This window comes from Achromobacter sp. D10, assembly GCF_035282245.1.
Lineage (GTDB): Bacteria > Pseudomonadota > Gammaproteobacteria > Burkholderiales > Burkholderiaceae_B > Achromobacter > Achromobacter insolitus.
The window spans coordinates 564,375-790,846 of record NZ_JAYJLE010000004.1; the positions used below are offsets into that span (position 1 = coordinate 564,375).

The window sequence follows — 226,472 nt, forward strand, 5'->3', positions numbered from 1 at the left end:
GCTCTTGAGGCTCAAGGCTAGCCTGATGGTCGGGACCAGGCATTGAACGAGACAAAGTGAAGTGCTTTTCGATAATCGTCGCGCCCAGAGCCACCGCGGCAATCGGGATTTCTATCCCTTGGGTATGGTCCGAATATCCGACAGGTGTGCCAAACGCGGCGTGCAACGTTTGCATCGCCTTCAAGTTTACATCTGCCAACGGAGCGGGATATTCCGTCGTGCAATGCAAAATCGTCACCTTTGAACGCGGAGTTCCCGCCGCTTCAATAACATCCAGAGCGGCGTCGATTTCTCCGATTCCGGCCATACCCGTCGACAGGATCAACGGGAACCCATGGCGCGAGACATATCGAAGATACGGTAAATTAGTCAGCTCACCAGAAGGAACCTTAACAAGATCGACGCCGAGCTCGACAAGCATGTCGTAGCTCTCGAAATCAAACGCCGTAGAGAAGAACCCAATTCCACATTTTTTGCATTCCGCCAGCAGAACCAAATGATCTGCGTGCGAAAGTTCCAGCTTCCGCACCATCTCGTACTGTGATTCCTCCGGATCTGTGGACGCTTTTTGGTAATTGGCCTTGGGCGCCGTCTTAGAGATGCTCTTCGACGTAACAAATGACTGGAATTTCACCAAATCCGCTCCGGCTTCAGCGGCTGCACGGACCAATTGCTTTGCGAGCTCGAGGTCGCCATTATGATTTACGCCGGCCTCGGCGATGATTAAAACGCTCATTTTATCCTCTTCGCCGGTATGCCCACATAGGTACCACCAGGCTCGCAACTCTTCACGACAACAGCCCCTGAACCGATCATCGAGCCAGCCCCAATCACTAGCTTCTGATCGGGTGTTCCCTGATTAATCGTCGCGCCGGTACCGATCCAGACGGCCTGTTCAATATGCACATTTCCCGAAACGCAGGCTCCCGGCGAGACTGCTGAAAATTCTTCGATGATGCAGTCGTGCCCGACAGTCGCGTTCAAGTTAAAGAGGGAAAAATTGCCGACCTCGATGTTATTCGTCATTCGAACACCGGCGCAGACAACAACCCCTTTGGACTGATTGATGCGATCAAGTTGACCATGGCCAAACGACGCATGCGGATGAATGAGGTTGCGAAAAGTCAACTTATCCTTAAAGCGGTCGTAGACCTTCTTTCGAATCGCACCATCGCCGATCCCAATGACGAAATCCATTTCGGCATGATTCAAAACATCAGCTTCCAGAATAATGTCAAAGCGATCATCAGCTCCTGTCGCTTCTCCCTTATCTCGGACAACGTAGACCGGAGAAAGTCCAATTGCCAGGGCGATATCGCCAATCTCCCGAGCCCAACCCGAAAATCCAAAAACACCAACCTTATTAGTCATTTCAAGACTCCTCGACGAAGCTGCTGGGAAGATTAACTACGCGTTCTTCCAACCAACGTGCGTTCGTAAGATCAGCAGACTTGCAGTTCGCGTACATCGATAGCTCACTCATGAGCGCCCAAATCGGCCTTGTCATAACGCCGGCCTCGTTTGTGGCTGTCAACAAATGCTGTCGCGCTTCGCGGCTCTCACAAATCACTGCATTGAGCCAATAGTTGGAGCGGCACCCTTCTGGCTCAACCACGAATTGGTACTCGCTGCCTTTCAGCAGATCTTGATATGACGCGGCTAACGTTCGCTTGAAATCAACGAATACGCCGAGTCGTTCCAATTGTGCGCACCCAAGCGCAGCATTTAAGTTCGGAAGCCGATAATTAAAACCAACCTCATCGTGCACGTAGTTGTATGGGTGTGGCTGCTTTGCCGTTGTGGTCATGTGCTTAGCCCGGGCGCCGAGTTCGGCGTCTGCCAGAATCATTCCACCGCCACCCGTCGTAATGATCTTATTGCCATTAAAGCTTTGCACCCCAACTTTGCCAAGCGTACCAGCGTGCCTGCCTTTGTACGTGCTCCCTAGAGCTTCCGCTGCATCTTCTACCAGCGTAATTCCCCATTTGCTACATACACTAATCAGCTCGTCCATACGAACGGGGTGGCCAAACGTGTGCATCGGCACACAAGCCCTCACCACACCATCATCGGAGTGCAGCCTGCAAACGCCGTCGTCGTCAAGGTAAGCATGCTGCTCCAGCCAGTCATCAACTGATCGCGCGGACAATCCTAGCGTGTCGCGATCTACATCCGCGAAGATCGGCTTGGCGCCGCAATAGCTGATGGCGTTGCAGGTAGCGACGAAGGTCAGCGGCTGAGTTACGACATAATCCCCCAACCCCACTCCGACCAATTTCAAAGCCACATGCAGCGCAGCAGTGCCATTAACTGTAGCAACGGCGCGTTCAGCACCTGTGTACGTCGCCATATCGCTTTCAAAGCGATCCACATAGGCGCCGACGCTCGACACGAAAGTCGAATCTATCGTGTCCAACACGTAGTTCTTTTCACTGCCGCCAAAGACCGGTGCATGAAGAGGAACGAACTCATTCGTGCGATATTTTTCGCGCACAAAATCAATAATATTATTAATCATGAAATTTATACGTTATAAATATCGGCTTTATACTTTGCAAGATTCTCGGCCTTGGTGAACCAGTCGACGGTAGCCTTCAGACCATCGCGAATAGAATATTCCGGCGCGAATCCCGTGAGTTCATTAATTCGAGTATTGTCGCACCAAAGGCGAAATACTTCCGACTTACCTGGACGGAGACGCTGATCGTCTGTGATGAACTCGACGTCGCTATTCATCAACTCCCGAATCAAATTTAAAGTATCGCCAACAGATATTTCGAAATTGGATCCAATATTGATTGTTTCGCCAATTGCTTCATTGCATTTGGCTAACGCCAGAAACCCACGACACGTATCAAGAACGTAATTGAAATCGCGCGTCGGCGAAACGTCTCCCAACTTAATCTGCTTCTTCCCGCTGGCGATCTGGCTAATAATCGTAGGAATGACTGCTCGCGCCGATTGACGCGGCCCATAGGTATTGAAAGGGCGAGCAACAGTCACGGGCAGATCAAAAGCATTGAAGAAGCTCATTGCCATCGCGTCAGCACCGATTTTTGACGCGCTATACGGGGACTGCGGCTGCAGGGGGTGCTTCTCATCAATCGGTACATACTGTGCCGTACCATATACCTCGCTGGTCGACGTATGAATAACTCTTTGGACGCCAAGCTCCTTGGCAGCCTGGCAAATATTCAGGGTACCTTTGATATTGGTATCAACATAGCTATCCGGCGCGACGTAGGAATAAGGAATGGCGATTAACGCAGCTAAATGGAACACCGTATCTACGTTAGACATTGCATGCTTGCAGTAGTGAGGATCACGGACATCGCCAGTCAGGACTTCAATTTCTTTTTGGCACGAAACGTCTTCCAGCCAACCCCAATTATTGAACGAATTATATTGAGACATTGCCTTGACGTTATAACCCTCTTTTACAAGCATCTCCGTCAGGTGAGATCCAATAAAACCATCCGCGCCGGTGACAAGTACGTTTTTCATATTAGTTCGACCAAAAAAAGCAATTGAGATTAAACAGCCGGAATGTGTGCAGCGATGAATTTCTCCACCGAGCCACCATCGAAGGGCCGCCCCAGCTGGGGATTTGCCTGCAAATAAGCATTTCTGCTGGCCTGCAGGATGCGAGAAACTTCGCCACCATTTTTTAGTTGGAGAATCACATCCTCCAAGGCGGCTTCATCTTGCACCTTTACCGCCAGACCGCTTAATGAAAAATCGATAGATTCTTCAATTTCTCTAAAAGCAGATACCACAACATCCTTACCGTAAAGAGCGCTCTCAAGCAAAACGCTGCTGAAAAGTCCCACGATGATCGCACTACGCGCAACAGCGTCATAAGTATCGCTATCACGCCCCAACACGCGGGCGAATGGGCACTCACCGAATATCGCACGCACCTCATTCAAAATCGGCAATTCCTGGTGCGGGTGAGGCTTAACAATCAGTGTCAACGCGTTTCGTTCACAAATCGATTTCAATGCCCTTGCCGTAGCTAGCATTTCGAACGATGTCGAGTGCTGCATCGCGAATAGGATCGATCCAGGAGTCGGCTCACGGCCATAGTCCTTTACGGCTTCATCCATAGAACTCAGCCGGGAATCAATATTGACGGAACCAATCCGCTCCAACCTATCGGGCTCGGCACCCAATGCGGTGAACACGTCAACTTGTGACGTATCGATAACGCCCATTCGATCAACTGCTGGCGGTTTATAGCGCGTTGAAGTCGAGATAATCTGTGGTTGAATCCCGATCGAAGCCACCTTTCTACTTCGCGCAAGTGCCGCCAGTATTCTAGAAATGTGGCTTCGGTCCATTGCAGTCGCATAGACAACGGCGCGATCCATTGCATGCCCCGCTTCCGCGACAAAAATAACCTGCGCAAATAATGACTCACAGTACTTAGAAATCCTTGGCCTGAAAATATCCACAAATTCTTCAGGCAGTCGCTGACGTGCGAGCTCCAACACTCGTTCAAAGAACCTATCGCTAAAGAATGACGCAGATTCGAGAATTTCCTCAGGATACTTAGAACGAAACTTCGCAAGGTTGCCGTTATAAACGGCACAACGCTTGCTCAAATCCGCCAACAGCGCAATAAGCTTGACTTCCTCCTGTCCGCTGGCTGGCAACAGCCCGGAGTTATAGAAAAGAATCGGTAAATTTGATCGCTTATCAACGGTATCGACAATCTTTAGGGACGCTGGGGAGTACGCATAATTTAGCCCCCCCACATTGCCGCATACGGCTACGTGCGGACCATAGCTGTCATACTCGTCGAAGCTCCGCTTTTGCAGGCTCCACCAAAATCTCGAAAAATTCGTTTTAAGCTCAGAAATATCCTGCGGTGCGCTGGCAACCGGAGGAATAGTGCTGCTTACCTGCGCAAGAAATTCCTTCGTCGTTCCGTCAGAGAGACTCAGGAACACCTTCCCGAGCATCGACTTCGATTTCCCATGAAAAATAAACGACTTAATGATGTCTAGACTGGAATCCGCATTGTCAATGTAAATCAAGACCGCATCGAATTCGTCAAGGCATTCCTTGATTCCATAGAAGCGGATAGACTCATAATAGATGTAGTCTTCGAGCCCAAAGGACAGCGCTTCCACAACTTCGGAGTTCAGGTGCTCCGCGGCAACTTCCGTTAAGGCCAACCGCATACTATCGGAGAATGTCTGCGTAAGTTCCACAGCGCTTTTCTCCGCTTTCGACATGGCTACGCTGTACTTCTTATGAATCGACGTGACCTTAAGGCCGGCTTGCTCTTCTGAGCCGACCAGTAACGATTCATCGTTGGCGAGGGTGTCGCGTGTGGCTATCACGGACATGTTTTTGCCCGCCCCGGCCATACCCCGAGCTATATACCAAGCGCGTGGCGAGTCCGTAATAATCGCAATATTCTTCGCGGTCGAATTGTATAGGAATCGCGAGTCAACACTGTGACCCGTCATTAGATTATAGGGCTTCAGTCGTTTAAGAGACTTTTCAGGAGTTAAGAAATCAACTTCACTAAGCTGCTCCTTAAACTCATTTATAACTTCTTCCAACTGCATAGCCGCGTAGGTCACCGGATTCCGGTAAACTGGATACAAAATATACGCAGCGGCGAAGACTTCTTCAATCGACAATTGACGCGATCGGCGCGCCTCGGGTTGCCTATCATCAGTCAAGCCCCAGCCTGCGTAAAACGGCGCACCCACAGTAGTGACGGCGACGCCATTCAACAACGCTTCGAACCCAGCGAGGGACGTCATTGTATAAACGCGATCGACACCCTCAAGAGCATCTACAAGGGATAATTGAACTTTCAGAATCTCCGCAAGCTGGGAACATTCCGAGGTGTTGGAGATCTCTTTGCGCAACCCAGCGAGTACGTCTGGATGAGGCTTGTAGATGATCTGGGCGTCAGGATTCTCGGTAGCGGCTAGCCGAATAAGTTCGGCATTTTTCATAATCTGCCTGCAACCATAAAGTAGAGATTGATCATCCTCTACTTGGCCCACCACCAAAATTCGGCGACGAACTTTGGGCCCATACAGCACCGCAGCCAAGTCGGTCCTCGCTTCGTTATATTTCGACAGTCTCAACTCTCGAATCGACTCAAGAGCTGCCGATGCCCTTGCCATCAATGTCTTATCTGACTGAAAATCATAGGTAGCTAAAATCGTTTCAAGATCGGACGGTTGCGAAGCGTCGTAATACAGCCCGGTACGGTCGTAACACAGCGAATATGGCAGCACGTGAGACGCACCAAGCCCAATCGACCGCATGAAGCCATCTTCCACGTGGTGGATTGGAATATCAAATTCTTCAGCGAATTCTTCTAAACGCTCTGGAAGAGTTCTCCCCCAAATTACAAATATCGGACGCAACGACATACGAATACGCCGTTCCTTCTGGTAGACGTCGTCTTTTAAAGCCAAGAACCGCAAATTGTAGTTGCTTAAGTATCTTCTAAGCAGCGGGCGTTTCCACTTTGCCACATTGAAGACCCAGGCCGTGCGGCGCCACACAGTAACGGGTGCAGTGACGCTTCGGATAACCTCTGCACCGAAATTCACCGATTTTCTAAAGGAAAAAATCCTGCCAGATATGGACTTTTCCGCGCTTTCTTTCTCGAGATCCATTAACCGATTCTACGCTTTAATTTAAAAGGACGCCGATGCATTTGATATCCCGCAACCAAATCTCTATAAATTCTTATAGAACTCAATGCCCGCGTCCACATCATCGAACTTTATTATGTCACCCCGGTTTAGCACCAAAACAATATCGCATAACGTTTTGACCTGGGTCATTCCGTGCGTAACCAAAATGATATTTGCTTTCCCAACTCTTTTCTTGAACTCTTCTGTGGCGCGGGTCTTGAACTTCTGATCACCGACCGACATTGCCTCATCGACCAAGTAATAGTCAAAATCAAATGCAAGGCTTAAACCAAACGCAACACGCCCTCGCATCCCCGATGAATAAGTCTTAACAGGTTGATCGAAATACTCCCCTATATCGGCAAAATTCTCGACATAGCTGACGACCTCCCGCATCTGCTCCTGTTCGGCTCCATAGACCCGCGCGATGAACTTTACGTTTTGCCTTCCCGTCAGCGATCCTTGAAAACCACCGCTTAGGCCAACTGGCCACGATATGCTGTCCGGCGTAATAATCTTGCCACTGTCAGGCGAATCTAATCCCGCTAAAAGGCGCATCAAGGTAGACTTGCCCGCACCATTTCGCCCAATAATCGCGACGTTCTTATTGGAAGGAATGGAGAAATTCAAATTGCGAAATATGTACTTGCGCCCTTTAGTCGTGCGATACGACTTGGTGACGTCACGCAGCTCTATCATATGGCCACCAAATGTTGCCGACGGGCACGATAAAGGCCCATGCCGATAAAAAGTACGACAACCGTCACCGCGAGCGGATACTCAACACTAATTCCTGCGGCCTCGTGGTAGTGCGCAAATACCCCTCGACGAAGTTCATCAATTATGTGCAGCAAGGGATTCCAAAGAAGATAATTCAGTACGGGCCCCGGAACGAGCCAAATTGGGAGAATTACTCCAGATAGAAAGTAGAGCGGCATAAACAGCAGCCGAAGAATTACCTTCAACTCGGGCATAGCGTCGGCGATTACACACAAAATCAATGCCATGCCGAACGAAAATGCGACACCGAGTGCCATAACGCCGAGCCAATGCAAAGGGTCAACCATCAGTACATCGTATCGCCCCCAAAGCCCTAACCCAAGCATAATGACCCCATAGACGCAGGCCATTAGCGTGAACTCCACAATGGTCCGAGCAACGATGGTGTCGTAAGGCTTAATTTGTTTGTATGCAAATAACGCCTTATTTGCATTTACGGCCTCCATCCCCTTCAGCATGATGTTCTTAAACATCAGAAATGGAACAATTCCCGTAATCAAATAAACCGGAAAATCCAGCCCGGGCACTTGCCTTCCTCTAATCAAAGTGAAAATGGCCATGACGCCAAGCACATGTGCAATTGGCTCGAAGAAGAACCAAAACACACCTTGCCGACGCGCGCCAAAACGGCCGCGCATTTCGCGAAGAACCAGCGCAAATACAACTGCCCGGACAATATTTAGGGGAGAACGCTTAATCATACTCGTCGCGCAGGGTGCTATCAGAAGCCATTCTTCACAGTACGGCCAAGGACCAGCACTTGAACAATGGGCGTTATGACCTTCTGCCACTCATATACTGCGGCATTGGTGACATAGACGGCATCTTCGGGCTGCACCAGAAATTGTCTGGCCAAGAAAATTGCCTCGGGATTCTTCAAGTTAAGACGAAATACTTCCGCGCGGTTTTCTGGCGATTCTGTGCTCCCTGGAGTTTCTTCGTGCATCCGGAATACGAATACGCCGCTAGCATCTGCGGCGCTTTCACTCAGGCCGCCGACAACGCCCAGCACCTCGAGCAAGCTCGGATTGTTCGAAGGCAGGTCGTGAAGGCCGGGCTGGGTGACCGCACCCATGGCAACGAATCGCTTCCGCGCCCGCTCCACTACTATTTCAGAATGAGGCGGCACCATTTGATTTGTGCCAGCCAGCAGTTCTTCATAGTTAAAAATGCTTGCTTTAGTCCCCGTCCGCAGCACGACTCGAGTTAGATGCGGCTCCATCACTGGGCCGCCAGCACGGTTAATTGCATCAAGCAGCGTCAGAGGTCCCTGCAATGCAGAAAAGCGCCCAGGAGTCTTGACAGCACCCACAACCAGTACCGATCCTGACAAGTCTCCCACGAGTTCTATATGAACTTGCGGCTCGCTTGCGCGACCCTTAATAGCCTTGCGAATGATCTGCTCCACCTCCCCTAAGGTCGAGCCGGAAACGGCTTTGCTGCCAACATAAGGCAGGGATATGCGGCCCGCGGAGTCCACCCGCACATGATCGAATACTGTGCCCCCCTGAGACAGAGGAGCGAAAATCGTCTTTTCTCCCCCACCATCGTCCGTAATCATCACCCGCATGACGTCGCCCGGCACTAACTTCACGTCGGGCATGCTCGTTTCGGAAACGGTCTGGACAAGCTCCCGTTCAGGTAGGCGCATATATGGAGCGATGGTCTGCGCAGACAAATCGATCAGCTTGTAGGGCGCGTCTTCAGCGTTGTAAGTAATTGCCGATATGGAAGGACCTGCCCCAGACAGCAAACTGCCGGCGCAACCTGTCAGTGACACCATGGCCGTGCCAATAATCAAAACTCTTTTGATCAAACGCACCGAGACTTGATTCACGTAGTTATCCATAATCATGATATTCTAAATTGCCTCAATCCCGATGGTCTTCAATAGTCGCGAGCACAAAACGCACGATTCCATATAAAAGCAGAAGACCCAGGAACAAGGTAATCAAGCTATAGGTACGCCACGGATATACAGCATCTTCCGGTTGATTGGGCATGACTACTGTGACCAATGCACGCAACTTCTTGCTGGCCTCGATGCGGGCAGTCTCTACCGCTGAGACAGCAAATTTGTATGCATCCTCGGCAATTCCCGTATCAATGGAGAGATTTCGGTATTTTGCGGCGACAACGTTCAGTTGCCCGCCTTCTGAGGAAGATATAAGACTCTTGCCTTCAGCCTTAATTTGATGCTCAAGGGCTTGAATTCGGATTTTCTGCTGGCGGACCTGCGGACTGTCCGCATGCAAAGTGGCCAACATCGCCTGCAAGCTGGCGCGTTCCCGGCTCAACTGTCCCTCAATGTCGGCAATGACGCCCGCTCGAGCATGCGCAGCGGCTTGAGCGTCGAGTAGATTATTCGCGCTTTGAAAGTCCAGCATTTCAGCCCGGCGATCCTCATACATCTTGCGAGCATTGGCGAGCTCAGACTGAGCAAAACGCATCTGATCCCGAGCCATCCGATGCGACAACTCATTAATAAACCGTTCGCTCTCGGCCAAAATTACTTTAAGTGATTCCTGGGCAAATTCCTGATCAAACGCTTGCACCTCAACCGTAAGCAACCCCGTAATTTCGTCAAAATGGGCCTTTACGACACGGCGGTAATAATCCAGCACGTCTTCACGACTTGCATCTCCAGGCAACCAAAAAAATGGGTCTTGCCAACGTCCGGTGTATTTTTCACGCCATTTCAGTTTGTCTTCCAGGATATTCAACATATCAGTGGAAGTAATGTACTCACGCAAATAAAGTGTCTCTTCGCGGGAAGCAGGATTTATGCCTCCCATCATTGCGGCCAGTCCGGGTAGTTGAGGGGCCTCATGACCGCCAACCTGACGAACCGCAACCAAGGACGTGCTCACGTACCGGTTTTGCGCAAAAAAGGCGTAATAAACAATCGCAATGATCATTGGTACGAGGATTAGCCAGACCGCCAATCGTTTATTTCTCTCTGTATCTTTCAGACTCATTTTATTTATGACCGCGCTTTTCAAACATTTATTTAAATATGACAAATAATTTCAAATATTTTCGCAAGCCGGTCTTTCTTTTATATTGCCGCGAATTGTACAGTGGCCGCCTAGAGGACGCGGATGAGCACTGTGGCTAAATGTTTCTATAGGTATCCATTAAAATCAAGTCGGCTCCCCTTTCATCATTTTCAGCGCTATTCGCCATTGATTCCTCATAATCCCTTCAGATAAATGAAATAGTTTTCAAATTTCGCCCTACTGCGACGGAGAGACACAATGTAAATGGTTACCTCGCCGGTGGAACGCGAACCGCACGGACCCCAGCGACTTCCAGGAAACGACGAGCTAGCTGATCGACCTTTGAGTCATACTGCTTTCCGCTCACGGCCGAACGTGTGGCGTGGCTCTGCCAAATCAGAAAGTCTGTATCTCCGGTTGGGTAGCCAAGTTGTTCATACACTTTGGTCATGACGGGAACATGATCGCCGTATACGCACATCGCACCAGGCCTCGCCGAGGCTTGCAAGGCCTTGGCGACACGCGCAAACATCTCGTCTGCATTGCGCAGGTGTCGAACATACGCCAATAGGTCTTCACACCCCTCCGGGATAGGACCTTCGAGCAAACCTGCGATCTCAGACTCAGAGACATGCTCCCAATGCAGCGGACCATGGTTTTCCATCGTAATGACGTGGACATACACTGGCTGGCCTGCGTCTCGCAATAGGCGATCGACGCATTCCGCGACAGCCAAATCGCCCACATATGGCCCGTCTCGCCGGGCATCTGAGAAATGGCTAATATCCATAAACTCGTCGAAGCCCAATAGCGGCAGCACTCGATTCCTTCGATAAAACTCGCCATGGTAGGGGTGCACACAGATCGTCCGATAGCCAAGCCCTTTCAGATACGAGGCGATGGTAGGGACTCCCTCCGACGCTATTTTTCGGTAGGGGTTGAATCGATGGACACCCAACATACTTGCAGGAATGCCTGAAAGAAAGGCGAATTCAGTGCGAACAGTATTGGCGCCCCAGGTATCGACATTGAGAAGCCCGTGCATTGCGGATTCTGCACACAGCAGATCAAATTGCGCCAAGACGTCGCGACGGATGTGGGGATACAATCGACGGGCATCGACAAATGACTCGCTCTGCACCACGACCAAATGCGGGAGTTGTTCAGGGGGCTTGTTAGCCGCAGCAATCGGGCCGAAGGGAGAATGCTCGCGCACGATGTCGCCAAGATGTTGCTTTTCTTCTAAGGCGTAGGCCCACAGTGTCGCGATCAGACCGCTACGCGTCAAATCAGCGTCAACATCAGCGCTTGAGTTTCGGAGCGACTTGCCGGCCCACCAAGCGATGGCCAGTCCGGCTATGGCGAACGCGGTTGAATGCGATAGAAAGGCGACCAAGAGGGCGATCGGCGCAAACACTGACTCTTGCATTAGTTCAGAGAAGGCCGCCAGCCACAACCCTGCTCCGGCCGTCACGGATTCTTCCATCGTCAAGCCTGCCCAGAGTGCCAAGAAATAGCCTCCCCCAGCCGCCAACGCCCGCCCCACGCCAAAAAACGGCAAATACAACCTCGGATGCTTGATAGCATCCGTGAAGTACTCAAAATCCTGATAAACAAACGGCTCCCGCAGCGCCTGATACTTCGCATTGCTTACCAACACGATCACCAACTCGATCGCCAGTACATTCGCCACTGCAAAATACGGCCGCCTGAACAGCATCAACTCCAACGCGAAGGCCAACGTCCATACGCCGATATGCACTCCGACCGCCGCCAACGGGCGCCGCCACGGCGCCACCGGTCGCGGCGTCAATATCGCCTCCACCAAGAACGACAGCACCAATCCGATCAGGTAAGGCGGCAGCAGCGGGATCCAGAACGCGTCAATCACCGTAGCCCAGCCTTTTCAGTATCCATCCGGATACCGCGGGGTGGATGATCGACAGCAGGAAGCAACCCAGGTTCAACGGGAATGGGAAGCTGATACGCGCGCGGTTGGTCTGCAGGCCGCGCCGGATGACGCGGGCGGCCTTGTCGGCCTTCCACAGAAATGGCTTGGGGCCGGGCATGTCGAAGCACATCTGGGATTCGACGTAGCCGGGCATGATGACGTTAAAGCGTATGCCCTCGTCGCTCAGGGCGTCGCGCATGGCTTCGCCGTATACCTTTACGGCGGCTTTGCTGGCGCTGTAGCTGGGCGTTTCAGGCAGTCCACGCCAGGCGGCCAAAGAACTGATCAGGGCAATCTGGCCATGGCCGCGCTTGCGCATCGCGGGCAGCACGCCGTGCACGGTGGCGAACACTGCTTTGACGTTGACATCGAGCAGGCGATGCACGTCGTGCCAGTCTTCACCTTGCTGTTGTGGCCCGGTATTGATATTGACGCCCGCGTTGGCGATAACGAGCTCCGGCATTTCGGTCTCGCAAACCGCTGCCAGCCAGGCCATCAACGCGTCATGGTCGCGCACGTCCAGGACCTGGGTGAGGACGCGCGCGCCGAGAACCTGGCAGGCGTCTCGCAACTGGCTCAATCTCTCAGCGTTGCGTCCCTGCAGGATGAGTACCTTGGCCCCGGACGCCGCGTACTCCAAGGCCAAGGCGCCGCCGATGCCGCCTGTCGCGCCAGTGATCAGCACACAACGCGGAAAACCGGATTCACGGGCTTCACTGCGATTCATGGCCTGCCTTGTCAGAGGGGACGCGACGCCATGGATTACGACGCAGGCCCAGGGCCTCGCCTATATCCCGGGCGCGCCAATACAGCGGAACGGTCCGGCCCTTCACGCCCGGCAAACCTTGAATGTCCCAACCGGTCCATGGCAGGAAAGGATTGCGGCGGCCGTACCCCCAGATTTCGATCCGGGTGGACGCGTGGCGACTTTCGCCGCGCGCATGGAAGCCCGACGTGTCCGCGACGACCAACGTGTTTTTCTTGACGGCGAAGGCTTGCGGCTCGGGGTAGCCCATGCGGCGCAGCGCCGCCCGCGACACGCGTAGCGAGCCGCGGGCGCTCAGCCGGTCCAGCCTGCGGGCGTCGATGGATTGGCGGCGCAGCCACGCGAGTCGACGGCGGTTGACGCGGTGTGATCCGGGCACATAGGTAAAGGGGCCGTCCTCCACGCCTACGTCGCTCAGGAAAAGCCAGGCTTTTACCGTGGGATGGAAAGTGTCGGAATGCAGCTGGAGCTGTGGGTCTGCCCTTCCCTGGCCCGCGCGGGCCTGGATGGTCTGCAGGTAATTCATGGGGTGGCAGCGGAACGACCCAACGTAGCTGAGCAGCCCCAGCCATTGTTTGCCTTGCAGCAGCTGGCGCGTCGCGGGCATGCGCTTGAGCGTGCCCGCGTCCAGCGACATGCGACGGGTGATGGCGTCGCCCTGCTCCATCGCTCGCACCTGACCATTGCACTGCGTCAACTCCCGTTCCACTAAGGCAAAAGTGGCCGGAGGCAGGAAGTCGGACTTCAGAATGAAACCGTTGCGGTCGAAATCCTGACGGTCCTGATCATTGAGCAGGTGCGCCAAGCGTTTGCGCCTGCGGTCGGCCATGCATTGCGCCAGCCGCACGCGGCTGATATGCAGGCCAGCGCGGTTCAGCCGGCGGCTACCTAGAATGGGATTGTCTTTGAAGGATTTGGCTTCGGTCGCCAGCGCCAGCAGCCACACTGGCGCGCACAGCCAGCGCAACCAGTGCGCGGCGGATGAGAAGATGGCAGAAAGTGGCGTCTGAGGCGTTTTCTTGGGCACGTCGCATAGACACGGCCGCCTTTCGGCGGCCATTGTCAGTGTTCAAAAATCCGACCGTTTCCTATTGACACGGAAAACGGTCGGCTATTGTAAGCGAAGTGCAATCTCTTGTTATTTCGGCGGACCGTCCATCATCTGGACGGCCTGTCCGTACCCACCTGCCCGCTGTCAAGCGCTGGCGGCGGCTGTCTCCATACATAGACAGCCGCCGCGGAGGCAGATTCCGACGCGGCAGCCGTGGGCGACCATAACCATGACCCAAGAAAAAGGCCGTTTCCCCTTTGCCGGGGAAACGGCCAGACTTCTTGAATGAAGTGCGATACGGACTAATGTTATTGCAGCAAGCTACGCAGCATCCAGGCGTTCTTCTCGTGCACGTCCAGACGCTGCGTCAGCAGGTCAGCGGTGGGCTGGTCGTTGGCGGCATCGGCCTTTTCGAATGCGGCGCGCGCGGTCTTGGCGACGGATTCATTGGCGGTCACCAGCAGGCGGACCATCTCCAGGGCTTCGGGGACCGAATCAGGCTCGGAAATCGAGGACAGCTTGCCGAATTCGCGATAGGTGCCCGGCGCGTAGTGACCCAGCGCGCGGATACGTTCGGCGATGCTGTCCAGGGCATTCCACTCTTCCGTGTACTGCGTCATGAACATCAGGTGCAGCGTGTTGAACATGGGCCCCGTGACGTTCCAGTGGAAGTTGTGCGTCATCAGGTACAGCGTATACGAGTCTGCAAGCAGCTTGGACAGTTCGCCGGCGACGGCGGCGCGGTCCTTGTCCGAGATACCGATGTTGATGCGCGGAACGCTGGAGGTCTTCTTGGGGGACTTGGCCATTGCTAGCTCCTAGGGATGAATGTGCGAAACAAGAATAACACTGCAAATACGGCGAAATGCCGCAACATCCGCCGCGCCGCTCAATAAGTCCCGCGACCTTTTGACGCGGCGCAAACCACGCGTTCCAGGACGCCGGACGGCTGGCACGGAAATCAATCCTAATCCTGTACTGCCGCAACCTCCTCGGTCAGCATCTTCACGCCGGGCAGCTCGCAGGCGTACACCGCCTGCGCCAGCGCCTCGATGGCGGCCAGCCGCGGGAAGCTGCGGCGCCAGGCCAGGACCACGCGGCGCTCGGGCACATGGCCATCAAACGGCAGATAGCGCAGCAAGCTGTTGGACGGCGGCTGCTCCGGCACAGCGGTCACGGGCAGCACGGTCACCCCGATGCCTGCGGCGACCATGTGGCGGATGGTTTCCAGCGAGGAGCCTTCGAAGGTGCGCTGGATCCCGTCGCTGGCCGCCGAAAAACGCGACAGTTCGGGACAGACCTCCAATACCTGGTCACGAAAGCAATGGCCGCTGCCCAGCAGCAACATGGTCTGCTGTTTCAGGTCCTGCGCATCGATGGCTTCGCGCCGGGCCAGTTCGTGGTCATTGGGCACGGCCACGACGAATGGTTCGTCGTACAGCGGTTGCATGACCAGGCCCGCCTCGGGCAGCGGCAAAGCCATGATGGCGCAATCGATCTCGCCCTGGCGCAGCAGTTCAACCAGCCGGACGGTGAAGTTTTCCTGCAGCAGCAATGGCATCTGTGGCGTGCGGCTGATTTGCACAGGCACCAGGCGCGGCAGCAGATACGGACCTATGGTGTGGATGACCCCGACGCGCAAGGGCCCGGCCAGCGGATCATGCCCCTGGCGCGCGATCTCCTTGATGCTGGCGCTTTCCTCCAGCACCTTCTGCGCCTGGGCGACGATGCGCTGGCCGATGGGGGTGACGCCGACCTCGGCGCCGCCGCGCTCGAACAGCGTGACGCCCAGCTCGTCCTCCAGCTTGCGTATCGCCACCGACAGCGTGGGCTGACTGACGAAACAGGCCTCGGCCGCCCGGCCAAAATGCCGTTCGCGCGCAACGGCGACGATGTACTTGAGTTCGGTGAGAGTCATGGTGGACTACGCCCCCGGGGGTTATGCCCCAGCCGCTAGGCTGGCGCTTGCTAGATTAAGGTTGGCGGCGAACGGCATGGTCAGGTGCGCAGGAAGTCCTCGCGCCCGCGCATCCAGCGCGCCAGGTGCGCTTCGACCGCGGCCGGATGCTCCGCGCGCAGCCATACGGCGGCGTCACGCGCATCTTCGGCAATGGCCGCGTCCGTTTCCAGATCGGCGAAGCGCAACAGCGCCATGCCGGACTGGCGCGTGCCCAGGAACTCACCCGGGCCGCGTTGCTCCAGATCGCGGCGGGCGATTTCAAAGCCGTCCGACGTTTCGAACATGGCGCGCAGCCGTTCGCGCGCCACTTGCGACAACGGCGTCTGATAAAGCAGCACGCATACGGATTCGGCGGTGCCCCGCCCTACCCGGCCGCGCAATTGGTGCAATTGGGCCAGGCCAAAACGCTCGGCGTGCTCGATCACCATGAGCGAGGCGTTCGGCACGTCCACGCCGACCTCGATGACGGTGGTGGCGACCAGCAGGTCTATTTCGCCCTCGCGAAAGGCTTCCATCACAGCGGCTTTCTCGGCCTGCGGCAGTCGGCCGTGCACCAGGCCGATGCGCAAGTCTGGCAGATCTACCCGCATGCCTTCGTAGGTATCCACGGCGGTCTGGAGCTCGAGGGCTTCGCTTTCCTCGACCAAAGGGCATACCCAATAGGCCTGCTGGCCGCCGCGCGCAGCCTGGGCAATGTGGGCGATGACCTCTTCGCGCCGCACGTCGGACACCAGCTTGGTGACGACCGGGCTGCGTCCGGGCGGCAGTTCGTCGATGACGGAAACGTCCAGGTCGGCAAAGAAAGTCATGGCGAGCGTGCGCGGTATCGGCGTCGCGCTCATGTTGAGTTGATGCGGCACGATGCGCCCACGCACGGTCTCGCCTTTGCGCGTCAGCGCCAGGCGCTGCCCGACGCCGAATCGGTGCTGCTCATCCACGATGGACAGGCCCAGGCGGTGGAACTCGACATGATCCTGAATCAGGGCCTGGGTGCCCACGACCAATTGCACGCTGCCATCCGCCGCTGCGGCGACCGCTGCGCGCCGCGCCTTGGCCGACAGGCTACCGCTCAGCCAGGCCACGTTCACGCCCAGCGGTTGCAGCCACGACACCAGTTTGCGGAAGTGCTGCTCGGCCAGGATTTCCGTCGGGGCCATCAGCGCAACCTGGGCGCCGCTGGCGATGGCCTGGGCCGCGGCGATCGCCGCCACGACCGTCTTGCCGCTGCCCACGTCGCCCTGCAACAGGCGGTGCATGGGGTATGGCTTGCCCAGGTCCGCAGAGATTTCCGCGACCACGCGCTCTTGCGCGGCGGTCAGTTTGAACGGCAGCGCCTCGTACAGCCTGGCGACCAGGCCGTCGGGTTCGCTGCGCGCCGGCAGCGATTCGGCCTCCTTGACGCGGCGGGCGGCACGGGCTGCGGCCAGCGATAGCTGCTGCGCCAGCAGTTCGTCGAACTTGATGCGGCGCCAAGCGGGATGCACACGGTCCAGCAAGGCCTGCTCGGACTCCCCTTGCGCGGGGGTATGCAGGGCGCGGATCGCCGGTTCGAACGGCGGCAGGTCGTAGCGCGCGCGCGCTTCGTCGGGCAGCGTGTCGGACAGGTCTGCGCGGTCCAGCGCCTGCGCGATAGCGCGGCGCAAGGTTATCTGAGGCAGCCCTTCGGTACTGGGATAGACGGGCGTCAGCGCCGTGGGCAGCGGCGCGTCGGCATTGGTCATGCGCGGATGAACCATCTCGCGCCCGAACAGGCCGCCGCGGACCTCGCCGCGCGCGCGCAGGCGCTTGCCCACGCTGACCTGTTTTTGCTGGCTTGGATAGAAATTCAGCCAGCGCAATTGCAGTTCGCCGCTGTCGTCCGCCAAGGTGGCGGTCAACTGGCGCCGGGGCCGATAAAGCACCTCGGATTTGATGATCTCGCCTTCCACCTGTCCGGCAAAGCCGGGGCGCAGCGCGCTGATCGGAACGATGCGGGTTTCATCTTCGTAGCGCAGCGGCAGGTGCAGCACGAAGTCCTCGGGCAGCACAAGCCCGAGGTTACGGAGCTTGCGCTCCGTATCCGTCATTGCCTTGCCGGCGCCTTTGTTGTCGGCGCCGGTTCGCTTGGAAGCCGCGGCTGCGGCCGGCATGGAGAAACGAACCCCTGGATTGAAAAGTCCGGGCGGGCCTTACAGGACCAGAATGGCTTCGACCTCGAACTGCGCGCCCTTGGGCAGGCTGGCCACGCCGATGGTCGAGCGTGCCGGGAACGGCTGCGGAATGATCTCGGCCATGATGGCATTGGCGGCCGTGAACTTGCCCAGGTCGGTCAGGAACAGCGTGAGCTTGACCACGTTGTCCAGCGTGCCGCCGGCAGCCTTGATGACTTCCTGCATATTCGCGAATGCCTGGCGCACCTGGGCATCGAAGTTCTCGGAAACCAGATCGCCGGTGCCCGGCTCCAGGCCGATCTGGCCCGAAAGGTAGACAGTCTTGGTGCCGCTTACGGCAACCGCTTGCGAGTAAGGGCCTACCGCGGCGGGCGCGGTGTCGGTATGAATGATTTGCTTGCTCATGGGCGGAATCCTTGGGTGGACGGATAGAAGCTACAACTATCGAAGTTTATCCAGCAATAGACTTTTGCGAAAGTAGCTGAACGCCGTAGGACGGAGCGTCTATATCCCCCCGGTGTTCCCGCAGCAGGTCATACAGCGCCTGCGCCGCCACTGACAGCGTGCGCCCCTTGCGCCGCACCAGATAGAGCGGCCGGGTCAAGGCCTTGCCGGCCAAGGGCACGATGCGCAGGTCGGCGCCGCCAAAATGGAACAACGTCATTGCGGGCACCACGGCGATGCCCAGGCCGGCCCGCACCAGTCCGGTGGCCGTGGCCAGGTGCTCCACCTCGAAGACCGGGGCCGGCGCGTCGGCGCCCAGGGCGGCATCCAGGTGCTTGCGCACGCTGCTGCCGCGCGCGAGCTGGATCATGGGATAACGCAGGATGTCGCGCAGCCGGGCCTGGTTGGCTTCCGCAAGCGGATGGTCGGCGCGGCAAACGAGGAAGTACCGGTCCGCATGCAGGAATTCGCTGTCGAGTTCGTTCATGTCCGGCCGCCGCGATGCCACGGCAAAATCCACCTGCCCCGCCTGCACCAAGTCCAGGCAGGGGTCCAGCAAGGCATCGCGCAGGTCAACCGAGATTCCGGGATAGGTCTCGCGAAAGCGCGCCAATAGCCCGGGAAGCCAGCCCGCGGCAAGCGAAGGCAAGGCCGCCAGCGCCACCCGCCCGCGCCGTCTTGCCGCGTGATCGCGCAGGTCTTCCATGACCAGGTCCATGTCGGCCAGCAGCCGGCGGGCGGTAGCGTCCAGCACCTGGCCTTCGATCGTCAGCTCCACGTGGCGCGTGTTGCGGTCAAACAGGCGCACGCCCGCGCTTTCCTCCAGCTGGCGAATCAGGGCGCTGAAGGCCGGCTGGGTCAGGTGGCAACGTTGAGCCGCCCGGGTGAAGTGCTTTTCATCCGCCAAGGCAACAAAAGCGCGCAATTGCCGGGCCGACAGATTCATGGCTTTTCTCTATGAATTGATCCGATCTTTCTATTTTACTGATCATCGATCCATGCCTATAGTGGATTCATACACATGGATCTCGCACCAAACCCGTATGCCCCAATCCCCTCTTTATATCGGCTGCGCCTCCGGATTCTCGGGCGATCGCAGCGATGGCGCCGCCGCGGTGGTGCGCACGCTTGTCGCCCGAGGCGGCGGCGTGCTGATCTACGAAACCTTGGCCGAGCGCACGCTGGCCCTCGCGCAGTTGGCGCGTAACGAAAACCCGGAGCGCGGCTACGAACCCTTGCTGGACGAGCTGGTCGGCCCGGTGCTGGGCGACTGCCTGCGCCATGGCATCAGCATCGTCGGCAACTTTGGCGCCGCCAACCCGGCAGCCGCGGCCAGGCGCATTGCCGCGCTTGCCCGGCAGCAGGGATTGCCCGCGCCCCGCATTGCGGTGGTCCATGGCGACGCGCTCACCAGCGATGCACAGCGCAAACTGCTGCGCGAGCGCCTGGGCGCCGCGCTGGACGGGCTGGACGTGGTGAGCGCCACAGCCTACCTGGGCGCCGCCGAGATCGCGCAAGCGCTGACGGCCGACGCACAGGTCGTGGTGGCAGGCCGAGTATCGGACCCCTCCCTCACACTGGGCCCGGCCTTGGCCCATTTCGGCTGGGGCCTGGACGATTGGCCGCGCCTGGGGCGCGCCACCATGGCCGGACATATGCTGGAATGCGGCCTGCAGGTGACCGGAGGCTACTTCTGCGTGCCCGGCCTGAAGGACGTGCCCGACGTGCATAGCGCGGGCTTTCCCATTGCCGAGATCCAGGCGGACGGCGAATTCGTCATCGGCAAAGCGGACGGCACCGGCGGCATGGTCGACGCGCGTACGGTCAAGGAGCAGTTGCTATATGAGGTGCATGATCCCTCGCGCTACCTGACACCCGACGTCGTCGCCGACCTGAGCCGAGCCACCGTGGCGGAGCTGGGCGGCAACCGCGTGGCGGTGCGCGGCATCACCGGCCATTCGCGCCCGGACGAGCTCAAAGTCAACGTGTGCTACCGCGGCGGCTGGCTCGCCGAGGCCGAGATCTCCTATGCCGGCGTTCAGGCCGAGGCACGAGCGCGCCTGGCCGCGGATATCGTGCGCAAGCGCGTGGATCCGGCGCTGCGCCTGCGCGCCGACCTGATTGGCGCCGTCAGCATACTGGGCGACGACGCGGGCGAACTGCTGTCCGGCCTGCCCGACGGCCATGCGCGCGACGTCCGCCTGCGCATTGCAACCGAGCACCTGGACCGCAAGCTGGCCGAGAGCCTGCTGCGCGAAGTGACCGCGCTTTATACCTGCGGCCCGGCCGGCGGCGGCGGCGTGCGCACCGCCCTGCGTCCCCGCCTGAACATGATGTCCTGCACGTTGCCACGCGACGCCGTGCCTAGCGGCTGGACCTTCCTGGAGGAAACCGCGCAATGAATCCGCCGCTGATCGCGGTCCCTTTGTACCGCCTGGCTCACAGCCGCTCCGGCGACAAGGGCGACATTTCCAATCTGAGCCTCATTGCCTGGGACTCGGAATGCTACGAGGTGCTGACGGCTCAGGTCACCGAAGCCCGCGTTGCCGCGTGGTTCGCGTACCGCCATCCCCGCCGCGTCACCCGCTACGCACTGCCGACGCTGCACGCCATGAACTTCGTGCTCGAAGGCGTGCTGGATGGCGGCGTCAACGATGCCCTCAACCTGGACACGCACGGCAAGAGCCTGTCTTTCAGGTTGCTGGACATGACGGTCGAAGTCAGCCCATCGCTGGCAGGCCGCCTGCCGGACATACCCGGCGACCGCCCAGCGGTCGCCTGATATCCATTCCTATAAAAACCCCCACAGGAGACACACATGCGCATTGCTTTCAAAGGCCGGCTGGCCTTGCTGCTTGCGGCCGCCCTGCCCGTCACGGCGATGGCCCAATTCCCCGCCAAGCCCATCACTTTCATCGTGCCGTTCGCGGCCGGCAGCGCCACCGACCAGATCGGCCGCGCCATCGGCCAGGGTGTTACTGAACAGACCGGCCAGGCGGTGGTGATCGAGAACAAGCCCGGCGCCAGCGCGATGATAGGCGCGGCAGCCGGCGCCCGCGCGGCCCCGGACGGCTATACGGTGCTGATCACCACCAACACCACGCATGCCGCAAACGAACATCTTTACAAGACCCTGACCTACGACCCGGTCAAGGACTATGCTCCCCTGACCTTGCTTGGCAAGGGTGGCCAGATCATGGTGGTGAACCCCAGTTCGCAGGCAAAGACGGTGGGCGACTTCCTGGCGCAAGCCAGGCAATCGCCCGGCAAGCTTAGCTTTGGCAGCGGTAGCTCCAGCAGCCGCATTGCGGGCGAACTGCTGCAGCAGATGGCAGGCGTGCAATTGCTCCATGTGCCTTACAAGAGCAATCCGCTGGCGGTCACGGATCTCCTGGGCGGCCAGATCGACATGATGATCACCGACACCGCCACCGGCCTGCCCCAGGTCAAATCCGGCAAGCTGCGCGCCCTGGGCGTGACCGGCCAGGCGCGCTCGCCGCTTGCGCCCGATGTGCCCACCATCTCGGAGGCCGGCGTGCCGGGCTACGAAATGGGCTACTGGTTCGCCGCCTATGCGCCGGCTGGCACTCCGCCAGACGTGGTCAAGCGTCTGAACGAGCTGCTGGTCAAGGCCACGGAAAGCGCGCCCGCCAAACAGTTCTATACCCAGACAGGCACCGACCCTGCAAGCTCCACGCCGGGCGAACTTGCGCAGTTCCAGCAAGCCGAATCGAAAAAGTGGGGCGACATCATCAAGAAGGCCGGCATCCAGCCTGAATAGGCAGCAAGCGCCAAGGGCGGGAACGCGCAATCGCGCGCCGCCCCCTGGCGGTCAGAGCAAATCGTTGCTCGCCAGCATCGGCGTGCCGGCGATACGCTGCGAGATGGCGTGGCAGGCCTCCAACAGCGGCGCCACGTAGGCGGATTCAGGGTCCGGCTTCTGGCGGAAACGCAGCGTGCTCACGCTGATGGCCGCCACCGGAATGCCGTTCTGTCCAAAAATCGGCGCGCCAAAGCAATAGATGCCCGCTTCGTTTTCTTCGTCGTCCACAGCCCAGCCGCGCTGGCGCACCGCCGCCAGCTGCTCCCGCAACGCTTCGGTGTTCTTGACGGTATTCGGCGTATGGCAGGCGAATGGCTGCGGCAACATGTCCAGCGCGGCCTGCAAGGCAGGCTCGTCCAGCATTGCCAGGTAGGCCTTGCCCACCGCTGTCGAATACATCGACACATTGGTGCCGATACGCGAATTCATCTGCACCACGCTGGGGCTTTCCAGTTTCTCGATATAGACCATGTGTTGCCCGTTGGGCACGGCCAGGTGCACGGTTTCACCGGTGAGGTCCCGCAGCTGCTTCAGGTTCTCGACGGCCGCCAGCCGCATCTCGGACCGCCCCCAACTGCGGCTGGCAAGCTGGATCAGGCGCGGCCCCAGGCTCAGCTTTCCCGTGACGGGATGTTCGGCCAGAAGGCGTTCAGCCACCAACGCCGCCACAGTGCGGTAAACGGTCGGTCGCGGATAGCCGCTGCGCTTGCTGAGTTCGGCCACCGTCATGGATTCCGGCGTATCGGCCACGACCTGCAGCACGTGCATGAACTTCGAAAAGGCGGCGGTGCCCGCCACCTGCGCGGCGGGAGGGTTGGCGACTGGCGGAAGTTCTGACATGGCGAAAAACTTGGCTTTGAAGGGCGGCAATGGCAAACGAGGCCGCAGGCTGCGCCGCGGCCCCGCCATTATCCCCGCAAACACTGGCCCTGGCATACGGCCAGGCTGCCCGTCAGGCCACCAGGTAGCCGCCATCCACTGGCAGGATCACACCGGTCATGAACGAGGCCGCGGGCGCGCACAAGAACACCACGCCTTCGGCCACGTCTTCCGGTTTGCCCCAACGGCCCAGCGGCGTGCGCTGCAGGATAGGCCCCGCGCGTTCGGGGTCGTCCTGCAGAGCGCGGGTCAACGGCGTGGCGATCCAGCCAGGCGCGACTGCGTTAACCCGGATGCCTTGCGCCGCGTACGCCAGTGCCAGCGACTTGGTCAGTTGCGCCACCCCGCCCTTGCTGGCCGCATAGGCCGGCACCAATGACCCGCCGAAGAAGCTGAGCATGGAGGCGGTGTTCACGATGCAGCCCCCGCGCCGCGCAAGCCGTTCCCGAGCGGCGGTGCACACGCGCATGGTGCCAGTCAGGTTGATGGCCAACACCTGTTCGAATACGGCAGGATCGTGTTCCGCGCCTCGACGGATGATGCCGGCGCAGTTCACCACGATGTCCAGCTCGTCCAGCCCGTGCAACAGGCCCGCGACGTCATCGGCCTGGCTGACGTCTGCGATACGCACTTCAATGCCCGGGGCCAACTCCCCCGTATCGGATTGCAGCCCGGCGGCGATGGTGCGGGCCCCCAGTGCGGCCAGCCTGTTGGCGACGGCCGCGCCGATACCTTGGGTCGCGCCGGTCACCAGCGCCGTCTTTCCGGCAAACAACTCTGCTTGATACGTCATCGCCGCTCGCTCAGAAAGTGCCGGGATAGGCACCGCCGTCGGCCAGCACGTTCTGCCCGGTGACGTAGCCCGCATGAACACTGCACAGGAAGGCACAGATGGCGCCGAACTCCTCCGCGTTGCCGAATCGGCGGGCTGGAATCGCGGCCTGGCGTTCGGCTCTTACCTTCTCGGCATCCTGCCCGGTCTTGGCCGCCGAAGCCGCCAGGGCCGAGCTCAGCCGGTCGGTCGCAAAGGCGCCGGGCAGCAGGTTGTTGATCGTCACGCCGCGGGCGGCGATATGGCTGCGCGCCACGCCCGCCACGAACCCGGTCAGCCCGCTGCGCGCGCCATTGGACAGCCCCAGGATGTCGATGGGCGCCTTGACCGCGCTGGAAGTGATGTTGACGATGCGTCCGAAGCCGCGCTCCGCCATGCCGTCCACAGTGGCCTTGATCAGCTCGATCGGCGTGAGCATGTTGGCCTCGACCGCGTTCAGCCATTGCTCCCGGCCCCAATCGCGGAAGTCCCCGGGCGGGGGCCCGCCCGCATTGGTAACCACGATGTCGTAGTCCGGATGCGCCGCGAACACCGCCTCGCGTCCTTGCGGGGTCGTGATGTCGGCCGCCACGGCCTTAACAAAGGCCGCGGCGTCCGGCCGCGCCTTAAGCAATTGCTGCCTCGCGGCTTCGAGCGCCTCTGCGCCGCGCGCAACGATCACTACGTTGACACCTTCACGCACCAGCGCCAGCGCGCAGCCGTAACCCAGGCCTTTGCTGGCGCCGCCCACCAGCGCCGTCTTGCCGGCAATACCCAAATCCATGTCTTGCTCCTTGTCTTGGCCGGCCAGGTCTACTGGCGCATGCCGAATTTCTCGATCAGGTTCTTGAAGGTGGCGTTATCGCGCTCCATCAGGGCGGTGAAGGTCTGCTGGTCCGCCACCGCGTAACCCAGATTCTGCTCCGCCATGAAACGCTTGAGGCTGTTTTCGGCGGCCGCCTGGCGGAACGCCGCGCTCAAGGTATCCAGCACTGGCTGCGGCGTGCCCTTGGGCGCGGCGATGCCCCGCCACGTGCCGATGGACAGATCGATGTTGCGTTCCTTCAGCGTCGGCACGTTCTCGAAGCCCGCCACGCGCGCGTCGGCCATGACCGCCAGCGGTTTGAGTTTGCCCGCCTTGACGTACTGCATCACCTCCGCGGGACTGACCGCCACGGCGTCGATGTGTCCGCCCAGCAAGGCCAGCACCGCGGGGTTGCCCCCGTTGAACGGAATGTGGTTGAACTTGGCGCCCGTTTTGTCCTCCAGCGCGGCCGCCGCCAGGTGCCAGATAGAACCTATGCCCGCATTACCCACCTGCATGCTCTCCGGCTTGGCGCGCGCCGCATCCAGGAATGCCTCGATCGTGTTGTACGGAGAATCGGCCGCCACGGTAATGGCCGAAGGATCCGCATTGAGCTGGATGATGGGCGTGAACTTCTCATAGGTCGTCTTGGTCAGCCCCAAGTGCGGAATGATCACCATGTCAGCCGTCACCAATGCCAGCTTGTAGCCGTCGGGCTTGGCGTTCGCAACTTCGGTCAGGCCGATGCCGCCCGCCGCGCCCGGCTTGTTCAACACTACGATCGGCTGCGGCAAATGCGTGCGCGACGCGTCGCCCATGGCGCGCGCCATCGCGTCCGTGCCACCGCCCGCGGCAAACGGCACCACGATCTCGATGGCCCTGTTGGGGAAGTTCTGCGCCTGTGCCGCAGGCCCCGCGGCCAGCGCGGCGCCGGCCAGCAGCGCGGAAAGAATGCAGCGATTGAACGCACGACGTTTCATGGTGTCTCCGGTATATGTTTTATGTGCTGCGGGTTGGAATGCGGTCGTTCAGCGTATGAACTGCTTCACATAGTCTTCGCCCAGGCCGACCGCTGCGAAATGCTTGCGGCACATGTCGATCTTGGTGAACACGTCTTCATAGCCCATGCCCTTGCCCCAAGGGTCGGTGTAGTACATGACGCCATTGACCTGGAAAAACGTGATCATTTCCTCCACGTCTGGCGGCACGTAAAGCGTGTGCGTTTCGCCGGGCGGTTCGAACACATAGCTGCCTTCGGTGGCTTCCCAGTCGTGTTCGAGATAGCGCCAGCGGCCTTTCAGCACGAAACCGTGCACGGCCTGTGGATGCCGGTGGCGGCTGAGCACGCCGGACTTGCGCACACGCAACAGGTTCATCCAGTAACCCTGGCTCGCGTTCAGACAGAGCGGCCGGAACCATACGTTTTCCGCTTGGGGCACCCAAAGCCTTTCGTCCGTGGGAATCGCATGCGGGACCACCAGTTCGGGCAAGGCATCCGGCGGATTTGGATACTGGTATGGAGTGAGGGGCTCAGCGTCGGGTTGGTCTACGGGCATCTCTTTTATCCTTCCATATTATGGACAATATGTTTACTTTATGGACGAATTATAAGGATTGACCTCGCCCGGCCACAGCGGGCTAACCCTAATCGGACGCCGGAAAACAAAAAACCCATCGCAGCGATGCGATGGGTTTTTCTGGTTGGTGGCTTGCCTGTGGCTTATTTATCCACGAAAGCGCGCTCGACCACGTAGTCGCCCGGCTGGCCCACTCCCGGCGAGACCGTGAAGCCACGCTTGTCCAGCATGGCGCTGATGTCGGCCAACATATGCGGGCTGCCGCAGATCATCGCGCGATCGGTTTCCGGATTGATCTGGGGAATGCCGATGTCCTGGCACAGCTTGCCGTTTTCCATCAGTTCGGTGATGCGGCCTTGGTTGCGGAAGGGTTCGCGCGTCACCGTCGGGTAGTACACGAGCTTCTCGCGCACGACGTCGCCGAAGAATTCGTTGTTCGGCAATTCATTTTCGATAAAGTCGGCGTAGGCCAGTTCGCTGACCCAACGCACGCCATGCACCAGGATGACCTTGTCGAAACGCTCGTAGACGTCCGGGTCCTTGATGATGCTCATGAAGGGGGCCAGGCCGGTGCCCGTGCCGAACAGGAACAAGTGTTTGCCCGGCTTGAGGTCGTCGACGACCAGCGTGCCGACAGGCTTGCGGCTGACCAGGATGGTGTCGCCTTCTTTCAGGTGCTGCAGGCGCGACGTGAGCGGGCCATTCTGCACCTTGATGCTGAGGAATTCGAGGTTCTCTTCGTAGTTGGCGCTGGCGATGCTGTAGGCCCGCAGCAGAGGCTTGCCTTCAACTTCCAGTCCGATCATCACGAAGTGGCCATTGTGGAACCGCAAGGCCGAGTCACGCGTCGTGGTGAAGGAAAACAGGGTGTCGTTCCAGTGGTGCACGCTTAGTACGCGCTCTGTGTTGAAAGCAGCCATGTCGTATCAAGTAAGGGCGGCCGGCCCCGGGCCGTGGGTCCGGTTTGCGCCGCTGGGTCATTCCGTGCCGCAAAAAAGACGCGGCCGGCATTAGGGTTGACCCTATTCTACAGGGTCTTGATGATAACTGCTCTCATTATTCCGTAATACCCTTATGCCGTATTGATGGGGATCAAGCCCATGCCCTGGCAGACTTACTAGGAGTTGAACGCCGCTTTGCTTCCTGTTATCGTCGCGTTCTCATTTGATAATCATTTTCGTTAGCAGACTGTTTTGAGCGGCGGGATGCCCCAGATACCTGGAATTCCCTCTGCAGCCCTAGCCGGAGCACCTCCTCATGAACAAGCGTCCCCAATTGAACTCGCTGCTGCGCGCCCTGGCGCTGGCCGGCGCTGCCGCCTTCACCGTGTCGGCTAACGCAGCCGAGGAAGTCAGCCTGTACACCACCCGGGAACCGAAGCTGATCCAGCCACTGCTGGACGCCTTCACCAAAGAAAGCGGCATCAAGGTCAATACAGTCTTCGTCAAGGACGGCCTGCTGGAACGCGTCAAGGCCGAAGGCGCCAAGTCGCCCGCCGACGTGTTGATGACGGTGGACATCGGCAATCTGCTGGACCTGGTGGACGGCGGCGTGACCCAGTCGATCAAATCGGAAACCCTGGAATCCGTCATTCCGGCCAACCTGCGCGGCGCCGACGGCAAGTGGTACGCCCTGTCGCTGCGCGACCGTGTGCTGTACGTGGAAAAGGACCTGAAGCTGGAAGCCTTCCGCTACGAAGATCTGGCCGACCCCAAGTGGAAAGGCAAGGTCTGCATCCGTTCGGGCCAACACCCCTACAACACCGCGCTGGTCGCCTCGATGATTGCGCACGATGGCGCGGAAGCCACCGAAAAATGGCTGCGCGGCGTCAAGGCCAACCTGGCCCGCAAGGCCGCAGGCGGCGACCGCGACGTGGCACGCGACATCCTGGGCGGCATCTGCGACATCGGCCTGGCCAATGCCTATTACGTCGGCCACATGAAGAACGCGGAACCCGGCACCGACGCCCGCAAGTGGGGCGATGCCATCAAGGTCATCCGGCCGACGTTTGCCAACGCAAAGAGCGGCGGCACGCACGTGAACGTCAGCGGCGCGGCCGTTGCTGCCCACGCGCCCAACAAGGCCAATGCCGTCAAGCTGCTGGACTTCCTGGTCTCCGAGCCGGCCCAGGCCCTCTACGCCCAGGCCAACTATGAATACCCCGTCCGCAAGGGCGTGAAGCTGGATCCCGTGATCGCCAGCTTTGGCGAACTGAAGGTGGACCCGCTGCCGCTGACCGAAATCGCCAAGCATCGCAAGCAAGCCAGCGAACTGGTGGACAAGGTCGGTTTCGACAACTGATAAGCCCATGGGAGGCCACGCCTCGCGGCGCGACGCCTTCCAGGTGGCAGTAAGAAACGCGGGGGCCGCGCCCAGGCCCGCGCGTAGGGCCTGCTCCCTTTTCCGAGGGAGCAGGCCTTGCCATTGATGCAATCGACTTGAAGCATGCACACAGATTCTTTGCCCCGGCCGCTGCGTCTGCGCTGGACTGAACGCGGGGCCGGCTGGCTGGCCGGCGCCGCCCTGATCGCGCTGGCCGTATTGGCTCCCCTGCTGACGCTGGGATGGTGGGCGCTGGGCGGCGAGCTTTCCCACTGGCAGCATCTCGCCAATTATGTATTGCCCCAGGCGCTGGCCAATACCGCCATGCTGTTGGCCGGCGTGGGCGTGCTGGTCACCCTGCTGGGCACGGGCGCGGCCTGGCTCGTGACCGCCTACGACTTCCCTACCCGCCGCGTCCTGACCTGGGCGCTGCTGCTGCCGCTGGCGGTGCCGACCTACATCATCGCCTTCGCCTATCTCGACCTGCTGCATCCGATCGGTCCGATACAGACGGCGATCCGCACACTGCTAGGCTACGACAGTCCGCGTCAGTTCCGCCTGCCGGACCTGCGCTCGATCTACGGCGCCATCTTCGTGCTGGGCTTTGTGCTGTATCCCTACGTGTACCTCAGCACGCGCGTCATGTTCATGACGCAGGCCGCAAGCCTGCTGGAAGCCGCACGCACCCTGGGCGCCGGCCGCATCGCCGTGTTCTGCCGCGTTGCCCTGCCCTTGGCCCGGCCCGCTATCGTGGTGGGCGTCAGCCTGGCGCTGCTGGAAACACTGAATGACATCGGCGCGTCCGAATTCCTGGGCGTGCAGACGCTGACGGTGTCGGTCTACACCACCTGGGTTACCCGTTCCGATCTGGCCGGCGCGGCCCAGATCGCGCTCACCATGCTGGCGATTGTCATCGGCCTGATCCTGCTCGAACGTCACGGCCGCAAGCGCCAGCGCTATGCCAATACGCAGCGCATGCGTCCGATGCAGCCACGCCGCCTGCGCGGCGCCGCCGCGGCCGTCGCGGCAGTGCTGGGCTGGATTCCCGTGCTGATCGGTTTTGTCGCGCCCGCGCTGTATCTGGTCGTGGAAACCTACAAGCGCATGCACCTCGTTGGGGGTGTGTCGCAACAGCTGCTCAACGGCTTGAGCAACACGCTGATCGTGGCCTTCAGCGCCACCATCGTTACCTTGCTGTGCGGACTGATCGTCGCCTGGGCCGGCCGCACCCTGCGCGAGAGTTCGGGCTTCAACCCGGGCCGCGCCTGCGCGCGCATCGCCAGCCTGGGCTATGCGGTGCCGGGCACGGTGCTGGCCATCGGCCTGCTTACCCCGTTCGTCTGGATCGATACGGCGGTCGCCAAGGTATTCGGCGGCACCGGCCTTTTCCTGATGGGTTCAATGGGCGCACTCGTCTGCGCCTATGCAATCCGCTTCCTGGCGATTTCAACCGGCGCATTGGAAGCCGGGCTGGCCCGCATCCCGCCTTCGCTGGAACAGGCGTCGCGCCTCTTGGGCGAAAGCTCCGCAGGCACCCTGCGCCGCGTGCATCTGCCATTGTTGCGGCCCGCGCTTGCGGCCAGCGCCTTGCTGGTGTTCGTGGACGCCATGAAGGAATTGCCGGCCACGCTACTGTTGCGGCCCATGAATTTCGACACACTCGCCACCTGGCTCTATGCGGAGGCGGCCCGCGGCACCTATGAAGAAGGCGCCGTCGCGGCGCTGGCCATCGTCCTGGCCGGCCTGTTCCCCGTCATCCTGCTGGCGCGCACCAATCTGAAAATGGGACATTGATCATCGTGCCCGATCTGTTAGAACTCGATCACCTCTCCCTCGCCTACGACACGCCGGCGGGGCTCAAGCCCGTGGTGCAGGACCTGACGCTGGGCCTGCCCGTCGGCCATATCGGTTGTCTGCTGGGTGAATCCGGCTGCGGCAAAACGACGGTACTGCGCGCCATTGCCGGATTCGAACCGGTACGTGCCGGACGCATCCTGCTGGACGGCACGGTGATCTCATCGCCCACCGTCCAGGTCGCGCCCGAGCACCGCCGCGTCGGCATGATGTTCCAGGACTATGCGTTGTTCCCGCACCTGACGGTGGCGCTCAACGTGGCCTTCGGCCTACGAAAAATGGCGCGTCCGGAGCGGGCTCGCCGCGTGGAGGAAATGCTGGAACTCGTGGGCCTGGCGCACGCGGCCAATAGCTACCCGCACGAAATCTCCGGCGGCCAGCAGCAACGCGTGGCGCTGGCGCGCGCGCTGGCCCCCTCGCCCGACCTGCTGCTGCTGGACGAGCCTTTCTCGAACCTGGACGTGGACACGCGCGAGCGCCTGGCATTCGAAGTGCGCGACATCCTGAAGACGACCGGCCACACGGCCATCCTGGTGACGCACAACCAGGCCGAGGCTTTCGCCATTGCCGACCGTATAGGCGTCATGTCCAAAGGCAGCATTGCGCAGTGGGATACGCCCTACAACCTGCACCACCATCCGGCCAGCGACTTCGTGCGCGACTTCATCCGCCGGGAAGCCCTGGAAGAGCGGCGCGAGCAGGCGTACGCCCGCGGCCGCTGAGGTAACGCCGGCCGATCAGTCGGCCGACAGCTTCACTTTTTGCGAAAGCGCCTTGAAGGCCTCGTGCTGGCTTTGCGTCAAGCGCTCTACCTCCTGGGGCGTGGAGCCATAAGGCATGAAGCCGGCCTGCTCCAGCTTGGTCTTCACTTCCGGCAAGGCCAGCGCCCATTGGAAGGCGTCGCTCAGCGCCTTGGTCGCTTCCGGCGACATCTTTGCAGGGCCATAGACCGCAAACCACGGATCCACCACGGCGGCCTCATACCCCAGCTCGGCCAACGTCGGCACGTCCGGCAAGGCGGGCGCTCGCTTGCTGCCCGTCACCGCCAGGGCCTGGACCTTGCCCGCCTTGATATGCGGCAAAGACGCCGGCAGGTTGTCGAACATGACCGGCAGGTGGCCGCCCAGCAGGTCGTTCAGCCCCTGCGCGCTGCCCTTGTACGGAATGTGCTGCATGCCCGCGCCGGTCAACTGATCAAACATCACGCCAGCCAAATGCATGGAGGTGCCGGTGCCCGGCGTGCCGAATGAAGTGCCCGGATGCTGCTTGGCATAGGCGACGAGGTCCTTGACGCTGTCCACCTTCAAGGCGGGGCCGACTTCCAGCACCACGGTGGATGCGCCCAGCATGCTGACGCCCGTGAAATCCTTGGTCGGATCGAAAGGCATGGACGGATAGACAAAGGGATTCAACGCGTTCGTGGATATGGCGCCGAAACCGATGGTGTAGCCATCCGGCGCCGCCTTGGCCACCGCATCCATCCCGATATTGCCACCCGCGCCTGGCCGATTTTCCACAATAACGGGCTGACCCAGCTTTTCAGCCACTTTCTGGCCCGCTGTGCGCGCCACCAAGTCAGTGGTACCGCCTGCGGTATAGGGCACGATGAAAGTAATGGGTTTGGCCGGATAGCCGGCGGCGATTGCCGCGTTGGCGCCCTGGATCAGCGCCAGCGCGGCCAAGCCGCGCAGCGCGTTGTAGGTATAACGATGCATGATGTCTCCGTCCCGGATTGTTGTTGCGGTTGGAGGCGCATCATACTGCCTGCCGCGCGATGCCCGCGCGGCAGGGTCGCCGCCTGCTCAGGCGCGCGGTTCGGGCAGCGGGATGTACTCGGTCTCGTCGCCGGGCACGATCTGGTCAAAACGGTTGCGCTGCCAATCCTGCTTGGCCTGTTCGATACGGTCCTTGTTGCTGGAGACGAAGTTCCACCAGACGAAGCGCGGGCCGTCCAAGGGCTCGCCACCCAGCACGGCGAAGCGCGCCGCGGTCTTGGCACGGATCTGCACCGGACGGCCGGGAGCGAACACGACCAGGCGGCCGCTCTCGAACTCCTGTCCGTCGATCTCCACGGTGCCTTGCGCCAAATAGGCAGCACGTTCTTCGTGCTCGGCCGGTAACACCGTGGTCGCGCCCGCCTGCAGCTGCAGGTCGCCATAAAACAGCGGCGACAGCGTTTTCACCGACGATGTCTTGCCGAATAGCGAACCCGCCACCACCTGGGCTCGCACTCCCTCGCCTTCGATCACCGGTTGCGCGTCCAGCCCGTAGTGCGTAAAGCCGGGATCGGTTTCCTCGTGTTCCTTAGGCAGGCCCACCCAGATCTGCAGGCCACAGAGGCGTTGCGCGGCCTGCCGGCTTTCGGGCGAAGAGCGTTCCGAATGCACGATGCCGCGACCGGCCGTCATCCAGTTGACTTCGCCCGGCAGGATGGTCTGGGTATTGCCCGCCCCGTCGCGGTGCACCATGGACCCTTCGTACAGATAAGTCACGGTGGACAGGCCGATATGCGGATGCGGACGCACGTCGATGCCCGAACCGGGCGTAAATTCGACCGGACCCATGTGATCCAGGAAAACAAAAGGCCCCACGGTGCGGCGCTGCGCGGACGGAATTGCGCGGCGCACGGAAAAGCCGCCCAGGTCGCTGGTGCGCGGCACCACGACGGATTCAATCTGGCTTTCGCCTGCTTCGGACAAGGTGGACATGATCGGGTCTCCGGGTATTGAGGCCTAGGGCCGGTTGTTGGGGCCAAGGCCCATCTTAAGGCCAGCCGCTTGCATGGAAAAATGGTACGGGCTGGCAAGCGCGAGCCGCTCGCCAGCCATGCTGCTTCAGGCCAGGTCGAAAACCAGCACTTCGGCATTCTTGCCCGCCGAGAGCTCGACCCGAGGCTCATCGGTGATGGCAAGCGCGTCACCGGCCGAGAGTTCGACCCCGTTGACGGTCAGGCTGCCGCGCGCCACGTGCACCCAGGCGCGGCGGCCGGCTGCCAGATCAAGGACTGCCGCTTCATCGCCGTCGAAAAGCCCCGCATACAGGCGCGCGTCCTGATGGATCTTCATCGAACCGTCCACGCCATCAGAAGATACCAGGGCCTGCAGCCGACCGCGCTTTTGCTCGTCGCTGAAGCTGCGCTCTTCGTATTCCGGCGCAATACCGGCCACGTCGGGCTCGATCCAGATCTGCAGCATGTGCGTTTCCCGATCCGACAGCGGGTTGAACTCCGAGTGCATCACGCCGCGGCCTGCGCTCATGCGCTGCACGTTGCCCGGCTGAATGGTCGAACCGCTGCCCATGCTGTCTTTGTGGGCGATCGCGCCGTCCAGCACATAGGTGATGATCTCCATGTCGCGATGGCCGTGCGTGCCGAAGCCGCGGCCGGCCGCGATGCGGTCGTCATTGATCACGCGCAGGGCGCCAAATCCCATGTGGGCCGGATCGTAATAGTTGGCGAAGGAAAAGGTGTGAAACGAGTCCAGCCATCCATGGTTGGCGTGACCCCGTTCAGCGGCGCGGCGAGTGGTAAGCATTGCGGACTCCTATTTCAATTATGTGAATGGTTATGCAGCCGGGCTTGCCATTCATTCTATCGCTGGAAGCTGCTGCATCACCGGCATGAGTGATATTGTGCGCGTGCAGCCTCGCATGTTTGGCGCTATATTTTGACGGAACCATTCAAATTTTTTGAATATCTGCTCCGGAGCCCGTCATCATGCAAGCCATCACCCCAGAACTGCTCGTCCTGGTGGACGCCATCGCGCGCCACGGCAGCTTTGCCAAGGCGGCACGCGAACTGGGAAAGGTGCCTTCCGCGGTGACCTACTCGATCCGCAAGCTGGAAGACGGGCTGGACGTGTTGTTATTCGACCGTTCGGGGCACCGCGCGCTATTGACCCCGGCCGGCGAAACATTGCTGAAGGACGGACGCCATGTATTGCAATCGCTGGACGACCTGGCCTGCCGGGTCAAGCGCATCGCGACGGGCTGGGAAGTGGAATTGCGCATCGCGGTCAGCGCGGTCCTGCCGTGGCGGCCGCTATACGACTTGATAGAAGAATTCCAGGCATTGGGCAGCGCCACCACGCTGCGTTTTTCCAGTGAAGTGCTAAGCGGCAACTGGGACGCGCTGACCTCGGGACGAGCCGACCTCGTTATCGGCGCGGGCGCAGCAGGAGAGCCCACCGGCCCATATCGCTCGCAAGCCATCGGGCAATCTCAGTTCGGCTTCTGCGTGGCCGCGCACCATCCGCTTGCTGCCCTGCCGCAGCCCTTGAGCCGCGCCGACATCACCCGCTACTGCGCCGTGGTGGTGGCGGACACTTCCCGCAACCTGGCGCCGCAAACGCGCGGCATCCTGGCCGAACAGCCCACCCTGGTCATGCCCACCATGCAGGCCAAGATAGACGCGCAGGTGCGCGGCCTGGGGTGCGGCTATCTGCCGCTGACGCTGGCCGCGCCCTATCTGGCGCAGGGACTGCTGGTGGTGTGCGAAACGGATGAAGGCATGTCCCTGACGGAACACCTAGCCTATGCCTGGCGCTCGGAACCACCAGGCGAGGCCTTGAAATGGTGGCTGCAGAAACTGAAGTCGCCACGGCTGTGCGAAAGCCTGCTGGGGATGGGATAAGGCGCGCACCGCGCGCCCCACCCTCACTCGTCTTCGATGCCCAGCTCGCGCAGCTTGCGCGTGATGGTGTTGCGGCCGATACCCAGGCGCGTGGCCGCTTCCACACGGCGGCCACGGCTGGCATCCAATGCGCTTTGCAGCAGGATTTTCTCGAACTGGCGCGTCAACGTCGCCATGACCGCGGGCTCGCCGCGTTCCAGTCGGTACTGCGCATCGCGCAACAGCGAATCCTGCCAGTTGCGCGGCGATCCTTCATCCACGGACGCGGCAGCCTGCACCACGGTGCCCACGCCCGCCATCGGCGCCGCGGGGCGCGAAAGCGTCGGCGCCGGACCTGGCTGCTGCTGGTGCTCCATGGCACGGATTTCCGGCGGCAAGTCCGCCCGCTCCACCGTCTGGCCGGGCGCCATCACCGTCAACCAGTGGCAGAAGTTCTCCAACTGGCGCACGTTGCCCGGGAAGTCGAACTTGGACAGCACGGCCAGCGCTTCCGGCGTCAGGCGCTTGACCGGCACGCCCAGGGCGCGGGCGCTGGCGGTCAGGAAATGGCTCGCCAGCGCCGGAATGTCCTCAACCCGTTCGCGCAGCGGCGGCAGGCGCAGCCGGATCACATTCAGGCGGTGGAACAAGTCCTCGCGGAACAGCCCCTGCTCTACCCGCTGCTCCAGCGGCTGGTGGGTGGCCGCCACGATACGCACGTCGACGCGCACGGGTTGCGCGCCACCGACGCGGTAGAAACTGCCCTCGGCCAGCACGCGCAGCAGACGCGTCTGCAACTCGATCGGCATGTCGCCGATTTCGTCCAGGAACAGCGTGCCGCCGTGCGCCTCTTCGAAGCGGCCGCGGCGCAGATTGTTGGCGCCCGTGAACGCGCCACGCTCGTGGCCGAACAGCTCGGCCTCCAGCAAGTCGCGCGGAATGGCCGCCGCGTTCAACGCCACGAAGGGGCCGCTGGCGCGCACGCCGTGGCCGTGCAAGGCGCGTGCCACCAACTCCTTGCCGGTGCCGGACTCGCCCGTGATCAGCACGGTGACCTTGGACTGGGCCAGCCGGCCGATCGCGCGAAACACCTCCTGCATGGCGGTGGACGAGGACTGCGTCATCATCCAGCGTTCGTTGTTCTGTGCAGACTCGCCCTGCGCTTCAGGATTTTCGGGCTGCGCCGACTCCTGCATGGCGCGCTGGATCAGCGCTACCGCCTCATTCACATCGAACGGCTTGGCCAGGTAGTCGAAAGCGCCCCCCTGGAAGGCGGACACTGTGCTGTCCAGGTCGGCGAACGCCGTCATCACAATCACGGGCAAGCCCGGATTGCGTTCTTTCAGCTGACGCAGCAGTTCCAGGCCGTTCCCGCCAGGCATGCGGATATCGGACACCAGCGCGGCGGGCGTTTCGCGCGCTAGCGCTTCCAGCACCTCGGCCGACTGGGAAAAACTGCGGGTGGGGACCCCGGCGCGGGCCAGGGCCTTTTCCAGGACCCAGCGGATAGCCTGGTCATCATCGACGATCCATACGGGTTTCATCAGTGTGCAGGCTCCATCGGAAGGACCAGGCGGAACTCGGTGCGGCCGGGCCGGGATTCAAATTCGATGATGCCGCCGTGCTGCTGCACGAAGTCCTGCGCCAGGCTCAGGCCCAGCCCGGTGCCCCCTGCCCGGGCGGTGACCAGCGGATGAAAGATGCGGTCCCGTATCTGATCCGGCACGCCGGGACCGTTGTCGATGATGGACAGCACCAGCGCCAGGCGGTGCTGCCGGTGGGCCAGCATCACTTGCCGCGCCACACGCGTGCGCAGCGTGACCACGCCCGGCTCGGTTTGCGGCCCCTGGGGCCGCGCGACCAGTTCCTGCGCCGCATTGCGCGCCACATTCAGAACAGCCTGCATCAGACGGGCGGCGTCGCCCTTCAGGTCGGGCACCGAGGCATCGTAGTCGCGCAGCAGCGTGACGTCATTGCGGAATTCGGCCTGGATCAGCGCGCAGACGCGCTCGCAGATTTCATGGATGTTCACGGGCCGCGCGTTCAGCGGCACACGTTGCGGACCGCTCAGGCGGTCCACCAGTGCCTGCAGGCGGTCGGCTTCGGAAATGATGACCTGGGTATATTCGGCCAGGGCTGCGCTGGGCAGCTCGGCTTCGAGCAATTGCGCGGCGCCGCGCAGACCGCCCAGGGGATTCTTGACTTCATGCGCAAGGTTGCGCAGCAGTTCGCGGTGGGCTTCGATCTCGTCAACCAGCCGGTGGTTGCGGTCGGCCAGCACGCGCTGCTCGATCTCGCGGGTTTCAATCAGCACGGGCCAAGGCTGGCCCGTCAGTCCGATCGTCGTCACCGACACTTCCACGGACTCGGCGGCACGGCGCAACGAGGCAAGCTGCCTGACGTCGGCGTAGCGGCCGGCGGCGGCGCGATCGATGGAGGATTGGATGTTTTCCGGACTGTCGAACAACGTGGCGGCGGAATGGCCGCTCAGTTGCTTGCGCGAACGGCCGAACAAGTCTTCCGCGGCCGCATTGGCGTATTCGATATGACCGCGTTCGTTGACCAGGAAAACGGACGTGGCTAGCAAATCGAGAGCTTCTACATTCATTTTCTACATACCCGAATGTGAGGGGAAGGCGGAATGCGACGGCAGCGCCGGAATCCGGCGCGCTGCCCGCCGGGCGTTGCGCCTGGCGGGCAATACGTCGAACCGCGAGCTGGGGGTGCGCGTGGTGTGGGCCCTGGTTTCTGCCTACATCGCGCGACCTCCAGCTACGGCCTCAACGCATCAGAGGCTGTAGTACATGTCGAACTCGACGGGATGCGGCGTCATGCGCAGACGGTTCACATCGCCCATCTTCAGGTCGATGTAGGCGCTGAGCATGTCGTTGCTGAACACACCGCCGCGGGTCAGGAACTCGCGGTCGTTGTCCAGGGCTTCCAGAGCCTGCTCCAGCGACGCGCAGACGGTCGGGATCTTGGCGTCTTCTTCCGGCGGCAGGTCGTACAGATTCTTGTCGGCGGGATCGCCGGGGTGAATCTTGTTCTGCACGCCGTCCAGGCCGGCCATCATCAGGGCCGAGAAAGCCAGGTACGGGTTGGCCAGGGGATCCGGGAAACGCGCTTCGACGCGGCGGGCCTTCGGATTGCCCACGTACGGGATGCGGATCGAGGCCGAGCGGTTGCGGGCCGAATAGGCCAGCTTCACGGGCGCTTCGTAGTGCGGAACCAGGCGCTTGTACGAGTTCGTGCCGGGGTTGGTAATGGCGTTCAGCGCGCGAGCGTGCTTGATGATGCCGCCGATGTAGTACAGCGCGAATTCGGACAGGCCGGCGTAGCCGTTGCCCGCGAACAAGTTCTGGCCGTCCTTCCAGATGGACTGGTGGACGTGCATGCCGGAGCCGTTGTCGCCGACGATGGGCTTGGGCATGAACGTGGCGGTCTTGCCGTAGGCGTGGGCCACGTTGTGAATCACGTACTTGACGATCTGCGTCCAGTCGGCGCGCTGCACCAGGGTGCTGAACTTGGTGCCGATTTCGAGCTGGCCGGCGCCGGCCACTTCATGGTGGTGCACTTCGACCGGCACGCCCATTTGTTCCATCAGCAGGCACATTTCCGAACGCATGTCCTGGAACGAATCGACCGGCGGCACGGGGAAGTAGCCGCCCTTGACGGTGGGACGGTGGCCGGTGTTGCCGCCTTCGAACTCCAGGCCCGAGGACCAGGGCGCTTCTTCGGACTTGATCTTGACGAAAGTGCCGGACATGTCGCTATTCCAGGTCACGCCGTCAAACACGAAGAATTCAGGTTCCGGACCGAAATAGGCGGTATCGCCCAGGCCGGAGGACTTCAGGTAGGCTTCGGCGCGCTTGGCCAGCGAACGCGGGTCGCGGTCATAGCCCTTCAGGTCGGAGGGTTCGACCACGTCGCACGACAGGATCATGGTCGGCTCTTCGCGGAACGGATCCAGGTTGGCGGTGGCGCAGTCGGGGATGAGCAGCATGTCGGACGCTTCGATGCCCTTCCAACCCGGGATCGACGAACCGTCGAAAGCCTGCCCGCTTTCCAGCTTGTCTTCGTCGATCTGGCTGACGGGCACGGAAACGTGGTGCTCGCGGCCAACCGTGTCGGTAAAGCGGAAATCCACGAATTTGACTTCGTTATCGGCGATCTGTTTCAGGACGTCTTTCGGGCTTGCCATGTCATCTCCATTAGATAAAAAGGTCGAGGGCTCCACCCGTCGACTGGCATAAAAGAGGGAAGCAATAAGCGTGCCAGGTTCTACCCCCGGGATTCCCCGGGGAAGTCGGCTCGGTCATTGGAAAATGTAGCACCATAATGGTGCAAATAGTGGGGCATGAACGCCCCACTATGGTGCATTGAGGCTACAGGAACATTTCCTGCAGGTCATTGAGGAATCTCCAGCCCAATGGAGTGGCCCGCAGCCGCGTGGGGTCGGCATCCAGCAAGCCCCGCCGGGATGCTGCCTCCAATTGGTGCGCAATGGCCGCCAGCGACAGGCCGGTGCGTTCATGGAACGCGGTGGCCGCGACACCGTCCTTCAGCCGCAAGGCATTCAACATGAATTCGAAGGGCAGCTCATCTGGGCCGACCTGGCGGCTTTCGGCGATATGGCTGCCGTCCCGGGCCATGGCGGCCTGCATCCAGGACTCGGGCCCGCGCAGGCGTGCCTCGCGCAAGATGCGGTCATGGAAGGACAGCTTGCCATGCGCGCCGGGACCCAGGCCGAGGTAATCGCCGAACTCCCAGTAATTCAGGTTATGGCGGCAGCGGGCGCCGGGCTTGGCATACGCGGAAACTTCATAGCGCGCGAGGCCCGCCGCCGCCAGCTCGGCTTCAACGGCGTCCTGCATGGCTGCGCTGGTGTCGTCGTCGGGCAGGTCTTCGGGCGGAAACTTCGCGAAGACGGTATTGGGCTCCATCGTGAGGTGATAGAGCGAGAGATGCTCGGTGCCAAACGCCACGGCTTGCCGAAGATCCGCCACACAGGCGTCCAGCGTCTGTCCGGGCAGGGCAAACATCATGTCCAGGTTGACGCGCGGGACCGCGCGCTGCGCCATCTCGATCGCCGCCCTCGCCTGCGCGCTGTCGTGGATGCGGCCCAGCTTTTTCAACTGTGCGTCGTCGAAACTCTGGATGCCCAGCGAGAACCGCGTCACGCCGCTGGCGGCATAGTCGCGGAAACGCCCGGCCTCGGCGGTGCCGGGATTGGCCTCCATCGTGATCTCGGCGTCAGGCCAGAGGTTCAGACAGGCGCGCAGCATCGCGAGCAGTTCGTCCAGCCCCGCCGATGACAGCAGGCTGGGGGTGCCCCCGCCGATGAACACCGACACCACCTGGCGCCCCCAGATGGAGGGCAGCGCCTGCTCGAGATCGCTGCGCAAGGCATCCAGATAGGCGCGTTCCGGAATCTCGCCCGCCGCAGCGTGCGAATTGAAGTCGCAATAAGGACATTTGCGCACGCACCACGGTACGTGCACGTAGACCGAAAGGGGCGGCAGGCTGGTCAGCGTGGCGCCGGCCGGAACCTTCAGGCGCGACGGCTGCGCGCCCAGGTCGTTGCGGATGGGAATGATGATGGACATGCGTAATTCCTGGACCAGGCGCCGTGCGGCGTTCTCGTCAAGCCTGGCTCAGCTTGCTCAACAGTTCGCGCAACGCGCGGGCGCGGTGGCTTAGCCGGTTCTTTTCCTCCGGGTCCAGGGCGGCGGCGGTCAGGGCCTGGTCGGGCAGGTAGAAATGCGGGTCGTAGCCAAACCCGTTGGCGCCTTCGGGCTGGTCGATGATCTCGCCATGCCACAGGCCTTCGCCGATGAGCGGCCGCGGGTCATTCTCGGAACGCACCAACGCAAGCACGGCGACATACCAGGCGCTACGGTCCGCGACACCGGCCAGCTTGCGCACCAGCAGATCATTATTGGCCTGGTCGGACTTTTCGCCGCCATGCATCTTGGCATAGCGCGCCGAATACACGCCCGGCGCGCCGTCCAGTGCCGCCACGCACAGGCCGGAGTCGTCCGCCAGGGCTGGCAAGCCGGTCAGGCGGCTCGCATGGCGGGCCTTGGCCAGCGCATTCTCAACGAACGTAACGTGAGGTTCTTCGGCTTCGGGCACCCCCAGTTCGCCTTGGGGCACCAGCTCTATGCCCAGGGGCGCGAACAAGGCGGAGAACTCGCGCAACTTGCCGGCGTTATTGGAGGCCAGCACGACGCGGCGCAGGGAATCGGGAATCTTGGGAGCAGTCATGGGCAAATTGTATAGGGCGCCGGCGTCGCGCGCCGCCCGGTACGCGCGATGCCCACGTGCGTTGGAAGGATATGGCGGGATCTGTGTTGACAGCCGGACGGCCGCTGCCTGAAGATGGCGCGCCAGCCGTCGGCGAAACAACGCAGACATATTCCGTTGTCAATATGATCAAACTTGTCACTGATAGTATCTGAACGCACCGGCGATGGACCCCATTCACGCTTTGCCCCGGCCGGTAGCGGCCCGCGCGCCCTCAACTCCCCTGGACTGCGCGTCAGCGCACGTGAGCCTTGCCGGCATCTTGCGCGAACGGCTGTTGCGCCCGCGGTTCCAGCCGGTGGTCGATCTTTCCCACAGTCGCATCTACGGTCATGAAAGCCTGATCCGCGGGCCCGCCGACACGGCCTTGCACTTTCCCGACGCCCTGTTTGCCGAGGCCCGCCGCCAAGGCTTGCATCCCCAGCTGGAGCTCGCGAGCTTTCGCGCCGGCGCCCAGGGTTTTCATCAGCACGACGCCGCCGGCATGCTGTTCCTGAACCTGTCCGGCTCGGCGCTGCTTCACTACTGGACCCTGTGGGGCGAGGAAATGCCCCAGCGCCTGCTCAAGAATTGCTCACTGGCGCCGTCCAGCATCATTGTCGAGCTGACCGAACAGGATCCCCTGTCCGAGCATATGGCGGAGCTGGCGGGCGCATTCGCCTGCCTGCGCGCATACGGCATGCGGGTCGCGCTGGATGATTATGGCGTGGGCAATTCCAATCTCCAGCTATGGGCCGAAATGCAGCCGGACCTGGTCAAGATCGACCGCTACTTCTTCGACGGTATCGGCCATGACGAACGCAAACAAAACATGGTGCGCGCCATCCTGAAAGTGGCGCAGCACCTCGGTACGACCATCGTGGCCGAGGGTATCGAAACCGCCGAGGATTTGGCGGTGGTGCGTGAAATGGACATCCGGTACGCGCAAGGCTGGTTGCTGGGCCGGCCCGACGAAACGCTGCTGACCGAGCTCGCTCCCCCCTTGCGGGACTCGTTGAGGCAACGCTCACCTGCCGCCCCGGCCCAACGCGGCGCGGGAGGCACCGCCGCCAGCCTGCGCGTCGAGGCCCCAGCCGTTCAGCTGACCGGGCACACCAATGACGACGTGCACCGGCTGTTCATCGAGCACAAAGACATGCACGCCGTGGCGGTGGTGGATGACGACAATCGCCCGGTTGGCATCATCAACCGCCGCGACTTCTCCGAACATTACGCGCAGCGCTACACACGCGAACTCTTCGGACGGGACGCCTGCTCCACGTTCATGAACGCCGAACCGGTGCTGGTCGACCTGGACGTATCCATCGATCAGCTGAGCCATGTGCTGATCTCCGAAGACCAGCGCTATTTGATGGACGGCCTGATCATTACACGCGAAGGCCGCTACGATGGCCTGGCCACCGGCGAAACGCTGGTGCGCTCGGTGACGGAAATGCGCATCGAAGCGGCGCGCTACGCCAATCCGCTGACTTCCCTGCCCGGCAACATTCCCATCAGCCGGCACATTGCCACCCTGCTGGAGGACGCGGACGACTTCACCATCTGCTATGGCGACCTGAACAACTTCAAGCCCTTCAACGACGTCTATGGCTATTGGCGCGGCGACGACATGATCATGCTCACGGCCGAAGTCATCAAGCGCCACTGCGATCCCCAGCGCGACTTCGTCGGCCATGTGGGCGGCGACGATTTCGTGGTGCTGCTGCGCAGTCCTGACTGGATGGCTCGGGTGCGACGCATCATCGCGGAATTCAACGACCGCGCCATGGACCTGTACGACGACGAAGGCCGCCGCAACGGCGGGATTGAAGCGGAGGACCGCTACGGGGTGCCCCGCTACTTTCCCTTTGTGACGCTGGGCGTGGGCGCCCTCACCGTGACGCCGTCGTTATGCGAGCGCATCCGCCCTGAGGACATCGCGTCGGCCGCCGCGCATGTCAAGCACAAGGTCAAGCACGGGAACTTGTCGCTGGTGGCCGAGCGCTACACCGGCGGCATCCTGCCGCAGCTCGACAGTTGAGTCCTGCCGGGCCGCAGTGCTGGCCGGCTGGGCGATCTGGAACACCGACACCGCGCGGCGCAACCCCTGGGCCTGGGCTTCCAGGGCGGCGGCCGCGGCGGCGGTCTGCTCCACCATGGCGGCATTTTCCTGGGTGGAGCGCTCAATGTCCGCCACGGCCTGATTCACCGAGGCGATGCCGGCAGCTTGTTCGGCGGTGGCGCTGGAGATCTCGGCCACGATCTGCGTCACGCGATCCACCGATTGGAGCATGTCGCGCATGGTATCTCCCGCCACGCCGACCTGCCGCACGCCCGCCTGCACGCGCGCGGCCGAGTCGTCGATCAAGCCCTTGATTTCCTTGGCGGCCTGCGCGCTGCGCTGGGCCAGCGACCGCACCTCGCCCGCCACCACCGCAAATCCCTTGCCCTGCTCGCCCGCGCGCGCCGCTTCCACGGCGGCGTTGAGCGCGAGAATATTGGTCTGGAAAGCGATGCTGTCCACCACGCCGACAATCTCGCCAATACGACGGGCGCTCTCGGCAATGCCCTGCATGCTCTGCACGACTTCCTCGACCGCCTCGCCGCCACGTTGCGCCAGCTGGGTGGCGCCAAGCGCCTGTCGGCTGGCCAGATCGGCGTTACCCGCGGTTAGCTGCACGGTGTGCGCCAGCTGCATCATGTTGGCCGACGCTTCCTGCAGCGACCCCGCCTGGCGCGCCGTGCGATCCGACATGTCCGCGCCACCCGCTGCGATTTCGCCCGAGCCGGTATGAATTTCTTCCACGCCGTGGCGCACCGAAGCCACGGCCGCCGACAACCCCGTCTGCATGCGCCGCATGGCGCTGTACAGGACGCCGATCTCGTTGTCGCCGCGCATCGCAATCGCGCCCGTCAGGTCGCCGTCGGCGATGCGGTCGAAATGCGCACCGGCCTCGTTCAAGGGCCTCAGGATGTTCCGGCGGAAAGCCAGCCGGATCAGCACGGCCAGCAGCAGAACCAACGCCAGCACGCCCGCCGCCACCGCGATCACCCGCTCCAGCGTAAGACTGGCGCTGGCGACCGCGGCCTGGCCCTGGTCTCGCGCATAGGTCTGATAGGCGCCGGCCTGCTTCACATAGGCAGCGCCGCTGGCCGGCAGCACCTTGTCCACCAGACGGTTCACCTCGATCCCATTCCAGCCCTTGATCGCCGTGTGCATGGGAGCCAGCGTCTGCTCGGCGAAGGCGGCGTAGGCTGCCAGCACGCCGTCGAATAGCGGCGCGCCCTGGGCGCTCGTATCAGGATTTTCGCGCAGGCGCGTCAGGCTGGCTGCCGCCTGCTTGAAGAGCGTGTCCGCCTGCTCCAAAGACTGGTTGCGCGCCTCTTCCAGGCCGCCCTCCATCGCCGTCTTGGCGTCCGTGAGCGCGGCGCGCGCCTGGAACAGCCGGCTTGTCAGGTCCGCCAGGTCGCTGGCGCGCTCGATGCTGCCTCGGCCCAGGGCCTCGATATCCGCGCGGTTCTCGCGCAGCACAGCGATGCCCGCTGCCGCCGCCACCGCGAACAGCACCACAAACAACGCAAGAATGGCAGACAACGCCGTGGTGACCTTGATGTTTTTCCGCATATCCATCCGTACAGAACCTGCCGCCCGCGGCGGCGTTCTGGCGGATTATGGCCATGCAGTTTGGCAATTTCTTGACACAACCCCGACGTCCCGATGACAAACTCCCGTCATGAAACCGAACCCCGTATTAAGCAATTGTGAATTGGCAGGGACGGCTGCTTTGCGGCACATTGAACGCTGCAACGATCCATTACCCATACAGAAAACAGCATCATGCCCAACGCCTCCCACGCCTACCAGGACATCCGCGAAGCCGTGCGCGACCTCTGCGCCCAGTTCCCCTCCGAATATTTCCGCAAGGTCGACGAAGAACGCGGCTACCCTGAAGCCTTCGTCCGCGCCCTGACCGAGGCGGGCTGGCTGGCCGCGCTGATCCCACAGGAATACGGCGGCTCCGGCCTGGGGCTTACCGAAGCCTCGGTCATCATGGAAGAAATCAACCGCAGCGGCGGCAACTCTGGCGCCTGCCACGGCCAGATGTACAACATGGGCACCTTGCTGCGCCACGGCTCCGAGGCCCAGAAACGCGAATACCTCCCCCGCATCGCCGCCGGCGAACTGCGTCTGCAGTCGATGGGCGTGACCGAACCCACCACCGGCACCGATACCACCAAGATCAAGACCACCGCCGTCAAACGCGGCGACCGCTACGTCATCAACGGCCAAAAGGTCTGGATCTCTCGCGTGCAGCATTCCGACCTGATGATCCTCCTGGCGCGCACCACGCCGTTGGACCAGGTCACGCGCAAATCGGAAGGCATGTCGATCTTCCTCGTGGACCTGCATCACGCGGTGAAGCACGGCATGTCGATCCGGCCGATCCCCAACATGGTCAACCACGAGACCAACGAGCTGTTCTTCGACAACCTGGAAATCCCCGAAGAGAACCTGATCGGCGAAGAAGGCAAAGGTTTCAAGTACATCCTGGACGGCCTGAACGCCGAACGCACCCTCATCGCCGCCGAGTGCATCGGCGACGGCTACTGGTTCGTGGACAAGGTCACCGCCTACGCCAAGGAACGCATGGTATTCGGCCGCCCTATTGGCCAAAACCAGGGCGTGCAGTTCCCCATTGCCCGCGCCCACATCAACGTCGAAGCCGCCAGCCTCATGCGCTATGAAGCCTGCCGCCTGTTCGACGCGCACGAACCCTGCGGCGCCCAGGCCAATATGGCCAAGCTGCTCGCAGCCGACGCATCCTGGGAAGCCGCCAACGCCTGCCTGCAGTTCCATGGCGGCTTCGGCTTCGCCACGGAATACGATGTCGAACGCAAGTTCCGCGAGACCCGCCTCTACCAGGTTGCCCCCATCTCGACCAACCTGATCCTGTCCTACGTGGCTGAGCACATCCTGGGCCTGCCCCGCTCCTTCTGATCCGGTACCGACACCAATGACCGCTGCCAACGACATCCCGCACCTGAGCGCCGAACTCGCGGCCTTCGCCGCAAACCTGCGTTACGAAGACATTCCGGCCCCGGTACTGCGCCGCGCCGAGGACCTGCTGCTGGACTGCCTGGCCTCCATCCTGGCCGGCGCCTCCGCTCGCGCCGTGCAGGCCATCGACCGCTACGCCGCCGCGATGGGGCCGGCCGACGGGCCGAGCGAAGTCCTGATCACCCGCCGCCGCACCACGCCGCTGTTCGCCGCCATGGTCAACGCCGCGGCCGCTCACGTCGTCGAGCAGGACGACGTGCACAACGGTTCCGTATTCCACCCCGCCGCGGTGGTTTTCCCTCCCGCATTGGCGGTAGCCCAGGCACTGGGCCGCTCCGGCCGGGACCTGTTGGTCGCCTCCGTAGCCGGCTATGAAGTGGGCATCCGCGTGGGCGAATTCCTAGGCCGTTCGCACTACAAAATTTTCCACACGACCGGCACCGCGGGCACGTTGGCGGCCGCGGTCACCACCGGCCGCTTGCTCAATCTGTCCGCCGAGGAAATGCTGCACGCGCTGGGCTCGGCCGGCACGCAGGCCGCGGGCCTCTGGGAATTCCTGCGCGATGCGGCGGATTCCAAGCAGTTGCACACCGCCAAGGCCGCCGCCGACGGTATCACCGCCGCCTATCTGGCGCGCGAAGGTTTCACGGGCGCGCGCCATATCCTGGAAGGTCCGCAGGGCATGGCTGCGGGCATGTCCACCGACGCGGATCCCAGCCGCCTCTGCGACCGTCTGGGCGAACGCTGGGCGCTGGCCGAAACCTCGTTCAAGTTCCATGCCTCCTGCCGCCATACCCATCCCGCCGCCGACGCGTTGCAGCAGGCCTTGCGTGACAACAATCTGACCGAAGCGGATATCGAGCGGGTGGTGGCCCATGTGCACCAGGGCGCCATCGACGTGCTGGGCCCCGTCGTCAATCCGCAGACCGTGCACCAATCCAAGTTCTCGATGGGAACGGTTTTGGCGCTTATCGCGCGCCAGGGCCGAGCGGGCCTGGCGGAGTTCGACGCGGGCCTGGACGATCCGGGCGTGGCCACGTTCCGCGGCAAGGTCGAAATGGAGCTGGACCCCGAGGTCGACGGCGCCTACCCGCAACGCTGGATCGGCAAGGTCACCGTCTACACCCGCGACGGCCGCAAGCTGCATGGCCGCGTGGATGAACCCAAGGGCGATCCGGGCAACACCCTGAGCCGGGCGGAAATCGAGGACAAAACGCTAAGTCTGGGCCGCTACGCGGACGCCGCTACCGAACAAGAACTGCACGGGTTGATCGCCGCGATCTGGAATCTGGAAAAGGCGGAAAAAATGGGAATGCTGCTGGCGTCGAAGTAAAGCCCGTCGCCGAATCTACGGGTTGGCCGCGGGATCCGCGTCCAACCCGTTTCTTTTGATGCCGATCAGGCCAGCGCAGCGCGCTGCGCGCGCACCAGGCCCGCGATGCCGCTTTCGGCCAGGACCAGCATCGTGTCCAGCTCCGCGCGGGTAAAGGTCGCGCCCTCGCCCGTGCCCTGCACTTCCACGAACGCCCCGCTACCGGTCATGATCACGTTCACGTCGGCGTCGCAGGCCGAGTCTTCCTCGTAATCCAGGTCCAGCACGGCGCGGCCCTGCACCAGGCCGACGGACACAGCCGCGACCGCATCACGGATCGGATTCGCGGCGAGGTCGCCGCGCTTCATCAACAACGCAACGGCATCGGCCGCCGCCACCCAGGCGCCGGTAATGCTGGCGCAGCGCGTGCCGCCGTCTGCCTGCAAGACGTCGCAATCCAGATGCAGCGTGCGCTCGCCCAGCGCCTTCATGTCGAACACCGCGCGCAGACTGCGGCCGATCAAGCGCTGGATTTCCTGGGTCCGGCCGCTTTGCTTGCCCCGCGCCGCCTCACGGTCGCCCCGCGTGTGGGTGGCCCGCGGCAACATGCCGTATTCAGCCGTTACCCAGCCTTCCCCCTTCCCCTTCAGGAAAGGCGGTACTTTCTCTAATACGCTGGCCGTGCACAACACATGGGTATTGCCAGCCTTCACCAGCACCGAACCTTCGGCGTAGCGCGTGAATCCGCGCTCCAGGCTGAACGGCCGCAATTCGTCGACGGCGCGGCCCGAGGGACGGGCGATGGCGGGGGTAGTGGTCACAGGCAAACTCCAGACGTGGCTTAGATCCGCCGCATTGTACGGGCTGGCCCGCAGGAAAGCGCCGCTTGGAGTATCCTGCCGCGATACAACCGGTACAAACCCCTGTTTCCGCGCCGAAAACCCGGCTGGCGCGGCCGCCGGCACCACCGGCTCCCAATAAAAAGCATTTCCAGGACACGCAAATCATGATTCGCAGCATGACCGCTTTCGGCAACGCCCGCGCAGACCTCGAGCAAGGCACGCTTGCGCTCGAATTCCGCAGCGTCAACAGCCGCTTCCTCGACCTCTATTTCCGTCTGCCCGACGAATTGCGCCACGTGGAAACGCCGCTGCGCGAACTGCTGACCGCCAACCTGGCGCGAGGCAAGGTCGAAATCCGCGTTTCCTATACGCGCAATGCCAGCACCGACCTGTCCAAGCTGGAACCCGCCTGGCTGGAAAGCCTGGCTGAACAATTGCAGGCGGCACGCCGCATCCTCCCGGACATCGCCGCCCCGCGCCTGGTCGAACTGTTCAACTGGCCCGGGCAGCGCGCCAACGACGCGCTCGACCCGCAGGTCTGGGGAGCCGCCTGCTTGCAGGCCGCCCAACAGGCGCTGACGCAACTGCAGGAAGGCCGCGAGCGCGAAGGCGAACGCCTGGCCGGCATGATGCGCGAGTGCGCCGACGGCGTAGCGCGCATCGTGGAGCTGGTGCAGGCACACCTGCCCCAGCTGCTGGCCGACCATCGCGACAAACTCGCCGCCAAGCTGCGCGAAAGCGTGGAATCCGCTTTCCCCGGCGGCTTCACCCACATTTCGGGCGCGGAACTGTCGGAACGCCTGTCCCAGGAGGCAAACCTTTTTGCGCTGCGCATCGATGTGGCGGAAGAGCTTTCACGCTTGCGCTCGCACCTGGAAGAGTTGCGCCACCTGCTGGGCGACGGTGGCGGCAAGCAGACTGCCGGCAAGAAAAACGCCGGCAGCGCCGGTAAGCGCTTGGACTTCCTGTTCCAGGAAATGAACCGTGAAGCCAACACGCTGGGCTCCAAGGCCGGCAGCATGGAAGTCACCCGCGCGGCCATGGACCTCAAGCTGCTGATCGAGCAAATGCGGGAACAGGCGCAGAACATCGAGTAACCGGCCCACGGGCGACGGCTTACTTGTCCGCGCCCGCCCGTGCCAAGGCCACGGCCGCCGCCCTTACATTGACGGCGACGCTTCGGCACTGGGAACGCGGTGATCGCTCACCGCGCGGTCCTGCCCTGGTACTACGTAGCGTCATCGAACGTAAACCGGAAGCCGTCATCGAAGCGCTGGCTTGACCAGCCTTCAACGCGCCTCGCCCGCCGCGGGCTCGCCGCGCAGCGCCGAATCCAGATAAGCGCTACGCGCCCGCGCGTCGGGGAAATGCATGTCGCGGTAGCTCACAAAGCGCGAGCCGCGCACCAACCTGTAACCGGCCCAGATCAGCAGGAACAACGGGATGCCGATATAGGTCGCGACCACCCCGCCCCAGTTGATCTTGTCTTGCAGGAAGGCCTGGTAGTTCTGCCCCAGCGTGATGATCAGGCACAACACGAAAGCAAAAATCGGTCCAAATGGAAAGAACGGCGACACATAGGGCAGATCGGCCAGGTTGTGGCCTTGCTTTACGTAACCGCGACGGAAGCGATAGTGGCTGATGGCGATGCCTAGCCACGCGATGAAGCCCGTCATGCCCGAGGTGTTGAGCAGCCAGATATAGACTGCGTTAGGGCTGAAGACAAAGGTGAAAAAGCACAGCGCGGCCACGGCGGTCGTCGCCAGCAGCGCCCACAGCGGGACGCCGCTGCGCGAGATCCGGCCGAAGATGCGTGGCGCCTTGCCTTCCCGTGCCAGGCTGTAGAGCATGCGCGTGGCGGCATACATGCCGGAATTGCCGGCAGACAGCACCGACGTCAGCACCACCGCGTTCATGATGGAGGCCGCCCCCAGCAGACCGGCGCGCTCGAAAATCAGGGCAAAGGGGCTGACGCTGATATCCTCGACCTCGTTGCGCAGCAGATGCGGGTCGGTATAGGGAATGAGCAGGCCGATGACCAGGATGGCCGCCACATAGAACAGCAGAATGCGCCAGAACACCTGGCGCACCGCCCGCGGCAGGTTGCGCGCCGGGTCCTTGGATTCGCCCGCGGCGATGCCAATGAGCTCGGTGCCCTGGAAGGAAAAACCGACCACCATGGCCACGCCGATCAGCGCCGCGAAGCCACCGGAAAAAGGCGCGTCGCCCACGGTCCAGTTGGCCAGGCCGCCGGTCTCGCCGCCACGGATAATGCCCAGCAGCATCATCACGCCCATCGCCACGAAGGCCAGCACGGCGATAACCTTGATCAGCGCAAACCAGAACTCGGCCTCGCCGAAGCCGCGCGCCGACATGGCGTTCAGGCCGAAGGTGATCGCCAGGAACAAGGCGCTCCAGTAGAAGCCGGGCACGTCCGGAAACCAGTAAGCCATGACAAGCTGCGCCGCCACCAGGTCCACGGCAACGGTCACTGCCCAGTTGTACCAATAGTTCCAGCCAAGGGCGAAACCGAAGCCGTCTTCGACGTAGCGGGCGCCGTAGGTGGAGAAAGACCCGGAAACCGGCATGGCGGCAGCGAGCTCGCCCAGGCTTGTCATCAGGAAATAGACCATGATGCCGATCAGCACATAGCCCAGCAACGCCCCGCCCGGCCCGGCCTTGGCGATCGTCGCGCCCGAGGCCACGAACAAGCCAGTGCCGATCGACCCACCTACCGCGATCATGGTCAGGTGGCGCGCGGACAGCGTGCGGCGCAGTTCGGAAGGCCGGTCCGCCTTCGTCTTGCGCGTGCCGCCGGAGCGACGTTCATCGTGTTCCGATGGTGCCAAAATGCATTTCCTTCAGGTCATGAAGGCACCCGCGCGCAGCGCCAGGTGCCTGGGAATTTCCAAGCAACCGGCGAGAATAGCGCAAGAGGCCCCATCCGGTGAAATCGGACGGCCTCGGGGACGGATCAACACACCTATTGAAACGCCGTTTCCATGAAGGTGCGCAGCTTGCGCGAATGCAGGCGCTCCGGCGGCATGTCGCGCAGCCGTTCCAGGGCGCGGATGCCGATCTCCAGATGCTGGTTCACCTGTCGGCGATAGAAGGCGCTGGCCATGCCGGGCAACTTCAGCTCGCCATGCAGCGGCTTGTCCGACACGCACAGCAAAGTGCCATACGGCACCCGGAAACGAAAGCCGTTGGCCGCGATGGTGGCGGACTCCATGTCCAGCGCGATGGCGCGGGACTGCGCAAAACGTTCCACCAGTTCCAGATGGTCGCGCAGTTCCCAGTTGCGGTTGTCGATGGTCGCGACGGTGCCCGTGCGCATGATGCGCTTCAGATCCCAGCCGGACAGCCCCGCCACCTCTTCGACCGCCTGCTCCAGCGCGACCTGCACCTCGGCTAGCGCGGGCACCGGCACCCAGGTGGGCAGGTCGTCGTCCAGGACGTGGTCTTCGCGCACGTAACCATGCGCCAGCACGTAGTCGCCCAGCCGTTGGGAGTCGCGCAAGCCGGCGCAGTGGCCCAGCATCAGCCAGGCATGCGGGCGCAGCACCGCGATGTGGTCCGTAATGGTCTTGGCGTTGGACGGGCCCACGCCTATGTTCACGAGCGTGATGCCGGAATGGTCCCCGCGCACCAGGTGATACGCGGGCATTTGGGGCAGGCGGATGGCCTGGTCCTCGTCGCCCGGCCCGCTTTCACCCCTGCGCGTGATGCGATTGCCTGGCTCGACCAGCATGTCGTAGTCTTCGTTGCCGCTGGCCATCAAGGCCCGGGCGCGAGCGCAGAACTCATCCACGTAGAACTGGTAGTTGGTGAACAACACGAAGTTCTGGAAGTGCGCCGGAGCGGTCGCGGTGTAGTGCTGCAGGCGATGCAGCGAATAATCCACGCGCTGGGCCGTGAACGGCGCCAGCGGCTTCGGCTCGCCTTCCTTGCCGCGCCACGAACCGTTGACGATGGCGTCGTCTGTCACCGCCAGGTCGGGCACGTCGAACAGGTCGCGCAGGGGCCGCTTCAAGGCTTCCAGGTGCTCGCCTTCGACGTAGGCGCCTTCGGGGAAGGCAAAATGCAGCGGGATGGGGGAATCGGATTCTCCGACCTCCACCGCTACCCGATGATTCTGCAACAGCTGGCTTACCTGCTCTATCAGGTAATCGCGAAACAGCGCCGGCTGCGTGACGGTGGTCTGGTAGACGCCCGGCTCGGCCACGTGACCGTACGACAGCCGCGTATCGATGGGATCGTAGGTTTCCACGACGATACGGATGGCGGGATAGTAGGCCCGGGCGCGCTCGCGGCCGGTGCTGGAGCCTTTCAGCACTTCGCGGAAGGCGGCGCGCAGGAAAGCCGTATTGCGCGCATAGATTTCAATCAGGCGCTCCACCGCCGCCACAGCGTCCTGGAACGGCTCGAAGGGCAAGGCTTCCGGCCGGCTCATGGAAGACAAAGGGTGCACTGCGTTCATCATCGAGCTTTACTCCGCTTCTCATCTTATCTGTAACCGCGGCCGCTGCCGGCTTGCCGGGCCGCAGGGCCGATGGCGACGATTATGCCCGAGCCCGCGGAAGATGAAGTGTCATATTCGAGGAGTCGATGGCCTGCGGACGCAGTAACTTTCACGGACAAGAATGCTGCATTGCACTACAAATGTAATGAAACATTATTCCATTACAATCAGATGGCAGTCCGGGGTTTTGCGTCCCGGAGATGCCCCCTTTCCGCCGGCTTGCCTGTCCAGGCAAAGCCATGCCGCCCACTCCGATTTTTGAAGTGACGTAATGACGCCGCCCACGCGAAAAGCCCGAATTGCCAAACTACGCATTCCCGTATTCCTGTCAGCACCCATCATTGCCCTGACGCTTTCCTGGATTCCCGACGCCGCTCAGGCGTCCATCCGCCCCGAGCAGGCCCGCCCCTCGCTCACCGGCCTGCGCCTGGCGCAGGAGCCCACCGTTCCCACCCTGCGCGACCGCGTCGTGCAAGCCGGCCTGGAGGCCGTCGGCACTCCCTACAGCTGGGGCGGCGATGACGCCGAGGGCTTCGATTGCAGCGGACTGGTGTTGTATGTATTCCGCGAGATCGCCGGCCTGGAGCTGCCCCGCACGGCGCGCGCCCAGCGCACCGCGGGTGAATCCGTCGGCGACAAGAAGGAGCTTCGCCCTGGCGACCTGGTGTTTTTTGCCACGCGCGGCCGAGGCGTGACCTCGCACGTCGGCATCTACATCGGCCAGAACAAGTTCGTCCACGCCCCGCGCCGCGGCACCAAGGTCCGCGTGGATGAAATGAAGAATCCGTACTGGAACAAGCGCTACGTCGGCGCACGGCGCTATCTGGATACCCAGCCCGGCCAGATGCTGGCTCAGGCATCTCCGCGCTGACGGCAAGATCCGGGCGGCGCCACTCGCGCCCGCCCAAGGGGCGGCACCACCACAGCCTGCCGCGGCCAGTCCGGAATGGACATGCCGCCGCAGGCTGGACGCGTTTCAGCCCCGGCCCACAAAGGGCATGTTGGTCGCCATGATGGTCATGAATTGCACATTGGCCTCCAGCGGCAGGCGCGCCATGGCGGCAACCGCCTGCGCCACGTGCGCCACGTCCATGCGCGGCTCTACCTTGGTGCTGCCATCGGCCTGCAGGATACCGGCCGCCATGCGCTCGGTCATGTCGGTCGCGGCATTGCCGATATCGATCTGCCCGCAGGCGATGTTGTAGGGCCGGCAATCCAGCGAAATCGACTTGGTCAGCCCGGTCACCGCATGCTTGGTGGCGGTATAGGCGATGGAGAACGGCCGCGGCGCATGCGCCGAGATCGAACCGTTATTGATGATGCGCCCGCCGCGCGGGTTTTGCGCTTTCATGACGCGTATGGCGGCCTGCGCGCACAGGAACATGCCCGTCAGGTTGGTGTCCACCACCTCGCGCCAGACGGCCACGGGCAATTCTTCGATGGGCATGGCCGGCGCGCCGCGCCCGGCATTATTGAAAAGCACGTCCAGGCGGCCATATTCACGCTGCGTGGAGTCGAAGAGTTCGCGCACGGCCTGTTCATCGGATACGTCAGTGGGGACGACCAGCGCCCTCACTCCGTCCTCGCCCGCTGCCGTGCGGGTGGCTTCCAGGGGTTCGCGGCGGCGGCCGGCCAGCACGACCCGATAACCTTGCGCCAGGAATTCCAGCGCCACCGCGCGGCCTATGCCGGTACCGGCGCCGGTGACCAGCGCCACGCGCGGGTGTTCGATCTCGTTCGCTTGCATCGGATTCTCCTTGTTATCGATCGCCGAAATGCTACCCGAATCATTCTGGCGATGCTGCAAGCGAAGGTTCCAGCCGTGACATATGCGCAGCCTTCACACGCAAGTAAAAATTACTCTGCAGCACAGCTTGCACGACGCATCGCATGTGCCATCAAATGGACGATCTCGTGTTGATCCGTCACAAGTATTTATATAATTATTAGAAATTAGCTTATTACCAAAAATCCAATAATCACTGGAGCAAGGTTCCCATGACCCCACGGTCCCTACCCGGCGCGCTGATCCTGGGCGCGCTGTTTGCAGCCTCGGCCGGGGCGCAAAGCGCGCCGGACGGCAAGCAGATCAGCACCCAGGGCGCAAACGGCGCGCCCGCCTGTATCACCTGTCACGGCGCCCGCGGCGAAGGCAATCCAGCCGCAGGCTTCCCGCAACTGGCCGGCATGGGCAGCGCCTATTTGAATGAACAGCTCGAAGCCATGGCCAACGGCTCGCGCGTCAGTCCGGTCATGGCGGCCACCGCCAAGGCTCTGGACCCGGCGCAGCGCAAGGCCGTAGCGCAGTACTACGCAGCCCTGCCGTCGGCGCTGGACACCGACAGGCTGGCCGCCACCGCCATGCACCCCGTCAACCCCAGCGATACCGGCGCCTGGCTGGCCACCCGCGGGGCCTGGGACAAGAACGTGCCCGCGTGCAACCAGTGCCATGGTCCGGGCGGCATCGGTGTCGGCGCCAACTTTCCCGCCTTGGCGGGCCAGCCCGCAGCCTACATTGCCAGCCAGCTGCGCGCGTGGCAGCAAGGCGAGCGCCCGCCCGGACCGCTGGCCTTGATGCCAGCCGTTGCCACCCGCCTCTCCAGCGCCGAAATCGACGCCGTGTCCGCCTACTATGCCGGCCTGCCCAAGGCCGCCGAGCAGCTTGCCGCGCAGGCCAACACCGCCGCGGGAGCCAAACAATGACCGCCACGCACCTGCGCCTGCTGTCCGCAGCCGCCTGCCTGTTCGCCACCGCTGCCGCGTTCGCGGCCGAACCGCGCCCGCCGTTCACGCCCCCGTCCGCCGCCGCCATCCCGGACAATGATTTCGGCCGCGCCGTGCGCGAAGGCGAGCAGATCTTCCTGCACACCCCGCAGAAGGCCGGCAAGTTCGTCGGCAACGACCTGAATTGCGCCAGTTGCCACCTGGACGCCGGGCGCCGCCCGGATTCCGCGCCGATGTGGGCTGCCTATGTGCTGTATCCCGCCTATCGCGCCAAAAACGGCCACGTCAACACGCTGGCCGAACGCCTGCAAGGCTGCTTCCGCTTCAGCATGAACGGCAAGGCGCCTCCCGCCGACGATCCCACCTTGACCGCGCTGCAGACCTATATGTTCTGGCTGGCCAGCAAGGCCCCCACCGGAGTGGTACTGGAAGGCCAGGGCTACCGCAAGCTGCCACCGCCCGCCCAAAAGGCGGACTACGTCCGCGGCAGCGAGGTCTACGCCCAGTATTGCGCCGTCTGCCACGGAGCGGAAGGCCAGGGCCAGAAGAACGGCAAGCACTGGGTGTTCCCGGCCTTGTGGGGAGCCGACTCCTTCAACTGGGGCGCGGGCATGCACCAGATCGGCAACGCGGCCGGCTTCATCAAGGCCAACATGCCCCTAGGGCAGGCCGGCATGCTGAGCGACCAGGAGGCCTGGGACGTCGCCTATTTCATGAATGCCCATGAGCGCCCCCAGGACCCGCGCTATACCGAATCGGTCGCCGCAACCCGGGCCAAATACCATGACTCCGACGATTCGCTATACGGCATCGAGGTCAACGGCCACTTGCTGGGCAGCGACTCGCCGCCATCCGGCGGCAAGCTCAGGCAGGCCGCCGCCAAGGCCGGCGGTTAAGGCCAGGCGCAAATAGCCAAGCGCAATTCGCGCGGCCGGCGGGGGGGCTTTCCCCCTGCCCGGCCGCGCGATTTGCTATTCTTCGTGTCTTAGCATCACACGCCAGTCACATTCATGTCCGCCAATCCCGGAAACGTCTTCATGGTCGTCGCGCCCAGCGGCGCCGGCAAGTCCAGCCTGGTCAAGGCCTTGCTCCAGCAAGACCCCTCCATCCTGCTCTCCATATCCTGCACCACTCGCGCGCCCCGCCCCGGCGAGGAAGACGGCCGCGAATACCGCTTCGTATCCCCGGACGAGTTCAAGCTCCTGCGCGAAGGCAACAATCTGCTGGAATGGGCGGAAGTGCATGGCAATTTCTACGGCACGCCCCGGGACCGCATCGACGAGGCCACGCGCGCCGGCCGCGACGTGCTGCTGGAAATCGACTGGCAAGGCGCGCGCCAGGTAAAGCAGCGCTTCCCCGGCGCGATCGGCGTGTTCGTGCTGCCGCCGTCCATCGATGAACTCGAAGCCCGCCTCAAGGCGCGCGGTCAGGACGAACCGCAAGTGATCGCACGCCGCTTGATGGCCGCGGGCGGCGAAATCGCCCACGCGCCTGAATGCGAATATGTTATTATTAATCAAGAATTTAGCGTGGCCTTATCGGAACTGACTCAAATAGTCAGCGCCGCTAGGCTGCGCTTTTCGTCTCAGGCCGCCCGTCACAGCCAGTTGTTCTCGCAACTGGGCATCCCGGCCGAACACTGAGCCGAACGCATTCTCCCTATCCTCCATCAGCACCAGGTGTCCTAATGGCTCGCATTACCGTCGAAGACTGTCTGAATCAAATCCCCAATCGTTTCAAGCTCACGCTGGCCGCGACCTACCGCGCCCGCGAGTTGGCGCAAGGCCATGCCCCGCGCCTGGACAGCAAAGACAAGCCCACGGTCACTGCCCTGCGTGAGATCGCAGGCGGCCTCACCGGCGTGGAAATGCTGCGTAAAGTACCCACCTGATCATCTCCGGGGGCGGCAAGCATGGCTTTTCCCGGGCTGAAGTACGCTTCATCAGGTCTGCTTGCCGCACTGCGTGCCGGCTCCCGTCTCGGGCGCCGCACGGGCAAGAAAGACAAGACTCCCCCCACGCCACCGTCCGTCGCCGCGCAAGAAGCGGCGGACGCGACCGCATCACCGGTCGCTTCGCTGGCGCCGCTGACCGAAATCATCGGCAGCTATCTCGACAAGAAAGACGTAGAGCGCGTGCGCGAGGCCTATCGCTTCGCGGACCAGGCCCACCTGGGCCAGTTCCGCGCCAGCGGCTCGCCCTATATCTCTCACCCCATCGCCGTCACGGAAATCTGCGCAGGCTGGAAGCTCGACGTCAACGCGTTGTCCGCCGCCCTGCTGCACGACGTGATGGAAGACCAGGGCATCGCCAAGCACGAGCTGGCCGAGAAATTCGGTCCTGAAGTCGCCGAACTGGTCGATGGCCTGTCCAAGCTGGATCGCCTGGACTTCGCCACCAAGGCCGAACAGCAGGCCGAGAGCTTCCGCAAGATGCTGCTGGCAATGGCGCGCGACGTGCGCGTCATCCTCATCAAGCTGGCCGACCGCCTGCACAACATGCGCACGCTGGACGCGGTCAATCCCGAAAAGCGCCGCCGCATCGCGCGCGAAACGCTGGACATCTACGCGCCCATCGCCCATCGCCTGGGCCTGAACCTGCTGTTCCGCGAACTACAGGACCTGTGCTTCGCGGCAATGTATCCCAACCGCTACCAGGTGCTGTACAAGGCGGTGCTGGCCGCGCGCGGCAACCGCCGCGAAGTGATCACCAAGATCGCCGATTCCGTGCGGGCTTCGTTGCCCGCCGCTGGCATCGAAGCCGAAGTCACCGGCCGCGAGAAGACGCTCTACGGCATCTACCGCAAGATGGTGGACCAGAAGAAGTCGTTTTCCGACGTACTGGACATCTACGGTTTTCGCGTCATCGTGCATACCTTGCCCGAGTGCTACCTGGCTTTGGGCACGCTGCATCAGCTCTACCGGCCCGTGCCCGGCAAGTTCAAGGACTACATCGCCATTCCCAAGGTGAACGGCTACCAGTCCCTGCACACGACCCTGGTCGGCCCCTATGGCACGCCCGTGGAATTCCAGTTCCGCACCCGCGACATGCACCACGTCGCGGAAGAAGGCGTGGCGTCGCACTGGCTCTACAAGGGCGCGGACCTGACGCTGAACGACCTGCAAAAGCGCACCCACCAGTGGCTGCAGTCGCTACTGGACATCCAGAGCCAGACCGGGGACTCCGGCGAGTTCCTGGAGCACGTCAAGGTCGACCTGTTCCCGGACGCGGTCTACGTTTTCACGCCCCGCGGCAAGATCATCTCCCTGCCTCGCGGCGCGACGCCCGTGGACTTCGCTTACGCGATCCACACCGATATCGGCAACCAGGCGGTGGCGGCCAAGGTCAATGGCGAGTTCGTGCCCCTGCGCACCGAACTGAACAGCGGCGACACAGTGGAAATCGTCACCTCCCCTGCCTCGCGTCCGAATGCGCAATGGCTCAACTACGTGCGCACCGGACGGGCGCGCTCCGAGATCCGCCATTACCTGCGCACGGTCAAGTACGAAGAATCGGTCGCGTTCGGTGAGCGCCTGCTGGGCCAGGCGCTGCAGGAACTGCACATGCCGCTACCCGCCACCGATGATCCGGCCTGGCAAAAGCTGGCGCGCAGCACGGGCGCCAGCTCGCGCGAGGAAATCCTGGCTGACATCGGGCTGGGCAAGCGCCTGGCCGCCGTCGTGGCGCGCCGCTTTGCGCCCGAACACCAACTGGTGGCGACCACGGCAGCCGCCGTGGACGAACTGACCTCCGCGCGCAGCGCCCCCATCCTGATCCAGGGCAACGAAGGCCAGGCCGTGCAGTTGGCGCCTTGCTGCGGCCCGCTGCCGGGCGACCCCATCATCGCCGGCATGCGCATGGGACACGGACTGGTGGTGCATACCGCCGACTGCCCGGTGGCCATGCGCCAGCGCCTGCGCGAGCCGGAACGCTGGATCAACGTCGGCTGGGACGCCCACACCGCCAAGCACCTGGCCACGCGCCTGGACATCGTCACGCGCAACGAGCGCGGCGTGCTGGGACGACTGGCCGCGGAAGTCACGGCGGCGGACGCCAACATCGTGCACGTCACCATGCACGACGACGCGGTCGCCACCGTGTCCTTGCATCTGACCATCCAGGTCGATAGCCGCAAGCATCTGGCGCAGGTCATCCGCGCCATCCGCCATGTGCCGCAAGTGCAGAAGATCGTGCGCGTGAAGGGCTGAACGCAAGGTTGGCGTGCGGGGCTGTCCCCAGCCCCGCACGCCACTTTTCAGGTCACGTGTTGCAGAAAGTCCTTGAGCCGCTGGCTGGGGGGATTGCTGAGCAATTCGCCCGGCGGACCATCATGGGCGATCTTGCCCGCGTCGATGAAGATCAGACGGCTGCCCACCTTGCGCGCGAATTCCATTTCATGCGTGACCACCACCATGGTCATGCCCTCCTCGGCCAGGTCACGCATGACCTTGAGGACTTCGTGGCGCAGTTCCGGATCCAACGCTGAAGTAGGCTCGTCGAACAGCATCAGCTTGGGCTTGATTGCCAGCGCGCGGGCAATTGCCACCCGCTGCTGCTGCCCGCCTGACAGTTCGGATGGATAGTGGTTCATGCGCTCGGCCAGGCCGACCTTGGCCAGCAAGGTTTCGGCCAGTTCGCGCGCTTCGGCGCGGCTCTGTCCGCGAGTGTGCACGGGACCGAACATTACATTTTCCAGCGCCGTCATTTGCGGGAACAGATTGAACTGCTGGAACACCATGCCGGCTTCGCGCCTGATCTCGCGCACTTGCGCGGCCCCGCCCTTCACGCTCAGGCCATCGACCAGCAAGTCCCCGTCGTTGATGGTTTCCAGCACGTTGATGCAGCGCAGGAACGTGGATTTGCCGGAGCCCGACGGCCCGACCACCACCACGACCTCGCCCGCGTCGATGTTCAGCGAGATCCCGTTGAGCACCACGGACTCGCCGAAAGTCTTGGTGACATTGTGGAATTCAACCATGCTCATAATATGCGCATCCTTCTTTCAACCAGATGCAGGGCCAGCGCCATAAGGCCGGTCAGGATCAGGTAAACGATCGCGACTGCCGACCAGATCTCGACTGCACGAAAGTTGCTGGCCATGATTTCCTGGCCTTGCCGGGTCAGTTCGGCCACCCCGATCACGATGAAGAGCGACGAGTCCTTGAGACTGATGATGCACTGGTTGCCCAGCGGCGGAATCATGCGGCGAAACGCCACCGGTCCGATGATGTGAAAAAGGATCTTGTGAAACGGCAGCCCCATGGCCTGTCCGGCTTCCTTCAGGCCCTTGTGCACGGACAGCAGCGCGCCGCGCACGATCTCGGAAATGTAGGCACCTGAATTGATGATGAGCGTGGCGATGGCCGCCCACTCCGCGTCCACCCTGATGTTCGCCAGCAAGGGCAAGGCGAAATAGATGAACATCACCTGCACCACGATGGGCGTGCCGCGGATGACCGCGACGTAGACCTGCGCGATGGCCGACAGGATGGGATGGCCATAGGCCCGCGTAACGCCGGACAGCGCACCCAGCAAGAAACCGCCGAACAACCCCCAGAACGTGATCTTGATGGTCATCAGCGTACCCTCGAGCAGATTGGGTAGCGCGTCCCTGATTACAGTCCAGTCAAACTCCACGATATTCCCCCTAAGGCGCGGCGCCGCGTCATAGCGCGGCGGAAGCGGCGCGAGACCGCCGGCCGGACTGCGGCTTGGCAGCCGGCATCAGCCGGCGCAGGCCGATGCCGGACGGTCCCGGAATGCAACGCGAACCCGCAGGCTCAAGGCTTCTTGCCGAACCACTTGGTGTAGATGGCGTCGTACTGGCCGTTGGCCTTCAGCGTGGCCAGCGCCTTGTTTACCTGCGGCACCAGATCGCTGCCCTTGGGGAAGGCGATGCCATAGAAGTCGCCGCTCTTGACCGAGCCCACCACCTTCACGCGCCCCTTGCCGGCCGTGTTGGCGTAGTACTGGACGTTGGGCGTGTCGTGCACCGCCGCATCCACCCGGCCCGTGGCAAGCTCCAGATAGGCGTTGTCGATGTTCGGGAACAGCTTGAGCTTGGCGTCCGGTACCTGGGCTTTCAGGAAGTCCACGGTGGCGGTTCCAGTCTTGACCGCGACGGTCTTGCCGGCCAGGGACTTGGCGTCCTTGATGTCGGTGTTCTTTTCGCCGACCAGAATGGCCAGGCCGCTTTCGTAATAGGGATCGGAGAAATCGATGACCTTCTTGCGGTCATCGCGGATCGTGATGCCGGCAAGCGCCGCATCGATGTTCTTGGTCTGCAGGCCCGGGATGATGCCGGCGAAATCCATCGGCTGCAGTTTGTACTTGAGGTTGAGTTCCTTGGCGATGGCAGCCCAGAGATCCACGTCAAAGCCCACATAGGTATTACCCTGCTTGAACTCGAACGGCACGAAAGCGGTATCGGTGGCAACCACCAATTCCTTGCCTTGGGCATACGCGCCAGAAGCAGCGCCGAACATGGCCACGGACAGGCCGACCAGTGCGGCGGCGACTTTGCGTTTGATCATGAAACTCTCCTCTTGGGGACCAGTCGGCACCCCGGGGTTGTTGTAGGGGCATGATTCCTGGGCCATGCCGGGGTTTGCGGCGCGGCTTACCGACGATCTTAACGCATACGTCCCCACCCGGCAGCGGCTGGAAAATTTACAATCCGCATGACACCCGGAGGATTTCCATGGCCTACAAATATGTGCGCATTGCCGGAAACCGGCGTCAGACCGGCTTGGCGCTGGGCAAGCTGGCGCGCCCCCTGATGGCGACCTACCTGGACCAGAGCCGCACCTGGGAGGCGTTGCGCCCATGGCGCGGCCACGCCTTCCTGGATACGTTGGCGCAGCAAGCGAAAGCGGCGTTGCCGGCGATCTGGGAAGAACTGGAAGGCCTGGCCGAAGGCCTGCATATGCCGGTCGAAGACGTCCTGCTGTGGAACTGCCGCGGCGACTTGCTGCACAGCACCACCGACGGCTGCACGTCGGTCGCGCTGAAGGCGGCGGACGGCTCTCGCTGGATCGCGCACAACGAGGACGGCGATCCCTATCTGCACGGGCGTTGCCATCTGGTCGACGTGGCGCTGGAAGACGCGCCCGGCTATGTCAGCTTCTACTATCCCGGCTCCCTGCCCGGCCACACTTTCGGTGCCAACCGCGCCGGACTGGTACAGACGATCAACAACCTACGCCTGCGGCAACGGCATCCGGGCGTGCCGCGCATGCTGATGGCGCGCGCCATTCTGGATTGCGCCACGCTGGACGAGGCGCTGAGGCTGCTGCGGGAAATGCCGCATTCCGGCGGCTTTCATCACACCCTGGGAGCTGCTGGCGACCCGCGCCTCGTCAGCGCAGAGGTCACGCCGGGCGCGGTCTCCGTCCTGGAGATCGGCACACGCTACGGCCACGCCAATCACATCGTGCATGCGGACATGGGCGGCGTGGCCCAGATCATCACGGATTCGTCGCGGGCGAGGCAGAATCGCATCGAGGGCATCGTGGACGGTTGGTCCGGCGATACCGGCCGCGACGACCTGCTTGCCGCCTTGCACGATACGCAGGGCGAATTGCCGATCCTGCGCACCGCGCCGGACGATCCCGACGACGAAAACACCTTGGCGACCGCGGTCTTCGAAATCCAGGAAAACGAAGTGACCTTGCGGGTCTACGACCGGAAGGCCAAAGCCGACATCGTGTTGGACGTGATGTCAGACACCGAGTAAAGCGCGCGCCTCACCCACCAGCACAAAGGCCGCGTCATTCCTGACGCGGCCTTCGCGCGGTACCGGCGCTGCCCTGCCCTATGCGTGGCCGTAGCCGCCGCCTCCCGGGGTTTCAATGACAAAAATGTCACCCGGATGCAGTTGCGCGCTATCCTGCGGCCCCAGTTCCTGGATGGAACCGTCGGCGCGCTCGATCGAGTTGCGACCCATGGCGCCGGGCTGCCCGCCCGCCAGGCCGAACGGCGCGTACAGGCGGTTGTTCGACAGGATGGCCGCGGTCATGTCCTCCAGGAAGCGGATGCGGCGCACACCGCCGTCACCGCCCGGATAGCGGCCAGCCCCGCCCGAACCCTTGCGAATTTCGTAGGATTCCAGGCGCACAGGGAAACGGAACTCCAGCACTTCAGGGTCCGTCAGCCGCGAGTTGGTCATGTGGGCCTGCACCAGCGACGTGCCCGCGAATCCCTCGTCGTCAGGTCCAGCCGCATCGATGCGCACCGGACCGGCGCCCGTGCCGCCGGAGATCGTCTCGTAATACTGGTGGCGGGCATTGCCGAAGGTGAAGTTGTTCATCGTGCCCTGGCTCGCGGCCAGCACGCCCAGCGCGCCATACAGCGCGTTGACGATGCACATCGACGTCTCCACGTTGCCCGCCACCACCGAGGCCGGAGGATTGGGGCGCAGCATCGAGCCTTCGGGAAGGATGATGGACAGCGGCACGAGGCAGCCGTCGTTCAGCGGGATGTCGTCGTTGACCAGCGTGCGGAACACATACAGCACCGCAGCCACGGCGATGGCGCCCGGTGCGTTGAAGTTGTTGTCTAGCTGGTTGGACGTGCCGGTGAAGTCCACCACGGCGCTACGCGCCTCGGTATCGACCTTGACGGCCACACGGATCACCGCGCCGTTGTCCAGCGGGTACTCGTAGCTGCCGTCCTTCAGCACCGAAATCACGCGGCGCACCGCTTCCTCGGCATTGTCCTGCACGTGTCCCATGTAGGCACGAACCACGTCCAGGCCGAAGTGGTCGCACATGCGCAGCAACTCCTGCACGCCCTTTTCGTTGGCGGCGATCTGCGCGTGCATGTCGGCGATGTTCTGGTCAGGGTTGCGCGCCGGCCAGCGGCCCGAACTCAGGATGCCGCGGGCAGCGGCCTCGCGGAACTCGCCGTCCTTCACCAGCTGGAAGTTGGTGAACAGCACGCCCTCGTCTTCCACCGTCTTTGAATCCGGCGGCATCGACCCCGGCGTGGTGCCGCCGATATCGGCATGGTGGCCGCGAGATCCCACGTAGAACAGGATCTCCTTGCCCTCGCGATCGAACACCGGAGTGATGACGGTGACGTCGGGCAAGTGCGTGCCGCCATGGTAAGGATCGTTCACCACATAGGCGTCGCCTGGCCGCATGTTGCCGGCATTGGCGCGCATGACCGTGCGCACGGATTCGCCCATGGATCCCAGGTGCACCGGCATATGCGGCGCGTTGGCGATCAAGCGCGCCCGGGCATCGAAAATCGCGCAGGAGAAGTCCAGGCGTTCCTTGATGTTGACCGAATAAGCGGTGTTCTGCAGCCGGTAGCCCATCTGCTCGGCAATCGACATGAAGAGGTTGTTGAACACCTCCAGCATGACCGGATCGGCCTGCGTACCGATGGCGCGACGCTCTGGACGGGCTTCGACGCGGCGAATCACGAAGTGGTCCTGCGCCGTCAGTTCCGCCTGCCAACCGGCCTCGACAACCGTGGTCTGGTTGGGCTCGGAAATGATGGCGGGCCCGGCCACCACGTCGCCGCCCGCCATGTCCTCGCGCACATACAACGGGGTATCGCGCCACGCGCCGCCGCTGTACATGCTGACGACGCGGCTGGGGACCAGCGCGCCTGCGCGCGCGCGCGGGGTTGATGCCTCGCTGACACGCTCGCCGCCGCCCGTGGCCTCGACCGAAATGGTTTCCACCACCAGCTCGCGGTTGGGCATCAGGAAGGAATAGCGCTGGCGATAGGCCGCCTCGAAGTCTTTGCGCGCCTGCTCCAGGTCCGTGTAGGCCACTTCCAGCGCAGTGTCGGTGCCGCGGTACTTCAAGTGCAGGCGGCGCTGCACGCTGATGTCGCTTTCGGCCACGTGCTGGCGGCGCAGTTCACCCGCAGCCTGGCCGGCCAACTCGTCGAGTTCGCCTTTCAGCGCCTGCATCAGGTCTGCATCCAGAACCTTCTCGACCGTCTTCTGGCGCATGTCGGTCTGATCTGCCAGGCCCATGCCATAGGCGGACAGCACACCGCCCAGGGGATGCGCGAACACCGTCGTCATGCCCAGCGCGTCGGCGACCAGGCACGCATGCTGGCCGCCCGCGCCGCCGAAGACGGTCAACGCGTACTCGGTCACGTCATGGCCTCGCTGCACAGAGATGCGCTTGATCGCCTCGGCCATATTGCCGACCGCGATTTCGAGGAAACCCTCGGCCAGTTGCTCCGGGCTCATCTCGCGGCCGGTGGCGGCGCGCACTTCGTCCGACATGGCTTTGAAGCGCGCCACGACCGCATCGCGATCCAGGGGCTCATTGGCGTCGGGGCCGAAGACCTTGGGGAAGAAGTCGGGCTGGATCTTGCCCAACAGCACGTTGCAGTCCGTCACCGCCAGCGGGCCGCCGCGGCGATAGCAGGCGGGGCCAGGATTGGCGCCGGCCGAATCCGGCCCCACGCGCAGGCGCGCACCGTCGAAATGCAGGATCGAACCGCCGCCCGCCGCCACCGTATGAATGCTCATCATGGGCGCGCGCATGCGCACGCCCGCGACCTGGGTTTCGAACTCGCGCTCGAATTCACCCGCGTAATGGGACACATCGGTGGAAGTGCCCCCCATGTCGAAGCCAATGACCTTGGGAAAGCCCGCGATCTCGCTGGTGCGCACCATGCCGACGATGCCGCCGGCCGGCCCGGACAGAATGGCGTCCTTCCCGCGGAAGCGGTGCGCGTCCGTCAGGCCGCCGCTGGATTGCATGAACATGAGGCGGATGCCCGGCAGTTCGCCGGCCACCTGATCCACATAGCGCTTCAGGATCGGCGACAGATAAGCATCCACCACCGTGGTGTCGCCACGCGACACGAACTTGATCAGCGGGCTGACCTCGTGCGAGGCCGACACCTGCGGGAAGCCCACTTCACGCGCAATGCGCGCGGCGATGCGCTCGTGCTCGGGCGCGTGCCAGGCGTGCATGAAGACGATGGCCACGGCGCGGATACCGCTGTCGTAGGCCGCCTGCATGGCGGCGCGCAGGGCTTGCTGGTCCAGCTCGCGGATCACGGCGCCGTCGGCCGCCACGCGCTCATCAGCCTCCACCACCGATTCGTAGAGCATCTCCGGCAGCAGGACGTTGCGGTCGAAGAGGCGTGGACGGTTTTGGTAAGCAATGCGCAGGCCGTCTCGAAAACCCCGTGTCGTCACCAGCAAGGTGCGCTCGCCCTTGCGTTCCAGCAAGGCGTTGGTGGCCACCGTGGTGCCCATCTTCACGCATTCGACCTGATCGGCAGGCACGGGCTGGCCGGGCGCGATGCCCAGCAGTTTGCGGATGCCCGCCACCGCCGCGTCGCGATACTGCTCGGGATTTTCCGAAAGCATCTTGGCAGTGGTGGTGGTGCCGTCGGGGCGCCGGGCCACGATGTCGGTAAAGGTGCCCCCACGATCAATCCAGAATTGCCACTTCATAGGTGTCCTTGCAAACAAAGGGTCGCCGCGGCGCCTGCGGCCGCGCGCGGGTAAACGGAATCAGAGAGAGGTCGCCGCGCGAGCGGCCTGGTCGTACAGGCCGGACAGCGCGCGCAGTGTGTGGGCCAATTGGCGGCTGTAGTCCAGCCCGCCCCCACCCGGCGCGTCCAGGCCGGAGGTCAGGCATTGCTCACGGATCTCGGCATAGCGCTTCAGGATGGCCGCGCCTTCCGCCGTGACGCTGTAGAAGACTTCCTTGCTGCTGCGCTCGCCCTTGACCACCCCCAGGCGGTCCAGCTTCTTGAGCGCATAGCTGACGATGTGGGTGTCCTCGACGTTCAGGGTGAAGCAGATGTCCGCGAGCTTCTTTGGCCGCTCGCGGTGATAGACATGATGAAAGACCATCACATCCGTAGGCGTCAGGTCGGGCAGCCCTGCCGCGGCCATGCAGCGCACGGTCCAGCGGTCGAAGGCGTGGCTGGCGATCATCAGGCCGAATTCCACTTCGGAGAGGTCGGGAGCGCTGCCGCCAGCCAGATGGGCTGACGAGGCAATCAAAGCAGGTGTCATGGGAGACGCTAGCCGAGTTTATGTGAGCGAAATACTAATAATTTATCTATATTTCATCAATAAAAAATACGGTAGCGGCGGCCGGAATCCCCTCTTTCGAGGGAATACCCCTATAAGACTGCAAGAAAAAGGACGGCTACGGCGCCGACCAGCCCATGGGCAGATTGGCCCGGATCAATGAGCCGGCGATGGAAATCCGCGGCGCGATGTCTGGCATCGCGTCACCCGGACCGAACCAGCGCGCATCGGCGATCTCGTCCTCCTGGACACGGATGTCGCCGGACACGTAGTCCGCCGTGAACGCCACCATGAGTGAGTGCGGAAATGGCCAGGATTGGCTGCCGAAGTACTGGAGGTTGCCGACCTTCAGGCCGACTTCCTCGTGGACTTCGCGGTGGATGGTCTGCTCGATGCTTTCCCCGGGCTCGACGAACCCGGCAAGCGCGGTATAGCGCGACGTAGCGGTGGTGGTGTGGCGCGCCAGCAGGATGCTGTCGCCCTTGCGGATCAGCACCATCATGGCGGGCGATATGCGGGGATAGGCCGAGAAACCGCAAGACGGGCAGCGCAGGCAGAACTCGGTGGGCACGCGTTCCGACGGCGTGCCGCAGACGCCACAGAACCTGTGCGTGCGCGCCCATTCGGCGATCTGGTAGGCGCGGCCCGCCAGCGCCATGCGCTCGTCGTCGAGTACGCCGAACAACGAACGCAGCTTCCGGAATGCATAGCCTTGCGGGGGCTCCACGCCGGGCTCGACGTGCACGGTGCGGTACGGCGAACCGGGCAACGTCCAGATCGGCTGCAAAGCCGCGGCCGCCACTCCTATCCGCACGCATACGGCGGTGTCCGGCAATACGGCGGACGTCTCTTCAACCAGCAATTCATCACGACGGAAAACGAAGTTCACACACGCCTCGGCACCATGCTTTCGATATCGCAATGTTAGAAGAAAACGGCGGCGCGCAGGCGCCGCCCACGTCGCATTGCGCAAAGATTGAACCCTCAAGCATCCCGGCGGGCGCAGCGCTTAGGAATAACCCGTAAAGAGGCGATTTCACGCGCCTCGTCGCCGCAGAGCAACATAGAATGGCACGGTTTTTCAGCTGCGCGTCATTGCCGCAGCGCTCTCTTTTTCGCAATGCCTATCGGGCACAACCCGGCTTCACCATTCGCAAAGAAGGACCACCCATGCACAAGAAAATCTCCCTGCTCGCCGGCAGCATCGTCCTGGCGTTCAGCGCGGGCGCGCAAGCGCAAACGAAATGGGATCTGCCCACCGCCTACCCGGCCAGCAACTTCCACGTCGAAAACCTGACCACCTTCGTCAAGGACGTGGACACGCTGTCGGAAGGCAAGCTGAAGATCACGCTGCACAACAACGCGTCGCTCTACAAGGCGCCCGAGATCAAGCGCGCGGTGCAAGGCAACCAGGCGCAGATCGGTGAAATCCTGCTGACGAACTTCGCCAACGAAGATCCGATCTACGAACTGGACGGCCTGCCCTTCCTGGCCACCGGCTATGACGCGTCCTTCAAGCTCTATCAGGCGCAGAAGCCCTTCCTTGAGAAGAAGCTGAACGCGCACGGCATGACCCTGCTGTATGCCGTGGCCTGGCCGCCCCAGGGCATCTTCGCCAACAAGGAGATCAAGCAGATCACCGACATGAAGGGCCTGAAGTGGCGCGCCTACAGCCCGGTGACGGCCAAGATCGCCGAACTGGTCGGCGCGCAACCGGTCACGGTGCAGCAAGCCGAACTGGCGCAGGCCATGGCTACCGGGGTGATCGATTCTTATATGTCCTCGGCGTCCACGGGCTACGACACCAAGACCTACGAGTACATCAAGAAGTTCTACGACACGCAGGCCTGGCTGCCGAAGAACGCCATCATCGTCAACAAGAAGGCATTCGACGCGCTCGACCCCGCCACGCAGGCCGCCCTGAAGAAGGCCGGCGCGCAGGCCGAGGAACGCGGCTGGAAGCTGTCGCAGGAAAAGAACAAGTGGTACCAGGCCGAGCTGGCCAAGAACGGCATGGAAACCATTCAGCCCACGGTCGAGCTGAAGGAAGGCCTGTCCGTGATCGGCAAGCGCATGCTGGACGACTGGCTCAAGAAGGCCGGCGCCGACGGCCAAGCGATGATCGACGCCTACAAGAAGCAGTGATATCCCCATGCGCCGCTTTCTAGATGGTCTTTACGGCGCGGCCGGCCTCCTGGCCGGCCTGTGCACGATCGGCGTCCTGGTGTCGGTGCTGGCGGCGATCATCGCGCGCCAGCTCAGCATGAACATACCCGGCACGGACGCCTATGCCGGGTATTTCATGGCCGCCGCCGGTTTTCTCGCCCTTGCCAGCACCTTCAAGCACGGCGAACACATCCGCGTGACGCTGCTGCTCAATTCGCTCAAGCCCGCCGCGGGTCGCAAGCTGGATATCTTCGCCCTGGCGGTCGGCTGCCTGCTGGCCTCCGCTTTTGCGTTCTTCAGCATCAAACTGACCTACGACTCCTGGCAATTCAACGACATCTCCACTTCCAACGACGCCACGCCGCTCTGGATTCCCCAGCTCAGCATGGCCGTGGGCACGGTGCTGTTCCTGGTTGCCCTGATCGACGAGCTCATCCGACGCTCACGCGGCCTGGCCGCCGCCACTTCGCAGCAAACCCATGAATGAACTTCTCGTCATTACCTTATTGGTCGTCTCGATCTTCGCGCTGCTGGGTTGCGGCGTCTGGGTTGGCCTGACCCTGGCGGGAACCGCCTGGATCGGCATGGAAATCTTCTCCAGCCGGCCCGCGGGCGACGCCATGGCAGTCACCATCTGGGGCGCGTCCTCCAGCTGGACGCTGACCGCCCTGCCGCTCTTCCTGTGGATGGGCGAAATCCTGTTCCGCACGCGTTTGTCGGAAGACCTGTTCAAAGGGCTCGCTCCCTGGCTCAATCGCCTTCCGGGACGGTTGCTGCACACCAACGTGATCGGTTGCGCCATCTTCGCGGCGGTCTCTGGCTCCTCCGCGGCGACCTGCGCCACGGTGGGCAAGATGACCATCCCCGAACTGACGCGCCGCGGCTATCCCGAAGACAAGATCCTGGGCACGCTATCGGGCGCCGGCACGCTGGGCCTGCTGATACCGCCGTCCATCATCATGATCGTGTATGGCGTGGCAGCGGATGTGTCCATCGCCAAGCTTTTCATCGCCGGCATCGTGCCGGGCATCCTGCTGGCCCTGCTGTTCATGGGCTATATCGCGTGGTGGGCAATCCGTAACCCCGGCCAGGTGCCGGCGGCCGACCCTGGCCTGTCGCTGATGGAAAAGCTGTCGCGCTCGCGCCATCTGATCCCGGTGATGCTGCTGATCGGCGCGGTGCTGGGCTCCATCTACACCGGTATCGCCACCGCGACGGAAGCCGCGGCGGTGGGCGTTGTGGGCGCCTTGATCCTGTCGGCGCTGCAAGGGTCGCTGAACCGCTCCACCTTCATGCAGTCGCTGCTGGGCGCCACCCGGCTGTACTGCATGATCGCGCTGATCCTGGCGGGCGCGCAGTTCCTGACCCTGGCGATGGGTTATATCGGCCTGCCGCGGGCGCTGGCGGAATGGATTGGCGGCCTCGGCCTGTCGCAGTTCGGGCTGATCATGGCGCTGATGGTGTTCTTCATCGTCCTGGGCTGCTTCCTGGATGGCATTTCGATCGTCGTGCTGACCATGGGCGTGCTGCTGCCCACGGTGCAAGCTGCCGGCATCGACCTGATCTGGTTCGGCATCTTTATTGTGTTCGTTGTTGAAATGGCACAAATCACGCCCCCGGTCGGGTTCAACCTGTTCGTGCTGTCCGGCATGAGCGGACGGGAACTGCCCTACATCGCGCGCGCTTCGCTGCCGATGTTCTTTCTCATGATCCTGGCCGTGCTGCTGCTGTATGCCGTGCCTGGCATAGCGACGTGGCTACCGCTGCACATGACGCTGTAGCTCGGCGCCTGACCCAAAACCCCGTTCCTGTAACGGGGTTTTTTTCGCCCTGGCGCATGCTTCACACGGGCGCCTCCTGTTTTGCCGTCCTGTAAACCAGGGAAAACGCCACAAAACTGCGGGTGTCGCTTGGGTCCCATCTTTTCTAGAATTCCGAGGCGCCGATACGTTGCAACATTACGGCGTATATGTGCATATGCGGCCGTCGCCCGGACCCGCGCTTACCCAAAGCGTCGGAGCGATGGCCCGGCGCCTGACGATCCGCCAGGCGTATCCAGCCGGGCCAAAAGCCCGGCGCCACTAAAAATAGCTTTACCAGGAGGAGCCCCCGCATGAAACGCATCACCCTTACCCTGGCCCTGGCAGGCCTGGGCATGACCGCCGGCACGGCCCAGGCAGAAACCAGCGTCACCCTTTACGGCATCGCCGACGTCAGCATCCGCTACCTCAGCACCAGCGCGGGCAGCGTCGGAGAAGACGGCAGCCGCGTGTCCATGGAGAACGGCGCCATTTCCAACAGCCGCTGGGGCCTGCGCGGCTCGGAAGATCTCGGCAACGGCAACCGCGCCTTCTTCCGCCTTGAAAACGGCTTCAACATGCAGAACGGCCGGGGCTCGGATCCGGCCAAGACCTTCAGCCGCCTGGCCTACATCGGCCTGGACGGCGGCAACATCGGCGCGCTGACCCTCGGCCTGCAAAATACCCCGATGTTCGACCTGCTGGCCGATTACTTCGACCCCCTGACCGTGGGCAACTACGACCAGAACGCCTGGCTGCCCGCCGCCATGTCGCGCGTGCGCACCAACAACATGACCAAGTACTCCAACACCATTGGGGACCTGGCTTTCGTGCTGTCGTGGGCCAATGGCGAAGACTGGAGCGACCATAAGGCCGGCCAGCAGTACGGAGCCAGCCTGCGCTACACCGTCGGCCAACTCGGCCTGGGCGCGGCCTATCAGCAGACCTACGAGGGCACGGATTCCGATCTGCGCCAGCGCGTCTGGAACCTGAACGCTTCCTATCAATTCGAAGGCGCAAAGGTGTTCGCCGGCTATTACAACGGCCGCGATGAAACCGGCTGGGTCAATGCCGTCATGGGCGGCACGCCCAACCCTGGCCTGGATCGCAAGGACAACGGCTACTTTGCCGGCGTTACCTGGCAAGCCACGCCGCGCTGGGCCATTACGGGCGCCGCCTACTACGACCAGAGCAAGAACGTGGTCGAAGACGGCGACAAGGGCAAGCGCTACGCGCTGGTCGCCGTGGCCGAGTACTCGCTGTCCAAGCGCTCGCAGGTTTACGGCACCGTGGACTGGAACAAAGTCAGCGACGCCGCCAGCGGCGAAATCGCCGGCAAGAGCAATCAGCTCGGCGCCGCAGTGGGCTTCCGCCACATCTTCTGATGACCCCGCCGTGCCGGACGTGCTTCGCGTCCGGCACGGCGTATCCTCACATACCCAGGTAGGCCTTGCGCACCTCGTCCGAGGCGGCCAGTTCCGCGGCTTCTCCCGACAGCGCCACCCTGCCGCTTTGCATCACATAAGCGCGCGCCGCGACCTCCAGCGCCTGCGCCATATTCTGCTCCACCAGCAAGACCGACAGGCCATCGTCGCGATTCAACGCCGCCAAGGCATCGAAAACCTGCTCCACCAGCAAAGGCGACAGGCCCAGGCTGGGCTCGTCGATCAGCAGCAGACGAGGTCCGCTCATCAGCGCCCGGCCGATGGCCAGCATCTGACGCTCGCCGCCGGACATCGTGCCTGCCAGTTGCGCACGACGTTCCTTCAGACGCGGGAACAAGGTATATACGCGCTCCAGGCGTTCGCCGTAGACACGCTCGTCGCGCACGGTGTAGGCGCCCAGCCGCAGGTTCTGCTCCACCGGTTGACGGGCGAACACCCGGGCGCCTTCCGGAATCATGGAGATGCCCTGGGTCACAAGCTTGTCCGGCGGCGTGCCAGTAATGTCCCGGCCTTCAAACACCACCCGTCCCCCCTTGGGCTTGACCGACCCCACGATGGCCATCAAGGTGCTGGACTTGCCAGCGCCATTGGCGCCTAGCAAGGCCGCGATTTCGCCCGGCCTGACTTCCAGCGATACGCCCCGCACCGCCTGCACGCCTCCATAGGCCACGCTCAGCTCTTCCACTTTCAGCATCGCATCAGGCACGGTGTTTTCTCCCCAGATAGGCTTCGATCACGGCGGGATCGCGCACGATCTCCTGCGGCGCGCCCTCCGCGATCATCTGGCCGAAATTCAGCACCAATACCCGCTGCGCCAACCGCATGACCACCTCCAGCACGTGCTCCACGATGATGAGCGTGACGCCAGACGCATGGATGCCCCGCAGGATTTCGGCCAGGGCAATGGCCTCGGCGGGGTTCAGCCCGCCCGCCACTTCGTCCAGCAGCAGCATGCGCGGTTCGGTCGCCAGCGCCCGGGCCAGCTCGACCCGCTTCTGTCCGGCCACATTGAGTTCGGCCGCCCTCACGTCCGCGCGTTCGGCCAGTCCCACGAGTTCCAACACCCGCGCAGACTCCCGGCGCGCGTCCTGAAGGCGCGGATGGCGCAGCAGCGCGCCGACCATGGCGTTCTCCAGCACCGTCATCTGGCCGAAGCTGCGCGGGATCTGATAGGTGCGCACCAAGCCCATGGCGGCAACTTGCTCGGGCCTGCGCCCTATCATGGATTGGCCGTCGAAGGTCACGGATCCGGAGGTGGGCTCATGATGGCCCACCAGGCCGTTGAACAAGGTGCTCTTGCCCGCGCCATTGGGACCGATGATGGCGACGATTTCGCCCGCTTCGACCGACAGGGAGATATCCTTGTTTGCCACCAGGCCGCCAAATTGCTTGGTCAGGTTTTTAACGTCCAGCAGAGCCACGGCGCCTCCTCAATGTCACCAGCCCACCCGGCAGGAACAGCGTGACCAGCAGGATGGCCAGGCCGAAGACCAGCAGGTCCAGGCCCATGCCCGAACTGCCCCACAACACACGCGTGCCCTCGGACAGCGGCAGCAGCACCGCCGCGCCCAGCCACGGGCCGATCAGCGTGCCCACGCCGCCCAGGATGGTCACCAGCACGACTTGCACCGACATCGTCAGGTTGAACATGGACTCCGGATCGATGAAACCGACATACATGGCGAAGAAACCGCCCCACACCCCCGTCATGCCCGCCGACATCACGAACGCCAGCATCTTGTAGCGGTCCGCGGGTACCCCCAGGCTGCGCGAAGCCGCCTCGTCGCCGTTGATCGCACGCCAGTAGAAGCCGGTCTTGGAATGCACCAGGAAGAACGTTGCGCAAAAGGTCAGGAAGGCCAGGCCCACGGCGATCCAGTAGTAAGGCACCTTGCTGCGGAACAGCAGCATCCAGGCGGCATCGCCAATCGGTGCCTCCAGCCCGACCGCGCCGCCCGCCCATTCCCAGTTGATCATCAGCAAGAGGCCGATCTGCAGCAGCGCAATGGTGGCCATCGCGAAATAATGGCCGGAGAGCCGCAGCGTGGGGCCGCCGACCAGCCATGCCAGCCCGGCGCTGATCAGCCCGCCCAGCGGAATACCCAGAAGCGGCGTGAGCTTCAGATGATGCAGCAACAGCAGGGTCGTATAGCCCCCTACCCCCACGAACACGCTGTGCCCGAAGGAGATCCGCCCCAGGAAGCCGCCGACAAGGTTCCAGCACGCGCCCAGCGCGCCGAACATGATCGCCAGCAACAGCACCTGCAAGGTGAATGCGTCCTTCACCACCAGCGGCACCAGGGCCATCAGGATGGCGGCCACCGCTGCCGCCGCGACCGGCCACTTAGGCACGCCGGCCGATGCGGCGTCGAGTTTGCGAGTCGTGTTCATCTCACCACCGCCCGAACAGGCCACGCGGCCGATACCAGAGAACCAGGATGAACAGGATGAAAACGCTCACCGTCTTCAATGCCGGCGCAACGAAGTAGCCCGTCATCGCCTCGATGATGCCAATCAGGATCCCCGCGATGAAGGCGCCTGGCAAGGAACCGAAGCCGCCCATGCATACCGCCACGAAAGCCAATAGGCCGAACACCGTTCCCACCGACGGGAACACATAGAAAAACGTGGTGAGCAAGGCTCCGGCCAATCCCACCGCCGCGCTGCCCAGCATCCAGACCTGCGCATTCACACGGTCGGGCGAAATACCTACCAGTGCCGCCACCTGGCGGTCTTCCGCCACGGCCTGCAGGGCGTGGCCCCAGCGGGTGCGATACACCAGCACGAATAGCGCCACCACGACCACCAGCGCGATCAGGCCGGTCACCACCTGGGGCCTGCCCAGCGAAATACCGGCCAAGGTAACGCTGCCTGACACCAGGGTGTCGGGCAGGCTGCGGTAGTCGGGGCTGAAGGCGATGAAGGCGATCTGGCGCAGCACCAGGCCCAGGCCGAAGGTGGCCAGGATGACCGCCATGGCCGGCCCTTTCTGCAAGCGGCGGATAATGAGCGCGTAGGTAAGAAAGCCGACGAAGGCGAGCGCGACGGCCACCAGCGGCGCCGACAACGTGGGGTCGATATGACCCAGCGTGTAGAGCCAGTACGCGGCATACATGCCCAGCATCAGGAATTCGCCATGGGCGAAATTGATGACGTCCGTAATGCCCCAGATCAGCGCCAGCCCCACCGCTACCGCGGCATAGATCAGGCCGTTGAACAGGCCTGCCGAGAGTGCTTCAAACATGGAATGCTCCTCGCGGCGGACCCCGCGGCCCGCCGCGTCAGACTGGGGTTACTTCCAGGTGAATGGCAGCGTGGGCAGGCTCTTGTCAGCGCGGTACTTCTCTGGCCACACCGTCTGGTAGGCTGAGCCTTTCAGTTCCAGGATCAGGCCGGAACCCTTGGTGTTCTGGCCTTTGGCGTCGAACTGCACGCCGGCCCAGGGCATGGCGACCTGCGCTTCGCCCAGGTCCGTTGCGACCAGCGCCTTGCGGATGGCCTCGGGGTCGGTCGATCCGGCGCGATTGATCGCGTCGGCCAGTACGAGCACCCCTTGCATGGAGCGGGCGTTGTTGCCGTTCAGGTCCTTGCCGGTCTTGGCTTTGTACATGTCGTTGATTTTCTTCAGCCCGGCCTTGGACGCCGCGACGTCATTGCCCCAGACGTCGCGCGTCAGCACGCCCTGGACCTGCGGCCCCACCTCCTGCACAAAGCGTGAATCGATGAAGCCGGCATCGTTGGCCAGCAGTACCGGCGGAGCGTACTTGCTTTCCCGCATGGTGCGCACGAACAGCATGGCGTCCGAGGTATAGCTGGCGAAGATCGCCACGTCGGGCTTGGCGGCGGCCAGCTTCTGCACTTCCGCGGTGACCGAGGCCGAGCCGGCGCTGTAGGCGATGTTCGCGACCAGCTGGCGCTTGTACTGCTTGGCGAACTTCTCGACGGCCTTGTACGTGTTCACGCCGAAGTCCGTGTTCTCGTACACAACGGCAATCTTGGCGGTCGGCACGGCCTTCACGCCGTCCAGGAACTGCATCATGTTCTCGACAAAGGTATCGTCGTTGGGCGAAGTACGGAAGAACCACTTGTAGCCGCGTTCGGTCAGGTCCGGGCTGCTGGATTCGCCGTTCACGTAGGGAATTCCGCGTTGCTCGGCAATGCGACTGGCGGTCTTGGTCACGGCCGACTGATAGGCGCCGGTCAGGGCGACCACCTTTTCCTGGTCGATCAGGCGCTGGGCGTCCGCCAGGCCCACCTCGGGCTTGCCCTGCGAATCGCCGAACACCACTTCGATCTTGGCGCCACCCAGCGCCGGCAAGCCACTGCCCGCGGCCAGCGGTATGCCTTCGAGTTCGGGATGCGGATTGTTGATGATGTCGACCGCCAGCTCAACGGCCGCCTTGATTTCCGACCCGGTGGACGCCAAGGCGCCCGACAAGGGATAGATCGCGCCTATGCGCACGGCCTGTTGGGCTTGCGCAGGCACGGCGCTCATGAGCGCCAGACTCGCGGCGACACCCGCGATGAGCTTCATCTTCATAACTGGACTCCTGGGTTGAACAGGCTAGGTGTGAAAACAATGCAGCACGAAACCCTCCGGCAAGCCGGACGGCCCCAGATTCAAAGCGGTTGTCGCCATTTCCCCTTGTCCTTTAATGGATCGTTTTGGTGGCACAACTGTTACAGCAGCGCAAATACGATTCGGGTCCGCTTCCGCCGTGCGCTACGGGGAAAGCGTGAGGATGGTCAGAACACGGCCATCCGGCTATTGATGAGATCCGTGACCAGCATGTGCCCCGGTGCATGCGTAATGCAGAATTCCGGCCTGACCGCTGCGACCACCGACTGCGGCGTCACCCCACAAGCCCAGAACACCGGCATTTCGCCTTCGCGTATTTCCACCGGATCACCATAGTCCGGGCGGTTGATGTCGGCAATACCGATCAACGCGGGGTCGCCGAGGTGCACCGGCGCGCCATGGACCGAGGGAAAACGCGAAGTCACCTGGATGGCGCGGATGGCGTCCGCCGCCTTCAAGGGACGCATGGACACGACGAGCGGACCGCCGAATACGCCTGCGGCATGGGTCGGAATGCTGGTGCGGTACATAGGCACATTGCAGCCCTGTTCGATGTGACGCACAGGCAAACCGTTGTCCAGCATCGCTTCCTCGAAAGAAAACGAACAGCCGATCAGGAACGACACCAGATCATCGCGCCAGATGTCGCGCACGTCGGCAGGCTCGGCGACCAGCTCACCGTTCTGCCATACGCGGTAGCGCGGAATGTCGGTACGTATGTCGATGTCGTATCCCAGTTCCGGCAAGGCCGGGTCACCCGGCTCGGACATGGCCAGCAAGGGACAAGGCTTGGGATTGCGCTGGCAGAAATGCAGGAAATCCGCTGCCAGCGCGCGCGGCAGGATAGCGAGGTTGGCCTGAACGTGGCCCGGCGCGAGGTTCGCCGTGGGGCCGGTCAGCTTGCCGCTGCGCGCGTCCATGCGCGCCTGCCGGGCCAATTCGACGCTGGCGCGCGCCGCGGGTTTCGTTTGCATGCTATCCCCTTGATGATGATGCAGGTATGGGGACATTGCACAGGAACCTCAGGCCAGCGTCCAATCACAAGTTGCGATAGACCCCGATCAAAATTCCTTATCAGGGTTATGCCGGATGGCGCAATGCCTCTTCCCGCGCAATTTGCTGGGCGGCCTCGGCCACCGCGCGCGGGATCTGGCTGTCCGGCCCCTGCATCCAGCAGGCGGTGTAATGCAGTGGCGGCAAGGCCGGGGCCTTGACGTCCAGGATGCGCAGCTCGCCCTGCGCGAGTTCCTTGTGCAGGATTACCGGCGCGATGACTGCGGTGCCGATGCCGTCGCGCGCCATCCGCACGATGACGCTTAACGCGGAACTGCCGTACATGCGCGGCGCTTCCACGCCAGCCTGTTGCAACAGCTGGCGCACCGCGCGATGCGGATCGGTCGTGGACGGATAGGTGATGACGGGCCATTCGGCCAGGCGCTTCAGCGGGATCGGCTGCCGCCCGACCTTGAGCTTGGGGCTTGCCACCCAGGACAAAGGGTAGTTGCAGAGATAGAGGTTCTCGATGCGGGGCTCTTCCATCGGCCCAAGCAGAAAGGCCAGATCGATCTGGCGCGAGGCAAGCTGCGTCTTCAGCACCGTGGTCGTATCCACCTGGATCTCCACCATCAGCGCCGGATAGGCATCGTGCAGGTATTCCATCAACGTCGGCAGCCAGGTATGGACGATGGTTTCCGATACCCCCAGCCTGAGCATGCCGCTCATGACGCTTTTGGCCCGCGCGGCCTCTTGCATGTCTCGCCGCATCTGCAGCATGCGCTCGGCGTGCGACAGCAGTTCGCGCCCCTTGCCGGTCAGTTTGATGCCGCGCGTGTCGCGGTCGAACAGGCGCACGCCCAAGTCGGATTCCAGCGAGGCGATGCGCTGCGAAATGGCGGGCTGGGTCGCGTTAAGCTTTTCGGCGGCCGCCCGGAACCCGCCCAGGGTGGCGACCCAGAAGAACGTCTCGATGTTGCGCAGATCGATCATGGCGGCGGCATCCGGCTATGCAGCCGCCATCTTAGCGCCCGGGACGGTCCGGCGGCTGCGGACCGCCCCGCCTCGGATCACTGGCCGGCGTGCAACGCTTCCACCGCCAGCCCGATGCCCAGGATGCGGCGGTCCGTGCCATTGCTGCCCGCGATCATCAGGCCCACCGGCGCCGTGCCCGGCGCGTGGCAAGGCAGCGACAGCGCGCAGCCATCCAGGAAATTGATCAGCGTGGGATTGCGCAGGATGAGCCCGTTGGCTGCGTAATAGGCGTCGTCCGAAGCCTGCAGGTCAGCGACCGCCGGCGCCACGATCGGCGTGGTGGGCATGATCAGGGCATCGTAGCCTGCGATGCGGCGGTCCACCGCCGCGACCCAGGCTTCGCGCGCGTCCAGCAGATCCAGGTAGTCGGCCGCGCTCATGTCCTTGCCGCGCATGATCCGCGACACCACGCGCGGGTCGTAGCGCTTGCCCGCGCGGGCGATCAGGTCGCGATGCCAGGCCCAGGCCTCGGCAGCGGTGAAACCGCCCTTGGCGTTGATTGCCGCGAGTTCCGCGAATTCCGGAATCGCAATCTCGTCGACCTGCGCGCCGGCAGTCTTCAGGCGCGCCACCGCAGCCGCGAAACTGTCCGCGACGTGCTTGTCCATGGCGTCCAGCGCCAGCGTGGTCGGGATGGCCAGGCGCAGCCCACGCAGGACGGCAGCTTCCGGAACCGGGCCGCCATCCCCCGAGAGGATCGCGTCCAGTTCGGCGCAACAACGCACGCTGGCGGCAATGGGGCCGATGGAATCCAGATTGGCCGACAGCGGCAGCACCCCTTCCATGGAGACGCGCCAGGCGCTGGGCTTGAAGCCGGTCAGGCCGCACAGCGCGGCCGGAATGCGCACGGAGCCGCCGGTATCCGAGCCGATGGCCGCGACGGCCATGCCGTCGGAAACCGACACGGCGGCGCCCGAGGATGAACCGCCAGGAATGCGGCCAGTGGCGCGGTCGTAGGGGTTCAGAGGCGTGCCGTAGTGCGGATTGATGCCCAGGCCGGAATACGCGAATTCGGTCATATTGGTGCGGCCGATGATGACCGCGCCCGCCGCCACCAGACGACGCACAACTTCGGCGTCGGCATCCGCCGCCGGCTCGCCTTCCCGCGCCACCGAGCCCGCCATCGTGGTCTCGCCTTCGACGTCGAACAGGTCCTTGATGCTGATGGGCAATCCGTCGATGGCCGAGCGGACGATGCCCGCCGCCCGCAGCGTGTCCGAGGCCTGTGCCTGCGCCAGCGCCGATTCGGCATACAGCCGCGTGAACGCGCGGGCGCCTTCGCCCGCATCGTCCTGGGCGCGGGCCAGCGCCGCCTGCGTCAGTTCCACGGAGCTGCTGCGGCCCTCTTGCAGGGCCAGGGTCAGATCATTCAGAGTCGAAACCATAGTCATCCTAGTGCCGCCTTGCGGCATGAGTGCAAACGGGCGCGCCCGCGGGCGCGCCTGGCGATCGGCGCCGGGGAGCCGGAATCAGGCCACCACGGGCAGCGTCTCGACATGATAGCGGTGCCGCAGGGTGCGCTGACGCCGCGGGTCGTGCAGTTCCATCGTGAAGTCGACGGAAGGACGGATACCACCGATCGCCCCCACGGTGCCGCAGGTCATGCCGGCGCCCGCCGGCAGCACCGCCGCGCCGCCGGTATAGCCGGCAACCAGATCCTGCGGGGTGCGCAACGACGCCAGCGGGCCCTCTTGGTACAGCACTTCCACGCCATTCTCGACAATATAGGAACGGATGATGAGCTCGTCCCAGTAATCGGCCACGTCGGCCAGGCGCCAGGCGCTGCCCGCCAGCGGCTTGACGCAGACTTGCTTGGACATCGCGACGCTGTAGGTCTCCAGCTTGCGATCGGTATGGTCGGAGGCGATGCTGACGTACATCTCGCCATCCACCGAGAACACAAAGGTTTCGACTTCGCCCGACGATTCCTCGCCCAGGGCCTGCACGGTTTCTTTCTGGGTCAGTTGGTTATCGGCGATGCGGTAGTACAGCGGCACGCTGCTGGGGCGCGGCACGCCGATGGCGGCCAGTTCTTCAATGTGATGTTCGATCGCGGCGATATCGCGTCCGGCCCAGCCGGCAACGATAAGGGTGTCGAACTCGACTTCCACCTGGCGCGGTTGCGAGTCTTCGATCTGGAATACGGCTTTCATATCTGTCCTGCGGAAACAAGGAAAAGAAAGGCGCGGCGGATTTCCGCGCCCCGGAATATCTGGAAAATGAAGATCAACCGAACACGCGCGGCAGCCACAGCGCCACGTCCGGCCAGAACGCCAGCAACGCCAGCATCACGAACATGGCCAGTACGAACGGCAGGCTGCCGACGATGACCGCGCTCATGGAGCCGCTCTTGCGCAGGCTCTGGACGACGAACAGGTTCAGTCCCACGGGAGGTGTGATCAGCGCGGCCTCGACCAGGATGATGATGACGATACCCAGCCAGATGGGGTCGAAACCCAAGCCGATCATGATGGGCGCCACGATGGGGATGGTCGTGATCATCATGGACAGCGTTTCCATGAAGCACCCCAGCACCAGGTAGAAAATCACCACGATCAGCAGCATCCATCCGGGCGACAGGCCCAGGCCGGTGATCGACTTCGTCAGCGCGTCGGTCAGGCCGGTCGCGGACATGACAAAGTTCAGGAAGCTCGCCGCCACCACGATCAGCATGATCATGGCCGTAGACCGCATGGTGCCTTCCATCACCTCGCGCAACATGGACCACGACAGGCGCCGGAACCAGGCCGCCAGGATGAAGGCCCCCAGCACGCCCAACGCGGCCGCCTCGGTGGGCGTGGCCAGGCCGGCATAGATGGAGCCCACCACCAGGAAGAAGATCCCCATGGGCGGCGCCAGGTGGACCAGGCTGGCCATCCGCTGGCCCCAGGTCGCCTGGATTTTCTTGCCGCCCCAGGATGGCTTGGCGACGCAGGCGATGACCACCGTCAACATGAACAGCGCCGCCATCGCGAAACCCGGAATGATGCCGGCCAGATACAGCTTGGGCACCGACGAGTTCGTCAGCACGCCGTAGATGACCAGGTTGATCGAAGGCGGGATCAGGATGCCCAGCGTGCCGCCCGCGGCCAGGCTGCCCAGGAAGAGCGGTTCGTTGTAGCCGTACTTGCGGATCTGCGGAATGGCCACGGTGCCCACGGTCGCGGCCGTCGCGACGCTGGAGCCGGAAGTGGCCGAAAACAGCGTCGACGCACCGATATTCGCGTGCATCAGCCCGCCCGGCAGCCAGGACAGCCACAGACTCATTGCGCCATACATGCGTTCGGCGAAACCTGCGCGCAACAGCACCTCGCCCAGCATGATGAACAGCGGAATCGCGACCAGCAGGAATTCATTGTTGGTGCTCCAGGAGACCTCCCCGATCGCGCGCGTCAACGGCAACATGGAGAACAGCGGGTCCAGGATCAGGCCCAGCACGCCCAGCGCCGCGCCCACCGGGATGGACAGGCCGATCAGCACCAGGAGCAGAATCAATGCGGTGGAAATCATGCGGTCTCTCCCTTCACCATGCGCTCGCCGGCGGCGGCTTCCTCGTCGGCCTCTTCCTGCGCCGAACGCACGCCGCAGATGCTCTTGACCAATTCGACGTCGCCTGTCACCAGCGCGGCCGAGGCGCGCGCCAGCATGAGGGCGACCGTGACGCACATCCAGGCCAAGCCCAGTGCCCACAGGCCCTGCGGGATCCACAAAGGCGTCGCCAACGGCGTGTTGGCGGCGGATTTCTGCGCCCAGGACGTCTGCACGACTTCGAACGCGTAATAAGTGAGGTAGACCATGAAGACCGACAAGGCCACCATGGAAATCCAGTCAAGCACCGCGGCAATGCGCACCGGCATGTATTGATAGACCACGTCCACGCGCACGTTGGCGCGTTGCAGCGTGGCAAAGGCCAGCGCCCAGGAGGTGCTGATGGCAAATGCGTAGCTGGACAGCTCATCCGCGCCGCCAGTCGTGAAGCCCAGGAACTTGCGGGCCAGCACGTCAAACGAAATCAGCAGCACGCTGGCCACCGTCAGGCCACCGCCAGCCCACACGGCCAGCCGCGAAAAGCTCTCCGCGCGCCGCAATAGCCCGCCCAGCAGGCGAAAGTGTTCAGATTGAGTCATGAGTCAAACCTTTGCAGGGCCAGGCACAGATAGCCCTCCCCGCCATGTAACGAACGATCCCACAGGAATGCCACGAAACCAGCTCCGCCAATCAACAGCAACTCCCCCTTCGGGTAGCCACGAAGCCAGCTCCGCCGCTCTACAGCGCCCCCCCTTCGGGCAGCCACGAAGCCAGCTCCTCCGCTCTACAGCGCCCCCCCTTCGGGCGGCCACGAAGCCAGCTCTGCCAATCTGCAGCAACTCGCCCCCGAATCGGGATGCCGCGGATCCGGCTCCGCCGGTCCGCAGGCATGCCCCCCTGGGGGGAAGCGCGGTAGCGCTTCGGGGGGAGCCCACCGTGCGGATCCGGCTCCGCCGGTCCGCAGGCATGCCCCCCTGGGGGGGAAGCGCGCTAGCGCTTCGGGGGGGGTCTACTTATTAGCGACCACGCCCAGCGTCTTGCCAACCGTGGCGTTGAAGTCCTTCACGCACTGGGCAGAGCAGCGCGCGGCCCACTTGGGCAACACGGAGTCCTCAGTGACCTTCTTCAGCAGCGCGCGGTCCGCGTCCGAGGGTTGGACCAGGACCATCTTGCCCTTGACCGGGAATGGGCAAGCGGCAGCGCCCGTGTTGCAGTCATAGCCTTCCTGCGTCTGGCGGGCAGCAGCGTCCCAGATGTTGTCGACGAGAGTCTTCACATTGGTCTGCAGGAACGTGCGCACCTTGGGATCAAGCTTGTCCCAGGCCTTCTGGTTCACGGCATGGATCTGCTGGTTCCAGTTGATCGGCAGCGCCACCAGGTGCGTAGACACTTCGTACCACTTGGCGGAATAGCCAGACAGCGAACCCGTGATGGCGCAATCCACTACCTTGTTCTGCAGCGCGGGCACGACTTCACCGAAGGCCATGGTCACGCTGGAGCCGCCCAGCGCCTCGACGAACTCGGCGGTGGTGCGGCTGCTGGTGCGGACCTTCTTGCCCTTGATGTCCGCCAGGCCCTTGATTTCTGCATTGCAGAACAGCACCTGCGCGGGGTAGGTGGAGATCCCCAGGAGCTTGACGTTATTGCCCTCGCCATACAGCTTGGCGTAGACCGGTTCAAACGCGTCGGTCACCGCGCGCGCGGTCTTGACGTCCGGCGCCAGGCCGGCCAGGTCGATCGCTTCGTTGATGGGGTTGTCGCTGGCGAAGTACGCCAGGGTGGCGGTGCCGAATTCGACCACGCCCTGCGACATCAGGCGCAGCAGTTCGGGACCCTTGAGGCCCATTTCGTTGAAGCCCTTGATGTCGGCCGTGACCTGTCCCTTGGACAACTCGGGAATCGTCTTCGTCCAGAACGGCTTTTCGTAGTCGTTGTAGGCAGTCAGATTGCTCAGGCCTCCCACGATCTTCAAGTGGGTCTTGGGCAGATCCTGGGCCTGTACCGCGCCAGCGAGCAGGCTGGCGGCGATGGCGGCGAAAACTAGCGACTTTTTCATGGACAAAACTCCTAGCTGGCGGGATGGTATGCCGCGCGCCGGATCCCGTTATCCTGGCGGCGCGCGGTGGCAATCGGAGAGTCTGGAGAAGATCAGCCGCGCAACGGCTTGCGTCGCGCCTGCGCGGCATGGCTCGCCGCCCGGGTCTGGGAATGGGACATATGCTGGTTCATGCTTTCCCCCGCTTTATGCATCCAGGCGATCGTTATTGATGTGGCGCCATTGCAGCGTCAGGGGCGCGGAGCGTCCAATCGTATGTTGCGATACGGGGGTATAAATATTTCTTTGGTCTCGGCTCGCGCAGACCGGGCATTTCGCGCAAACCACACGGCGGCGCGGCTTTGCGGCCAGCCGAACAGGGCGCGCGGAGGCGATCCCGGGCGACGGATCAACCCGGCCGCGCCGTCCGTGCTGGGGTAAACACCTAGAGCGGAATGCCGTCTGCGGCCTGTTCCGCCACCTTCTGCGCCATCTGCGCAATGACGCGCACCGCGTGGCTGTCCGGCCCTTGCACCCAGGTCGCGGTGAAACTCAGCTCCGGCAGCGGATCCGCTTCGACGCGCAGGATGCGCAACTCGCCGCGCGCCAGTTCCTTGCCCAGGAACACCGGCGCGATAACGCTGGTGCCGATGGCATCCTGCGTCATTCGCACCATCATCGACATCGACGCGCTGCCGTACATGCGCGGCGAATTCACACCGGCTCGGGTCAGCATGTCTCGCACCACGCGGTATGGCGCGCTATTGGAGGGATACGTGATGATGGGCAGCTTGCCTATCCGCTCCAGGGTGAGCGGTTCAGGCCCCAGGTCCAGCACCGGGCTTGCCACCCAGGCCAGGGGATAGGTGCATAGCGGCAGGTTTTCGACGCGCGCCTCCAGCACGGGGCCCATCAGGAAGGCCAGGTCGATCTGGCGCGACATCAGGTGAGAGCGCAACACGTGGGTCGTGTCGACCTCGATCTCCAGCACCAAGGCCGGATAGTTGGAGTGGATCAGTTCGATCAGCGTGGGCAGCCAGGTTTGCACGATGGTCTCGGCCACGCCGATGCGCACGGTGCCGCTCATGACGTTCTGCTCGCGCGCGGCCTCGAACATGTCGCGCCGCACCTGCAGCATGCGTTCGGCATGCGACAGCAGCTCATGTCCTTTGGCGGTGAGCTTCACGCCGCGCGCTTCGCGCTCGAAGAGCCGCACGCCCAGATCGGCTTCCAGCGACGCAATGCGTTGCGATACCGCCGGCTGCGTGGTGTTGAGCTTTTCCGACGCGGCCCGAAAGCTGCCCAGCGTGGCGACCCAAAAAAAAGTTTCGATGTTGCGTAGTTCTATCATGAGCCTGTTCCCCCGGCGCGATGAGCGTATCATGTCAGCCGCCTGATGCCTCCACCTGAACCCACGCCCCGAATAACAAGGAGCCTGTCGATGACCCCGGCCGATAACGGTCGCGCGCGCCCCGCGCTGCCTGCCACCAGCGGCCCGATGATGGGAGTGCTGTTGCTGGTGCTGTCGATGTGGACGCTATCGTGCCTGGATGCCAGCGGCAAATGGGTGATGAATGCAGGCGTGCCGCTGCTGGTGCTGTCGTGGTTCCGCTATGCCGTGCACCTGGCGCTGGTGCTGGCCCTGGTGCTGCCCGCGCGCGGCCTGGGGGTTTTTCGCAGCAGGAAGCCGCGCGAACAGATCCTGCGCGGCGGCTCGATGTTCCTGGCCACGCTGATGTTCTTCACCACGCTGAGCTATATCCCCCAGGCCGAGGCCACTGCCATCAATTTCCTTGCGCCGCTCCTGGTGCTTTCAGCCGCGCCCTGGGTCCTGAAGGAACCCGCCCGCCTGTCGCGCTTCGTGGCCGCGGGCATCGCCTTCATCGGCGTGATCATCGTGATCCGCCCCGGCGGCGGCCTGGATCCGGTGGGCACGGTATTCGGCCTGCTCACGGCCTGTTGCTTCGCGGTGCAGTTCATCGCCACGCGACGCGTCGCGGGCGACGATCCGTTCACATCCTTGATCTGGAGCGGCGCGGTCGGCACGATCTGCCTGACCTTGGCCCTGCCCTTCATCCTGCCGCCCGCCCTGCCCGTGCTCAAGGCGTTGGCGCCGCTGGACTGGGTCGTGCTGATCTCCACCGGCATTACCGGCGGCCTGGGCCATCTGTTCCAGATCGGCGCCTACCGACGCGCGCCCGCTTCCACCCTGGCCCCCTTTGTCTACCTGCAGATCATCAGCGCCACCTCGGTCGGCTGGCTGGTCTGGGGCCACTTCCCCGACCCGCTGACCTGGCTGGGCATCGCCATCATCTGCGCCAGCGGGATCGGCATCGGCTTGATCGAATGGCGCCGCAGCCGCGCCCAGGCCGCGCCGCTGGCCGGGGCCGACGCGCGCTGAGACGGCAGCACGCCACGGCCGCCTCCCGTACAATGCGGGTCGCTTTTTGCGCTTTCGCGCATGGGCGACCCAGGCATTTCCCCGAATCGAGGCTCCCATGATCATCAAGCCCCGCGTACGCGGCTTCATCTGCGTCACCACCCATCCCGCCGGCTGCGCCGCCAACGTCCGCAATCAGATCGACTACGTCAAGGCCCAAGGTCCTGTCGCTGGCGGGCCGAAACGCGTGCTGGTGCTGGGCGCGTCGACCGGCTACGGCCTGGCGGCGCGGATCACTGCCGCTTTCGGCTGTGGCGCGCAAACGGTGGGGGTGTTCTTCGAGCGGCCGGGCGACAAAGCCAAGGCCGGCACACCCGGCTGGTACAACACGGCGGAGTTCCACGAACAGGCCCATGCCGCCGGGCTGTATGCCAAGAGCATCAACGGCGACGCCTTTTCCGACGAGATCAAGCGCAAGACCATCGCGCTCATCAAACAGGACCTCGGCCAGGTCGACCAGGTGATCTACAGCCTGGCGGCGCCGCGTCGCACGCACCCGAAAACCGGGGAAGTCTTCAATTCGACGCTCAAGCCCATCGGCCAGGCAGTGAACCTGCGGGGCCTGGACACCGATCGCGAGGTGGTCAAGGAATCCGTGCTGGAGCCCGCGACCCAGGCCGAAATCGACGCCACCGTGGCCGTCATGGGCGGCGAGGACTGGCAGATGTGGATCGACGCGCTGCTGGAGGCCGGCGTGCTGGCCGAAGGCGCCACCACCACGGCGTTCACCTACCTGGGCGAGAAAATCACCCACGACATCTACTGGAACGGCTCGATCGGCGCCGCCAAGAAGGATCTGGACCAGAAGGTGCTCGAGATCCGCGCCAAGCTGGCCGCGCGCGGCGGCGACGCCCGCGTGTCGGTGCTGAAGGCGGTCGTGACGCAGGCCAGTTCGGCGATCCCGATGATGCCGCTGTACCTGTCGCTGCTCTTCAAGACCATGAAGGAAGCGGGCACGCACGAAGGCTGCATCGAACAGGTCTATGGACTGTACCGCGACAGTCTGTGCGGCAAGACGCCTATCCTGGATCAGGACGGGCGCCTGCGCGCCGATTACAAGGAGCTGGCGCCCGAGGTGCAGGCCCGCGTGATGGCGCTGTGGGACCAGGTCACCAACGACAATATTTACCAGCTTACGGACTTCGCGGGCTACAAACAGGACTTCCTGCGCCTGTTCGGCTTCGAGATCGACGGTGTCGACTACGAAGCCGACACCGACCCCGCCGTGGAAATTCGCGGCCTGGCGTAAGCCCCGGCGCTACCGCGCCATCAGCTCCAGCAGGCGGTCCAGGCCCCCTTCATCGATGGCCACCTTGACCTCCTCGCGAACAGCCGGCTTGGCGCGGTAACCGACGGACAGGCCCGCCGCGCGCATCATCGGCAGGTCGTTGGCGCCGTCGCCCACGGCGATGGCGCGTTCCGGCCCCACGCCCAGCGATGCGCACACCTCCAGCAGCTTGCGGCGCTTTTCCTCGCCGTCGCAGATATCGCCCCAGGGCTGCGGCAGCAGCCGCCCCGTCAGGCGGCCGTTTTCCACTTCGAGTACATTGGCGCGCACGTCGTCCAGTCCGAGGCGTACCCGCAGCCGGTCGGTGAAACAAGTGAAGCCGCCCGTCACAAGCAGGCAGGTCAGGCCGGCAGCCTTGCACGCGGCGATCAAGGTCTCCACGCCGGGATTCAGGCGCACCCGTTGCTCATAGACCTCGTCCAGCGCGGCCTGCGGCATACCCGCAAGCAGCGCCACGCGTTCCCGCAAGCTTTGCTTGTAGTCCTTGATCTCGCCGCGCATGGCGGCCTCGGTCAGCGCCGCCACTTCGGCCTTCTTGCCCATCAGGTCCGCCATTTCGTCCAGCGTCTCGATCGAGATCAGCGTGGAGTCCATGTCGAAGGCTATGAGTTTGTAGTCCGTCAGCGCCAGCGGCGGCGCAATGCCCCGCCACTGCAGGCCGGGAATCGTGGAAGCGGAATGCATGGGAAATCCTTGTCTAGCCGGGTTGGGAGAATTCGCTCGCGGGATCGCGTGAAGGACCGCGTCCTTGCTCGCGCAGCCACTCGATGAACAACTGCGCGGAAGGCGCGGCGGGGCTGTCCTGACGATACAGCGCGTGTATGCCGGCGTTCGGCAGCTGTGGGCCGTCGAACAGCGGGCGCAGCCGGTCCGCGCGGATGTCGTCGTCCAGAAGACACCAGGGCGCCAACGCGATGCCCAGGTCGTTCATGGCGGCCTGCATGCACAGGAATTGGTGGTCGAACACCGGCCCGGGCAGTTGCGCCGGCACGTCCACCTTTGCCAGGGCGAACCAGCGCGGCCAGTGATCCATGCCGCCCGCGATCTTCAGCAGCGGATGCCCCAGGCAATCCGCCGGCGCCGCAAGGCGGTTGCGTTCGATGAAGCGCGGTGAAGCCACGGGCACGTGAAAATCATCCAGGCAGTGCACGCAAGCCAGATCGGAATGCGCCATGTAGCCATGCCGGATCAATACGTCGCTGCCGGTGTCGCCGCCGCGATCCAGGAACGAACGCCCTTGCGTGGTGAGTTGCACATCCACGCCCGGGTGCCGCTCCTGGAACGCGGACAGGCGCGGTATCAGCCATTTCATGGTCAGCGACGGCGTAGCGCAAACCCGCAGCACCCCGCCGTAGGCAGGCGATTTCAACTTGGCGGTGGCCGCCGCGATGCGTTCCAGGCTGGCCTGGATTTCCGGGAAATAGGCCTGGGCGCAAGGTAGCAGTGCGACGCCGCGCGCCTCGCGCGCGAACAGGGGTTGCCCCACATACTCTTCGAGAATGCGGATCTGCTGGCTGACCGCGCTGTGCGTGATGCTCAGCTCATCGGCGGCCGCGGTGAAACTGCGCAAACGCGCCGCAGCCTCGAACACGCGCAACGCCTTGAGCGGCGGCAGACTCTGCCCCGCCATGTCAGTTGCGGCCCGCCCGCGCGCCAGCCTGCCGCGGCGTTGTGCTGCTCTTTCCCACGTTTTCCCTTGTCGTCTGTTTTTTTTGCGGCGTCGCCTGCGCGCGCCTGTCCTATCCAGCCGCATTCTAGGTGATAGCCCGCGCGCCGACCTCTTAGAAAAACTAACGACTACCCTTAAAAAACAGCGCTGGTCTGGCGCGGAACCGCTTCCTATGATGCCGACAACCTCAGGCAGGAAGCAAAAATGGCATCAATTACCGTAGACGGCATCGTCAAGACTTTCGGCGGGCAGCAAGTGCTGCGCAATCTGTCCCTGCACATACCCGATGGCGCGTTCTACACGCTTTTGGGACCCAGTGGATGCGGCAAGACCACATTGCTGCGCTGCATTGCCGGCTTCTACGCGCCCGATGGTGGACGCCTGCTGTTCGACCAGGACGACGTGACCCACGTATCCGCGCACCGCCGCGACATCGGCATGGTGTTCCAGGACTATGCGCTGTTCCCTGACAAGACTGCCTTCGACAACGTGGCCTACGGCCTGCGCGCCCGCGGCGTCGCGCGCGCGGAGATCACGCGGCGCGTCAATGAAGCGCTGGACAAGGTCGGGCTGCTATCGCTGGCGGAGCGCTATCCCGCGCAGATGAGCGGCGGGCAACGCCAGCGCGTGGCGCTCGCGCGCGCGCTGGTAATCCGCCCCCGCGTGCTGCTGATGGACGAGCCGCTGTCCAACCTCGACGCCAAAATGCGCCTGCAAATGCGCGACGTCATCCTGGATCTGGTGCGCGAGGCCGGCATCACCACAGTGTTCGTGACGCACGACCAGGAAGAAGCGCTGGCCATGTCCGACAGCATCGCCATCATGGACCGCGGCGACATCGCCCAACTGGGCACGCCGGAAGAGCTTTATGGCACGCCGGTGAATGCCTATGTGGCGGACTTCATCGGTTCCGCGAACGTGATTCCCGTGCCGGCCCGCAATGGACAGGCCGGCGCGCCGGCCGGCCACGTGCGCTACGAGATCTGCGGCCTGGGTTTCGACGGCGTACAAGGCAGCGACACGCTGGATGGCAAGGGCGTGCTGATCGCGCGTCCGGAGGAGCTGGCCCTGATGGCCCCTGCCCCTTATGTACCCAACACCTTGCCCGGCAAGGTGCTGCGCCGGCAGTACCTGGGCTTCAAGACGGCTTATCGCATCGCGTTGGAGAACGGATCCGAAATCCGTGTCGAGCTGCATGCCGGCAACATGGTGGCGCAGTTCCAGCCCGGCGAAGCCGTGCAGGTGCTGATTCCCGCCGACAGCCGCGTCGTCAACGCCTGAGGACGCGCCAGCCATGAAAATCAAATGGTGGCCTTGGGGCATTCTGACGGCAATCAGCCTGGCCTTACTGCTGTTCTTCGTGCTTTATCCGCTGGGCGTGCTCTTTGGCAATAGCGTTACCGGCCAGGACGGCGGCTTTTCGCTGGAGGGCTTCAAGGCCCTGCTGGCCGACTCCCAATATCTGGAGGCCTTCGGCAACACACTGATCCTGGGGCTGGCGGTCACGACCTGCACGGTGCTGGTAGGCGTGCCCTTCGCCTACATGGTGGCGCGCTTCGACTTTCCGCTGAAGAACCTGGTGGCGATCCTGCCCGTGCTGACCATCGTGATCCCGGAGATCATCGTCGGCCAATCCTGGCTGCTGATCCTGGGCAACAACGGCATCCTGACCAATCTGCTGGGCGACGCCGGCATCTCGCTGCCATCGTTCTACGGCTGGACCGGCATGGTGTTCTCGATGACGCTGGTCTATTACACCTACATCTACCTGGGCGTGCTGGCGGCGCTGCGCGGCTTCGACGGCCAGCTTGAGGAAGCGGGCCTGAGCCTGGGCACACCGCCGCTGCTGACCAAGCTGCGCGTGCTGGTGCCAGTGCTGCTGCCCGCCGTGCTGGTGAACGCGCTGGTCGTGTTCACGCTGGTGGTCGGCAATTTCGCGCTGGCCATGCTGCTGGGCAGCCGCGTGCCGCTGCTGTCCGTCATGACCTACAACACGTTCGTGAGCGAAATGGGCGGCAGCCCGACGCTGCAAAGCGCGATGTCGGTCGTGTCCATCGCCATCGTCGCCATCGTGCTGTTCTTCCAGAAACGGGTGGTCGAGCGCAAGGTCTACACCATGACGCAAGGGCGCGCGCCGGCCGCCACGCGCGTGCGCTCCTGGACCGCCCTGCTCTACACCAGCGGCGTGGGCCTCATCATCTTCATTTCGCTGCTGCCGCTGATCGTGGTCTTCATCGCCGCCTTCACTAAGACCAGCGGACCTGTCATGCAATGGGGCCAATGGTCCCTGGCCAGCATGCAGCGCGCGCTGCATGGCGCGCCCGAACCCATCCTCAACTCGCTCAAGTTCGCTTCCCTGGCCACGGTGCTGGGCGTTTCCTTCGCCGTCCTGGTCAGCTACCTGACCATCAAGAAGCGCACCGCGTCGACGCAGGTGCTGGACTACATCGTAGTGCTTCCGCTGACCATCTCCGGGACGGTGCTGGGCATCGCGCTGGTGCAGACCTTCAATACCGGCTGGCTGGTGCTGGCGGGCACGTCCGGGATCATGGTGCTGTGCTACACCGTGCGGCGCCTGCCCTTCGCGGTGCGCAACGCCTCGTCGGTGCTGTTCAACATCCCGGAGTCGATCGAGGAGGCTTCGATCAGCCTGGGCGTCTCGCCGCTCATGACCTTCTTCAAGGTGATCCTGCCCGCCATGAAGGCATCCATCATTTCGGCAGCCATCCTGATGTGGCTTACCACCATCTCCGAGCTGTCGGCCTCCATCGTCGCCTACAGCGGCGGCCTGGAGACCATGCCTATCGCCATCTTCCGCCAGGTGGACGGCGGCAGGCTGGGCATGGCGTCGGCCTATGGCGCGGCGCTGGTCACGGTCATCGTGCTGCCCATCATCGTGTCGGTCAAAGCGTTCCGCATCAAGCTGTTCTCCGGCAAATAACCCACTCGCACAGAGGCTATCCATGCAACTCAAGCACCTACTTCAGTACAGCGTCCTGGCCGCCGCCCTGGCAACCGGCGCCGCCCAGGCCCAGAACGTCGTGCTCTATTCGTCCAACAACACGGAGACGATCGAAACCGCCCTGGACGCGGTGAAGCAGAAGTCGCCCAAGCTGAACGTGCAGCCCGTCACCGGCGGCACCGGCACGATGATGAAGCGCATCGAAGCCGAAGCGCAGAACCCGCGCGGCGACCTGTTCTGGAGCGGCGGCTTCGGCACGCTGGGCGCGTACCGCCAGCATCTGCAGCCCTACCGACCGGCCGACCTGGACAAGATCCCCGCCGAATTCCGCGGTCCGGACGACCTGTGGGTCGGGACCAACGTGCACGTGATGGTGATGATGGTCAACGAACGCCAGCTCAAGGGCCTGGCGGCCCCGGCCACCTGGTCGGACCTGATGCAACCTCAGTGGAAAAACAAATTCGCCATCACGGACCCGTCCAAGAGCGGCACGGCCTACATGCTGGTGTATGGACTGTATAAGCAGTTCGGCCAGGAAGGCCTGGACAAGATCGCGGCCAACGCCGTGGTCACGGCGTCCTCGGGCACGACTTACAAGGGCGTGGCCGCAGGCGAATACGCCGTGGGCATGACGCTGGAATACGCCGCGCAGGAATACGTGGCAGGCGGCCAGAAGGAGATCAAGCTGGTCTATCCGACCGAGGGCAGCTACCTGGCGCCTGAAGGCATGTTCATCATCAAGGGCGCGAAGAACATGGATGCCGCCAAGGCCCTGTACGACGGCCTGCTGAGCAAGGAATCGCAAGAAGCGCAACTGGTGAAGAACTTCCGCCGCCCCACGCGCACGGACGTGGCCGTGGCAAACCTGACCACCCTTCCCGACCTGAAGAGCATCAAGATCTTCCCGGTCAGCCAGGATGCGGCGGCAAAGGAGTATGAAGCGGTGGTTTCTGCCTGGAACCAGGCGGTGGCTAAGGGTAAGTAGAGTGCCCCCACGCTGCGCGCGCGTTGCGCGCTTGCTGCCCCCCGAGGGGGCTGGCCCACCTTGGGGCGGCCCGGCGGTGGGCCGAGGCCCCCACGCTGCGCGCGCGTTGCGCGCTTGCTGCCCCCCGAGGGGGCTGGCCCACCTTGGGGCGGCCCGGCGGTGGGCCGAGGCCCCCACGCTGCGCGCGCGTTGCGCGCTTGCTGCCCCCCGAGGGGGCTGGCCCACCTTGGGGCGGCCCGGCGGTGGGCCGAGGCCCCCACGCTGCGCGCGCGTTGCGCGCTTGCTGCCCCCCGAGGGGGCTGGCCCACCTTGGGGCGGCCCGGCGGTGGGCCGAGGCCCCCACGCTGCGCGCGCGTTGCGCGCTTGCTGCCCCCCGAGGGGGGTGGCCCACCTTGGGACGGCCCGGCGGTGGGCCGGGGTTGGTGTCAGGCGCCGTTGGTCAGGCGCCCCGCAGCCAGCACCAATTGCCGTCCGCAACGGGCGGCGAGCTGCGGGTCGTGGGTCACCAGCACCAGCGTGGTGCCGTGTTCCCGATGCAGGTCGAACATCAGGTCGATAACGGTTACGCCCGTGGCGGCATCCAGGCTGCCGGTGGGCTCGTCGGCGAATAGCAGGTCTGGCTGCACTACGAATGCGCGGGCGAGCGACACGCGCTGTTGCTCTCCGCCCGACAGGGTGCGGGGGTAATGATGCAGGCGCTTGGCCAGCCCCACTCGCTCCAGCATGGCCTGCGCCGCGTCGCGGGCTGATTGCCCGGCCAGCTCCAGGGGCAGCATGACGTTTTCCAGCGCCGTCAGGTTCGGCAGCAACTGGAACGACTGGAATACGAATCCCACGTGGTTGGCGCGCAGACGCGCGCGGCCATCCTCATCCAGTGCAAACAAGTCCTGTCCGGCCAGGCGCACACTGCCCGCGCTGGGAACATCCAGGCCCGCCAGCAGTCCCAACAGCGTGGACTTACCGGACCCCGAGCTGCCCGTAATGGCGACCGCGCTACCCGCCTCGACCGTAAAATCGATACCTTCCAGGATGGAGAGCGTCCCGCCGGCATCGGCTACCTGCTTGCCCAGCCCTTTCACCTCGATCGAATTCTTGCTATCCATGCGCCTATTTTCCCGTCTGCTACTCATGACCGCCGCGGCGGCCGCCATCGTGGCGCCCGCCCACGCTCAGACCGCTTCCGCGGCCCAGGGTTCCGCTCCGCGTACCGTACTGGTCCTGGGCGACAGCCTGTCCGCCGAATACGGCATCAAGCGCGGCACGGGTTGGGTGCCGCTGCTTTCCGCGCGCGTAGCGGAACAATACCCCAAGTACCAGGTCGTCAACGCCAGCATCAGCGGTGATACGACCAGCGGCGGCGTGGCCCGCCTGCCCGCATTACTGCGCCAGCATGCGCCGGCCGTGGTGGTGCTGGAGCTGGGCTCCAACGACGCGTTACGCGGCCTGCCCTTGTCCATGACCGAGCAGAATCTGCGCACCATGGCCCAGGCGGCGCGCAAGGCCGATGCGCAGGTCCTGATCGTCGGCATGCAGATACCGCCCAATTACGGCCGCGACTACACCCAGCGGTTCGCCCAGGTATTCCCTTCGGTCGCCAAAGACGAAAACGCCCGGCTCGTGCCCTTCCTGATGGAAGGTATTGCAACGAACCGGGCGATGTTCCAGGCCGACGGCATCCATCCGAACGAGGATGCCCAGCCTCTGCTACTGGACAACGTGTGGCCGACGCTGCGGCCACTGTTGAACTGATTTCGGCTTGATCAGCCGGCTGCCGGCTGATCGCCGCGGATGACCGCGGCGGCCGCGGGCAGCACTTGCACCTTGTACTCTTCACGCAGCATGCGCAGCATGGCTTCGTTTTCGGCCTGGCCCCAGGCGCCCGACAACTGCTGCGCCAGACGTTCCTTGTCGGCCGGGTCGACCGTGCCGGCCTCAACCTTCTCCAGGCGCGCCAGCGTGTAATCCGAACCCGATTGCACGCCAGCGTAGGCCGGCAGCGTGGCAGCCGGCAGGCGCATGACGGCATCCAGGACCGGACGCGGCAGATCCTTGGGATCCTGGCGCGAGACGATCACGGGCGCGCCAAAGCCCTCGGGCGTGGCGGCGGGATTGGCCTTATCGGCAGCCAGCGCGGCCTCGCCGGCCTTCTTGGCGGCTTCGGCGGAGCGTTCGTCCAGCAGTTTGGCGCGGATCGTGTCGGAAACCTTGTCCAGCGGCGGCACGTGGGCCGGTTCGACAGCGGCAACGCGCAAGGCCAGCATGGTGTCGGGCGACAGTTCGATCACGCCGGAATTCTGCTTTTCACGCAACACGTCGGGCGAGAACAGCACCTGGCGCACGCGGGGGTTGTCCAGCAGCGCGGCATCCGGGCTGGCGGCAGCCGAACCCGGACCAGCCTTGTCGGCGGGCAGCAGGCCTTCGCGGGTCACGCCGGATGCGGTGCGCAGCTTCAGGCCGACGGTGTCGGCGGCGGGCTGCAGGCTGTCGCGCTGGTCGTAAACCTGCTTGTTCAACTGGCTGGCCATTTCCGAGAAGCGCACGGCGGCAAGCTGCTTGCGGACTTCGGCGGTGATCTGGTCCTTGACCTCGGCCAGCGGCTTGATGGCGGCGGGCTGGATTTCGGTGACCTTGACCACGTGCAGGCCGGACGGGGTTTCGATCACGCCAGAGACCTGGTCCTTGGCCTGGCCGAAAATGGCCTTTTCCAAGGGACCGGTCAGCATGCCCGGAGCCAGCCAGCCCAGATCGCCGCCATTGGCGGCCGAACCGGCGTCCTGCGAATTCTTGCGGGCCAGCTCGGCAAACTGCGCGGGATCGGCGGCAGCCTGCCTGGCGAGGTCCTCGGCCTTGGCGCGGGCAGCCTTGCGGGCGTCTTCCGAGGCGCCGGGTGCCAGGTTGATCATGATGTGGCTGGCGCGGCGGCGTTCAGGCTGGCCGAAGCGGTTCTTGTTCTGCTCGTAATAGGAAGCCAGATCCTCGTCCTTGACCTGCACGCCCTGCGTGGCGGCAGCCTCGTCCAGCACCAGGTACTGGACCTGGACCTGTTCGGGAATCTGCAGCTGCTGCTTGTTGGCGTCGTACCAGGCCTGGATGTCGGCCGGGCTGACGCTGACCTGCGAGCGGTAGTCGGCAGCGGCGAAGCGGCGCAATTGCACCGTGCGTTGTTGCGTCAGCGCCGTTTCCAGCGCAGCCACGACTTCGCCCGGTGCGCGGGCCGACTGACCGACGGGCTCCAGCACGCGGGCGACCGCCAGGTCTCGGCGCAGGCCGGCTTCGAACGAGGTCGGCGACATGCCTTGCGCAGCCAGCACCTGGCGATAGCGCTCGGGCGAGAAACGACCATTGTCCTGAACTTCAGGAATTGCGGCGATGGTGTTGCGCAGCGTTTCATCGGAAACCGAGAAACGGTTGTCGACCGCGACGTTGGCCAGCAGGCGCTGATTGATCAGTTGATTGAGCAGGCCTTCGCGCAGCGCCGGCGTGTCGATGACGGCCGGATCGAACTGGGCGCCCAGACGCTGGCGCAACTGCTCCAGCTGGTTGCGGTGCGCCTGATCGAACTCGGCCCGCGACACGGGCTGGCCATTGACCGTAGCCAGTTCAGGCTCGGCGCGCATAAAGCTGTCATAGCCTTGTATACCGACCAGAAAGAAGGACGGCACGATCAGAAGCAGCAGGATGAACTGCATCCAGCGCCGATGGCTGCGAATAAATTCGAACATGGAATCCCTGTTGCCGCGCTCCAGGCAAACACCCGAAGCCGCAAGAAAACGCATAAAAAAAGGCGAAATCGATTCGCCCTATTCCCATACCGGTCAATACCGGATCAGCGGGCGGATTTTAGCATTTCTCATTCGGCTGGGAGACAGGGATCCTCGCAACCTCCGGCCGGGGCCGCCACCCCGCCCCGGCGGCATGGAACCCGTCCCCGCGTCAACCCGGGGAACCACCATTTCCAGGCCTTTACGCCCCCCGTATCGTGGCCTGTCAGGGTAAGCCCGTACTGCCCTGACGCCGCGCCCGCCGGGACGCGGTCCCTTCCACGCACGCACAGAGGTAAACATTGATGCCGTTCCCATCTCCCCGCCTGCATATACTCAGCACCTGCCTGACCCTGGCCTTCATGGGTGGCGCCCCCGCCGCGCTGGCCGCGCCGGTCGCCGCCGTCCACGAGGCCGCCCAGGCCCAGCAGCAGGCCATGCTCGACACCATGCGCGACCTGGTCGGCATCGAATCTGGCAGCAAGGACGTCGAAGGGGTGGAACGCATCGCCGCCCTGATCCGGGACCGGCTCAAGGCCTTGGGTGCAACGGTGGAGATCATCCAGCCCACCGACATCTTCCGCCTCGATGACACGCCGGAGAAGGTCGGCCCCATGGTCCATGCCGAGTTCAAGGGCAAGGGCCAGAAGAAAATCATGCTGATCGCTCACATGGACACGGTCTACCGCAACGGCATGTTGAAAGACCAACCCTTCCGTATTGACGGCGACAAGGCCTATGGGCTGGGCATCGCCGACGACAAGCACGGCGTGGCGACCATCATCCATACCGTGACGCTGCTGCAGAAGTTGGGCTTCGAGGATTACGGGACGCTTACCGTGCTGATCAACGGCGACGAGGAAATCAGCTCGCCCGGCGCGCGCAGCACGATCACCCGGCTGGGCGCCGACCAGGACGCGGTGTTCTCGTTTGAGGGCGGCGGCGCTGAAGCTCGCCTGACGCTGGCCACCAGCGGCATCGGCGCGGCGTACCTCACCGTACAGGGCAAGACGTCGCACGCGGGCGCGCGGCCGGAAGGCGGTGTCAATGCCCTGTATGAGCTGGCGCACCAGTTGTTGCAGCTGGACAAGCTTTCCAAGCCTGAGGAAGGGCTGAAGCTGAACTGGACCGTCGCCCAGGCCGGCACCAACCGCAACGTCATCCCGGGTCAGGCCACCGCCCAGGCCGATGCCCGCGCGCTGCGCGTCTCCGACTTCGACGCGCTATCGCGCACCCTCGAAGAACGCATTCAGAAGAAGCTGCTGCCCGACTCCAAGGTCAGCGTGAAGTTCGAAGTCCGACGCCCGCCGCTGGAAGCCACGCCGGCCTCGCGCGCGCTCGCGCAGCACGGCGTGCAGATCTACAAGGAACTGGACCTGCCGATGAAAGTCGTGGACCGCGCCAGTGGCGGCGGCACCGACGCCGCCTTCGCCGCCCTGAAGGCGCGCGGCCCGGTGATCGAAGGCATGGGCCTGAGCGGCTTTGGCGCGCACTCCAACGACGCCGAGTACATCCAGATCAATAGCATCGTGCCGCGCCTGTACCTCGCGGCGCGGATGATCATGGACGTGTCCCAAGACAAGGCGCCCATGAAGTAGACCCTGGGCCAGGCCTGGGCGCGCTCGCCTCCCCCAGGCCTGCCCGGATTCCGCGCGCAGAAGGAGTATCCTTGCAACCCTGACCAAAAGAACCCGAAGCAACACCCAAATGAGCGCAAAACTCCCCTCCTGGCCCTACTCCCGTTACATCGCGCACCGCGGCGGCGGCCGTCTGGCTCCGGAGAACACCCTCGCCGCCATGCGCGTGGGCGCCGAGCACGGCTTCACGATGTTTGAATACGACGTCAAGCTGAGCAGCGACAACGTGCTGGTGCTGATGCACGACGACGACGTGGACCGGACCTCCAACGGCCGGGGCCCCGCTGCAACCAGGACCTTTGCCGAGCTGGCGCAGCTGGATTTCGGCAGCTGGCACTCCGCCGCCTATGCTGGCGAACCGCTGCCCACCTTCGCCGCCGTGGCCCGCTACACGGTCGCCAACGGCATCGCGAGCAACGTCGAGATCAAGCCCTGCCCCGGGCGCGAGGCCGAGACCGGCCGCGCCGTGGCGCTGGCCGCGCGCCAGTTGTGGCAAGGCGCGGTCCAGGCTCCATTGCTGTCCTCGTTTGCCGAGGACGCGCTACAGGCCGCGCTGGAGTCCGCCCCCGAACTGCCGCGCGCGCTGTTGGTGGAAAAGGTCCCCGCCGACTGGCGTGAACGCCTGGCCAAATACGAGTGCGTGGCCCTGAACATCAACCAGAAAGACGCTACCCGCGAACTGATCGACGCGGTGCATGCCGCCGGTTACCGCATCGCGGCCTGGACCGTCAATGACCCGGAGCGCGCCCGCCTGCTGCTCGACTGGGGCATCGACGGCATATTCACCGACGAGCTGGCCGCCATCCGGCCGGCCGCCTGAGGCAGGACGCCCGTGTTCAGTTATCGCCACGCCTTTCACGCCGGCAACCACGCCGACGTGCTCAAGCACGCCATCCTGATCCACACGCTGGATTACTTCAATAAAAAGGACGCACCCTACTGGGTTGTGGACACGCACGCCGGCGCCGGGCTCTACAGCCTGGACAGCGACTGGGCCGCCAAGACGTCGGAGTTCGCCGACGGCATCGGCCGCCTGTGGGAAGCCGAAGACCTGCCCCCCATCCTGGCAGAGTACGTCGCCCGGATCCGCAGCTACAACGCCAACGGCCGCCTGCGCCGCTATCCGGGCTCGCCCTGGCTGGCGCTGGACGCGCTGCGCCCCTCCGACCGGCTGCGCCTGTTTGAAATGCATCCGACCGAAATCGACACGCTGGTCGGCAACCTGGAACACCAGGGCCGCGCCGCGCAACGCCAGACCACCATCTACGGCGACGACGGGTTCGAAGGCGTCAAGGCGCTGCTGCCGCCGCCCACCCGACGTGGCATGGTGTTGATCGACCCCTCGTACGAAGACAAGAACGACTACCGCCGCACGCTCACCGCGGTCAAGGAATGCGTCAAGCGCTTCGCCACCGGTACCTATGCCGTCTGGTATCCGCTGGTGCAACGGCGCGAAGCCAACGAAATGGCGCGCCACCTCGAAAATCTGAAGGTCAAGAGCTGGCTGCATGCCACCCTGACCGTCAAAAAGGCGGCCATCGACGGTTACGGCCTGCACGGCAGCGGCATGTTCCTGATCAATCCGCCCTGGACGCTACACGACGCCCTGAAGCAAGCCATGCCTTATCTGGCGCGCACGCTGGGTCAGGACGAGCGAGCGGGCTTTACGCTGCAGTTCCGCGAAAATCCGTTCCCCGTGCCCAAGAAGCAATCGGACGATTGATACCGACCCGAAAGCCAAAAGGCCACGCAACAGCGTGGCCTTTTTCGTTCCGGGCGCAGCACGGGGCAAAGCGTGGCAAAGCCGCGCCCAAGCCCGTCCGCCATCAAGCCGGCTCACTCTCCGGTTCTTCCCGCCGCAGCGCCTCCTGCGCCCGGGCCAGCTTCGCCGCCGCGTCGCGCAGCGCCGTGCGCAGGCCTTCCTCTATCACGGGGTGATAGAACGGCATCTCAAGCATGCGCGCCACGGTCAGCTCTTGCTGCACGGCCCAGGCCAGCAAGTGACCGATATGCTCGGCACTCGGGCCAACCATTTCGGCGCCTAGGAAGCGGCCGGTCTCGATGTCGGCGTAGACGTGCAACATGCCGCGGTTCTTGAGCATGACGCGCGATCGGCCCTGGTCGCCAAAATCCACCTCGCCGGTCACGAACGTACCGGGCACCAGCCGCGCATGTCCCTGGCCTGCCATGGCGATCTGCGGGTCCGAGAACACCACCGCCAACGGCGCGCGGCGCAAGCCTTTGCGCACCTCCGGATAGCGGGCCGCATTCTCGCCGGCGATGCGGCCTTCATCGGCGGCCTCGTGCAGCAGGGGCGCATCGGCATTGGCGTCACCCGCGATAAATATGGGCGAGCTGCCCGCCTGCATGGTCTCGCGGTCAAACTGCGGTACGCCGTGCTTGTCCAGTTGCAGCGTCGTGTTTTCAAGTCCCAGGCCGTCCACATTGGCACGGCGGCCCGTGGCCACCAAGGCATAGTCGAAACGCTCGGTGCGCTCGGTGTTGTCGAGCGTGACGTAGCGGACTTCCACTTCGTCGCCCACACGGACCGTCTCCAGCACGCGGGCATCCGGATCCAGGTAGAACTCACGCTGGAAAATCTTTCGCGCTGTACTGCGCACTTGGGGATCGCTGATGCCACCCAGGCTGCCGCTGACGCCGAAAACACGCACCTCGACGCCCAGGCGCGCTAGCGCCTGGCCCAGTTCCAGCCCGATCACGCCCGGACCGAACACGGCCACGCGGCGCGGCAAATCGTCCCATGCGAACACGTCGTCGTTCACCACGAGGCGGTCACCCAAAGCCCGGAAAGGCGGCGGCACGGACGGGCGCGAGCCCGTGGCGATCACGACGCGGGAGGCGCGCACCTCGGTATGGTCATCCACCCGCAACACCGTGTCGGACACGAAACGCGCATAGCCACGCAGCTTGTCTTCGGCGGGGATGCTCTCCACACCCTCCAGCACGAAGCCCACGAAACGATCGCGCTCGCGTTTGACGCGGTCCATCACCTCCGCTCCATCCACCGTGATCTCGCCGCCCACGTGCACGCCGAACGGCTCAGTATGGGCCGCGCCATGGGCCGCTTCGGCGGCGGCAATCAGCAACTTGGAAGGCATGCAGCCGACGCGCGCGCAGGTGGTGCCGTAGGGACCGCCTTCAATCAGCAGCGCGCGCTGGCCCGCGGCACGGGCGGCGCGGTAGGCGGCCAGGCCGGCGGTGCCGGCGCCAATGACAGCGATGTCGGTATGCAGAATTTTCATGACTGGGTATCCCCCGATGTGGCGTGGAGCAAGGATTCAGGAAGGCGGATTCACCTTGTTGCGCACCCTCAGGACGTAGACGGTCCCGCAGCGCCCGCACAGGGCCGCGTACAAAGGTGCATAAAAAGGGAAACTCGCAGGGAAGGCGGTGGGGCGGCGAGGCGCCCCGCCGCCTGCCCCGGCTCCAGGGCCAGCCCGGAGCCGAGGATTGCAGACGCTTAGGCGAAGTGCGCCTTCAGGTCTTCCAGGCCGCCGATCAGCGAACCATTAATGAACACCTGGGGAGCGGTGCCCTTGCCCGACACGGCGCCGATCACACGACCGCGGACCTTGTTTTCCAGCGGAATCTCGATCGGGGCGTAACCCTTGGCATCCAGCAGCGCCTTGGCTTCGACGCAGAACGGGCAGCCCGGCTTGGAGAACACGACCACCTGGTCGGGCTTCTTGGCCGACGGGGCAAAGTAAGCCAGCATGGTGTCGGCGTCCGACACTTCAAACGGGTCGCCTTCCTTTTCCGGCTCGATGAACATCTTCTGGACCACGCCGTCCTTGACGAGCATGGAGTAGCGCCAGCTGCGCTTGCCGAAGCCCAGGTCGCTCTTGTCGACCAGCATGCCCATGCCCTCGGTGAACTCGCCATTACCGTCGGGCAGCAGCGTGATGTTGGCCGATTCCTGGTCCTTGGCCCATTCGTTCATGACGAAGGTGTCGTTCACCGACACGCAGACAATGCTGTCCACTCCGGCGGCGAAAAACGCGGGAGCCAGTTCGTTGTAGCGCGGCAGATGGGTCGACGAGCAGGTCGGCGTGAAGGCGCCGGGCAGCGAAAAGACCACGACGGTCTTGTTCTTGAACAGGTCGTCGGACGTGACCTTTTTCCAGGTGTTGTCCTGACGGACCGGGAACGTTACGTTCGGAACACGTTGGCCTTCGCGGTTTTGCAGCATTCAATCTCTCCTTGGGGTAGCGGGGTTGTTTGATTAACCACCATGGAAAGAATGATAAATCCTTACTATCAATTATTCAAATTTAATAAATTCAATGAATCGATAGTTTTTAGCAATGAAGAAATAATCATAGCGAGGCCAGACCTATCATAGCCCAGCCCCGCGCCTGGAGGAGTTACACCGGCAGGGGCTGATAGCCCGCGTCGCGGATCGCGTCTTCGATCTTGTCCGCGTCGTCGGCGCCCGTCACCGTGACACGGTGCGTCGGCAAGTCCACCGTGACGGTCGCACCCGGCGCCGCCTGGTTCACCGCGCCGGTGATGGTCTTGACGCAATGGCCGCAGGTCATGTCAGGCACTTGGAACTCGATGCTCATAGTTATCTCCAGAGGATTCAAGGGTGATGAACGTCATTTCGTTCACCATGTAAGGCAGCTTAAACCTTCCAATTATGGCAAGGTCAAGCGTAGAATCGAACTCGGGCCATACAGGAGCAACGCAATGAATATTGGAGAGGCATCCAAGAGTTCCGGCATTTCCGCCAAGATGATCCGCTACTACGAAAGCATCGGCCTTATCAACCCTGCCGGGCGCACCGATTCCGGCTACCGCGTGTATAGCGAGCACGATCTGCACACTTTGCGCTTCGTGCGCCGCGCGCGGGACCTGGGTTTTTCGGTGGAACAGATGAATGAACTGCTGGCCCTGTGGAAGGACCGCAGCCGCGCGAGCGCCGACGTCAAGCGCATCGCGCTGGAACACGTGCAGGAACTGGAACGCAAGGCCGAGGCCCTGCGCGACATGGCTGCCACGCTTAAGCACCTAGCCGCGCATTGCCACGGCGACGACCGGCCGGACTGCCCGATACTCGAAGGCCTGAGCTGCAAGCACTGAGCCGCCCAGGCCTGGCTGGCAATCAGTCCTGCGCCTCGGCAGCCACCTTGGCGTGATAGGCGTCCGTAGCGGCCTGCTTGGCGGCCGCCTTCTCGGCGGCGGCAGCCTCCTTCGCTGCTTCGGCGGCTGCGGCGTCCGCCGCGGCCTGGATGGCACGTTGGCGGGCACGTTCCCGCACGTTCTGGATGCCTTCGGCGTCCAGCGATTCAAACACGGCGATGGACTCGACATGGCCCGTATGGGGGAACATGTTGATCACGCCCGCGCTCTTGAGCACATAGCCGCCTTCATGCGCCATGATGGCCGCATCGCGCGCCAGCGTGGCCGGATTACAGGAGACATACACGATGCGCACGGGGCGCTCGTGCGCCTCCAATTGTGACAGCGCCTGCGCCACCGCCTGCGCGCCTTCGCGCGGCGGATCGATCAACATGCGGTCGAAATAGCCCAGGCCACGCAGCCAATCCACGTCTACCTCGAACAGGTTCAAGGTGGCAAAGCTGGTGCGGTCGGCCAGGCCGTGGCGCGACGCCGCCTCGAAAGCGCGGTCGGTCAGCGCCTTGCTGCCTTCTACGCCGACCGCCTCCCTGCCCTGCGTTGCGAGCGGCAGCGTGAAGTTGCCGAGTCCACAGAACAGATCCGCCACGCGGTCGGTCGGCTGGACTTCGAGGAGCTTCAAAGCGCGCGACACCATCGCACGGTTGATGGCGTGGTTGACCTGGGTAAAGTCGGTCGGCCGGTACGGCATGCGCAGGCCGAATTCCGGCATGGTGTAGGCCAGCGTGTCGCCATGCTCGCGTTCAAGCGGATGCACGGTGTCCGGGCCCTTGGCCTGCAGCCACCACTGCACGTTATGCTTGGCGGCAAAGGCGCGCAGGATGGCGATGTCGCCGTCGGTCAGCGGCAGCAAGTGGCGCAGGACCAACGCGGTCACGCCCTCGCCCAGCGACACTTCAATCTGCGGCATGCGGTCCGGCGCCGACATGGAACCGATCATTTCGCGCAGCGGGATCAGCAAATCGCTGACGTGGCGTGGCAGCACGTGGCATTCGCGCATGTCGGCTACATAGCTGCTCTTGCGCTCGTGGAACCCGACCAGCACGCCGCCTTTCTTCGGCACCACGCGCACCGACAGGCGGGCGCGGTAGCGATAGCCCCAGGTCGGACCTTGCAGCGGCGCCAGGATGCGCGCGGGACGCAGCTTGCCGACGTGCCAGAACGTGTCTTCCAGCGAACGCTGCTTGATAGCCACCTGCGTGCTGGGCTCCAGATGCTGCATGGCACAGCCGCCACAGACGCCGAAATGCGGGCACCGCGGCGTCACGCGCTGCGACGAGGGCCGCAGCACTTCATCCAGCCGCGCAATCTCGTAGGACGGCTTGCGGCGCACCGTGACGGCCGTGACCCGTTCGCCGGGCAAGGCGCCTTCCACGAAGACGACTTTCCCGTCGCGGCGGGCGATACCCCTGGCTTCCAGGTCCAGGGATTCAATACTCAAAACGTCAGACATCTCACGCAGTCCAGAATTACACGCAACCCATTATTGTAAAAGGACTGCGGCCGATCCTGGAAATGGCTGCATCGGGGCCGGAACGCCCCCGCCATGAAAAAAGGGCTTGCCCGAAGCGATTCATGTCGCCGCCTGGGGCAAGCCCAATGCCGGCGCTGTCAGGCGCCGCCACGGATACCCGTCAGAAAGAACGCGCCACGGAGAAGACTGCGCCCAGGCGGCCCGAAGGATGGCCATACTTGGTCGGCAGCCAGTTGTCCTTGGTCGCGCCCACGGCGGCCAGGCCCAGGATCCAGCCCTTGAGGTCCTTGGTCACGCCGACCTTGTAGTCGACGTAATGGCCAATGGAGTCGCCGTCCATGTTGGTCTGGTTCTTCAGCTTCTGATAGCCCAGGTGGCCGACCAGGCCCCAGCCATCGCCGAGATCGAAGTTGGCGGTACCGTCGAGGTACCAGGTGCCCTTGCTATCCGGCGTGCTGAAGAAATCGCTGGGCGTATAGGAGTACTTCAGGCTGTAGTTGCCATACGACGCGCCCAGATAGAGGTCGGTATTGTTGTAGTTGCCGCCCTTCGGCGAGCTGGACCCCGGGTAGTAGTAATGCAGCACACCCGCGTCCAGCGTAAAGCCGCCGCCCACGTCGCCCTTCCAGCCACCGTAGAAGTCCATCTCCAGGTTGCCGTCCGTGAAGACAAAGTCGGACACGTTGGAGTTCCAGTTGCCCAGATAGAAGCCGGAACTATGCGTCAGATCGAAACCCAGTTGCACGGCAGGCCGGAAGTCGGTCTGCGAATAGCCGCGGAAGCGGTAGTCGCTGACGATGGCGGCGTTGCCGCTGAGGGAGAATCCGCCGCCCAGGTCGGTGGGTTCGGCCTGCGCCGTCGCGGCGAAACAAGCTGCGAACGCAAAAGGCACGGCTAGCAACGTCTTCTTCATGGTGCGGAGTCCTGATCGGATTTGTCGAGAAGGAGGATGCCCAAGCGCATCCCTGGGGACCGGCTGTGCTGCATAGGGATACCGGTTTCCTTCCATGAAGCAATGTCCGTGCCAGGTATGCCACGCCCGGATATGGCCGCGCGTGCGCCCCCAGACACGCCCGTCCCGCACCAGGACAGTGCGAAAGCGGGCGGGCACGCACGCACTCATGCCTCAAAACAGGGAATCCGCGCCAAACCGGGGCCCGGCGGCAACCGGCGGCCCCGCAATCCGGGATCGCCAATGAAAAACCCCGGCACGCGTGCGTGTCGGGGTCCGCCCCGGCGCCTTGCCGGGGATCTTGGCCTGCTGCGGGCTTAGTTGGCTGCGGGAGCCGCCGGCGCCGCGGCCGCGGGCGCTTCGGCCCTGCCCTTGCCGTGGCGGCCTTCCATGCGGGCGTGGCGTTCCTGCATCTTGGCTTGGCGATCCTTGACGAACTTGGTCACCTGGCCGCGCTGGGTTTCATTCAGGCTATCCCAAACGGCCAGCCACTGATCGCGCACCTGCTTGGCCTGTGCACCGAAGGCCTCACGCGATTTTTCGGATTGCTCCACCAAGGCGCGAGGATCCAGCTTGCCGCTGTCCAGCTGCGCCTTGAGCAAGTCGTGGCGCTTGTCGCCCGATGCGCGCATGGCTTCGTGCAAGCTGCGCTGTCCGTCCTGAGCGGTCTTGAACAGGGCCTGCTGCTTGTCGTCCAGCTTGAGCTCGGCGACTTGGGCCTTGGTCACGGGACCCAGGCCAGGAATGAACAGGCCGTCGCGCATGCCTTTGTGAAAGCCGCCGCGCTGGCCGTCGTGCATGGCGGCGGGACCGCCGTCACCGGCGGGAGGAGGAGCAGCCATGACGGAACCGGCCACCAGGCCGCCCGTCGCGGCGACAAGTGCAAGAGCGGCCAAATTGGAGCGGATAGCGAATCGGGACATGTAGGTCTCCTGAAAGTGAAGAAAGCGAGGCCATTGTGCGATCGCCCCGGTTTCATCCAGGTTTCGCTGGCGCAAGCAATGTTTCAGTCGATTGCGCATGTTCCAGACGCGCAAACGGGGCCGCGCGGGCCCCGTTCCATGCTGTATGACGAAAGACGAATCTTCCGCGGCCAGCGCGATCAGTTGGCGTCCCAGGCCGCCATGTATTCCTTCCAGTGCGGCGCATCGCTGGCGCTGAGGGTGTCTCGCACCAACGCGATTTCGGCCTCGTAGGCGGTGCGGTCGAGTTCGCCACGCAGGAAACGGAAACGGCAATACACCAGCCAGGTGTTGACCACGTCCGTCTCACAATAAGCGCGCACCTCGTCGGCGCGGCCCTGGCTCCAGGCCTCCCACACTTTGCTGCCGTCCATGCCGAGCTTGCCGGGGAAACCACAAAGCTTGGCCAGTTCATCCAGCGGCGCATTGGCGCGGCCGTTGTACTTGGCCAGGAGGTCCATCAGGTCCAGGTGGCGGGAATGGTAGCGCGAGATGTAGTTGTTGAACTTGAAGTCGCGATCTTCCTCGCCCATGTCCCAGTAGCGCGGCGCCGGCACGCCCTGGATCAGGCTGCGGTAGTGCAGCACCGGCAGGTCGAAACCCGAACCGTTCCAGCTCACGAGCTTGGGCGTATAGCGTTCGATCGTCTTGAAAAAGCCGGCCAGCAAGGCCGCTTCGGGATCGTCCGGCTGGCCCAGGGTCTTGACGCGAAAGCCCTGGTCATCGCGGAACACGCAACCCACCACTGCGACCTTGTGCAGATGCAGCGGCAGGAAATCGTGGCCGACGGCCTCGCGGCGCGCGGTCAATGCCCGTTCGACGACTTCCTGGTCGGAGACCTCTGCCCCCCAGCCGTTGAGCTTGCGCAGCCCGTCGGCGTCGGGGATGGTTTCCAGGTCGAATACCAGGGTGGGCGTCATTTGGCGGGCAGGTACTGCATGGGATCCACCGGCTGGCCTTGGCGGCGGATCTCAAAGTGCAGGCGCGGCGAGGTCGTGTCGCTTTGGCCGAGTTCGGCGATTTTGGCGCCACGCTTGACCGTCTGGCCGGTCTTCACCAGCACGGCGCGGTTGTGCGCGTAGGCCGTGATGAAGCCGTTCTGGTGTTCGACAATGATGAGGTTGCCCAGGCCGCGCACGCCGTTGCCGCTGTACTTGACCAGGCCATCGGCCGCCGCGGTGACCGGGTCACCCAGCGCGCCGGCGATATCGATGCCCTTGGTGCTGGAATTGAAGCCCTGCACGATCTGCCCGCTTGCCGGCCACGCCCAGTTGATGACGGCCGCGTCGGCCGCGCGCGTGGCGGGCTTGGTTTCAACAGGCGGCGCCGGCGGCGGCGTGGTGGTTTCGGTGGTCGGTGGCGGCAGCGTTTCCGGTTGGTCCAACGGACGCGGCTGCGTTTTGGTGCCCGTGACAGGCGCGGTCTGTGCTGAGCCGCTGGCGCTGCCGGACATCTTCAAGACCTGGCCGACAGAGATCTGGTTCGGGTCGCTGAGGTTGTTCCAGCGCTTGACGTTCTCGATGTCCACGTTGTTGGCGCGAGCGATCTTGTAGAGCGTGTCGCCCGGCTTCACGACATAGGAACCGCCGGGCTGAGCAGCCGGCGCGGGTTGCCCGCCGGTCATGTCGACCACCGGGGCGCGAGTACCTTTGGAAGCGCAGCCGGCCAGGATGGACAGGCTGAGGGCCCCCGCGATGAAAAGCGGGCGGCGCAGGCGCGTCATGGACGCGCCCAGGGTGATATCGGTCAGTTGCAACTGCCCGTTGAGCATACGTTTCTCCTGTTTGCTCAAGATTGTATTCCGGCCCGTAGCGGCACAAAGCGCACGGCCTCTAATTCAGTGCGTTTCCAGCTGGCCGCGCCTGTGCGTTCGATCAGAACCAGGCGCTGGTTGGCGCCCCCTTCTGGAGCGATCAGGCGGCCACCCGGTGCGAGCTGCGACAGCAGCGCCTGCGGGATGGCAAGGCCAGCGGCAGCCACAACGATAGCATCGAACGGCGCCACGCCGGGCAGGCCCAGCATGCCGTCGCCGTAGATCAAACGAATCCTCGTAGTCAGCCGCAAGGCGCGCAGATGCTCGCGCGCGAGCTCGTACAGGCCGCGGATGCGTTCGATCGTATGGACCTCGCGCACGAACTGCGCAAGCACCGCGGCCTGGTATCCGCAACCCGCGCCGACTTCCAGCACGCGGGTGGGCGTGCGGTCGTCGCAGGCTGCGGCGATCATGCGCGCCACAACCCAGGGCTGCGAGATGGTCTGCGAATGGCCGATGGGCAGCGCCGCGTCTTCGTAGGCACGACTGGCGAGCGCCTCGTCGACGAACAGGTGACGCGGCACGGCGCCCATGGCGTTGAGCACGCGTTCATCGGTAATGCCCTGCGCCCGCAGGCGTTCCACCATGGCCTGGCGCAGACGGTCGGAGTTCAAACCCAGATTGCTGCCGGACGCGGGCGCGGGGGCCTGTGTCTGGCGTTGCAGCGTGGCCGCGGAAATGCGGGTGTTGCTGTTGGCCGGCGTGACGCCAGGGCTGAGCCTGCCCGAGTCGTAGCGCACCGGTCCGGTGCGCCCGGGCACGGGTTGGCTCACATCTGGTTGGCTTACGCGTTTGCGCATAGCGGCTCCGCCCAGGCACGGATCTCGTCGAGCTGGCTGTGCTGGGTCAGGTCCAGGCGCAGCGGCGTGACCGACACCGTGCCTTGCTCGACAGCGTGAAAGTCCGTGCCTGGCGCCGCATCGGCAGCCATGCCCACGGGTCCGATCCAATAGACGGTATCGCCATAGGGCGTGGTCGTGCGCACAACGGGCTGCGACGGATGGCGCTTGCCCAGGCGCGTCACCGCAAAGCCGTGCATGTCTTCGAAGCGGCGGCTGGGAATATTGACGTTCAGCAGCACCGGCGCAGCCAGCGGCTGGGCAAGGTGACGCTCGACCACGAGGCGCGCGGCGCGCGCAGCGGAATCGATATGCGCCCAACCCTTTTCAGCCAGCGAAAAAGCAATGGCGGGGATGCCGAACAGATATCCTTCGCTGGCGGCGGCCACGGTGCCCGAATACAGCGTGTCGTCGCCCATGTTGGCTCCGTTATTGATGCCGGACACCACCAGGTCCGGCCGCGTATCCATGAGGCCCGTAAGCGCCACGTGCACGCAATCGGAGGGCGTGCCGTTGACGGCGATGAAGCCGTTGGAGGCGGTGCGCACCGACAGTGGCCGGTTCAGCGTCAGCGAATTGGAGGCGCCGCTATGGTTGGTCTCCGGCGCGACGACGGTGAGATCGCCCAGGCCTTGCAGCGCCTCGACCAGCGCCTCGAGGCCAGGGGCCGAATAACCATCATCGTTCGAAACCAGAATTCGCATTGTGCATCCGAAAGAAAATAAAACGCGGGTGAACGCGTCGGATTGTACCGTCCGCCGCCTCCTTCCGTACGATCGGCTGGCAACCGGGAGCCGGCGCCCCGCTCGATAACCCGTAGCCGGACCCGACCCCGGGCGCGGTAGAATCCGCACCCATTACGGCAACAACACAACAACAACGGACCCACTCCATGGCGATAAACGACCCCTCCCTGGCGTTCAGCGCTGCCCTGGTCCTGCTGGCCTACCTGATCGGCTCCGTGCCGTTCGCGGTGGTGGTCAGCAAGCTCATGGGCCTGCAGGACCCCCGCAGCTACGGTTCCAAGAACCCGGGCGCCACGAACGTACTGCGGACCGGCAACAAAACCGCCGCCGCGCTGACGCTGCTGGGCGACGCTGCCAAGGGCTGGTTCGCGGTCTGGCTGGCAGAGCAGCTAGCTCCCGGAATTTCTCCAGTGGCGCTCGCATTGGTGGCCCTGGCTGCCTTCCTGGGCCATCTGTACCCGATATTCCTGGGTTTCAAGGGCGGCAAGGGCGTGGCCACCGCCTTGGGCGTGCTGGTAGCAATCCAGCCCTGGCTGGCGGTCGCCACGGCGGCGACCTGGCTCATCGTGGCGGTGTTTTTCCGCTATTCGTCCCTGGCTTCGCTCGTCGCGGCTTTTTTCGCCCCCGTGTACTACGTCTTTGGCTCCGGCCTGGCCTGGTACGCTCAGGCTCCCTTGGGCATTGCCCTGGCGGTCATCAGCGCCCTGCTGTTCTATCGCCACCGCGCCAATATCACCCGCCTTGTGCAGGGCACCGAGAGCCGCATCGGCAGCGGCAAGAAGAAATAAGCGCCACGCGCGCGCAAGATGGGGCGGCCTTGGGGGCCGCCCTTTTCATTTCAGGCGATGTCCGCCAGGTCCCAGCGCGGCTTCACGGTAAAGCTGTGTGCGTCGGGATCCAGCGTCGCCAGGCCCGCCTTGACGCGCTCCGCGGCTGCAAAGGCGATCATGGCGCCGTTGTCGGTGCACAGCGCCAGCGGCGGGAAGTAGGCACGCGCCTTGAGCGGCTTAAGGGCGGCGTCCAGCTTGGCGCGCAGCAACAGGTTCGCGCCCACTCCGCCAGCGACCACCAGGCGCTTCAGCCCCGCCTGCTTCAAGGCGCGGATGGCCTTGGCCGCCAACACTTCCACGATGGCGGCCTGCGTGGCGGCGGCCAGATCGGCGCGCGTCTGGTCGTCCAGCCCGCCCGCCGCTTCGGCAGCCTTGACCCGGGTCAGCACCGCCGTTTTCAGGCCGCTGAAGCTGAAATCCAGGTCCCCGCTATGCAACATCGGCCGGGGCAGATCGAAACGCGAAGGATCGCCGCTGGCAGCCAGCCGGGACAACGCCGGCCCGCCCGGGTAGCCCAGGCCCATCAGCTTGGCGGACTTGTCGAATGCCTCGCCGGCTGCGTCGTCCAGCGTTTCGCCGAGCAGCTCGTAGCGACCGACCCCGTCCACACGCATCAGCTGCGTGTGCCCGCCGGACACCAGCAGCGCCACAAATGGGAAGTCCGGCCGCGGGTCCGCCAGCATCGGTGACAGCAAGTGGCCTTCCAGGTGATGGATGCCAATGGCAGGCAGATGGCGCGACCAGGCGAACGACTGCGCGACGCTGGCGCCGACCAGCAAGGCGCCAGCCAGACCCGGGCCCGCCGTATAGGCCACTGCCCCGATATCGGACATTTGCAGACCCGCCTCGTCGAGCACCTGGCGTGTCAATGGCACGACCCGGCGAATATGGTCGCGCGAGGCGAGTTCCGGCACCACGCCCCCGTATTCCTGGTGCATGGCGATCTGGGAGTGCAACGCATGCGCGAGCAGGCCCCGTTCGGTACAGACGGCTGCGACACCGGTTTCGTCGCAGGAGCTTTCAAAGCCGAGAATAATCATGGCGGCAGAGTTTACAACTGATGCGAAAATACGCCCTTTGATAAAACTGGCGGGCAACCCGGCCCGCCCACAACAACCCGCAATCCTGCAAACACATTGGGGACTCGAATGCTCGAGAAGCTATTCAAGCTGCGTGAACACGGCACGACGGCACGCACGGAACTGGTCGCCGGCCTGACGACATTCCTGACGATGTCGTACATCATCTTCGTCAATCCGGACATCCTGTCATCGACGGGCATGGACCGCGATGCCGTGTTCGTCGCCACCTGCCTGGCCGCCGCGCTGGGTTCGCTGGTGATGGCGCTGATCGCCAATTGGCCGATCGGCATGGCGCCGGGCATGGGCCTGAACGCATTCTTCGCATTCACCGTGGTCAAGACCATGGGCTACACCTGGGAGCAGGCGCTGGGCGCCGTGTTCATCTCGGGCGTGATCTTCCTGTTCCTGACGTTCTCGGGTATCCGGGTGTGGCTGGTCAAAGGCATTCCGCATTCGCTGCGCAGCGCCATCGCCGCGGGCATCGGGCTGTTCCTTGCCATTATCGCGCTATCCAGCGCCAACATCGTGGTCGCTCATCCCGCCACCAAGGTCACCCTGGGCGACCTGACCCAGCCCGGTCCGTTGTTCGCCATCCTGGGTTTTTTCATTATTGCCGCCCTGGACGCCTTGCGCGTGCGCGGCGCGATCCTGATCGGCATCCTCGTGGTCACCGTGCTGTCGATGGCGCTCGGCTACAACGAATTCAAAGGCATCTTCGCCGCCCCGCCCAGCCTGGCGCCCACCCTGTTGAAATTGGACATCCTGGGCGCGCTGCATAGCGGCTTCGTCCACGTGATCCTTGTGTTCGTGCTGGTTGAAGTATTCGACGCCACCGGGACCCTGGTGGGCGTGGCCAAGCGCGCGGGCCTGATGCCTGAAAACCGCCCCAATCGCCTGGGCCGCGCGCTGTTCGCCGACAGCAGCGCCATCGTGGCGGGCTCCATGCTGGGTACCAGCAGCACGACCGCCTATGTGGAAAGCGCCTCGGGCGTGCAGGCCGGCGGCCGCACCGGCATGACCGCCCTGGTCGTGGCGCTGCTGTTCCTGGCTGCATTGTTCATCTCGCCGCTGGCCGGCGCCGTTCCTGCCTATGCCACCGCGCCCGCGCTGCTCTACGTGGCCGGCCTGATGATGCGCGAACTCATCGATATCGACTGGAACGACGTCTGCGAGGCGACGCCTGCCGCGCTGACCGCGCTGGTCATGCCCTTCACGTATTCCATCGCCAACGGTATCGCCTTCGGCTTCATCAGCTACGTGGTGCTGAAGACCGCCACCGGCAAGGTCCGCGACGTGCACCCGGCCACCTGGCTGGTCGCGGCGCTGTTCGTGATCCGTTACGCCTTCTTCCCCGGCTAGGACAAGAGGGCCGGCGCGCTCCGGGAGAGCGCGCCAATCGCGGGGATAGCGGAATTCAATCAACCCGCCAGGCCATAAGGTTGCTGGCGGTTCCGCTTGATTTCACCGATACACTCCCCATGTATAACGGTATATGGAGTCCGCCTTGCGCCTTGCCCGCTTTGTCCCCGCCCTGTCGTCCTGTTCCGCCTCGCGCACGGAGGTGCCCGCATGAGCAGCCTGGCCCGCATCCCCTTTTCCGTCCTGGACCTGGCCCCGATTGTTCAGGGTCGCGACGCGGCTGATGCCTTCCGCAACACGGTTGCGGTGGCCCAGCATGTGGAACGGCTGGGATACAAGCGATTCTGGCTGGCGGAACACCACAACATCAATGGCGTGGCCAGCAGCGCCACCGCCGTGCTGATCGGCCATGTGGCCTCGCAAACCAGCACCCTGCGCGTAGGTTCGGGCGGCATCATGCTGCCCAACCATGCGCCGCTGATCATTGCCGAGCAATTCGGCACGCTGGAAACGCTCTACCCCGGCCGTATCGACCTGGGCCTGGGACGCGCGCCTGGCAGTGATGGCGCCACGCAGCATGCACTGCGCCGCGGCCCCCGCAGCGGCCTGGAATTTCCCGCGCTGGTGGAAGAATTGCGCGGTTTCCTGGCGCCCTCGCGCCCAGGTCAACCCGTGCGCGCGATTCCCGGCGAAGGCCTGGACATTCCGATCTGGCTCTTGGGTTCGAGCGATTTCAGCGCAAGGCTCGCCGCAGAGCTGGGCCTGCCCTTCTCCTTCGCAGGCCACTTTTCGCCCGAGGGCATGGCGGCCATGCGCCTCTACCGCCACCTGTTCAAGCCCTCGGCAACGCTGGCGCGGCCCTACGCCATGATCGGCGTCCCGGTCGTCGCCGCCGACACCGATGAAGCCGCCCGCCGCCAGGCCACGACGCAGCAGTTGAAGTTCCTGTCGCTCGTGCGCGGCAACCGCCTGCAACTGCAGCCGCCCGTGGACAGCATGGACGGCCTGTGGAACGAATGGGAGCGCGAGGCGGTCAATCAAAGACTGGGCGCGGCCATCGTGGGCGGCCCGGATACCGTCCGGCGCGAACTGGAAGCACTGATCGCCGAAACCGAAGCCGATGAAGTGATGATCGTCTCGGATTTCTACGACATCGCGGACCGCCTGCGCTCCTTCGAGATCGTCGCGTCGCTGAAGAACGGCGCTACGGCAACCACCGCAGCCTGACCGCTGCCTACTGCGCCCTTGGGGCGCCAACCATTGCGACGCGGCCGCTACCCGCTCTACTATCGTTCATAACGCGCTGAACGCCGCCGCTTCGCCCCATTTGGTCCGGGACGGGAAAGCCCGGGCCTCTGACACCGCTGATTACGCCGCCCACGCGGCAAGGATTCAAAATGAGTATTGTTGAACTCACCAAAGACAGCTTCCAGGAAGCGATTACTCCCGACGGCACCCTGATCGTCGATTTCTGGGCGCCCTGGTGCGGCCCGTGCCGCGGGTTTGCGCCGGTTTTCGAGCAGGCTGCGACCGAGCATCCCGATGTCACTTTCGCCAAGGTCAACACCGATGTGGAACAGGAACTGGCCGGCGCGTTGGGCATCCGCTCTATCCCGACCCTGATGGTCTTCCGCGAGAAGGTCCTGCTGTTCTCGCAACCGGGCGCCTTGTCCGGCGGCCAGCTCAACGAGCTGCTGACCAAGATCAAGGAAGTGGATATGGAAAAGGTCCACCAGGAAATCGCCGCTGCCCAGAATGGGCAGGACGCCTGAGCGCGAATGCCCGATGACGGGCGGCGCGCGCTGAAGACCGGGCCTTGCCCGGCGACTCTCGCGCCGCCTCAGCCCGCCTGCGCCGCATATCCGAGCCGCGCGGCAGCGCGGATCAGGACTCCACTTCCCAGGCGGCGCGGCCGCGGGTAATGTTGGCCGCCGTCACTTCCAGGTCCGCCACCGCCGCGCGCGGCACCGTGAAGCGCAGCGCGACGCCCTCTTCGTTGAAATCTTCCTGCAGGATTGCCGCGCCCGCCTGAGCCAGGCGCGATTTCAAGAGCGCCAGCTCGCCAAAACCGCAAGCACACGCCACGGTCGCGAGATCCACGATTTCGGTCCGCTCTGCCAGCCGCAGACAATTCGCGGCGCAGCCGCCGTAGGCGCGCACTAGTCCGCCTGCGCCGAGCTTGATACCCCCGTACCAGCGCACCACCAGCACCGCCACCCGATCCATGTCCTGGCCTTCGATGGCTTGCAGGATGGGACGGCCCGCCGTGCCGCCGGGTTCGCCGTCGTCATTGAACCTGTATTCCTGGCCGATGCGATAGGCCCAGCAGTTGTGGGTCGCTTCCGGATCACTATGCTGGGCAAAGAAGCGCATGGCTTCATCCACGCTGGAGACCGGCGCCGCATGCGCGACGAAGCGGCTTTTCTTGATGTCTTCCTGGTATGTGCAAGGGGCGGTCAAGGTGTGAGTCATGACCGGCATTGTATGTGCCCTAGCCGTGGCAATCGGGCACTTCCTGATCCAGATAGACGTCGAAAGCCACGTCGCGTGCCCACTTCGCTGTCATCGCCTTCCAGGCGCCGGCACGATCCCAGGCGCGCATCTCCTGGCCCAGCCAGCTGCGGCTGGCAGAGTCGGCCGCGGGGAGCAGCCACACACGTTCACGCCGGGCGCCGTCGGCGGTCAGCGTTGAAGAGAATTTCTTCCATTCCGGAAAACGCACCAGCGGCTCCCATACCGCGTCGTCCACCAACCCGACGTCGCAGCTGCCTTCGCGCACGGCGACCAACGCGTCGGACGGCACGCGGTAGGTACGCACCACCGCGCCCCAGCTCTCGGCCAGGGCCTTGGAAGCCGTTGCGGCCTCGGCCATGCAGACGCTGCGCCCCCGCACGTCGGCGGGACGGCGCAGTTTGGTGTCGCTGCGAATCACGGCCTTGGGCCGCGCGCCGTAGCCAGTAGGCTGCGCCGCGACCGATTCCGGCTGCGGGCCAACCCCGTCTGCCAGCACCACGTCCACCTGACCCGCCGCCAATGCGCTGGCGGCCTCTCCGGGGGACACCTGCCGCAAGCGCACCGGCAAGCCCAGGCTTTGTCCCAGCCTATCGCTCATGGCGGCATCCAGGCCGTCCGGCGTGCGGATCTTGGCGCCGGCCGCGGGCGGTGGCGCCAGGTAAGGCACGCCCACCAGCAGCTCCCCGCGCTCGCGCGCCGCCGCAAAGGCGTCGGGCTGCGCCTGCGCCAAGCCCGCGGCCGCCAGGCAGGCGCCGAGGACGAAAAGACGAATGCGGCCGTTCATGCTGGACTCCGGAATTGCTCAGACGTACTGATAGCGCAGCAGGCGGTGCTTGAGGTTTTCGAGCACGAACTGGTCGATCAGCGCAGCCAATACGGCGATGACCAGGATGTTGGTCATAACGCCGGTCATGTCGGCAATCTCGCCCGAATAGGCCAGCGAGCGGCCCAGGCCCTTGCCAAAGCCGATCAGCATTTCCGCCGAGATCAGCGCGCGCCAGGCATTGCCGAACGCCAGCTGCGCACCGGTGATGAGTTCGGGCATGACCGCCGGCAGATAGACCCGCTTGACCAGGCCCCAACGCGTGGCGCCCATGACGCGCGCCGCCGACACGTGCACGCGCTGCACGGATTCCGTAGCGTTCATCACGCTGAGCGCGGCCGGGAAGAACGCCGACAGGGCGACCACCACGATGATGGGCGTATTGCCAAAGCCCATCACGATCAAGAACAGCGGCACCCAGGCTATCGATGGGATCGATTGCAGGATGACAATGGCGCTGCGCAGGACTTCGCGGAAGAAGAACAGCACCGCCGCCACCAGCCCGAAGCCGATGCCGGCTGCCAGCGCCAGTCCGTAGCCCGCGCCCAGCCGCCCCAAGGTACCCAGCAGGCTTTGATGAAAGGACTGCTTGCCCAGGTCTTCGAGCAGCCGCTCGACCACGGCGGGCACGCCCGGCATCAGGAAGTCCGGCAAGGCCAGCGCCGCCAGTTGCCATAGCGCCAGGATGAACAACACGCCCAGAACGCCCGCGAAATGCTTGCGGGCGCCGGTGACTCGGGTAGATGCGCTCAAAGTTTGCGAGCCTCTTGCCAGGACAGGTCGACGATGCTGGAGACGTCATACGGCTTGCCGTCGCGCGTCTTCAGCGAACCCTGGGCCTGCAGGATGTCGGCGATTTCCTGCATGCGGCGGGTGTCTTTGTCGGTCAGCTTGGGAGTGAAGACCTGCGTGCCGATGGCTTCGGCAATGACGGTCTCGCGCGGCAACTCGCCACGCGTCAGCGTCTTCAGCGTGGGCTCGGCGATGAAGTAGGACGCGATCAGTTTGGAGGCCTGCGCGGGTTCCTTCTGCAGCAGCGAGATGGCCTGGTTCTGCGCATCCAGCGCCTTCCAGACGTCGTCCTTGCGCTTGGCCAGCGTTTCACCGGAGGTAATCACCACCATGCACGGGAACGGCCAGGCCTGGCCCACTTCATAGATCTGCTTGACCGGCGCCACCAGTTGCGCAATGCGGTCGTAGGGTTCGAACAGGAACGCCGCGTCCACGCGCTTGCCCACCAGCGACTGCACGGCCACGGCCGGGCTCACGCCCATGACGTTGACATCGTCGGCGCCCAGATTGCCCTGCTTGAGCACGACGCCCTTGAGCACCACGTCGGCAGTGCTGCCTTCGGCTTGCGAAGCCAAGGTCTTGCCCTTCAGGCCAGCGATGTCCTTGATGCCGGAATCGTCGCGCACGATCAGTGAGTGGTAGCCCTGCTGCGCGCCGCCCACCACTTTCAGGTCCGCGCCCTTGGAGGCCCAGGCCACGGCGTTGGTGAAGCCCAGCACTCCGATATCCAGTTGGCCGCCGACGATGGCCTTGATCAGGTCGGTGCCGGATTTGAACTCGATCAGCTCGGAATCCAGGCCCGCCTTTTTGTAGTAACCGCCCTCTTGCGCCACGATGGCTTGCGCGTCATCCATCACGCGCAGATAGCCCACGCGGAATTTCTCGGCGGCCATGGCGGGGGCCGCCGCCAGCAGCGCCGCGGCCAGCGGCAGGGACAGCCATTGCTTCAATTTCATGGGAAGTGCTCCAGGGGTATGCAGGACTGGCCGGCGCGCATGCGCCGCCAGCAAGAATCCAGATCGGTTTCAGGCCGCCAGGGCCAGGTCGGCGTGTTCGCCCGAACCATCCACCGCGATGCCCAACAGGCGCAGGATCTCGCGCTTTTCGTCGGCCAGGCTGGAGAGGTCGTGGGTCTTCTCGCGGTGCGCCAGGTTGAACTCGCGCAGCACGCGAGCCGGGCGCGGGCTGAAGACGATGATGCGGTCGGCCAGGAACAGGGCTTCGTCCACGTCGTGGGTCACGAGCAGGACAGTGGGTTTTTCCTGGGCGATCAGTTGGCGCAGCACATCCTGCAGGCTCAGGCGAGTCAGGGCGTCCAGCGCGCCGAACGGCTCGTCCATCAGCATGGTCTGGGGTTGCGCGATGAAGGCACGCGCCAGCGCGGCGCGCTGCCGCATGCCGCCCGAGACCTGATGGGGGTAATAGTGCTCGAAGCCGGCCAGGCTGACGCGCGCCAGCCACTGGCGAGCAGCTTCGCGCGCACGAGGCTTGGGCGTGTTCTGGAACTCCAGCGCCAGCGCCACGTTGTCCTCCAACGTCAGCCAGGGATACAGCGCATGTTCCTGGAATACCAGCGTGCGGCTGGGATGGGGGCCTGCGACCGCCTTGCCATCCGCCAGCACGCTACCCTGCGTGGGCTTTTCCAGGCCGGCGGCCAGATGCAGCAACGTGGACTTGCCGCAACCCGACGGCCCGACCAGGGCGACCAGTTCGCCGGTCTTGATTTCGCTGGTAAAGCCGTCCACCACGGGCAGTTCGCCGAAGTGCTTGTGGACATGGTCGAAGGTAAGGTTCATGGGACGAATCGTGGCGGGCCGAAAGTGAGCCTCAAATCTAACAATTCGTTATATGAATCCAAACTATCAATATTGAATGTCTTAACTTCTTTTCGTAATAAAGCTCAATCCTGCGGCGCGCTTGCCGCGGCTTGGCGCACAGCGTGGCGCTGCAGCCCGAAAGCGATCGCGCCCCCGACCAGTACCGACATGGCCGCGGCCAGGAAGATTGCAGGGTAGCCGAACCCCCCTGAGATATATCCGGCGATGGGGCCGGTAATGCCCAGCGCCAGGTCCAGGAAGGCGGAATATGCCCCGAGCGCGGCCCCACGGCTGCCCGCCGGCACACGGGCCACGGCCTCGACCCCGATAGCCGGAAATACCAGCGCGAAACCGCAGCCGGTGAGCGCGGCGCCCAGCAAGGCGGCGCCGGGGTTTGGCGCCAGCCACAGCAACAGCAATCCGGCGGCTTCGACGAGGAAAGAAACCTGCGCCACCCGGAACCCGCCGTAGCGGGTGATCGTACCCGCGAACAGCAGGCGCACGCCGATGAAGGCGCAGCCGAATGCGCTGAGCGCATGCGCCGCCCCCTCCCAGGAGGAACTGGCGTAATAAAGCGCCACGAACGCCGCCAGCGTGCCGAACCCCACCGATCCCAGGCCCAAGGCCATGCCATGGGGAAACACTCGCAGCACCACGCTCTTGAACGCCATCCGGTGACCGCCAACAATGGCTACCGCCGCACGCCACGCCGCCAACCCCAGGCCAGCCAGCCCCAGCAACAGGACTGCCCCGCCCAGTGCGCCCATGCTCCATTCGGTCTCCAGGTACACCCCGAGCGGAGCGCCCAATGCCAGCCCGCCGTAGGTGCAGATGCCGTTCCAGGAAATCACCCGCGCCGTGTGCAGCGGCCCCACCCTTGCAATGGCCCACGTCGCCGACCCCGTGCCCACCCAGCTTTCGCCAAATCCCAAGGCAAGTCGGCTGACGATGATGGCGCCCAGACTCAACCAGGCGCTGCGCTCGAACGCATAGGCCAGCAGCAGGAACACCCCGCTTGCCGCGCAGGCCGCCATGCCGATCACGACCGTCTGCTTCGGCCCCACGGTATCGGCCATGCGTCCCGCATGCGAGCGGCTGAGCAGCGTGGCGGCGTACTGCACGCTGATCGCCAGGCCCGCCAGCACGGAGCCATAGCCCAGTTTGTCGTGTACATAGCCGGGTAGCACGGCCAGAGGCAGCCCTATGGCCAGATAGCAGATGAAGGTGAAGAAGGCGATGGATACGATCCGGAACGTCAGCGTGAACGTGCCGATGCGCGCGCCATCGGGCGCGGTATGCGATGTGGGGGACATGGGAAGCGGAATAGATGCCCGGCCGGACTGAAACCAGGGTTTACCCGGATGATAGCGCGGCAAGATTGCAGTGGGCTGAACGCGGCCGCCTGCCCGCGGCAACGCGCCAAAAAAAGGCGCACCCATGGGTGCGCCGTTCTTGGGAACCGGGCAGCCTCAGCCGTCGATGCCGCGCGAGGTCAGGTAGTCTTCATAGCCGCCGCGGTAGTCGACGATCTCGCCCGAAGGCAGGATCTCGATCACGCGCGTGGCCAGGCCGGACACGAACTCGCGGTCGTGCGATACGAACACCAGCGTGCCTTCGTACTTTTCCAGCGCGAACTGCAGCGATTCGATCGATTCCATGTCCAGGTGGTTGGTGGGCTCGTCGAGCAGCATGACGTTGTGCCGGCCCAGCATCAGGCGGCCGAAGGTCATGCGGTTCTTTTCGCCGCCGGACAGCACCTTGGGCGCCTTGGGCAGGTCGTCCGCCGAGAACAGCAGGCGGCCCAGCACCGAGCGGATGGATTGATCGTCATCGCCCGGCTGGCGATGCTCGCCCATCCAGTCCAGCAGATTGATGTCGGTCTGCAGGAACTGGTCCGACACGTCCTGGGCCATGTAGCCCAGGTCGGCGTTTTCGGACCATTTCACTTCGCCCGAATCCGGTTGCAGGTCGGTGGCCAGCAGGCGCAACAACGTCGTCTTACCCACACCATTGGCGCCGATGATGGCGATTTTCTCGCCGGCGTCGACCATGGCCGAGAATTTGCGGATGACGGGCGCGTCGTAGGCCTTGGACAGGTTCTCGACGGTGACCGCCAGGCGGTGCATGACCTTGTTTTGCTCGAAGCGGATGTACGGGTTCTGGCGCGACGAGGGCTTGACCACGACCTGGTCGGCCTTGATGCGGTCGATCTGCTTCAGGCGCGAGGTGGCCTGGCGAGACTTGGACTTGTTGGCGGCAAAGCGGCGCACGAAGTCCTGCAGTTCGGCGACGCGTTCCTTGGCTTTGGCGTTGTTGGCGACCAGGCGTTCACGCGCCTGGGTGGAGGCCAGCATGTAGTCGTCGTAGTTGCCCGGGTAGATACGGATCTCACCGTAATCCACGTCCGCCATGTGCGTGCACACCTGGTTCAGGAAGTGACGGTCGTGGCTGATGATGATCATCGTGCTCTGGTAGCTGTTGAGCACATTTTCCAGCCAGCGGATGGTGTTGATGTCCAGGTTGTTGGTCGGTTCGTCCAGCAACAGCACGTCAGGATTCGAGAACAGGGCTTGCGCCAGCAGCACGCGCAGCTTCCAGCCCGGCGCCACTTCGCGCATGGGCAGGTTGTGCTGGTCGACCGCGATTTCCAGGCCCAGCAGCAGTTCGCCGGCCCGCGCCTCGGCGGTGTAGCCGTCGTACTCGGCGAACTTGGCTTCCAGGTCGGCCGCGCGCATGTAGTCGTCTTCGGTCGCTTCCGGGTTCGCGTAGATGGCGTCGCGCTCGGACATGGCGGCCCACATCTCGGTATGGCCCATCATGACCACGTCCAGCACGCGCTTGTCCTCGAATGCGAATTGGTCCTGGCGCAGTTTGCCCAGGCGCACGCCCGGCTCCAGCGACACGTTGCCCGCGGAGGGCTCCAGGTCGCCGCCGATGATCTTCATGAAAGTCGACTTGCCGGAACCGTTGGCCCCGATCAGCCCGTAGCGGTTGCCTTCCCCGAACTTGACGCTGACGTTCTCGAAAAGGGGTTTCGGGCCGAACTGGATGGTGAGATTGGCAGTGGAGATCACGGTATGTTTGAGTCTTTGGGCGTCCGGGGACGCATGCGGAGAAACCCGATAGTGTACCAAGCATCCATGTTTCCCATCCAATCGAGGCCCAATGGCGACTGAAGCATCTGGAAATACGAAATGGCATTTAATGTCAGAACGTAAATATTTGTATTAATTGGGGTACTATTGCGGCTACTCAGCGCCTCTGTCCGCCAAGCCGGCAAGGCGGTTGCAATCCACTATCCCCCGCTTCGTGGCAGACGCGAACCATTCCTCCGAAAAAGTCGAGCTTTCCTACGGCCGCTCCCTGATCGTGGCGGCCATCGTGGCGATCGTGATGCTGTGGGCCACGCCCAGGCTCACGCCCAGCTCCGACCTGCTGACCTACGCCGCGGCCCGACTCCAGGCCCGCCTCGTCGGCGGCCACTACGACATCGCCCATCGCAATGACACCACCGTCGTCCTGATCGACGACGATTCACTGGACCAGCAGAAAGGTGCCTGGCCGGTGCCCTACAGGACGCACGCGCGCTGGCTGCGCAATATTGGCCTGATCCATAAGCCCAAGGCCATCTTCCTGGACATTACCTTTGGCCGCGAGCGCGACGATCCGACACTGCCGGAGCTGACCGCCGCCCTTTGCGAACTGCGCGATGCCGACATTCCCGTATTCCTGGCCGCGCTGCCCGAAATTGTGGGGGATCTGCGCCTGCGTTCCGGCCTGGAATCGCCAGCCGGGGAAGCGCCCTGCTTCACCATGGTCGATGTGCGCTACACCCCCAGCAAGGTCGACCGGCTGGTATGGAGCTATCCGCTCTGGACCGGAGAACACGCGCGCAGCGCGGCGCTTGCAATCGCCCAGGATGCGGCCGGTGTATCGATCGCGCGCACCGACGAAGCCATGGCCTTGACCTGGGGCGTCGACAACCTCGATCAACGCCGATTCAGCATGGAGTGCCGGCAGGCCCGCGGCGGCTACATGGAAATGCTGCCGTCCTATCTTCGCTCCCTGTTGGGCGACCCTGACGCCGCGCAACCCATCTGCCCATACACCCGGGCGCTCACACTGTCCGAACTGCGCGCCCCGGATGCCGACAGCACCCGCCTTGCCGACATGCTCACCGGCCGCTACGTCATGATCGGCGCCGCCCTGAGCGGCTTCAACGATACGGTGCTGTCGCCGGTACATGACTCGATCCCCGGTGTGTTCATGCATGCCATGGCACTGGACAACCTGTTGACCTACCAGAACGACTACAAGCGCGCCCTCGAATGGGAAATCTGGCCGCCCAACGTCCTTTGGCTGCTCGGGATTCCCGTTGTCATGCTGGCCCATTTCCTGCACTGGCTGGCGCAATGGTTGCGCGGCAATACCAGATGGGGCGACCGCCTGCTCTCCCCGCCCTCGGACTGGCGGCTCTTTTCGGACGCTCCTTCCCTGCCGCTGCCCCCAAGCGCGGACGCCGAAGGCGGTTGGAAAACCAAGACCGCCCGGCTGTCCGCCCTGCTGCGTGACCGTGCCGCCCGCTTGTGGCTGGCACGCTGGCTAGGTTCCAAGTTGTGCATCGCGGCGCTTCTGCTGTTGCGCAAGGCCGCGGCCATCGTCCTGTCTTCATTGATCGTGCTGTACATCGTGCTGCTTGCGCAGCGCTGGCTGAACGTAGGCACGCTGCCCATCGTCGACCTGGCCATCATGGCCCTGGCCGCCCACTGGCTCGGCTGGACCAACCGCGCCACGGCATTTCTTTTTGGCAAACCGGATGCCGGTCCTGCGCCCGCATCTCCGACACCTCCGCGGGAATCGCCTGCCTCCCGCTCACAACAGGAGTAGAAACGCATGCATAAGCCCTCCTCCCTGCTCATCGCGCTGGCCGCGGCCACGCTAACGCTGGCCAGCGCCGGCGCCGCCGCGGCCGACGCCATCGTCGGCCTCAACATCAAGCCATTGCCACTGTATGCCAAGCCCGACGGCGGTACGCCCGCGATTCGGTCCGAAGGCCAGGGCATGCCGTGGCCCGTCCTGGAAGAGGCCAGCGAGTTCTACCGCGTGAACGTCGACGGAAAGGATTACTGGGTCGACAGCATGCACGTGCGCGTCGCGCGGGGCTCCGCCGCGCAGTGCGGGACCGTCATCAAGGGCGTGCCGCCGCCCACGGGTTCGACCGCAGGCGCGGGCGAGAACGTCTGCCGCTGAGCTACCGATGAAATCCGTCCATCTCCTGCGCACGGCCGCCGTGTCCGCCGCCCTGTTGCTTAGCGCCTGCTCCACCCTCCCCGGAGGCAAGGGTTTTTCGGTAACGACCGGGCAACTACCACCTCCCCCCACCGACCGCCAATGGCCCGACGCCAGCCAGGACGCGCGCAATCAGCGCGCGCAAGGCATGGGCCTGGTCGCGATGCCGGAAATGGAGGACTACCTCAATGGCCTGCTCGCCAAGATCAAAAGCGCCGCGGGCGTTCCCGAGTGGCCGGGCGCGGTCCATGTGACCTCGTCTTCGGCGCTGGAAGCCTATAGCACCGGCGCGGGCAATATCTATCTGTCCATGGGCTGGCTCTCCTCCGCAGAGTCCGAAGACGAGATCGTCGCCATTCTTTCGCATGAATTCGGCCACGTGTACCTGGATTACCACCAGATGGAGTCGGTCAATACCGCGACCGACCAGGTGGCGACGCTGGCGGCGGTGGGCGTAGCGCTGGCCCGCAAGGCCGGCAGCGCCACAGGCTGGAGCCCCGTGGACAGCGTCATCGCCTCATACACGCTGGGCAAGAATGTACTGGTACCCGCGTGGGGCCGCCAGCAGGAAGAAAACGCCGACCGCTTCGGCGCCACCGTCAGCCTGGCGCTCGGCTACTCGTACACGCAGGGGTTCAAGGCGTTCCTCGAGCGTCAAGCCACCTGGGAAGCCGAAAACGCCAAGATCCAGGCCGAAGCGCGCCAGCGCATGCTCGAACAGATCAAACAGGCCGCGGCCGACAACACGCGCAAGCAGGAAGCCGCCAAGGGCAACAACATTGCCCCGTTGACCGAATTGCAGGCGTCGCTGAATTCCGGAGTCGCCGGCGCCAGCGTAGGCTTGCGCAATGGCCTGGACGACATCTGGAAGAAACTCACCGTCAGTCACCCCGACACCGGTGCGCGCCTGGCTTCGCTGACCGAGCAAGTCATGCCTTTGATGGCGGGCAAGCCGCGACCGCCGGCCGCGACCGCGCCCTGGAACAAGGCCCGCTCGCAACGCCGCAGCGCTGCGCTGCTGAAAAACTACAAGACTGCGGGCGAGGCCCAGCAAGCCTTGCAGGCCCAGGACTACCCGCGGGCGCGCAAACTCGCCGCCCAGGCCGCGTCCGGACCCAGCGCCACCCATGCGCTGCCGCTGCTTACCTTGAGCATGGCGCAGGCAGAGTCGGGCGCACGCGGTTCCTCCCCGTTGGACCGCAATCTGGCGTCCGCGAACGATCGTGCCTGGCAGGTGTATGTGCTGCGGGCCAACAACCTGCTGGGCGCCGGTCAGTCTGGCCCAGCCACCAAGGTGATGGCCCAGGGCTTCGAGTACTTCCGGAGTTCGGCGCTGGCGTGGCCGGAAGCCATACGCTTTTATGGCCAGACCCAGGGCTGGGAGCAGGCGCGCAAGCTGGCGCAGGAATGCGCCTCGCGCTTTGCAAGCTATGCCTCGGAATGCCGCAAGGCGGCCGAATCCCCCGCCGAGCAGGCCGAGGCAAAACGACGCAGCGAACAGAAGGCGCAGTCGCTGGTCGACAAACTGTTCAAATAGATCCGCGAGTCATAGGGCGGCGCGGGCGGAAGCCCCGCCGCCCTGTCGCCTTAGTGCGTGTGCTCGTCGAGCACCAGGTGCGCCATGCCCTTTTCCGTGGCGATACCCACTTTTTGCCCGATCGGCAACGTGGCCTTGGTCGCGACGTGGCCATAGGGCAAGCCCGTCACGACGGGCACCTTGACCGTCTTGCGCAGCCAGGCCACCACTTCGTGGAGGTCGTAGCCGTTGTCGTGCGTGGCCAGCTTATAGTCCGAGAAGCGCCCCAGCACGATCGCCTTTTGCTTGCCCAGGATACCGGCCTGCGCCAGCTGGATCAGCATGCGTTCGACGCGATAGGGATGCTCTGCTACGTCTTCCAGGAACAGGATGCCGCCGCGCACCTTGGGCATGTAGGGAGTGCCGAGCAAAGACGTCAGCATGGCGAGATTGCCGCCCCATAGGATGCCGCGGCAGTCCACCGCATCGGCGTCCTGGGTCTCGAAGCTGAGGATTTCCAGCTCGCCGCGCATGATTTCGCCAAACAGGGCCTCGGTCAGGTCATCGACCTTCTTGCCGCCAAAGTCGTAGATTGCCGTGGCCCCGGTATAGCTGACCGCGCCGGTCTGCGCCAACAGGCCCAGGTTGAAGGCGGTGAAGTCGCTCATGCCCACGAAACGCTTGCCGCTGTCGGCCATGGCCTTCCAGTCGATGGACGGCAACAGTCGCCCCATGCCGTAGCCGCCGCGCGTCACCATCACAATGGGCAGCTTCTGCTTGGCGGCCCGCGTCAGGCTGGCCAGGCGCTGGGCGTCGGTGCCGGCGAAACGCTGGTGTTGCGCGAGCGCCGTGCGGTCCAGTGCGGTCTTGAAACCCTGCTGCTGCAGCCGTTCGCGTGCCAGATCCACCGTGGCCGGATCGCGCACCGCGGAAGACGGCGAGATCAGGTAGATGCCGCGCGCATCCGGCAGCACGTGGGCGTGGCTGTGATCATGGCCGCAGTCCTCGTCGCATTCGTGGTCGTGATGATCGTGGTCGTGATCGTGGACGGCGGCTTTCGCGCCGCGCGGCTTGGCGCCTTGGGATTTGCTCATGCTGCGGATTCCTTGCTGCGGCGTTCGCGGAAGAACCGGCGCAGCAGGTCGCCGCAAGGTTCGGCCAGCACGCCGCCAGTGACTGAGGTGTGATGATTGAGTTTGGGGACCGACCCGATGTCCAGCACGCTGCCGCAGGCGCCGGTCTTGGGATCGTAGGCGCCGAACACCACGCGTGCGAGCCGCGCGTGCAGCATGGCGCCGATGCACATGACGCAGGGCTCCAGCGTGACGTACACGGTGATACCTGGCAGGCGGTAGTTTTCAAGCGCGCGCGCGGCGCTGCGCAAGGCAACGATCTCGGCGTGCGCGGTGGGGTCGTGGTCGATGATGGTGCGGTTAAAGCCGCGCCCCAGGATGTCGCCCTGGGCCGACACCACCAGCGCGCCTACAGGAACCTCGCCGATGTCGTAGGCCGCCCGGGCTTGTTCCAGGGCCCGTTCCATGAAGCTGACATCTTGCGCGGTCCAGGGCTGAACCGCGGCCATGGGCAAGGCTTCAACCACGGTACACCCGGGACTTCAGCGCGATGCGGCCAGCCAGGCTGGTCACGGCCTCTTCCAGCCATTGGTAGAGCTCGGCCTGCTCGTCGTAGCGGGCCTGGTTGAGGTTCGACACCCGGCCCTCCTCGATGAAGCCCCAGGCCCGGCTGCGCTTGTCGCGATGCTTGGGATCCCAGACGCCAAAGGCGAATCCGCCGGCGCGGCGGATCAGCGAAAAACAAGGGATATCGGTGTAGCCGTCGCCGACGAACACCATCTGGTCGAAGGGAACGCGGAGACGGTCTTCGGGCACCTTGCGGTTGACTTCGAACGGCTTGTTGCGAAAGTCCCGGCCGATGATGCCTTTCTGGATGTGGAACAGGTAGCGGGTCTTGTCCGTAAAGCTGACGATACGGCGCGGAAAGGCAATGCCTCCGTCCTCGCCGTAAATGAATTCGGAAGCCCAGATCTCGGTGAACTCATGCGCGATGGGCGTGGAACGCACGACATCGCCTATGCCGCTGGAAATCAGGTAGAACTCCAGCTGCACCTGCGGCTGTTCGGCCCGCACGGCCGCGCGCAACCGCTGGAACAGCGTGGGCACTCCGTCGTGCAGCTCAAGGCGGGCGCCCCAGTCCTTCAGACGCTGCTGGGTGATCAAGCCATGCTTGCCCGACTGCGAGAGCTGGATCATCTGGTACAGGTAGGCGGGCACGGGGTCCCAATCCTGTTGCGACAACAGGGGATCGACCTGATCCTTCCAGAAGGACGCCGTGTCCACGCCTATGCTTTCCAGGAAACCGGACGTGCTGTCCGAGGCCAGCGTGTCGTCGAAGTCGAAAATCAGGGCAATGACGTCGGACATGTATGTGCGTGAAAAAGGGGCGACAGCCGCCATTTTGCCTGAATGTGGCGGCGGTTGCGCCCCTTGGGGGCCGAAGGCGAAGTTCTCGCCCCCTGCCCGGAAGATTGCTTTTCTTTACTGACTGCTTTACTGACGGACCGGCGCGGTCATGGGCGTCGACGCGGGCGCGGGTGCCATGCCAGGCGCACCAGCCGCGGGAGGCACGCTGTCAGCCGGTACCTGGATCACCGTTTCGCGCAGCACACCCCCGCCCTGCACGCTGCCGCGCACGTTGGTGGGCGAGGTCATCTGCGTGACGCAATCCTGGCGCGATGCGGCGGGCAGGCGGTTGCAGCGGTCAAGCATGTTCTGCTGAAGCTGATCGGTGCTGCCGTCCCTGAGGTTGTTGCGCCCCGATTCCTGGCGCGCCGCGCCCGCCTCGCGCATGCAGGCGGCCGGATCCTGGCCAGTGGCGCCGCTCTTGCAGGCGGCGATGTCCTGCTGGTACTGGGACTGAGCTGAGCCGCGGCCGGTCGCATCTGCCGCGTGGACCGCTCCCGCAGCCAGCATCAGGCCTGCAGCGCAAAGCGTTGCCGCGAGGCGTTTGGTGTGCATGGGTCGTGTAGTCATGGCCAGCTCCTTGAAGTTGATTGAACCGTCCCCCTACTATCCCACGATGACGCTTCCGCTACATGTCCAGCGACTTGAAATCGTAAGCCGACGTTTCAATTGACGCGGCGCAACATGCGCACCGTGGTTCAGCTGGCATCGCGGTCCGCGTCAGTCTTGCTCAAGCGATTGCGGTAGGTGGCGGCGCGCATCAGCAGCATGGCGGTCACGGGCGACGACACGATCAGCAGCAGAGTGATAATGACTTCGTGAAACACCGGCCGGGCCGACAGCGCCGAAAACACCAGGATCGAAGCTCCCAGCACGCAGCCGCAACCCATGGTGTTGCCCAGGGTGGGCGCATGGATGCGCGCATAGAAGGTGCGAAAACGCAGCAAGCCGGCCGAGCCGGTGAGCGCCAGCAGGCCGCCAAGCACCAGCAGGATGCTGGCGGGTATGCCCGCCCACAGCGGGATCTGTGCGTCGATCATGGCTCGATCACCTCGCCGCGCAGCAGGAAACGCGCCATCGCGGTCGAGCCGACAAAGCCGAACAATGCGATCAGCAGCGCAATATCGAAATACACGGACGTGCCGGAGCGGATGCCGAACACCAGCATGGTCAGCATGCCGTTGATGTAAAGCGTATCGAGAGCCAGCACGCGGTCCTGGGCGGTGGGACCGCGCAGCAGCCGGATGGCGGCGAAGACCATGCCCAGCGCAAAGCAGAGCAAGGCGAAGGACGCGGCCCAGAAAAGTATGTTGTTCATTCGAAAATCTCCATCAGCGGGCGCTCGTAGCGTTCCTGAACCAGCTTGACCCAGTCGCCTTCGTTCTGCAGGTCGAGCACGTGCAGCTTGAGGCGATGGTCGTCGGTCAGGTCCACCCAGACGGTGCCCGGCGTGTACGTGACGATGCATGCCAGCATCGCCAGGCCGTGCGGGTCGCGCATGGTCAGCGGGATCATGATGAACCCTGGCGAAAAATCATTGCGGCGCGGATTCAGGATCAGCCGCGCCACGGCGATATTGGATTTGATGATGTCGGCCGTCACGTGCAGGAACAGCGGCACGGCCTTCCACAGCCGGCGCGGCCGCGCGCGCAGCGGACGCAGGCGGGAGGCCGCCCAGGTGAACCAGAGCGCCAGCGCGATGCCCAGCGCAACCTGTCCGGCGGAGGCGCTCTCGTTGAGCACCAGCCAGAGGACAAACAGGTAGACGGGCAAGAACAGGAAGTAGAGGCGGCGCATCAGCTTCCTCCCTTGAGGCCGCGCACGGTCTGCGCGGACATGACGGCGTCGATATAGGACTTGGGCTGGTCCAGCGAGCGGGCCGCATCGTCCAGGTAGGCCGAGACGGGCCCCGCGCCGGCCGCCAGCCCCACGCAAAGCAGCAACAGCACCGCGACCGGCCCAGCTTCGATCAGACGCAGGCGCGGCGTGCTGCGATCATCGCTGGCCCAGAACACCCGGATGCCGGTACGACCCAGCCCGATAAGGCCGGCAAACCCGGAAAGCAGCACGGCGGCCACCAGAATCCAGGCATCCATCGGCACGACCGACTCGTTGGCAGCCGATACCGCGGCGGACAGCAGCGACAGCTTCGCGACAAAGCCCGACAGGGGCGGCAGGCCTGTCACCAGCAAGGCGCAGGAAATAAAGGCCAGGCCCAGGAATGCCATGGCCGCGGGAATGGCTACGCCAACCACGTCGTCGGACCGGTTGACCGAGGCTGGATCGTCCAGGTCAAACGCGTCCAGGGTCACGGCCAGCACGTTGGCGCCAAAGCTGCGAGTCCGCTCGATCAACTCGGCCAGCAGGAAGAACGCGCCGGTCGTCAGCACCGAACTGATCAGGTAGAACAGCGCCGGACCGGTCAGCGTCACGCCCGGCATGCCCAGTGCCGTCAGAAGCGTGCCCGCAGACACGATCACGCAATAACCCACCATTTTTTCCAGCTGCTGGGTCGCCAGCAGGCCCAAGCCGCCAAACAGCAGCGTGGCCAGTCCGGCCGCGAACATCCAGTCCAGGCTGAACGCCGCCGGCGCGCCCGTGGGCAGCAGCAATGAGCCGATGCGCAGTAGCGCATAGATGCCCACCTTGGTCATGATGGAGAACATGGCTGCAATCGGCGCGCCGGCCGAGCCGTAACCCTTGACCAGCCAGAAGTTCAACGGCCAGGCGCCCGCCTTCACCAGGAAGGCCACGCCCAGGATGGCCGCGCCTGCCTCGAACAGCATGCGCTCCGCGCCCGTCAACTGTCCGGCGCGCACCGCCAGGTCCGCCATGTTCAGCGTGCCGGTCACGCCATAGATCAGCGCAATGCTGATCAGCAACAGGAAGGAGGCCACCAGGTTGACGGCGATGTACTGCAGGCCGGCGCTGACGCGCGCCACGCCGGAACCATGCAGCAGCAACCCATACGATGCCGCCAGCAGGACTTCGAAGAAGACAAAGAGGTTGAACAGATCGCCCGTGAGGAACGCGCCGTTCAGGCCCATCAGCAGGAACTGGAACAGCGAATAGAAATGGACGCCGGAGCGATCCCAGCGCGCCAGCGCATAAATGAGTGTTGCCAGGCCGAGTGTCGCGGTCAGGGTCAACATCACCGCAGCCAGGCGGTCGACCACCAGCACGATGCCGAATGGCGCGGGCCAGTCGCCCACGAGATAGACCCCTACCCCGTCGGGCCAGACGCCCGGCACCCCGCCGCCTGCCACCACCAGCAAGGCGATGGCGGCGGCCAGTTGGCCCAGGGTCGAGGCTAGCGCAATGGCGCCACGGGTGTAGCGGCGGGTATCAGCCAGCAGGAGCATCGCCGCGCCGGCTGCCAGCGGCGTGACGATGGGCAAGACAGGTAGGTGTTGCAGCCAGAAACTCAAGATTGGGACTCCCGTCCATCAACGTGGTCGGTACCCGTGAGGCCACGCGAGGCCAGCAGCACAACCAGGAACAACGCGGTGGTGGCGAAGCCGATCACGATGGCCGTCAGCACCAGCGCCTGCGGCAGCGGATCCGCATACCAGGAAGGATCATGAGCCACCGCGGGATCCACAACGGGCGGACGCCCCGAGGTCAGCCGGCCCATGCCGAAAATGAACAGGTTTACCGCGTAGGAAACCAGTGACAGGCCCATGATGAACTGGAACGTCCGGGGCCGCAGCAGCAGCCAGACGCCCGAGCCCGCCAAGACACCGATAGCGATGGCGTATATCAATTCCATCAGGCTTCCCCTGTTTGTGCGGCGGCCGCCTGGATTTCGGCGGCGGCCTTGCGTTGCGCGCGCAGCGATTGGTGAGCCAGCGCCACCAGCACCAGCACGGTCGATCCCACGACCAGCATGTAGACACCCAGGTCGAAGAGCAGCACGCTGGACAGATGCACATGGCCGACCAGCGGCAGCGCGATGTCCCACGACAGCGCCGCCAGGAAAGGCTTGTAGGCCAGCCACGCGGTCACCGCGGCGGAGCCCGCGAAAAGCAGGCCGATGCCGATCCAGTTCTGCGGGTTGAGGCGGCTGCGCGACTCCACCCAGTAGACCCCGCCGACCATGTATTGCAGGATGACCGCGGTGGCAAATATCAGCCCGCCCACGAAACCGCCGCCAGGTTGGTTGTGGCCGCGCAGCAGGAAATACACGGAGATCAAGGCCGCGGTGGGCAGCAGCAGGCGCACCAGCACGGTGGGCACCATCATCGAACCGGCAGGCACCAGCGACTTGATGTCCGGCGCGGCGGGCACGCCCCCGTCCTGGTCGATCTGCTGGCGCGGCAGGTCCGCGCTCTCCGCGGCCGGACGGAAGCGGCGCAGCAGCGCATAGACCGTCAGGGCCACGATACCCAATACCGTAATCTCGCCGAATGTATCGAAGCCGCGGAAATCTACCAGGATGACGTTCACGACATTGGTGCCGCCGCCATCGGGCAGCGCGCGGTCCACGAAATACGAGGAAATGGTGTCGCCTTGCGGGCGCACCAGCACTGCGTAGGCCAGCGCGGCCATGCCCGTGCCGGCGGCGCCAGCCATCAGCAGGTCGCGCAGGCGGCGACCACGCGCGCGCAGCGTGACCTTCAGGCTTTCGTCCTCATCCTGCGCGATGCGACGCGGCAGCCAGCGCAGGCCCAGCAGCAACAGCACCAGCGTCACCACCTCGACCGACAGCTGGGTCAACGCCAGGTCGGGTGCCGAGAACCAGACGAAGGTCAGGCAGGTGATCAGCCCCGCCCCCCCGGCCAGCGCCAGCGATGCCAGGCGGTGGTACTTCGCCTGGTAGGCCGCGGCCAGCGCACAACCCGCCCCCACCAGCCACAGCAAGGCGAACGCCGGATCTATCGGAGTCATGCGGCCGGTGCCTTCGAGCCAGCCGCCCGCACGCAGCGGCAGCCAAGCCACGAACAGCGTCCCCAGCACGATCAGCAGCATCTGCACTTGCAAACGCGAAGACGCGAGCCAGCGCAGCAGCCAGGCGGCGGCAACACTGGAGCCGTCCAGCAGCGCTTCGAAAGTGCGGCGGCCATCCAGCCGGTAGATGAACGGCACCCTGCCCGGCTTGGCGCGCTGGTGCGCGCGCAAGGCCAGATACAGCAGGATGCCGGCCATGGTGGCGACCAGGCTCATGACCAGCGGCAGGTTCAGCCCGTGCCAGACGGCCAGGCTGTACTCGGGCATGTCCTGGCCCAGAATGCTCTGGGCTGCGGTCGCGAGGAAGGGACCGACCGTCAGGCCGGGCACCACGCCCACCAGCAGACAGATGGCGACGAGCAGCGCGCTGGGAAACAGCATCCAGCGCGGCGGCTCATGCGGCGCGCGAGGCAGGTCGGTCGCTGGCGGGCCGAAGAACACCTGCAGGATGAAACGCAGCGAATAGGCCACGCTGAACGCCCCGGCGATCGTCGCCAGCAGCGGCAGGCCGATCTCGGTAAGGCGATCACCGCTGACGAAAGTCGTCTCGGCAAAGAACATTTCCTTGGACAGGAAGCCGTTGAGCAGCGGCACGCCGGCCATGGATGCGGCCGCCACCATCGCCAGCGTAGCGGTGATGGGCATCGCCTTGTACAGCCCCGACAACCGGCTCAGGTCGCGCGTGCCGGTCTCGTGGTCCACGATGCCGGCCGCCATGAACAAGGAGGCCTTGAACGTGGCGTGGTTGATCATGTGGAAAATGGCCGCGACCAGCGCCAGCGGGCTATTCAGGCCCAGCAACAGCGTAATCAGTCCCAGGTGGCTGATGGTGGAATACGCCAGCACGCCCTTCATGTCCTGCTGGAAGATCGCGGCATAGGCTCCTAGCACCAGTGTGATCAAGCCTGCCCCGCCGATGATCCAGAACCACTCGTCCGTGCCGGCGAGCACTGGCCAGAAGCGCGCCAGCAGGAACACACCTGCTTTCACCATCGTGGCCGAATGCAGGTAAGCCGACACCGGCGTGGGCGCGGCCATGGCGTTGGGCAGCCAGAAATGGAAGGGAAACTGCGCGCTCTTGGTCAATGCGCCCAGCGCCACCAGGATCAGCACGGCCGGATACCAGGGATCGGCGCGCACCAGGTCGCCCGCGGCCAGCACGCGGTCCATGTCGTAGCTGCCAACAATATGGCCGAGGATGAGCACGCCGGCCAGCAGGCACAGCCCGCCCCCGCCCGTGACCGTCAGCGCCATGCGCGCGCCACGGCGGGCGTCCAGGCGGTGGTGCCAATAGGCGATCAGCATGAAGGACGCCAGGCTGGTCATTTCCCAGAACATGACCAGTTGGATCAGGTTGCCCGATAGCACCACGCCCAGCATGGCGGCCATGAAGGCCTGGAAAAAAGAAAAAAAGCGCGGGACCGGATCCTCCGGCGACATGTAGTAGCGGGCGTACAGCACCACCAGCGCGCCCATGGCGGACACGATCAGGGCGAACAGCCAGGCGTAGCCGTCCATGCGCAGGGTGAACTGCAGGCCCAGGGCGGGCGCCCAGGGCATGTCGAAGCGGACCACTCCGCCATTGGCGACTTCGGGATAGAGGCTGGCGACCAGAACCACACAGACCAGGGCGATGAGGCCTGCCAACCACGCCTCGGCATTGCGGGCGTTGGATGGCAGCAGCGCGGCGCACAGGCTGCCGGCAAACGGCAGAGCGAGGATCAGGATCAGCGACATGGCGTTCCGAGAGTGTCCGGGCCCCCTCCCGCCAGCGCAAGGCAGCGAAAGACGAACAGACCGGGGATTGAAAAACGGACGGAACCCTGGCCCGGTGCGTCGCTGCACTACACGTTGCCCCGCGGGGGACATCAACCAACGCCATTGAACGGCGCAGACAGAAACAAACGCAATAGCTTTCTTGCAAGACCGGCCAAGAATCTCATACGAAAAATATCAGATTCTTGTAAGTTATGCAGAGATTTATGTGTTTACCACGTGGATGACGACAAGATAGATGCGCAATCCTTGCGCAATTGAAATATTCCAGAAGCCATTCATGTCTTTGTCAGCATTGGATTTTTTCGTCTACTCCATGCTTCTTCCGACAACAACGCCACAAAAAAATAACCCTGGGCAACCCGGGGTCTCTCCGGGTTGACCACCGAATATTTACTGTGTGGAATGGCGCCCATGAAGCATCGACCGCGCCAGCATCCCGGCCGGACAGGCTTCACCGACGCCGGCCCAAGAAGCCGGCCGGGTCGGAAATTCAATAATATGGAGAAGACTCTTGACCGTGCTGTCCCAAGCAAAGGCCATCCTGGCCGCCGCAATCGCGGGCGTCTGCCTTAGCACCGCCGCGCAGGCCGCCGACCCCTATCCCAACAAGCCCATCCGCCTTATCGTCCCCTTCGCGGCCGGCGGCACGACCGACATCGTGGCGCGCATCGTCGCCGAAGGCCTGGGCCGAGAACTCGGCCAGGCCGTCGTCGTCGAGAACCGTGGCGGCGGCGGCGGCTCGATCGGCGCCGATGCTCTGGCCCGCTCCACGCCCGACGGCTACACCCTGGGCGTGGCCACCGTCAGCACCATGGCCACCAACCCGGCCACCAATCCCAAGAACCCGTACGACCCGCTCAAGGACTTCTCCCCCATCACCAATATGGTGAACGTCCCCAACGTGCTGACGGTCAACCCGGCGGTGCCGGCCAAGAACCTGGCCGAATTCATCGCCCTGCTGAAGGCCAACCCCGGCAAGTACGCCTACGCGTCCTCGGGCGCGGGCGGCATCGGCCACCTGGACGGCGAACTGTTCAAATCGCTGACCAAGACCGACATGGTGCACGTGCCCTACCGCGGCTCGGGCCCGGCGCTCAACGACGTGATCGCCGGCCAGGTCAACGCCCAGTTCGACAACCTGCCCTCCTCCATGCCCCACATCCAGGCCGGCAAGCTGCGCGCCCTGGCCGTGGCCGCGCCCAAGCGCCTGCCCGCGCTGCCGGACGTCCCCACCTTCTCCGAAGGCGGCCTGCCGGAAATGGACAACATGGCCTGGTACGGCCTGGTCGCGCCCGCGGGCACGCCGCAGGCGGTGATCGACCGCATCCATGACGCCACCGTCAAGGCGCTCAAGGATCCGAAGATCGTTCAACGCCTGGCCGACGGCGGCTCGCTGGTGGACGGCAACACGCCCGCCGAGTATGCCGCCCAGATCAAGCGCGAGCTGGAACTGCGCCAGCGCATCGCCAAGGAACGCAACATCCAGTCGACAAACTGACCGCCCATCGACCGCGCGCCGGCCCAGCCCGGCGCCCGCCCCCAAAGCCGGCCTGTTTCCCAGGCCGGTTTTTTTCATCACCGTCCTGCGCCGCCGCCATTCCGAGGCCCCCGCTTGACTGCTATCGCCCCGGTGGTAGCATGTGCGACCGTGCGATCCCATCTTTTCTCCCCTCCCTGCGCCGCCTGTGCGCTTTGCGCCCTGCGCTCGACCCTGTTGAGCTCGCAGGAAGTCGCCGCGCGCTCCGCCTACGCGCGATCCAAGCCCGGCTAATCGCCCGCTTTTCCCCTTTCTGATTCTTGTACCGGCCCGCCGCCGGCTGCCTGCGCACATCCGCGCATTGCGCAGCCTTGCTGCCGGCCGGCGGACGCCCTGCCGCGTGGCCGGGCTATCCGTCTCGTCCCTCTGTCGCACGCCGTCGCAGGCTTGCCGCCAGGCCACGCACCGACCTATTCCAAGCGCCATGCAACTCACCAAGAACTTCGTCAAAGCCAAGAACCCCTGCGCGGGCGGCTACAAATGGTTCATTCGCGACCACAACGGCCAGGGAGACTACCAAGCCGTGCTTGACGCCTTGGTCGCCGACGGACGCGTCAGCGACGCCTGCTGGCTGCTGGACCAGTTCGGTCCCACCGACGCCGTGCTGCGGCTGGATTCCGTCGACGCCAACGCGATCGTCTTTGCCGGCACGCTCGAAGTGCGCATGGGCATCAACGTGGACAGCGTGGTGCGCGCCGGGCGCAGCATCGTCACGGGCGGCGGCATCCGGGCCGGCGAAACCATCCAGGCCGGCGAGAACATCACCGCCGGCGCCAACATCGCCAGCGGCGGCAACCTGCGCGCGGGCGGCGACGTCACCGCCGACTGGGGCATCGAGACGGCCACGCGCCTGGATTGCAGCGGCAACGTGCGCGCCAAATGGGACATCTGCGCCGGGCAGGACCTGGCAGTCACCGGCCACTTGCATGCCGGACAAGATGTGCAGACGCAAGGCGCCATCAAGTGCGGCCAGGGCATCAAAGCCGGCGGCGACGTGCGCGCCGAAAAGGAAATTGACGCGGCCTGCGGCATCCAGGCCGGCGGCTCCATCCACTGCGGCGACCACCTCGCCTCCGGTTGGGGCCTGATCGCCGGCGTGGACATCCGCGCCGAGGGCTCGATCCGCGCTGGCGAAGGCGTGCAAGCCGAAGGCGTGATCGAGGCTGGCGCCGGCCACGGCATCTACGCCGGCCTGAGCGTCCGCCTGGACGCCTGGTCCGCCTGCGCCCGGGTGGTGGCGCAGAGCCGGCCCCAACAGTTGGTCAGCGGACACTGGGACGGCCAGGACAGCGCGGCCTACGCGTAGCGTTCGCTGCGGCGCGACCGGAACGCCGCCTACTCCGGCTTGATGTTCGCTTCCTGCATGCGGCGGCCCCAAGTTCCCAGTTGCGCCTGCACGAAAGCCTGCTGCTGCGCCTGCGAATTCGGGGCTGCGGTCATGCCCAGGGCGGCGAACTTCTGCTGCACCTCGGGACGCGCGAGCGCGTCGTTCACCGCCTTGTTCAAACGCTCCAGGATCGGTTGCGGAATGCCTGCGGGTCCGGCAAGGCCCACCCATACCACCAGGTCGAAGTCCTGGTAGCCGGTCTCGGCGAAGGTCGGCACGTCCGGCAAGTCCGGCAGCCGGCTTTCGGTGCTGATGGCCAGCGCGCGCAGCTTGCCGCCACGCAACAATGGCGTCGCCACAGACAGGTCCGCCATCACGTAATCGACCTGCCCGCCCGCCAGGTCCGTCAGCGCCGGCGGCTGGCTCTTGTACGGCACGCCTTCCGCGCGCACACCGGCGATCCGGTTGAAGGCGGCCGCGCCGACCTGCCCTCCGGGCGAGCCGTAGCCGTAGTTCAAGGAACGGGAGGCGGCCTGCTTCACGAACGAGGCCAGGTCCTTGTAGGGTCCGTCCGCGCGCACCAGCAGCAGCATGGGCATGGTGGTCAAGCGGGACACGTGGCTGAAGTCCTTCTGCGCATCGTAGGGCAGCTTCTTGAACAGCCCCGGATTGATGGAATTCAGCGAACTGCTGGAGATCGTCAGGGTGTAGCCGTCGCCCGGCGAACGCACCGCGTACTCGGTGCCTATCAGACCTTGGGCGCCCGGCTTGTTCTCGACGATCACATTGGCGTTCAGGTCCTTGCGCAGTTCTTCCGCGATGATGCGGGCGCTGGTGTCGGTGGCGCTTCCCGGCGAAAAGGCCGCGACGATCTTGATGGGCTTGTCGCCGGGATAGGTCTCTGCCTGCGCCGCGCCTTGCGCGGACAGGCCCAGCACTGCGCACGCCAATAGCGCGAATCGAATCGTTTTCATGGTGTTGTCTCCTGGTTTTATGGGTACTGCCTGGTTTGCCCTAGCGCTCTGACGGCGCTGTAGCGGTGTTCATTTCACCCAAGCGCGGCGGGCCCCGGCGTATCGCCGCGGGCGTGCCGGACAGCTTTATCGGTATGCCCGGACCGTGATAGTCGTCGCGCCGGACCACCATCTGGCGATGCTCGGTATGGGCGGCCGCGGCCACCGATGCCATGTCCAGGATCGGCGCCGCGGGCACGTTCTGCGCCAGCAACTGCTTGCCGAACGCCTCGCCATCCAGCTGCGCGAACGCCTGGGCCAGCGCCGCGTCCACGGCCTCGCGGTTGATCACGCGCTGCCCATTGGACTTGTAGCGTTCGTCCTGCGCCATCTCGGCCAGGCCCAGCTGCGCGCACAGCTTGGCGAACAGGCGGTCATTGGCGACCGCGATGAACAAGGGGCACGTCCGGGTCTGGTAGACGTTGTAGGGCACGATATTGGGATGCCCGTTGCCGCTGGGGCGCGGCGTATTGCCCGACGCCAGGTAGTTGGCCAGGAACGGATGCGCCACCGACACGGCGGAATCGTAGAGGCATACGTCGGCCATCTGGCCGCGCCCGGTGCGGTGCCGCGCCTGCAACGCCAGCAGCACGGCGATCGCGGCATTCATGCCGGTGGTCAGGTCGACCACTGGCACGCCCAGCCTCAAGGGCTCGCCGCCCGCCTCGCCGTTGATACTGAGCAGGCCGGCCATGGATTGCACCGCAGCGTCGTAGCCCGGCAGTTCGCCCAGCGGGCCATCATCGCCGAAACCCGTGATGCGGCAATGGACCAGCCGCGGAAAGCGCTCGGTGATGGCGGCCGGGTCGGCCACGCCCCAGCTGCGCAGCGTGCTGGCCTTGAAGTTCTCGATCAGCACGTCGGCGGTTTCGAGCAATTGCCAGAACGTCTCGCGTCCGGCCTCGCTGTTCAGGTCCAGCACCATGCTGCGCTTATTGCGGTTCACGGCGCGGAAATAGGCCGAGCTGCCATCCACGAACGGCGGGCCGAAGCCGCGGCATTCGTCGCCCTCCGGCGACTCGATCTTAATCACGTCGGCGCCGTGGTCGCCCAGCATCTGGCCGCAGAACGGCCCAGCCAAGACGCGCGACGCATCGATGACGCGCAGGCCGGCGAGCGCGCCGCCCGCATCGCTGCTATGCATATCTGTCTCCTATTCGATTCCCGCTCAGGCCGAGGCGCGGGCAATCAGCCAACTGAATTCCCTGCCCTGCCCGCCCGCCTGCGTGGTCATTTGCAACGCGAGCCGGTGGTTGTGCGCATCCAGCGCGCCTTCCAGCAAGCCGTTCCAGGCTCGCGCCAAGCAAGGGTGCGCGTCGGCCACGCCGTCCATCAGGTTCCAGCCCTTTTGCGTCACGCGCACGCCTTGCGGCGTCTCGCTCAACTCGCACGGGTCGCCCTGCGCTTGCGCCAGCGCCACCATGAAGCGCCCGAATTGCAGCGCCGAGCCGTCCTGCGCCACGCCCAGCGCGCCTGCGGTCTCGTGATAGAACTGCATGCCTATCATTCTTGCGGTCAGGTGCAGCAGGCCGCCCGCTTCCTCGGGGCCCCACAGATTCACGGCCACGGGTAAGGCGCTGCGCACGTATTCCATGGCGTAGTTGCGGCTGGCCTTGGCCAGGCGCGTGGCGGGCCAATCCGCGGTGGGCAGCGTGGGCGCGGCAGCGGCATCGAAATCGGGCGCGTCCTCGTTGCGACTAAAGCGCAGGCGCTCGTGCGGCTGCAGGTCGCGGTCGTATTCGTAGTAGTAGCCTTCCAGGCCCGATTGGCCGTCGACGGCCTGCTTGGTGCACACGAAGCCCAGCCGCGGATTGTTGAGCGACACGCCGTTCTGCGCATGCCAGCCCGCCAGCATGGCGCGCGACACTTCCGACGGTATCGCGCACAGCGCGGTGCCGGACCAGATCCAGCGCGGCGCGGAGTAGCGTATCCAGGCCTTGCGGTCGGACTCATACATGTACTGCACCGCCACGCCGCCGATATGATTGGACAGGTAGTGGTACTGCGCCGCCGCGACGGCGGGCGGCAGATGCGAGATGCCCAGCTTCTTCAGGCCCGCCACAAAGCGTTCGTTGCGCTGGCGGCAAAAGATCTCGTAGACCAGTTCCGCCGCGCGCGCCGTGCCGCGGCGGGTCACGGCGGACAGGACGATGCCCGTGAAAAAAGCGTGGTACCACTCGGAAACCGCGCGCCAGCCGCGCTCCTCGGATTGCATGTCATGCATGGCGATTCACTCCGCTGGGCGCCGCCACGGAACCGGGCAGCAGGGATTGCATGGAAGCGACCGCGAAATCCGCGATGTCGCGCGCAATGGCTTCACGATCCGTCTCGGATTCCCCGGCCCTGGGGCGGTACCACATGGTGGTCCAGTTCAAGGCGCCCAGCAGCGGCTTGACCTGCAAGGCCGCGGGGCCTGGCCGGAAGTCGCCCGCCGCCACGCCTGCCTCGATCACGCTGCGGAACAGCGACTCATAGCGGTCGCGCTGCCGCACCAGTTCTTCCAGTTCGGCGCGCTGGCCCGCCGTGGTGCGTCCGGCCAGGTGCAGTTCGACGCCCTGCACCGTGACGCGCTGGTATGGCAGATGCGCCATCATCAGATGCGTGTGGGCATGGGCCATGTTCCATAGCCGCTGGGGCGGCGAGGCGGCAGCGTCCTCGGCCAGCGGCGTCACCGTGTCCAGGTTCAATTGCATGGCGCGCCGGTGCACGGCGAAGAACAGGTCGGTCTTGCTGCGGTAGTAGTAATAGACGCTGCCTTTGGTGACCCCGATCAGGTCGGCGACCGAATCGATCGTGGTCGCCGCGAATCCCATTTCGGTGAAGGCCTGCGCGGCGGCGTCCAGCAACTCCACTTGCCGCAGCGGCATCTCGTCGTAAGGAATAACAGTCTTGGTTTTCATGGCGTTCCTAGCGCTCCGCGGCGGCGCCCGCGCTTTTTTTGATGGCGCGGGCCAGGACCACGCGCTGGATTTCCGAGGTGCCTTCGTAGATTTCGGTGATGCGCTGGTCGCGGTAGCAGCGTTCCACCGCGCTGGGCTTCACATAGCCGCGTCCGGCGAGGATCTGCATCGCGTCGTCCACCACGCTGTGCGACGTTTCGCTGGCCAGCAGTTTGGCCATCGCCCCCAGCGTGCCGATGTCCTGTCCGGCGTCGTAAGCGCGCGCGGCTTCGTAGGTCATCATCCGCGAGGAAGACAGCGCGGTCGCCGCATCCGCCAGCTTGAAGCCCACGCCCTGATGATCGATGATGCTGCGGCCGAACGTCAGTCGCTGCACAGCGAAGTCGCGTGCTTCGGCATAGCTGCACAAGGCGATGCCATTGGCCTGCGCAGCCACCACCACACGTCCGATGCTCAAGGTCGCCAGGGCAAGCTTCAGGCCTTCGCCCAGCGTTCCAACCACGCTTTCCGCGCCAACCCACGTATCCAGCTTCAAATTGGTGGTAGTGGTGCCGCGTATGCCCATTTTGTCTTCGTAGTGGTCCACGACCGCGCCGGGCGCGTCGCGGTCGACCACGAATGCACTGATGTTGTTGCGCGCGCCCACCTCTCCAGTGCGGGCAAACACGATGAAATAACGCGAATGCCCGCCGTTTCCCAGCCAGCATTTTTCACCTCGGATGCGCCATCCCTCGCCCTCGGGCACGGCCGTGGTCGACAAAGCCGCCGCATCCGAACCCGCGCCGCGCTCGCTCAGCGCAAAGTTGACCGCATGACCGTCGCGCGCCAACCCGCCTAGCAGCACCATTTTCTGCTCGGCCGAGCCCCCCAGGATGACGGGAAACGCGCCCAGCGACAGCGCCGCCAGGATGGCAGCCGTGGAGGCGCAACCCTGGGCCACCGTTTCCACCACCGCCACCAGCGACGTCAGCGACGCGCCCGCGCCGCCATACTCGGCCGGAATGAAGAGCCCCGAAATCCCGCTTTCCCGCAACGGGGCCAAGTGCTCTACGGGATATCGCTGGTCCCGATCGATTTCCGCTGCGGCGGGCGCGAACGCCCGCAACGTCAGTTCGGCAGCCTTGTCCCGCCAGGCGCATTCCTGCGGGGTCAATGAGGGATTCCAGATCACGGACATCGTTGCCTCCTGCAACATACTAATCGGTATTTAGCTCGCTGAAGGAGAACATACTACTTGGTATTTTTCTTCGAAACCTGGGGAAAACCCGCCATGGGGATGGGCCCGTAGGCGAACCGAAGCTCACCCGCGCATTGCCCATCCCTGCGAGATACGACGTTGCTATGCGCGTTCAGGCGCCGGGCTGCGCAACACCAGCATCAGTCCCAGCAGGATCGCCCCCAACCCGCCCAGACTCAGCACCGATAGGCGATTGCCGAGGATCAGGTAGTCGAGGACGGCCGTGCCGGCGGGCACCAGATAGAACAGGCTTGTGACGTTGACGAGGTTGCCCGCCTGGATCATGCGGTAGAACAGCAAGGTCGCGCCGACCGAAATCACCAGGCCCATCCAGATCAACGGAATGACAAAACCCGCCACCCACTCCACCTGGATCGGCTGGAACGGGACAAACAGCAGACACAGGGCCAGGCTGACCGCATACTGCAATGGCATGACGTCCATCGGTGCCTGGCGTACCCGCTTCTGAAGAATGGCCCCGACCGTCATGCAAAGCAGCGCCGCGAGTGCGCTGACCATGCCCGTCACTGAAAAGCGCGCCATGCCTATGCTTTGCGAAACCACCATCACCAGCCCACACAAGGCCAGCAACAGGCCGGCCAGGCGCGGCGGTGAGTAGCGCCGTTCCATGACGGCAAGCGTCATGATGGGCTGCGCGCCCAGCAACGTTGCCAGCACCCCTGGCGTGATGCCATGGTCCAGCGCCAGCAAGTAGCAGATGGAATAGCCCCCAATGAGCAGCAAGCCAGTGGCCGCCACGGTGAGGCGTGTGCCGGGTTCGGGCAGCCAGCGCCGCCGCCACGCGCAGACCAGCAGCAGCACGGCAAGGGCCAAGGTGAAGCGCAGCAGCAAAAAGCCGAAGGCGGAGGCGTGAAACAGCCCCCATTTGGCGAAAATCGCGCCGCCGCTCCACAGCAGCACGAACAAGGAAGTGGATCCGTAAGCGGTCCACGCGTTTCTATCGGAAGACATGAGGTTTCTACCTGTCGGTGTATTAACAGGCTCCGGCCCCGTCCGCGCAGGCGGACGCAAACGCGCAAGACGGACGCAATCGCGTCAAGACGTCAGGCGAATCGCTTCAGGAAGGGGCTGGAGTCGCGTCGCGGACGGCGTCAGCCGACGACGACCGCGGAAGGCGGATATGCGCCCGAGACCACGCCGCAAGGCGGCGCGACCGGCGGCGATACCACCGTGGACACGACAGGAGAAAAACCGGGGGAAACAGCAGAGTGCCGGGACGCCTCGCGCGCGCGATCACCCGCTGCAACGGCAGCGGCGGCGAAGTCGGCGTGAGGCGTGTGGGAAGGCATGGGGCGTAGCCTACCGGCTGCGCGCAATGCGGTCAAGCGATGCGCCGCTGCTCCACCCCCATATCGCGCCATGCTTCGCCGTGGCACGTGAACATCAGGATCTGATGCCGGGTGGCGGCGTCGAACAGCGCGCGCTTCATGAAGTCGCGCCGCGCATCGTCCGTGTGGACGAGCGCGTCGTCCAGCAGCAGCAATGTCGGCCGCCCGGCTTCGCGCAACAGGTCCGCGTAGGCGAAGCGGGCCAGGATCCCCAGCTGTTCCCGGGTGCCAAAGCTGAGGGCGGACAACAAGTCCTCGCCGCCACCGCGGCGCAGCGCCGTGGGTAGCAAGGCATCGTCCAGCCTCAGGTCTGCCTCGGGAAACAGCAGTGCCAGATAATGGTTCAGCCTGCTCGCCAATGGCGCCTGCAGGCGCTGCGTGGCGGCCGCGCGCTTATCCGCCAACAATTTCTGCAAGAGTTCGAGGGCGGCTGCGCGGCGGGAAAAATCTGCCCGACGGCGTTCCAGGCGTTCGCAGGCGGCCTCGGACTCTGACAGGCGTTCGCCCAGGCCTTGCGCGCCCGCCTGATCGAGTTTGCCCTGCAATTGCAGGATGTCGCCGTGGCGCTTGTGTTGTGCATCGCGCTCAATGGCGGCGGACTTCTCGTAGCGCAGCACGTCCTGTTCGGCGAGTTCGGGACGATGGCCGGCCAAGGCGGCCTGCGCCGCATTCACTCGGCGTTCCAGCTCGTCGTGGCTGCTGCGCGCTTCCGCGAGACGGCCTGCGCGGGCCTGCCGTTGGGCCTCGCGCTCGGACGAGCGCAGATCCGCACTGCGGGCGGCGGCCTGGCCTTCCAGCAATTGGGCTCGTGCACTGTCGGCATCCAAGGCGCGCTGCGCCGCGGCCAGCGCGCTCTCGGCCTGCGCGGATACGGTCTCGGCCTGGCGCAGGATCTGCAGCGCAGCGGGCAGATCGCCGCCGTCCGTGTCCGCCAAGGGCGGCAGTTTGTCCAGGCGTTCTTGCAGCTGCGCGCGCCGCGCGAGCGCATCGTCGCGTTGGCCGCGCAGGACGTCCACGCCTTTGGGCGCATGAATGCCCAGCGTCTTGCGCATGCCGTCCAGCTCGCGCAGCAAGGCGCCGTGGCGGGCATGACGTTGCTCCGCCAGTGCCAGCGATTCGACACCCAGTCGATTGAGCAAGGCCGAGCAGGCCTGCCCTGCCGCGTCGATTTCGCGCTTCAGGGCGGGCAGGTCCTTGCCGCCAGGTTCGATGCGAAAACGTCCGACGCCCGGCAAATCAAGCTCGGCCGCCGCGGTCAGCAACACTTCATCCGCCCCGCTCAGGACCCGGCCGTCCAACCGCGCCTGGCCGCCGGCTTCCAGTTGATAGGAAAGGCGCGTGGCGCTGGCCTGCTGTTGCAACTGCAGATTGGCCAGCTCGCGTTCGCATTTGCGCAACGCCTCGATGTCGGCATCGGCGATCTCGATCCGCATGGTCTCCGCCTTCAGCGCGGAACCTTGCTCGATCAGCGCGGTGACTTCTTTCAACGCGCCATCCAGGCGGTCGATCTCCGTGCTGAGCTGGACCCATTGATGTTCCAGGTCGCGCCGGTCGGCCACGGCCTGCACGGCTGTGACGCGCTGGCGCGCCGCGTCCACCGCGGCTGCATGCGCCTGCCGCTGCTGTTGCGCGCGCGCCAGGGGTTCGCGGGCGGCATCAACGCGGGCGCGAGCGGTGCGAGCCTCTTCGGCCAACGCCTGAAGTTCGGCCTCGTCCTGCTGGTCGCGCCGGACCTGATCCTGCAACAGCGCCAGCGTCTGCGCCGCTTGCGCCTGTTCGCGGCGCAAGCCTTCGAAGGCCTCGCGCTCCTTGGCCAGAGCCGCCAGACGCGCACGCGCCTCGGCCGCCTTGGCCTCGAAATCCTTCCAGGGCTCTTCGAGCTGGGCGCGCTCATGGTCGCGCCGCAACTCGGCCAAGCGGTCCACGTCCGCATTCAGTTGCGTCATGGCCCGCGCGCATTCGTCTCGTTCCGCGGCGGCGCGCGCAAGCGCGTCCTCGACTTCCTTGTACGCGCCCTTGGGGCGGCCGTTGCGCGCGTCCAGCAGCGCGCCGCGCTCGGCGGCCACGCGTTCATACAAGCGGTCCCCATCACCGGAAGCGAGTTCGCCGGACAACTGGGTCAATGCATCGCGCAGATGCGCGCCCGCATAACCGGCCGCTTCCTGCAGGTTTTGGCCATCGCCCTGCTGAATCCACAACAGGCCTGGTATGCCCGCCAGATCCGGCTTGCTCTGGCCGCGCCCGGGCAACTCGAAGCCCAGCAGTGCGGCCAACGCGTTCTCAGCCTCTTCGCCGTCCAGACGCTGCGCGCCGCCGTCGATCAGCAGTTCGCAACGGGCGCGGGACAGGAACTGCTTTTTCAGCACGTAACTGTGCCCGGCGTGCGTGAATTCCAGTTCCACGCTGGGCCGCGCGCCGGATTCGCCATGCGGCGCCAGGTCGGCGACTTTGCTGGTGCTGTAGCGTTCAAGAAAGGCGGAACGGATCGCCGCGGCGACGGTACTTTTGCCGGCCTCGTTGGGCCCCACGAACAGGTTCAGGCCGCCCTGCAGCCCATCCAGCACCATGGGCTGGCGGAATTTGCGGAACTCTTCCAGGGCGATGCGCGAAAGCTTCATTTGACGGCTCCCGACGCCGCGCTTTCCCTCTGGAAACGAAGCAGTAGCCGCAAGGCCTCGCCGGCTACCGCGGCTTGGTCCGGATCCGTCTGCAACGCCTGCAATTGCGCCGCCACCTCGCCCACGTAGCCGCTGGCGCGGAGTTCCGCGAGATCGGCCTCGTCGGGCTCCAGCAGCAAGCCCGACAGGTCCGGCAGCAACGCCCGCACCTGGGCGGCCGCCTGGTCCACGGCGCCCTGCAAAGCTTCCCAGGTTTCCATGTTGACGTGCCCTTGCACATCCAGGCGCAACACGTCCTCGGCGCGCAGTTCTGCCAGGCGCGCGGCCAGCGCCTGCGCGTCCGAAGGCAGGCTCAGCGTTTCGGACCACGCCAACCAGCGGTACTTGCCCGTCGGAACCCGCTCGACGAGGGGCACGGCTCCTGGCCCGTCGATACGCACATGGAGGGCATAACCGGGCTCGTTGCCCCGAAAGCGATCCTGTTCCGGCGTGCCGGCATACCAAGTGTGTTCATCGATGGCAAGGCAGCCATGCCAGTCGCCCAGCGCCAGGTAGTCCAGGCGCGCGCGCGATGCGCGGTCGGCAGCGATGGGGTTGGTGGCGTCTATGGTGTCTGGCAGGCGGCCGGCCACGCTGCCGTGCGCCAGGCCAACGCGGATGCGGCCGGTCTGCGTTTCCATCGCGTCGAAGGCCTGCGTCACGTCGTCATAGGTATGGCGTTGCGTCAATGGCGCGACCAGCACGGCGAGGTTGGCGCTGTCCAGATCCACCACGCCGCTGCGCAGCGGCACATGCACGTTGGATGGAATGCAGCCCAGCTGCGCCGCCCTGCTCCACACGCTCTCGGCGAGCGCCGCATCATGGTTGCCGGCGATCATGACCCACGGCCCGGCGTATGCCGCCATGGCGCCGAACAAGCGGCGTATCGTCCGGTCCGAGACGCCCTGGGTATCGAAAACGTCGCCCGCCACCAGCACGGCGTCCACGCCGCGCTCGGCGGCCAGCGTCGCGATGCGGGCGACGACATCGAAGCGGGCCTCGGCCAGTATGGCGGCGTCTTCGGTTTCAAACTGGCCGTACTGTCGGCCGATCTGCCAGTCGGCGGTGTGCAGGAAATGGGTCATGCGGGCCATTGTAGATGGCCCGTGCGCGGGATCGGCGGCGGAGTCGGGAAGAATCGCCGCCGGCTTGCCGCAAGCAGGATCAGGCGCTCTTGCCGTCCAGCACCAGCGATTGATTGGACGCCGCCTTGCGGTCATAGCGGGACAAGCCCAGGCCGTCCGTGCGGATGGCGGGGCGCTGACCCATGACCAGATCGGCCACCAGCTTGCCGGAACCGCAGGCCATGGTCCAGCCTAGCGTGCCATGGCCGGTGTTCAGGTACAGATTGCCGTAGCGGGTCGCGCCCACCACCGGCGTGCTGTCCGGCGTCATGGGACGCAGGCCGGTCCAGAATTCGGCCTGGGCCACGTTGCCGCTGCCCGGGAACAGATCGTTGACGACGAGTTCCAGCGTCTTGCGGCGCGCTTCCTTCAGGCGCAGGTCGAAGCCGAGCGGGCCTCGGCCAGTATGGCGGCGTCTTCGGTTTCAAACTGGCCGTACTGTCGGCCGATCTGCCAGTCGGCGGTGTGCAGGAAATGGGTCATGCGGGCCATTGTAGATGGCCCGTGCGCGGGATCGGCGGCGGAGTCGGGAAGAATCGCCGCCGGCTTGCCGCAAGCAGGATCAGGCGCTCTTGCCGTCCAGCACCAGCGATTGATTGGACGCCGCCTTGCGGTCATAGCGGGACAAGCCCAGGCCGTCCGTGCGGATGGCGGGGCGCTGACCCATGACCAGATCGGCCACCAGCTTGCCGGAACCGCAGGCCATGGTCCAGCCTAGCGTGCCATGGCCGGTGTTCAGGTACAGATTGCCGTAGCGGGTCGCGCCCACCACCGGCGTGCTGTCCGGCGTCATGGGACGCAGGCCGGTCCAGAATTCGGCCTGGGCCACGTTGCCGCTGCCCGGGAACAGATCGTTGACGACGAGTTCCAGCGTCTTGCGGCGCGCTTCCTTCAGGCGCAGGTCGAAGCCGGACAGCTCGGCCATGCCGCCCACGCGGATGCGCTTGTCGAACCGCGTCACGGCGATCTTGTAGGTTTCGTCCAGGATGGTCGAGACCGGCGCGGCGGACTCGTCCGTCATGGGAATGGTGAGCGAGTAGCCCTTGACCGGGTATACCGGCAAGTCCAGGCCCAGCGGTTCCAGGAAGCCGCGCGTGTAACTGCCAAAGGCGGCGACATAGCGATCCGCGGTTAGCACTTCGTTGCCCACGCGCACGCCGGTAATCTGGCCGCCGGCCGTGTTCAGGCCCGACACCGCCTGGCCGAAGCGGAACTCCACGCCCAAGCCCTTGGCCATTTCGGCCAGGCGCGTCGTGAACAGTTGGCAATCGCCGGTTTCATCGTTGGGCAGACGCAGGCCGCCCGACAGCTTGTGCAGCGAACGCGCCAGCGCCGGCTCGGCCGTCACCAGGCGGTTGCGGTCCAGCAGTTCGTAAGGCACGCCCACTTCTTCCAGCACGGCGATATCGCGGCGGGCGGCTTCCAGCTGGGCCTCGGTGCGGAACAGCTGCAGGGTGCCGCGCGCGCGCTCTTCATAATGGATGCCGGTGGATTGGCGCAATTCGCGCAGGCAGTCGCGGCTGTACTCCGACAGGCGCAGCATGCGCTCTTTGTTCACCGAGTAGCGTTCCGCCGAACAGTTGGCCAGCATGGCCGCCATCCACTTCAGCTGGTACATGCTGCCGTCCAGGCGAATGGCCAGCGGCGCGTGCTTCTGGAACAGCCATTTGATGGCCTTCAGCGGAATGCCTGGCGCGGCCCAAGGCGTGGAATAGCCCGGAGAAACCTGGCCGGCGTTCGCGTAGCTGGTCTCCTGCGCCGCCGACGGCTGGCGGTCCAGCACCGTGACTTTGGCGCCCTGGCGGGCCAGATAATAAGCGGTGGTGGTGCCGATGACGCCGCTGCCGAGGACGATGACGTGCATGATTCTTTCCGATGATTGGTTTTGTTCAGGAATTTCGGTAGTCTATGGGCCTCTCAGCAGTGAAAAGCACTGAAGATTTTTCTTTGACAGTGCTTTTTCTCGGGACCATCCCGTTTTTCCACCGCCAAAAGTGAAATGCGCGAGCTAGACCGTATCGACCTGAAAATCCTGGATATCCTGCAGCGGGAAGGCCGCATTTCCGTCACCGAACTGGCCGACCGGATCAGCCTTTCCGCCACCCCCTGCTCCGACCGCATCAAGCGCATGGAGCGGGAAGGCGTCATCACGGGTTACCATGCGCGCGTCAACCCGGCGGCGCTGGGCAAGAACCTGCTCGTCTTCCTGGAGATCAAGCTGTCGGCCAAATCGGGCGACGTCTTCGACAAGGTCAAGAAAGAGCTGCTGTATGTGCCCGAAGTCATGGAATGCCACCTGGTGTCCGGCGACTTCGATTACCTGGTCAAGGCCCGCCTGACTGAAATGAATGAATACCGCCGTCTCCTCGGCGAAATCCTCAAGCGCCTGCCCGCGTCTGCCGAATCCCGCAGCTACGTGGTCATGGAGGAAATCAAGGAGACCCTGTACCTCCCCGTGGACCGCTAGCGCCGCCGCAGCGGGCCGCACGCCGTTTGTTACCGGCCGATCCGGCGCTGGCTGCTATGCTGGCGGCCCCTCGGCGCGTGCCATTGCCGCGTAATCCGACCCTAATTTATTTGCCTATGTCCATGACTCGCCTCTACAAGTACTTCTTCCGCGGATTGATCACCGTCCTGCCGCTGGCGCTGACGATCTACCTGCTCTATATCTTCCTGGCCTGGACCGAAGCCGTGGCGCTGACGTTCCTGCGGCCCTTCATCGGCGGGTTCTATGTACCCGGCATGGGCCTGGCGCTAGGCATATTGGGCATTCTCGCCATCGGCTACCTGGTGTCCAAAGAGCGCGTGCAACGCGTGCTGGTGCTGCTGGAAATGCCGTTCACCAACCTGCCGGTGGTCAAGAGCATCTACTCTTCGCTGAAGAGCTTCGCGGATTATTTCTCGCCCAGCTCCAAGAATACCGCCCAGCAGGTCGTGATCCTGCGCGTGCCGGGCCAGCAGATGGAACTGGTGGGCCTGGTCACGCGCCGCAACATGGAAGGCCTGCCTGAAGGGTTCACCCAGGGCGAACGCGTGGCCGTGTACCTGCCCATGGGTTACATGATTGGCGGCTACACGGTGTTCGTGCCGCAAGAATGGGTGCAGCCCATCCAGATGTCCGTGGAAGAAGCCATGCGCTCCTCCCTGATCGCCTGGATGGCGCGCGCCGAAACCCCCAACAACACCAGCCGCCCGCCCGCTCAGGAACCTCCGGCCGATGCGCCGGGCGGCGCCCCGGGCGGCAGCCAGCCCTGAACGTCCCCTCTCCCCCTACGACAGACACGATATGTCCATTATTGAATTCACGCTGGCCGAAGGCAGCCCATATATAGAAGTCAACCAGCTGCTCAAGGCCACGGGCGTATGCGACAGCGGTGGCGCGGGCAAGATGCTCGTGGCCGAAGGCCACGTCAGCGTGGGCGGCGTGGTGGAAAGCCGCAAGACGGCAAAGATCCGCGCCGGGCAGATCGTCACCTGCGGCGACGTGCGCATCGTCGTGCGCGCTTCTGGCTCCGGCGGCCAGGACGCCTGAAGCCCTTTCACCACAGCAACCCCGCGAGCCGCCATGAAATTCAAGATGTCCCAGAACTCCATCTTTGCCGTGCTGTTGCGCTCGCCGTGGTGGATGAGTGCCGGCGTCGCCGTGTTGCTGTCGGCGGCGGGCTTCGCAGCGCTGCCCTTGGAGTACGCGGCAATGGGCGTATTCGCGGCGGTGCCGTTCGCAGTCATCGCCATCATGGCGGCCTACAAACAGCTGCGCTCACCCTCGAACGCGCGGGTGCAAGCGGTGGCCGAGGCCGCGGCCGGCATGTCGTGGGCGGATTTTTCGCGCACGGTTGAAGCCGGATTCCGCCGCGATGGCTGCGAAGTGCAGCGCCTGCAGCTGCCCGGCGCCGACTTCGCGCTGAGCAAGGACGGCCACGTCGCCCTGGTCAGCGCCAAGCGTTGGAAAGCGGCCCGCGTCGGCGTCGAGCCCCTGCGCGAGCTGCAGGCCACACGCGAAAAACGCGGCGCGCGCGAAGCCATCTACATAGCGCTGGGCGAAGTCTCGGACAATGCGCTGCAGTACGCCCGGTCGCAGGGCGTGTCGCTGATGACCGCGCCGGAACTGGCCAAGCTGCTGCGGGACCTCAAACCATAAGCCGAGCACGGCCATGAGCTACCGCCTGCTCGCCGACCTCGTGCTCATGGTGCACGGCCTCTTCGTTGCCTTCGTGGTGTTCGGCGGCTTGCTGGCGCTGTGGAAGCGTTGGATCGCCTATCTGCATTGGCCGGCGCTGGCCTGGGGCGCGCTGGTGATAGGCATGGGCTGGATCTGCCCGCTGACGCCGCTGGAGATTTCCCTGCGGCAGCAGGCCGGCCAGCAAGGCTATGCCGGCGGCTTCATCGAACACTATCTGCTGGGGCTCATCTACCCCGAAGGCATCACTCGCAAAACGCAGATCGTGCTTGCCGCGCTGCTGATCGTGGGCAATATCGTCATCTACACGCTGTGGGCCAGGCGCGGCCGGCGCCGGCCGGCCTAGGGGCCTGGCGCCACCGCCCCTACAGACTACGGGCGATGACCAGGCGCTGGATGTCGCTCGTGCCTTCATAGATCTGGCACACGCGCACGTCGCGGTAAATGCGTTCCACCGGAAAATCCTTCAGGTAACCGTAGCCGCCCAAGGTCTGGATGGCGGCGGAACATACCTTCTCGGCCATTTCGGAAGCAAACAGCTTGGCCATGGACGCTTCGGTCAGCGCCGGCCTTCCGGCTTCGCGCAGCGCCGCCGCATGCAGCACCATCTGGCGCGCCGCGTGTATCTGCGTTGCCATGTCGGCCAGGCGGAAGGAAACCGCCTGATGCTCCATGATGGGTTTGCCGAAGGCCTGCCGGTCGCGCGCGTAGTCTCGCGCGCATTCGAATGCCGCGCGCGCCATGCCGACGGATTGGGAGGCGATGCCGATGCGCCCGCCCTCCAGGTTGGACAAGGCGATCTTGTAGCCCTCGCCTTCCGCGCCCAGCCGGTAGGCGGCCGGGATACGCATGTCCTCGAACGCGATCTGGCAGGTGTCCGAAGCATGCTGGCCCAGCTTGTCCTCCACCCGCAGGACTTTGTAGCCCGGAGTGTCGGTAGGCACAATGAACGCGGAAATGCCGCGCTTGCCTGCTTCGGGGTCGGTAACCGCAAACACGATCACGACCTGGCCGCTACGCCCGGAGGTGATGAACTGTTTGGCACCGTTCAGTATGTAGTCGTCGCCGTCGCGGCGCGCCCGGGTATGCAGGCTGCTGGCATCCGACCCCGCCTGGGGCTCGGTGAGCGCAAAGGCGCCAATGTGCTCGCCGGTCGCGAGCGGCCGCAGGAACTGCTCTTTTTGCGCGTCGGTGCCGAACTTCAGGATGGGCATGCAGGCGACCGAGTTATGCACGCTCATGATGGTGGAGCAGGCCCCGTTGCCGGCCGCGATCTCCTCCAGCGCGACCGCATACGAGATATAGCCGCTGTCATTGCCGTCCCACGCCTCTGGCACCAGCATGCCGAAGAAGCCCAGCTGCGCCATTTCGGCGATGGCGTCGGCGGGATAGTGATGTTCGTGGTCCCAGCGCTCCGAGTTGGGCGCCAAGCGCTCCTGCGCAAAACGGCGCGCCATTTCCTGAACGCTTTGCTGTTCTTCCGTCAAAAGCATGCCTGTCTCTCCTGGGTACGGTGGCGGCCGTTGCTCGGCCTGCTCTGTTCTGCGAGGTCGGGCCCGGCCCGCGGGCGCCGCATGAACGCCAGGATACACCGCGGCAGGCCCGGCCAGCACGCGCTGGACGCCACCGTGGGCGGGCCTACTCGCGCGGCGCGTCCTGCTCGGAACGCTGACGCGCGGGACCGCTGGCGCGGCTCAGGTTGTACGCCGTGTTCACCAACCCGATATGGGAGAAGCCTTGCGGGAAGTTACCCACCAGGCGACGCCGGCCGACGTCGTATTCCTCCGCCAGCAGGCCCAGGTCATTGCGCAGGGCCAGCAACCGTTCGAACAGGCGTTCGGCGTCGTCGATCCGGCCCTGCATGACGTAGGCGTCGGCCAGCCAGAAGCTACAGGCCAGGAACACCCCTTCGTCTCCGGGCAGGCCGTCACTCGCATGCTGAGTGGAATAGCGCAACAACAGGCCGTCGCGCAGCAGCTCGCGCTCGATGGCGCGCACCGTGCCAGTCACGCGGGGATCGTCGGCGGGCAGGAAACCCACTTGGGGAATGAGCAACAGGCTGGCATCCAGCTCGTCCGATCCATAGCTTTGTACGAAGCTGCCGCGGGCCGGGTTGTAGCCGTGTTTGCAGATGTCCGCGTGGATGCGGTCGGCAAGGCGCTGCCACTCGTCCTGCGGCCCGCGCAGCCCGAAGCGCACGCAGGACTGCACCGCGCGGTCGAACGCCACCCAGCACATCAGCCGCGAATGCGTAAAGGCGCGGCGTTCTCCCCGCACCTCCCAGATGCCATGATCCAGTTCCTTCCAACGGTCCCGCAAAGGCTCCAGCAGCACATTCTGGAGCCGCCATGCTTCGGCCAGCGGCGCAAGGTCCGCCGCCCGCGCGGCATAGAGGGTTTCGATGAGTTCTCCGTAGACATCCAACTGGCTCTGGCCAGCGGCGCCGTTTCCGCGGCGCACCGGCAGGCTGCCCTCGTAGCCCGGCAACCACGGGATCTCCAGTTCGGGCAGCCAGCGCTCGCCTGCAATGCCGTACATGATCTGCAGTTGATCGGGGTGGCCGGCCACGGCCCGCAACAGCCATTGGCGCCAGGCCTCGGCCTCCTCCCGGTAACCGGCATTGAGCAATGCATACAGGGTCAGCGCCGAATCGCGCAGCCAGCAATGCCGGTAATCCCAGTTACGAGTGCCGCCCAGCGCCTCGGGCAGCGAGGTCGTAGGCGCGGCGATGATGCCGCCGGTGGGATGGAAGGTCAGCAGCTTGAGGGTGATCAGCGAGCGCACCACGGCGTCGCGCCGTTCGTCGCCCCCCTCCCAGCGGCAGCGTTTGGCCCATTCCTGCCACCAGGAGATGGTGCGGTCCATGCTTTCCACGCGGTCAGGCACGAAGTGCGGCGTGCGGTGCGACCGGTGATAAGAGAGCGTGAACGGCACCACCCGGCCCGGATGCACGGTGAAGCGCGCCGTGGTAGTCAGTTCGTGTCCGGCAAGATCCACCGGCGTGTGCAGTTCCACCGCGTCCGGGCCGGCGATGGCGCTCAGGCCGTAGTCGCGCCGGCGCACCCAGGGCACGGCCTGCCCGTAGTTAAAGCGCAGCACCATCTCCATGTCCATCTGCACGTGCCCGGATTCGCCGCGCACGATGCGCACCACGTCGGCGCGCTCGTCGTCGTCGCTCAAGGGCATGAAGTCGTACAGCAGCGCCGTGCCCGAACTGGTTTCGTAGCGCGTTTCCAGCACCGCCGTGTCGGGCACGTAGCGGCGCGACACCGTGCAGTTGCGCGCATGCGGCGCGATGCGCCAATGTCCGTGCCGCTCGTCTCCCAACAGCGCGGCAAAGCATGCGGGGGAATCAAAGTGAGGCAGGCACAGCCAGTCGATGGATCCGTCGCGCGCCACCAACGCGGCCGACAGCATGTTGCCGATCAATCCGTAGTCTTCCAGCGGCTTGGACATGGCTTTGCACGCGGGCCCTAGCCCGCCCCCCGGAATTCGGGATACAGCGTCATGCCGCCGTCGACGAACAAGGTCGTCCCGGTAACGTAGTCCGAAGCGTCGCTGGCCAGCCATACCGCCGCGCGCGCCACATCTTCCGGCTCGCCGATGCGGCCATAGGGGATCAGCTTCAGCAGCTTGGCGAGGCTTTCAGGCGTATCCCACGCCGGCTGGTTGATGGCGGTGCGTATGGCGCCTGGGGCAATGGAATTGACGCGTATCCTGGCGGGCGCCAACTCCTGGGCCAGGGATTTCATCAGCATGGAAACGCCGCCTTTGGACGCCGCGTAATTCACCTGGAATGCCCAGGGAATGACCTCGTGAACCGAACTGATGAAGAGGATATTGCCCAGGGCCACCCCCTGGCGCGCCGGGTCCGGCGGCTGCGACTGGAACACCCTGGCCGCGGCGCGGGCGCAGAGGAAATGCCCCGTGAGGTTCACGTCGATGACGCGCTGCCAATCCGCCAGCGTCATGTCCGCAATGGGTGATGCGTGCTCGATGCCCGCATTGTTGACCAGGATGTCGAGCCGGCCGTAGTGCTGAAGCGCCTGCGCAAACAGGTGATCCACCTCGGCCTCCTTGGCGATGTCGGCGGCTGCGGTGACGGCGGTCCCGCCCTGGCGTTGTATTGCCTCGGCGACCGCCGCCGCGCGCCCCTGGGAATCGCCGCCCGCGCGATGGTTGATCAGCACTTGCGCGCCAGCCGCCGCCAGCGCGATCGCGGTGGCCCGGCCGATGCCGGAGGATGCCCCTGTCACCACGGCCACCCGGCCGCGCAGTTCCGTCGCGTGCTGCATGCCTGCCTCCCTGGCGACCGCTACGCATCGAGGCCGGCCGCCGCGTGTAGAAAGTCCAGGGTAGTACCGCGGACGGGTTCCATGCAACCCATCGCCCTGCGTGCATAATGAAGGGCATGCCGGCCCGCGCTCCTCTTGGAAGAATGGGCTTCGACTCTCTACGCCCCCCCATCCCGGAGACACCGTGCTGGATCCGATACTTGCCGAACTCTCGACCGCCCTACCGCAGGCCAAATCAGTCGAACAACTGACGCGTCCGCTGCTGGACATGCTGGGCGCAGTGACCGGTCTGGAATCCACCTATCTCACTTCCATCGACCTGAAGGCGGATCTTCAGCACATCCGTTACTCGCGCAATGCGGGACAACTACAGATTCCCGAAGGCCTGTCCGTGCCCTGGGACGACACGCTGTGCAAGCGCGCACTGGACGAAGGACGCATGTGCACCAGCGATGTCTCCAGCTGCTGGCCGGATTCCGACGCGGCGCGGCAACTGGGCATACAAACCTACCTGAGCGCGCCGGTGCGCTCGGACGATGGCGTCCTGTTCGGCACGCTGTGCGCCGCCAGTGCCGGGCGGCACCAGATCGAGCCGCAGGCGGAATCCGTGCTGAAACTGTTCTCCAGCGTCATCGCCGGCTTTCTGGAACGCGAAATGCTGATGGAGCAACTGCATGCGGCCAATGTCCAGCTCATGTCCTATGCGCTGACCGACGCGCTGACCGGCCTGCCTAACCGCCGCGCTATCTATGAAGCGCTGGATCGGCTGCAGGCACGCGCCATCCGCGAAGGCGGCAGCGTGCTGGTGGGCGTCATCGACCTCGACGGCTTCAAGGGCATCAATGACGTGTACGGCCACCAGCACGGCGACCTGTTCCTGCAGGAAGTGTCGCGCCGCATCGCCGCCGCCCTGCGCGGCTCGGACATGCTGGGACGGATAGGTGGCGATGAATTCGTGCTGATCGGCCCGGGCCCGGCCCTGGCCTTGGGTGACGGGCCGCATGGCGGCCACGGCGCCGCCGCCCAACGCGGCGATGCGGAAGAAGCCGCGCGCTCCCTCGAAGAGCGCGCCACCGCGGCCACGGTCGGGCGCTACCAGCTGGGCGAACATGTCGTGCCCTACGAGGGCGCCAGCGTCGGCGTCGTCGCATTGGACCCCAACGGCCTGGACGCCGAGGCCGCCGTCCGCCTTGCCGACGCCCGCATGTACGAAGTCAAGCGTGCGCGCAAGACGGCGCGCGTCATTCACTAGCGGCCGAATGCGGCACTCCTCAGGCTGCGGCGGGCGCCACCGCGGCGCCTTGTATGCCATGGCGGAGCAAGGCGTTTCCGACAAAACCGCTGGCCTTCATCTCTTCAACAAAATCCGCCAGCGCCTTCATGGCCTGCGCACCGCGGCTCCTGGGCGCACCCATGGCCTGGCGTATGGTCATGAAGCTGCCGGGCAACAGCCTCAATCCCGGGAGCCGCCTGGCATCTGCCTCCAACTGCTGCAGGACGCCCGCTGCCACGTCTGTGCCCTCGGCGAGAAACGTGTCGACCACGGCAGGCGAGGTAGGTGCGCGCGTGATGGTCGCCCGCTTCAGTTCACGGGTCAGATACAGGTCGTATGCGCTGCCCTGCCCCACGGTGACGCGATGCCCTCCGCGATCGACCTCGTCCAGTGTGCGCAACGGAGAATCCTCGCGCACCAGGTAGGCGCCCTGGATCAGGACATAGGCGTCGGTAAACGCAATGCCGGTGGCGCGCAAGGGATCGATGGCGAAAAAGCCGATGTCGGCGTCTTCCCGCGTCACGGTCTCCACGGAAGCCCCGGCGCTGTCCAGCACGACCAGGTCCAGGGGGACGTCGAGCCGTTGCGCGAAGGCGCGCGCCAGATCCACGGAAACGCCCGCCGGCGCGCCTGACGCGTCGCGCCCCGCGAGGATGGGATTGCCCAGGTTGATGGAGGCTCTCAGCCGGCCGGTCGGCGCAAAGGTCGAGACTAACTTCGGGTTCAGATGCATGGGTGTGTACACAGGTTGGAGATCATGAGTTGCGTCGGTTCAGGATGCCGCCGCAGCAGAGGTCAATGCGCGTCGGCTCCAGCGTGTCGCCAAACCAGGCGTTGAGCGCCGCGTGGCGTTCGCCGACGTAGACGGGCCGCCCCTCCGGGTCGAGCTTCATGCCCAGATCATGGCCCGGGACCAGCAGCGTTCCGGGGGCTTGGCGCCACAGTGCCCAGATGCGAGCCAACGTGGCGCGGCTGGCGTCCATGTCGGCGGTATCGTTGACCGTGCCCGAAAGCAGTTCGGCCCGGTTCTTTGCAGCATCGCCGGTGAACAGAACGGTTTGCCGGCCATCGTCGACATAAAACAGCAAGTGGCCCGGCGTATGCCCGGGCGACGCTATCGCCCGCAGGTGCGGCAGGAATTCGTCCCCATCGCGGATGCGCCGGACACGTTCCGATGAGGCCAATTCGCGCACGTACAGCTCGGGCAGCGGATTGAACCCGGCGGGCTGGGCTGCGGCCCAGGCGAGTTCGAGTTCGCCGATCCAGACGGTGGCATTGGGAAACAGCGTGAAGTTGACCGCGTGGTCGTAATGCGCATGCGTCAGCACCACGTCGGTGACATCTGCAGCGCCGACCCCGCAGCGGCTCAGGTGCTGGCCCAGCAGATGGCGCACCCCGAAGGCGCCGACGTCGACCAGGATGTTGCGGCCGCCGCCCCGCAACAGCGTGGTGGTGCTCCAGCCCAATCCGCCATGGCACAACGAGCGTCCCGGATAGCCTTGTATCAATACCTCGATGTCGTACATGGCCTACTCCGCCTGAACATGGGCATCCGCGATCAGCTTGCGGTAGCGCTGCAGGTCTTCCTGGATGAGTCGCGCGAACTCCTGGGGTGTGCCGGCGACGATTTCATTGCCGCCTTCCGTCTGGAGCTTCTGGATCACGTCTGGCTGCCGGGCGGCCTTTACCACTTCCTCGTGCAGGCGCGACAGGATCGCGGGATCGGTGCCGGCCGGCGCCAACAAACCCTGGAACTGCGTGACCACGAAATCCTTGTAGCCCAGTTCCTCCATCGTCGGGATGTCCGGCAGCCCTGGCGCGCGTCGCGGGCCGGTTACCGCGTAGCCGCGCAGCTTGCCGGAACGCAGATGCGGCGTCGCGGTCACCACCGTATCGAAAGTAAAGCTCAATTGGCCGCCTAGCACGTCGGTCAGCGCCTGCGCATTGCCCTTGTAGGGAATATGCGCAAGCTGGGTCTGCGTCGTCACCGCCAGCAGCTCGCCCGCCAGATGCCCACCCGCCCCCACGCCCGCCGAGCCATAACTCACCTGCCCCGGCTTGGCGCGCGCCGCGGCAATCAGGTCGTCGACGCTGCGTATCGGCGATTGCTGTGGCACAACCAAGACGTACTGGTAGCTGGTGATCTGGCTGATCGGAGCGAGATCCGCGACGGGATCGTAGGGCGTCTTCTTGTAGAGCGAGGGATTCACCACCAAGGGCCCGCTCGCATCCAGCAGCAGGGTATAGCCGTCAGGCGCCGCCTTCGCGACAAAATCGGTGCCTATCATGCCGTTGGCGCCCGGCTTGTTCTCCACGACAAAGGTTGCGCCCATGCTGACCGACAGCTTTTGCGCGATCACGCGGGCGGTAATGTCCGCCGCGCCGCCCGCGACATAAGGCACGATCACGCGCACCGGCTTGCTGGGGTAGCCCGACGCCAACACTGCGCCCCCGGCCACCATGCCCAGCACTCCCGCCATCATGGCCGCGACTACGGCTCTGTATTTCATGTCTGTCTCCGAAATGCTGTCACCCGCCCGTATCAGGCCGGCAGGGAATCCGCATGGCGGCGCAACAACGCCAGGACCTCGGCGTCCAGCGCGACGCCCTGCTCCTTCTGGCGCGCCATCTTCGCCAGTTCAATTTCGCCGGGCTGGATGACCGGGCGCGCGGGATCCGCCGGCGCGCTGCCATGCAGGATCTGCGCGAAGTCGGCCATGCGCCGAGCCAGCCATTGCGTCGAACCCAGCTTGCGCGTATCGATCAGCAGGAAAAAGTGGCCGAGGTTCTGCGGCTGATCGGGCGCGTCCACCCACGACTTCACATGCGTCAGATATGCCGCGTTAGACAGCAAGCCGGCGAACAGGTCGACCATCAAGGCCAGGCCGTAGCCCTTGTGCCCGCCGATGGGAAGCAGGAAGCCGTCGAGCGCATCTTTAGGACTGGTTGTCGGCTGGCCCGCCGCGTCCGTGGCCCAGGTGTCCGGAATCTGTTGCCCGGCTTTCAGGGCATTGCGGATCTTGGCGCGAGCCACCACGCTCATGGCCATGTCCAGCAGAAAGTGCGTTCCCTCCGGGTTGGGCACGCCAAAGCCGATAGGGCTGTTGCCCACGCGGGCATCGGTCCCGCCCCAGGGCGCAATGGTGGTGGTGGCATTGCTGCCGATGATGCTGGCGTAACCTGCTTGCGCCGCAATCAAGCCATAAGGAGAGATGGGGCCGAAATGGTTGCTCTGCCGGGCGAACGCCATGCCGACCCCGCACTCGCTGGCGGCCTGCATGGCGGCGCGCAGCGCGTGCATGCCGACCAGGGGCCCGACGCCGTTGTCGCCATCGACCAGGCACAGGCCGGGCGCGGGGCGCTCCACCTGAATGCGGGCGCGAGGATTGATGCCGCCCACCTGCAGGCGCTCGCCGTACGATTCGATCCGGCTCAGGCCATGGGTGGACAGGCCGAACAGGTCCGCCAGCACCAACACCTGGACGACGTCGGCGGCGTCCTGGGCAGGCAGCCCCAGGCTTTCGAACGCGCGTACGCCAAGCTGGGTCAGCTCCTCTTCGGCGATAAGGATCGGGTCTTGCTTTTGGCTACTCATGGCAGTGCATCTCGGATGGGAATGGGAATACGTGGAAAGGGATCATTCGGCGGACAGGCGGGCGCTGCGCACCACCTGCCCCCAGCGCTTCTCTTCGGTGTCGATGAAGGCGGCAAATTCGGCCGGTCCGGCGCCGGACGCCTCGCTCGCGTCGTGCGCCAGGCGTTCGCGCACGGAATCGGTCTGCAGTGCCTTGAGCGCGGCCTGGTGCAGACGCTCGATGACGGGGGCCGGCGTGCCCGCAGGCGCCAGCAGGCCGAACCACTGCGAGCTTTCGAAACCTGGATAGCCCTGCTCCGCCACCGTGGGCACATCGGGGAGCACGGACAGGCGCCGTGCCGACCCCACCGCCACGATGCGGATCTTGCCCGCCTGGGCGTGCGGCAGCAGTCCAGGCGTGCCGGCCGCAGCGGCGTCGATGTTGCCCGCCAGCAGATCGGTCACCTGCGCGCCCGTGCCTTTGTAGGGCACGTGCACGACATCGATCCCCGTCGCCGTCTTGAGCATTTCGAACGCCAGATGGCCCGCGCTGCCGTTGCCGGCGGACCCGTAGTTCAAGGCCCCTGGCCGGGTGCGAGCCAACGCCACGAATTCAGGCAATGTGGACGCCTGCACCTTGCCTCCCACCGCGAACACCATGGGCAGCTTCGCCAACAGGACGATAGGGGCAAAGTCGCGGCGTGGGTCATAGGGCAATTTGGACACCATGGAGGGGTTGACCGCCAGCGTTCCCACATGGCCCAGGATGAGGGTGTAGCCGTCGGGCGCGGCCCGCGCCGCTTCGACCGTGGCAATCATCCCCTGCCCGCCTCCCTTGTTTTCGACGATGACCTGCTTGCCGAGATCCCGCGACATCTCCACGGCCACGGCGCGCGCCACCACATCCGAACTGCCGCCAGGACCGTAAGGCACCAGCAGGCGGATCGGGCGCTGGGGCCAGTCTCCGCCCTGCGCCCGGGAGGCCGGCGCCGAAAGCGCCATCAATGACGCGCAGGCAAGCGCGAAGGCAAATTGCCGGCGTGGACGGCGGACCCGAATCATGAGTTTGTCTCCTGTATGTGCCGCGCTCAAGGCGGCTTGGGAGACATGATGCGCAGCGCGCACAATAGAGTAAAGTGCAAAAATTAGATCAATTTTTGACGAAAACGCATGAAATTCGATTTGGCGGATTTGCGCGCCTTTCTTGCCGTTGCCGATCTCGGCAGTTTCCGCGCCGCGTCGGAAGCCCTGCATCTATCGCAGTCCGCCCTGTCCCGCCGCGCCGACAAGCTGGAAGCCGCGCTGGGTGTACAACTTTTGACACGCACCACCCGCAAAGTCGAACTGACGACCATAGGCCGCGGCTTCGTGCCGCGCGCACGCAATGTGCTCAATGAACTGGAAAGCGCCTTGGTCGGCATACAGGACGTCGCGGAGCGCCTGTCCGGCCTGGTCACCATCGCGTGCGTGCCATCCGCGGTGGCCTATTTCCTGCCCGGCGTGATCCGCAGCTATCACGAGCAGTACCCTCGCATCCGCATCCGGATCATTGATGAATCCTCATCCCAGATCCTGACTGCGGTCGCCCGCGGAGACGCCGATTTCGGGCTCACTTATATTGGCGCCAACGATGCCGACATCGAATTCAAGCCCTTGCTGGAAGAGCCGTTCGTGGCGGCTGTCAGCCGCCAGCATCCGTTCGCTGCCAGGGATTCGGTGACCTGGGCGGATCTGGACGCCTATCCGTATATCAGCCTGGCTCAGGGCAGCGGCAACCGCTTCCTGATAGACCAGGCGCTGGCGCACACCGGCGTGCGGCCCCGCCATTTCTGCGAAGTCCAGCACGTGCCGGCGCTGGTCAGCATGGTCGAGGGGGGCCTGGGAGTGGGCGTGGTGCCGAGGCTGGCCATGCCCGCCGGCGAACACGCCGACCTGGTGAGCGTGCCGCTGCGCGAGCCCGCCATTACCCGGACCATAGGATTGATCCATTGCCGGGGCAAGGAAATCAACCCCGTGGCCAAGCTGTTCTACGACCTGCTGGCGGCTCGGGTCGGAGAGCGCCAGGATGCTTGAGCGGTGATTCCCTGACCGGAGGCCAGCGCGGAAAAAACGCCGCTGAAAGTGCGGCGCTTTTCCCGTAAGGTGCCCCGCCTTACCTCACCTTCCCCTGCTTCCAGGCGTCCAGCAGCTTCTCGTAGGCGATGGTTTCGCCCTTGGGCTTTTCGTTGGCCAGCTTCTTCCATGGCGCATGCTGGTCCGACAGCCACTTGCTGGGATCGCTCTTGGGATTGAGCTTGGGCGCGCACTGCGCCATCCCTGCCCGTTCCAGGCGCGCCATCACCTGGTCCATTTCATTGGCCAGGTTGTCCATGGCGGCCTGCGGGGTCTTTTCGCCCGTGACTGCGGTGGCGACGTTCTTCCACCACAGCTGCGCGAGCTTGGGATAGTCCGGGACGTTGTTGCCAGTGGGCGTCCAGGCCACGCGCGCCGGGCTGCGGTAGAACTCGATCAGGCCGCCGTAGTTCGCCGCGTTCTTGGTGAAGAACTCGCTATTGATGTCGCTGTCGCGGATGAACGTCAGGCCGGTGATGGACTTCTTCAGCGACACCGACTTGGACGTGACGAACTGCGCATACAGCCAGGCGGCGGCAAGCTTGTCGGGATTGGTGGACTTGAAGAAGGTCCACGAACCCACGTCCTGGTAGCCGTTCTGCATGCCATCCTTCCAGTACGGGCCGTAGGGCGACGGGGCCATGCGCCACTTCGGAGTGCCGTCGTCATTGACGACCGGCAAGCCCTTCTTGGTCATGTCGGCCGTGAAGGCCGTGTACCAGAAGATCTGCTGGGCGATCTGGCCCTGGGCGGGTACGGGGCCGGATTCCGAAAAGGTCATGCCCATGGCCTGCTGCGGGGCGTACTTCTTCATCCAGTCCACGTACTTGGTCAGGGCATAAACGGCGGCCGGGCTGTTGGTGGCGCCGCCGCGCGCCACCGAGGCGCCCACCGGCGTGCACTTGTCGTCGGCCACGCGTATTCCCCACTCGTCCACCGGCATCCCGTTGGGCAGCCCCTTGTCGGCGGCGCCGGCCATGGACAGCCACGCGTCGGTAAAGCGCCAGCCCAGGGACGGGTCCTTCTTGCCGTAGTCCATGTGGCCGTAGACCTTCTTGCCGTCCAGTTCCTTGACGTCGTTGGAGAAGAAGTCGGCGATGTCCTCGTAGGCGGACCAGTTGGTGGGCACGCCCAATTCGTAGCCGTACTTGGCCTTGAATTTGTCCTTCAGGTCCTGGCGGGCGAACCAGTCGGCCCGGAACCAGTACACGTTGGCGAACTGCTGGTCGGGCAGCTGGTAGAGCTTGCCGTCTGGCGCCGTGGTGAACTTGGTGCCGATGAAGTCCTTGAGGTCCAGGTTGGGATTGGTCCATTCCTTGCCCGCGCCGGCCATGTAGTCCGACAGCGGCAGGATGGCGCCGTAGCGGTAGTGCGTGCCGATCAGGTCGGAATCGGAAATCCAGCCGTCGTAGATGGACTTGCCGGACTGCATGGAAGTCTGCAGCTTCTCGACCACGTCGCCTTCCTGGATCAGGTCGTGGTTGACCTTGATACCCGTGATCTCGGAAAAGGCCTTGGCTAGCGTCTTGGACTCGTACTCGTGCGTGGTGATGGTTTCGGACACCACGCTGATTTCGTTCACCCCTTTAGCCTTGAGCTTGGCGGCGGCGTCGATGAACCATTTCATCTCGGCCATCTGCTGGTCCTTGGACAGCGATGAAGGCTGGAACTCCGAATCGACCCACTTCTTCGCTTCCGGCTCGCCGGCCCAGGCCGCCGTAGTCCCGATCAGGGCGATAGCGGCCGCCATGGCGTGCATGCGCAATTTCATGACCTGTCTCCTCGATAAATCTTCCCCATCATGTGCTGCGGACCGCTGGCCGGGGAAGACGCTGGCCGATAGTCCTTACCAACCGCTTGAATATGCAAGGGGTCTTGCGCCCCTCTTCAGCCCTTCCTCATAATGAGCGCCAGCAGCAGCATGGATGCAATAAAGCTGATCCACACCGATGGCGGCTCGTCCAGTGAAAACCATTCCGTCGCCTTCTGCCCGAATCCCAGGAATGCCAGGTTGAGCCAGGCCGCGGCCATCAGGCCGATGAAGAGGCGGTCGCCGCGGGTGGTGCGCAGGGGCAAAAAGCCCTTGCGCTCGGCCGTGGGCGATTTCAGTTCCCACACCGTCATGCCCACCAGCATCAGGACGATGCAGGAGAAAAACACGGCGACGGGCGTAGTCCATACCATCCAGCTGAACATGATCGCGCTCTCCCGGAATCCCTTGCCCTACACGCGGCCCATCGCGAAGCCCTTCGCGATGTAGTGCCGCACGAACCAGATCACGATGCCGCCCGGCACGATGGTCAGCACGCCCGCCGCCGCCAGCACGCCCCAGTCCATGCCCGAGGCCGACACCGTGCGGGTCATGGTGGCGACGATGGGTTTGGCGTTGACCGAGGTGAGCGTGCGCGCCAGCAGCAGTTCCACCCAACTGAACATGAAGCAGAAAAATGCCGCCACCCCGACCCCTGACTTGATCAGCGGCAGGAAGATGGTCAGGAAAAAGCGCGGAAAGGAATAGCCGTCGACGTAGGCGGTCTCATCGATTTCGCGCGGCACGCCAGACATGAAGCCTTCCAGGATCCACACCGCCAGCGGCACGTTGAACACCAGGTGCGCCAGCGCGACCGCCAGATGGGTGTCCATCAGGCCGAAGGAACTGTAGAGCTGGAAAAACGGCAGCAGGAACACCGCGGGCGGCGTCATGCGGTTGGTAAGCAGCCAGAAGAACACATGCTTGTCGCCGATGAAGCGGTAGCGCGAGAACGCATAGGCAGCGGGCAAAGCCACCGCCAGCGAGATCACGGTATTGATGACCACGTAGATCAGCGAATTGATGTAGCCGGAGTACCAGGCCGGATCGGTAAAGATCGTGCGGTAATGCTCGAAGGTGAAGTCGCGCGGCCATAGCGTCAGGGTGCTGACGATCTCGGTGTTGGTCTTGAACGACATGTTCAGCATCCAGTACAGCGGCAGGATGGCAAAGACCAGGTACAGAGTCAGGAAAACGCCGCGCCACCACGAATTTTTTTCACGCATTTGCGCGCTCCTCGTCGAAGCCGCCGGTGGTGCCGGCGCGCTGCATCCAGTTGTAGAGGATGAAGCACAAGAGCAGGATGATCAGGAAATAAATGATGGAGAAGGCGGCGGCGGGCCCCAGGTCGAACTGGCCGACCGCCTTCTGCGTCAGGTATTGCGACAGGAAGGTCGTGGCGTTGCCGGGTCCGCCGCCCGTCAGCACGAAAGGCTCGGTATAGATCATGAAGCTGTCCATGAAGCGCAGCAGCACCGCGATCATGAGCACGCCGCGCATCTTGGGCAGCTGGATATAACGGAACACCGCCAGGCGCGACGCGCCGTCGATGCGCGCCGCCTGGTAATAGGCATCGGGAATGGCCCGCAGCCCCGCGTAGCAAAGCAGCGCCACCAGCGGCGTCCAGTGCCAGACATCCATGATCAGCACCGTGACCCAGGCGTCGACGTCGTTGCCGGTGTAGTTGTAGTCCACCCCCATCCAGGACAACGCCGCGCCCAGCAGGCCGATATCGGTGCGCCCGAAGACCTGCCATATGGTGCCGACCACGTTCCAGGGGATCAGCAGCGACAGCGCAATGATCACCAGCACCGCGGACGCGCGCCAGCCGCTGGCGGGCATCGACAGCGCCAGCAGGATGCCCAGCGGGATCTCGATGGCCAGGACCGCCAGCGAAAAACCGATCTGGCGCAGCAAGGCGCCGTGCAGTTCCTCGTCCTGCAGCACGGCCGCGTACCACTCGGTGCCGACGAAGACGCGGCGCTCGGGAGAAATGATGTCCTGCACCGAGTAGTTGACGATGGTCATCAGCGGCAGGATGGCCGAGAACGCCACGCACAGCACCACGGGCAGGACCAGGAACCAGGCCCGGTGATCTATGGGTTTCATCGGATCAGCTCCTCGTCGCGATAGAAGCACGTGTGCGGATTCAATACCGACAGCCAGACCGTGCCGCCGACCGCGGCCGGCACGATGTTGCTGCCCAGCCGGGCCCGTACCGGCGTGCCCTCGAAATCCGCGACCAGCAATGTGTACGTGCCCACGTCCTGCACCCGCTCCACGCGCATGGCCAGGGCGCCGGGCGCGCCCGGCTCGGCGATGCGCAGGTATTCCGGGCGCACGCCCAGCTTCACGGGGCCCACACCAGTCAGCCTGGCCGCAACCGTTTCCGGCAAACCGCCGATACGGCTCCTGCCGACCTCCAGCCCGCCGTCGCGCCATTGCGCCGGCAGGAAGTTCATGCCGGGCGAGCCTATGAAATGGCCAACGAATGTGTGCGCCGGCCGCTGGAACAGATCATCCGCCGTCCCGACCTGCACGGCCCTGCCCCGCGCCATCACCATGACCTCGTCCGCGAAAGTCAGCGCCTCGGTCTGGTCGTGCGTGACGTAGATCAGCGTCAGTTTGAACTCATGGTGGATTTCCTTGAGCTTGCGGCGCAGCTCCCACTTGAGCTGCGGATCGATAACGGTCAGCGGTTCGTCAAAGAGGATGGCCGACACCTCGCTGCGCACCAATCCGCGCCCCAGCGAGATCTTCTGCTTGGCGTCGGCCGTGAGCCCGCTGGCGCGCCGGTCCAGCACCTGGGACATTTCCAGCATTTCAGCGATGCGGCCGACGCGCTCGCGGATGAGCTTGGGCGCCATGCCGCGATTGCGCAGCGGAAACGCCAGGTTCTCGGCCACCGTCATGGTGTCGTACACCACGGGAAACTGGAACACCTGGGCGATGTTGCGCGCCTGCGGCGTCTTATCCGTCACGTCCTGGCCGTCGAACAGGATCCGGCCGTGCGACGGCCGCAACAAGCCCGATACGCAATTGAGCAAAGTGGTCTTGCCGCAACCGGATGGTCCCAGCAAGGCGTAAGCCCCGCCGTCCCTGAAAGTGAAGGCCAGCGGCAGCAGCGCATAATCCTCGTCGGTCTTGGGGTCCGCGACATAGGAATGCGACAGGTCCAGCTCGATCTGCGCCATCAGGCCGCCTCCCCCGCGCCCGCCGGCTGCCGCGGCGCAGCCAGCAGTGCGCCGTCAGAGCCGAAGGCATAGGTCTGCGCCGGATCGAAGTACAGCTGCACGCGCTGGTCCAGCGTATATCGGTGCACACCGGGCAGTTGCGCCACCACATCGCCCGCCGCGGTCTGCGCGTGTACGAAAGTGTCGGACCCGGATATCTCGGCCAGCTTCACGATTCCGGGCAGGACGAGGTGGCCCGGCCGTGGCTCCACGTCCAGGGCGCCGGCACGCAGGCCGGCCGTGATTTCCGTAGCGGCGCCCTGCGGCAGCGCGCGTGTCACGGCCAGGTCGCCTTGCAGCACGAAGCCCGAATCGGTGCGCCGGGCACCGAACAGATTCATGGGCGGATCGCTGAAGGCACGGGCCACGCGTATGGAATTGGGCCGGTGAAAAACCTCGGCCGTGGGCCCGTATTGCAGCAGCTCGCCGGCATCCAGTACCGCCGTGTGGCCCCCAAGCAACAAGGCTTCGCCCGGTTCGGTGGTGGCGTAAACAACCGTGGAGCGCCCTTCGGCGAACAATTCGGACAGTTCGTCGCGCAATTCCTCGCGCAGCTTGTAGTCCAGGTTGACCAGGGGTTCGTCCAGCAGGATGAGCGGCGCGTCCTTTGCCAGCGCCCGGGCCAGCGCCACCCGCTGCTGCTGCCCGCCAGACAGCTCGGAGGGGTAGCGTTCCAGCAGATGGTCGATGTGCAGCCGCGCCGCCATGGCGCGCACTTTTTCACCGATGTCCGCGGCCCCGCGCAGCTTGAGCGGCGAAGCGATGTTGTCGTAGACCGACATGGACGGGTAATTGATGAACTGCTGGTAGACCATGGCGACGTTGCGTTGCCGTACCGGCACGCCGGTCACGTCGGCGCCATCGGCTATCACCCGACCTTCGGTGGGCCGGTCCAGCCCGGCCATGATGCGCATCAGCGAGGTCTTGCCCGCCAGGGTGGCCCCCAGCAATACCGTCATGGCGCCCTCGACAGGGGCCAGGCTCATGGGATACAGGTGGATCTGCGAGCCTGCCCGCAAACCTATCCCGTCCAAGTTCAGCTGCATCTGGTCTCCTCTACCTACTTATACGTCCCTGTTTCTTACGGCGGACTTCGGTATTCGGTACAGCGGCTCGGCCTGCATTCATGCGAACAACAGGATGAGCATACTCTTTCAGATAGCTTTCGTTTTTTGTGCGTTTTACTCAAGAAGCGAACAAAAAACAATCTTGCAGCGCGTCATTATTTTTCGCTTTTGTTGTTTTATCATACGAACATGACACTGAACCCCAGACAGAGCGCGCTGATCGAAATGGTTCGGGCCCAAGGCTCGGCCACGATCGAAGAACTCGCCAAACGCTTTGACGTCACGCTGCAGACCGTGCGGCGCGACGTCAATATCCTTTCCGAAGCGGGATTGCTGTCGCGCTTCCATGGTGGGGTGCGCATCGAAGCGTCCACCATCGAAAACATCGCCTATCGCAAGCGCCAGGGCCTGCATGCCGCAGGCAAGCAGCGGATTGCCGAGGCCGTAGCCCGCGCCGTGCCCGACGGCTGTTCGCTGATCCTGAATATCGGCACCACCACCGAGGCCATCGCGCGCGCCCTGCTGCGCCACCGCGGCCTGCGCGTCATCACCAATAACCTGCACGTCGCGGACATCCTGTCGGACAACCCGGACTGCGAGGTCATCGTGGCCGGCGGCGTGGTGCGTTCGCGCGATCGCGGCATCGTCGGTGAAGCCACCATGGACTTCATCCGCCAGTTCAAGGTGGACATCGGCCTGATCGGCATTTCCGGCATCGAGGCCGACGGCACTCTGCGCGACTACGACTTCCGCGAAGTGCGGGTGGCCCGCACCATCATCGAACAGTCCCGCGAAGTCTGGCTCGCCGCCGACAGCAGCAAATTCAAGCGCCAGGCCATGGTGGAGCTGGCGCACATCTCGCAAATCGACCGATTCTTCACCGATGCGCATCCGCAAGAGCCGCTGGCCCAGGTCCTGCTGGACGCCGGCGTGCGCTGCGATGTCGCGGCCGCCCCAAATACCTTGAAGCAAACACCTTGAATCCCATGAACCAACCGTTAGCCTCCGTCGCCCCGCCCGACCGCAACCGCCTCCTGAACACGCTGGACAACACGCACTCCTGGGACGTGATTGTCATCGGCGGCGGCGCAACCGGCCTGGGCACTGCCGTCGATGCCGCTTCGCGCGGTTATCGCACCCTGCTGATCGAAGGCGCGGACTTTGCCAAGGGCACTTCCAGCAAGGCCACCAAGCTGGTGCACGGCGGCGTGCGCTATCTGGCGCAAGGCAACGTCAGCCTGGTGCGCGAAGCGCTGCATGAACGCGGCCTGCTCAACCGCAATGCGCCGCACCTGGTGTGGCCGCTGGGCTTTGTGGTGCCCGCCTACAACCTGTTCGACCAGCCCTTCTACGGCATCGGCCTGAAGATGTACGACATGCTGGCCGGCAAGCTGAACCTGTCACCCAGCCGCTGGCTGTCGCGCCGCGACACGCTGGCCAACGCGCCCACCCTGGCCGAGAACGTGCAGGGCAAGAACCTCAAGGGCGGCGTGCTGTATTACGACGGCCAGTTCGACGATGCGCGCCTGGCGGTCAGCCTGATGCGCACGCTATTCGACCTGGGCGGAACGGCGGTGAACTACATGCGCGCCACCGGCCTGACCATGACGGGCGGCAAGGTCGATGGCGTGACGGCCCAGGACGCGATAGGCGGAGCCAGCTTCACGCTGCGCGCGCGCTGCGTGGTCAATGCCACCGGCGTGTGGGTGGACGCGGTGCGGCGCATGGAAGACAAGAACGCGCAAACCATGGTCGCGCCCAGCCAAGGCGTGCACCTGACACTGCCGCAGGATTTCCTGCCGGGCAAGCGCGCCATCCTGATCCCCAAGACGGACGATGGCCGCGTACTGTTCGTAGTGCCCTGGAATGGCCATACCATCGTCGGCACCACCGATACGCCGCGCGGCGACCTCCCGCTGGATCCGGAAGCCGGCGCCCAGGACGTGGATTTCATCCTGAGCACCGCGGCGCGCTATCTCAGCCGCAAGCCCACGCGCAGCGACGTCACGAGTGTCTGGGCCGGGCTGCGACCGCTGGTCAAGGCGACAGGCGAGGCCTCCACCAAATCCTTGTCGCGCGAACACACCATCCTGGTGTCCAAGGCCGGTCTGGTGACCGTGACCGGAGGCAAGTGGACCACCTACCGCCGCATGGCGCAGGACGTGGTCGACACCGCTATCCAACATCAGTTACTGACGCAGGCCGCCTGCCGCACGGAATCGCTGCCGCTGCACGGCGCGGCAGGCCTGGCGCCCTCGCAGGAACACGCCGGCACCCCGGACAGCTACTACGGCAGCGACCTGGCCGCCTTGAAGGCGCTGCCTGGCGCCGACCGCATGCTGGTCCGAAGCAGCGGCCTGTCCGAAGCGCACGTGCGTTTCGCCGCGCGTTTCGAACTGGCGCGCAGCGCCGAGGACGTGCTGGCGCGCCGCAACCGCGCCCTCTTCCTGGACAGTGAGGCCGCCATGCTGGCCGCGCCCGAAGTCGCGCGCATCCTGGCGGAAGAACTGGGGCACGATGCAGCCTGGCAGCAACGCACCTTGCAGGAACTGGAAGTCGTCGCGGCCAACTATCGGCTGAAGTAGCCTGCCCTACGGGACCCTGAGCCGGCTTTTCTGGATCATGGCCTCGAAGGTGCGCAGGAGGTCCGGATCGCATTTGGAGCCGGCCTCCTGATTCAGGATGCGCATAATCTCCGCGTGTGTGCGCGCGGGGTGATAGGGCCGAGCGTCGCCCAGGGCGTCATACGAATCGGCCAGCGAAATAATGCGCGAGTGCAGCGGAATATCCGCGCCGCACAGGCCTGCGGGATAGCCCGAACCGTCGAAATGCTCATGATGGTGGCGCACTGCCAGCGCGATCAGTTCGCGCTGTGGAATGTCGCTGTGCATGATGATGTCGGCGCCAACGGCCGCGTGGGCCTTCATGATTTCCCAGTCGTCCTTGTCCAGGCGCTTGGGGGAATACAACACCCGGTCCGGCGTGCCGATCTTGCCGATGTCGTGCAGGCGGGCGGCGACGGCGACCGCCTCCTGCTCGGCTTGCGGCAAGCCGCAGGCCTGGGCCAGCGCCACGCTCAACGCAACAACTCTTTCGGAATGGCGGCCGGTGGCCGGGTCGCGCGCCCGCATGGCGGCGGATAAGGCCGCCACGCAGGAGCCGGCTGGATATTCGGGTACGTCTGGAGGCATCGGTATCGCGCGCAAGGCGGCCATGCCGCATCGCGCTGTAGCAAAAGGTCGCGATTCTGACACATTGCGCAGCAATCCTTGCCGATCAGATGCCGCGCTCCAAGGCAGCTCAGCGCCGGCCCCGCCCACGGCAAGGCGTGCAGCGGGTCCGGCAGCGGCGATCAGCCCTTCAATCTGTCCAGCAGCGCGTTTGCGACTCCCACGGATGAAGCCGGATTCTGTCCAGTGACGAGCAGGCCATCGCTGACGACGTGCGGCTGCCAGTCCGGGCCGCTGGTGTACTGCCCGCCCAGCCGCTTCAGTTCGTCCTCGACCAGGAACGGCACCACGTCGCTGAGTTGCACCGCGGCCTCTTCCGCGTTGGAAAAACCCGTGACCTGCCTGCCCTGCACCAGCGGCTTGCCATCAGCCGTCATGGCATGGCGCAGCACGCCGGGCGCATGGCACACGGCGGCCACTGGCTTGCCTGCCGCCAGCATGGTTTCGATCAACGCGACCGATTTCGGATCCTCCGCCAGGTCCCACAACGGACCGTGGCCGCCGGGGTAGAACACGGCGTCGTAATCGGCCGCCTGCACCTGCGCCAGCCGAAGAGTGGCGGCCAACTGCCGCTGAGCGTCCTTGTCCTGCCGAAACCGCCGCGTATCGTCGGTCTGGGCGTCGGGGTCGTCGCTCTTGGGATCCAGCGGCGGCTGGCCGCCCGCGGGCGAGGCCAGCGTGACCTGGGCGCCCGCGTCCACGAACGCGTAGTACGGGGCGGCAAATTCCTCGAGCCAGAAACCGGTCTTGCGACCGGTATTGCCCAGGGTGTCGTGGGAAGTCAGCACGATCAGGATATTCATGCGGCGCTCCTTTCGTCCGGGCCGACGCGCACAATGCGCTTGCCGGCGTTTTCGCCCCTGAGCAGCCCGATCAGGCCGCGCGGCGCGTTCTCCAGTCCATCGACCACGTCTTCGCGATACTTGATGCGGCCTTGCTGGATCAGGCCTTCCATCGCTTCGCGGAATTCGCCGTAGCGATGCGCATATTCGTTGAAGATGATGAAGCCCTGCATCTTGAGGCGCTTGGTGAGAATGGTGCGCATCAGCATGCCCAGGCGGTCCGGCCCCTGGGGCTGGCTGGTCGCGTTGTAGGCCGAGATCAGGCCGCAGACCGGTATGCGCGCGCGGGGATTCAACAAGGGCAGCACCGCGTCGAAGACCGCGCCGCCCACGTTCTCGAAGTACACATCGATGCCCTGCGGCACGGCGCGCGCCAGGCGGCCCGGAAGGTCGGGCGCCTTGTGGTCCAGGCAGTCGTCAAAGCCCAGCTCCTGCACGGCGTAGCGGCATTTGTCCGCGCCGCCGGCAATGCCCACGACTTTGCAGCCATGGATCTTGGCAATCTGGCCGACCACCGCCCCCACGGCGCCGCTGGCCGCGGCTACCACCACGGTCTCGCCCGCCTTGGGCTGCCCGATGTCCAAAAGACCCATGTACCCGGTAAAGCCGGGCATGCCCAGCACGCCCAGGGAATAGGACGGGTGCTGAGGATTGGGCCCCAGGCGCAGCAGACCCGAGCCATCGGACAGGGCGTAATCCTGCCAGCCGGATTGCGCCAGCACCCACTCGCCCGGGCGGTAGTCAGGGTGGTTCGAGGCCTCGACCCGGGTGACGGTGCCGCCGACCATGACCCCGCCCACCTGCACGGGTTCGGCATAGGACGGCGCGTCGCTCATGCGGCCTCGCATGTAGGGATCGAGCGACAGATACACCGTGCGCAGCAGCACCTGCCCGGGGCCGGGTTGCGGCACGTCGCCGGTCTCCAGGCGGAAATCGCTGTCGGCCGGCTCGCCCTGCGGGCGCGCGGCAAGCACGATGCGGCGGTTGATGGAAGACGATTGCGGCATGACAGTCCAGCCTCCTGCAGGGAAGCCGCCAGGGCCTTGCGGGGCGACCCCGGTGGCGGGATGGGGTATCGGCCCATTACACCATTGATGCCGCCGGAATCAGCCCCTCTTTTAATTAATTAATAATTTAATTAACATACGGCACATGCGATCCCAACCTCCCCTGCCCGCGCGCCGGCCCGGCCGCCCGCCACGCCCCGATAACGCCGCCGCCCGCGCCAACCTGCTGGACGTGGCCACAGGCCTGTTCGCCGCCCAGGGCGTCGCAGCCACCACGCTTACCCATATCGCGCAGCGTGCCGGCGTCACCTCGGCGATGGTGCACTACTACTTCAAGAGCCGCGACCAATTGATCGATGCTGTGGTGCTGGAACGGATCGTCCCCGTCATTGGCTTCGTATGGTCGCCCGTTCCGCAGGCGCAGGACCTGGCGGCGGATCCACCCACCGCCGTGCGCGCCTTCATCACGGAGGTTGTAGACCGCCTGGTGCAAAGCGCTGCCGAGCGGCCCTGGCTGCCGGCCTTGTGGCTGCACGAGGTCGTGAACGAAGGCGGGCAACTGCGCGAGCGCGTGCTGCGCCACCTGCCGGCCGACCGCCTGCAGGCCTTCTCCGCGTCCATAGCCGAAAGCCAGCGCATGGGCGCCATCACACCCGGCGTGGAGCCGCGCCTCGTGTTCCTTTCCATCCTGGGCCTGACCCTGTTGCCGCTTGCCACCTCCAGCCTGTGGCGGCGCGTGCTGCAAGACGATGCCCAGGCGCAAGCCATCGACACCCGCGCGATCGCGACCCACGCCATCGCCATGCTCACGGGCGGCCTGTTCTCCCCGCCCGTTACTCCAGGACGCTGACCATGCGCCTTCCTCCCGTTTTGCGCCGCCCCTTTCTCGCCTCCGCGCTGATCCTGCTTGCCGCAACCGGCTGCGGCAAGGACGGCAGCACCTTCTTCCAGGGTTACGCCGAAGGCGAATACGTCTACGTGGCGTCCTCCGAATCCGGAAGGTTGGCGGAACTGCCGGTCAAGCGCGGTCAGCAAGTGCAGGCCGACACGCCTCTGTTCGCGCTGGAGGCCACGCGCGAAACCGCGGCGCGCGACGAGGCCCGCGCGCAGTTGGCCGCCGCCGTAGCGCAACAAGAAGACATCGCCACCGGCAAGCGCCCGGCGGAAGTGGATGTCAGCCGCGCCCAACTGGCGCAGGCCGAGGCGGCCAGCCGCCGCTCCGCGGCACAGCTGCGACGCGACACCGATCAGTTCCGCATAGGCGGCATCGCCCGCGCGCAATTGGACGACAGCCGCGAACAGGCGCAGTCGGATGCCGCGCGGGTGCGCGAACTGCAAGCACAGCTGGAAGTGGCGCGCCTGCCCGGCCGCGACGACCAGCGCCGCGCCCAGGCTGCCCAGGTGGACGCGGCCAAGGCAGCCCTGGCCCAGGCGGAATGGACCTTGGAGCAAAAACGCCTGTCAGCGCCCGCCGCGGGGCTGGTGTTCGACACCCTGTATCGCTTGGGCGAATGGGTACCTGCCGGCAGTCCGGTGGTAAGCCTGCTGCCGCCGGGCAATATCAAGGTGCGGTTCTTCGTACCCGAAGAAGCGCTGGGCGCGCTGAAGGTGGGACAGCAGGCGACGGTGCGCTGCGACAGTTGCGGCGATCCCATACCCGTGCGCATCGACTACATCTCCACCCAGGCCGAATACACACCGCCCGTCATCTACAGCCGCGATAGCCGCAGCAAACTCGTCTATATGGTGCAAGCCCGTCCCGCGCCCGAGGCCACCACGCGGCTGCATCCCGGGCAGCCCGTGGAGGCGACGCTGCAATGAACGCGCCCGCCGCCATGCAAGCATCCGCCGGTGACTACGTCATCGATGTGCACGGCTTGAACAAGCGCTTCGGCGACAAGCACGTCGTCAACGACGTGTCGCTGCAGGTGCGCGAAGGCGAGATCTTCGGCTTCCTGGGCCCCAACGGCAGCGGCAAGACCACGTCTATCCGCCTGATGTGCGGCCTGCTGACACCGGACTCCGGCAGCGGCACCTGCCTGGGCTACGACATCCTGCGCGACAGCGAACAGATCAAGCGGCACGTGGGCTACATGACGCAGAAGTTCTCCTACTGGGACGACCTGACCATACGAGAGAACCTGGATTTCGTGGCGCGCATGTATGGCATGCCCGACCGCAAGGACACCGTGGAACGCGCACTGGAAGACCTGGGCCTGCAAAGCCGCGCCAAACAGCTGACGGGATCGCTGTCCGGCGGCTGGAAGCAGCGCCTGGCGCTGGCGGCCTGCCTGCTGCACCAGCCACGGCTGCTGCTGCTGGACGAACCCACCGCGGGCGTGGATCCGACCGCGCGGCGCGACTTCTGGGAGCAACTGCACGAACTGGCGGCGCGCGGCATATCGGTGCTGGTCAGCACGCACTACATGGACGAGGCCGAACGCTGCCACAAGCTGGCGTACATCTCCTACGGACGGCTGCTGACGCAAGGCACCGCCGAGGACGTCATCGCCGAACAGGGGCTGACCACCTGGGCCATCCGCGGCCATAACCTGGTGCCGCTGGCCCAGCGCCTGCGCGACGCCCCGGGCGTGGACCAGACCGTGGCCTTCGGCTCTGCCCTGCACATCAGCGGCCGCGACGCGGCGCTGCTGGAACACACGCTTCAGGATGCCATCGCCGGCCAGGACCTGACCCTGGAACGCATCGACACCAGCCTGGAGGACGTCTTCATCTACTTGATGAAGCGCTCCACCGACAACTTCGCGAGTCCGCCATGATGCGCCATCTGCAAGGCTTTTCCTGGTCGCGCTGGTGGAGCATGGTGCTCAAGGAGTTCCTGCAGCTGCGCCGCGACCGCATTACCTTCGGCATGATCGTCGGCCTGCCCATCATGCAGCTGGCCCTGTTCGGCTATGCCATCAACACCGACCCCAAGCAACTGCCCACGGCGGTCATCGCCGCCGACCACAGCCCGTTCACGCGCAGCTTCGTCGCGGCGATGAAGTCATCCGACTACTTCCACATCGTCGAGGAACTGGATAACGAGGAAGCGGGCCGCGCCGCGCTGGCCCAGGGGCGCGTGCTGTTCGTGCTGACCATACCGCCGGATTTCACCCGCAAGCTGCTGCGCGGCGAGCGCCCGGCGCTGCTAATCGAAGCCGACGCCACCGACCCCATGGCGACAGGGCTGGCCATCGGGGCGGCCACGCAGCTGACGCAGGCCGTGGCGCAGAAGGACCTGACCGGTCCGCTGGCGGACCTGGCTGGCGGCCAGCCCCCCTTCGACGTGCTGGTGCACAGGCTCTACAACGAAGAGCAGGTCTCGCAGTACAACACCGTGCCGGGCCTGATGGGCGTGATCCTGACCATGACGCTGGTGATGATGACCGGGCTGGCCATGACGCGCGAGCGCGAACGCGGCACGATGGAAAACCTGCTGGCGATGCCCGTACGGCCGATCGAGGTCATGACAGGCAAGATCGTGCCCTACATCGCCATCGGCCTGATCCAGGCCAGCATCATTCTGCTGGCCGCGTACTTCGTATTTCACGTGCCATTCGAAGGCTCGCTGCTGACCGTGTACCTGTCGGCGCTGCTGTTCGTGGCGGCCAACCTGACGGTGGGCATCACCCTGTCGTCGTTGGCGCAGAATCAACTGCAGGCCATGCAGCTCACCATGTTCTATTTTCTGCCCAACATGCTGCTGTCGGGCTTCATGTTTCCGTTCCTGGGCATGCCGCTGTGGGCGCAATACCTGGGCAACCTGCTGCCGCTCACCCATTTCAATCGACTGATCCGCGGCATCCTGCTCAAGGGCAACGGCTGGTGGGACCTGTGGCCCAGCATCTGGCCGCTGCTGCTGTTTACCGTGGTTGTCATGACCGCCGCCGTGAAGTTCTACCGCCGCACCCTGGATTGAACCGCCATGCCACGCCCCCTGCCCCAGCCCTTTCCGCCCGCCGCCACGCCCTGCCGCCTGGCCGCGCCGGTCCTGTGCGCGCTGCTCGCGGGCTGCGCGGTCGGGCCGGACTTCGAACGGCCCGCGCCGCCACAGGTCGACGCCTACACCGCGCCTCGCGCGTCCGAACCTTCCGCGCGAGCACAGCGACTGCAGGCCGGGCTGGACATTCCCGCGCAATGGTGGCGGCTGTTCGAGTCCGAAGCGCTGGACCAATTGGTGCGGCAAGCGCTGCAGGCCAGTCCCACGCTGGAACAGGCGCGCGCCCGCTTACGCCAGGCCGCAGAAGACCTGAACGCCGAAACCGGCGGCCGCATGCTGCCCAAGGTCGACGGCAACCTGTCGGTGACCCGGCAAAAAGTAGACCCCTCGGCTTTCGGCGTGCCGGTGGTCGAACAGCCCGCGCCATTCACGCTCTATAACGCGTCCATCGATGTCTCCTACACGCTGGACGTGTTCGGCGGAAATCGCCGCGTACTCGAAGGCTTGGGTGCGCAGGTGGATTACCAGGCGCACGAACTGCAGGCCGCGCGCATGTCGCTGGCCGCCAATGTGGTCACGGCCGCCATCCGCCAGGCCGACCTGAACGAACGGCTGGCCGACACGCGCGAGCTGCTGGCGGCCCAGGTCCGGCAGCAGGACATCATGCGCCAGCGCCAGCAGGCAGGCGGAGTCTCCCAGGCCGACCTGCGCAACCAGGAACTGCTGGTCGCGCAAACGCGGGCCACGCTGCCGCCGCTGGAGTACCAACTGGCGCAGGCCACGCATCAGCTGGCGGCCTATCTGGGCTTGGCGCCCGCCGAACTCCGGTCCGCGCCGCTGCGGCTGGCCGACCTGACGCTGCCCGCCGACGTGCCCACCGGCGTGCCTTCGGCCCTGACCCGCCAGCGTCCCGACATACTGGCTGCCGAGGCTCTTTGGCACCAGGCCTCGGCCAACGTGGGCGTGGCTGTCGCCAATCAGTACCCGCAATTCACCCTTACCGCCAGTTTTGGCTCGCAACGGACACGAGCGGGGGATCTGTCCAACGGTTTGAACGTCTGGAGCCTGGGGCTGGGATTGGTGCAACCCCTGTTTCATGGCGGCGAGTTGCGCGCCCGCACGCGCTCGGCCGAGGCCGCCTACGACGCAGCCGCTGCCGGCTACCGGCAAACCGTGCTGGACGGTTTCCGGCAGGTCGCCGACGCCTTGCGTGCCGTGCAGACCGACGACGACGCCTACCAGGCCAGCGACGAAGCCTGGCGCCGCGCCGAGGAGGCCGAGCGCATCGCCCGGGGCCGCTACGAGGCGGGCGGTATCAGCCACCTCAGCCTGCTGGACAGCCAGCGCCAGCTATTGCAGACGCGCATCGCGCGCACTGCCGCCAACGCCCAGCGCCACGCCGACACAGCCGCGCTGCTGCAAGCGCTGGGCGGCGGCTGGTGGAACGAAGCGCCCGGCGGCGCACCATAACGGTGCCCCAAACCGCTGCGCGTAACTATGTCCGAGAATTCGGGTAGGAAAATGGTGTTGTGCGAGGTTTAGGAAATCGCTGTATCCGTTGCATCATGCATGCGCTCATGCTGCACAGATCACAATGATTCATGAATGACTTACTAGACCTGATCGTCTTTTCTCCCGACTCCGGCCTACGCATGCACCGCGGCGACGCGCTGGCGGAAATGGGCTTCTCGCCCCGGCTGTGCGAGGACTCCAACAGCTTGTTCCGCCTGTTCCAGGCCCGCCGCACCCCGTTACTGGTCATGGAAGCCGAGCTCTCCGATCTTTGCATGGCGCTCGCCGGCCTGCGCGCCATGGACACCACCGCCGGCATCGTTGCCGTGTCCACCTTCGACTCCCCTGAAAACCGTATATTGGGTTTGCATTGCGGCGCGGACGTCTGCCTGCAACCGGACGTGAGCGCCGCGGAGATCGCGGCCGCGCTGCAAGCGCTGGTGCGCCGCATTCCCGCGCCCGGGAGACGGTCCCCGGACGCCGATCCGCGCCCGGCGCCGGTCCCCGCAAACGAGGCGGCCGGCAAATGGCAGTTCCATGATGCGGCCTGGACGCTCGTCAGTCCACAAGGCACGCGCTTGGCATTGACCCTGGCCGAACGCGAATTCCTGCTCAAGCTGACCGCCTCGGCCGACAAGCGCCTGCCGCGCGCAGACCCTCCCGGCATGGATACGCAGAGCGGCCGCGAATCCGTTCGCCGCACCGACGTGCTGGTCAGCCGCCTGCGGCGCAAGGCGCAGGACCTGAACGTGGAATTGCCCATTCGCACCGTATGGGGCTGGGGTTACGCCTTTACCGGAGAAATCTGAGGCCGTCGCGTGGCACGCCACGGGCGCGCAGGGCCGCCGGCGGGCGTATCATGCGCCGTACGAGGCCGACTGCCGGCCCCATCCGCCCACGTTCCAACCCACGCGCCCCGACATGGAAGTCTTCGAACGCCTGCAAGCCCTGCTTGCCCTGAACCAGGCCCGCTATCGCCTGATTGAGCACCCCGCGGCCGGCCGCTCCGTCGAGGTCGCGGCCATACGCGGCACGGAGGTCAGCCAGGGCGCCAAGGCGCTGGTCTGCCGCGTCAAGATCTCGTCCAACCAGCGCAAGAACGTGCTGGCGGTGTTTCCGGCCGACAAGCAGGCCGACCTGGACGCCATCGCCCGCGCCGCAGGCGGCAAGAAGGCCTCTCTGGCCTCGCAAGACCTGGCGCGCGAACTGACCGGATGCGAGATCGGCGCCATCCCGCCCTTCACCTTCAATCCTGAACTGCACTTGCTGGTGGATCCGAGCCTGCGCGAACGCCATGGGGAAATCGTGTTCAACGCCGGCCGCCTGGACGCCTCCATCCTCCTGAACACGGAAGACTACTTCCGCCTGGCCGCGCCCGAAGAGGCGCCCCTGATCAAGGCCTGATTCCCAGGCCGCGCCCCGAGGCCACCGTGTTCCGCACCCCGATGAAACATGGCGCGCGCAGCTCCAACATGCGTTGGCTGATGAGCCTGGCGCACATGGAACCCTCGCCGGTCAGCCCTTGGGTGGCGCTGCGCGCCGCCCTGGCGATCGGCCTGCCCTCCGCGGTGGGCCTGGCGCTGGACCAGAGCGCGGCCGCGGCCCTCGTCGCGCTGGGCGCGCTTCCCGCCATCACTGGCGACAATGGCGGCCCCTACCGCAACCGCGCGCTGTCCATCGGCGCCACCGTGTTCGGCGGCGCGCTCGGGTACTTCCTGGGCACGATGATTTCCGGCCACGGCCTGTGGACATCGGCCGCCATGACCCTGCTGGTGCTGGCGGCCAGCTTGGTTGGCACCTTCAACAACATTGCCGCCGTCTCCACGCTGCAGTTTGCCGTCTACGTCATCGTGGGCGCCAGCCTGACCTCGACCCTGCCACCCTGGCTGCCGTCGGTCCTGGTGGGAGCCGGCGGCCTGTTCGGGCTGGCGCTCACCCTGACGGGCTGGGTGGTCAATCCGATCGCGCCGGAGCGCGCTGCCGTCGCCATGGCTTACCGCAAGCTGGCGGCCATGTTTGCCGCCATCGGCACCTCGCGCACCATGAGCGCGCGGCGCGACATGGAGGCGGCCATGACCACAGCCTACGACACCGTGCTGGCCGCCCGCCGTGGCGCTGCGGGCCCCTCGCCCCGGCTGGCCCGGCTGGCCGCGCAGTTGCAGGCCTGTACGCCACTGACCAATGCCGCATTGGCACTGGCCCGCGCCGGGCGAGTGCTGCCGCGCGATTGCGCGCGGGTCATGAATCGGCTGGCCGATCGCGTGGAAAACGACGAGACGCCCGATCCCCGCGACGACATCACCGTCCTGCGCGAGGCAGGGATGGGGCCCTTGGCCGATGCGCTGGCCCAGGTGCAGCCTTTGCTGGACGGGGGTGCGCTATCGGAAGCCGATGCCTTCGCCGGCCTGCCGCCGGCGCGGCCGCGCACGCCCTGGCGCGTGCTGGCGCGCACCTACCGCCCCGGGCCCACCACGCTGCGCTATCTGGTGCGCCTGGGCCTGTGCCTGATTGCCGCCGAAGCGGTTGCGATGGCGGCCGCGCTGCCGCGCTCCTACTGGGTCCCGCTGATCGTGGTGGTGGTGTTCAAACCCAACTTCGGCTCGGTGTTCGCAAGGGCGCTGCAAAGCTGCGCCGGCAGCGTGGTCGGGGTGGCCATCAGCGCAACCGTGCTGGCGCTGGACCGCAATGGCATCGTCAGCCTGCTCACGGTAGCGGCGCTGGCATCCTTGCTGCCCTGGTCGGTGCGGCGCAACTACGGCTTGTTTTCGGCCATTCTGCTGCCCATCCTGATGCTGCTGATCGGCGCCTTGCAGCCCGGCAGCTGGCCCATCGCGCTGGCGCGGCTGATCGACGTGGGCGTGGCCGCGGCCATCGTGCTGCTGGTGGGCTACCTGCCCTGGATACGCATCGAACGCAGCAACCTGGACAACGCGGTTTCCGCCGCCATGGACACGCTGGCAGCCTATCTGAACACGGTCTTCCAGGCCGACCCCACAAGCCGCCACGACCTGCGTGCAAGCGCCTATGCGCGCTTGTCCGATCTGCGCATTGCCTTGCAGCGCGGACTCTCCGAACCGCGCCTGGTCAGCCGGCGCGCGCTGGCCTGGTGGCCCGTCGAGGTCGCGCTGGAGCGCGTCGCCAACGCCATTTCCGACACGGCTTGGTCGCTGCCTGCCGATCAGGCGGCGCCCACCGCCGCGGAATTGGGGCAGTTGGCGGCATTCCTGCATGAGATGAGCGCCGCGGTGGCGCAAGGCGCGGCCATGCCGTCCGACTCCGTCGTTTCGCCCTCGCCCGTGCTGCGGGACGTGGCGGCGCAGATCGAAGCCTTGCGCTCCGCCCTGACTGGCCCGGATTTCGCCGGCGCGCCAGGAAAACCCACCCCCGACAAACCCGCCAACCAGGTCTGAACCATGTGTCTTGCCGTACTGGCCTTGCATGCCCTGCCGGGCATCCCCGTCCTGATCGCCGCCAACCGCGACGAATTCCACCAGCGGTCCACGCTGCCCGCCGCGCAATGGCCCGATGCTCCCGAGGTCTACGCCGGCCGCGACGGCCTGGCCGGCGGCAGCTGGATGGGTGTCACGACTAGCGGCCGCTACGCCTTGGTGACGAATTTCCGCGAACCCGGCAAGACCCGGGATCACGCGCCGTCCCGTGGCGCGCTGGTAGAGGACTATCTGCGCGGCGGGGCATCTCCCGCCGACTACCTGGCGTGGGCGCATGACGCAGGCCAGGCCTACAACGGCTTTAACCTGATCGTGGGGGATACGCGCGAAGCCTGGTATCTGAGCAATCGGGACGGCGGTCCGCGCCGCCTGGCTTCGGGCGTCTATGCGCTGTCCAACCACTTGCTGGACACGCCCTGGCCCAAGCTGGCGCGCACCAAGGCCGCCTTTGAATCCGTACTGCGCAGCACGCCCCAGCCTGACCTGCCTGCGCTGATGGCTGCGCTGGCGGACCGTCAACCCGCCGAGGACGCCGATCTTCCCGCCACCGGCCTGCCTCTGGATCGGGAAAGGCTATTGAGCAGCCCCTTCATTGTCAGTCCGAACTATGGCACCCGCAGCTCCAGCGTGCTGACGCTGCGCGCAGATGGCGCTGGACAGCTGGATGAAAGGCGCTTCGCGCCGGACGGCACGGTCAGCGGCGAAAGCCTGCTGACATTCTCCTGGCGCGCGGCGGACGACGGCGATACGCTAGGTCGGGCGCCGGAAACAATCGGTTGACATCCGGAGCCCGCGGGCGCGAACTCCGCGCCGGCATGCGGGTCGAACCGTTCATGCGCGCCGAACAGGCGCGCTGATCGTCCTATCCAGGAGAGTCTCATGAACAAGCGTATAGAACGCTGCACCATGGCCGCCGCGATGGCATTGGGCAGCATGGCCTTTGCCGGAATCCTGTCCACCGCCCAGGCAGGCTTGCCGCCGGTGCAACAGCAAGGTTCGGTGCAGTATGTCAGTGGCGGTATCGGGCTGGACGAATCCGAGGCCATGAAGGCTGCCGCAAAAGACTACCCGCTGGCGCTGACCTTCGCCGCGCAGCGCGATGGCAAGGCCGATTACGTTGCCAACGTGGCCGTCACCATCAGCGATGCGCAGGGCAAGGCCGTCCTGCAGGCCACGGCCGAAGGCCCCTACATGCTGGTAAAACTGCCCGCCGGCAACTACAAGATCTCGGCCACCTACAACGGCCAGGCCCAGCAACGCGACGTCTCCGTGCAGAATTCAGGCACCGCGCGCGCCGTCTTCGAATGGAAGTAGCCGCCGTCAGGGCGCGCGGCTGGCCACGGGCGCCATCGCATTGAGCATGACTGCCCGCCTCTACACTCCAGAGAAGAGGATCGCGATGATGAAGCCCACGCTGATCGCCCACACCAGCGAACGCAGCGCGCCCCAGCCCGCGAGGTACATGGCCAGATAGCCCAGCCGCACGCCCAGCCAGCAAGCCATCAAGGTGGCGACATGCGCGGGCGGCGCCTGGGTATACAGCGCGAACAGCACGGCAGCGAAAAAGAACGGCAGCGCTTCGAAGGCATTGGTCTGCGCCGCGTTCGCCCGCGCCCGCCAGCCTTCCTGGCGCGCAAGCCAGGCGCGGGGATCATTGTTGTCAAACTTTTTCCCGCCCGCCTTGGCGACTATCGCCGATACGAAGGGCAGCACGGCCGCCGCCAGCATCAACCACGCAATCATTTTCATCGTCTGGCTCCTTGGTGTCTGGGTGGCGCAAGAATACCGTTGTTCGCGCCGCGGCGTCAGAGCATGCGCCAGCCGACGTTTACACTCAGCGCTTTCGCCGCGCTTGTACACCCGTGCCGCTCTTCAGCCCCTGGTCCGCCCTGTTTCTTGCCGCCGCCATGCTATGGCCGCCCGCCACGCGGCGTTGGGCGCTCGCGCCCCTGGGGGCCGCGTACGCATGGGCGTGGATGGATGGCACCATGGATTCCGTCGCGCTCACGGGGCCGGCGCTGTTGGTGCTGGCCGCCGTGCTGGTCCGGCCAGCATCGGGCGCGGCCGCGCGCGCCGCCGGCCACGGCCTCTTCCTCGCGCTTGCCGCAATGCTGTTCCTGCACCTGCTGCCAGGTTTTCACAACCCGCAGGTCATCGCGCCGGCACCGCTGAGTCCGGATGCCGTGCCGTTCGGCATGTACCTGAATCTGGACAAACCGCTGGTGGCGTTCTGGGTGGTGCTGGCGCTGGCGCCGCCGATGTCGGGGCACAGTCCACGCGCCACACTGAAGGCCGCGCTCCTGGCCTGCCTGGCGGCGATGGCCGTGTGCCTGGGCTGCGCGCTCGTCCTGGGTGTGGTGGGCTGGGCGCCCAAATGGCCGCAATCGGGCTGGATCTGGCTGCTGAACAATGCCCTGCTGGTGACGCTGGCCGAGGAAGCCTTGTTCCGCGGCTATCTGCAGCAACAGCTGACGGCCTTATGGCGCCCGCATGCCTGGGGCGCGTGGGCGGCGCTGGCGGTCGCGGCCGTACTGTTCGGCCTCGCTCACTACGCAGGCGGCTGGCAATGGATGCTGCTGGCCGGCCTGGCTGGCGCGGCCTACGGCCTGGCCTACCGATATGGCGGCCTGGCCGCTGCGGTACTCGCGCACCTGGGCCTGAACGCGGCGCATTTCGGCCTGTTTACCTATCCGATGCGCGCCACGTTCTGAAGGCCTTTCCGCCGCCTGCCATGCCGTCCCGCAGGACAGCCCGCTAAAAAGCCAGGGCCGGGTAGTCGGTATAGCCGCCCGGGCCGGGCGCATAGAACGTGGCCGGATTGGGCCGGTTCAGCGGCGCCTTCAGTTCGAAGCGGCGCGCCAGGTCCGGATTGGCGATGTACTGCACGCCGAAGGCCACGGCATCGGCGCGGCCCGCCGCGATGGCCGCTTCGGCCGAGTCGCGCGCGAAGCCTTCGTTGGCGATGTACGTGCCGCCAAATTCGGCCTTCAGCATCGGCCCCAGGCTGTCGGCGGCTTCGTACTCGCGCACACACAGGAAGGCGATGCCGCGCTTGCCCAATTCACGCGCCACATAACCGAACGTGGCGGCCGGGTCCGAATCGCCCATGCTGTGGATTTCCCCGCGCGGCGACAGGTGCACGCCCACGCGGCCCGCGCCCCACACCGACACGCAGGCATCCACCACTTCCAGCAACAGCCGCGCACGGTTTTCCAGCGAACCGCCATAGGCATCGGTGCGGCGGTTGGTGCTGTCCTGCAGGAACTGGTCCAGCAGATAGCCATTGGCCGCATGCACTTCCACGCCGTCGAAACCGGCTTCCATGGCCATCTTCGCGCCATGGCGGTAGGCCTCGACCACGCCCGCAAGCTCCGCCGTTTCCAGCGCGCGCGGCGTGACATAGGGACGTTCCGGACGCACGTGGCTGACATGGCCCTTCGCGGCGATGGCACTGGGCGCCACCGGCAGGTCGCCGTTCAGGAACATCGGATCGGAAATGCGGCCCACGTGCCAGAGCTGCGCCACGATCAGGCCGCCGGCCTGGTGCACCGAGGACGTAACCTTGCGCCAGCCCTGGACCTGCTCGGTGGTCCACAGGCCCGGGGTGTCGGCATAGCCCACGCCTTGCGGCGTGACCGCCGTGGCTTCAGTCAGGATCATGCCGGCGCCCGCGCGCTGCGTGTAGTACTCGACCATCAGGTCGTTGGGCACGCGGCCCGGGCTGGCGTGCATGCGCGTCAAAGGCGCCATGACGATACGGTTGCGCAGCGTCAGATCGCCTGCGCGCAGGGGTTCGAAAAGTTGGCTCATGCAAAGGTCCTCGGCCCCGTGCAGGGGCGCTTGGCGTAGCGGGGCTACATATCCTGATTCAACTGCCGCAGGAATGCGGCAATGACGGCTTCGTTGCGACGGTAGAAAATCCATTGCCCCACTTTCGTCGCCGAGATCAGGCCGGCACGCTGCAAAACGGCCAGGTGCGACGACACGGTGGACTGGGACAGCCCGCAGCGGCCATCGATGTGGCCCGCGCAGACGCCATGCTCGAAGGTATGGCCCGGGCTTTCCTCGAAGTACGCATGCGGTGTCTTCAGCCACGCGAGAATGTCGCGCCGCACCGGATTGGCCAACGCCTTGAGTATGGCGTCGGCGTCGATGGCCGGTACGGCGGCGGGATCAGGACTGGAAGTGGAGACCGTCATATCGAAGTATCGCAATTTATCGAATCTTATATCGGAACTATTCGATATATAGTCATACCCCTGCCGCGCCCAGGGCTATCCCCGGGGCGCGACCCGGTATCCCACTACCGCTACCCCCGCGGTTCAAGCCGGGCACTGCTCCAGCACCGACCACGAGGCGCGCGCCTCGATGGCCTCGCCCGCCGCCAGGCATAGATCCTCCCGGAATCGCCCCGCCACCAGCTGGACGCCCATGGGCACGCCGTCCGCCAGGCCGACCGGGACCGACAGGCCGGGCAAACCCAAAATCGCGGTCGAAACCAGCGGACTCTGCGCCCGAAGTATGCCGCCCATGGCGGCGTCCCCTTGCTGGTCCTGGTCGATCAGGAACGGACGTTCGAACGATACCGGCATGAGCAGGACGGGATAGCGGTCGAAGAATGCGCCCCACTCCCTCAGCACCGTCGTGCGCATGGCCATCGCCTGAACGAAGCCGTCCCTGTCCAGGATCGAGCGGTGCGTCAGCATGCTGCGATATGCGCGCTGTATTGCCGCGTCGCCGGCGCGCTCGATTTCGCGGCCCATGGAGCCGGATGCCTCGTTCATCAGCACATTGAGCCAGAGCTCGGCGGCCTCCTCGAACCTGGGCGGTGCTGCGGTCTCGACGGTGTAGCCGGCGTCTTCCAGGCTCTTGGCGGCGCGCAACAAGGCATCCAGCACGGCGGGATCGGGTTTCATACTGGAGGTGCCGCAAAACAGCGCCACCCGCTTGCTGTCGCCCGGCTGGCGCAGGTCCAGCGGCGCCGGCACCCACCACGGATCGCGGGAATCGCCTGTGGACATCGCCGCCAGCCCCAATCTCAGGTCGGCAATGGTCCGGGCCAAGGGCCCTTGCGTCGCCGCCAGTTGAGAGGCGACCGGACGTTCCGACTTCTGGCTGGCGTTGTACGCCGGCACGCGGCCTTGCGACGGCCTCAGCCCCGCCACGCCGCAAGCGTAGGCCGGATATCGGATCGATCCTCCCTGATCGCTGCCATGCGCCAAGGCGCCCATGCCCAGGGCAGCGGCCACGGCTGCGCCCCCGCTGGAACCGCCCGGTGTACGGCCGGTGTCGAAAGGGTTCAGGGTGCGGCCATGCAGGTCGTTGTCCGTGAACCAGCGCCAGGAGAATGCCGGGACGTTCGTGCGGCCGATCACGACCGCGCCCGCCTTGATCCAATTGTCGACGGCCGGGTTGTTCTCCCGGGCGATGACATCCCGGTACGCCACGACGCCGTTGGTCGTGGCCGACCCGGCGAAATCGACGTTGGCCTTGATCGTCACCGGCACGCCGTGCAGCATTCCCAGAGGCCCACCCGCGCGAATGGCGGCATCGGCGGCATCAGCAGCCTGCAGGGCCTGGTCGGCGCAAACCTCGGTAAGCGGATTGAATACGGGATTGAGGGCCTCCACCCGCCGCAGACAACTCTGCACGGCTTCCCGGCTGGAGACTTCGCGGTTGCGGATGGCGCGTGCCAGATCGACGGCGTTCCTGCGCCAGAGTTCTTGCGTCATGTTGGCTCCGTGTAAATATGAACGCGAGGGATGCAAACGCCCGTCAATCGGCCGTAGCGCCCGAACGCTGGACCATTTCGCCCCAACGCGGAATCTCGGTGGCGATCAGGCTGGCGAACTGTTCGGGAGTGGAAGGCGTGGCGTCGACAGAGAGCGTCTCGTTGAGCTTGAGTACCGCGGGATCTTGCAGGGCCTTGGCAATGGCTGCGTTGAGCTTGTCGATGATGGGCTTGGGCGTGCCGGCGGGCGCGACGATTCCGCCCCAGGAAACCACCTCGAACCCCTTCACGCCGGATTCATCGATGGTGGGCACGTTGGGCAGGACCGGCACACGCGCAAGACTGGTCGCGCCCAGCACCTTGACCTGGCCTGACCGTATGAAGGGCAGTACCCCGGCCACGTTGTCGATCATGACGTCGAGCTGCCCGCCCGCGATGTCGCCCACCGCCTGCTGGCCGCTTTTGTAGGGGACGTGCAGCATGGTGGTGCCGGTCTCGCTTTTGAGCATTTCGCCAGCCAGATGAGCGCTGGAACCCACGCCCAACGATCCCACGCTGACCTTGCCCGGGTGCTGCCTGGCGTAGCTGACAAGCTCGCGCACGTTGCTGGCCGGGAAGTCATTGCGGGCGATGAGCACCAGCGCATTGCTGATGGCAAGACTGATCGGCGCGAGGCTGCGCTGCGGGTCGTAAGACAACTTCTTGTACATGCTCTTGTTGATCGCCAGCGTCACCAGATTGCCAAAGCCGATCGTGTAGCCGTCGGGCGCCGCCGAGGCCAGCATCTGGGTGCCGACGATGCCCCCCGCGCCGCCGCGGTTGTCGACGATGACGGGCTGGCCCAGCTCGCGCCCGAGGGCATCGGCAATCGGACGCAGGACCACGTCGGGACCCGAGCCCGCCACGTACGGCACGATGAGCTTGACGGGCCGCTCGGGCCAGTCCGCGCGGGCCGCGCCGGCGCCTGCCGCGCCCAACAATGCAACACACAGTGAAACGGCCTGGCGGACACGACGGGGAAAGATCTGCATGGCTGGCTCCTGAAGTACGGGACTGCACCGGTTCTAGTCGTCGGGAAGCTTAGAGATCGCCCGCGCTGCACGTAAGGCTATTTCTTTGTTAAGGTGACAATCATTGGTTGTCACCACCGAGGGGCGCATGAAGGACCACCATCTTCGGGCCTGGCTGAAGGTTGCCGAACTCCGCAGCATCCGGGCCGCGGCGCGCAGCCTGCATCTGAGCCAGGCGGCAGTGACCAAGGCCATCAAGGAACTGGAAACCGAACTCGAAGCGCCCCTGCTCACCCGCAGTCCCAAGGGCATTGCCGTGACCGAATGCGGTGAACACCTGACGGTTCGGGCCCGGCTCGCCCAGGCTCAGCTGGCGCTGGCCCGCCAGGACATCCGACAGTTGCTCAGCGGCGCCGAGGCGCGGGTGGCGGTGGGCGTAACGCCCATGGTGATGCTGAATGTGCTGCCGGACGTGCTGAACGATTTCAGGCAGAGCATGCCCGCCGCCCGGCTCAAGGTGTCGGAAGGCTTGCTGGCCGCCGTCTTGCCCGCGCTGCGCAACGGCACACTGGATTTCGCGCTGGCCTCGGGCGTGATGGGCGGCGATGACGGGCAGGAATTCGATTTCGAGGCCTTGCGGCCGCTGGAATTCATGATTGCCTGCCGCCGCGGTCACCCGCTGGCGCAAGCGACGCGCTGGGAAGACATCGTGGGCTGCGAATGGCTGCTCAACGTGTCGGGCGGCAGCCACACGGACGCTTTTCTGCAAGGCCTGCGCGCCACCGGCCGGAAAGCGCCTGAACGCGTCATCGATTGCGATACCTTCGCCGTCATGTGGAACCTGATGGTCCGCAGCGACGCGCTGATCATCTGCCCGTCCGGCATGCTCGAGGTCCATCCTTACGGCGGCGAGGCCAGCCAGATCCTGGCGGACGTGCCCATGCCGGTTGCCAGCATAGGCATCATGACGCTACGGGGAACGCCGCTGTCGCTGGCGGCGGCAACCATGGCCGATCTTTTCCGCCGCCGCATACACCGCCAGGCCCTGCCGGGCGCTGCGGCTAGCCGCCAGTCTGGCGGCGCGGCTTGAGGCTGTCGGCCCAATCGCGCGCCAGGTCGCGCCGGGCGCGGCGGTTGACCAGTGCGGTGATCGCCATGGCGATGACCGCCCCGGCGGCGGCCAGCGCCATATCCTTCTGCGCGTCCCAGATGTCGCCCTGCGTGCCCAGATAGGCCGCGCCCAGTTCGCTGCCCACGGTCGCGGCGGCGCCCCACTCCAGCAACTCGTACAGCGCCGACGTCGACAGCGTGACGTCCATGGGCAGGAAATACGCCCAGAAGCCGCGCACCTCGACCACGCGCAGGAAGATTTCGCGGATGGGATAGGCCAGCAGCAACCCGTAGGAAAAATGCACCACGCGATCGAAGTTGTTGCGTTCCCAGCCGACCATGCTGTTCAAGCCGTGGCCCGTCAGCGCCCGCCACCAATCATCGTAGGGCACCAGCGAGTACGTGTAGTGGGCGCCGACGGCATGCAGGCACAGATAGAGGAAGATCAGCGTGTACGACGTCCGTGAAAACACGAACCAGCGGCGCGTGACGAGAAGCGCCGCGCCAAAGGCCAGCACCAGCGCGTTCTCCAGCGCCCAGTCCGCGCGGTCATGCGGCGCGATGGCCAGCGCCGTCCAGATAATGGCAAACAGGACGCCCAGGGTGTAGAGGTAGCGCCGGCGCGCATCCGCCATGGTCAGTCTCCCTGCACCCGGCCGCGCAGGCGCTTGATTTCGCCGTGCTGCACCTTGCGCTGCACGCGTCGGCGCTGGGACGCGCGCGTGGGCTTGGTGGCGCGGCGGGGCTTGTCCGTGCGCGCCGCCGCGCGCACCATGGAGATCAGGCGCTCGATGGCTTCCGCCCGGTTCTTTTCCTGGCTGCGAAACGATTGCGACTTGATGACGATGACACCGTCCTTGGAAATACGGTGGTCGCTCAAGGCGCACAGCGCGTCCTTGATTTCCTCGGGCAGGCTCGAGGCCCGCACGTCGAAGCGCAGGTGCACGGCGCTGGACACCTTATTGACGTTCTGGCCGCCCGCGCCCTGGGCGCGGATCATGGTGAACGCAAGTTCGCGCTCATCCAGGTAGAGGGAATCTTGGACGTGAAACATAGGCCGCAAGTATAGATGGCCCGCGCAAAGTAAAATAATGCGCTTTTGCTCGATTTGTCCGGCGTCCCGCCGCCGGCACCACCATGACTTACTCCGCCAAAGAAATCTTCAAGACGCTGCAGGGCGAAGGCGCCCACGCAGGCCGCGCGGCGGTCTTCTGCCGGTTTGCCGGCTGCAACCTCTGGACCGGACGCGAAAGCGACCGCGCCAGCGCCGCCTGTACCTTCTGCGACACCGACTTCGTCGGCACCGACGGCGAAGGCGGCGGCAAGTTCGCCACGCCGGACCTGCTGGCCGACGCCATCGCCGCAGCCTGGGGCCCCGGCACGGACGACCGATACGTGGTCTTCACCGGCGGCGAGCCGCTGCTGCAGCTGGACGCCCCGCTGCTCACCGCCGTCCACGCGCGCGGCTTCACCATCGCCATCGAAACCAACGGCACCATCAAGCCGCCCGCCGGCATCGACTGGATCTGCGTCAGCCCCAAGGGCACGGCTCCCGTGATCCTGGAACGCGGCGACGAGCTCAAGCTCGTCTACCCGCAAGCCAACGCCCGCCCCGAAGCCTTCGCGCACCTGGATTTCGACCATTTCTTCCTGCAACCCATGGACGGCCCCGCGCGCGCGGCCAATACCGAGCAAGCCGTCCAATACTGTATGCAGCATCCGCAGTGGCGGCTCAGCCTGCAGACCCACAAATACATAGGCATTCCATGATTTACCCTTGCCCCCTGCGGAGCGCGCCATGATTTCCGTGACCCGCAGGCTCGAGTTCGACGCCGGCCACCGCATTCCCGACCACCGCAGCCAATGCCGCAACCTGCATGGCCACCGCTATGTGCTGGAAATCACCCTGACTGGCGATGTGGTGCAGGCGCCGGGCGAGTCCGACAACGGCATGCTGATGGATTTCTCAGAAATCAAGCACATCGCCAAAACCCACATCGTGGACGTCTGGGACCATGCGTTCCTGGTCTATGAGGGCGATGCCGCCGTGCGCGGCTTCCTGGACAGCCTGCCTGGCCACAAGACCGTCGTGCTGGACCGCATTCCCACGGCCGAGAACCTCGCTGCCATCGTCTTCGAGACCTTGGCGCCGCACTATCACGGGCACTATGGCGCCGAATTGCGCCTGACCCGCGTACGCCTGTACGAAACGCCCAACTGCTGGGCCGACTGCAACGGCTGAACGCCTGGGCGCGGCCATCCGCGCCGCGCCCCCGTCGCCCGGCGCGACGTTGAGAATCCCGCTCGCCCTGCCGGCTTTCCATGAATGGAAAGCCCGCCCCTATTTTCCCGATTGAGAAAATCCATGGAGATAATCGCCATTTTCAATTATTAGTAAGCTAATAGATAGGATACAATCTATTCCATGAACACGCCCACCGACTCCCAGCTCATGGCCACTACCTCCGCACTGATGGTGCTGTCGCGCGCCTACCGCGGCGCCGCCGACAAGGCCCTGGCCGACTACGGCCTGTCCCAGGCCACCGCCTGGCCCGTCATCCTGGCCGGCCGGCTGGGAGACGGCGTGCGCCAGGGCGCGCTGGCCGAAGCGCTGGGTGTGGAAGGCCCCTCGCTGGTGCGGGTGCTGGACCAGCTGGTCGCCGCCGGCCTGATGGAACGCCGCGAAGATGCGCATGACCGCCGCGCCAAGACCCTGCACCTGACCGACTCCGGCCACGCCTTGCGCGCCAAGGTCGAAGACGTGCTGGTCGATCTGCGCCGCCGCCTGTTCCGGGACGTAAGCGAAGCGGACCTGGAAGCCTGCCTGCGGGTCTTCGACTGCCTGAAAGTGACCCTCGGCCGCAGCGGCGCGGGTACACAGCCACAGGACGAACAAGCGTGAAACTCCCCAACGTCCGCGAAACCGTCTTCTCGCTCAAGAGCTATCTGAGCGCGATCATGGCGCTTTACCTGGCCTACAGCATGGGCTTGCCGCGCCCGTTCTGGGCCATGACCACGGCTTACGTGGTGGCCCAGCCCTGGTCGGGCGCGGTGCGTTCCAAGGCGTTGTACCGCCTGGCAGGCACGTTCTTCGGGTCGGCCGCCACCGTTTACCTGGTGCCGCGGCTGTCCAACTCCCCGGTCGTAATGACCGCCGCCATGGTGCTGTGGGTGGGCGCGTGCCTCTATATGTCGGTGTTGGACCGCACTCCGCGCTCGTACCTGTTCATGCTGGCCGGCTACACCGCCGCAATGATCGGATTCCCCAGCGTGACGGCCCCTTCCCAGGTGTTCGACACCGCGCTTGCGCGCGTCGAGGAAATCACCCTGGGCATCGTCTGCGCCACCCTGATCCACAGCATCGTGCTGCCGCGCGGGCTTGCCCCGGCCCTGACCCTGATGCTGGACAAGGCCGTGCGCGACGCCCGCAACTGGATGCACGACACCCTCAGCGGCAAGACCACAGAGCAGAAAGACCGGGACCGCCGGGTGCTGGCCAACGACATCACCCAGTTGCGCCTGATGTCCACCCACGTGCCCTTCGACACCAGCAACCTGCGCTGGACCTCGGGCGCGGTGCGCGCCATGCAGGACCAGATCGCGGCGCTGACACCCACCGTGTCCGCCGTGGAAGACCGCATGCGCGCCTTGCAGGCCGACGGCCAGCCGCTGCCCGAGCCGGTTACGGCTTTGCTGGCCGATATTTCCGAATGGATCAACGCGGGCGCCCAGGCCACGCACGAGACCGCGGTACGCCTGCGCGCCGCGGCGACCCGGCTGACGCCGGCGATCGACAGCCGCTCGGCCTGGCGCGACGTGCTGCTGGCCAGCCTGATGACGCGCTTGCGCGAGCTCATCGACACGTATGACGAATGCCTGGCGCTGCGCCGCGAAATCCGCGCGGGCCTGGCGGGCGCGCCGCTGCGCTCGCCGCGTTCCAACCGTGCCCCCAACGCGGTGCTGCATCGCGATCGCGGCATGGCGCTGCTGTCGGCCCTGGCTGCCGGTGTGGCCATTTCGGTGTGTTGCGCGTTCTGGATCGGCACGGCCTGGAGCAACGGCGCCACCGCCGCGCTCATGGCCGCCATCTTCAGCTGCTTTTTTGCGTCGCAAGACAATCCCGTCCCCGGGATCATGCAGTTCCTGACCTACACGGTGTATTCGATTCCGCTGTCGGCGCTGTATCTGCTGGGCATCATGCCTGCCCTGCACTCGTTCGAGATGCTGGCCCTGGCCATGCTGCCCACGGCCTTCGTGCTGGGTATTTTCATCGCCCGGCCCGCCACGGCCGGCAAGGCCATGGCGATGTTGTTCGGCTTTCTGGGCACGATGGCGCTGCAGGACACCAACACCGCCGACATCGTGTCCTTCATCGACACACAGGTCGCGCAGTGCATGGGCGTGGCCACGGCGGCCATCATCGCCGCCATCTTCCGCACCGTCAGCGCCGATTGGAGCGCGCGCCGCATCCAGGCCGCCAACTGGAAGGAACTGGCCACGCTGGCCAGTTCGCCGCGCGCGCCGTCTCGCCATACTTACGCCGCCCGCATGCTGGACCGCATTGGCCTGCTGCAACCGCGCCTGGCCCTGGCCCAACGTCCCGACGACGTGGTCGCCGTCGACGCGCTGAAAGACCTGCGCGTGGGCCGCGACATCACCGAACTGCAGCGCGCGCGGCGCCACTTGCCCATGGCGGAGCCCGCCATCCAGCCCGTGCTGGATGGGTTGGCCAGTTTCTTCCGCGCCCGCTCGGCCTGGCAGGCCGGCGAGAAAACCCCCGAGTTCCTGGCGCAGATAGACCGCGCGCTTGCCAGCGTGGCGTCGACACCCCCGGGCGCCGCTGCCCGCGACCGGGCGGTGGTCGCCCTGGTGGGCATACGCCGCGCCTTTTTCCCCGACGCGCCCGACTACCAACCCGCCCACCCCACCCGAGAAGCATCATGATCGGCGAATTCAATCTCTACGGCGTCTACTTCCCCTGGCTGCTGGTGCTGGGCGTGGTCACCCTGGGCGTGGCCTGGGCAGTGCGCCGCGTGCTGGCCCGCGTCGGGCTGTACCGCCTGGTGTGGCACCCCGCGCTATTCGACCTGGCGCTGTTCGTGGTGCTGCTGTACGGCGTATCCCTCATTTCCCCCTATTTTCTCCAGAGATAAGCATGAAACTCCCCAATGCCCTGCGCCCCGCAGCCATCGGCAAGTTCGCGGTGACCGCCGTCGTCGTCGCCGCGGCCGCCTACGCCGGCTGGCAGCTCTGGGTGCACTATGAAGTCGAACCCTGGACCCGCGATGGCCGCGTCAAGGCCTACGTGGTGCAAGTCGCCCCGGATGTCTCCGGCCTGGTGACCAGCGTGCCGGTGCACGACAACCAGGACGTGAAGGCCGGCGACCTGCTGTTTGAAATCGACCGGGCGCGCTTCCAGCTGGCCTACGACCAGGCACAAGCCTCGGTGCGATCCGCACAAGTGGCGCGCGACCAGGCGGTGCGCGATGCCAAGCGCAACCGTTCGCTGGGCCAGCTGGTGGCCGCCGAGGCGCTGGAACAAAGCCAGACCAAGCTGCAGCAGACCGAAGCCGCGCTGGCCCAGGCCGAAGTGCAGCTCGATACCGCGCGCCTGAACCTGGAACGCAGCCGGGTGCTGGCGGTCAACGACGGCCGCGTCACCAATCTGGACCTGCGCGCCGGCTCCTACGCCACCGCCGGCCGCGGCGTCATGGCGCTGGTGGATTCCGCCTCCTTCTACGTCGAAGGCTATTTCGAGGAAACCAAGCTGCCTGGCATCCATGAGGGCGACCCCGTCACGGTGACGCTGATGGGCGACTCGCACCATATCCGCGGCCATGTGGAGAGCATTGCCATGGGCATCGCCGACCGCGACCGCAGCACCGGCGCCAACCTGCTGCCCAATGTGAATCCCACGTTCAACTGGGTCCGTCTGGCGCAACGCATTCCGGTACGCGTGAAGATCGACGAGGTGCCGCAAGGCGTGCGCCTGGTCGCCGGCCAGACCGCCACGGTGTCGGTGGATTCCGATCCGGGCCCCGCAGCCGCCAATGTGCCGGCCAACGCGCGCCAGCCATCCTGACCGAACGCCCAATTCCTCTTTCCAATCATTTACTTCTTATCGACGCACAGCCGTAATTGCCATGAACACCAGACACCTCCTGCCGCTGATGCTGGCCCTGACGCTAGCCGGATGCACCACCGTGGGCCCTGATTATCAGGTGCCCGCAGGGTCGGTGGCCGAGCGGCAGAGCGCGCAGGCGCCGTTCGCGCAAGCACGCGAGGCCGCGTTCCGGCAGGATGCGGTGCCTGGCCACTGGTGGCGCCTGTATGACGATCCCGTGCTGGATGGCCTGGTGGAAAAGGCCCTGGCCGCCAACACCGACCTGCGCGTGGCCAGCGCCAACCTGGAACGGGCCCAGGCCGCCGTGCGCGAAGCGCAGGCGCAGCAGCAGCCCTCCCTGGGCGTCAACGCCTCGCCCAGCTTCGGCCATGTGTCCGGCCTGCAGGAATTGCAGCCCGGCATCGATCCGCCCAACCGCTGGTCCTATTCCATGGGCGCCAGCGTCTCGTACCAGCTGGACCTGTTCGGCCAGATCCGCCGCGCCGTGGAAGCGGCAAGCGGCGACGAGCAGGCCGCGCAGGCCGCCTACGACGCCACCCGCGTCACGGTGGCCGCCGAGACCGCCCGGGCCTACGCCAATATGTGCGCGGCCGGCATGCAGCTGGCCTCCGCCCAGCATTCGGTGCAGGTGCAGAAGGAGTCCCTGGACGCAGTGGACCGGCTGCAACGTGCCGGCCGGGGCACCACGCTGGACGTGACCCGCGCCCGCAGCCAGCTTGAACAATTGCAGGCCAACCTGCCGCCCTTCCAGGCCCAGCAGCGCACTGCGCTGTACCGCCTGGCGGCGCTGACCGGCCAGACGCCCGGCGAAATTCCGTCCTCGCTGCTGCAATGCGCCCAGGCGCCGCGCCTGACGGAAACCATCCCGGTGGGCGACGGCGCCGAATTGCTGCGCCGCCGTCCGGACATCCGCCAGGCCGAGCGCACGCTGGCCGCGGCCACCGCCCGCATCGGCGTAGCCACGGCGGACCTGTATCCGAAGATCTCGCTGGGTTTGTCGGCCGCTTCGGGGGGGCCGGCCAATATGTTCGGCGACCGCGGCACGTTCAGCTGGAGCGTCGGGCCGCTGATTTCCTGGACGATTCCCAACACCGGCGCGGCGCAGGCCCGCATCGCCGAAGCGCAGGCCAGCACCAAGGCCGCGGCGGCGCGCTTTGACGCCACCGTGCTGAATGCCCTGCGGGAAACGGAAAGCGCCCTGGTGGTCTACGCGCGCCAACTGGACCGCGACGCCGCGTTGCGCGCCGCGCGCGACCAGAGCGCGGAGGCGGCCTCGCAAGCCAGCCGCCTGTTCAAATACGGCAAGACCGACTACCTGACCGTGCTGGATGCCGAACGCACACTGGCCAGCAATGAAAGCGCGCTGGCCGCGTCGCAGGCCGAGCTCAGCAACGACCAGATCGCGCTGTTCCTGGCGCTGGGCGGCGGCTGGGAAAAATGATCAATGCACCGAGCTGCCGTCCGGCGGCGTTTGATTGAGGCCCAGCGCGGCTTCCCAGCTGCGCAGCGGCACGCAGGTCTGCAGGCGCAGGATGGCGCGCTCGATCAGCGCCGGATGCAGCGCATGCCCCACGTGGCTGGCGATGTCGATGGTCGAATCGCCATGCAGTTCCGTCAGGCGGGCCTGCGCGGCCTGGATATGGTCCACGCTCATGATGGGGTCGGCTGCGCCATGCAGCAGGTGCAGCGTGGTGTACTGGGGCGCGGCCTTGGGCATCTGGGCATAGCGCCCCGAAAACGCGATGACGCGCCCGGCCATGCCGTCGTGCGCCTGCACCAGTTCCAGCGCCATGATGGCGCCCTGCGAAAAGCCCGCCAGCGCCGTGTCCGATTGCAGCAGGCCAAAGCGGGCCTGGGCCTCGCGCACATAGGTTTCCAGGGGAGGAAGGGCCCGCGCCACGCGCTCGGGACGGTTTTCCTCGGTTACGCCACGCACTGAGAACCACTGACGGCCGTCGCCACCGCCGTCGAAGGCTTCGAAACCCTGGGGCACGAGCACTGCCGCGCTGGGAAACGCCGCGCGCACCGCCCGCGCCAAAGGCTCCATGTCATCGGGCGTGCCGCCCACGCCATGCAGCAGGATGAACAGCTGGCGCACGTCGACGCCGGCATCGGGAAGGAATTCGATAGAAGTGGAAGACGCCATGAAACTGCTCCGTGCTGGCTGGGGCCGCCGAACGGCCCCGGAATAGCCGCATTGTAAAATGCGCGCCTTGAAGCAACCTTTGCCGCACCGCCACGGACCGGCTGGCTTGCGCGGCGTTGCTTGGCGGCCAGGCCGCCCGCCCCTGCCCGATTGTCCGCCGCCCCGGCAACCTCCTACCCCAGCAATGCAAACTCCGACGACAGAATCTGGCGCCACGCCTGCCAGCCAGAACCAGCTGCATCGCGTGCTCAAGGCGCGCCACCTCACGATGATAGCGTTAGGCGGAGCCATCGGCACCGGCCTGTTCGTCGCCTCCGGCGCCGCCATCGCGCAAGCAGGCCCGGGCGGCGCGCTGCTCGTCTATCTGGCCATCGGACTGATGGTCTACTTCATCATGACCAGCCTGGGCGAACTGGCCACTTTCATGCCGGTATCGGGTTCCTTCTGCACCTATGCCTCGCGCTACGTGGACGGGGGCTTCGGTTTCGCGCTGGGCTGGAACTTCTGGGTCAGCTGGGCCACCGTCGTGGCCGTGGACGTCGTAGCCGCGCAGCTCGTCATGGCGTACTGGTTTCCCGACACGCCGGGCTGGATATGGAGCGTGGCCTTCCTGGCCCTGACCTTCGGCCTGAATGCCTTCTCGGCGCGCAGCTTCGGAGAGGCGGAATACTGGTTCGCCATCATCAAGGTGGTTGCCGTGCTGTGCTTCATCGGGGTCGGGCTGGCGATGCTGGCGGGCATCATCCATGGCGGCACGACGGTGGGCCTGGCCAACTGGTCGGTGGGCGACGCCCCCTTCGTAGGCAACGCGGCCACCTGGGTGGGCGTGGCGATGGTGGTGGCCTATTCGTTCCAGGGCACGGAACTGGTGGCGGTCGCCGCCGGCGAATCCGAAAATCCCCGCCGCAACGTTCCGCGTGCGATCAACCATGTGTTCTGGCGCATCCTGCTGTTCTACGTGCTGGCCATCCTGATCATCGGCCTGCTGCTGCCCTATACCGACCCGCAGCTGCTGCGCAACGAGGTGGAAGACATCGCCGTCAGCCCCTTCACGCTGGTGTTCCAACATGCAGGGCTGCTGTCGGCGGCCACCGTCATGAACGCCGTGATCCTGACCTCGGTGCTGTCGGCTGGCAATTCCGGCATGTATGCGGCCACGCGGATGCTGTTCAATATGGCGGCCGAAGGCCAGGCCCCCGCCGTATTCCGGCGCGTCACCCGCCAGGGCGTGCCGCTGTACGCGCTGATAGCCACGGCGTTGCTGGCCTGCCTGTGCCTGTTCAGCCTGGTGTACAGCCCCAAGGCCGTATACATCTGGTTGTTGAACTTCGCGGGCATGACGGAATTCATCGTGTGGCTGAGCATCGCGGTCAGCCATTACCGTTTCCGCCAGGGCTATGTGAAGCACGGCTACGACACCGCCGACCTGCCCTATAAGGCCGGCCTGTTTCCCTTCGGCCCGCTGCTCGCCTTCGTGCTGTGCCTGCTGGTCACGTTGGGCCAGAACTACCAGGCTTTCCTGCAAGACCGCATCGACTGGATCGGCGTGATTTCCACCTACCTGGCGATTCCTTTGTTCCTGGCTTTGTGGATCGGCCATAGGCTGGTGCGCAAATCGCACTGGATACGGTACGAGGACATGCGTTTCTACGGTTTGGAGCTGGATCGGGCCGCCGGGGTGCCGGCCGCTCCCGCTTCCACGGCCACGGCGGGGACGGTCCGGCCCCTTTAACTACTGTATATTCATACAGCTATAATGGCATATCGGCCACTTCCGCCGGGTTCTTCATCCCGGAAACCGATTTGCCATGCAGTCCCCAGAACGTATCCATCCCGCGTTGTGGCGCGCCACTCAGTTGGCCCAAGGCGCCGCCCGCACCCTGCCCACCGGGCATGCCGCGCTTTCCGCCGAGCTGCCGGATGGCGGCTGGCCGCTGGGTTCCCTGAACGAATTACTGGTCCCGCACCCCGGCATCGGTGAAATCCGCCTGTTGCGTCCGGCGCTGGCCCAGTTGGAGACGCGCCGCGCCATCGCGCTGGTGCAGCCGCCGCACGTCCCGCACATCGCCAGCTGGATGAGCTGGCGGCTGGATCCCCGCCAATTGCTCTGGGTGGCGCCGGAAAAGCCCGTGGATGCGCTCTGGGCCGCCGAACAGATCCTGAAGAACGGCAGTTGCGGCGCCCTGATCTGCTGGCTGCCCCACGTGCGCCCCGAATCCCTGCGCCGCCTGCACCTGGCGGCCCAGGCCAGCGACCTGCTGTTCATCGCCGTGCGCCCCAGCAGCGCGGCGCAGAACGCTACCCCCGCTCCCTTGCGGCTGGCGCTCGCGCCGGCCGCGGGCGGCTTGTCCGTGCATATCCTGAAACGCCGCGGGCCCGCCTGCGATACGCCGCTATACGTGGGCCTGGAACCCGGCGCCACCACTCCTGCCTCTCCCCGCCATGCGCCTCTGGATCGCCGCCTTCCTGCGCTGCCTGCCGCTGGACGCACTGCGCCCGCACTGGCCGCTTGAGGGGCAGGCCTACGCGGTCCTGGACCAGGAACGCGTCGCCGCCCTGACTCCCGCCGCCCGCCGGGCTGGCGTCAAGCCGGGCATGCGCCGCGCCGGCGCGGCCGCCATCGCCCCCCAGGTCGAGTTGCTGCCCCGCGAGGTCCAGGCCGAAGCCGAGGCCATGCAGGGCGCGGCGCTGGCCCTGCTGCAATACACGCCCGAAGTCGCCCTGGCTGACGGTGACACCCTGCTGCTGAACGTGGGCGCCAGCCTGATGTTCTTCGGCGGGCCCAAGGCCCTGCACCGCCGCGTGGCCGCGACCCTGCGCGCCCTGGACTTGCGCGTCTCGCTCGGCATGGCGCCCAGCGCCGCCGGCGCCTGGCTGCTGGCGCGCAGCCCCGGCCGGCGCGCCCACCGGCGCACCCTGACGCTGCCCACGCTCACCCGGCGGCTGGACGCCTTGCCCCTGGCCCTGCTGCCGCAGGCGCAGGCCCGCCGCGACTGGCTCGATGACATCGGCTGCCATACCCTGGCGGACCTGCGCGCCCTGCCGCGCGCGGGCCTGCAGCGGCGCAGCACGCCCGAACTGCTCCAGGCCCTGGACGCCGCCTACGGCCAGGCGCCTGAACTCCACCGCTGGATCGAACCGCCGCCTCAGTTTTCACGCCGCATAGAGCTCACGGACTACGTCGAGCACACCGACGCGGTGCTGGCGGTGGCCCGCCGATTGGCCGAACAGTTGGGCGGCTGGCTCAGCGCCCGGCAACTGGCGGTGCGCCGCGTGGTGCTCAGCATGGAACACGAACGCGGCCGCCACGCCCGGCCGCCCACCGAGCTGGAGCTGGCCCTGGCCCAGCCCGTCTGGCAGGCGCCGCAGATCCTGCATCTGTTGCGAGAGAAACTGGCCCGCTACACGCTGGCAGCCCCCGTGATCGGGGTGGCGCTGCTGGCGCCCGACACGGTCGAGCAGCCCGCCGCCAGCACCACCCTGTTCCCCGAGCCTGGCGGCACGCCCGCCGACCATGCCCGGCTGCTGGATCTGCTGGTGGCGCGGCTGGGCCGCGACCAGGTGCGCCATGCCCATCCGGTGCCCGATCATCGTCCCGAGGCCGCCAACGCCTGGGGCGACGCGCTGTCTCCGTCGCCCCGCCCCGCTCCCCTGCCCGCCCTGCTGGACCGGCCCTTCTGGCTGCTGGATGCGCCGCAGCCCTTGAAGCTGTCCGGGCATCGGCCGCAGTACGGCGGCCAGGCGCTGCGGCTGATGCGCGGCCCCGAACGCATCGAAAGCGGCTGGTGGGATCCGGCCCTGACCGTGCGCGATTATTTCGTCGCCGAGGACGCCGCCGGCGCGCGTTATTGGATCTACCGCGAGCGCGACGATGAGCACGCCAGCTGGTTCCTCCATGGGCTCTACGCCTGAAGGCGCATGCGCATGGACGACGATATCTCCGCCTCCCTGGCCCAATTGCTGCCCGGCTACGCCGAATTGCAATGCCAATCCAATTTTTCCTTCCTGCGGGGTGCCTCGCATCCGGAAGAATTGATCGAGCGGGCCGCCGAACTGGGCTACGCGGCGCTCGCCCTCACCGATGAATGCTCGCTGGCGGGCGTGGTCCGCGCCCACGTGGAAGCCAAAGCCCGCAAGCTGCCGCTCATCATCGGCGCCACCTTCCAGCTGCGCGCCGCGCCCGACGCCGCGCCGCTGGGCCTGACGTTGCTGGCGCAAACGCGCGAGGGCTACGGCAATCTGTCAGAACTGATCACCCTGGCCCGCACCCGCGCGCCCAAGGGTGAATACCGCCTCGCGCCCGAAGACTTCACCCATCCGCCGACGGACTGCGCCCATTTGCGCCATCTGCCCGAATGCCTGGCCATCCTGAGTCCCGCCTACGGCACCGATGCCGATCGCATGGCCGAACAAGCGCGCTGGCTCGCGCGCGTTTTCCCCCACCGCGCCTGGGTGGGGCTGACCCTGCTGCACCGCTCCCGCGACGATCTGCACCGCGCCGCGGTCGAACAGGCCGCGCAGGCCGCGGGGCTCCCCATCGTGGCGCTGGGCCAGGTGCAGATGCATTTGCGTTCGCGCAAGCCCTTGCACGACACACTGACTGGCATCCGTACCCGCCAGCCGGTGTCGCAATGCGGCTACGAACTGTCCGGCAACGCCGAACAACACCTGCGCACGCGCATGCGGCTGGCCAACCTCTATCCGCCGGAGGCACTGGCCCAGACCCTGGTGGTGGCGCGCCGCTGCGCATTCAGCCTGGACGAACTGCGCTACGAGTACCCGGACGAAATCATTCCGCGCGGTCACACGCCGGCGACCTATCTGCGCCAGGAGACCCTGGCCGGGGCCGCTCGGCGCTTCCCCGCGGGCACGCCGGACAGCGTGGCCGTACAGATCGAAAAAGAACTGGCCCTGATCGCGGACCTGAACTACGAAGCCTATTTCCTGACGGTCTACGACATCGTCCAGTACGCCCGCGGGGCGGGCATCCTGTGCCAGGGCCGCGGATCCGCCGCCAACTCCGCGGTCTGCTACTGCCTGGGCATCACCGAGGTGGATCCGGCGCGCGGAAACAGCCTGTTCGAACGTTTCATCAGCAAGGAACGCAACGAACCGCCCGACATCGACGTGGACTTCGAACACCAGCGCCGCGAAGAGGTCATCCAGTACATCTACCGCAAATACGGCCGTGACCGCGCCGCGCTCACCGCCGTGGTCATTTCCTACCGGCCGCGCAGCGTGCTGCGCGATACCGGCAGCGCGTTGGGCGTGGACCTGGGCGTCATCGACGCGGTGGCCCGCGCCCACCAATGGTGGGACGGCAAGAAAGAAATGCTGCGCACCCTGGGGGCCTGTGGCCTGGATCCGGAGTCACAGGTGGCGCGGCAGTGGGCGGCGCTGGCGCAGACGCTGATGGGCTTTCCGCGCCATCTGTCGCAGCACCCGGGCGGCTTCGTGATTTCCCGCGGCAAGCTGTCGCGCCTGGTGCCCATCGAAAACGCTGCCATGGAGGACCGCAGCGTCGTGCAATGGGACAAGGACGACCTGGATGCGCTGGGCCTATTGAAAGTGGATGTCCTGGCGCTGGGCATGCTGTCGGCGCTGCGGCGCACCCTGGAACTGGCGGGCCAGCGTCGCGGACAGCCGTTGCGGTTGCAGGATATTCCGCCGGACGACTCCCCCACTTACGACATGATCTGCGACGCCGACACCATAGGCGTGTTCCAGATCGAATCCCGCGCGCAAATGACCATGCTGCCGCGGCTGCGCCCGCGCGAATACTACGACCTGGTAGTGCAGGTCGCCATCGTGCGCCCCGGCCCCATCCAGGGCGGCATGGTCCATCCCTACCTGCGCCGCCGCCAAGGCAAAGAGCCCGAGACCTATCCCAGCGAAAAAGTGCGCGGCGTGCTCAGCCGCACCATGGGCGTGCCCATCTTCCAGGAACAGGTCATGCAGATCGCCGTGGTGGCCGCCGGCTTCACCCCAGGCGAATCCGACCAGTTGCGCCGTTCCATGGCGGCCTGGAAGCGCAAGGGCGGCGTGGACAAGTACCGCGCCAAACTGGTGGGCGGGCTGCTGGCGCATGGCTACGCGCTGGATTTCGCCGAAGCGCTGTTCCGGCAGATAGAAGGTTTCGGCGAATACGGCTTCCCGGAAAGCCACGCCGCCAGCTTCGCCCTGCTGGCTTATGCCAGTTCATGGCTCAAGCGGCACGAACCGGAAGCCTTCCTGGCCGCCTTGCTCAACTCCCAACCCATGGGCTTCTACGCGCCCGCCCAACTGGTGCAGGACGCCCGCCGCCATGGCGTCTGTGTGCTGCCGCCCGACGTGACCGTCAGCGGCTGGGACTCCGCCCTCGAGACCCTGCCCCAGGACCACCCCGGCGCCCGCCGGATTTCGCACCCGCACGCGCCGTCAGTAGAGGGTTCCCGGCCCGCCGTCAGGTTGGGGCTGAGCCTGATCCAGGGCATGCGCGAGGACACGGCGCGGCGCATCGAGGACGCGCGCGCTGCCGCGCCCTTTGCCGACACGGGCGACCTTGCCCGCCGCGCCGCGCTCTCCCGGCATGACCTCAATGCCCTGGCCGCCGGCGACGCCTTGCGCACCCTGGCGGGCCACCGCCGACAGGCCAGCTGGGAAGCCGCGGCCAGCGTGCAAAGCCGCGACCTGCTGCGCGACGCCGCCATCCACGAAACCCAGGCGCCACAATTGTCCGCGCCCTCCGAGGGCCAGACCGTGGCGGCCGACTACCGCAGCGTGGGACTGACCTTGCACAGCCACCCCGTGGCGCTGCTGCGCCACCAACTGGCGGCACGCAATTTCCAGCCCGCCTCGGTGCTGAACGGCTACCCCGACAAGCGCGTGGCGCGCGCCTGCGGCATCGTCACCGTGCGCCAACGCCCGCAGACCTCCAAGGGCGTGATCTTCGTCACGCTGGAAGATGAAACCGGTCCCGTCAACGTGGTGGTGCGTCCGGAACTCATCGAACGCCAGCGCCGCGAATTGCTGGGGGCCACGCTGCTGGGTGTCTATGGATCCTGGCAAAGCGTCGATGGCGTACGCCACCTGATCGCGCAGCGTCTGGTGGATTTGTCCGAGCTGCTGGGCGGGTTGAACACCCAGAGCCGCAATTTTCATTGAAGCCCCCGGGGCACCGCTCGATCGCCGAATAGCGTGGCCTGGTCCAGCGCCTGCGCCATGGCCTCGTAGCCGGCATCGTTGGGATGCAGATGGTCGCCTGAGTCGTAGGCGGGCAGCAGGCGGGTCGGACGCGCCGGATCACGCAGTACCGCGTCAAAGTCGATCACGGCGTCGAACACACCGCTTTCGCGGATCCAGCGGTTCACCTCCCGCCGCACGGCATCCTTCGCCGGGCTGTAATGGCCCGACAGCGGCGTGCCATGCAGCGACCCCTCATACGGCGCAATGGTGCCGCCCACAATGCGCACGCCGCGGACGCGGGCCGCCTCCGCCAGCTGCCGGTAGCCCTCGGTCAATCTTGCCGCCGTCATGGGCGCTTCCGCCGGCGCAAATCCGCTGTCCGGCCAACCGATGTCATTGATGCCCATCATCATCACCACCGTGCGCGCACCGGGCTGCGACAGCACGTCCGCATCGAAACGGGCCATCGCGTTCACGCCCATCTTGTCGCCCCAGACTCGCGCCCCCGAAATGCCCGCATTCACCACGCCTATGCCTTGCGGCGCCAGGCGGCGAGCAAGAAAATCCGGCCAGCGGCGATTCGCCCCTGGGGTCGAACCGTTACCGTCGGTCAGGGAATCGCCAAACGCCACCACCACCGGCGCGCGCGACGGGCTCTCCACCCAGATCCCGGCAAGGAAAGCCCGGCCTTGCAGCGCCTGCGCATCGGGCAACTCCGCCGCCGCCGTGGCATCGCCCCGGACCAGGGCGCCGGTCTGCTGCGCGCCCCAGTGGAAAGTCGTCACCGGCGTGGCCCGCGGAAAGTAAAGGCTGACAGCCAGCTCGGCCAGTGCGGAGACCGGCAGGTCCACGGGATCGCTGACCGCCTGCGCTCCCGGCGCCACCGTCACGCCAGGCCGTCCGCCAAAGGCCAGCCCACGGCTGGACGCCGGGCGGATCTTCGAGCCGCCCGCGCCCAGGGCCACGCTGCCCGCGCCGATCTCCAGAGGCTGTGTGCCGTAGCGGTTGGATACCACCACCCGCATGCGGGGTCCGCCCATGCTGAGCATGAGCGTCTGGCGCAAGGTTTGGCCACGCAACTCGGCCGGCATCTCCGTGGGCAGCACGAACGAATCCTCCCACAAGGGTTGCGGGCTGGCGAACCAGGAGCCGATCCAGCCGGCATATGCAGTATCGGACTGCTTGCCAGGCAGCTCCGGGGATTGGGACTGCGCTGCGGCGCCAGCGGACGGGGCCAGGACCGCAAGGCCTGCGGCGAAGGCGGCGGCCGAAGCCAGGGAATAGAGATTGAAGCGATTCATGGCGACTCCAGAAAAAAGGGAAAGTGACGCCACGATAGATTCTTCCTAATTCGGCAGGTAGAGCCCTAAAATGCATGCCACTTCTTCCAAACAGGAATGACCATGGATACCCTGCGCGCCATGCGGGCCTTTGTCCGCGCCGTGGATCTGGGAACCTTGTCGGCCGCCGCACGCGAACAAGCCCTGAGCCAACCCGCGCTGAGCAAGATCGTCGCCGCGCTGGAAAAGGAGTTGAACGTGCGGCTGCTGGAACGCAGCACGACGCGCGTCGTGCCCACCGAACAAGGCAAACGCTTCTACGAACGCGCCACCCGGGTGCTGGAGGAATACTCGGAAGCCGTCGCCGATGCCCGCGGCCAGACCGAAAAGCCCGCCGGTTTCCTGCGCATCAACGCGCCCGTGGCGCTGGGCCAGTTCCGGTTGAACGCAATGGTCCGGGATTTCCTGGACGACTATCCCGACATCCAGGTCGAACTGATCCTGAACGACCGCTACGTGGACCTGGTGGAAGAAGGCGTGGACGTGGCGCTGCGCCTGGGCGGCAACCTGCCTCCCAATGCCATCGCGCGCAAGGCGGCCATGTCGCCCCGCTACCTGGTCGCCGCCCCCTCCTACCTGGCCAGGCGCGGCAAGCCTCGCATCCCGCCGGACCTGGCGGCCCACGAATACGTGCGCTTTGCCTGGCTGGCCTCGGGCGACACGCTGGAACTGCACCAGGGCGCAACGCTGGCCACGGTCCAGACGCAGGGGCGCTTTCGCGTCAACAATGCCCTGGCCATCCGCGAAAGCCTGGCCATGGGCGCCGGCATCGGGCTGTGCCCCGCATGGCTGGTGCAGGACCTGCTCGCCAGTGGCGAACTGCTGCGCGTCCTGCCCAAATGGAGCGCCACGCCGCAAGAGGCGTTTCTCGTCTACCCGTCGCGCCGCTACCAGCCGTTGCGGGCGCGCCTGCTGATCGACTTCCTGGCGGACCGGCTGGGCCAGTTGCCCGGCATGCAACCCTCTCAGCCGCAGACGGCGCGCACCAGATTCCGATAGACGTCGCGTGCGCCCTCCAGTTGCTCCAAGGCGATGGATTCATCGATCGTATGGGCGTCCTCTTCGTTGCCCGGCCCCAATCCTATCGTCGGAATGCCGCGGCGCCCGGCGGACTCCGAGCCATTGGTGCAGAACGCCCAACTGCCCACCTTCGGTTCCCTGCCGCTGGCAGCCACCGCCGCGCTTGCTGCCTGCAGCAGCTCCGCCTCCGTGTCGCAGCGCCAACCGGGCAGCCAGCGCGCGGGCGTGGCGTGCTGCCCGGTATAGGTGGCCACCGGGTCCTCGCTGACTTGCAAGGTGAAATCGGACAGGCCGTGGCTGGCCAGATGCGCGCGGATCTGCGCGAGCACGTCCTCCAGGCGTTCGCCCGACACCGTGCGCCTGTCAAAGCGTATCGTCGTCGAGATCGGGATCATGGAAATCGACGGATAAGGATGCGACACGATGTCCGTCGGCACCAGCAACGCCTTGCCCAGCACCTCGTCGCTCGGCAACGGCAGGCTCTCCAGCGCGCTCAGTGCGCGAGCCGCCGCGTGCAAGGGATTGACGCCGATGTGCGGCGTCGCGGCATGCGCCGGCTTGCCGTGAAAGGTCAGCAGCAGCTCCACCCGCCCCTTCTGGCCGGCCTTGATCTGGAGTTTCGACGGTTCGCAAATCACCACCGCCTGCGGCGAGCAAACGTCCAGCACCGATGCCAGCGCATGTCCCTCGATGACTTCCTCCAGCACGCTGGCCGACACGGCTACGCGGCGCTTCAAACCATCCCGCGCAGCTTCCGCCACGCCGCAAATCGCCGCGGCGATGCCGCCCTTCATGTCGGTGCTGCCGCGACCGTACAGCCGCCCATCCCGGATCTCGGCGCCGAACGGGTCGAAACGCCAATCGCCCGCCACCGGCACCACGTCCATGTGCCCATCGAACAGCAACGCCACGTCCGCATCCGCAGGGCCGATCAAGCCCAGCACCGAACCATTGCCATCGGTCGTGACCGAGCTGAAGCCTGCTTCGCGCATGGTGGCGGCCATAAGCGCCGCCATCTCGCCTTCCTTGCCGGAAAGGCTGGGTATCCGCACCATTGCCTGCGTCAACGCAACTACGTCCAGAGTCATCATCATTCCTGTCTGAGAGTGGCGGGCGCGGCGCGCCCGCCGATGGATGGAAGGCGGCGCCTACCGGTTGACCAGGCCCTTCGGCACACGGTAGACCAGCACAGCCCCGATCAGCGTGAAGCTGGCAAGGAAATACATGCCCCAATCGGTCGAGCCCGTCAGGTCCTTGATCCAGCCGATGGCGTAGGGGCTGACAAAGGCCGCCAACCCGGCAAAGGAATTGATCCCGGCTATGCCCGCCGCCGCGCTCTTGCCCTCCAGGAACGCGGTAGGCAGGCTCCAGAACAAGGGCGAACACACCATGCAACCGGCGGCTGCCACCGACAGCATGGCCACGGCCAGCATCGGGTTATGGCTGAACAAGGTGCTGAGCGCCAGGCCCGTCCCGCCCACCAGGAAAGGCACGATCATGTGCCAGCGGCGCTCCCGCGTGGCGTCCGAATGGCGGCACACCAGGACCATCGAGATCACCGCGCATACGTTCGGCACCGCCGTCAGCAGACCGATATCCAGCAGAGACACCACACCGGTGGAGCGGATGACCGATGGAATCCAGAACGCCAACCCCGACAGGCTGGACACCGTGCAGTAGCAGATCAGCGCCATATGGACGACGCGCCGGTCCTTCAGCAACGTCAGCATCGACACATGTTCGGTCTTTGCGGTCTTCTCGCGCAGCAGGTTCTGGCCCAGCCGGGACTTCTCCGCCGGCGACAGCCAGCGCGCATCGTCGATGCGGTCATCCAGATACCAGAACACCGCAAGGCCCAGCAGCACGGAAGGGATCGCCTCGATGATGAACATCCACTGCCAGCCGGCCATGCCATGCGTGTCATGGAAGGCCTCCATCACCCACCCCGATAGCGGCCCGCCCAGGATGCCGGCGAACGGCACCGCCGTCATGAACACGGCCACGATCTGGCCGCGCCGGTTCGACGGAAACCAATAGGTCAGGTACAGGATGATGCCGGGATAAAACCCGGCCTCGGCCGCCCCCAGCAGGAAACGCAGGATGTAGAACTGGGTGGGTGTCTGCGTCAGGGCCATCGCGGCCGAGATGATGCCCCACAGGATCATGATGCGCGCCAAGGTCTTCTTCGCGCCGATGCGATGCATCAGCACATTGCTCGGCACCTCGAACAGAAAGTAGCCGATGAAGAAAATGCCCGCGCCCAGGCCGTACACCGTTTCGCTGAACTTCAGATCGTCCAGCATCTGCAGTTTGGCAAAACCGACGTTCACGCGGTCCAGGAAGGCCGCGATGTAGCACACCATCAGGAATGGCAGCAGACGCCACGCCACTTTCCGATACAGCGCATCATCCCGCGCCGCCAGGGGATCCTTGTCCGCGGCAACCGGGGGAGCCGCAATACTCTCGACTGACTGGTCCATATTTTCACCTTGGGGTCTGTTTTTTCAGGCCGAACGCTCCCCTGCAAGCGCTCGGGGCGCCCGCATGCTGTTTTTTATGGGAAGGAAACGTCCGGACCGGTTATGCGGCCGGCCTGCCGGCCAGCCGCGCTGGTCGCGCCGCAGGTCAGGCGGTTATCGCCACCTCCGGCGCGGGTTCCACCGCACCTCTGCGTTCCGTGATCAAGCCGTAGGCTTCGGGACGCCGGTGCCGCTCGAAATTGAAAGTAGTGCTCTTGTACGACAGGCAGAGGTCCAGGTCGCAGCGCGCGATCGCCAGCTCATCGCCCTTGGTCGAGCAGGCGGCCACGATCTCGCCCGACGGCGCGATGATGCAACTGCCGCCGATCATCTCGCAGCCCTCTTCCTTGCCGGCCTTGGCCACCCCCACCACCCAGGTGCCGTTCTGATAGGCCCCGGCCTGCATCACCAGATGGTTGTGGAACATGGACAAGTCGTCATGCTCGGGCGCCGGCGGATTGTGCACGGGGGTGTTGTAGCCCAACAGGATCATCTCCGCGCCTTGCAGGCCCATGACGCGATAGGTCTCGGACCAGCGGCGGTCGTTGCACAGGGCCATGCCCATCACCCCGCCAAAGCCGCGCCAGACATCGAACGATTCTCCCGGCTCGAAGTAGTGCTTCTCCAGATGCTGGAATGCGCGCCATGGTTCGTGCTCGGCATGCCCAGGCAAATGCACTTTGCGGTACTTGCCGATGATCTCCCCGTTCTGGCCCACCAGGATGGATGTGTTGAAGCGGCGCTTGACGCCATGCTCGATCGCCAGCTCCGCATAGCCCAGGTAAAAGCCTATGCCCAGCTTGCGCGCGGTCTCGAACAGCACCCGGGTCTGCGGACCGGGCATCTCGCTTTCGTAGAAGGCGTCGATTTCGGCGGGATCTTCCATGTACCAGCGCGGAAAAAACGTCGTCAGCGCCAGCTCCGGAAACACCACCAGCTGGCAGCCCATGGCATGGGCCTGGCGCAGATGCGCGAGCAAGCGCTCCACGACGTCGCGGCGCGTGTCGCTGCGCTGGATCGGCCCAAGCTGCGCGGCCGCGACATTGATGATGCGTGACATATTCAGTCTCCTACGGGTTCATTGTTCTGCGAGTTCGAGCATCAATTCCAGCAACACGCTGGCGCCCGCCTCGATATCTTTGTCATGCGTGAATTCGGCGACGTTGTGCGACAGCCCGCCCACGCTGGGAACAAACACCATGCCGGTCGGGCACATGCGCGCCAGCATCTGGGCATCGTGCCCGGCGCCGCTGGGCAGCCGCCGCACGCGGTGTCCCCGGGTGCGCGCGATCTGTTCGACCCGGCCGACAATGGCCTCGTCAAACGCCACGGGTGCAAAATCGGCCAGCACCCGATGGCTCAGCGCCACCCCTTCATCCGCCGCCACCCGCGCCGCATACTCCATGCAGCGCGCGATCGCCTCCTGCAAGGCCGCGCCGTCGGTGTTGCGCAGGTCCAGTGTGAAGGTCGCGCGGTTCGGAATGACGTTGATCAGGTTGGGAAAAAGATTGACCTGCCCCACCGTCGCCAGTTGGCCACCTCCCAACTCCACCGTCAGATCCCTGGCGAAGCACGCAATGCGGGCGGCCACGATGCCGGCGTCATGGCGCAGCGCCATCGGCGTGGTGCCGGCATGGTTGGACACGCCCTGCACCGTGAATTCGATCCAATGGATACCTTGCACGCCCGTCACCGCGCCGATGGTGTAGCCCTCGTGCTCCAGCACCGGCCCTTGCTCCACGTGCAATTCAACAAAAGCATGCACCTGGTTGTTGCCAGTCGGAGCCGTACCGGCATAGCCGATACGGGCCAGGTTCTCGCCCACCGACGTGCCGTCTATGCCGACCGTGGCCAGCGCATCCGCCAACGGCAGGTCGCCTTGAAACACCAGGCTGCCCATCATGTCGGGGGCAAAGCGCGCACCTTCCTCGTTGGTGAAGAAGGCCACCGCTATCGGCCTGTCGGTGACCACGCCGGCATCGTTCAACGCCGCGATCACTTCCAGGCCCGCCAACACCCCCAGATTGCCGTCGTAACGCCCGCCGGTGCGCACCGTGTCGATGTGCGAACCTGTCATGACGGGCGGACCGTTCTTGCGTCCGGCCCGCAACCCCACCACATTGCCGATGCCGTCCACCGTCACGGCCAGGCCGAGGTCACGCATCCATTGCACGACCAGATCGCGGCCCTGCCGGTCGGCGTCGGTCAGCGCAAGGCGGCAAACGCCGCCGCCCTCGATGGCGCCTACCTGCGCCAGGTCGGCGATGCGGCGCAACAAGCGGGCGCCATCCATCCGCACGGCGTTCCGCCCGGACTGCAGCGCTGCGCCAGTCATGCCACGGCCTCGGCTTGGACTTCGGCGGCGCTCCTGCCAACGATGCGTTGATAGAGTTCCGGGTCGGTCGCCCCTTCGCTGCCGAACACCAGCACACGGCTGCCTGCGTCCAGGCCCAAGGCATCGCGCAGCGCCGGATCGGCCAGCGCCGCCAGGCAGCCGGTCAGCCCCGCAACGGCCGATTCGCCGGCGACGATGGGCGCGTCGCCATACTTGCCATCAGCCAACAGGCGCACCGTCTCAAGCGCGGCCTCGTCGTCTACCGTCAGGAAAGCCTGCGCGCCCGGATGCAGCACCTCCCATGCCAGCAACGACACCTCTCCGCAGGCAAGACCCGCCATCACCGTATCCAGGTCTCCGTGCACCGCCACCGGCTTGCCGGCGCGGGCGCTCTCATAAAGGCAGGCGGCCTTGTCCGGCTCCACCACGATGAAACGCGGACGGCGCTCGCCCAATTGCTCCCAGAAATGGGCGCAGACGGCCGCAGCCAAGCCCCCCACTCCGCCCTGCAGGAACACGTGCGTCGGCAGTTCTCCATCGCCCGCCTCGCGCAACTGGCGCAAGGCCTCGTCGGCCATCACGGCGTATCCCTGCATGACGTCCTTGGGCACTTCCATATAGCCGGGATACGAAGTGTCCGAGACCACATAGCGTCCGAGACGGGCCGCGTCTTGCGCTGCCTGCCGCACCGAATCGTCGTAGTTTCCGGCGGTGCGCACTACTTGCGCGCCGTACTGCTCGATCGCCCGCTTGCGGCCTTCGCTGACGGTCGCGTGGATGTAGATCACGCATTGGCAACCGAAACGTTGCGCGCCCCAGGCGACCGAACGGCCGTGGTTGCCGTCGGTCGCGCAGGTCACCGTCATCGCCTGCGTCAGCTCCCGGTAGCGGCCGGACAGCAAATCGTCCACCGACAGATCGTCGCGCCCCAGCCGGGCCGCCAACTCCCGCAGCAGCTGGCGGCTGACCGCGTACGCTCCGCCCAGGGCCTTGAAGCTGCCCAGCCCGAAACGGCCGCCTTCATCCTTGTAGCGGATGCCTGCCACGCCCACGGCGCGCGCCAGCCCCGACAGATCGCGCAGCGGCGTCGGCTGATAACCCGGCCAGCGGCGGATCTGAGCCTCGGCCAGCGCATAGGCCTGGCCGCCCAGCACGTCGAGCTGCCTCTTGCCGTAGGGCGCGGCGGGCTCGAATGCCGGATTGGGCGCGTACTGCAGCCGGACGTTCGGAATCGGATGGTTCAAGTCAGTCTCCTCTTGGAAATCAGCGATGCAAGTCGCCGTAGTGTTCGTGCAGGCGTTCGATGTTCTGCAAGCGTTCGCGTGCGGCGGCCCCGAGTTTGCGGGCGAGGGCCGAGCACAGATGATTGATGACGCTGGTGGCGGCGACATAGGAATCGAACACGGCCGCGCCGCTGTTCACGCATCGCAGCACCAGGTCCGAGCGGGCGGGCAATTCGGTGGCGGTGGGATCGGTCAGCACCACGACCTTGGCGCCCACCCGGTTGGCATGTTCGACAATAGGTTTGAGCAACGTCACGCGGCGCCGGAAATCCATGACCAGCAGCACGTCGTCGGGCCCCAGGTCGGCCAGATCCTCGGCCAGGTTCAACCCCGCCCCCGGCACCAGCGCGACGCCGTCGCGCAGCTGCGTCAGCAAGGCCCAGGCGTACTGCGCCAGGACCCGGCCGTTGCGAAAGCCCGCAATGCAGATGCGGCGAGCGCTGGCAAACAGTTCCACCGCACGCTCCACGTCGCGGCTGTCCAGGCGCTCGAAGGTCTGCGCCAGGTTCTGCAGGTCGGTGGCCAGGTGCTCGGCCAGCGCGTCCCCCGTGGCGTCCGGCGGGCGCACGCCAGCCATTTCGTATAGCGGAGAGCCGCGATCAGCCTCGTCGCGCGCCTGGGCCCGGACTTCGTTGAAATTCTCGTAGCCCAGACGCCGGAAAAACCGCCCCGCCGTCGCCTTGGACACGCCCGCTTTCTGAGCCAGCTCGGCCCCCGAGTAGGCCGCGATATTGCCCAGGCACTCCAGGGTCACGCTGGCAAGCCGCTGTTCGCTGTCCGTGAAACTGTCCTGCAGCGCGAGGATGCGCTCCTGCAACACCGAAGTCATGATGATCCTGCCTTTGAAACTATGGTTTCAGAAATATATTCTCATGAAACTTTAGTGTCAACGCAAAATTTTGGATCATCGCGCCCGGTGTCGGGAACGACGCTTGCCGCCATGCCGGCGCAGTCACAGCGCGCCCGCGCTGGTCTATCATGGCTTTTTTCAGACGTGTTGTTGTAAGGAGCGTTACATGATCCGAAAGCTGATCCCCTTTTTGCTGGTCGCCAGCCTGACCGCGTGCGCCAACACCGGCGCCCCGCGCTCGTCCAGCACGCCAGCGGCCTCCAGCTCATCCAGCTCCTCCTCTTCCGCTGACGCCGGAACCAGCTATGGCGGGTCCTCTTACGGCTCGTCGTCCATGGGCGGCGGCAAAACCTGCGACGCCGCGGCGCTGCAATCCCAGATCGGCCAGAAAGCCACCCCGTCCGTCATGGAAGACCTGCGCACCCGCAGCGGCAGCGCCACCGCCCGCATGCTGCGCCCCGGGCAATTGGTCACGATGGAATACAACGCCACCCGCCTGAACCTGATCGTTGACGACAAGGACATCATGACCGCAATCCGCTGCGGCTGACTCTAGGCGCGTGCACCGCGTAGTATTAGAGGCTCGAGCCGCTAACGACAGCCCGAATTGCAGTTGCTGCTCAGCCTAGCGCATAAGTCGATTTACGCCCCACCGCAACGCGGTGACCGCCAGCGCGATGGGCAGCACGAGGCGCCATTGCCCCAGGAACAGCTCTCGGGTCGCTTCGCCCGGCGCCCAGGTGTTGCCGAACACCTGCGGCGAAGGCGGCGCCAGGTACAGGGTGATGAGCGCGGCCGCAAAGGTCGCCAGGGTCCGCCAAGGTAACGATTGACGCAGCCTGACCGAACGCTCGGCCAGCGCCAGCGCGACCGCGCCTGCCAGACCGGCCAGGATGGCCTCGACATAGAAATCGCGCGAGCCGTACAGGTAAGGCGCATCAGGGATCAGCCAGCCGAGGGCGCCGGTCGACAGCACAGAAGTCAGGATCGCGCCGAACAGGGCGGCGGCCGAGGACAGGATCAGCAGGTCCAGGACGCGCAAGAGGAGTTTGTACATACGGAGACGGCGGGAAGTTAAGCGCATTACTCAGCGAGAACGACATTGTCGCCCGGCCGCCGGGAGCGGACGGCCACCGCTAAGGCCGTCCATGCAATTACCTAAGCAGACCGCTCGCGCCGCCCTTGAGAAATTCAATCAGCGCTTGATTGACCTCTTCTGGAGCCTCCTGCTGCAGCCAATGCCCTGCCCCGGGGATAACTTTGCTGGCACGCAGTTGCGGCACAATTTCTGGCATGGCTTCAATGATGCGATCCATCCCGGGAATCGCCAGCCCGGTGTCCCGTTCTCCCACCAGATACAAGGCGGGGACTTCCACCTTTTTGCCCTCCAGGGCCGCCTGCAAAGCCCAATTCCGGTCCAGGTTCCTGTAGTAGTTCAGCCCGCCACGAAAGCCGCTGGTTTTGAAACCCAGGACAAAGGCATCCAGATCGCCTTGGGTAAGCCATGGCGGCAACTCCTCGGGAACTGGAAGCGGGGCAAGCAGCCCTGCCCCTTTGGCTACCATGCCAAAGGGATTTGGCGTACTCGGCTCGTCGCGCGGTCCAGCCTGACCTGACGCCGCCCAATAAATCGCGCGCAGCGTTGCGCTGATGTCCTGTTCAAATTCTTTTTCGGCAACGCCGGGCTCGCAAAAATAGTGCGTGTAAAACACTGCGGAGTCCGTCTTTGGAAACAGCCTGCTCGGCATGATCGGCGCCCTGCGCATCATGGGAACGCCCAGGGCGACCACCGCGCGAAAAACATCGGGTCGCAGTTGCGCGGCCTGCCACGCGATGCTGGCGCCCCAGTCCCCGCCTACGATCACCGCCTCTTCTGCTTGCTCGCTCTCGACCAATGCGACCAGATCGCCGATCACATCCATCGTCGTGTAAGCCGCCACGTCCGACGGGCTTTCGCTTAGGCCATAACCCCGCAGGTCGGGCGCTACCGCTCGAAAGCCCGCCTGTGCCAGGGCCGGTAGCTGATGACGCCATACATGAGAAGTTTCCGGAAAGCCGTGGCACAGCAGAACCAGTGGACCCTTGCCAACGGCAGTTACGTGGATCCGGACGCCATTGACGTTTACGTGCCGCGTTTCAAGCTCAGTCATGGTGCCATTCGATAGGAAAGCTTACGGAACGTCTATAATATCGTAACTTACACTGTTATGAAATCTGGATTTCATGAGCTGCGACACTCGCTTTGCTCGCTTGTTGCATGTCCTGGTTCACATGGATTTGCGCGGCGGCACTACTACCTCGGGGACGCTCGCCAAGATGCTGCACACCAATGAGGTCGTGGTGCGGCGGACCATGGCGGCACTGCGCACAGCCGGCATGGTCAGCTCCACGGGGGGTCGCAACGGCGGGTGGACACTCGCCAAATCGCTGGACACGATTACCGCGCAAGATGTCTACGAAGCGATTTCCCACGGCGCTGTATTCGCCATCGGGCCTGCCAAGGACAACCCCGCTTGCCCTGTCGAACGCGCCGCCAATCAATTGGTAGTCGACGCCATGCGAGTCGGCGAAAAGGCCCTGCTGCAATATCTTGGCACCCGCCTGCTTTCCGATTTTGCTGCGCAGATTCGGGCAACGTAGCGCTCCCCAGGATTCGTTATGGCCGCCATTCGCCGCGCATTTGCGCAAATCGGCACGCAACAGACGAGCAATTGGCGCGCTCGGCATCGCCTGACAATCCTTGACGATTGAGCTCTGGCGATACATTACGACACACTGTAATCTTTCCCATACATACTGTGTCGCTTAGACCGAAGCCAGGCTCCGGGCCGGACGGCACCCGGGCGGCACAGCCCTCTGATTGCCAGACAGCCCGCGCCGCCCGAATCCGTTCCTTGCTTTTGCCCCTCTATGCCTGCAACCTTGCTTGAATGGTCTGTGCCCGCGGCGATCCTGCTGTGCGCCCTCGGACTCTGCGCAGCACGCGTTGTTGGATTCAATACGGTGCGGTGGGGCTGCGCCCTTGGCAGCTTGGGTATTGGCTACGCCATCATGCTGGTCCAGGCCAGCGGGCTTTCCCCTTACAAGCAAGTCATCGAGGATGCTTTTATTCTGGGCGGCGTCATTTTGGCCTGTCGCGCCCTCCTCGGTCGTCGCCACAAGCAGACTTCTTCCTACATTGACGTCGCGGTGCTCTTGGCATCGACGGCAATGGTAATTGTCTCCGTCGTCCTGTTTGCCAGCGCAAAACTGGAGACGTTCTTCGTCCAGGCCTTTTGTGCACTCGTGCTCTGGCGGGCCACGATCTCCTTTGCCAGGCATGTCGCAACTACGTCGGACAGAGTGCTCATCGCCGCGTTTCTCTTCATCGCGCTGGTGCTCACGGGTCAGTGCGTCCTGTACATTGCCGCCCCGGCACCTCTCGCCTTGGGTGAATGGAGATCTTCCGTCTGGGGAACGCTCATCCAATACACCGGACTGCTGGGCAGCATTGCCCTGACCTTCGCGGTGTTCATCGCGACGAGCTATGACGCCATAGAGAAGTACCGTAACCAGGCCCAAACCGACGCCTTGACGGGCTTGCTCAACCGGCAGGGCCTCGAGAGCCTTTTCACCTCCGTTTCGAGACCGCTCCTTGCGAATACGGCAACGCCGACCGCGTTGATCATGGCCGATATCGACAACTTCAAACGCATCAACGATACCTTCGGCCACCCGTTCGGCGACATGGTTCTGGCTCGATTCAGCGGGCTGCTCCGGCCAAACACAGACACCCAGACCTTTGCTGCTCGGCTGGGCGGGGAAGAGTTTCTGTTGCTGCTACCCGCAACGGGCCTCGAACGCGCGGCAGCAGTCGCCGAGGAGATTCGCGCGAATTTCGTGGCGCAACGATGGGCTCCGCACGCTCCCAGTTCCCGCTTCACGGCCAGCATGGGCGTGATCGTGATACATGCGGGAGAACCGTTGTCCGATGCGTTGAAACGAGCGGACGACTTGCTCTATCTGGCCAAGCGCAAGGGGCGAAATTGCGTTGTCGCGGGCGAGGCGCCCAACGACGCCGTGCACGGCCTTTCCTCGTGCGGCGACGAAGCCAGCTGCGAGCAGGTTCACGCATAAGCAGGTAGTCCGGCGTCCTCCACCGAGGGTTATCACCTATGAAAAAAGCAGACCGCGTGCCGTATCGATGAGGCGTAGTTCTTATCCACTTGGGAAGGGGTTGTCGTGGTCAACGAAAATTGCAATCGCGCGGGGTGGTCAAAATGGATAATCCTGGCGGCATACGCGGCCAATTCTGCCACCCCCGTCAGCGCGCAATCGGTCTCCAGCACCGGTCAAGTGCAGCCAGGCTCGGTCCAGACACCGAATTGGACTGTCGGAAGCGATCTGATTGTTGGCGATGACCTTGCCGGGACATTGACCATCAGCGATGGCGGATCCGTGCTCAATGATTGGGCTTTCATTGGCAACTTCAATGGCGGCGTGGGTTCCCTCACGGTGTCAGGCCGCGACGGCGTTGGCGCTCCCTCCACTTGGACCAGCCTCGGCCCGGTGTATATCGGCGCCGAGTCGGGCAGCAATGGCGAAGTCCGCATTCTGGCCGGGGGATGGGCAGACAGCGCTTTGGCCAGCATTGGCGTCAATAACGGCAGCATCGGAAGCGTCGTCGTATCCGGGCCTGGGTCAAGTTGGAACCTCGCTACGAGCAATGGGTTCATGATTGGCGAGGGCGGTAACGGCACGCTGCAAATCGATAATGGCGGCGCGGTGCATAGCGGCCAGGCACTGATCGGGCGCGGCCCCGGCAGCCAGGGCAGCGTGACGGTATTGGGGCCGACATCCGTCTGGGACCCGTTCAACAATATCTACGTCGGTTTCGAGGGCCTTGGCGAGCTGCGCGTCCTGGAAGGCGCCACCGTGCGCACCGTCGGATCGTCGGCGCCAGGCGCCGCCGCATCGATCTACATCGGCAACCAGGCGGGCGGCGTCGGCACGGTGAGCGTATCCAGCACGACCTCCAATATCTCGACACTAAGGGCAAGCGATCGTATCGAAATTGGCTCGGCAGGCACGGGAACCTTGAACATCGCCAAGGGCGGGCTGGCGGTCGCCGACAGCGACACGTGGGTAACCGTAAGCAGCACCGCCACAGGCACGCTGAACCTTGTTGGCGATGCCAGCGGCCGCGGCGTGCTGGAGACCGGCTCGGTCATCAAGGGCGCCGGCAACGCCACCTTTACCCTGGACGGCGGCGTCCTGCGCGCTCGGCGCGACAAGGCCAATTTCCTGAATGGCTTCCTGACGCAGGCGATCGGAAGCGAGGGGGCCTCGTTCGACACCAACGGCTACGAAGTGGGGGTGATGACCGCGTTCTCGGGAACCTCCAGCTTCAACAAGCTGGGCGCCGGCAGGCTGACCTTGTCGGGCGACAGTTCCGCCTTCACGGGAACCACCGATATCCACGCCGGCACATTGCAGATCGATGGCGTTCTCGGCGGGCCGGTAAACGTCCTGGCGGGAGCACGGATGACCGGCACGGGACGGGTCGGTGCGACGGTCAACCGGGGCACCGTCGCACCGGGGCCGCGCAGCGGCTTCGGTACCCTCACCGTCGCAGGCAACTATACGGCCCAGGGCGGGAACCTGGAGATCCGCACCCAGCTTGGCGGGGACAACTCTCCAACAGATAAGTTGGTCATCACGGGCGACACCGCAGGCGCGACGCCCGTCAACGTGAAGAACATGGGAGGCGCTGGCGCGTTGACCCAACGAGGCATACAGATCGTGCAGGTCAACGGGATCTCGGCGGGGCAGTTCAACCTGGCGAACGGCGACTATGTCATCGAGGGGCGCCCGGCCCTGGTGGCTGGCGCCTACGGGTATGTCCTGCAACAGGACTCGGCCGACGGCGGCTGGTATCTGCGATCATCCCTGACCGACCCCGGCACACCGCCAACCAATCCGGGTACTCCGCCGACGGATCCCGGCACACCACCGACCAATCCGGGCACACCGCCTACCGATCCAGGTACCCCCCCGACGGATCCCGGCACACCGCCGGCCGGCGGCGTTTCACCCGGCGCCCCACCGCCCTTGCTGTATCAGCCTGGTGTGCCGGTCTATGAAGCCTACGCCAACACCCTGCTTAACCTGAGCCGACTGCCCACCCTGCGCCAACGGGTCGGCAACCGCCTCTATGATTCCGCGGATGTGGGCCGCAACGGCGTATGGAGCCGGATGGAGGGCACGACGAGCCGGCTCGAGCCTTCCACGTCCACCACGGGCGCGCGCCAGGATATCGACAGCTGGAAGGCGCAATTTGGTGTTGACCGTATCCTGGCGGGTCAGGAAGAAGGATCCCGTCTGGTGGGAGGCATAGCGGTTTACTACGGCAAGGCCGACACACATGTGTTTTCGGTGTATGGCAACGGCATGATCGACACCACGGCCTATGGCCTGACACCGACCCTGACCTGGTATGGCAAGAATGGCGTCTATATCGACACGCAGGCCCAAGCAACCTGGTTCGACAGCGACCTGAAGTCCCGGCTGGCCGGCAAGTTAAAGGGCGGCAGCCAAGCCAACAGCTATGGGCTGGGTATCGAAGCAGGCAAGGCGTTCGGGTTGAACGAGCGGCTGGCCCTAATCCCTCAGGCGCAGGTGAGCTACGTATCAACCCGCTTCGACAGTTTCAATGATAGATTCGGCGCGCGCGTTGAAAGTGACAAAGGCAACAGCCTGCTTGCCCGCATCGGTATCGCGCTGGACTACAAAAGCAATTGGCAAACTGGTGGCGTGAATCGGGAATCGAGCGTCTATGGCGTCGTCAACGTGAAACATGAATTCCTGGACGGAACCCGTGTGCGCGTGGCCGACGTACCCGCAGCCAGCCGCATGGCGCGGACCTGGGGCAGCGTGGGAGCGGGGGCAAATTACGGTTGGGGCGACCGCTATGCGATTTACGGCCAGGTCGACGCCGACGCGGATTTCTCCGGCAGCTATATCGTCACCGCGACCGCAGGTTTCAGAATGATGTTTTAGATCCGCGTGCATAGCACACAGCGACTTTACTTGAAGGCACCGCAGGCTTGCGCAGCGCTGTGCCTGTTGATGCCGCGGCGCACTTATCCGGAAATTGCATGGAGGGCCGAACTGGACCAACCCGGTCGACGTCCATAACGATAAGGATAGAAAGTGGCTGGTGCTCTCGGACGTGATGCCCAACACGCGCTTCGAGCGGGATATTCCTCCAGCCAGCTTCGCTGGCTGTCTCTGCCCTCCCCCAAAAGCTAGACGCTTGGCCGGCCGCGGGCTGAGTTCGCATGGACCGGGGCTCATGCAACGTATTTAGCCCGTCGCGTTCCGGACGACGGGCTTTCTTCATTCGCGATGCGCTACCGCGGGTTTATCTCAATCATTCAGTGGCATGTGCGGTATCACTGCCCGCGAGGCT

General features: G+C 64.8%; 209 protein-coding genes and 3 pseudogenes (2 of these 212 cut by a window edge). 79 read left to right on the forward strand and 133 right to left on the reverse strand.

What is annotated here, in order from left to right; translation table 11 throughout:
- The 17 genes from neuB to VCS63_RS14945 form a co-directional block, all read right to left on the reverse strand.
- A protein-coding gene (gene neuB / locus VCS63_RS14865; RefSeq protein ID WP_323880204.1) for an N-acetylneuraminate synthase crosses the window boundary here: on the reverse strand, positions 1–736 show its 5' portion. 266 nt of this gene lie to the left of the window's left edge; 736 of the gene's 1,002 nt are visible here — the first part of the coding sequence; its start codon is at positions 734–736; the stop codon falls past the left edge of the window.
- Complete coding sequence (locus VCS63_RS14870) at positions 733–1,371, reverse strand: acetyltransferase (protein ID WP_323880206.1); 639 nt, start codon at positions 1,369–1,371, stop codon at positions 733–735. Before VCS63_RS14870 ends, neuB begins: the two co-directional genes overlap by 4 nt.
- Position 1,372: 1 nt before the next feature.
- Positions 1,373–2,518 carry a LegC family aminotransferase gene (locus VCS63_RS14875; RefSeq protein WP_323880208.1) on the reverse strand — a complete coding sequence of 382 codons (1,146 nt, stop codon included), beginning with the start codon at positions 2,516–2,518 and terminating at the stop codon, positions 1,373–1,375.
- 5 nt (positions 2,519–2,523) lie between these two features.
- Positions 2,524–3,504 (reverse strand): NAD-dependent 4,6-dehydratase LegB, encoded by a 981-nt coding sequence (locus tag VCS63_RS14880; RefSeq protein WP_323880210.1) that lies wholly within the window; start codon positions 3,502–3,504, stop codon positions 2,524–2,526.
- Between the two features lie 29 nt (positions 3,505–3,533).
- Positions 3,534–6,653 carry a hypothetical protein gene (locus VCS63_RS14885; protein ID WP_323880211.1) on the reverse strand — a complete coding sequence of 1,040 codons (3,120 nt, stop codon included), beginning with the start codon at positions 6,651–6,653 and terminating at the stop codon, positions 3,534–3,536.
- 63 nt (positions 6,654–6,716) lie between these two features.
- Positions 6,717–7,373, reverse strand: coding sequence for an ABC transporter ATP-binding protein (locus VCS63_RS14890; protein WP_308022150.1), 657 nt, complete (start codon positions 7,371–7,373; stop codon positions 6,717–6,719).
- Positions 7,370–8,155 (reverse strand): ABC transporter permease, encoded by a 786-nt coding sequence (locus tag VCS63_RS14895; protein ID WP_308022152.1) that lies wholly within the window; start codon positions 8,153–8,155, stop codon positions 7,370–7,372. Before VCS63_RS14895 ends, VCS63_RS14890 begins: the two co-directional genes overlap by 4 nt.
- A gap of 20 nt (positions 8,156–8,175) precedes the next feature.
- Positions 8,176–9,309, reverse strand: a complete 1,134-nt coding sequence (locus VCS63_RS14900) for a polysaccharide biosynthesis/export family protein (RefSeq protein ID WP_323880213.1) — start codon at positions 9,307–9,309, stop codon at positions 8,176–8,178.
- 16 nt (positions 9,310–9,325) lie between these two features.
- Positions 9,326–10,432, reverse strand: a complete 1,107-nt coding sequence (locus VCS63_RS14905; RefSeq protein WP_308022157.1) for an ABC transporter permease — start codon at positions 10,430–10,432, stop codon at positions 9,326–9,328.
- A 289-nt stretch (positions 10,433–10,721) separates the two neighbouring features.
- Entirely contained in the window at positions 10,722–12,344 is a 1,623-nt protein-coding gene (locus VCS63_RS14910) for an LTA synthase family protein (protein WP_323880214.1), read from the reverse strand.
- Positions 12,337–13,131 (reverse strand): SDR family NAD(P)-dependent oxidoreductase, encoded by a 795-nt coding sequence (locus tag VCS63_RS14915; RefSeq protein ID WP_253637108.1) that lies wholly within the window; start codon positions 13,129–13,131, stop codon positions 12,337–12,339. Before VCS63_RS14915 ends, VCS63_RS14910 begins: the two co-directional genes overlap by 8 nt.
- Positions 13,118–14,197, reverse strand: coding sequence for a phytanoyl-CoA dioxygenase family protein (locus VCS63_RS14920; protein WP_239501013.1), 1,080 nt, complete (start codon positions 14,195–14,197; stop codon positions 13,118–13,120). Before VCS63_RS14920 ends, VCS63_RS14915 begins: the two co-directional genes overlap by 14 nt.
- A gap of 332 nt (positions 14,198–14,529) precedes the next feature.
- On the reverse strand, positions 14,530–15,030 hold the full coding sequence (locus tag VCS63_RS14925; protein ID WP_013393962.1) for a Dps family protein: 501 nt from the start codon (positions 15,028–15,030) through the stop codon (positions 14,530–14,532).
- 158 nt (positions 15,031–15,188) lie between these two features.
- Positions 15,189–16,139, reverse strand: a complete 951-nt coding sequence (locus tag VCS63_RS14930; protein WP_063640540.1) for a LysR substrate-binding domain-containing protein — start codon at positions 16,137–16,139, stop codon at positions 15,189–15,191.
- 80 nt (positions 16,140–16,219) lie between these two features.
- Complete coding sequence (gene recG / locus VCS63_RS14935) at positions 16,220–18,310, reverse strand: ATP-dependent DNA helicase RecG (protein WP_063959705.1); 2,091 nt, start codon at positions 18,308–18,310, stop codon at positions 16,220–16,222.
- Positions 18,311–18,349: 39 nt separating this feature from the next.
- A complete protein-coding gene (locus tag VCS63_RS14940; protein ID WP_013393965.1) occupies positions 18,350–18,736 on the reverse strand; it encodes a Rid family detoxifying hydrolase in 387 nt (128 codons plus the stop codon).
- Positions 18,737–18,782: 46 nt separating this feature from the next.
- Entirely contained in the window at positions 18,783–19,721 is a 939-nt protein-coding gene (locus VCS63_RS14945; protein ID WP_104653515.1) for a LysR family transcriptional regulator, read from the reverse strand.
- Between the two features lie 97 nt (positions 19,722–19,818).
- Between VCS63_RS14945 and VCS63_RS14950 the strand changes: the two genes are divergently transcribed.
- Genes VCS63_RS14950 through VCS63_RS14960 form a run of 3 tightly spaced genes read left to right on the forward strand, consistent with a single transcriptional unit; the run spans position 19,819 to position 22,556 of the window.
- Positions 19,819–21,177 (forward strand): acyclic terpene utilization AtuA family protein, encoded by a 1,359-nt coding sequence (locus tag VCS63_RS14950; RefSeq protein WP_323880217.1) that lies wholly within the window; start codon positions 19,819–19,821, stop codon positions 21,175–21,177.
- A complete protein-coding gene (locus VCS63_RS14955) occupies positions 21,174–21,557 on the forward strand; it encodes a hypothetical protein (RefSeq protein ID WP_323880219.1) in 384 nt (127 codons plus the stop codon). The genes VCS63_RS14950 and VCS63_RS14955 overlap by 4 nt, the downstream gene beginning before the upstream one ends.
- A gap of 36 nt (positions 21,558–21,593) precedes the next feature.
- Positions 21,594–22,556 carry a Bug family tripartite tricarboxylate transporter substrate binding protein gene (locus VCS63_RS14960; protein ID WP_042793675.1) on the forward strand — a complete coding sequence of 321 codons (963 nt, stop codon included), beginning with the start codon at positions 21,594–21,596 and terminating at the stop codon, positions 22,554–22,556.
- A 51-nt stretch (positions 22,557–22,607) separates the two neighbouring features.
- On the opposite strand, the gene VCS63_RS14965 is transcribed toward VCS63_RS14960, so the two are convergent.
- From VCS63_RS14965 to VCS63_RS14990, 6 genes are all read right to left on the reverse strand, one after another.
- Positions 22,608–23,438, reverse strand: a complete 831-nt coding sequence (locus tag VCS63_RS14965; protein WP_042797074.1) for an IclR family transcriptional regulator — start codon at positions 23,436–23,438, stop codon at positions 22,608–22,610.
- A gap of 112 nt (positions 23,439–23,550) precedes the next feature.
- Entirely contained in the window at positions 23,551–24,270 is a 720-nt protein-coding gene (locus tag VCS63_RS14970) for an SDR family NAD(P)-dependent oxidoreductase (RefSeq protein ID WP_063640535.1), read from the reverse strand.
- A gap of 10 nt (positions 24,271–24,280) precedes the next feature.
- On the reverse strand, positions 24,281–25,072 hold the full coding sequence (locus VCS63_RS14975) for an SDR family oxidoreductase (protein WP_042793677.1): 792 nt from the start codon (positions 25,070–25,072) through the stop codon (positions 24,281–24,283).
- Between the two features lie 29 nt (positions 25,073–25,101).
- Positions 25,102–26,073, reverse strand: a complete 972-nt coding sequence (locus VCS63_RS14980; RefSeq protein ID WP_042793678.1) for a tripartite tricarboxylate transporter substrate binding protein — start codon at positions 26,071–26,073, stop codon at positions 25,102–25,104.
- A gap of 48 nt (positions 26,074–26,121) precedes the next feature.
- Positions 26,122–26,649: a 2,4'-dihydroxyacetophenone dioxygenase family protein gene (locus VCS63_RS14985; protein ID WP_042793679.1), complete on the reverse strand. Its 528-nt coding sequence runs from the start codon at positions 26,647–26,649 to the stop codon at positions 26,122–26,124.
- Between the two features lie 164 nt (positions 26,650–26,813).
- Positions 26,814–27,590, reverse strand: a complete 777-nt coding sequence (locus tag VCS63_RS14990) for a ferredoxin--NADP reductase (RefSeq protein WP_042793680.1) — start codon at positions 27,588–27,590, stop codon at positions 26,814–26,816.
- Between the two features lie 337 nt (positions 27,591–27,927).
- On the opposite strand from VCS63_RS14990, the gene VCS63_RS14995 reads away from it, so the two are divergent.
- The 3 genes from VCS63_RS14995 (at position 27,928) to VCS63_RS15005 (ending at position 31,568) form a co-directional block, all read left to right on the forward strand.
- Positions 27,928–28,971, forward strand: a complete 1,044-nt coding sequence (locus VCS63_RS14995) for a Fe(3+) ABC transporter substrate-binding protein (RefSeq protein ID WP_042793681.1) — start codon at positions 27,928–27,930, stop codon at positions 28,969–28,971.
- A gap of 144 nt (positions 28,972–29,115) precedes the next feature.
- Positions 29,116–30,786 carry an ABC transporter permease gene (locus VCS63_RS15000; protein WP_063640533.1) on the forward strand — a complete coding sequence of 557 codons (1,671 nt, stop codon included), beginning with the start codon at positions 29,116–29,118 and terminating at the stop codon, positions 30,784–30,786.
- A 5-nt stretch (positions 30,787–30,791) separates the two neighbouring features.
- Complete coding sequence (locus VCS63_RS15005; RefSeq protein WP_042797075.1) at positions 30,792–31,568, forward strand: ABC transporter ATP-binding protein; 777 nt, start codon at positions 30,792–30,794, stop codon at positions 31,566–31,568.
- Positions 31,569–31,583: 15 nt separating this feature from the next.
- Here the strand turns inward: VCS63_RS15005 and VCS63_RS15010 are convergent, their stop codons facing one another.
- The 3 genes from VCS63_RS15010 to VCS63_RS15020 form a co-directional block, all read right to left on the reverse strand.
- Positions 31,584–32,561, reverse strand: coding sequence for a tripartite tricarboxylate transporter substrate binding protein (locus tag VCS63_RS15010; protein ID WP_323880222.1), 978 nt, complete (start codon positions 32,559–32,561; stop codon positions 31,584–31,586).
- A gap of 87 nt (positions 32,562–32,648) precedes the next feature.
- On the reverse strand, positions 32,649–33,554 hold the full coding sequence (locus tag VCS63_RS15015) for a pirin family protein (protein ID WP_323880223.1): 906 nt from the start codon (positions 33,552–33,554) through the stop codon (positions 32,649–32,651).
- 126 nt (positions 33,555–33,680) lie between these two features.
- Entirely contained in the window at positions 33,681–34,379 is a 699-nt protein-coding gene (locus tag VCS63_RS15020; RefSeq protein ID WP_323880224.1) for a pirin family protein, read from the reverse strand.
- A 182-nt stretch (positions 34,380–34,561) separates the two neighbouring features.
- Here VCS63_RS15020 and VCS63_RS15025 point away from each other — a divergent pair, with 182 nt between their 5' ends.
- On the forward strand, positions 34,562–35,476 hold the full coding sequence (locus VCS63_RS15025) for a LysR family transcriptional regulator (RefSeq protein WP_042793686.1): 915 nt from the start codon (positions 34,562–34,564) through the stop codon (positions 35,474–35,476).
- Positions 35,477–35,499: 23 nt separating this feature from the next.
- Here the strand turns inward: VCS63_RS15025 and ntrC are convergent, their stop codons facing one another.
- The 5 genes from ntrC to rdgB form a co-directional block, all read right to left on the reverse strand.
- The gene (gene ntrC / locus VCS63_RS15030) at positions 35,500–36,999 is read right to left on the reverse strand and encodes a nitrogen regulation protein NR(I) (RefSeq protein ID WP_175201018.1); all 1,500 of its coding nucleotides are present in this window, start codon (positions 36,997–36,999) and stop codon (positions 35,500–35,502) included.
- Complete coding sequence (gene glnL, locus VCS63_RS15035; protein ID WP_323880226.1) at positions 36,999–38,063, reverse strand: nitrogen regulation protein NR(II); 1,065 nt, start codon at positions 38,061–38,063, stop codon at positions 36,999–37,001. The genes ntrC and glnL overlap by 1 nt, the downstream gene beginning before the upstream one ends.
- 180 nt (positions 38,064–38,243) lie before the next feature.
- On the reverse strand, positions 38,244–39,656 hold the full coding sequence (gene glnA, locus VCS63_RS15040; protein ID WP_042793689.1) for a type I glutamate--ammonia ligase: 1,413 nt from the start codon (positions 39,654–39,656) through the stop codon (positions 38,244–38,246).
- Positions 39,657–39,840: 184 nt separating this feature from the next.
- The gene (gene hemW / locus VCS63_RS15045) at positions 39,841–41,061 is read right to left on the reverse strand and encodes a radical SAM family heme chaperone HemW (RefSeq protein ID WP_063959717.1); all 1,221 of its coding nucleotides are present in this window, start codon (positions 41,059–41,061) and stop codon (positions 39,841–39,843) included.
- 37 nt (positions 41,062–41,098) lie between these two features.
- On the reverse strand, positions 41,099–41,722 hold the full coding sequence (gene rdgB / locus VCS63_RS15050; RefSeq protein WP_042797076.1) for an RdgB/HAM1 family non-canonical purine NTP pyrophosphatase: 624 nt from the start codon (positions 41,720–41,722) through the stop codon (positions 41,099–41,101).
- A 283-nt stretch (positions 41,723–42,005) separates the two neighbouring features.
- On the opposite strand from rdgB, the gene VCS63_RS15055 reads away from it, so the two are divergent.
- Positions 42,006–43,781: an EAL domain-containing protein gene (locus VCS63_RS15055; RefSeq protein WP_082884579.1), complete on the forward strand. Its 1,776-nt coding sequence runs from the start codon at positions 42,006–42,008 to the stop codon at positions 43,779–43,781.
- A 150-nt stretch (positions 43,782–43,931) separates the two neighbouring features.
- On the opposite strand, the pseudogene VCS63_RS15060 reads toward VCS63_RS15055, so the two are convergent.
- Positions 43,932–45,371, reverse strand: a pseudogene (locus tag VCS63_RS15060) (methyl-accepting chemotaxis protein); the annotation flags it as partial.
- Positions 45,372–45,578: 207 nt separating this feature from the next.
- On the opposite strand from VCS63_RS15060, the gene VCS63_RS15065 reads away from it, so the two are divergent.
- Together VCS63_RS15065 and VCS63_RS15070 are read left to right on the forward strand one after the other, a co-directional pair.
- Positions 45,579–46,739, forward strand: coding sequence for an acyl-CoA dehydrogenase family protein (locus VCS63_RS15065; protein WP_059375802.1), 1,161 nt, complete (start codon positions 45,579–45,581; stop codon positions 46,737–46,739).
- A 16-nt stretch (positions 46,740–46,755) separates the two neighbouring features.
- Positions 46,756–48,132, forward strand: coding sequence for an MmgE/PrpD family protein (locus VCS63_RS15070; protein WP_063959718.1), 1,377 nt, complete (start codon positions 46,756–46,758; stop codon positions 48,130–48,132).
- A gap of 65 nt (positions 48,133–48,197) precedes the next feature.
- Here the strand turns inward: VCS63_RS15070 and rph are convergent, their stop codons facing one another.
- On the reverse strand, positions 48,198–48,932 hold the full coding sequence (rph, locus tag VCS63_RS15075; protein WP_063640528.1) for a ribonuclease PH: 735 nt from the start codon (positions 48,930–48,932) through the stop codon (positions 48,198–48,200).
- A 185-nt stretch (positions 48,933–49,117) separates the two neighbouring features.
- Here rph and VCS63_RS15080 point away from each other — a divergent pair, with 185 nt between their 5' ends.
- Together VCS63_RS15080 and VCS63_RS29755 are read left to right on the forward strand one after the other, a co-directional pair.
- Positions 49,118–50,050, forward strand: coding sequence for a YicC/YloC family endoribonuclease (locus tag VCS63_RS15080; RefSeq protein WP_063640527.1), 933 nt, complete (start codon positions 49,118–49,120; stop codon positions 50,048–50,050).
- 71 nt (positions 50,051–50,121) lie between these two features.
- A pseudogene (locus VCS63_RS29755) lies at positions 50,122–50,235 on the forward strand (helix-turn-helix domain-containing protein); the annotation flags it as partial.
- 7 nt (positions 50,236–50,242) lie between these two features.
- Here the strand turns inward: VCS63_RS29755 and VCS63_RS15085 are convergent.
- Together VCS63_RS15085 and VCS63_RS15090 are read right to left on the reverse strand one after the other, a co-directional pair.
- Positions 50,243–51,802, reverse strand: a complete 1,560-nt coding sequence (locus VCS63_RS15085) for an amino acid permease (RefSeq protein WP_323880231.1) — start codon at positions 51,800–51,802, stop codon at positions 50,243–50,245.
- A 134-nt stretch (positions 51,803–51,936) separates the two neighbouring features.
- Positions 51,937–53,436, reverse strand: coding sequence for an AMP nucleosidase (locus VCS63_RS15090; RefSeq protein ID WP_372341590.1), 1,500 nt, complete (start codon positions 53,434–53,436; stop codon positions 51,937–51,939).
- Between the two features lie 310 nt (positions 53,437–53,746).
- Between VCS63_RS15090 and VCS63_RS15095 the strand changes: the two genes are divergently transcribed.
- On the forward strand, positions 53,747–54,346 hold the full coding sequence (locus tag VCS63_RS15095) for a C40 family peptidase (protein ID WP_323880232.1): 600 nt from the start codon (positions 53,747–53,749) through the stop codon (positions 54,344–54,346).
- A 105-nt stretch (positions 54,347–54,451) separates the two neighbouring features.
- Here the strand turns inward: VCS63_RS15095 and VCS63_RS15100 are convergent, their stop codons facing one another.
- Positions 54,452–55,222 carry an SDR family oxidoreductase gene (locus tag VCS63_RS15100; protein WP_042797081.1) on the reverse strand — a complete coding sequence of 257 codons (771 nt, stop codon included), beginning with the start codon at positions 55,220–55,222 and terminating at the stop codon, positions 54,452–54,454.
- Positions 55,223–55,473: 251 nt separating this feature from the next.
- Between VCS63_RS15100 and VCS63_RS15105 the strand changes: the two genes are divergently transcribed.
- From VCS63_RS15105 to VCS63_RS15125, 5 genes are all read left to right on the forward strand, one after another.
- On the forward strand, positions 55,474–56,178 hold the full coding sequence (locus VCS63_RS15105; protein ID WP_323880233.1) for a c-type cytochrome: 705 nt from the start codon (positions 55,474–55,476) through the stop codon (positions 56,176–56,178).
- Positions 56,175–57,095, forward strand: a complete 921-nt coding sequence (locus VCS63_RS15110; RefSeq protein WP_063640523.1) for a c-type cytochrome — start codon at positions 56,175–56,177, stop codon at positions 57,093–57,095. Before VCS63_RS15105 ends, VCS63_RS15110 begins: the two co-directional genes overlap by 4 nt.
- 114 nt (positions 57,096–57,209) lie before the next feature.
- Positions 57,210–57,842 (forward strand): guanylate kinase, encoded by a 633-nt coding sequence (gene gmk / locus VCS63_RS15115; RefSeq protein ID WP_076813704.1) that lies wholly within the window; start codon positions 57,210–57,212, stop codon positions 57,840–57,842.
- A gap of 44 nt (positions 57,843–57,886) precedes the next feature.
- A complete protein-coding gene (gene rpoZ, locus VCS63_RS15120) occupies positions 57,887–58,090 on the forward strand; it encodes a DNA-directed RNA polymerase subunit omega (RefSeq protein WP_006219679.1) in 204 nt (67 codons plus the stop codon).
- Positions 58,091–58,111: 21 nt separating this feature from the next.
- Positions 58,112–60,406, forward strand: a complete 2,295-nt coding sequence (locus VCS63_RS15125; RefSeq protein ID WP_063640522.1) for a RelA/SpoT family protein — start codon at positions 58,112–58,114, stop codon at positions 60,404–60,406.
- Positions 60,407–60,453: 47 nt separating this feature from the next.
- On the opposite strand, the gene glnQ is transcribed toward VCS63_RS15125, so the two are convergent.
- The 3 genes from glnQ to glnH form a co-directional block, all read right to left on the reverse strand.
- Positions 60,454–61,182, reverse strand: a complete 729-nt coding sequence (glnQ, locus tag VCS63_RS15130; protein ID WP_042793692.1) for a glutamine ABC transporter ATP-binding protein GlnQ — start codon at positions 61,180–61,182, stop codon at positions 60,454–60,456.
- Complete coding sequence (gene glnP / locus VCS63_RS15135) at positions 61,179–61,835, reverse strand: glutamine ABC transporter permease GlnP (RefSeq protein WP_042793693.1); 657 nt, start codon at positions 61,833–61,835, stop codon at positions 61,179–61,181. Before glnP ends, glnQ begins: the two co-directional genes overlap by 4 nt.
- A 143-nt stretch (positions 61,836–61,978) precedes the next feature.
- Positions 61,979–62,731, reverse strand: coding sequence for a glutamine ABC transporter substrate-binding protein GlnH (gene glnH / locus VCS63_RS15140; protein ID WP_042793694.1), 753 nt, complete (start codon positions 62,729–62,731; stop codon positions 61,979–61,981).
- A gap of 167 nt (positions 62,732–62,898) precedes the next feature.
- Between glnH and VCS63_RS15145 the strand changes: the two genes are divergently transcribed.
- Positions 62,899–63,933, forward strand: coding sequence for a C45 family autoproteolytic acyltransferase/hydolase (locus VCS63_RS15145; protein ID WP_149064492.1), 1,035 nt, complete (start codon positions 62,899–62,901; stop codon positions 63,931–63,933).
- A gap of 78 nt (positions 63,934–64,011) precedes the next feature.
- On the opposite strand, the gene VCS63_RS15150 is transcribed toward VCS63_RS15145, so the two are convergent.
- From VCS63_RS15150 to nudC, 3 genes are all read right to left on the reverse strand, one after another.
- Entirely contained in the window at positions 64,012–67,635 is a 3,624-nt protein-coding gene (locus tag VCS63_RS15150; protein WP_063640520.1) for a hydantoinase B/oxoprolinase family protein, read from the reverse strand.
- A gap of 60 nt (positions 67,636–67,695) precedes the next feature.
- Positions 67,696–68,205 (reverse strand): winged helix DNA-binding protein, encoded by a 510-nt coding sequence (locus VCS63_RS15155; RefSeq protein ID WP_042793695.1) that lies wholly within the window; start codon positions 68,203–68,205, stop codon positions 67,696–67,698.
- Between the two features lie 136 nt (positions 68,206–68,341).
- A complete protein-coding gene (nudC, locus tag VCS63_RS15160) occupies positions 68,342–69,112 on the reverse strand; it encodes an NAD(+) diphosphatase (protein ID WP_042793696.1) in 771 nt (256 codons plus the stop codon).
- Positions 69,113–69,393: 281 nt separating this feature from the next.
- Here nudC and VCS63_RS15165 point away from each other — a divergent pair, with 281 nt between their 5' ends.
- The 4 genes from VCS63_RS15165 (at position 69,394) to VCS63_RS15180 (ending at position 73,573) form a co-directional block, all read left to right on the forward strand.
- Positions 69,394–70,368: a TRAP transporter substrate-binding protein gene (locus tag VCS63_RS15165; RefSeq protein WP_042793697.1), complete on the forward strand. Its 975-nt coding sequence runs from the start codon at positions 69,394–69,396 to the stop codon at positions 70,366–70,368.
- A gap of 7 nt (positions 70,369–70,375) precedes the next feature.
- Positions 70,376–70,876 carry a TRAP transporter small permease gene (locus tag VCS63_RS15170; RefSeq protein WP_042793698.1) on the forward strand — a complete coding sequence of 167 codons (501 nt, stop codon included), beginning with the start codon at positions 70,376–70,378 and terminating at the stop codon, positions 70,874–70,876.
- Complete coding sequence (locus VCS63_RS15175) at positions 70,869–72,170, forward strand: TRAP transporter large permease (protein WP_063640519.1); 1,302 nt, start codon at positions 70,869–70,871, stop codon at positions 72,168–72,170. The genes VCS63_RS15170 and VCS63_RS15175 overlap by 8 nt, the downstream gene beginning before the upstream one ends.
- 332 nt (positions 72,171–72,502) lie before the next feature.
- The gene (locus tag VCS63_RS15180) at positions 72,503–73,573 is read left to right on the forward strand and encodes a porin (protein WP_042793699.1); all 1,071 of its coding nucleotides are present in this window, start codon (positions 72,503–72,505) and stop codon (positions 73,571–73,573) included.
- A gap of 46 nt (positions 73,574–73,619) precedes the next feature.
- On the opposite strand, the gene VCS63_RS15185 is transcribed toward VCS63_RS15180, so the two are convergent.
- From VCS63_RS15185 to VCS63_RS15245, 13 genes are all read right to left on the reverse strand, one after another.
- Positions 73,620–74,327, reverse strand: coding sequence for an ABC transporter ATP-binding protein (locus tag VCS63_RS15185; protein ID WP_063640518.1), 708 nt, complete (start codon positions 74,325–74,327; stop codon positions 73,620–73,622).
- A gap of 4 nt (positions 74,328–74,331) precedes the next feature.
- Entirely contained in the window at positions 74,332–75,054 is a 723-nt protein-coding gene (locus VCS63_RS15190) for an ABC transporter ATP-binding protein (RefSeq protein WP_042793701.1), read from the reverse strand.
- On the reverse strand, positions 75,035–76,024 hold the full coding sequence (locus VCS63_RS15195; protein WP_042793702.1) for a branched-chain amino acid ABC transporter permease: 990 nt from the start codon (positions 76,022–76,024) through the stop codon (positions 75,035–75,037). The genes VCS63_RS15190 and VCS63_RS15195 overlap by 20 nt, the downstream gene beginning before the upstream one ends.
- A gap of 1 nt (position 76,025) precedes the next feature.
- Positions 76,026–76,877 (reverse strand): branched-chain amino acid ABC transporter permease, encoded by an 852-nt coding sequence (locus VCS63_RS15200; protein ID WP_042793703.1) that lies wholly within the window; start codon positions 76,875–76,877, stop codon positions 76,026–76,028.
- A 48-nt stretch (positions 76,878–76,925) separates the two neighbouring features.
- Positions 76,926–78,173, reverse strand: a complete 1,248-nt coding sequence (locus VCS63_RS15205) for an ABC transporter substrate-binding protein (protein WP_063640517.1) — start codon at positions 78,171–78,173, stop codon at positions 76,926–76,928.
- 206 nt (positions 78,174–78,379) lie between these two features.
- Complete coding sequence (locus tag VCS63_RS15210; RefSeq protein ID WP_063959725.1) at positions 78,380–79,186, reverse strand: putative hydro-lyase; 807 nt, start codon at positions 79,184–79,186, stop codon at positions 78,380–78,382.
- Positions 79,187–79,292: 106 nt separating this feature from the next.
- A complete protein-coding gene (locus VCS63_RS15215) occupies positions 79,293–80,198 on the reverse strand; it encodes a LysR family transcriptional regulator (protein ID WP_042793706.1) in 906 nt (301 codons plus the stop codon).
- A 77-nt stretch (positions 80,199–80,275) separates the two neighbouring features.
- A complete protein-coding gene (locus tag VCS63_RS15220) occupies positions 80,276–81,625 on the reverse strand; it encodes an amidase (protein ID WP_323880240.1) in 1,350 nt (449 codons plus the stop codon).
- Between the two features lie 84 nt (positions 81,626–81,709).
- A complete protein-coding gene (locus VCS63_RS15225; RefSeq protein ID WP_042793708.1) occupies positions 81,710–82,393 on the reverse strand; it encodes a DUF2848 domain-containing protein in 684 nt (227 codons plus the stop codon).
- 73 nt (positions 82,394–82,466) lie between these two features.
- On the reverse strand, positions 82,467–83,750 hold the full coding sequence (locus VCS63_RS15230) for a TRAP transporter large permease (protein ID WP_063959727.1): 1,284 nt from the start codon (positions 83,748–83,750) through the stop codon (positions 82,467–82,469).
- Complete coding sequence (locus tag VCS63_RS15235) at positions 83,747–84,367, reverse strand: TRAP transporter small permease subunit (RefSeq protein ID WP_042793709.1); 621 nt, start codon at positions 84,365–84,367, stop codon at positions 83,747–83,749. The genes VCS63_RS15230 and VCS63_RS15235 overlap by 4 nt, the downstream gene beginning before the upstream one ends.
- A gap of 410 nt (positions 84,368–84,777) precedes the next feature.
- Positions 84,778–85,824 carry a TRAP transporter substrate-binding protein gene (locus VCS63_RS15240; protein ID WP_323880242.1) on the reverse strand — a complete coding sequence of 349 codons (1,047 nt, stop codon included), beginning with the start codon at positions 85,822–85,824 and terminating at the stop codon, positions 84,778–84,780.
- A gap of 424 nt (positions 85,825–86,248) precedes the next feature.
- Complete coding sequence (locus tag VCS63_RS15245; protein WP_063640510.1) at positions 86,249–87,154, reverse strand: LysR family transcriptional regulator; 906 nt, start codon at positions 87,152–87,154, stop codon at positions 86,249–86,251.
- A gap of 90 nt (positions 87,155–87,244) precedes the next feature.
- On the opposite strand from VCS63_RS15245, the gene VCS63_RS15250 reads away from it, so the two are divergent.
- Together VCS63_RS15250 and fabV are read left to right on the forward strand one after the other, a co-directional pair.
- The gene (locus VCS63_RS15250; RefSeq protein WP_063640509.1) at positions 87,245–88,204 is read left to right on the forward strand and encodes a DMT family transporter; all 960 of its coding nucleotides are present in this window, start codon (positions 87,245–87,247) and stop codon (positions 88,202–88,204) included.
- A gap of 97 nt (positions 88,205–88,301) precedes the next feature.
- Positions 88,302–89,492 carry an enoyl-ACP reductase FabV gene (fabV, locus tag VCS63_RS15255; RefSeq protein WP_112965628.1) on the forward strand — a complete coding sequence of 397 codons (1,191 nt, stop codon included), beginning with the start codon at positions 88,302–88,304 and terminating at the stop codon, positions 89,490–89,492.
- Between the two features lie 9 nt (positions 89,493–89,501).
- Here the strand turns inward: fabV and serB are convergent, their stop codons facing one another.
- Both serB and VCS63_RS15265 read right to left on the reverse strand, forming a co-directional pair.
- Positions 89,502–90,215 (reverse strand): phosphoserine phosphatase SerB, encoded by a 714-nt coding sequence (gene serB, locus VCS63_RS15260; protein ID WP_042793713.1) that lies wholly within the window; start codon positions 90,213–90,215, stop codon positions 89,502–89,504.
- 13 nt (positions 90,216–90,228) lie between these two features.
- Positions 90,229–91,161 carry a LysR substrate-binding domain-containing protein gene (locus VCS63_RS15265; protein WP_063959729.1) on the reverse strand — a complete coding sequence of 311 codons (933 nt, stop codon included), beginning with the start codon at positions 91,159–91,161 and terminating at the stop codon, positions 90,229–90,231.
- Positions 91,162–91,404: 243 nt separating this feature from the next.
- Between VCS63_RS15265 and VCS63_RS15270 the strand changes: the two genes are divergently transcribed.
- From VCS63_RS15270 to VCS63_RS15280, 3 genes are read left to right on the forward strand one after another with little or no spacing between them, the layout of a single operon-like run.
- Entirely contained in the window at positions 91,405–92,481 is a 1,077-nt protein-coding gene (locus VCS63_RS15270; RefSeq protein ID WP_323880246.1) for an ABC transporter ATP-binding protein, read from the forward strand.
- A gap of 13 nt (positions 92,482–92,494) precedes the next feature.
- Positions 92,495–94,141 (forward strand): ABC transporter permease, encoded by a 1,647-nt coding sequence (locus VCS63_RS15275; RefSeq protein ID WP_042793716.1) that lies wholly within the window; start codon positions 92,495–92,497, stop codon positions 94,139–94,141.
- 22 nt (positions 94,142–94,163) lie between these two features.
- Entirely contained in the window at positions 94,164–95,147 is a 984-nt protein-coding gene (locus VCS63_RS15280) for an ABC transporter substrate-binding protein (RefSeq protein WP_063640507.1), read from the forward strand.
- A gap of 425 nt (positions 95,148–95,572) precedes the next feature.
- On the opposite strand, the gene VCS63_RS15285 is transcribed toward VCS63_RS15280, so the two are convergent.
- Positions 95,573–96,250 carry an ABC transporter ATP-binding protein gene (locus VCS63_RS15285; protein WP_063640134.1) on the reverse strand — a complete coding sequence of 226 codons (678 nt, stop codon included), beginning with the start codon at positions 96,248–96,250 and terminating at the stop codon, positions 95,573–95,575.
- Between VCS63_RS15285 and VCS63_RS15290 the strand changes: the two genes are divergently transcribed.
- Positions 96,249–96,896 carry an arylesterase gene (locus VCS63_RS15290; protein ID WP_042793718.1) on the forward strand — a complete coding sequence of 216 codons (648 nt, stop codon included), beginning with the start codon at positions 96,249–96,251 and terminating at the stop codon, positions 96,894–96,896. The two genes, VCS63_RS15285 and VCS63_RS15290, sit on opposite strands and share 2 nt — an antisense overlap.
- Positions 96,897–96,907: 11 nt before the next feature.
- On the opposite strand, the gene VCS63_RS15295 is transcribed toward VCS63_RS15290, so the two are convergent.
- Complete coding sequence (locus tag VCS63_RS15295) at positions 96,908–98,869, reverse strand: SurA N-terminal domain-containing protein (protein WP_042793719.1); 1,962 nt, start codon at positions 98,867–98,869, stop codon at positions 96,908–96,910.
- 344 nt (positions 98,870–99,213) lie between these two features.
- On the opposite strand from VCS63_RS15295, the gene VCS63_RS15300 reads away from it, so the two are divergent.
- From VCS63_RS15300 to VCS63_RS15310, 3 genes are all read left to right on the forward strand, one after another.
- Entirely contained in the window at positions 99,214–100,506 is a 1,293-nt protein-coding gene (locus VCS63_RS15300) for a M20/M25/M40 family metallo-hydrolase (protein ID WP_063640133.1), read from the forward strand.
- A 109-nt stretch (positions 100,507–100,615) separates the two neighbouring features.
- The gene (gene ugpQ, locus VCS63_RS15305; protein ID WP_323880249.1) at positions 100,616–101,365 is read left to right on the forward strand and encodes a glycerophosphodiester phosphodiesterase; all 750 of its coding nucleotides are present in this window, start codon (positions 100,616–100,618) and stop codon (positions 101,363–101,365) included.
- Between the two features lie 12 nt (positions 101,366–101,377).
- Positions 101,378–102,268, forward strand: a complete 891-nt coding sequence (locus VCS63_RS15310) for a 23S rRNA (adenine(2030)-N(6))-methyltransferase RlmJ (protein ID WP_063640131.1) — start codon at positions 101,378–101,380, stop codon at positions 102,266–102,268.
- A 103-nt stretch (positions 102,269–102,371) separates the two neighbouring features.
- Here the strand turns inward: VCS63_RS15310 and VCS63_RS15315 are convergent, their stop codons facing one another.
- The 3 genes from VCS63_RS15315 to VCS63_RS15325 all read right to left on the reverse strand — a co-directional run bounded on the left by VCS63_RS15315 (position 102,372) and on the right by VCS63_RS15325 (position 105,131).
- Positions 102,372–103,808 (reverse strand): dihydrolipoyl dehydrogenase, encoded by a 1,437-nt coding sequence (locus VCS63_RS15315; RefSeq protein ID WP_063640130.1) that lies wholly within the window; start codon positions 103,806–103,808, stop codon positions 102,372–102,374.
- A gap of 218 nt (positions 103,809–104,026) precedes the next feature.
- The gene (locus tag VCS63_RS15320; RefSeq protein ID WP_042793724.1) at positions 104,027–104,755 is read right to left on the reverse strand and encodes a glutathione peroxidase; all 729 of its coding nucleotides are present in this window, start codon (positions 104,753–104,755) and stop codon (positions 104,027–104,029) included.
- A 175-nt stretch (positions 104,756–104,930) separates the two neighbouring features.
- Positions 104,931–105,131 carry a heavy-metal-associated domain-containing protein gene (locus VCS63_RS15325; RefSeq protein WP_042793725.1) on the reverse strand — a complete coding sequence of 67 codons (201 nt, stop codon included), beginning with the start codon at positions 105,129–105,131 and terminating at the stop codon, positions 104,931–104,933.
- A 124-nt stretch (positions 105,132–105,255) separates the two neighbouring features.
- Between VCS63_RS15325 and cueR the strand changes: the two genes are divergently transcribed.
- Positions 105,256–105,648 carry a Cu(I)-responsive transcriptional regulator gene (gene cueR, locus VCS63_RS15330; RefSeq protein ID WP_042793726.1) on the forward strand — a complete coding sequence of 131 codons (393 nt, stop codon included), beginning with the start codon at positions 105,256–105,258 and terminating at the stop codon, positions 105,646–105,648.
- Between the two features lie 22 nt (positions 105,649–105,670).
- Here cueR and rlmD read toward each other — a convergent pair whose 3' ends face one another.
- From rlmD to surE, 7 genes are all read right to left on the reverse strand, one after another.
- The gene (rlmD, locus tag VCS63_RS15335; RefSeq protein ID WP_323880251.1) at positions 105,671–107,158 is read right to left on the reverse strand and encodes a 23S rRNA (uracil(1939)-C(5))-methyltransferase RlmD; all 1,488 of its coding nucleotides are present in this window, start codon (positions 107,156–107,158) and stop codon (positions 105,671–105,673) included.
- A 181-nt stretch (positions 107,159–107,339) separates the two neighbouring features.
- Entirely contained in the window at positions 107,340–108,092 is a 753-nt protein-coding gene (locus VCS63_RS15340; RefSeq protein WP_042793728.1) for a TorF family putative porin, read from the reverse strand.
- Between the two features lie 356 nt (positions 108,093–108,448).
- Complete coding sequence (locus VCS63_RS15345) at positions 108,449–109,054, reverse strand: hypothetical protein (protein WP_042793729.1); 606 nt, start codon at positions 109,052–109,054, stop codon at positions 108,449–108,451.
- A gap of 179 nt (positions 109,055–109,233) precedes the next feature.
- Positions 109,234–110,013: a 3'-5' exonuclease gene (locus VCS63_RS15350; protein ID WP_063640127.1), complete on the reverse strand. Its 780-nt coding sequence runs from the start codon at positions 110,011–110,013 to the stop codon at positions 109,234–109,236.
- Positions 110,010–110,864: a peptidoglycan DD-metalloendopeptidase family protein gene (locus tag VCS63_RS15355; RefSeq protein ID WP_042793730.1), complete on the reverse strand. Its 855-nt coding sequence runs from the start codon at positions 110,862–110,864 to the stop codon at positions 110,010–110,012. The genes VCS63_RS15350 and VCS63_RS15355 overlap by 4 nt, the downstream gene beginning before the upstream one ends.
- 17 nt (positions 110,865–110,881) lie before the next feature.
- The gene (locus VCS63_RS15360) at positions 110,882–111,706 is read right to left on the reverse strand and encodes a protein-L-isoaspartate(D-aspartate) O-methyltransferase (RefSeq protein ID WP_063960907.1); all 825 of its coding nucleotides are present in this window, start codon (positions 111,704–111,706) and stop codon (positions 110,882–110,884) included.
- Entirely contained in the window at positions 111,691–112,449 is a 759-nt protein-coding gene (gene surE / locus VCS63_RS15365) for a 5'/3'-nucleotidase SurE (RefSeq protein WP_042793732.1), read from the reverse strand. The genes VCS63_RS15360 and surE overlap by 16 nt, the downstream gene beginning before the upstream one ends.
- A 188-nt stretch (positions 112,450–112,637) precedes the next feature.
- Between surE and plsY the strand changes: the two genes are divergently transcribed.
- The gene (gene plsY, locus VCS63_RS15370; RefSeq protein WP_042793733.1) at positions 112,638–113,279 is read left to right on the forward strand and encodes a glycerol-3-phosphate 1-O-acyltransferase PlsY; all 642 of its coding nucleotides are present in this window, start codon (positions 112,638–112,640) and stop codon (positions 113,277–113,279) included.
- A 50-nt stretch (positions 113,280–113,329) separates the two neighbouring features.
- On the opposite strand, the gene tsaD is transcribed toward plsY, so the two are convergent.
- A complete protein-coding gene (gene tsaD / locus VCS63_RS15375) occupies positions 113,330–114,361 on the reverse strand; it encodes a tRNA (adenosine(37)-N6)-threonylcarbamoyltransferase complex transferase subunit TsaD (protein ID WP_323880253.1) in 1,032 nt (343 codons plus the stop codon).
- A gap of 108 nt (positions 114,362–114,469) precedes the next feature.
- Between tsaD and VCS63_RS15380 the strand changes: the two genes are divergently transcribed.
- From VCS63_RS15380 to VCS63_RS15390, 3 genes are all read left to right on the forward strand, one after another.
- Positions 114,470–115,762 (forward strand): NCS2 family permease, encoded by a 1,293-nt coding sequence (locus VCS63_RS15380; protein WP_042793735.1) that lies wholly within the window; start codon positions 114,470–114,472, stop codon positions 115,760–115,762.
- 210 nt (positions 115,763–115,972) lie between these two features.
- On the forward strand, positions 115,973–116,989 hold the full coding sequence (locus VCS63_RS15385) for an LLM class flavin-dependent oxidoreductase (RefSeq protein WP_149064483.1): 1,017 nt from the start codon (positions 115,973–115,975) through the stop codon (positions 116,987–116,989).
- A gap of 170 nt (positions 116,990–117,159) precedes the next feature.
- Positions 117,160–117,534, forward strand: coding sequence for a thioredoxin family protein (locus VCS63_RS15390; protein ID WP_042793737.1), 375 nt, complete (start codon positions 117,160–117,162; stop codon positions 117,532–117,534).
- Between the two features lie 112 nt (positions 117,535–117,646).
- Here the strand turns inward: VCS63_RS15390 and VCS63_RS15395 are convergent, their stop codons facing one another.
- The 7 genes from VCS63_RS15395 to VCS63_RS15425 all read right to left on the reverse strand — a co-directional run bounded on the left by VCS63_RS15395 (position 117,647) and on the right by VCS63_RS15425 (position 124,782).
- Positions 117,647–118,234 (reverse strand): IMPACT family protein, encoded by a 588-nt coding sequence (locus VCS63_RS15395; protein ID WP_042797085.1) that lies wholly within the window; start codon positions 118,232–118,234, stop codon positions 117,647–117,649.
- A 19-nt stretch (positions 118,235–118,253) separates the two neighbouring features.
- Positions 118,254–119,060: a transporter substrate-binding domain-containing protein gene (locus VCS63_RS15400; RefSeq protein ID WP_323880255.1), complete on the reverse strand. Its 807-nt coding sequence runs from the start codon at positions 119,058–119,060 to the stop codon at positions 118,254–118,256.
- Positions 119,061–119,078: 18 nt separating this feature from the next.
- Complete coding sequence (locus VCS63_RS15405; RefSeq protein ID WP_042793739.1) at positions 119,079–119,852, reverse strand: ABC transporter permease; 774 nt, start codon at positions 119,850–119,852, stop codon at positions 119,079–119,081.
- Entirely contained in the window at positions 119,849–120,847 is a 999-nt protein-coding gene (locus VCS63_RS15410) for an ABC transporter substrate-binding protein (protein WP_323880257.1), read from the reverse strand. Before VCS63_RS15410 ends, VCS63_RS15405 begins: the two co-directional genes overlap by 4 nt.
- A 69-nt stretch (positions 120,848–120,916) precedes the next feature.
- Complete coding sequence (locus VCS63_RS15415) at positions 120,917–121,687, reverse strand: ABC transporter ATP-binding protein (RefSeq protein WP_042793741.1); 771 nt, start codon at positions 121,685–121,687, stop codon at positions 120,917–120,919.
- A 104-nt stretch (positions 121,688–121,791) separates the two neighbouring features.
- Positions 121,792–123,021: an MFS transporter gene (locus VCS63_RS15420; protein ID WP_042793742.1), complete on the reverse strand. Its 1,230-nt coding sequence runs from the start codon at positions 123,019–123,021 to the stop codon at positions 121,792–121,794.
- A gap of 156 nt (positions 123,022–123,177) precedes the next feature.
- Positions 123,178–124,782, reverse strand: a complete 1,605-nt coding sequence (locus VCS63_RS15425; RefSeq protein WP_042793743.1) for an ABC-F family ATPase — start codon at positions 124,780–124,782, stop codon at positions 123,178–123,180.
- A gap of 211 nt (positions 124,783–124,993) precedes the next feature.
- On the opposite strand from VCS63_RS15425, the gene VCS63_RS15430 reads away from it, so the two are divergent.
- From VCS63_RS15430 to VCS63_RS15440, 3 genes are read left to right on the forward strand one after another with little or no spacing between them, the layout of a single operon-like run.
- A complete protein-coding gene (locus VCS63_RS15430) occupies positions 124,994–126,595 on the forward strand; it encodes a CHASE2 domain-containing protein (RefSeq protein ID WP_323880260.1) in 1,602 nt (533 codons plus the stop codon).
- Between the two features lie 6 nt (positions 126,596–126,601).
- On the forward strand, positions 126,602–126,958 hold the full coding sequence (locus VCS63_RS15435; RefSeq protein WP_063640122.1) for a hypothetical protein: 357 nt from the start codon (positions 126,602–126,604) through the stop codon (positions 126,956–126,958).
- A gap of 7 nt (positions 126,959–126,965) precedes the next feature.
- Entirely contained in the window at positions 126,966–128,534 is a 1,569-nt protein-coding gene (locus tag VCS63_RS15440; RefSeq protein WP_108913175.1) for a M48 family metalloprotease, read from the forward strand.
- 50 nt (positions 128,535–128,584) lie between these two features.
- Here VCS63_RS15440 and VCS63_RS15445 read toward each other — a convergent pair whose 3' ends face one another.
- The 10 genes from VCS63_RS15445 to VCS63_RS15490 form a co-directional block, all read right to left on the reverse strand.
- Complete coding sequence (locus VCS63_RS15445; protein WP_323880262.1) at positions 128,585–129,607, reverse strand: LD-carboxypeptidase; 1,023 nt, start codon at positions 129,605–129,607, stop codon at positions 128,585–128,587.
- Positions 129,604–130,095, reverse strand: coding sequence for a tRNA adenosine(34) deaminase TadA (tadA, locus tag VCS63_RS15450; RefSeq protein ID WP_063640119.1), 492 nt, complete (start codon positions 130,093–130,095; stop codon positions 129,604–129,606). Before tadA ends, VCS63_RS15445 begins: the two co-directional genes overlap by 4 nt.
- A gap of 10 nt (positions 130,096–130,105) precedes the next feature.
- On the reverse strand, positions 130,106–130,954 hold the full coding sequence (locus tag VCS63_RS15455; protein ID WP_042793748.1) for an HAD family hydrolase: 849 nt from the start codon (positions 130,952–130,954) through the stop codon (positions 130,106–130,108).
- A gap of 126 nt (positions 130,955–131,080) precedes the next feature.
- A complete protein-coding gene (locus tag VCS63_RS15460; RefSeq protein WP_082884542.1) occupies positions 131,081–131,563 on the reverse strand; it encodes a hypothetical protein in 483 nt (160 codons plus the stop codon).
- Positions 131,564–131,691: 128 nt separating this feature from the next.
- Positions 131,692–132,033 carry a monovalent cation/H(+) antiporter subunit G gene (mnhG, locus tag VCS63_RS15465; protein ID WP_042793750.1) on the reverse strand — a complete coding sequence of 114 codons (342 nt, stop codon included), beginning with the start codon at positions 132,031–132,033 and terminating at the stop codon, positions 131,692–131,694.
- Positions 132,030–132,311, reverse strand: coding sequence for a K+/H+ antiporter subunit F (locus tag VCS63_RS15470; RefSeq protein ID WP_042793751.1), 282 nt, complete (start codon positions 132,309–132,311; stop codon positions 132,030–132,032). Before VCS63_RS15470 ends, mnhG begins: the two co-directional genes overlap by 4 nt.
- Positions 132,308–132,790, reverse strand: a complete 483-nt coding sequence (locus VCS63_RS15475) for a Na+/H+ antiporter subunit E (RefSeq protein ID WP_042793752.1) — start codon at positions 132,788–132,790, stop codon at positions 132,308–132,310. The genes VCS63_RS15470 and VCS63_RS15475 overlap by 4 nt, the downstream gene beginning before the upstream one ends.
- Positions 132,790–134,421 (reverse strand): monovalent cation/H+ antiporter subunit D, encoded by a 1,632-nt coding sequence (locus tag VCS63_RS15480; RefSeq protein ID WP_323880265.1) that lies wholly within the window; start codon positions 134,419–134,421, stop codon positions 132,790–132,792. The genes VCS63_RS15475 and VCS63_RS15480 overlap by 1 nt, the downstream gene beginning before the upstream one ends.
- A complete protein-coding gene (locus VCS63_RS15485; protein ID WP_013394081.1) occupies positions 134,418–134,762 on the reverse strand; it encodes a Na+/H+ antiporter subunit C in 345 nt (114 codons plus the stop codon). The genes VCS63_RS15480 and VCS63_RS15485 overlap by 4 nt, the downstream gene beginning before the upstream one ends.
- Positions 134,762–137,677 (reverse strand): monovalent cation/H+ antiporter subunit A, encoded by a 2,916-nt coding sequence (locus VCS63_RS15490; RefSeq protein ID WP_063640118.1) that lies wholly within the window; start codon positions 137,675–137,677, stop codon positions 134,762–134,764. Before VCS63_RS15490 ends, VCS63_RS15485 begins: the two co-directional genes overlap by 1 nt.
- Before the next feature lie 553 nt (positions 137,678–138,230).
- Between VCS63_RS15490 and VCS63_RS15495 the strand changes: the two genes are divergently transcribed.
- Entirely contained in the window at positions 138,231–139,217 is a 987-nt protein-coding gene (locus tag VCS63_RS15495; protein ID WP_042793754.1) for a Bug family tripartite tricarboxylate transporter substrate binding protein, read from the forward strand.
- A 463-nt stretch (positions 139,218–139,680) separates the two neighbouring features.
- Entirely contained in the window at positions 139,681–140,562 is an 882-nt protein-coding gene (locus VCS63_RS15500) for a hypothetical protein (RefSeq protein WP_042793755.1), read from the forward strand.
- A gap of 29 nt (positions 140,563–140,591) precedes the next feature.
- On the opposite strand, the gene VCS63_RS15505 is transcribed toward VCS63_RS15500, so the two are convergent.
- From VCS63_RS15505 to VCS63_RS15555, 11 genes and pseudogenes are all read right to left on the reverse strand, one after another.
- A complete protein-coding gene (locus VCS63_RS15505) occupies positions 140,592–141,557 on the reverse strand; it encodes a Bug family tripartite tricarboxylate transporter substrate binding protein (RefSeq protein WP_175200998.1) in 966 nt (321 codons plus the stop codon).
- A 40-nt stretch (positions 141,558–141,597) separates the two neighbouring features.
- Positions 141,598–142,740: a CaiB/BaiF CoA transferase family protein gene (locus tag VCS63_RS15510; protein ID WP_042793757.1), complete on the reverse strand. Its 1,143-nt coding sequence runs from the start codon at positions 142,738–142,740 to the stop codon at positions 141,598–141,600.
- Between the two features lie 24 nt (positions 142,741–142,764).
- Positions 142,765–143,820 carry a hypothetical protein gene (locus VCS63_RS15515; RefSeq protein WP_082900614.1) on the reverse strand — a complete coding sequence of 352 codons (1,056 nt, stop codon included), beginning with the start codon at positions 143,818–143,820 and terminating at the stop codon, positions 142,765–142,767.
- Positions 143,813–144,496, reverse strand: a complete 684-nt coding sequence (locus tag VCS63_RS15520) for a TetR/AcrR family transcriptional regulator (protein WP_323880269.1) — start codon at positions 144,494–144,496, stop codon at positions 143,813–143,815. Before VCS63_RS15520 ends, VCS63_RS15515 begins: the two co-directional genes overlap by 8 nt.
- A gap of 7 nt (positions 144,497–144,503) precedes the next feature.
- Positions 144,504–145,673 carry an acyl-CoA dehydrogenase family protein gene (locus tag VCS63_RS15525; protein WP_063960917.1) on the reverse strand — a complete coding sequence of 390 codons (1,170 nt, stop codon included), beginning with the start codon at positions 145,671–145,673 and terminating at the stop codon, positions 144,504–144,506.
- 162 nt (positions 145,674–145,835) lie between these two features.
- Positions 145,836–146,705, reverse strand: a complete 870-nt coding sequence (locus VCS63_RS15530; protein WP_323880270.1) for a DMT family transporter — start codon at positions 146,703–146,705, stop codon at positions 145,836–145,838.
- Between the two features lie 140 nt (positions 146,706–146,845).
- Positions 146,846–147,043: a hypothetical protein gene (locus VCS63_RS15535; RefSeq protein ID WP_238913351.1), complete on the reverse strand. Its 198-nt coding sequence runs from the start codon at positions 147,041–147,043 to the stop codon at positions 146,846–146,848.
- A gap of 32 nt (positions 147,044–147,075) precedes the next feature.
- Positions 147,076–149,700: an AAA family ATPase gene (locus VCS63_RS15540; RefSeq protein ID WP_323880271.1), complete on the reverse strand. Its 2,625-nt coding sequence runs from the start codon at positions 149,698–149,700 to the stop codon at positions 147,076–147,078.
- A complete protein-coding gene (locus VCS63_RS15545) occupies positions 149,697–150,824 on the reverse strand; it encodes a DNA repair exonuclease (protein WP_323880272.1) in 1,128 nt (375 codons plus the stop codon). The genes VCS63_RS15540 and VCS63_RS15545 overlap by 4 nt, the downstream gene beginning before the upstream one ends.
- 79 nt (positions 150,825–150,903) lie before the next feature.
- Positions 150,904–151,251: pseudogene (locus tag VCS63_RS15550) on the reverse strand (FAD-dependent oxidoreductase); the annotation flags it as partial.
- 174 nt (positions 151,252–151,425) lie between these two features.
- A complete protein-coding gene (locus VCS63_RS15555) occupies positions 151,426–152,727 on the reverse strand; it encodes a D-amino acid dehydrogenase (protein ID WP_042793760.1) in 1,302 nt (433 codons plus the stop codon).
- A 135-nt stretch (positions 152,728–152,862) separates the two neighbouring features.
- On the opposite strand from VCS63_RS15555, the gene VCS63_RS15560 reads away from it, so the two are divergent.
- The 5 genes from VCS63_RS15560 to VCS63_RS15580 all read left to right on the forward strand — a co-directional run bounded on the left by VCS63_RS15560 (position 152,863) and on the right by VCS63_RS15580 (position 155,389).
- Positions 152,863–153,330, forward strand: a complete 468-nt coding sequence (locus tag VCS63_RS15560; RefSeq protein WP_042793761.1) for a winged helix-turn-helix transcriptional regulator — start codon at positions 152,863–152,865, stop codon at positions 153,328–153,330.
- Between the two features lie 122 nt (positions 153,331–153,452).
- On the forward strand, positions 153,453–154,118 hold the full coding sequence (locus VCS63_RS15565) for a DUF502 domain-containing protein (protein ID WP_042797088.1): 666 nt from the start codon (positions 153,453–153,455) through the stop codon (positions 154,116–154,118).
- Between the two features lie 31 nt (positions 154,119–154,149).
- A complete protein-coding gene (locus VCS63_RS15570) occupies positions 154,150–154,395 on the forward strand; it encodes an RNA-binding S4 domain-containing protein (RefSeq protein ID WP_042793762.1) in 246 nt (81 codons plus the stop codon).
- Positions 154,396–154,428: 33 nt separating this feature from the next.
- Positions 154,429–155,004, forward strand: coding sequence for a restriction endonuclease (locus tag VCS63_RS15575; RefSeq protein ID WP_042793763.1), 576 nt, complete (start codon positions 154,429–154,431; stop codon positions 155,002–155,004).
- 13 nt (positions 155,005–155,017) lie between these two features.
- Positions 155,018–155,389, forward strand: coding sequence for a DUF2784 domain-containing protein (locus VCS63_RS15580; RefSeq protein ID WP_076813757.1), 372 nt, complete (start codon positions 155,018–155,020; stop codon positions 155,387–155,389).
- A gap of 19 nt (positions 155,390–155,408) precedes the next feature.
- Here the strand turns inward: VCS63_RS15580 and VCS63_RS15585 are convergent, their stop codons facing one another.
- From VCS63_RS15585 to VCS63_RS15595, 3 genes are all read right to left on the reverse strand, one after another.
- Entirely contained in the window at positions 155,409–156,536 is a 1,128-nt protein-coding gene (locus tag VCS63_RS15585) for an acyl-CoA dehydrogenase family protein (RefSeq protein ID WP_042793765.1), read from the reverse strand.
- A 145-nt stretch (positions 156,537–156,681) separates the two neighbouring features.
- Positions 156,682–158,499 carry a glycoside hydrolase family 15 protein gene (locus VCS63_RS15590; protein ID WP_149064474.1) on the reverse strand — a complete coding sequence of 606 codons (1,818 nt, stop codon included), beginning with the start codon at positions 158,497–158,499 and terminating at the stop codon, positions 156,682–156,684.
- 17 nt (positions 158,500–158,516) lie between these two features.
- Complete coding sequence (locus tag VCS63_RS15595) at positions 158,517–159,338, reverse strand: glucose 1-dehydrogenase (RefSeq protein ID WP_278486590.1); 822 nt, start codon at positions 159,336–159,338, stop codon at positions 158,517–158,519.
- A gap of 187 nt (positions 159,339–159,525) precedes the next feature.
- Between VCS63_RS15595 and VCS63_RS15600 the strand changes: the two genes are divergently transcribed.
- Positions 159,526–160,590: a sensor domain-containing diguanylate cyclase gene (locus VCS63_RS15600; RefSeq protein WP_323880339.1), complete on the forward strand. Its 1,065-nt coding sequence runs from the start codon at positions 159,526–159,528 to the stop codon at positions 160,588–160,590.
- 19 nt (positions 160,591–160,609) lie between these two features.
- Here VCS63_RS15600 and VCS63_RS15605 read toward each other — a convergent pair whose 3' ends face one another.
- The 5 genes from VCS63_RS15605 to VCS63_RS15625 are packed head-to-tail and all read right to left on the reverse strand — an operon-like array spanning position 160,610 to position 165,247.
- Positions 160,610–161,344, reverse strand: a complete 735-nt coding sequence (locus VCS63_RS15605) for an ABC transporter substrate-binding protein (protein ID WP_042793769.1) — start codon at positions 161,342–161,344, stop codon at positions 160,610–160,612.
- A 22-nt stretch (positions 161,345–161,366) separates the two neighbouring features.
- Positions 161,367–162,137 carry an MBL fold metallo-hydrolase gene (locus VCS63_RS15610; protein WP_042793770.1) on the reverse strand — a complete coding sequence of 257 codons (771 nt, stop codon included), beginning with the start codon at positions 162,135–162,137 and terminating at the stop codon, positions 161,367–161,369.
- A 3-nt stretch (positions 162,138–162,140) separates the two neighbouring features.
- Complete coding sequence (locus VCS63_RS15615; protein ID WP_063640110.1) at positions 162,141–163,121, reverse strand: Bug family tripartite tricarboxylate transporter substrate binding protein; 981 nt, start codon at positions 163,119–163,121, stop codon at positions 162,141–162,143.
- A gap of 32 nt (positions 163,122–163,153) precedes the next feature.
- Positions 163,154–164,206, reverse strand: coding sequence for an Ldh family oxidoreductase (locus VCS63_RS15620; protein WP_042793771.1), 1,053 nt, complete (start codon positions 164,204–164,206; stop codon positions 163,154–163,156).
- 42 nt (positions 164,207–164,248) lie between these two features.
- Positions 164,249–165,247, reverse strand: coding sequence for a Bug family tripartite tricarboxylate transporter substrate binding protein (locus tag VCS63_RS15625; RefSeq protein WP_063640109.1), 999 nt, complete (start codon positions 165,245–165,247; stop codon positions 164,249–164,251).
- 108 nt (positions 165,248–165,355) lie between these two features.
- On the opposite strand from VCS63_RS15625, the gene VCS63_RS15630 reads away from it, so the two are divergent.
- Positions 165,356–166,258, forward strand: a complete 903-nt coding sequence (locus tag VCS63_RS15630; RefSeq protein ID WP_323880276.1) for a LysR family transcriptional regulator — start codon at positions 165,356–165,358, stop codon at positions 166,256–166,258.
- A 79-nt stretch (positions 166,259–166,337) separates the two neighbouring features.
- On the opposite strand, the gene VCS63_RS15635 is transcribed toward VCS63_RS15630, so the two are convergent.
- The 6 genes from VCS63_RS15635 to VCS63_RS15660 form a co-directional block, all read right to left on the reverse strand.
- Positions 166,338–168,068 (reverse strand): ABC transporter substrate-binding protein, encoded by a 1,731-nt coding sequence (locus VCS63_RS15635; RefSeq protein ID WP_042793774.1) that lies wholly within the window; start codon positions 168,066–168,068, stop codon positions 166,338–166,340.
- Positions 168,069–168,184: 116 nt separating this feature from the next.
- Complete coding sequence (locus tag VCS63_RS15640) at positions 168,185–168,493, reverse strand: DUF2160 domain-containing protein (RefSeq protein WP_042793775.1); 309 nt, start codon at positions 168,491–168,493, stop codon at positions 168,185–168,187.
- A gap of 27 nt (positions 168,494–168,520) precedes the next feature.
- On the reverse strand, positions 168,521–169,333 hold the full coding sequence (locus VCS63_RS15645; protein WP_042793776.1) for a carbohydrate ABC transporter permease: 813 nt from the start codon (positions 169,331–169,333) through the stop codon (positions 168,521–168,523).
- Positions 169,326–170,216 carry a carbohydrate ABC transporter permease gene (locus tag VCS63_RS15650; protein WP_042793777.1) on the reverse strand — a complete coding sequence of 297 codons (891 nt, stop codon included), beginning with the start codon at positions 170,214–170,216 and terminating at the stop codon, positions 169,326–169,328. The genes VCS63_RS15645 and VCS63_RS15650 overlap by 8 nt, the downstream gene beginning before the upstream one ends.
- Positions 170,213–171,301, reverse strand: coding sequence for an ABC transporter ATP-binding protein (locus VCS63_RS15655; protein ID WP_323880278.1), 1,089 nt, complete (start codon positions 171,299–171,301; stop codon positions 170,213–170,215). Before VCS63_RS15655 ends, VCS63_RS15650 begins: the two co-directional genes overlap by 4 nt.
- The gene (locus VCS63_RS15660; protein ID WP_042793779.1) at positions 171,301–172,386 is read right to left on the reverse strand and encodes an ABC transporter ATP-binding protein; all 1,086 of its coding nucleotides are present in this window, start codon (positions 172,384–172,386) and stop codon (positions 171,301–171,303) included. The genes VCS63_RS15655 and VCS63_RS15660 overlap by 1 nt, the downstream gene beginning before the upstream one ends.
- A gap of 210 nt (positions 172,387–172,596) precedes the next feature.
- Here VCS63_RS15660 and VCS63_RS15665 point away from each other — a divergent pair, with 210 nt between their 5' ends.
- Positions 172,597–173,388: a DeoR/GlpR family DNA-binding transcription regulator gene (locus VCS63_RS15665; RefSeq protein ID WP_042793780.1), complete on the forward strand. Its 792-nt coding sequence runs from the start codon at positions 172,597–172,599 to the stop codon at positions 173,386–173,388.
- Positions 173,389–173,393: 5 nt separating this feature from the next.
- Positions 173,394–174,992, forward strand: coding sequence for a glycerol-3-phosphate dehydrogenase/oxidase (locus VCS63_RS15670; RefSeq protein ID WP_063640142.1), 1,599 nt, complete (start codon positions 173,394–173,396; stop codon positions 174,990–174,992).
- Between the two features lie 6 nt (positions 174,993–174,998).
- Here VCS63_RS15670 and VCS63_RS15675 read toward each other — a convergent pair whose 3' ends face one another.
- The 3 genes from VCS63_RS15675 to VCS63_RS15685 all read right to left on the reverse strand — a co-directional run bounded on the left by VCS63_RS15675 (position 174,999) and on the right by VCS63_RS15685 (position 177,486).
- Positions 174,999–175,598, reverse strand: coding sequence for an HD-GYP domain-containing protein (locus tag VCS63_RS15675; protein WP_063640141.1), 600 nt, complete (start codon positions 175,596–175,598; stop codon positions 174,999–175,001).
- Positions 175,599–175,759: 161 nt separating this feature from the next.
- On the reverse strand, positions 175,760–176,440 hold the full coding sequence (locus VCS63_RS15680; protein ID WP_042793781.1) for a type 1 glutamine amidotransferase domain-containing protein: 681 nt from the start codon (positions 176,438–176,440) through the stop codon (positions 175,760–175,762).
- Complete coding sequence (locus tag VCS63_RS15685; RefSeq protein WP_063961495.1) at positions 176,437–177,486, reverse strand: NADP-dependent oxidoreductase; 1,050 nt, start codon at positions 177,484–177,486, stop codon at positions 176,437–176,439. Before VCS63_RS15685 ends, VCS63_RS15680 begins: the two co-directional genes overlap by 4 nt.
- A 145-nt stretch (positions 177,487–177,631) precedes the next feature.
- Here VCS63_RS15685 and VCS63_RS15690 point away from each other — a divergent pair, with 145 nt between their 5' ends.
- The 10 genes from VCS63_RS15690 (at position 177,632) to VCS63_RS15735 (ending at position 187,704) form a co-directional block, all read left to right on the forward strand.
- Complete coding sequence (locus VCS63_RS15690; RefSeq protein WP_323880280.1) at positions 177,632–178,336, forward strand: TetR/AcrR family transcriptional regulator; 705 nt, start codon at positions 177,632–177,634, stop codon at positions 178,334–178,336.
- Positions 178,337–178,338: 2 nt separating this feature from the next.
- On the forward strand, positions 178,339–179,307 hold the full coding sequence (locus tag VCS63_RS15695; RefSeq protein ID WP_323880282.1) for an HlyD family secretion protein: 969 nt from the start codon (positions 178,339–178,341) through the stop codon (positions 179,305–179,307).
- Positions 179,304–180,266 (forward strand): ABC transporter ATP-binding protein, encoded by a 963-nt coding sequence (locus tag VCS63_RS15700; RefSeq protein ID WP_104653529.1) that lies wholly within the window; start codon positions 179,304–179,306, stop codon positions 180,264–180,266. Before VCS63_RS15695 ends, VCS63_RS15700 begins: the two co-directional genes overlap by 4 nt.
- The gene (locus VCS63_RS15705) at positions 180,263–181,408 is read left to right on the forward strand and encodes an ABC transporter permease (protein ID WP_063961491.1); all 1,146 of its coding nucleotides are present in this window, start codon (positions 180,263–180,265) and stop codon (positions 181,406–181,408) included. Before VCS63_RS15700 ends, VCS63_RS15705 begins: the two co-directional genes overlap by 4 nt.
- 6 nt (positions 181,409–181,414) lie before the next feature.
- Positions 181,415–182,899: an efflux transporter outer membrane subunit gene (locus tag VCS63_RS15710; protein ID WP_323880284.1), complete on the forward strand. Its 1,485-nt coding sequence runs from the start codon at positions 181,415–181,417 to the stop codon at positions 182,897–182,899.
- A 131-nt stretch (positions 182,900–183,030) separates the two neighbouring features.
- Entirely contained in the window at positions 183,031–183,750 is a 720-nt protein-coding gene (locus VCS63_RS15715; RefSeq protein ID WP_042793785.1) for a response regulator transcription factor, read from the forward strand.
- A gap of 112 nt (positions 183,751–183,862) precedes the next feature.
- Positions 183,863–184,345 carry a YbaK/prolyl-tRNA synthetase associated domain-containing protein gene (locus tag VCS63_RS15720; protein ID WP_042793786.1) on the forward strand — a complete coding sequence of 161 codons (483 nt, stop codon included), beginning with the start codon at positions 183,863–183,865 and terminating at the stop codon, positions 184,343–184,345.
- Positions 184,346–184,371: 26 nt separating this feature from the next.
- Positions 184,372–186,351, forward strand: a complete 1,980-nt coding sequence (locus VCS63_RS15725; protein WP_278486620.1) for an FUSC family protein — start codon at positions 184,372–184,374, stop codon at positions 186,349–186,351.
- Between the two features lie 3 nt (positions 186,352–186,354).
- Positions 186,355–187,170 (forward strand): NRDE family protein, encoded by an 816-nt coding sequence (locus tag VCS63_RS15730; protein WP_323880285.1) that lies wholly within the window; start codon positions 186,355–186,357, stop codon positions 187,168–187,170.
- A 99-nt stretch (positions 187,171–187,269) separates the two neighbouring features.
- On the forward strand, positions 187,270–187,704 hold the full coding sequence (locus VCS63_RS15735; RefSeq protein WP_063640099.1) for a carboxypeptidase-like regulatory domain-containing protein: 435 nt from the start codon (positions 187,270–187,272) through the stop codon (positions 187,702–187,704).
- Between the two features lie 60 nt (positions 187,705–187,764).
- On the opposite strand, the gene VCS63_RS15740 is transcribed toward VCS63_RS15735, so the two are convergent.
- Positions 187,765–188,139: an MAPEG family protein gene (locus tag VCS63_RS15740; RefSeq protein WP_063961487.1), complete on the reverse strand. Its 375-nt coding sequence runs from the start codon at positions 188,137–188,139 to the stop codon at positions 187,765–187,767.
- A gap of 158 nt (positions 188,140–188,297) precedes the next feature.
- Here VCS63_RS15740 and VCS63_RS15745 point away from each other — a divergent pair, with 158 nt between their 5' ends.
- A complete protein-coding gene (locus VCS63_RS15745) occupies positions 188,298–189,101 on the forward strand; it encodes a CPBP family intramembrane glutamic endopeptidase (RefSeq protein ID WP_301884697.1) in 804 nt (267 codons plus the stop codon).
- 43 nt (positions 189,102–189,144) lie between these two features.
- On the opposite strand, the gene VCS63_RS15750 is transcribed toward VCS63_RS15745, so the two are convergent.
- The 4 genes from VCS63_RS15750 to VCS63_RS15765 all read right to left on the reverse strand — a co-directional run bounded on the left by VCS63_RS15750 (position 189,145) and on the right by VCS63_RS15765 (position 193,152).
- Positions 189,145–190,200: an alkene reductase gene (locus tag VCS63_RS15750; protein ID WP_063961486.1), complete on the reverse strand. Its 1,056-nt coding sequence runs from the start codon at positions 190,198–190,200 to the stop codon at positions 189,145–189,147.
- Positions 190,201–190,244: 44 nt separating this feature from the next.
- Positions 190,245–190,589 carry an ArsR/SmtB family transcription factor gene (locus VCS63_RS15755; protein ID WP_063640096.1) on the reverse strand — a complete coding sequence of 115 codons (345 nt, stop codon included), beginning with the start codon at positions 190,587–190,589 and terminating at the stop codon, positions 190,245–190,247.
- A 123-nt stretch (positions 190,590–190,712) separates the two neighbouring features.
- Complete coding sequence (locus tag VCS63_RS15760) at positions 190,713–192,122, reverse strand: amidase family protein (protein WP_323880288.1); 1,410 nt, start codon at positions 192,120–192,122, stop codon at positions 190,713–190,715.
- Between the two features lie 43 nt (positions 192,123–192,165).
- The gene (locus VCS63_RS15765) at positions 192,166–193,152 is read right to left on the reverse strand and encodes a Bug family tripartite tricarboxylate transporter substrate binding protein (RefSeq protein ID WP_042793792.1); all 987 of its coding nucleotides are present in this window, start codon (positions 193,150–193,152) and stop codon (positions 192,166–192,168) included.
- A gap of 127 nt (positions 193,153–193,279) precedes the next feature.
- Between VCS63_RS15765 and VCS63_RS15770 the strand changes: the two genes are divergently transcribed.
- A complete protein-coding gene (locus VCS63_RS15770; RefSeq protein ID WP_063961501.1) occupies positions 193,280–194,221 on the forward strand; it encodes a LysR substrate-binding domain-containing protein in 942 nt (313 codons plus the stop codon).
- Here the strand turns inward: VCS63_RS15770 and VCS63_RS15775 are convergent.
- Complete coding sequence (locus VCS63_RS15775; RefSeq protein WP_076813799.1) at positions 194,193–194,876, reverse strand: DUF2238 domain-containing protein; 684 nt, start codon at positions 194,874–194,876, stop codon at positions 194,193–194,195. The two genes, VCS63_RS15770 and VCS63_RS15775, sit on opposite strands and share 29 nt — an antisense overlap.
- Before the next feature lie 2 nt (positions 194,877–194,878).
- Complete coding sequence (gene arfB, locus VCS63_RS15780) at positions 194,879–195,295, reverse strand: alternative ribosome rescue aminoacyl-tRNA hydrolase ArfB (protein ID WP_042793794.1); 417 nt, start codon at positions 195,293–195,295, stop codon at positions 194,879–194,881.
- A gap of 83 nt (positions 195,296–195,378) precedes the next feature.
- Here arfB and queE point away from each other — a divergent pair, with 83 nt between their 5' ends.
- From queE to VCS63_RS15815, 7 genes are all read left to right on the forward strand, one after another.
- Positions 195,379–196,011: a 7-carboxy-7-deazaguanine synthase gene (queE, locus tag VCS63_RS15785; RefSeq protein ID WP_042793795.1), complete on the forward strand. Its 633-nt coding sequence runs from the start codon at positions 195,379–195,381 to the stop codon at positions 196,009–196,011.
- A gap of 28 nt (positions 196,012–196,039) precedes the next feature.
- Entirely contained in the window at positions 196,040–196,483 is a 444-nt protein-coding gene (queD, locus tag VCS63_RS15790) for a 6-carboxytetrahydropterin synthase QueD (protein ID WP_164793776.1), read from the forward strand.
- A gap of 183 nt (positions 196,484–196,666) precedes the next feature.
- Positions 196,667–197,143, forward strand: coding sequence for a MarR family winged helix-turn-helix transcriptional regulator (locus VCS63_RS15795; protein WP_323880292.1), 477 nt, complete (start codon positions 196,667–196,669; stop codon positions 197,141–197,143).
- Positions 197,140–199,185 carry an FUSC family protein gene (locus VCS63_RS15800; protein ID WP_063640094.1) on the forward strand — a complete coding sequence of 682 codons (2,046 nt, stop codon included), beginning with the start codon at positions 197,140–197,142 and terminating at the stop codon, positions 199,183–199,185. The genes VCS63_RS15795 and VCS63_RS15800 overlap by 4 nt, the downstream gene beginning before the upstream one ends.
- A complete protein-coding gene (locus VCS63_RS15805) occupies positions 199,182–199,394 on the forward strand; it encodes a DUF1656 domain-containing protein (protein WP_042793799.1) in 213 nt (70 codons plus the stop codon). The genes VCS63_RS15800 and VCS63_RS15805 overlap by 4 nt, the downstream gene beginning before the upstream one ends.
- Before the next feature lie 2 nt (positions 199,395–199,396).
- Positions 199,397–200,323, forward strand: coding sequence for an HlyD family secretion protein (locus VCS63_RS15810; protein WP_063961482.1), 927 nt, complete (start codon positions 199,397–199,399; stop codon positions 200,321–200,323).
- Between the two features lie 61 nt (positions 200,324–200,384).
- The gene (locus VCS63_RS15815) at positions 200,385–201,806 is read left to right on the forward strand and encodes an efflux transporter outer membrane subunit (RefSeq protein ID WP_175199130.1); all 1,422 of its coding nucleotides are present in this window, start codon (positions 200,385–200,387) and stop codon (positions 201,804–201,806) included.
- On the opposite strand, the gene ypfH is transcribed toward VCS63_RS15815, so the two are convergent.
- The gene (gene ypfH, locus VCS63_RS15820) at positions 201,807–202,511 is read right to left on the reverse strand and encodes an esterase (protein WP_042793801.1); all 705 of its coding nucleotides are present in this window, start codon (positions 202,509–202,511) and stop codon (positions 201,807–201,809) included.
- A 184-nt stretch (positions 202,512–202,695) separates the two neighbouring features.
- On the opposite strand from ypfH, the gene VCS63_RS15825 reads away from it, so the two are divergent.
- The 4 genes from VCS63_RS15825 (at position 202,696) to VCS63_RS15840 (ending at position 209,654) form a co-directional block, all read left to right on the forward strand.
- On the forward strand, positions 202,696–204,243 hold the full coding sequence (locus tag VCS63_RS15825; protein WP_042793802.1) for an amino acid permease: 1,548 nt from the start codon (positions 202,696–202,698) through the stop codon (positions 204,241–204,243).
- 76 nt (positions 204,244–204,319) lie between these two features.
- Positions 204,320–205,024, forward strand: a complete 705-nt coding sequence (gene imuA, locus VCS63_RS15830; RefSeq protein ID WP_042793803.1) for a translesion DNA synthesis-associated protein ImuA — start codon at positions 204,320–204,322, stop codon at positions 205,022–205,024.
- Positions 204,954–206,423 carry a Y-family DNA polymerase gene (locus tag VCS63_RS15835; RefSeq protein ID WP_076813813.1) on the forward strand — a complete coding sequence of 490 codons (1,470 nt, stop codon included), beginning with the start codon at positions 204,954–204,956 and terminating at the stop codon, positions 206,421–206,423. The genes imuA and VCS63_RS15835 overlap by 71 nt, the downstream gene beginning before the upstream one ends.
- A gap of 6 nt (positions 206,424–206,429) precedes the next feature.
- Positions 206,430–209,654, forward strand: coding sequence for an error-prone DNA polymerase (locus VCS63_RS15840; protein ID WP_416379194.1), 3,225 nt, complete (start codon positions 206,430–206,432; stop codon positions 209,652–209,654).
- On the opposite strand, the gene VCS63_RS15845 is transcribed toward VCS63_RS15840, so the two are convergent.
- Positions 209,648–210,976, reverse strand: coding sequence for an SGNH/GDSL hydrolase family protein (locus VCS63_RS15845; protein ID WP_323880295.1), 1,329 nt, complete (start codon positions 210,974–210,976; stop codon positions 209,648–209,650). The genes VCS63_RS15840 and VCS63_RS15845 overlap by 7 nt on opposite strands.
- A 102-nt stretch (positions 210,977–211,078) precedes the next feature.
- Here VCS63_RS15845 and VCS63_RS15850 point away from each other — a divergent pair, with 102 nt between their 5' ends.
- Positions 211,079–212,014, forward strand: coding sequence for a LysR family transcriptional regulator (locus VCS63_RS15850; RefSeq protein ID WP_042793805.1), 936 nt, complete (start codon positions 211,079–211,081; stop codon positions 212,012–212,014).
- On the opposite strand, the gene VCS63_RS15855 is transcribed toward VCS63_RS15850, so the two are convergent.
- From VCS63_RS15855 to VCS63_RS15880, 6 genes are all read right to left on the reverse strand, one after another.
- Positions 211,981–213,123 (reverse strand): YgeY family selenium metabolism-linked hydrolase, encoded by a 1,143-nt coding sequence (locus tag VCS63_RS15855; protein WP_082900637.1) that lies wholly within the window; start codon positions 213,121–213,123, stop codon positions 211,981–211,983. The genes VCS63_RS15850 and VCS63_RS15855 overlap by 34 nt on opposite strands.
- A gap of 60 nt (positions 213,124–213,183) precedes the next feature.
- Entirely contained in the window at positions 213,184–214,515 is a 1,332-nt protein-coding gene (locus tag VCS63_RS15860; RefSeq protein ID WP_063962416.1) for an MFS transporter, read from the reverse strand.
- Between the two features lie 145 nt (positions 214,516–214,660).
- On the reverse strand, positions 214,661–215,614 hold the full coding sequence (locus tag VCS63_RS15865) for an N-carbamoyl-D-amino-acid hydrolase (RefSeq protein ID WP_076813821.1): 954 nt from the start codon (positions 215,612–215,614) through the stop codon (positions 214,661–214,663).
- 18 nt (positions 215,615–215,632) lie between these two features.
- The gene (locus VCS63_RS15870; protein WP_063962414.1) at positions 215,633–216,889 is read right to left on the reverse strand and encodes a M20 family metallo-hydrolase; all 1,257 of its coding nucleotides are present in this window, start codon (positions 216,887–216,889) and stop codon (positions 215,633–215,635) included.
- Positions 216,886–218,133 (reverse strand): diaminopropionate ammonia-lyase, encoded by a 1,248-nt coding sequence (locus VCS63_RS15875; RefSeq protein ID WP_063962413.1) that lies wholly within the window; start codon positions 218,131–218,133, stop codon positions 216,886–216,888. Before VCS63_RS15875 ends, VCS63_RS15870 begins: the two co-directional genes overlap by 4 nt.
- Before the next feature lie 19 nt (positions 218,134–218,152).
- On the reverse strand, positions 218,153–219,001 hold the full coding sequence (locus tag VCS63_RS15880) for a MurR/RpiR family transcriptional regulator (protein WP_042793807.1): 849 nt from the start codon (positions 218,999–219,001) through the stop codon (positions 218,153–218,155).
- A gap of 187 nt (positions 219,002–219,188) precedes the next feature.
- On the opposite strand from VCS63_RS15880, the gene VCS63_RS15885 reads away from it, so the two are divergent.
- Positions 219,189–219,572 (forward strand): I78 family peptidase inhibitor, encoded by a 384-nt coding sequence (locus tag VCS63_RS15885; protein ID WP_323880299.1) that lies wholly within the window; start codon positions 219,189–219,191, stop codon positions 219,570–219,572.
- 75 nt (positions 219,573–219,647) lie between these two features.
- Here VCS63_RS15885 and VCS63_RS15890 read toward each other — a convergent pair whose 3' ends face one another.
- Together VCS63_RS15890 and VCS63_RS15895 are read right to left on the reverse strand one after the other, a co-directional pair.
- Positions 219,648–220,079, reverse strand: a complete 432-nt coding sequence (locus VCS63_RS15890) for a hypothetical protein (RefSeq protein WP_323880301.1) — start codon at positions 220,077–220,079, stop codon at positions 219,648–219,650.
- A gap of 97 nt (positions 220,080–220,176) precedes the next feature.
- Positions 220,177–221,172 (reverse strand): alpha/beta hydrolase, encoded by a 996-nt coding sequence (locus VCS63_RS15895; protein WP_323880303.1) that lies wholly within the window; start codon positions 221,170–221,172, stop codon positions 220,177–220,179.
- Between the two features lie 73 nt (positions 221,173–221,245).
- Between VCS63_RS15895 and VCS63_RS15900 the strand changes: the two genes are divergently transcribed.
- The 3 genes from VCS63_RS15900 (at position 221,246) to VCS63_RS15910 (ending at position 226,060) form a co-directional block, all read left to right on the forward strand.
- Positions 221,246–221,662, forward strand: coding sequence for an RrF2 family transcriptional regulator (locus VCS63_RS15900; protein ID WP_063640080.1), 417 nt, complete (start codon positions 221,246–221,248; stop codon positions 221,660–221,662).
- Between the two features lie 411 nt (positions 221,663–222,073).
- Positions 222,074–223,138, forward strand: coding sequence for a GGDEF domain-containing protein (locus VCS63_RS15905; protein ID WP_323880305.1), 1,065 nt, complete (start codon positions 222,074–222,076; stop codon positions 223,136–223,138).
- Between the two features lie 105 nt (positions 223,139–223,243).
- Positions 223,244–226,060 carry an autotransporter outer membrane beta-barrel domain-containing protein gene (locus VCS63_RS15910; RefSeq protein ID WP_323880307.1) on the forward strand — a complete coding sequence of 939 codons (2,817 nt, stop codon included), beginning with the start codon at positions 223,244–223,246 and terminating at the stop codon, positions 226,058–226,060.
- Between the two features lie 373 nt (positions 226,061–226,433).
- On the opposite strand, the gene VCS63_RS15915 is transcribed toward VCS63_RS15910, so the two are convergent.
- A protein-coding gene (locus VCS63_RS15915) for a rhodanese-like domain-containing protein (protein ID WP_042793815.1) crosses the window boundary here: on the reverse strand, positions 226,434–226,472 show its 3' portion. 384 nt of this gene lie beyond the right edge of the window; 39 of the gene's 423 nt are visible here — the last part of the coding sequence; its start codon lies beyond the right edge, outside the window; it ends in the stop codon at positions 226,434–226,436.

What these genes read in the sequence shown, in the direction of transcription:
- VCS63_RS14870 (WP_323880206.1), bottom strand. Translation starts at nt 1,371, where the DNA reads ATGACTAATAAGGTTGGTGTTTTTGGATTTTCGGGTTGGGCTCGGGAG.
- VCS63_RS14875 (WP_323880208.1), bottom strand. Translation starts at nt 2,518, where the DNA reads ATGATTAATAATATTATTGATTTTGTGCGCGAAAAATATCGCACGAAT.
- VCS63_RS14880 (WP_323880210.1), bottom strand. Translation starts at nt 3,504, where the DNA reads ATGAAAAACGTACTTGTCACCGGCGCGGATGGTTTTATTGGATCTCAC.
- VCS63_RS14885 (WP_323880211.1), bottom strand. Translation starts at nt 6,653, where the DNA reads ATGGATCTCGAGAAAGAAAGCGCGGAAAAGTCCATATCTGGCAGGATT.
- VCS63_RS14890 (WP_308022150.1), bottom strand. Translation starts at nt 7,373, where the DNA reads ATGATAGAGCTGCGTGACGTCACCAAGTCGTATCGCACGACTAAAGGG.
- VCS63_RS14895 (WP_308022152.1), bottom strand. Translation starts at nt 8,155, where the DNA reads ATGATTAAGCGTTCTCCCCTAAATATTGTCCGGGCAGTTGTATTTGCG.
- VCS63_RS14900 (WP_323880213.1), bottom strand. Translation starts at nt 9,309, where the DNA reads ATGATTATGGATAACTACGTGAATCAAGTCTCGGTGCGTTTGATCAAA.
- VCS63_RS14905 (WP_308022157.1), bottom strand. Translation starts at nt 10,432, where the DNA reads ATGAGTCTGAAAGATACAGAGAGAAATAAACGATTGGCGGTCTGGCTA.
- VCS63_RS14915 (WP_253637108.1), bottom strand. Translation starts at nt 13,131, where the DNA reads ATGAATCGCAGTGAAGCCCGTGAATCCGGTTTTCCGCGTTGTGTGCTG.
- VCS63_RS14925 (WP_013393962.1), bottom strand. Translation starts at nt 15,030, where the DNA reads ATGGCCAAGTCCCCCAAGAAGACCTCCAGCGTTCCGCGCATCAACATC.
- VCS63_RS14930 (WP_063640540.1), bottom strand. Translation starts at nt 16,139, where the DNA reads ATGACTCTCACCGAACTCAAGTACATCGTCGCCGTTGCGCGCGAACGG.
- recG (WP_063959705.1), bottom strand. Translation starts at nt 18,310, where the DNA reads ATGCCGGCCGCAGCCGCGGCTTCCAAGCGAACCGGCGCCGACAACAAA.
- VCS63_RS14940 (WP_013393965.1), bottom strand. Translation starts at nt 18,736, where the DNA reads ATGAGCAAGCAAATCATTCATACCGACACCGCGCCCGCCGCGGTAGGC.
- VCS63_RS14945 (WP_104653515.1), bottom strand. Translation starts at nt 19,721, where the DNA reads ATGAATCTGTCGGCCCGGCAATTGCGCGCTTTTGTTGCCTTGGCGGAT.
- VCS63_RS14950 (WP_323880217.1), top strand. Translation starts at nt 19,819, where the DNA reads ATGCCCCAATCCCCTCTTTATATCGGCTGCGCCTCCGGATTCTCGGGC.
- VCS63_RS14955 (WP_323880219.1), top strand. Translation starts at nt 21,174, where the DNA reads ATGAATCCGCCGCTGATCGCGGTCCCTTTGTACCGCCTGGCTCACAGC.
- VCS63_RS14960 (WP_042793675.1), top strand. Translation starts at nt 21,594, where the DNA reads ATGCGCATTGCTTTCAAAGGCCGGCTGGCCTTGCTGCTTGCGGCCGCC.
- VCS63_RS14965 (WP_042797074.1), bottom strand. Translation starts at nt 23,438, where the DNA reads ATGTCAGAACTTCCGCCAGTCGCCAACCCTCCCGCCGCGCAGGTGGCG.
- VCS63_RS14970 (WP_063640535.1), bottom strand. Translation starts at nt 24,270, where the DNA reads ATGACGTATCAAGCAGAGTTGTTTGCCGGAAAGACGGCGCTGGTGACC.
- VCS63_RS14975 (WP_042793677.1), bottom strand. Translation starts at nt 25,072, where the DNA reads ATGGATTTGGGTATTGCCGGCAAGACGGCGCTGGTGGGCGGCGCCAGC.
- VCS63_RS14980 (WP_042793678.1), bottom strand. Translation starts at nt 26,073, where the DNA reads ATGAAACGTCGTGCGTTCAATCGCTGCATTCTTTCCGCGCTGCTGGCC.
- VCS63_RS14985 (WP_042793679.1), bottom strand. Translation starts at nt 26,649, where the DNA reads ATGCCCGTAGACCAACCCGACGCTGAGCCCCTCACTCCATACCAGTAT.
- VCS63_RS14990 (WP_042793680.1), bottom strand. Translation starts at nt 27,590, where the DNA reads ATGGCTGCTTTCAACACAGAGCGCGTACTAAGCGTGCACCACTGGAAC.
- VCS63_RS14995 (WP_042793681.1), top strand. Translation starts at nt 27,928, where the DNA reads ATGAACAAGCGTCCCCAATTGAACTCGCTGCTGCGCGCCCTGGCGCTG.
- VCS63_RS15000 (WP_063640533.1), top strand. Translation starts at nt 29,116, where the DNA reads ATGCACACAGATTCTTTGCCCCGGCCGCTGCGTCTGCGCTGGACTGAA.
- VCS63_RS15010 (WP_323880222.1), bottom strand. Translation starts at nt 32,561, where the DNA reads ATGCATCGTTATACCTACAACGCGCTGCGCGGCTTGGCCGCGCTGGCG.
- VCS63_RS15015 (WP_323880223.1), bottom strand. Translation starts at nt 33,554, where the DNA reads ATGTCCACCTTGTCCGAAGCAGGCGAAAGCCAGATTGAATCCGTCGTG.
- VCS63_RS15020 (WP_323880224.1), bottom strand. Translation starts at nt 34,379, where the DNA reads ATGCTTACCACTCGCCGCGCCGCTGAACGGGGTCACGCCAACCATGGA.
- VCS63_RS15025 (WP_042793686.1), top strand. Translation starts at nt 34,562, where the DNA reads ATGCAAGCCATCACCCCAGAACTGCTCGTCCTGGTGGACGCCATCGCG.
- ntrC (WP_175201018.1), bottom strand. Translation starts at nt 36,999, where the DNA reads ATGAAACCCGTATGGATCGTCGATGATGACCAGGCTATCCGCTGGGTC.
- glnL (WP_323880226.1), bottom strand. Translation starts at nt 38,063, where the DNA reads ATGAATGTAGAAGCTCTCGATTTGCTAGCCACGTCCGTTTTCCTGGTC.
- glnA (WP_042793689.1), bottom strand. Translation starts at nt 39,656, where the DNA reads ATGGCAAGCCCGAAAGACGTCCTGAAACAGATCGCCGATAACGAAGTC.
- hemW (WP_063959717.1), bottom strand. Translation starts at nt 41,061, where the DNA reads ATGTCCATCATCATTCCCATCCGCAACGACCTGGGCGCGCAGCCGTCG.
- rdgB (WP_042797076.1), bottom strand. Translation starts at nt 41,722, where the DNA reads ATGACTGCTCCCAAGATTCCCGATTCCCTGCGCCGCGTCGTGCTGGCC.
- VCS63_RS15065 (WP_059375802.1), top strand. Translation starts at nt 45,579, where the DNA reads ATGCCCAACGCCTCCCACGCCTACCAGGACATCCGCGAAGCCGTGCGC.
- VCS63_RS15070 (WP_063959718.1), top strand. Translation starts at nt 46,756, where the DNA reads ATGACCGCTGCCAACGACATCCCGCACCTGAGCGCCGAACTCGCGGCC.
- VCS63_RS15080 (WP_063640527.1), top strand. Translation starts at nt 49,118, where the DNA reads ATGATTCGCAGCATGACCGCTTTCGGCAACGCCCGCGCAGACCTCGAG.
- VCS63_RS15090 (WP_372341590.1), bottom strand. Translation starts at nt 53,436, where the DNA reads ATGATGAACGCAGTGCACCCTTTGTCTTCCATGAGCCGGCCGGAAGCC.
- VCS63_RS15095 (WP_323880232.1), top strand. Translation starts at nt 53,747, where the DNA reads ATGACGCCGCCCACGCGAAAAGCCCGAATTGCCAAACTACGCATTCCC.
- VCS63_RS15100 (WP_042797081.1), bottom strand. Translation starts at nt 55,222, where the DNA reads ATGCAAGCGAACGAGATCGAACACCCGCGCGTGGCGCTGGTCACCGGC.
- VCS63_RS15105 (WP_323880233.1), top strand. Translation starts at nt 55,474, where the DNA reads ATGACCCCACGGTCCCTACCCGGCGCGCTGATCCTGGGCGCGCTGTTT.
- VCS63_RS15110 (WP_063640523.1), top strand. Translation starts at nt 56,175, where the DNA reads ATGACCGCCACGCACCTGCGCCTGCTGTCCGCAGCCGCCTGCCTGTTC.
- gmk (WP_076813704.1), top strand. Translation starts at nt 57,210, where the DNA reads ATGTCCGCCAATCCCGGAAACGTCTTCATGGTCGTCGCGCCCAGCGGC.
- rpoZ (WP_006219679.1), top strand. Translation starts at nt 57,887, where the DNA reads ATGGCTCGCATTACCGTCGAAGACTGTCTGAATCAAATCCCCAATCGT.
- VCS63_RS15125 (WP_063640522.1), top strand. Translation starts at nt 58,112, where the DNA reads ATGGCTTTTCCCGGGCTGAAGTACGCTTCATCAGGTCTGCTTGCCGCA.
- glnQ (WP_042793692.1), bottom strand. Translation starts at nt 61,182, where the DNA reads ATGAGCATGGTTGAATTCCACAATGTCACCAAGACTTTCGGCGAGTCC.
- glnH (WP_042793694.1), bottom strand. Translation starts at nt 62,731, where the DNA reads ATGATCAAACGCAAAGTCGCCGCCGCACTGGTCGGCCTGTCCGTGGCC.
- VCS63_RS15145 (WP_149064492.1), top strand. Translation starts at nt 62,899, where the DNA reads ATGGCCTACAAATATGTGCGCATTGCCGGAAACCGGCGTCAGACCGGC.
- VCS63_RS15150 (WP_063640520.1), bottom strand. Translation starts at nt 67,635, where the DNA reads ATGAAGTGGCAATTCTGGATTGATCGTGGGGGCACCTTTACCGACATC.
- VCS63_RS15155 (WP_042793695.1), bottom strand. Translation starts at nt 68,205, where the DNA reads ATGACACCTGCTTTGATTGCCTCGTCAGCCCATCTGGCTGGCGGCAGC.
- VCS63_RS15165 (WP_042793697.1), top strand. Translation starts at nt 69,394, where the DNA reads ATGCACAAGAAAATCTCCCTGCTCGCCGGCAGCATCGTCCTGGCGTTC.
- VCS63_RS15170 (WP_042793698.1), top strand. Translation starts at nt 70,376, where the DNA reads ATGCGCCGCTTTCTAGATGGTCTTTACGGCGCGGCCGGCCTCCTGGCC.
- VCS63_RS15175 (WP_063640519.1), top strand. Translation starts at nt 70,869, where the DNA reads ATGAATGAACTTCTCGTCATTACCTTATTGGTCGTCTCGATCTTCGCG.
- VCS63_RS15180 (WP_042793699.1), top strand. Translation starts at nt 72,503, where the DNA reads ATGAAACGCATCACCCTTACCCTGGCCCTGGCAGGCCTGGGCATGACC.
- VCS63_RS15185 (WP_063640518.1), bottom strand. Translation starts at nt 74,327, where the DNA reads ATGCTGAAAGTGGAAGAGCTGAGCGTGGCCTATGGAGGCGTGCAGGCG.
- VCS63_RS15195 (WP_042793702.1), bottom strand. Translation starts at nt 76,024, where the DNA reads ATGAACACGACTCGCAAACTCGACGCCGCATCGGCCGGCGTGCCTAAG.
- VCS63_RS15200 (WP_042793703.1), bottom strand. Translation starts at nt 76,877, where the DNA reads ATGTTTGAAGCACTCTCGGCAGGCCTGTTCAACGGCCTGATCTATGCC.
- VCS63_RS15205 (WP_063640517.1), bottom strand. Translation starts at nt 78,173, where the DNA reads ATGAAGATGAAGCTCATCGCGGGTGTCGCCGCGAGTCTGGCGCTCATG.
- VCS63_RS15210 (WP_063959725.1), bottom strand. Translation starts at nt 79,186, where the DNA reads ATGCAAACGAAACCCGCGGCGCGCGCCAGCGTCGAATTGGCCCGGCAG.
- VCS63_RS15215 (WP_042793706.1), bottom strand. Translation starts at nt 80,198, where the DNA reads ATGATCGATCTGCGCAACATCGAGACGTTCTTCTGGGTCGCCACCCTG.
- VCS63_RS15220 (WP_323880240.1), bottom strand. Translation starts at nt 81,625, where the DNA reads ATGGTTTCGACTCTGAATGATCTGACCCTGGCCCTGCAAGAGGGCCGC.
- VCS63_RS15225 (WP_042793708.1), bottom strand. Translation starts at nt 82,393, where the DNA reads ATGAAAGCCGTATTCCAGATCGAAGACTCGCAACCGCGCCAGGTGGAA.
- VCS63_RS15230 (WP_063959727.1), bottom strand. Translation starts at nt 83,750, where the DNA reads ATGATTTCCACCGCATTGATTCTGCTCCTGGTGCTGATCGGCCTGTCC.
- VCS63_RS15235 (WP_042793709.1), bottom strand. Translation starts at nt 84,367, where the DNA reads ATGACTCAATCTGAACACTTTCGCCTGCTGGGCGGGCTATTGCGGCGC.
- VCS63_RS15240 (WP_323880242.1), bottom strand. Translation starts at nt 85,824, where the DNA reads ATGAAAAAGTCGCTAGTTTTCGCCGCCATCGCCGCCAGCCTGCTCGCT.
- VCS63_RS15245 (WP_063640510.1), bottom strand. Translation starts at nt 87,154, where the DNA reads ATGATAGAACTACGCAACATCGAAACTTTTTTTTGGGTCGCCACGCTG.
- VCS63_RS15250 (WP_063640509.1), top strand. Translation starts at nt 87,245, where the DNA reads ATGACCCCGGCCGATAACGGTCGCGCGCGCCCCGCGCTGCCTGCCACC.
- fabV (WP_112965628.1), top strand. Translation starts at nt 88,302, where the DNA reads ATGATCATCAAGCCCCGCGTACGCGGCTTCATCTGCGTCACCACCCAT.
- serB (WP_042793713.1), bottom strand. Translation starts at nt 90,215, where the DNA reads ATGCATTCCGCTTCCACGATTCCCGGCCTGCAGTGGCGGGGCATTGCG.
- VCS63_RS15265 (WP_063959729.1), bottom strand. Translation starts at nt 91,161, where the DNA reads ATGGCGGGGCAGAGTCTGCCGCCGCTCAAGGCGTTGCGCGTGTTCGAG.
- VCS63_RS15270 (WP_323880246.1), top strand. Translation starts at nt 91,405, where the DNA reads ATGGCATCAATTACCGTAGACGGCATCGTCAAGACTTTCGGCGGGCAG.
- VCS63_RS15275 (WP_042793716.1), top strand. Translation starts at nt 92,495, where the DNA reads ATGAAAATCAAATGGTGGCCTTGGGGCATTCTGACGGCAATCAGCCTG.
- VCS63_RS15280 (WP_063640507.1), top strand. Translation starts at nt 94,164, where the DNA reads ATGCAACTCAAGCACCTACTTCAGTACAGCGTCCTGGCCGCCGCCCTG.
- VCS63_RS15290 (WP_042793718.1), top strand. Translation starts at nt 96,249, where the DNA reads ATGCGCCTATTTTCCCGTCTGCTACTCATGACCGCCGCGGCGGCCGCC.
- VCS63_RS15285 (WP_063640134.1), bottom strand. Translation starts at nt 96,250, where the DNA reads ATGGATAGCAAGAATTCGATCGAGGTGAAAGGGCTGGGCAAGCAGGTA.
- VCS63_RS15295 (WP_042793719.1), bottom strand. Translation starts at nt 98,869, where the DNA reads ATGTTCGAATTTATTCGCAGCCATCGGCGCTGGATGCAGTTCATCCTG.
- VCS63_RS15300 (WP_063640133.1), top strand. Translation starts at nt 99,214, where the DNA reads ATGCCGTTCCCATCTCCCCGCCTGCATATACTCAGCACCTGCCTGACC.
- ugpQ (WP_323880249.1), top strand. Translation starts at nt 100,616, where the DNA reads ATGAGCGCAAAACTCCCCTCCTGGCCCTACTCCCGTTACATCGCGCAC.
- VCS63_RS15315 (WP_063640130.1), bottom strand. Translation starts at nt 103,808, where the DNA reads ATGAAAATTCTGCATACCGACATCGCTGTCATTGGCGCCGGCACCGCC.
- VCS63_RS15320 (WP_042793724.1), bottom strand. Translation starts at nt 104,755, where the DNA reads ATGCTGCAAAACCGCGAAGGCCAACGTGTTCCGAACGTAACGTTCCCG.
- VCS63_RS15325 (WP_042793725.1), bottom strand. Translation starts at nt 105,131, where the DNA reads ATGAGCATCGAGTTCCAAGTGCCTGACATGACCTGCGGCCATTGCGTC.
- cueR (WP_042793726.1), top strand. Translation starts at nt 105,256, where the DNA reads ATGAATATTGGAGAGGCATCCAAGAGTTCCGGCATTTCCGCCAAGATG.
- rlmD (WP_323880251.1), bottom strand. Translation starts at nt 107,158, where the DNA reads ATGTCTGACGTTTTGAGTATTGAATCCCTGGACCTGGAAGCCAGGGGT.
- VCS63_RS15340 (WP_042793728.1), bottom strand. Translation starts at nt 108,092, where the DNA reads ATGAAGAAGACGTTGCTAGCCGTGCCTTTTGCGTTCGCAGCTTGTTTC.
- VCS63_RS15345 (WP_042793729.1), bottom strand. Translation starts at nt 109,054, where the DNA reads ATGTCCCGATTCGCTATCCGCTCCAATTTGGCCGCTCTTGCACTTGTC.
- VCS63_RS15350 (WP_063640127.1), bottom strand. Translation starts at nt 110,013, where the DNA reads ATGACGCCCACCCTGGTATTCGACCTGGAAACCATCCCCGACGCCGAC.
- VCS63_RS15355 (WP_042793730.1), bottom strand. Translation starts at nt 110,864, where the DNA reads ATGCTCAACGGGCAGTTGCAACTGACCGATATCACCCTGGGCGCGTCC.
- VCS63_RS15360 (WP_063960907.1), bottom strand. Translation starts at nt 111,706, where the DNA reads ATGCGCAAACGCGTAAGCCAACCAGATGTGAGCCAACCCGTGCCCGGG.
- surE (WP_042793732.1), bottom strand. Translation starts at nt 112,449, where the DNA reads ATGCGAATTCTGGTTTCGAACGATGATGGTTATTCGGCCCCTGGCCTC.
- plsY (WP_042793733.1), top strand. Translation starts at nt 112,638, where the DNA reads ATGGCGATAAACGACCCCTCCCTGGCGTTCAGCGCTGCCCTGGTCCTG.
- tsaD (WP_323880253.1), bottom strand. Translation starts at nt 114,361, where the DNA reads ATGATTATTCTCGGCTTTGAAAGCTCCTGCGACGAAACCGGTGTCGCA.
- VCS63_RS15380 (WP_042793735.1), top strand. Translation starts at nt 114,470, where the DNA reads ATGCTCGAGAAGCTATTCAAGCTGCGTGAACACGGCACGACGGCACGC.
- VCS63_RS15385 (WP_149064483.1), top strand. Translation starts at nt 115,973, where the DNA reads ATGAGCAGCCTGGCCCGCATCCCCTTTTCCGTCCTGGACCTGGCCCCG.
- VCS63_RS15390 (WP_042793737.1), top strand. Translation starts at nt 117,160, where the DNA reads ATGAGTATTGTTGAACTCACCAAAGACAGCTTCCAGGAAGCGATTACT.
- VCS63_RS15395 (WP_042797085.1), bottom strand. Translation starts at nt 118,234, where the DNA reads ATGACTCACACCTTGACCGCCCCTTGCACATACCAGGAAGACATCAAG.
- VCS63_RS15400 (WP_323880255.1), bottom strand. Translation starts at nt 119,060, where the DNA reads ATGAACGGCCGCATTCGTCTTTTCGTCCTCGGCGCCTGCCTGGCGGCC.
- VCS63_RS15410 (WP_323880257.1), bottom strand. Translation starts at nt 120,847, where the DNA reads ATGAAATTGAAGCAATGGCTGTCCCTGCCGCTGGCCGCGGCGCTGCTG.
- VCS63_RS15415 (WP_042793741.1), bottom strand. Translation starts at nt 121,687, where the DNA reads ATGAACCTTACCTTCGACCATGTCCACAAGCACTTCGGCGAACTGCCC.
- VCS63_RS15420 (WP_042793742.1), bottom strand. Translation starts at nt 123,021, where the DNA reads ATGTCCCCCACATCGCATACCGCGCCCGATGGCGCGCGCATCGGCACG.
- VCS63_RS15435 (WP_063640122.1), top strand. Translation starts at nt 126,602, where the DNA reads ATGCATAAGCCCTCCTCCCTGCTCATCGCGCTGGCCGCGGCCACGCTA.
- VCS63_RS15440 (WP_108913175.1), top strand. Translation starts at nt 126,966, where the DNA reads ATGAAATCCGTCCATCTCCTGCGCACGGCCGCCGTGTCCGCCGCCCTG.
- VCS63_RS15445 (WP_323880262.1), bottom strand. Translation starts at nt 129,607, where the DNA reads ATGAGCAAATCCCAAGGCGCCAAGCCGCGCGGCGCGAAAGCCGCCGTC.
- tadA (WP_063640119.1), bottom strand. Translation starts at nt 130,095, where the DNA reads ATGGCCGCGGTTCAGCCCTGGACCGCGCAAGATGTCAGCTTCATGGAA.
- VCS63_RS15455 (WP_042793748.1), bottom strand. Translation starts at nt 130,954, where the DNA reads ATGTCCGACGTCATTGCCCTGATTTTCGACTTCGACGACACGCTGGCC.
- VCS63_RS15460 (WP_082884542.1), bottom strand. Translation starts at nt 131,563, where the DNA reads ATGACTACACGACCCATGCACACCAAACGCCTCGCGGCAACGCTTTGC.
- mnhG (WP_042793750.1), bottom strand. Translation starts at nt 132,033, where the DNA reads ATGATCGACGCACAGATCCCGCTGTGGGCGGGCATACCCGCCAGCATC.
- VCS63_RS15470 (WP_042793751.1), bottom strand. Translation starts at nt 132,311, where the DNA reads ATGAACAACATACTTTTCTGGGCCGCGTCCTTCGCCTTGCTCTGCTTT.
- VCS63_RS15475 (WP_042793752.1), bottom strand. Translation starts at nt 132,790, where the DNA reads ATGCGCCGCCTCTACTTCCTGTTCTTGCCCGTCTACCTGTTTGTCCTC.
- VCS63_RS15485 (WP_013394081.1), bottom strand. Translation starts at nt 134,762, where the DNA reads ATGGAATTGATATACGCCATCGCTATCGGTGTCTTGGCGGGCTCGGGC.
- VCS63_RS15490 (WP_063640118.1), bottom strand. Translation starts at nt 137,677, where the DNA reads ATGTCGCTGATCCTGATCCTCGCTCTGCCGTTTGCCGGCAGCCTGTGC.
- VCS63_RS15500 (WP_042793755.1), top strand. Translation starts at nt 139,681, where the DNA reads ATGCAACTCACCAAGAACTTCGTCAAAGCCAAGAACCCCTGCGCGGGC.
- VCS63_RS15505 (WP_175200998.1), bottom strand. Translation starts at nt 141,557, where the DNA reads ATGAAAACGATTCGATTCGCGCTATTGGCGTGCGCAGTGCTGGGCCTG.
- VCS63_RS15510 (WP_042793757.1), bottom strand. Translation starts at nt 142,740, where the DNA reads ATGCATAGCAGCGATGCGGGCGGCGCGCTCGCCGGCCTGCGCGTCATC.
- VCS63_RS15515 (WP_082900614.1), bottom strand. Translation starts at nt 143,820, where the DNA reads ATGCATGACATGCAATCCGAGGAGCGCGGCTGGCGCGCGGTTTCCGAG.
- VCS63_RS15520 (WP_323880269.1), bottom strand. Translation starts at nt 144,496, where the DNA reads ATGAAAACCAAGACTGTTATTCCTTACGACGAGATGCCGCTGCGGCAA.
- VCS63_RS15525 (WP_063960917.1), bottom strand. Translation starts at nt 145,673, where the DNA reads ATGTCCGTGATCTGGAATCCCTCATTGACCCCGCAGGAATGCGCCTGG.
- VCS63_RS15530 (WP_323880270.1), bottom strand. Translation starts at nt 146,705, where the DNA reads ATGTCTTCCGATAGAAACGCGTGGACCGCTTACGGATCCACTTCCTTG.
- VCS63_RS15535 (WP_238913351.1), bottom strand. Translation starts at nt 147,043, where the DNA reads ATGCCTTCCCACACGCCTCACGCCGACTTCGCCGCCGCTGCCGTTGCA.
- VCS63_RS15540 (WP_323880271.1), bottom strand. Translation starts at nt 149,700, where the DNA reads ATGAAGCTTTCGCGCATCGCCCTGGAAGAGTTCCGCAAATTCCGCCAG.
- VCS63_RS15545 (WP_323880272.1), bottom strand. Translation starts at nt 150,824, where the DNA reads ATGACCCATTTCCTGCACACCGCCGACTGGCAGATCGGCCGACAGTAC.
- VCS63_RS15555 (WP_042793760.1), bottom strand. Translation starts at nt 152,727, where the DNA reads ATGCACGTCATCGTCCTCGGCAGCGGCGTCATCGGCACCACCACCGCT.
- VCS63_RS15560 (WP_042793761.1), top strand. Translation starts at nt 152,863, where the DNA reads ATGCGCGAGCTAGACCGTATCGACCTGAAAATCCTGGATATCCTGCAG.
- VCS63_RS15565 (WP_042797088.1), top strand. Translation starts at nt 153,453, where the DNA reads ATGACTCGCCTCTACAAGTACTTCTTCCGCGGATTGATCACCGTCCTG.
- VCS63_RS15570 (WP_042793762.1), top strand. Translation starts at nt 154,150, where the DNA reads ATGTCCATTATTGAATTCACGCTGGCCGAAGGCAGCCCATATATAGAA.
- VCS63_RS15575 (WP_042793763.1), top strand. Translation starts at nt 154,429, where the DNA reads ATGAAATTCAAGATGTCCCAGAACTCCATCTTTGCCGTGCTGTTGCGC.
- VCS63_RS15580 (WP_076813757.1), top strand. Translation starts at nt 155,018, where the DNA reads ATGAGCTACCGCCTGCTCGCCGACCTCGTGCTCATGGTGCACGGCCTC.
- VCS63_RS15585 (WP_042793765.1), bottom strand. Translation starts at nt 156,536, where the DNA reads ATGCTTTTGACGGAAGAACAGCAAAGCGTTCAGGAAATGGCGCGCCGT.
- VCS63_RS15590 (WP_149064474.1), bottom strand. Translation starts at nt 158,499, where the DNA reads ATGTCCAAGCCGCTGGAAGACTACGGATTGATCGGCAACATGCTGTCG.
- VCS63_RS15595 (WP_278486590.1), bottom strand. Translation starts at nt 159,338, where the DNA reads ATGCAGCACGCGACGGAACTGCGCGGCCGGGTGGCCGTGGTGACAGGG.
- VCS63_RS15605 (WP_042793769.1), bottom strand. Translation starts at nt 161,344, where the DNA reads ATGCATCTGAACCCGAAGTTAGTCTCGACCTTTGCGCCGACCGGCCGG.
- VCS63_RS15610 (WP_042793770.1), bottom strand. Translation starts at nt 162,137, where the DNA reads ATGTACGACATCGAGGTATTGATACAAGGCTATCCGGGACGCTCGTTG.
- VCS63_RS15615 (WP_063640110.1), bottom strand. Translation starts at nt 163,121, where the DNA reads ATGAAATACAGAGCCGTAGTCGCGGCCATGATGGCGGGAGTGCTGGGC.
- VCS63_RS15620 (WP_042793771.1), bottom strand. Translation starts at nt 164,206, where the DNA reads ATGAGTAGCCAAAAGCAAGACCCGATCCTTATCGCCGAAGAGGAGCTG.
- VCS63_RS15625 (WP_063640109.1), bottom strand. Translation starts at nt 165,247, where the DNA reads ATGATTCGGGTCCGCCGTCCACGCCGGCAATTTGCCTTCGCGCTTGCC.
- VCS63_RS15630 (WP_323880276.1), top strand. Translation starts at nt 165,356, where the DNA reads ATGAAATTCGATTTGGCGGATTTGCGCGCCTTTCTTGCCGTTGCCGAT.
- VCS63_RS15635 (WP_042793774.1), bottom strand. Translation starts at nt 168,068, where the DNA reads ATGAAATTGCGCATGCACGCCATGGCGGCCGCTATCGCCCTGATCGGG.
- VCS63_RS15640 (WP_042793775.1), bottom strand. Translation starts at nt 168,493, where the DNA reads ATGTTCAGCTGGATGGTATGGACTACGCCCGTCGCCGTGTTTTTCTCC.
- VCS63_RS15645 (WP_042793776.1), bottom strand. Translation starts at nt 169,333, where the DNA reads ATGCGTGAAAAAAATTCGTGGTGGCGCGGCGTTTTCCTGACTCTGTAC.
- VCS63_RS15650 (WP_042793777.1), bottom strand. Translation starts at nt 170,216, where the DNA reads ATGAAACCCATAGATCACCGGGCCTGGTTCCTGGTCCTGCCCGTGGTG.
- VCS63_RS15655 (WP_323880278.1), bottom strand. Translation starts at nt 171,301, where the DNA reads ATGGCGCAGATCGAGCTGGACCTGTCGCATTCCTATGTCGCGGACCCC.
- VCS63_RS15660 (WP_042793779.1), bottom strand. Translation starts at nt 172,386, where the DNA reads ATGCAGCTGAACTTGGACGGGATAGGTTTGCGGGCAGGCTCGCAGATC.
- VCS63_RS15665 (WP_042793780.1), top strand. Translation starts at nt 172,597, where the DNA reads ATGACACTGAACCCCAGACAGAGCGCGCTGATCGAAATGGTTCGGGCC.
- VCS63_RS15670 (WP_063640142.1), top strand. Translation starts at nt 173,394, where the DNA reads ATGAACCAACCGTTAGCCTCCGTCGCCCCGCCCGACCGCAACCGCCTC.
- VCS63_RS15675 (WP_063640141.1), bottom strand. Translation starts at nt 175,598, where the DNA reads ATGCCTCCAGACGTACCCGAATATCCAGCCGGCTCCTGCGTGGCGGCC.
- VCS63_RS15680 (WP_042793781.1), bottom strand. Translation starts at nt 176,440, where the DNA reads ATGAATATCCTGATCGTGCTGACTTCCCACGACACCCTGGGCAATACC.
- VCS63_RS15685 (WP_063961495.1), bottom strand. Translation starts at nt 177,486, where the DNA reads ATGCCGCAATCGTCTTCCATCAACCGCCGCATCGTGCTTGCCGCGCGC.
- VCS63_RS15690 (WP_323880280.1), top strand. Translation starts at nt 177,632, where the DNA reads ATGCGATCCCAACCTCCCCTGCCCGCGCGCCGGCCCGGCCGCCCGCCA.
- VCS63_RS15695 (WP_323880282.1), top strand. Translation starts at nt 178,339, where the DNA reads ATGCGCCTTCCTCCCGTTTTGCGCCGCCCCTTTCTCGCCTCCGCGCTG.
- VCS63_RS15700 (WP_104653529.1), top strand. Translation starts at nt 179,304, where the DNA reads ATGAACGCGCCCGCCGCCATGCAAGCATCCGCCGGTGACTACGTCATC.
- VCS63_RS15705 (WP_063961491.1), top strand. Translation starts at nt 180,263, where the DNA reads ATGATGCGCCATCTGCAAGGCTTTTCCTGGTCGCGCTGGTGGAGCATG.
- VCS63_RS15710 (WP_323880284.1), top strand. Translation starts at nt 181,415, where the DNA reads ATGCCACGCCCCCTGCCCCAGCCCTTTCCGCCCGCCGCCACGCCCTGC.
- VCS63_RS15715 (WP_042793785.1), top strand. Translation starts at nt 183,031, where the DNA reads ATGAATGACTTACTAGACCTGATCGTCTTTTCTCCCGACTCCGGCCTA.
- VCS63_RS15720 (WP_042793786.1), top strand. Translation starts at nt 183,863, where the DNA reads ATGGAAGTCTTCGAACGCCTGCAAGCCCTGCTTGCCCTGAACCAGGCC.
- VCS63_RS15730 (WP_323880285.1), top strand. Translation starts at nt 186,355, where the DNA reads ATGTGTCTTGCCGTACTGGCCTTGCATGCCCTGCCGGGCATCCCCGTC.
- VCS63_RS15735 (WP_063640099.1), top strand. Translation starts at nt 187,270, where the DNA reads ATGAACAAGCGTATAGAACGCTGCACCATGGCCGCCGCGATGGCATTG.
- VCS63_RS15740 (WP_063961487.1), bottom strand. Translation starts at nt 188,139, where the DNA reads ATGAAAATGATTGCGTGGTTGATGCTGGCGGCGGCCGTGCTGCCCTTC.
- VCS63_RS15745 (WP_301884697.1), top strand. Translation starts at nt 188,298, where the DNA reads ATGCTATGGCCGCCCGCCACGCGGCGTTGGGCGCTCGCGCCCCTGGGG.
- VCS63_RS15750 (WP_063961486.1), bottom strand. Translation starts at nt 190,200, where the DNA reads ATGAGCCAACTTTTCGAACCCCTGCGCGCAGGCGATCTGACGCTGCGC.
- VCS63_RS15755 (WP_063640096.1), bottom strand. Translation starts at nt 190,589, where the DNA reads ATGACGGTCTCCACTTCCAGTCCTGATCCCGCCGCCGTACCGGCCATC.
- VCS63_RS15760 (WP_323880288.1), bottom strand. Translation starts at nt 192,122, where the DNA reads ATGACGCAAGAACTCTGGCGCAGGAACGCCGTCGATCTGGCACGCGCC.
- VCS63_RS15765 (WP_042793792.1), bottom strand. Translation starts at nt 193,152, where the DNA reads ATGCAGATCTTTCCCCGTCGTGTCCGCCAGGCCGTTTCACTGTGTGTT.
- VCS63_RS15770 (WP_063961501.1), top strand. Translation starts at nt 193,280, where the DNA reads ATGAAGGACCACCATCTTCGGGCCTGGCTGAAGGTTGCCGAACTCCGC.
- VCS63_RS15775 (WP_076813799.1), bottom strand. Translation starts at nt 194,876, where the DNA reads ATGGCGGATGCGCGCCGGCGCTACCTCTACACCCTGGGCGTCCTGTTT.
- arfB (WP_042793794.1), bottom strand. Translation starts at nt 195,295, where the DNA reads ATGTTTCACGTCCAAGATTCCCTCTACCTGGATGAGCGCGAACTTGCG.
- queE (WP_042793795.1), top strand. Translation starts at nt 195,379, where the DNA reads ATGACTTACTCCGCCAAAGAAATCTTCAAGACGCTGCAGGGCGAAGGC.
- queD (WP_164793776.1), top strand. Translation starts at nt 196,040, where the DNA reads ATGATTTCCGTGACCCGCAGGCTCGAGTTCGACGCCGGCCACCGCATT.
- VCS63_RS15795 (WP_323880292.1), top strand. Translation starts at nt 196,667, where the DNA reads ATGAACACGCCCACCGACTCCCAGCTCATGGCCACTACCTCCGCACTG.
- VCS63_RS15805 (WP_042793799.1), top strand. Translation starts at nt 199,182, where the DNA reads ATGATCGGCGAATTCAATCTCTACGGCGTCTACTTCCCCTGGCTGCTG.
- VCS63_RS15810 (WP_063961482.1), top strand. Translation starts at nt 199,397, where the DNA reads ATGAAACTCCCCAATGCCCTGCGCCCCGCAGCCATCGGCAAGTTCGCG.
- VCS63_RS15815 (WP_175199130.1), top strand. Translation starts at nt 200,385, where the DNA reads ATGAACACCAGACACCTCCTGCCGCTGATGCTGGCCCTGACGCTAGCC.
- ypfH (WP_042793801.1), bottom strand. Translation starts at nt 202,511, where the DNA reads ATGGCGTCTTCCACTTCTATCGAATTCCTTCCCGATGCCGGCGTCGAC.
- VCS63_RS15825 (WP_042793802.1), top strand. Translation starts at nt 202,696, where the DNA reads ATGCAAACTCCGACGACAGAATCTGGCGCCACGCCTGCCAGCCAGAAC.
- imuA (WP_042793803.1), top strand. Translation starts at nt 204,320, where the DNA reads ATGCAGTCCCCAGAACGTATCCATCCCGCGTTGTGGCGCGCCACTCAG.
- VCS63_RS15835 (WP_076813813.1), top strand. Translation starts at nt 204,954, where the DNA reads ATGCGCCTCTGGATCGCCGCCTTCCTGCGCTGCCTGCCGCTGGACGCA.
- VCS63_RS15840 (WP_416379194.1), top strand. Translation starts at nt 206,430, where the DNA reads ATGCGCATGGACGACGATATCTCCGCCTCCCTGGCCCAATTGCTGCCC.
- VCS63_RS15845 (WP_323880295.1), bottom strand. Translation starts at nt 210,976, where the DNA reads ATGAATCGCTTCAATCTCTATTCCCTGGCTTCGGCCGCCGCCTTCGCC.
- VCS63_RS15850 (WP_042793805.1), top strand. Translation starts at nt 211,079, where the DNA reads ATGGATACCCTGCGCGCCATGCGGGCCTTTGTCCGCGCCGTGGATCTG.
- VCS63_RS15855 (WP_082900637.1), bottom strand. Translation starts at nt 213,123, where the DNA reads ATGACTCTGGACGTAGTTGCGTTGACGCAGGCAATGGTGCGGATACCC.
- VCS63_RS15860 (WP_063962416.1), bottom strand. Translation starts at nt 214,515, where the DNA reads ATGGACCAGTCAGTCGAGAGTATTGCGGCTCCCCCGGTTGCCGCGGAC.
- VCS63_RS15865 (WP_076813821.1), bottom strand. Translation starts at nt 215,614, where the DNA reads ATGTCACGCATCATCAATGTCGCGGCCGCGCAGCTTGGGCCGATCCAG.
- VCS63_RS15870 (WP_063962414.1), bottom strand. Translation starts at nt 216,889, where the DNA reads ATGACTGGCGCAGCGCTGCAGTCCGGGCGGAACGCCGTGCGGATGGAT.
- VCS63_RS15880 (WP_042793807.1), bottom strand. Translation starts at nt 219,001, where the DNA reads ATGACTTCGGTGTTGCAGGAGCGCATCCTCGCGCTGCAGGACAGTTTC.
- VCS63_RS15885 (WP_323880299.1), top strand. Translation starts at nt 219,189, where the DNA reads ATGATCCGAAAGCTGATCCCCTTTTTGCTGGTCGCCAGCCTGACCGCG.
- VCS63_RS15890 (WP_323880301.1), bottom strand. Translation starts at nt 220,079, where the DNA reads ATGTACAAACTCCTCTTGCGCGTCCTGGACCTGCTGATCCTGTCCTCG.
- VCS63_RS15895 (WP_323880303.1), bottom strand. Translation starts at nt 221,172, where the DNA reads ATGACTGAGCTTGAAACGCGGCACGTAAACGTCAATGGCGTCCGGATC.
- VCS63_RS15900 (WP_063640080.1), top strand. Translation starts at nt 221,246, where the DNA reads ATGAGCTGCGACACTCGCTTTGCTCGCTTGTTGCATGTCCTGGTTCAC.
- VCS63_RS15905 (WP_323880305.1), top strand. Translation starts at nt 222,074, where the DNA reads ATGCTGGTCCAGGCCAGCGGGCTTTCCCCTTACAAGCAAGTCATCGAG.